The organism is Janthinobacterium sp. NKUCC06_STL (genome assembly GCF_019345455.1).
In the GTDB taxonomy this organism is placed as follows: Bacteria; Pseudomonadota; Gammaproteobacteria; order Burkholderiales; family Burkholderiaceae_D; genus Janthinobacterium; species Janthinobacterium rivuli.
Genome location: NZ_JAHKQY010000002.1, coordinates 1 through 230,686, shown reverse-complemented (window position 1 = coordinate 230,686; position 230,686 = coordinate 1). Strand labels below are relative to the sequence as shown.

General features: G+C 64.4%; 184 protein-coding genes and 3 pseudogenes (1 of these 187 cut by a window edge). 84 read left to right on the top strand and 103 right to left on the bottom strand.

Annotated elements, in window-relative coordinates; all coding sequences use genetic code 11:
• From hpnE to KO539_RS10035, 4 genes are all read left to right on the top strand, one after another.
• Nucleotides 1-380, top strand: the 3' end of a protein-coding gene (hpnE, locus tag KO539_RS10050; protein WP_219308932.1) for a hydroxysqualene dehydroxylase HpnE. 1,006 nt of this gene lie to the left of the window's left edge; 380 of the gene's 1,386 nt are visible here — the last part of the coding sequence; its start codon lies beyond the left edge, outside the window; its stop codon occupies nt 378-380.
• A gap of 124 nt (nt 381-504) precedes the next feature.
• Nucleotides 505-660, top strand: coding sequence for a hypothetical protein (locus KO539_RS10045; protein ID WP_158300243.1), 156 nt, complete (start codon nt 505-507; stop codon nt 658-660).
• Nucleotides 661-688: 28 nt separating this feature from the next.
• Nucleotides 689-1,486: a DUF1700 domain-containing protein gene (locus KO539_RS10040; protein WP_225241163.1), complete on the top strand. Its 798-nt coding sequence runs from the start codon at nt 689-691 to the stop codon at nt 1,484-1,486.
• 10 nt (nt 1,487-1,496) lie between these two features.
• On the top strand, nt 1,497-2,303 hold the full coding sequence (locus tag KO539_RS10035) for a head GIN domain-containing protein (RefSeq protein ID WP_219308930.1): 807 nt from the start codon (nt 1,497-1,499) through the stop codon (nt 2,301-2,303).
• A 22-nt stretch (nt 2,304-2,325) separates the two neighbouring features.
• On the opposite strand, the gene KO539_RS10030 is transcribed toward KO539_RS10035, so the two are convergent.
• The 3 genes from KO539_RS10030 to KO539_RS10020 form a co-directional block, all read right to left on the bottom strand.
• Nucleotides 2,326-2,859: a DUF2812 domain-containing protein gene (locus KO539_RS10030; protein WP_035818530.1), complete on the bottom strand. Its 534-nt coding sequence runs from the start codon at nt 2,857-2,859 to the stop codon at nt 2,326-2,328.
• Nucleotides 2,856-3,194: a PadR family transcriptional regulator gene (locus KO539_RS10025; RefSeq protein WP_051958472.1), complete on the bottom strand. Its 339-nt coding sequence runs from the start codon at nt 3,192-3,194 to the stop codon at nt 2,856-2,858. The genes KO539_RS10030 and KO539_RS10025 overlap by 4 nt, the downstream gene beginning before the upstream one ends.
• A gap of 148 nt (nt 3,195-3,342) precedes the next feature.
• Nucleotides 3,343-4,587: a TIGR03862 family flavoprotein gene (locus KO539_RS10020; RefSeq protein ID WP_035818528.1), complete on the bottom strand. Its 1,245-nt coding sequence runs from the start codon at nt 4,585-4,587 to the stop codon at nt 3,343-3,345.
• A 155-nt stretch (nt 4,588-4,742) separates the two neighbouring features.
• On the opposite strand from KO539_RS10020, the gene KO539_RS10015 reads away from it, so the two are divergent.
• Nucleotides 4,743-4,976 carry a hypothetical protein gene (locus KO539_RS10015; RefSeq protein ID WP_219308928.1) on the top strand — a complete coding sequence of 78 codons (234 nt, stop codon included), beginning with the start codon at nt 4,743-4,745 and terminating at the stop codon, nt 4,974-4,976.
• Nucleotides 4,977-5,022: 46 nt separating this feature from the next.
• On the opposite strand, the gene moaD is transcribed toward KO539_RS10015, so the two are convergent.
• From moaD to thrC, 3 genes are read right to left on the bottom strand one after another with little or no spacing between them, the layout of a single operon-like run.
• Nucleotides 5,023-5,289, bottom strand: a complete 267-nt coding sequence (moaD, locus tag KO539_RS10010; protein ID WP_219308927.1) for a molybdopterin converting factor subunit 1 — start codon at nt 5,287-5,289, stop codon at nt 5,023-5,025.
• A gap of 10 nt (nt 5,290-5,299) precedes the next feature.
• On the bottom strand, nt 5,300-6,526 hold the full coding sequence (gene glp / locus KO539_RS10005) for a gephyrin-like molybdotransferase Glp (RefSeq protein WP_219308926.1): 1,227 nt from the start codon (nt 6,524-6,526) through the stop codon (nt 5,300-5,302).
• A complete protein-coding gene (thrC, locus tag KO539_RS10000) occupies nt 6,526-8,007 on the bottom strand; it encodes a threonine synthase (RefSeq protein WP_219308925.1) in 1,482 nt (493 codons plus the stop codon). The genes glp and thrC overlap by 1 nt, the downstream gene beginning before the upstream one ends.
• 237 nt (nt 8,008-8,244) lie before the next feature.
• Here thrC and KO539_RS09995 point away from each other — a divergent pair, with 237 nt between their 5' ends.
• Together KO539_RS09995 and KO539_RS09990 are read left to right on the top strand one after the other, a co-directional pair.
• Nucleotides 8,245-9,711: a hypothetical protein gene (locus tag KO539_RS09995; RefSeq protein ID WP_219308924.1), complete on the top strand. Its 1,467-nt coding sequence runs from the start codon at nt 8,245-8,247 to the stop codon at nt 9,709-9,711.
• A gap of 94 nt (nt 9,712-9,805) precedes the next feature.
• The gene (locus tag KO539_RS09990) at nt 9,806-10,546 is read left to right on the top strand and encodes an AAA family ATPase (RefSeq protein WP_219308923.1); all 741 of its coding nucleotides are present in this window, start codon (nt 9,806-9,808) and stop codon (nt 10,544-10,546) included.
• Nucleotides 10,547-10,683: 137 nt separating this feature from the next.
• Here the strand turns inward: KO539_RS09990 and KO539_RS09985 are convergent, their stop codons facing one another.
• The 3 genes from KO539_RS09985 to kbl are packed head-to-tail and all read right to left on the bottom strand — an operon-like array spanning nt 10,684 to nt 14,343.
• Nucleotides 10,684-12,084, bottom strand: a complete 1,401-nt coding sequence (locus KO539_RS09985) for an L-serine ammonia-lyase (RefSeq protein WP_219308922.1) — start codon at nt 12,082-12,084, stop codon at nt 10,684-10,686.
• A 46-nt stretch (nt 12,085-12,130) separates the two neighbouring features.
• On the bottom strand, nt 12,131-13,096 hold the full coding sequence (locus KO539_RS09980; protein ID WP_219308921.1) for an NAD-dependent epimerase/dehydratase family protein: 966 nt from the start codon (nt 13,094-13,096) through the stop codon (nt 12,131-12,133).
• 20 nt (nt 13,097-13,116) lie between these two features.
• Nucleotides 13,117-14,343 (bottom strand): glycine C-acetyltransferase, encoded by a 1,227-nt coding sequence (gene kbl / locus KO539_RS09975; RefSeq protein WP_035818512.1) that lies wholly within the window; start codon nt 14,341-14,343, stop codon nt 13,117-13,119.
• Between the two features lie 200 nt (nt 14,344-14,543).
• Between kbl and KO539_RS09970 the strand changes: the two genes are divergently transcribed.
• The 6 genes from KO539_RS09970 to KO539_RS09945 all read left to right on the top strand — a co-directional run bounded on the left by KO539_RS09970 (nt 14,544) and on the right by KO539_RS09945 (nt 20,312).
• On the top strand, nt 14,544-15,119 hold the full coding sequence (locus KO539_RS09970) for a helix-turn-helix domain-containing protein (protein WP_034751403.1): 576 nt from the start codon (nt 14,544-14,546) through the stop codon (nt 15,117-15,119).
• Between the two features lie 91 nt (nt 15,120-15,210).
• Nucleotides 15,211-16,137 carry an STM4015 family protein gene (locus KO539_RS09965; RefSeq protein WP_219308920.1) on the top strand — a complete coding sequence of 309 codons (927 nt, stop codon included), beginning with the start codon at nt 15,211-15,213 and terminating at the stop codon, nt 16,135-16,137.
• 6 nt (nt 16,138-16,143) lie between these two features.
• A complete protein-coding gene (locus KO539_RS09960; RefSeq protein WP_219308919.1) occupies nt 16,144-17,220 on the top strand; it encodes an STM4014 family protein in 1,077 nt (358 codons plus the stop codon).
• On the top strand, nt 17,213-18,055 hold the full coding sequence (locus tag KO539_RS09955) for an STM4013/SEN3800 family hydrolase (protein WP_257626220.1): 843 nt from the start codon (nt 17,213-17,215) through the stop codon (nt 18,053-18,055). Before KO539_RS09960 ends, KO539_RS09955 begins: the two co-directional genes overlap by 8 nt.
• Nucleotides 18,052-19,431 carry an STM4012 family radical SAM protein gene (locus KO539_RS09950; protein WP_219308917.1) on the top strand — a complete coding sequence of 460 codons (1,380 nt, stop codon included), beginning with the start codon at nt 18,052-18,054 and terminating at the stop codon, nt 19,429-19,431. Before KO539_RS09955 ends, KO539_RS09950 begins: the two co-directional genes overlap by 4 nt.
• Complete coding sequence (locus tag KO539_RS09945; RefSeq protein ID WP_219308915.1) at nt 19,425-20,312, top strand: STM4011 family radical SAM protein; 888 nt, start codon at nt 19,425-19,427, stop codon at nt 20,310-20,312. The genes KO539_RS09950 and KO539_RS09945 overlap by 7 nt, the downstream gene beginning before the upstream one ends.
• 90 nt (nt 20,313-20,402) lie before the next feature.
• Here KO539_RS09945 and KO539_RS09940 read toward each other — a convergent pair whose 3' ends face one another.
• Both KO539_RS09940 and KO539_RS09935 read right to left on the bottom strand, forming a co-directional pair.
• Nucleotides 20,403-22,598, bottom strand: a complete 2,196-nt coding sequence (locus tag KO539_RS09940) for a prolyl oligopeptidase family protein (protein ID WP_219308913.1) — start codon at nt 22,596-22,598, stop codon at nt 20,403-20,405.
• Nucleotides 22,599-22,609: 11 nt separating this feature from the next.
• Nucleotides 22,610-22,816: a hypothetical protein gene (locus KO539_RS09935; RefSeq protein WP_176390689.1), complete on the bottom strand. Its 207-nt coding sequence runs from the start codon at nt 22,814-22,816 to the stop codon at nt 22,610-22,612.
• A gap of 190 nt (nt 22,817-23,006) precedes the next feature.
• On the opposite strand from KO539_RS09935, the gene KO539_RS09930 reads away from it, so the two are divergent.
• The gene (locus tag KO539_RS09930) at nt 23,007-24,794 is read left to right on the top strand and encodes a GGDEF domain-containing protein (protein ID WP_035827096.1); all 1,788 of its coding nucleotides are present in this window, start codon (nt 23,007-23,009) and stop codon (nt 24,792-24,794) included.
• Nucleotides 24,795-24,824: 30 nt separating this feature from the next.
• On the opposite strand, the gene KO539_RS09925 is transcribed toward KO539_RS09930, so the two are convergent.
• The 5 genes from KO539_RS09925 to KO539_RS09905 all read right to left on the bottom strand — a co-directional run bounded on the left by KO539_RS09925 (nt 24,825) and on the right by KO539_RS09905 (nt 29,311).
• Nucleotides 24,825-25,253 (bottom strand): DUF6386 family protein, encoded by a 429-nt coding sequence (locus tag KO539_RS09925; protein ID WP_219308911.1) that lies wholly within the window; start codon nt 25,251-25,253, stop codon nt 24,825-24,827.
• On the bottom strand, nt 25,250-25,726 hold the full coding sequence (locus KO539_RS09920) for a DUF4262 domain-containing protein (RefSeq protein ID WP_219308910.1): 477 nt from the start codon (nt 25,724-25,726) through the stop codon (nt 25,250-25,252). The genes KO539_RS09925 and KO539_RS09920 overlap by 4 nt, the downstream gene beginning before the upstream one ends.
• Nucleotides 25,727-25,827: 101 nt before the next feature.
• Nucleotides 25,828-27,216 carry a tetratricopeptide repeat protein gene (locus tag KO539_RS09915; protein ID WP_219308909.1) on the bottom strand — a complete coding sequence of 463 codons (1,389 nt, stop codon included), beginning with the start codon at nt 27,214-27,216 and terminating at the stop codon, nt 25,828-25,830.
• Nucleotides 27,217-27,392: 176 nt separating this feature from the next.
• Nucleotides 27,393-28,022, bottom strand: a complete 630-nt coding sequence (locus KO539_RS09910; protein WP_170846245.1) for a PolC-type DNA polymerase III — start codon at nt 28,020-28,022, stop codon at nt 27,393-27,395.
• Between the two features lie 38 nt (nt 28,023-28,060).
• A complete protein-coding gene (locus KO539_RS09905; RefSeq protein ID WP_035818497.1) occupies nt 28,061-29,311 on the bottom strand; it encodes an Hsp70 family protein in 1,251 nt (416 codons plus the stop codon).
• 323 nt (nt 29,312-29,634) lie between these two features.
• On the opposite strand from KO539_RS09905, the gene KO539_RS09900 reads away from it, so the two are divergent.
• Nucleotides 29,635-29,814, top strand: coding sequence for a hypothetical protein (locus tag KO539_RS09900; RefSeq protein ID WP_219308908.1), 180 nt, complete (start codon nt 29,635-29,637; stop codon nt 29,812-29,814).
• A 120-nt stretch (nt 29,815-29,934) separates the two neighbouring features.
• The gene (locus KO539_RS09895; RefSeq protein WP_219308907.1) at nt 29,935-31,032 is read left to right on the top strand and encodes a LacI family DNA-binding transcriptional regulator; all 1,098 of its coding nucleotides are present in this window, start codon (nt 29,935-29,937) and stop codon (nt 31,030-31,032) included.
• Nucleotides 31,033-31,216: 184 nt separating this feature from the next.
• Here KO539_RS09895 and KO539_RS09890 read toward each other — a convergent pair whose 3' ends face one another.
• The gene (locus tag KO539_RS09890) at nt 31,217-31,636 is read right to left on the bottom strand and encodes a YidB family protein (protein WP_034751100.1); all 420 of its coding nucleotides are present in this window, start codon (nt 31,634-31,636) and stop codon (nt 31,217-31,219) included.
• 259 nt (nt 31,637-31,895) lie between these two features.
• On the opposite strand from KO539_RS09890, the gene KO539_RS09885 reads away from it, so the two are divergent.
• From KO539_RS09885 to KO539_RS09875, 3 genes are all read left to right on the top strand, one after another.
• Entirely contained in the window at nt 31,896-32,108 is a 213-nt protein-coding gene (locus KO539_RS09885) for a hypothetical protein (RefSeq protein WP_034751103.1), read from the top strand.
• A gap of 109 nt (nt 32,109-32,217) precedes the next feature.
• Nucleotides 32,218-32,925 (top strand): hypothetical protein, encoded by a 708-nt coding sequence (locus tag KO539_RS09880; RefSeq protein WP_219308906.1) that lies wholly within the window; start codon nt 32,218-32,220, stop codon nt 32,923-32,925.
• A gap of 73 nt (nt 32,926-32,998) precedes the next feature.
• Entirely contained in the window at nt 32,999-33,472 is a 474-nt protein-coding gene (locus tag KO539_RS09875; protein ID WP_219308905.1) for a DUF6328 family protein, read from the top strand.
• A 9-nt stretch (nt 33,473-33,481) separates the two neighbouring features.
• On the opposite strand, the gene KO539_RS09870 is transcribed toward KO539_RS09875, so the two are convergent.
• Nucleotides 33,482-33,940, bottom strand: a complete 459-nt coding sequence (locus tag KO539_RS09870) for a DUF421 domain-containing protein (RefSeq protein WP_035818485.1) — start codon at nt 33,938-33,940, stop codon at nt 33,482-33,484.
• Between the two features lie 42 nt (nt 33,941-33,982).
• The gene (locus KO539_RS09865) at nt 33,983-34,894 is read right to left on the bottom strand and encodes a LysR family transcriptional regulator (protein WP_219308904.1); all 912 of its coding nucleotides are present in this window, start codon (nt 34,892-34,894) and stop codon (nt 33,983-33,985) included.
• Between the two features lie 102 nt (nt 34,895-34,996).
• Between KO539_RS09865 and KO539_RS09860 the strand changes: the two genes are divergently transcribed.
• The 3 genes from KO539_RS09860 (at nt 34,997) to KO539_RS09850 (ending at nt 37,961) form a co-directional block, all read left to right on the top strand.
• Nucleotides 34,997-36,013: an aldo/keto reductase gene (locus tag KO539_RS09860; RefSeq protein WP_219308903.1), complete on the top strand. Its 1,017-nt coding sequence runs from the start codon at nt 34,997-34,999 to the stop codon at nt 36,011-36,013.
• 19 nt (nt 36,014-36,032) lie between these two features.
• Nucleotides 36,033-36,449, top strand: coding sequence for an SRPBCC family protein (locus KO539_RS09855; RefSeq protein WP_219308902.1), 417 nt, complete (start codon nt 36,033-36,035; stop codon nt 36,447-36,449).
• Nucleotides 36,450-36,743: 294 nt separating this feature from the next.
• Nucleotides 36,744-37,961, top strand: coding sequence for an MFS transporter (locus tag KO539_RS09850; RefSeq protein WP_035818476.1), 1,218 nt, complete (start codon nt 36,744-36,746; stop codon nt 37,959-37,961).
• Between the two features lie 43 nt (nt 37,962-38,004).
• On the opposite strand, the gene KO539_RS09845 is transcribed toward KO539_RS09850, so the two are convergent.
• From KO539_RS09845 to KO539_RS09830, 4 genes are read right to left on the bottom strand one after another with little or no spacing between them, the layout of a single operon-like run.
• Nucleotides 38,005-38,409, bottom strand: coding sequence for a hypothetical protein (locus KO539_RS09845; protein ID WP_219308901.1), 405 nt, complete (start codon nt 38,407-38,409; stop codon nt 38,005-38,007).
• Nucleotides 38,410-38,461: 52 nt separating this feature from the next.
• Nucleotides 38,462-38,989, bottom strand: coding sequence for a hypothetical protein (locus tag KO539_RS09840; RefSeq protein ID WP_219308899.1), 528 nt, complete (start codon nt 38,987-38,989; stop codon nt 38,462-38,464).
• A 16-nt stretch (nt 38,990-39,005) separates the two neighbouring features.
• Complete coding sequence (locus tag KO539_RS09835) at nt 39,006-40,541, bottom strand: ATP-binding protein (RefSeq protein ID WP_219308898.1); 1,536 nt, start codon at nt 40,539-40,541, stop codon at nt 39,006-39,008.
• Nucleotides 40,542-40,552: 11 nt separating this feature from the next.
• Nucleotides 40,553-41,383, bottom strand: coding sequence for an alpha/beta fold hydrolase (locus tag KO539_RS09830; protein ID WP_219308897.1), 831 nt, complete (start codon nt 41,381-41,383; stop codon nt 40,553-40,555).
• Between the two features lie 233 nt (nt 41,384-41,616).
• Between KO539_RS09830 and KO539_RS09825 the strand changes: the two genes are divergently transcribed.
• Entirely contained in the window at nt 41,617-42,876 is a 1,260-nt protein-coding gene (locus tag KO539_RS09825; protein ID WP_219308896.1) for a PepSY domain-containing protein, read from the top strand.
• A 272-nt stretch (nt 42,877-43,148) separates the two neighbouring features.
• Complete coding sequence (locus tag KO539_RS09820; protein WP_257626219.1) at nt 43,149-45,452, top strand: TonB-dependent receptor; 2,304 nt, start codon at nt 43,149-43,151, stop codon at nt 45,450-45,452.
• Here KO539_RS09820 and mdcH read toward each other — a convergent pair.
• From mdcH to mdcA, 9 genes are read right to left on the bottom strand one after another with little or no spacing between them, the layout of a single operon-like run.
• Complete coding sequence (gene mdcH / locus KO539_RS09815) at nt 45,449-46,387, bottom strand: malonate decarboxylase subunit epsilon (RefSeq protein WP_219308894.1); 939 nt, start codon at nt 46,385-46,387, stop codon at nt 45,449-45,451. The genes KO539_RS09820 and mdcH overlap by 4 nt on opposite strands.
• Nucleotides 46,384-46,992: a malonate decarboxylase holo-ACP synthase gene (locus tag KO539_RS09810; RefSeq protein WP_219308893.1), complete on the bottom strand. Its 609-nt coding sequence runs from the start codon at nt 46,990-46,992 to the stop codon at nt 46,384-46,386. Before KO539_RS09810 ends, mdcH begins: the two co-directional genes overlap by 4 nt.
• Nucleotides 46,992-47,756, bottom strand: a complete 765-nt coding sequence (gene madM / locus KO539_RS09805) for a malonate transporter subunit MadM (RefSeq protein WP_219308892.1) — start codon at nt 47,754-47,756, stop codon at nt 46,992-46,994. The genes KO539_RS09810 and madM overlap by 1 nt, the downstream gene beginning before the upstream one ends.
• On the bottom strand, nt 47,749-48,165 hold the full coding sequence (madL, locus tag KO539_RS09800; protein ID WP_219308891.1) for a malonate transporter subunit MadL: 417 nt from the start codon (nt 48,163-48,165) through the stop codon (nt 47,749-47,751). Before madL ends, madM begins: the two co-directional genes overlap by 8 nt.
• Nucleotides 48,166-48,220: 55 nt before the next feature.
• On the bottom strand, nt 48,221-49,033 hold the full coding sequence (mdcE, locus tag KO539_RS09795) for a biotin-independent malonate decarboxylase subunit gamma (protein WP_219308890.1): 813 nt from the start codon (nt 49,031-49,033) through the stop codon (nt 48,221-48,223).
• Nucleotides 49,030-49,884, bottom strand: a complete 855-nt coding sequence (locus KO539_RS09790) for a biotin-independent malonate decarboxylase subunit beta (RefSeq protein WP_219308889.1) — start codon at nt 49,882-49,884, stop codon at nt 49,030-49,032. Before KO539_RS09790 ends, mdcE begins: the two co-directional genes overlap by 4 nt.
• Nucleotides 49,881-50,189, bottom strand: coding sequence for a malonate decarboxylase subunit delta (locus KO539_RS09785; RefSeq protein ID WP_176390669.1), 309 nt, complete (start codon nt 50,187-50,189; stop codon nt 49,881-49,883). Before KO539_RS09785 ends, KO539_RS09790 begins: the two co-directional genes overlap by 4 nt.
• On the bottom strand, nt 50,176-51,057 hold the full coding sequence (locus KO539_RS09780; protein ID WP_374106377.1) for a triphosphoribosyl-dephospho-CoA synthase: 882 nt from the start codon (nt 51,055-51,057) through the stop codon (nt 50,176-50,178). Before KO539_RS09780 ends, KO539_RS09785 begins: the two co-directional genes overlap by 14 nt.
• A complete protein-coding gene (gene mdcA, locus KO539_RS09775; RefSeq protein ID WP_219308885.1) occupies nt 51,057-52,730 on the bottom strand; it encodes a malonate decarboxylase subunit alpha in 1,674 nt (557 codons plus the stop codon). The genes KO539_RS09780 and mdcA overlap by 1 nt, the downstream gene beginning before the upstream one ends.
• A 119-nt stretch (nt 52,731-52,849) precedes the next feature.
• Here mdcA and KO539_RS09770 point away from each other — a divergent pair, with 119 nt between their 5' ends.
• Nucleotides 52,850-53,773 carry a LysR family transcriptional regulator gene (locus tag KO539_RS09770; protein WP_219308883.1) on the top strand — a complete coding sequence of 308 codons (924 nt, stop codon included), beginning with the start codon at nt 52,850-52,852 and terminating at the stop codon, nt 53,771-53,773.
• 40 nt (nt 53,774-53,813) lie between these two features.
• Here KO539_RS09770 and KO539_RS09765 read toward each other — a convergent pair whose 3' ends face one another.
• The 4 genes from KO539_RS09765 to KO539_RS09750 form a co-directional block, all read right to left on the bottom strand.
• Nucleotides 53,814-54,173 (bottom strand): hypothetical protein, encoded by a 360-nt coding sequence (locus KO539_RS09765; protein WP_219308882.1) that lies wholly within the window; start codon nt 54,171-54,173, stop codon nt 53,814-53,816.
• Nucleotides 54,174-54,271: 98 nt separating this feature from the next.
• Complete coding sequence (locus KO539_RS09760) at nt 54,272-56,101, bottom strand: glycoside hydrolase family 15 protein (protein ID WP_219308880.1); 1,830 nt, start codon at nt 56,099-56,101, stop codon at nt 54,272-54,274.
• A 3-nt stretch (nt 56,102-56,104) separates the two neighbouring features.
• Entirely contained in the window at nt 56,105-56,866 is a 762-nt protein-coding gene (otsB, locus tag KO539_RS09755) for a trehalose-phosphatase (protein WP_099403486.1), read from the bottom strand.
• Entirely contained in the window at nt 56,866-59,130 is a 2,265-nt protein-coding gene (locus tag KO539_RS09750) for a trehalose-6-phosphate synthase (RefSeq protein WP_257626218.1), read from the bottom strand. Before KO539_RS09750 ends, otsB begins: the two co-directional genes overlap by 1 nt.
• 261 nt (nt 59,131-59,391) lie before the next feature.
• Here KO539_RS09750 and KO539_RS09745 point away from each other — a divergent pair, with 261 nt between their 5' ends.
• From KO539_RS09745 to KO539_RS09730, 4 genes and pseudogenes are all read left to right on the top strand, one after another.
• Nucleotides 59,392-60,507, top strand: a complete 1,116-nt coding sequence (locus tag KO539_RS09745; RefSeq protein ID WP_219308877.1) for a mechanosensitive ion channel family protein — start codon at nt 59,392-59,394, stop codon at nt 60,505-60,507.
• Nucleotides 60,461-61,851 (top strand): annotated as a pseudogene (locus tag KO539_RS09740) (cation:proton antiporter). The gene KO539_RS09745 and the pseudogene KO539_RS09740 overlap by 47 nt, the downstream one beginning before the upstream one ends.
• A 121-nt stretch (nt 61,852-61,972) precedes the next feature.
• Complete coding sequence (locus tag KO539_RS09735) at nt 61,973-63,154, top strand: serine hydrolase (protein ID WP_219308875.1); 1,182 nt, start codon at nt 61,973-61,975, stop codon at nt 63,152-63,154.
• Between the two features lie 91 nt (nt 63,155-63,245).
• Nucleotides 63,246-63,425, top strand: coding sequence for a hypothetical protein (locus KO539_RS09730; RefSeq protein ID WP_219308873.1), 180 nt, complete (start codon nt 63,246-63,248; stop codon nt 63,423-63,425).
• Here the strand turns inward: KO539_RS09730 and KO539_RS09725 are convergent.
• Nucleotides 63,422-63,805, bottom strand: coding sequence for a YkvA family protein (locus KO539_RS09725; RefSeq protein WP_046685558.1), 384 nt, complete (start codon nt 63,803-63,805; stop codon nt 63,422-63,424). The two genes, KO539_RS09730 and KO539_RS09725, sit on opposite strands and share 4 nt — an antisense overlap.
• Before the next feature lie 94 nt (nt 63,806-63,899).
• Here KO539_RS09725 and KO539_RS09720 point away from each other — a divergent pair, with 94 nt between their 5' ends.
• The gene (locus KO539_RS09720; protein ID WP_219308871.1) at nt 63,900-64,997 is read left to right on the top strand and encodes a DNA topoisomerase IB; all 1,098 of its coding nucleotides are present in this window, start codon (nt 63,900-63,902) and stop codon (nt 64,995-64,997) included.
• On the opposite strand, the gene KO539_RS09715 is transcribed toward KO539_RS09720, so the two are convergent.
• Complete coding sequence (locus KO539_RS09715; RefSeq protein WP_219308869.1) at nt 64,951-65,217, bottom strand: hypothetical protein; 267 nt, start codon at nt 65,215-65,217, stop codon at nt 64,951-64,953. The genes KO539_RS09720 and KO539_RS09715 overlap by 47 nt on opposite strands.
• A gap of 228 nt (nt 65,218-65,445) precedes the next feature.
• Here KO539_RS09715 and KO539_RS09710 point away from each other — a divergent pair, with 228 nt between their 5' ends.
• Nucleotides 65,446-68,826, top strand: a complete 3,381-nt coding sequence (locus tag KO539_RS09710) for a hypothetical protein (protein WP_219308867.1) — start codon at nt 65,446-65,448, stop codon at nt 68,824-68,826.
• Between the two features lie 6 nt (nt 68,827-68,832).
• Here KO539_RS09710 and KO539_RS09705 read toward each other — a convergent pair whose 3' ends face one another.
• From KO539_RS09705 to KO539_RS09675, 7 genes are all read right to left on the bottom strand, one after another.
• The gene (locus tag KO539_RS09705) at nt 68,833-69,645 is read right to left on the bottom strand and encodes a ferritin-like domain-containing protein (protein WP_219308865.1); all 813 of its coding nucleotides are present in this window, start codon (nt 69,643-69,645) and stop codon (nt 68,833-68,835) included.
• A 43-nt stretch (nt 69,646-69,688) separates the two neighbouring features.
• Nucleotides 69,689-70,612 (bottom strand): DNA-binding transcriptional regulator DsdC, encoded by a 924-nt coding sequence (gene dsdC / locus KO539_RS09700; RefSeq protein ID WP_219308863.1) that lies wholly within the window; start codon nt 70,610-70,612, stop codon nt 69,689-69,691.
• Nucleotides 70,612-71,943, bottom strand: a complete 1,332-nt coding sequence (locus KO539_RS09695) for a D-serine ammonia-lyase (RefSeq protein ID WP_219308862.1) — start codon at nt 71,941-71,943, stop codon at nt 70,612-70,614. The genes dsdC and KO539_RS09695 overlap by 1 nt, the downstream gene beginning before the upstream one ends.
• 122 nt (nt 71,944-72,065) lie before the next feature.
• Entirely contained in the window at nt 72,066-72,455 is a 390-nt protein-coding gene (locus tag KO539_RS09690) for a hypothetical protein (protein ID WP_219308861.1), read from the bottom strand.
• Nucleotides 72,456-72,722: 267 nt separating this feature from the next.
• Nucleotides 72,723-74,801 carry a TonB-dependent receptor gene (locus KO539_RS09685; protein WP_219308860.1) on the bottom strand — a complete coding sequence of 693 codons (2,079 nt, stop codon included), beginning with the start codon at nt 74,799-74,801 and terminating at the stop codon, nt 72,723-72,725.
• A 97-nt stretch (nt 74,802-74,898) separates the two neighbouring features.
• A complete protein-coding gene (locus KO539_RS09680; protein WP_219308859.1) occupies nt 74,899-75,294 on the bottom strand; it encodes a DUF2946 domain-containing protein in 396 nt (131 codons plus the stop codon).
• A 55-nt stretch (nt 75,295-75,349) separates the two neighbouring features.
• Nucleotides 75,350-77,494, bottom strand: a complete 2,145-nt coding sequence (locus KO539_RS09675; RefSeq protein ID WP_219308858.1) for a TonB-dependent siderophore receptor — start codon at nt 77,492-77,494, stop codon at nt 75,350-75,352.
• 244 nt (nt 77,495-77,738) lie between these two features.
• On the opposite strand from KO539_RS09675, the gene KO539_RS09670 reads away from it, so the two are divergent.
• Nucleotides 77,739-81,200: a DUF748 domain-containing protein gene (locus KO539_RS09670; RefSeq protein ID WP_374106375.1), complete on the top strand. Its 3,462-nt coding sequence runs from the start codon at nt 77,739-77,741 to the stop codon at nt 81,198-81,200.
• A gap of 46 nt (nt 81,201-81,246) precedes the next feature.
• Here the strand turns inward: KO539_RS09670 and KO539_RS09665 are convergent, their stop codons facing one another.
• Together KO539_RS09665 and KO539_RS09660 are read right to left on the bottom strand one after the other, a co-directional pair.
• Nucleotides 81,247-81,774, bottom strand: coding sequence for a hypothetical protein (locus KO539_RS09665; protein ID WP_219308857.1), 528 nt, complete (start codon nt 81,772-81,774; stop codon nt 81,247-81,249).
• A gap of 194 nt (nt 81,775-81,968) precedes the next feature.
• Nucleotides 81,969-84,419, bottom strand: a complete 2,451-nt coding sequence (locus tag KO539_RS09660) for a membrane-bound PQQ-dependent dehydrogenase, glucose/quinate/shikimate family (protein ID WP_219308856.1) — start codon at nt 84,417-84,419, stop codon at nt 81,969-81,971.
• A gap of 310 nt (nt 84,420-84,729) precedes the next feature.
• Between KO539_RS09660 and KO539_RS30575 the strand changes: the two genes are divergently transcribed.
• The 9 genes from KO539_RS30575 (at nt 84,730) to KO539_RS30145 (ending at nt 96,775) form a co-directional block, all read left to right on the top strand.
• Nucleotides 84,730-86,409 (top strand): methyl-accepting chemotaxis protein, encoded by a 1,680-nt coding sequence (locus KO539_RS30575; protein ID WP_219308855.1) that lies wholly within the window; start codon nt 84,730-84,732, stop codon nt 86,407-86,409.
• Nucleotides 86,410-86,458: 49 nt separating this feature from the next.
• On the top strand, nt 86,459-87,100 hold the full coding sequence (locus tag KO539_RS09650; RefSeq protein WP_219308853.1) for a hypothetical protein: 642 nt from the start codon (nt 86,459-86,461) through the stop codon (nt 87,098-87,100).
• The gene (locus tag KO539_RS09645) at nt 87,097-88,008 is read left to right on the top strand and encodes an HDOD domain-containing protein (RefSeq protein WP_219308851.1); all 912 of its coding nucleotides are present in this window, start codon (nt 87,097-87,099) and stop codon (nt 88,006-88,008) included. The genes KO539_RS09650 and KO539_RS09645 overlap by 4 nt, the downstream gene beginning before the upstream one ends.
• A gap of 74 nt (nt 88,009-88,082) precedes the next feature.
• Nucleotides 88,083-88,709, top strand: a complete 627-nt coding sequence (locus tag KO539_RS09640) for a response regulator (RefSeq protein WP_219308849.1) — start codon at nt 88,083-88,085, stop codon at nt 88,707-88,709.
• Nucleotides 88,710-88,742: 33 nt separating this feature from the next.
• Nucleotides 88,743-89,105 (top strand): Hpt domain-containing protein, encoded by a 363-nt coding sequence (locus KO539_RS30570; protein WP_219308848.1) that lies wholly within the window; start codon nt 88,743-88,745, stop codon nt 89,103-89,105.
• Nucleotides 89,102-91,339, top strand: a complete 2,238-nt coding sequence (locus tag KO539_RS09630; RefSeq protein ID WP_219308846.1) for a hybrid sensor histidine kinase/response regulator — start codon at nt 89,102-89,104, stop codon at nt 91,337-91,339. Before KO539_RS30570 ends, KO539_RS09630 begins: the two co-directional genes overlap by 4 nt.
• Nucleotides 91,340-91,462: 123 nt before the next feature.
• Nucleotides 91,463-93,145, top strand: a complete 1,683-nt coding sequence (locus KO539_RS09625; RefSeq protein ID WP_257626216.1) for an ATP-binding protein — start codon at nt 91,463-91,465, stop codon at nt 93,143-93,145.
• A 47-nt stretch (nt 93,146-93,192) separates the two neighbouring features.
• Entirely contained in the window at nt 93,193-96,633 is a 3,441-nt protein-coding gene (locus KO539_RS09620) for a response regulator (protein WP_219308844.1), read from the top strand.
• A 16-nt stretch (nt 96,634-96,649) separates the two neighbouring features.
• Nucleotides 96,650-96,775: a hypothetical protein gene (locus KO539_RS30145; protein ID WP_257626215.1), complete on the top strand. Its 126-nt coding sequence runs from the start codon at nt 96,650-96,652 to the stop codon at nt 96,773-96,775.
• A 7-nt stretch (nt 96,776-96,782) separates the two neighbouring features.
• Here the strand turns inward: KO539_RS30145 and KO539_RS09615 are convergent, their stop codons facing one another.
• The 9 genes from KO539_RS09615 to KO539_RS09575 form a co-directional block, all read right to left on the bottom strand.
• Nucleotides 96,783-97,994, bottom strand: coding sequence for an NnrS family protein (locus KO539_RS09615; RefSeq protein ID WP_219308842.1), 1,212 nt, complete (start codon nt 97,992-97,994; stop codon nt 96,783-96,785).
• A gap of 130 nt (nt 97,995-98,124) precedes the next feature.
• The gene (locus tag KO539_RS09610; protein ID WP_219308840.1) at nt 98,125-98,787 is read right to left on the bottom strand and encodes a response regulator; all 663 of its coding nucleotides are present in this window, start codon (nt 98,785-98,787) and stop codon (nt 98,125-98,127) included.
• A gap of 23 nt (nt 98,788-98,810) precedes the next feature.
• Nucleotides 98,811-100,712 carry a type IV pili methyl-accepting chemotaxis transducer N-terminal domain-containing protein gene (locus tag KO539_RS09605; protein ID WP_219308838.1) on the bottom strand — a complete coding sequence of 634 codons (1,902 nt, stop codon included), beginning with the start codon at nt 100,710-100,712 and terminating at the stop codon, nt 98,811-98,813.
• A gap of 26 nt (nt 100,713-100,738) precedes the next feature.
• Nucleotides 100,739-101,725, bottom strand: a complete 987-nt coding sequence (gene moaA, locus KO539_RS09600; RefSeq protein WP_219308837.1) for a GTP 3',8-cyclase MoaA — start codon at nt 101,723-101,725, stop codon at nt 100,739-100,741.
• Between the two features lie 102 nt (nt 101,726-101,827).
• Nucleotides 101,828-102,574 (bottom strand): peptidylprolyl isomerase, encoded by a 747-nt coding sequence (locus tag KO539_RS09595; protein WP_219308836.1) that lies wholly within the window; start codon nt 102,572-102,574, stop codon nt 101,828-101,830.
• A gap of 140 nt (nt 102,575-102,714) precedes the next feature.
• Nucleotides 102,715-103,401, bottom strand: coding sequence for a respiratory nitrate reductase subunit gamma (gene narI, locus KO539_RS09590; RefSeq protein WP_219308835.1), 687 nt, complete (start codon nt 103,399-103,401; stop codon nt 102,715-102,717).
• 34 nt (nt 103,402-103,435) lie between these two features.
• The gene (narJ, locus tag KO539_RS09585) at nt 103,436-104,104 is read right to left on the bottom strand and encodes a nitrate reductase molybdenum cofactor assembly chaperone (protein ID WP_235211653.1); all 669 of its coding nucleotides are present in this window, start codon (nt 104,102-104,104) and stop codon (nt 103,436-103,438) included.
• A 9-nt stretch (nt 104,105-104,113) separates the two neighbouring features.
• On the bottom strand, nt 104,114-105,664 hold the full coding sequence (gene narH / locus KO539_RS09580; RefSeq protein ID WP_034781611.1) for a nitrate reductase subunit beta: 1,551 nt from the start codon (nt 105,662-105,664) through the stop codon (nt 104,114-104,116).
• 1 nt (nt 105,665) lies between these two features.
• Complete coding sequence (locus KO539_RS09575; protein ID WP_219308834.1) at nt 105,666-109,364, bottom strand: nitrate reductase subunit alpha; 3,699 nt, start codon at nt 109,362-109,364, stop codon at nt 105,666-105,668.
• A gap of 245 nt (nt 109,365-109,609) precedes the next feature.
• Here KO539_RS09575 and KO539_RS09570 point away from each other — a divergent pair, with 245 nt between their 5' ends.
• Complete coding sequence (locus KO539_RS09570; RefSeq protein WP_219308833.1) at nt 109,610-109,981, top strand: ribonucleotide reductase subunit alpha; 372 nt, start codon at nt 109,610-109,612, stop codon at nt 109,979-109,981.
• A 91-nt stretch (nt 109,982-110,072) separates the two neighbouring features.
• Here the strand turns inward: KO539_RS09570 and KO539_RS09565 are convergent, their stop codons facing one another.
• Genes KO539_RS09565 through KO539_RS09555 form a run of 3 tightly spaced genes read right to left on the bottom strand, consistent with a single transcriptional unit; the run spans nt 110,073 to nt 113,448 of the window.
• Entirely contained in the window at nt 110,073-110,765 is a 693-nt protein-coding gene (locus KO539_RS09565) for a carbonic anhydrase (RefSeq protein ID WP_035818389.1), read from the bottom strand.
• Between the two features lie 56 nt (nt 110,766-110,821).
• Entirely contained in the window at nt 110,822-112,207 is a 1,386-nt protein-coding gene (locus KO539_RS09560) for a NarK family nitrate/nitrite MFS transporter (protein ID WP_219308832.1), read from the bottom strand.
• On the bottom strand, nt 112,204-113,448 hold the full coding sequence (locus tag KO539_RS09555; protein ID WP_219309756.1) for a nitrate/nitrite transporter: 1,245 nt from the start codon (nt 113,446-113,448) through the stop codon (nt 112,204-112,206). Before KO539_RS09555 ends, KO539_RS09560 begins: the two co-directional genes overlap by 4 nt.
• A gap of 282 nt (nt 113,449-113,730) precedes the next feature.
• On the opposite strand from KO539_RS09555, the gene KO539_RS09550 reads away from it, so the two are divergent.
• Together KO539_RS09550 and KO539_RS09545 are read left to right on the top strand one after the other, a co-directional pair.
• Nucleotides 113,731-114,177 (top strand): GNAT family N-acetyltransferase, encoded by a 447-nt coding sequence (locus tag KO539_RS09550; RefSeq protein ID WP_219308831.1) that lies wholly within the window; start codon nt 113,731-113,733, stop codon nt 114,175-114,177.
• A gap of 87 nt (nt 114,178-114,264) precedes the next feature.
• Complete coding sequence (locus tag KO539_RS09545) at nt 114,265-114,642, top strand: SirB2 family protein (protein WP_219308830.1); 378 nt, start codon at nt 114,265-114,267, stop codon at nt 114,640-114,642.
• Nucleotides 114,643-114,646: 4 nt separating this feature from the next.
• Here KO539_RS09545 and KO539_RS09540 read toward each other — a convergent pair whose 3' ends face one another.
• The 5 genes from KO539_RS09540 to KO539_RS09520 all read right to left on the bottom strand — a co-directional run bounded on the left by KO539_RS09540 (nt 114,647) and on the right by KO539_RS09520 (nt 119,428).
• Nucleotides 114,647-116,188, bottom strand: a complete 1,542-nt coding sequence (locus tag KO539_RS09540) for a TonB-dependent siderophore receptor (RefSeq protein ID WP_219308829.1) — start codon at nt 116,186-116,188, stop codon at nt 114,647-114,649.
• A 50-nt stretch (nt 116,189-116,238) separates the two neighbouring features.
• Nucleotides 116,239-117,111, bottom strand: a complete 873-nt coding sequence (locus KO539_RS09535; protein WP_219308826.1) for an STN domain-containing protein — start codon at nt 117,109-117,111, stop codon at nt 116,239-116,241.
• Between the two features lie 85 nt (nt 117,112-117,196).
• On the bottom strand, nt 117,197-118,171 hold the full coding sequence (locus KO539_RS09530; RefSeq protein WP_219308824.1) for a FecR domain-containing protein: 975 nt from the start codon (nt 118,169-118,171) through the stop codon (nt 117,197-117,199).
• Entirely contained in the window at nt 118,171-118,683 is a 513-nt protein-coding gene (locus KO539_RS09525; protein ID WP_219308823.1) for a sigma-70 family RNA polymerase sigma factor, read from the bottom strand. The genes KO539_RS09530 and KO539_RS09525 overlap by 1 nt, the downstream gene beginning before the upstream one ends.
• Before the next feature lie 103 nt (nt 118,684-118,786).
• Nucleotides 118,787-119,428 (bottom strand): hypothetical protein, encoded by a 642-nt coding sequence (locus KO539_RS09520; protein ID WP_219308821.1) that lies wholly within the window; start codon nt 119,426-119,428, stop codon nt 118,787-118,789.
• 275 nt (nt 119,429-119,703) lie between these two features.
• Here KO539_RS09520 and KO539_RS09515 point away from each other — a divergent pair, with 275 nt between their 5' ends.
• Nucleotides 119,704-120,216, top strand: coding sequence for a hypothetical protein (locus KO539_RS09515; protein ID WP_219308819.1), 513 nt, complete (start codon nt 119,704-119,706; stop codon nt 120,214-120,216).
• A gap of 10 nt (nt 120,217-120,226) precedes the next feature.
• Here KO539_RS09515 and KO539_RS09510 read toward each other — a convergent pair whose 3' ends face one another.
• The 5 genes from KO539_RS09510 to KO539_RS09490 all read right to left on the bottom strand — a co-directional run bounded on the left by KO539_RS09510 (nt 120,227) and on the right by KO539_RS09490 (nt 132,939).
• Nucleotides 120,227-121,489: a DUF3472 domain-containing protein gene (locus KO539_RS09510; RefSeq protein WP_219308817.1), complete on the bottom strand. Its 1,263-nt coding sequence runs from the start codon at nt 121,487-121,489 to the stop codon at nt 120,227-120,229.
• A gap of 63 nt (nt 121,490-121,552) precedes the next feature.
• The gene (locus KO539_RS09505; protein ID WP_219308815.1) at nt 121,553-122,944 is read right to left on the bottom strand and encodes a Gfo/Idh/MocA family protein; all 1,392 of its coding nucleotides are present in this window, start codon (nt 122,942-122,944) and stop codon (nt 121,553-121,555) included.
• A 66-nt stretch (nt 122,945-123,010) separates the two neighbouring features.
• Nucleotides 123,011-126,055, bottom strand: coding sequence for a TonB-dependent receptor (locus KO539_RS09500; protein ID WP_219308813.1), 3,045 nt, complete (start codon nt 126,053-126,055; stop codon nt 123,011-123,013).
• Between the two features lie 491 nt (nt 126,056-126,546).
• Complete coding sequence (locus tag KO539_RS09495; RefSeq protein WP_219308811.1) at nt 126,547-129,492, bottom strand: TonB-dependent siderophore receptor; 2,946 nt, start codon at nt 129,490-129,492, stop codon at nt 126,547-126,549.
• A 96-nt stretch (nt 129,493-129,588) separates the two neighbouring features.
• Nucleotides 129,589-132,939 (bottom strand): TIM-barrel domain-containing protein, encoded by a 3,351-nt coding sequence (locus KO539_RS09490; RefSeq protein ID WP_257626214.1) that lies wholly within the window; start codon nt 132,937-132,939, stop codon nt 129,589-129,591.
• 344 nt (nt 132,940-133,283) lie between these two features.
• On the opposite strand from KO539_RS09490, the gene KO539_RS09485 reads away from it, so the two are divergent.
• The 8 genes from KO539_RS09485 (at nt 133,284) to KO539_RS09450 (ending at nt 143,402) form a co-directional block, all read left to right on the top strand.
• Nucleotides 133,284-134,420 (top strand): SIS domain-containing protein, encoded by a 1,137-nt coding sequence (locus KO539_RS09485; RefSeq protein ID WP_219308809.1) that lies wholly within the window; start codon nt 133,284-133,286, stop codon nt 134,418-134,420.
• Nucleotides 134,407-135,354, top strand: a complete 948-nt coding sequence (locus KO539_RS09480) for an ROK family protein (protein ID WP_219308807.1) — start codon at nt 134,407-134,409, stop codon at nt 135,352-135,354. The genes KO539_RS09485 and KO539_RS09480 overlap by 14 nt, the downstream gene beginning before the upstream one ends.
• 5 nt (nt 135,355-135,359) lie before the next feature.
• Nucleotides 135,360-136,703: a D-tagatose-bisphosphate aldolase, class II, non-catalytic subunit gene (locus KO539_RS09475; RefSeq protein WP_219309752.1), complete on the top strand. Its 1,344-nt coding sequence runs from the start codon at nt 135,360-135,362 to the stop codon at nt 136,701-136,703.
• Between the two features lie 35 nt (nt 136,704-136,738).
• On the top strand, nt 136,739-137,506 hold the full coding sequence (locus KO539_RS09470; RefSeq protein ID WP_034781637.1) for a DeoR family transcriptional regulator: 768 nt from the start codon (nt 136,739-136,741) through the stop codon (nt 137,504-137,506).
• Between the two features lie 3 nt (nt 137,507-137,509).
• Nucleotides 137,510-138,604 carry an N-acetylglucosamine-6-phosphate deacetylase gene (locus tag KO539_RS09465; RefSeq protein ID WP_219308805.1) on the top strand — a complete coding sequence of 365 codons (1,095 nt, stop codon included), beginning with the start codon at nt 137,510-137,512 and terminating at the stop codon, nt 138,602-138,604.
• Nucleotides 138,605-138,642: 38 nt separating this feature from the next.
• The gene (locus KO539_RS09460; protein WP_219308803.1) at nt 138,643-140,430 is read left to right on the top strand and encodes an MFS transporter; all 1,788 of its coding nucleotides are present in this window, start codon (nt 138,643-138,645) and stop codon (nt 140,428-140,430) included.
• A 210-nt stretch (nt 140,431-140,640) separates the two neighbouring features.
• Nucleotides 140,641-142,038: an amino acid permease gene (locus tag KO539_RS09455; RefSeq protein ID WP_374106374.1), complete on the top strand. Its 1,398-nt coding sequence runs from the start codon at nt 140,641-140,643 to the stop codon at nt 142,036-142,038.
• Nucleotides 142,039-142,115: 77 nt separating this feature from the next.
• Nucleotides 142,116-143,402, top strand: coding sequence for a DUF445 domain-containing protein (locus KO539_RS09450; protein WP_219308801.1), 1,287 nt, complete (start codon nt 142,116-142,118; stop codon nt 143,400-143,402).
• Between the two features lie 5 nt (nt 143,403-143,407).
• On the opposite strand, the gene KO539_RS09445 is transcribed toward KO539_RS09450, so the two are convergent.
• Both KO539_RS09445 and KO539_RS09440 read right to left on the bottom strand, forming a co-directional pair.
• A complete protein-coding gene (locus tag KO539_RS09445) occupies nt 143,408-144,427 on the bottom strand; it encodes an LLM class oxidoreductase (protein ID WP_257626256.1) in 1,020 nt (339 codons plus the stop codon).
• A 24-nt stretch (nt 144,428-144,451) separates the two neighbouring features.
• Entirely contained in the window at nt 144,452-145,102 is a 651-nt protein-coding gene (locus KO539_RS09440) for a glutathione S-transferase family protein (RefSeq protein ID WP_219308799.1), read from the bottom strand.
• A 125-nt stretch (nt 145,103-145,227) separates the two neighbouring features.
• Between KO539_RS09440 and KO539_RS09435 the strand changes: the two genes are divergently transcribed.
• Nucleotides 145,228-146,130, top strand: coding sequence for a LysR substrate-binding domain-containing protein (locus tag KO539_RS09435; protein ID WP_219308797.1), 903 nt, complete (start codon nt 145,228-145,230; stop codon nt 146,128-146,130).
• Here the strand turns inward: KO539_RS09435 and KO539_RS09430 are convergent.
• Entirely contained in the window at nt 146,127-146,357 is a 231-nt protein-coding gene (locus KO539_RS09430) for a hypothetical protein (protein WP_219308795.1), read from the bottom strand. The genes KO539_RS09435 and KO539_RS09430 overlap by 4 nt on opposite strands.
• 356 nt (nt 146,358-146,713) lie before the next feature.
• On the opposite strand from KO539_RS09430, the gene KO539_RS09425 reads away from it, so the two are divergent.
• The 8 genes and pseudogenes from KO539_RS09425 to KO539_RS09390 form a co-directional block, all read left to right on the top strand.
• Nucleotides 146,714-147,616 carry a sensor domain-containing diguanylate cyclase gene (locus tag KO539_RS09425; protein WP_219308793.1) on the top strand — a complete coding sequence of 301 codons (903 nt, stop codon included), beginning with the start codon at nt 146,714-146,716 and terminating at the stop codon, nt 147,614-147,616.
• A 61-nt stretch (nt 147,617-147,677) separates the two neighbouring features.
• Entirely contained in the window at nt 147,678-148,181 is a 504-nt protein-coding gene (locus KO539_RS09420) for a chemotaxis protein CheW (protein WP_035818347.1), read from the top strand.
• A 52-nt stretch (nt 148,182-148,233) separates the two neighbouring features.
• Nucleotides 148,234-149,292 carry an HD domain-containing phosphohydrolase gene (locus KO539_RS09415; protein WP_219308791.1) on the top strand — a complete coding sequence of 353 codons (1,059 nt, stop codon included), beginning with the start codon at nt 148,234-148,236 and terminating at the stop codon, nt 149,290-149,292.
• Between the two features lie 14 nt (nt 149,293-149,306).
• A complete protein-coding gene (locus tag KO539_RS09410; protein ID WP_219308789.1) occupies nt 149,307-150,449 on the top strand; it encodes an FIST signal transduction protein in 1,143 nt (380 codons plus the stop codon).
• Complete coding sequence (locus KO539_RS09405) at nt 150,446-153,943, top strand: response regulator (protein WP_219308787.1); 3,498 nt, start codon at nt 150,446-150,448, stop codon at nt 153,941-153,943. The genes KO539_RS09410 and KO539_RS09405 overlap by 4 nt, the downstream gene beginning before the upstream one ends.
• 62 nt (nt 153,944-154,005) lie before the next feature.
• Nucleotides 154,006-155,808: an alpha/beta hydrolase gene (locus KO539_RS09400; protein ID WP_219308785.1), complete on the top strand. Its 1,803-nt coding sequence runs from the start codon at nt 154,006-154,008 to the stop codon at nt 155,806-155,808.
• Between the two features lie 45 nt (nt 155,809-155,853).
• The gene (locus KO539_RS09395) at nt 155,854-156,699 is read left to right on the top strand and encodes a universal stress protein (protein WP_219308783.1); all 846 of its coding nucleotides are present in this window, start codon (nt 155,854-155,856) and stop codon (nt 156,697-156,699) included.
• 103 nt (nt 156,700-156,802) lie between these two features.
• A pseudogene (locus KO539_RS09390) lies at nt 156,803-157,135 on the top strand (alpha/beta fold hydrolase); the annotation flags it as partial.
• Between the two features lie 9 nt (nt 157,136-157,144).
• On the opposite strand, the gene KO539_RS09385 reads toward KO539_RS09390, so the two are convergent.
• Complete coding sequence (locus KO539_RS09385) at nt 157,145-158,131, bottom strand: magnesium and cobalt transport protein CorA (RefSeq protein WP_219308779.1); 987 nt, start codon at nt 158,129-158,131, stop codon at nt 157,145-157,147.
• Between the two features lie 147 nt (nt 158,132-158,278).
• On the opposite strand from KO539_RS09385, the gene KO539_RS09380 reads away from it, so the two are divergent.
• Both KO539_RS09380 and KO539_RS09375 read left to right on the top strand, forming a co-directional pair.
• Nucleotides 158,279-158,662: a hypothetical protein gene (locus tag KO539_RS09380; protein WP_219308778.1), complete on the top strand. Its 384-nt coding sequence runs from the start codon at nt 158,279-158,281 to the stop codon at nt 158,660-158,662.
• A 247-nt stretch (nt 158,663-158,909) separates the two neighbouring features.
• The gene (locus tag KO539_RS09375; protein ID WP_219308777.1) at nt 158,910-160,301 is read left to right on the top strand and encodes a hypothetical protein; all 1,392 of its coding nucleotides are present in this window, start codon (nt 158,910-158,912) and stop codon (nt 160,299-160,301) included.
• Between the two features lie 24 nt (nt 160,302-160,325).
• Here KO539_RS09375 and paoC read toward each other — a convergent pair whose 3' ends face one another.
• The 8 genes from paoC to KO539_RS09335 all read right to left on the bottom strand — a co-directional run bounded on the left by paoC (nt 160,326) and on the right by KO539_RS09335 (nt 179,948).
• Nucleotides 160,326-162,533, bottom strand: coding sequence for an aldehyde oxidoreductase molybdenum-binding subunit PaoC (gene paoC / locus KO539_RS09370; RefSeq protein ID WP_219308776.1), 2,208 nt, complete (start codon nt 162,531-162,533; stop codon nt 160,326-160,328).
• Nucleotides 162,534-162,537: 4 nt separating this feature from the next.
• Nucleotides 162,538-163,497, bottom strand: coding sequence for a xanthine dehydrogenase family protein subunit M (locus tag KO539_RS09365; RefSeq protein ID WP_219308775.1), 960 nt, complete (start codon nt 163,495-163,497; stop codon nt 162,538-162,540).
• The gene (gene paoA, locus KO539_RS09360; protein ID WP_219308774.1) at nt 163,494-164,141 is read right to left on the bottom strand and encodes an aldehyde dehydrogenase iron-sulfur subunit PaoA; all 648 of its coding nucleotides are present in this window, start codon (nt 164,139-164,141) and stop codon (nt 163,494-163,496) included. Before paoA ends, KO539_RS09365 begins: the two co-directional genes overlap by 4 nt.
• Before the next feature lie 76 nt (nt 164,142-164,217).
• Entirely contained in the window at nt 164,218-164,922 is a 705-nt protein-coding gene (locus KO539_RS09355) for an RNA polymerase sigma factor (protein ID WP_219308773.1), read from the bottom strand.
• Complete coding sequence (locus tag KO539_RS09350) at nt 164,919-177,524, bottom strand: filamentous haemagglutinin family protein (RefSeq protein ID WP_257626213.1); 12,606 nt, start codon at nt 177,522-177,524, stop codon at nt 164,919-164,921. Before KO539_RS09350 ends, KO539_RS09355 begins: the two co-directional genes overlap by 4 nt.
• A gap of 143 nt (nt 177,525-177,667) precedes the next feature.
• Nucleotides 177,668-178,642 (bottom strand): FecR family protein, encoded by a 975-nt coding sequence (locus KO539_RS09345; RefSeq protein ID WP_219308772.1) that lies wholly within the window; start codon nt 178,640-178,642, stop codon nt 177,668-177,670.
• 8 nt (nt 178,643-178,650) lie between these two features.
• Entirely contained in the window at nt 178,651-179,226 is a 576-nt protein-coding gene (locus KO539_RS09340) for an RNA polymerase sigma factor (RefSeq protein ID WP_051958428.1), read from the bottom strand.
• Entirely contained in the window at nt 179,223-179,948 is a 726-nt protein-coding gene (locus KO539_RS09335; RefSeq protein WP_219308771.1) for a hypothetical protein, read from the bottom strand. Before KO539_RS09335 ends, KO539_RS09340 begins: the two co-directional genes overlap by 4 nt.
• Before the next feature lie 208 nt (nt 179,949-180,156).
• Here KO539_RS09335 and KO539_RS09330 point away from each other — a divergent pair, with 208 nt between their 5' ends.
• Genes KO539_RS09330 through KO539_RS09320 form a run of 3 tightly spaced genes read left to right on the top strand, consistent with a single transcriptional unit; the run spans nt 180,157 to nt 183,004 of the window.
• Nucleotides 180,157-181,173 (top strand): M14 family zinc carboxypeptidase, encoded by a 1,017-nt coding sequence (locus KO539_RS09330; protein WP_219308770.1) that lies wholly within the window; start codon nt 180,157-180,159, stop codon nt 181,171-181,173.
• A complete protein-coding gene (locus tag KO539_RS09325; protein ID WP_219308769.1) occupies nt 181,170-181,976 on the top strand; it encodes an alpha/beta fold hydrolase in 807 nt (268 codons plus the stop codon). The genes KO539_RS09330 and KO539_RS09325 overlap by 4 nt, the downstream gene beginning before the upstream one ends.
• Entirely contained in the window at nt 181,967-183,004 is a 1,038-nt protein-coding gene (locus KO539_RS09320) for a serine hydrolase (RefSeq protein ID WP_219308767.1), read from the top strand. Before KO539_RS09325 ends, KO539_RS09320 begins: the two co-directional genes overlap by 10 nt.
• Nucleotides 183,005-183,007: 3 nt before the next feature.
• Here KO539_RS09320 and KO539_RS09315 read toward each other — a convergent pair whose 3' ends face one another.
• The gene (locus tag KO539_RS09315; protein ID WP_374106373.1) at nt 183,008-184,147 is read right to left on the bottom strand and encodes a YbfB/YjiJ family MFS transporter; all 1,140 of its coding nucleotides are present in this window, start codon (nt 184,145-184,147) and stop codon (nt 183,008-183,010) included.
• Nucleotides 184,144-185,016 carry a LysR family transcriptional regulator gene (locus KO539_RS09310; protein ID WP_219308766.1) on the bottom strand — a complete coding sequence of 291 codons (873 nt, stop codon included), beginning with the start codon at nt 185,014-185,016 and terminating at the stop codon, nt 184,144-184,146. Before KO539_RS09310 ends, KO539_RS09315 begins: the two co-directional genes overlap by 4 nt.
• An 87-nt stretch (nt 185,017-185,103) precedes the next feature.
• On the opposite strand from KO539_RS09310, the gene KO539_RS09305 reads away from it, so the two are divergent.
• Complete coding sequence (locus KO539_RS09305) at nt 185,104-186,165, top strand: nitronate monooxygenase family protein (protein ID WP_219308765.1); 1,062 nt, start codon at nt 185,104-185,106, stop codon at nt 186,163-186,165.
• Nucleotides 186,166-186,313: 148 nt separating this feature from the next.
• Here the strand turns inward: KO539_RS09305 and KO539_RS09300 are convergent, their stop codons facing one another.
• From KO539_RS09300 to KO539_RS09285, 4 genes are all read right to left on the bottom strand, one after another.
• A complete protein-coding gene (locus tag KO539_RS09300) occupies nt 186,314-186,754 on the bottom strand; it encodes a PDGLE domain-containing protein (RefSeq protein ID WP_219308764.1) in 441 nt (146 codons plus the stop codon).
• A gap of 109 nt (nt 186,755-186,863) precedes the next feature.
• The gene (locus tag KO539_RS09295) at nt 186,864-187,313 is read right to left on the bottom strand and encodes a VOC family protein (protein WP_219308763.1); all 450 of its coding nucleotides are present in this window, start codon (nt 187,311-187,313) and stop codon (nt 186,864-186,866) included.
• Between the two features lie 53 nt (nt 187,314-187,366).
• Nucleotides 187,367-188,161 (bottom strand): hypothetical protein, encoded by a 795-nt coding sequence (locus KO539_RS09290; protein ID WP_219308762.1) that lies wholly within the window; start codon nt 188,159-188,161, stop codon nt 187,367-187,369.
• A 61-nt stretch (nt 188,162-188,222) separates the two neighbouring features.
• Nucleotides 188,223-189,740 (bottom strand): MFS transporter, encoded by a 1,518-nt coding sequence (locus KO539_RS09285; RefSeq protein ID WP_219308761.1) that lies wholly within the window; start codon nt 189,738-189,740, stop codon nt 188,223-188,225.
• Between the two features lie 142 nt (nt 189,741-189,882).
• On the opposite strand from KO539_RS09285, the gene KO539_RS09280 reads away from it, so the two are divergent.
• The 8 genes from KO539_RS09280 to KO539_RS09245 all read left to right on the top strand — a co-directional run bounded on the left by KO539_RS09280 (nt 189,883) and on the right by KO539_RS09245 (nt 197,714).
• Nucleotides 189,883-190,740, top strand: a complete 858-nt coding sequence (locus KO539_RS09280; protein ID WP_219308760.1) for a LysR substrate-binding domain-containing protein — start codon at nt 189,883-189,885, stop codon at nt 190,738-190,740.
• Nucleotides 190,741-190,800: 60 nt separating this feature from the next.
• Complete coding sequence (locus tag KO539_RS09275) at nt 190,801-191,520, top strand: SDR family oxidoreductase (RefSeq protein WP_219308759.1); 720 nt, start codon at nt 190,801-190,803, stop codon at nt 191,518-191,520.
• A 184-nt stretch (nt 191,521-191,704) separates the two neighbouring features.
• Nucleotides 191,705-192,319 (top strand): glutathione transferase GstA, encoded by a 615-nt coding sequence (gene gstA, locus KO539_RS09270; protein WP_219308757.1) that lies wholly within the window; start codon nt 191,705-191,707, stop codon nt 192,317-192,319.
• A 284-nt stretch (nt 192,320-192,603) separates the two neighbouring features.
• Complete coding sequence (locus tag KO539_RS09265; protein ID WP_219308755.1) at nt 192,604-194,160, top strand: FAD-dependent monooxygenase; 1,557 nt, start codon at nt 192,604-192,606, stop codon at nt 194,158-194,160.
• Nucleotides 194,161-194,221: 61 nt separating this feature from the next.
• Complete coding sequence (locus tag KO539_RS09260) at nt 194,222-195,319, top strand: acyl-CoA dehydrogenase (protein ID WP_219308753.1); 1,098 nt, start codon at nt 194,222-194,224, stop codon at nt 195,317-195,319.
• A 114-nt stretch (nt 195,320-195,433) separates the two neighbouring features.
• Complete coding sequence (locus KO539_RS09255; RefSeq protein WP_035818265.1) at nt 195,434-196,267, top strand: HDOD domain-containing protein; 834 nt, start codon at nt 195,434-195,436, stop codon at nt 196,265-196,267.
• Between the two features lie 92 nt (nt 196,268-196,359).
• The gene (locus KO539_RS09250; RefSeq protein ID WP_034788152.1) at nt 196,360-196,791 is read left to right on the top strand and encodes a hypothetical protein; all 432 of its coding nucleotides are present in this window, start codon (nt 196,360-196,362) and stop codon (nt 196,789-196,791) included.
• On the top strand, nt 196,788-197,714 hold the full coding sequence (locus KO539_RS09245) for a DUF2145 domain-containing protein (RefSeq protein WP_257626212.1): 927 nt from the start codon (nt 196,788-196,790) through the stop codon (nt 197,712-197,714). The genes KO539_RS09250 and KO539_RS09245 overlap by 4 nt, the downstream gene beginning before the upstream one ends.
• Here the strand turns inward: KO539_RS09245 and KO539_RS30140 are convergent, their stop codons facing one another.
• The 5 genes and pseudogenes from KO539_RS30140 to KO539_RS09225 form a co-directional block, all read right to left on the bottom strand.
• A complete protein-coding gene (locus tag KO539_RS30140) occupies nt 197,715-198,308 on the bottom strand; it encodes a flavin reductase family protein (protein ID WP_257626254.1) in 594 nt (197 codons plus the stop codon).
• A gap of 9 nt (nt 198,309-198,317) precedes the next feature.
• A pseudogene (locus KO539_RS30135) lies at nt 198,318-198,734 on the bottom strand (GNAT family N-acetyltransferase); the annotation flags it as partial.
• A 47-nt stretch (nt 198,735-198,781) separates the two neighbouring features.
• Nucleotides 198,782-199,411, bottom strand: a complete 630-nt coding sequence (locus KO539_RS09235; RefSeq protein WP_219308749.1) for an NAD(P)H-binding protein — start codon at nt 199,409-199,411, stop codon at nt 198,782-198,784.
• Nucleotides 199,412-199,457: 46 nt separating this feature from the next.
• Nucleotides 199,458-200,738 carry an arsenic transporter gene (locus KO539_RS09230; protein WP_219308747.1) on the bottom strand — a complete coding sequence of 427 codons (1,281 nt, stop codon included), beginning with the start codon at nt 200,736-200,738 and terminating at the stop codon, nt 199,458-199,460.
• A gap of 113 nt (nt 200,739-200,851) precedes the next feature.
• On the bottom strand, nt 200,852-202,498 hold the full coding sequence (locus KO539_RS09225; RefSeq protein WP_257626211.1) for a DUF4394 domain-containing protein: 1,647 nt from the start codon (nt 202,496-202,498) through the stop codon (nt 200,852-200,854).
• Nucleotides 202,499-202,693: 195 nt separating this feature from the next.
• Between KO539_RS09225 and KO539_RS09220 the strand changes: the two genes are divergently transcribed.
• The gene (locus KO539_RS09220) at nt 202,694-202,969 is read left to right on the top strand and encodes a DUF6150 family protein (RefSeq protein ID WP_035818247.1); all 276 of its coding nucleotides are present in this window, start codon (nt 202,694-202,696) and stop codon (nt 202,967-202,969) included.
• A 24-nt stretch (nt 202,970-202,993) separates the two neighbouring features.
• Here KO539_RS09220 and KO539_RS09215 read toward each other — a convergent pair whose 3' ends face one another.
• From KO539_RS09215 to KO539_RS09205, 3 genes are read right to left on the bottom strand one after another with little or no spacing between them, the layout of a single operon-like run.
• Entirely contained in the window at nt 202,994-204,358 is a 1,365-nt protein-coding gene (locus tag KO539_RS09215; protein WP_219308745.1) for an efflux transporter outer membrane subunit, read from the bottom strand.
• Nucleotides 204,358-207,504 (bottom strand): efflux RND transporter permease subunit, encoded by a 3,147-nt coding sequence (locus KO539_RS09210; protein WP_219308743.1) that lies wholly within the window; start codon nt 207,502-207,504, stop codon nt 204,358-204,360. Before KO539_RS09210 ends, KO539_RS09215 begins: the two co-directional genes overlap by 1 nt.
• A 33-nt stretch (nt 207,505-207,537) precedes the next feature.
• Entirely contained in the window at nt 207,538-208,665 is a 1,128-nt protein-coding gene (locus KO539_RS09205) for an efflux RND transporter periplasmic adaptor subunit (protein ID WP_257626209.1), read from the bottom strand.
• A gap of 163 nt (nt 208,666-208,828) precedes the next feature.
• On the opposite strand from KO539_RS09205, the gene KO539_RS09200 reads away from it, so the two are divergent.
• Both KO539_RS09200 and KO539_RS09195 read left to right on the top strand, forming a co-directional pair.
• On the top strand, nt 208,829-209,584 hold the full coding sequence (locus KO539_RS09200; protein WP_219308741.1) for a response regulator: 756 nt from the start codon (nt 208,829-208,831) through the stop codon (nt 209,582-209,584).
• Nucleotides 209,584-210,669 (top strand): ATP-binding protein, encoded by a 1,086-nt coding sequence (locus KO539_RS09195; RefSeq protein WP_035818237.1) that lies wholly within the window; start codon nt 209,584-209,586, stop codon nt 210,667-210,669. The genes KO539_RS09200 and KO539_RS09195 overlap by 1 nt, the downstream gene beginning before the upstream one ends.
• On the opposite strand, the gene KO539_RS09190 is transcribed toward KO539_RS09195, so the two are convergent.
• A complete protein-coding gene (locus KO539_RS09190) occupies nt 210,670-211,557 on the bottom strand; it encodes a LysR family transcriptional regulator (RefSeq protein ID WP_307789060.1) in 888 nt (295 codons plus the stop codon).
• 100 nt (nt 211,558-211,657) lie between these two features.
• Here KO539_RS09190 and KO539_RS09185 point away from each other — a divergent pair, with 100 nt between their 5' ends.
• Nucleotides 211,658-212,656, top strand: coding sequence for an aldo/keto reductase (locus KO539_RS09185; protein WP_219308740.1), 999 nt, complete (start codon nt 211,658-211,660; stop codon nt 212,654-212,656).
• A 109-nt stretch (nt 212,657-212,765) separates the two neighbouring features.
• Nucleotides 212,766-213,404, top strand: a complete 639-nt coding sequence (locus KO539_RS09180) for an NAD(P)H-dependent oxidoreductase (protein WP_099403551.1) — start codon at nt 212,766-212,768, stop codon at nt 213,402-213,404.
• A gap of 66 nt (nt 213,405-213,470) precedes the next feature.
• On the opposite strand, the gene KO539_RS09175 is transcribed toward KO539_RS09180, so the two are convergent.
• From KO539_RS09175 to KO539_RS09155, 5 genes are all read right to left on the bottom strand, one after another.
• Nucleotides 213,471-214,781 (bottom strand): ATP-binding protein, encoded by a 1,311-nt coding sequence (locus KO539_RS09175; RefSeq protein ID WP_219308739.1) that lies wholly within the window; start codon nt 214,779-214,781, stop codon nt 213,471-213,473.
• Nucleotides 214,775-215,440, bottom strand: a complete 666-nt coding sequence (locus tag KO539_RS09170) for a response regulator transcription factor (RefSeq protein ID WP_099403404.1) — start codon at nt 215,438-215,440, stop codon at nt 214,775-214,777. The genes KO539_RS09175 and KO539_RS09170 overlap by 7 nt, the downstream gene beginning before the upstream one ends.
• A 207-nt stretch (nt 215,441-215,647) precedes the next feature.
• Nucleotides 215,648-216,310, bottom strand: coding sequence for a DUF799 domain-containing protein (locus KO539_RS09165; RefSeq protein ID WP_219308738.1), 663 nt, complete (start codon nt 216,308-216,310; stop codon nt 215,648-215,650).
• Nucleotides 216,307-216,675 (bottom strand): DUF4810 domain-containing protein, encoded by a 369-nt coding sequence (locus KO539_RS09160; RefSeq protein WP_225240994.1) that lies wholly within the window; start codon nt 216,673-216,675, stop codon nt 216,307-216,309. Before KO539_RS09160 ends, KO539_RS09165 begins: the two co-directional genes overlap by 4 nt.
• Before the next feature lie 8 nt (nt 216,676-216,683).
• Nucleotides 216,684-217,358 carry a CsgG/HfaB family protein gene (locus KO539_RS09155; protein WP_071077629.1) on the bottom strand — a complete coding sequence of 225 codons (675 nt, stop codon included), beginning with the start codon at nt 217,356-217,358 and terminating at the stop codon, nt 216,684-216,686.
• A gap of 306 nt (nt 217,359-217,664) precedes the next feature.
• Here KO539_RS09155 and KO539_RS09150 point away from each other — a divergent pair, with 306 nt between their 5' ends.
• The 3 genes from KO539_RS09150 to KO539_RS09140 all read left to right on the top strand — a co-directional run bounded on the left by KO539_RS09150 (nt 217,665) and on the right by KO539_RS09140 (nt 219,963).
• On the top strand, nt 217,665-218,864 hold the full coding sequence (locus tag KO539_RS09150) for a YbfB/YjiJ family MFS transporter (protein WP_219308737.1): 1,200 nt from the start codon (nt 217,665-217,667) through the stop codon (nt 218,862-218,864).
• A 39-nt stretch (nt 218,865-218,903) separates the two neighbouring features.
• Nucleotides 218,904-219,437: an ankyrin repeat domain-containing protein gene (locus KO539_RS09145; RefSeq protein WP_219308736.1), complete on the top strand. Its 534-nt coding sequence runs from the start codon at nt 218,904-218,906 to the stop codon at nt 219,435-219,437.
• Nucleotides 219,438-219,537: 100 nt separating this feature from the next.
• A complete protein-coding gene (locus tag KO539_RS09140; RefSeq protein WP_219308735.1) occupies nt 219,538-219,963 on the top strand; it encodes a hypothetical protein in 426 nt (141 codons plus the stop codon).
• Between the two features lie 151 nt (nt 219,964-220,114).
• Here the strand turns inward: KO539_RS09140 and KO539_RS09135 are convergent, their stop codons facing one another.
• Nucleotides 220,115-220,891, bottom strand: a complete 777-nt coding sequence (locus KO539_RS09135; protein ID WP_219308733.1) for an Imm49 family immunity protein — start codon at nt 220,889-220,891, stop codon at nt 220,115-220,117.
• A gap of 8 nt (nt 220,892-220,899) precedes the next feature.
• The gene (locus KO539_RS09130) at nt 220,900-230,496 is read right to left on the bottom strand and encodes a hemagglutinin repeat-containing protein (RefSeq protein WP_219308731.1); all 9,597 of its coding nucleotides are present in this window, start codon (nt 230,494-230,496) and stop codon (nt 220,900-220,902) included.
• Nucleotides 230,497-230,686 lie beyond the last annotated feature (190 nt).

Sequence of the window (230,686 nt, the reverse complement as noted above, 5' to 3'; positions counted from 1 at the left end):
TCGACCGGGGCCAGCTCGACGCCAGCCAGGCCGGCTTGCTGGCCGTCGTCATCAGCGCCTCCGGCAATGCCGCAGAGCAAGGCCACGGACCATTGGCGCACGCCATCGCGGCGCAGCTGGCGCAGGTGTTGCAACGCCCGGAACTGGCGCAGCCCGTGTGGACCCAGCTGATTACGGAAAAGCGCGCCACCTTTGCCTGCACGCCGGACCTGGCCCGCCCCGGCAACGCCAGCGGCATGCCGGGCTTGCTGCTGGCCGGCGACTACACGGCCAATGAGGACCGGACGCAGGACTATCCGGCCACCATCGAGGCGGCCGTGCGCAGCGGCGTGGCGGCGGCCAGGATGATGAACACGAGCAAGGCGGCAAAACAGCCTTGACGGTGCATCCTCCCCTGGTGTCGCTCGCCCCCGCGAAATTGCATTCTGTCGCACCGCACTGGTGCGCTCGCGTACGCTTGGGTACAGTCTGATCATCGACAACGGCCATGCCACGGGGAATACCATGCACACCACCTTGCACTTGAAAAACAGCTTGAAAGCCCTGGCGCTGCTGGCTGGCGTGGTGCTGGCCACCTTGATCGTCATTCAGGTACAGCAAGCGCCACAAACGCCATTGCTGCTGAGCCAGGCAAGCATGCTGCTGCCGGCCATGGGCTGAAGCGGCGAAGCGGAATGACAGGAAGAATATGATGAACAAGCAAGATTATCTCGACGCACTGCGGCGCGCGCTGGCAGGCTTGCCACCGGACTTGGTGGCCAAGACCCTCGACTATTACGAGCAGACCTTCATCGAAGGCGCGGCGGCCGGCCGCAGCGAGCACGAAATCGCCGAGGACCTGGGCGACCCGAAAAAAATTGCCCTCACCTTGCGCAGCAGCACGCACCGCCAGGCCTTCGAGCAAAAGAAAACCCCCGTCAACCTGCTGCGCCTGCTCGTCTCGCTCGTGGGCCTGGCCATCTTCAACCTGTTCATGGTCGTGCCGGCCGCCGTCTACGCGGCCCTGCTGGCCACCCTGTACGCCGTCAGCCTGAGCTTTTACCTGGCCGGCATCGCCATTACGGCCAGCGGCTTGTCGGGCGCCAACGAACTGGTGCTCGATGGTCCGCTGCGCCACGTCTTCATCCATGACGATGACGGCGGCGAAGGCGGCGAACGGCGCGAAACGCGTATCACCATCGGCGACAAGGGCATCGAAGTCGATCACCTGCCCGGCCCCTTGCAGCCTGAACCGGCCGAGTCCGAAGCCAAGGCGCCAGGCGCCTCGTCGCGCGTGATGGAGCGGGCCGAAGCGCTGGCCGGCGGCGGCATCCGCATCTCCACCGACATGGACCGCGATGCGCGCACCACGCAAACCGTCTTTGGCGTGGGCATGCTGCTCGGCGGCATCGCCATCTTCCTGCTCAGTCTGGTTGTCACGCGCTATACCTTGATCGGCATCAAGCGCTATGTCGCCATGAATGTCTCCCTGCTCAAAGGTCACTAGAAAGGCTGCCATGAAACGCTTGCTCAAAGTTGGCCTGTCCATGCTCTTGCTGGCCATGGTCCTGATCGCCATGTCATACGCGGCGCTGCGCGCCAAGGGAATCAGCAATCCCAGCAGCGCCGCCGGCCGCGCCGTGCGCAGCGAAACGCGCCCGGTTGCCGCCAATATCACCAGCATCGACCTGGCCGGCCCCATCGACCTGGTGCTTCGCCGCGGCGCCACGCCCTCGCTGAAGGTCAGCGGCGAGCAGCGCTTGCTGTCGAACGTCGACACAACGGCCGATGGCACCACCCTGCATATCGGCCCGAAAGGCATGCTGTTCCACCATCGCCAGCCTTTGCAGGTGGAACTGGTGCTGCCGGCCCTCGTGCGCGTGGAAGTACACGGCAATGGCGACAGCAAGATCACGGGGTTTTCCGGTGACAGTTTTATTCTGGAACTGACGGGTTCGGGCGACGTCAGTTTTACCGGACGCTACAAGCAGGTGCAAGCGACGGTCAACGGCAGTGGCGACCTCGACATCAATGCAGGCAATAGCGACAGCGTGGTACTGGAAATGGTGGGCTCCGGGCGCATCGCCGCCAGCGGCAACACGAAATTCCTGCGCGCCGACCTCAGCGGTTCAGGCGACATCGATGCCGAGCACCTGGCCGCCGACAAGGCCAGCGTCAGCCTGCAAGGCTCGGGCACGAGCACCGTCTTCGTGCGCGACGCCAGCAACCTGACCCTGCGCGGCAGCGGCGACATCCACGTCCACGGCAACCCGCGCCAGCGCGAAACCCAGAAAAGCGGCTCAGGCGAGATTACCTGGCATTAACCGGCCACCACACAATGGCCTGCTACTGCGCCCTGCCCTGGCGCAACTGTCGCATACGCTGCACGAGTTTGACAATGGCGTAGGCGAGCATCAGCAGGCCAGCACCAGTGACCGCGCTCGCCCGGGGCTCCGCCAACAAGACATGGCGTGATGCTGGCGCAACGACCACCAGAAAGAATGGCAATCCGCTTACCAGCAAGAGGACCAGGCTACGCTGGTATTTCCGCACCTTCGATGGTACATCCGTGAAAATTTCGGGAATTTTTCCATCCACCACAGGTTTGCGCCAGCAACGCCATCCCCCCACATCCACCACGCGTTCCCAGCCTCCATCGACAAATAATTGCGTATAGACAGGATCCGCCTTTACGCCCGGAAAGTCCCAGCGATATGCCATGTCCGCCGGTGCGCCGCGCTCGAACGTCATGCGAATGCCGAGCGGATCGCTGGCATGCAAGTGCAATCCCTGGCGCGCCTGCTCTTGCAGCCAGCGCTCATGCATCCCGTCTTGCCACACCCACCACCATTTGAATTTCTTGACCAGTTGCTTGCTCATGCCGCATTCCCCTGTAGAAGTGACAATGTTCTTTTTCCTGTGGCTGCCATGATGTCCAGGCGCCGCACCTGCTCGCTCAGCACTGCACGCCCCAGTTCTGTCATGCCATAAATCTTGCGCCGCTCCTCTTCCCTGAGCTTGACGATCAAGCCCTGCTTTTCCAAGGTAGCAAAAGCGCCATACAAGGTGCCGGGACCAATGCTGACACTGCCTTCGCTGAGCATGTCCACCTTTTGCATGATGGCATAGCCATGCAGGGGTTCATGCAGGCAAGCGAGCACATAAAACGTGGCCTCGGAAAGCGGCAGGTAGTGCGAAAAGTTGATAGCGTCCATGCTGCCCTCCATATCGTGTTTCGCTATACCGGTAGTCGATATAGCGAAACACGATACTAGCGCAAGGCATTCTTTATTGTCAACAAAATTATCGGGAGAGAGGACAGCGCATGCGCCCACGGCAGCGCGCGGGCGCACGGTGATGGGATCAGGCGGACCGCGCCTCAAGCCAGCTGACCGCCTGCTCGCCAGCCGCCTTGCCTTGCGCCAGGCAGGCCGTCAGCAGGTAGCCGCCCGTCGGCGCTTCCCAGTCCAGCATTTCTCCCGCCAGGAACACGCCCGGCATGGCGCGCAACATGCTGCCGTCGATGCCGTCGAATTCCACGCCGCCGGCGCTGCTGATGGCTTCATCGATGGGACGCGGGCGTACGAGTGTCACGGGCAGCAGCTTGATGGCGTCCGCCAGTTTGGCTTCATCGGCAAAGTCGGCCGCGCTCAGGCATTCGCGCAGCAAGCCCGATTTCACGCCCTTGATGCCCAAACGGCTATTCAGGTGGCTGGACATGGAACGGGAACCGCGCGGGCGCGTCACTTCTTCGAACACGCGTTCATGCGTGTGGTCGGGCGCCAGGTCGAGCCAGATGGTGGTGCTGCCCTCGGCGGCGATCTGCTCGCGCAGGGCAGCCGATAAGGCATAAATCAGGCTGCCTTCCACGCCGCCCGCCGTGATGACGAACTGCCCCTGGCGCTTGATCATGCAGTCATGGATGTTGCGCGCCGAGATAGCCACCGTCGTCAGCGGTTCGCCCGCATGACGGCTGCTGAAATGCTCGCTCCAGTCCACGTCGAAGCCGCAATTGGCCGGCACCAAAGGCGTCACGGCCACGCCCTGCTCTTGCAGCAGCGGCACCCAGGCGCCATCGGAACCGAGCCGCGCCCAGCTGCCGCCACCGAGCGCCAGGATCACGGCGTCGAAGGCGCGCAAACGCTCACCGTCCGGCGTGGCGAATACCAGCTGGCCGTCGCGCCAGCCCGTCCAGCGGTGACGCATATGAAATTGCACGCCCGCTTCGCGCAGGCGGTGCAGCCAGGCGCGCAGCAGCGGCGCCGCTTTCATATCCGTCGGGAAGACGCGGTTCGAGGAACCGACGAAGGTATCCACGCCCAGGCCGTGTACCCAGTCGCGCACTTTTTGCGGACCGAACTGGTCCAGCGCCGGCTTGATCCAGCGTGCCGGCCTGCCGTAGCGCGAGATGAAGGAACAGTAGTCTTCCGCATGGGTGATGTTCATGCCGCCCCGCCCCGCCAGCAGGAATTTGCGGCCGACGGACGGCATGGCGTCGAACAGTTCCACCCTGGCGCCCTGGCTGGACGCTTCCTGGGCGGCCATCAGGCCGGCGGGGCCGCCGCCGATGACGGCGATGTGAAAGGGAGGAAGGCTGGAATGGGTCATGGCAAGCTGGAAAGACGGTGAAAACCCCGGCATTTTAGTCGAGATAAGGCGCGGGGATGGCAAGAATGCCGAAAAATGATGCATACTGCGCGGAGATGCCGCAGTGATCAGCGGCTGGACTTCACGAGACAACGAGACGACAAGAGGAGAAACACATGGGCGCAGGATTCTGGATTTCCCGCTATTTGCTGGCCAGTTCGATCTTATTCATCATCCTGACCGTGGTCGAGTACAGCAAGGGCACCACCAGCCAGGCCGACATCCTCAGCGCGCTGGCCTGGTCGCTGGTGGCGTCGGCCATCTTCATCGGCTCGAAATACTGGCGCTACAAGAAAGCCATCGCTTGCGCCACGTGCAGCGGTGATAAACCGAAAGCCAAGTCGTCATAAAAAAACGGCCACTTCGATGAAGTGGCCGTCTCACTGGCAAGCGCGATCAGCCGCCCGTCACGGGTGGGAAGAACGCCACCTCGTCGCCTTCGCCGATCACGGTATCGGCATCGCACATCACCTGATTGTGGGCCATGCGCAGGGCGCGGCCCTGCGCCAGCGCATATTCCCAGTTGCCGCCACGGGCGATCAGGAGCTTTCTCACCTCGCCCACCGTCAGCCGTGACACGGCCCCCGCGTCCACTTCCAGCACTTCCTGGCCCGTGCCCACCAGCTCGCGCACGCTGGCAAAAAATCGCAGATTGATCTTCATCGATACTTCCTCAGTACAGCAATTCGTTAAACGGGATAAAACGCAGCATGTCGCCGCGCGCAATCGACAACCCCGGCGGACAATCGATCAAGCCGTCGCCCCACACGGTGGAGGTCAGCACGCCCGAACTCTGGTTGGCGAACAGTTCCAGCTCGCCCTCGTCATTGACCTTGGCGCGCAAGAACTCGTTGCGCTTGTCCGCCTTCAGGCGCTCGAACGCGGCCGGCAGCTTGTAGCTGCGCGGCGCCAGGCTCCCCGCCACGCCCTGCAGGCGCAGGATGAACGGGCGCACGAACAGCAAAAACGTGACAAAGCTAGAGACGGGATTGCCGGGCAAGCCGACAAAGAACGCGTCCCGCACTTCGCCAAACGCCAGGGGTTTGCCCGGCTTGACGGCGATCTGCCACATGTTCAGCCGCCCTTCCGCTTCCACGGCCGGCTTGATATGGTCTTCCTCGCCGACGGACACGCCGCCCGAAGTGATGATCAGGTCATTGCCCTGGGCCGCCTGGCGCAGTACGGCTTTTGTCGCTTCCAGGCTGTCGGGCACGATGCCCAGGTCCGTGATCTCGCAACCCAGGTTTTCCAGCAGGCCGCGCAAGGTAAAACGGTTCGAGTTGTAGACGGCGCCCGGTGCCAGAGGCTCGCCCGGCATGGCCAGCTCGTCGCCGGTGAAAAACACGGCCACGCGCAGCTTGCGCAGCACGGGCACTTGCGCCAGACCCACCGAGGCGGCCAGGCCCATTTCCTGGCTGCGCAGGCGCCGGCCCGCGCCAAGGATTTCGCCGCCGGCGCGGATGTCCTCGCCCTGGCGGCGCACCCATTCGCCCGCGTGCGGCACGTGATTGACCGTCACCACGCCATCAAGCACAGTGCACTGCTCCTGCATGACGACGCAATCGGCGCCGTCCGGGATCAGCGCACCCGTGAAGATGCGCGCCGCCGTCCCAGGTTGCAAGGGCTGACCCACGTGGCCGGCCGCGATGCGCTGCGACACGGGCAAGCTGGCCGCGCCACTGGCGCAATCCTGTGCGCGCACGGCATAGCCATCCATCTGCGTGTTGTCGCGCTCGGGCACGTTCAGGGTCGACGTTTGCGCCGTGGCCAGCACGCGGCCGTTGGCGCGCATGGTGTCGACCAGTTCCACCTCGGCCACCGGGCGCGCCGCGCCCAGCATGAAGGCTTGCGCGTCGGCCACCGACAGCATCGGTTTGCGTACAGTGCTGGCGTCTGTCATCACAAGCCCGTGTTGGCGGCGATATACGCCTTCATTTTCTCGACATCGGCATCCATCACGACGAACTTTTGCGGCAGGTCTTCGATGTTCTCGAAGCCTGCTGGCCGTTCCGCGTCCACGCCCAGCGCTTCGAGGATGGTTTCGTTGAACTTGGCCGCCAGCGCCGTTTCCAGCACGATCATCGGCACGTTCGGTTCCAGGTGCTCGCGCGCCACCTTGATGCCGTCGGCCGTGTGCGTGTCGATGGTGATGCCGTAGTCGTCGGCCACGTCGCGGATGGTGTCGAGGCGATCCTGGTGCGTGGACTTGCCCGACTTGAAGCCGTATTTGGCCACCAGCTTGAATTCGTCGCCATCGCTGCCAGGTTTACCGGACAAGTCGAAGCCGCCATGCGTTTCCACTTTCGTGAACAGTGCGCGAACGCGGTCGCTGTCGCGGCCCACGAGGTCGTAGACGAAGCGCTCGAAGTTCGACGCTTTCGAGATATCCATCGACGGGCTGCTCGTGTGATACGTTTCGGCCGACTTGCGCACGCGGTAGACGCCCGTGCGGAAAAATTCGTCGAGCACGTCGTTTTCATTCGTCGCGGCCACCAGTTTCGAGATGGGCAGGCCCATCATGCGGGCGATATGGCCGGCGCAGATATTGCCGAAGTTGCCCGACGGCACCGTGAACGACACTTTCTGCTCGTTGCTGGTGGTGGCCGCCAGGTAGCCGCGGAAGTAGTACACGACTTGCGCCACGACACGCGCCCAGTTGATGGAATTGACGGTGCCGATCTTCTGTTTCGCCTTGAACGGCAAGTCGTTCGACACGGCCTTGACCATATCCTGGCAGTCGTCGAACACGCCTTCGACGGCGATGTTGACAATGTTCGGGTCTTGCAGGCTGAACATCTGCGCCGTCTGGAAGGCGCTCATTTTCTTGTGCGGCGACAGCATGAAGACGCGGATGCCCTTTTTGCCGCGCATCGCGTATTCGGCCGCGCTGCCCGTGTCGCCCGAGGTGGCGCCAAAGATATTGAGTTCGGCGCCCGTCTTGGCCAGGGTGTATTCAAACAGATTGCCCAGTAGCTGCATGGCCATGTCCTTGAAGGCCAGGGTCGGGCCGTTCGACAGCGCCTGCAGCATCAGGGTGGTCGATCCGCCCTTGACGACGTTTTCTTCGAGCACGCGCAGCGGCGTGATGTCGGCCGCGTTTTCGCCGGCGCGGGCGTTCTTGTAGACTGCCTTGGTATAGGTTTTCGCCGTCAGTGCCTTCAGGTCCGCGGCCGGGATATCGGTGGCGAACTTCTTCAGGATTTCGAATGCCAGGTCGGCATACGACAATGTGCGCCAGGCGTTAAGCTCGGCACCAGTGACTTGCGGGTAGTGTTCTGGGAGATACAGTCCGCCATCGGGGGCCAGGCCGCCCAGGAGGATGTCGGAGAATTGCTGCAGATTCGATGGCGCTTTATCAGCGCGGGTAGACACGTAATGCATAAATTTGAAGAGTCCAGTTGAGCTGAGTGCGGTTGATCATGAATGGCAGCGGATATTATAGTGCCAGCCGCCGCCCAAGGCGAATCCGTCGCGTTTGCCCGCGCGCCGCCAGCCCCGCCCGGGCAACCTCTGTTGTCAAACGACACACCTTGTCGCATGGCAACTGTATCATGGCCGCTTTCCTGACTACGCGGGCACCCCAGCCAGCCCACGACGACCATGCCACAGCCAAGCCACATGAAACGAGACGATTTTCTCAAACAGGACGATGTACGCGGTTTTATCGACTGGCTGGCGGCCGAACTGCCAGCCAGGTCCTTTCACCTGAAGATGGCGCGCAGCCGCTTCGTGCCGGGCGGCCTGGACGTAAAGGCGACGGGCCTGGAAGCGGTGCTGCGCCACTATGTGTGGAGCACGCGCTGGACCGATGCGCAAGGCAAGGCGGTCATCTCGGGCAACTGGCATGAGACGCGCGCTTCGCTGGGCCAGTTGCGCGGCTGGCTGAAGGACGCCATCGCGCGGCAGGATGAAGACCAGACGCTGGCCGCCTGCCTGGCCATCCTCGAATGGGGCGGCGTGCGCGGCGCCATCGTCTTCCTCAAGCGTCTGCACGCGCAAGGCCGCCTGGTCGCCTACTTCACGCGCCTGGCGCCCTTGATGACGCTTGACTCGGACGCCTCGCTGGACGCCCTCGACACGGATACCGTGGAGCGCTTCGACGCAGGCCTGACCAAGATCCACGCCCTGTTTGACGACAGCGGCTCGCCCATCTACGACAGCCGCGTGGGCGCGGCCATGGCCATGCTGTATGCGCAGTACCGCAGCCAGGCAGGCAGCAAACTGGCAAAGAAACACTGGCTGGCATTCCCCTCTGGCGCCGCGCGCGGCAAGCAAATCCGCAATCCCAAGGGGATCGACGGCGGCTTTGCCGGCGCACCGCAATTCTTCCGCAAGGCCGTATCGTGCCAGGACTGGGCGCAATGGCAAGTCAAGCTGGGCTGGATCCTGCGCGCCGTGCTGGAACAGTGCGACTGGTTCAAGGCGGACGGCGCCGACATGGCCGCCCGCTGCCATGCCTTCGAGGCGTGTTTGTTCATGCTGGGGTATGACTTGCGGTGTTTTGGAGAGGCGACTGCGGAAGCCACTATGGCAAAAGAAAGAGTTGCAAAAGACGACGTGCCACAAAGCGGCTGGGTGCCGACTGGCTGCTCATTCAAGAACGTCCTTCCTGTGTACGCGCAATTCCGGCGGAGACACGAAAAAAATGATCTTGCCACCTTCGCCAAGTGGTACGCCACAACGCAGAACAAACCCTTGGGAACAGCCATGGCCTACTGCTTCCCGTATACGAAAAGCGAATTCGATCTGTTTGACAGCAGTGAAGAACGGCTGGACACCATAGTCAAGGGTGGAAAAGAAGGACTGTATGCGGCAGTGGAGAGCACGGAACCATATGCGGAAGGCGCCGAGCGCGAGCGAATCTGCTTGGTCGACGCTTTGCTGGCCGGACGCACAGCGGACATGCTGTCCCCTGTGCGCACCGCCTGGCTGCTACAAAAAGGCTATGCTGGAACGAAAAGTGCGGCCAACACCCTGATGACAGTCGGACGCCAGGTCGGCCGTCATTTCGGCCTGCTCGACAAGAAAAATCGCCCGACCGCCTTTTACCACGAGTACTTTGGCGATTGCATGCGCGAGCCTTAAGTCAAAAAATCCGGCGCCCGTGCTGGCGCGTGCGCCGGATTTGCGCCACACTGGTGCTTGTCGTCCCGCCTGCGGGTCATTCATGGAATCGGCCATGTCGCTGAGTAAAAAACCGTATTTGCAAAGCGCCGCGCTGCGCCCCGACGCCGTCGTCGACCTGGAGCACTATCCGTTCACCATTCCCGCCATCCGCGACTTCGTGCACATGGACTTCCACCGCGATGTGACGTTTTTCGTGGGCGAGAATGGCAGCGGCAAGTCGACCATGCTCGAAGCGCTGGCCGTGGCGCTGGGTTTTGGCAAGGATGGCGGCACGCGCAACGTGCGCATCGCGCTGCCCTCGGACGAGGAATCGGGCTTGCACGCGCATCTGCGCCTGAGCAAGAGCTACAAGAAGCCCGAGAACAGCTATTTCCTGCGCGCCGAAAGCTTTTTCAACGTCGCCACCTATATGGACGACATGCCCGAATACCTGGCCAGCTATGGCGGCAAGTCGCTGCACGCGCAATCGCACGGCGAAGCGTTCATGGCGACCCTGATCAACAAGCTGCGTGGCAAGGGCCTGTACCTGCTGGACGAGCCCGAGGCGGCCCTGTCGCCGAGCCGCCAGATGGCGGCATTGTCCGTCATCCACCAGCTGGTGCAGGACGACTCGCAGCTGATCATCGCCACCCATTCGCCGATTTTACTGGCCTACCCGAACGCAAAGATTTTGATGTTTACAGGCGGCGGCATCCACGAAGTGGCGTATGAAGACACGGAACACTTCGCCGTGACGCGCGATTTTTTGAATAACTACCCCAGGAGGCTGGAGCAGTTGTTTGAGGAGGAGTGAGCTATTGCATGGTGCTTGTCGGCTTACGCGCTTTGCGCTAAGCCGACCTACGCCGACCCACGCCCACCTGCGACATTGCCACTCACCGTAGGTCGGATTAGCGCGTGAGCGCGTAATCCGACAACACCACCGGCGCATCAACAGGCAGCGTGATTGACCGTGATAACGTGCACGGCCAGCCCACCCAGCGACGTTTCCTTGTACTTGTCCTGCATGTCCGCGCCCGTCTGGCGCATGGTTTCGATGACTTCGTCGAGGCTGACGAAGTGCGTGCCGTCGCCCTTCAGCGCCAGCGAGGCGGCCGTAATCGCTTTCACGGCGCCCATGCCATTGCGCTCGATGCACGGGATCTGCACCAGGCCGCCGATCGGGTCGCACGTCATGCCCAGGTGGTGTTCGATGCCGATTTCGGCCGCGTTTTCGATCTGCTCGTTCGTGCCGCCCAGGGCCGCGACCAGGCCGGCCGCCGCCATGGCGCAGGCCACGCCCACTTCGCCCTGGCAACCCACTTCGGCGCCCGAGATCGAGGCATTGCGCTTGCATAGCATGCCGATGGCAGCCGCCGTCAGCATGAAGCGGCGCACGCCGCCCACCGGGTCGCTGGGGCGGCAATCCTGCGCGTAGTAGCGCAGCACGGCCGGGATGATGCCGGCGGCGCCGTTGGTCGGCGCCGTGACGACGCGCCCGCCGGCCGCGTTTTCCTCGTTGACGGCCATCGCATACAGGCTGACCAGGTGCACGGCGTCGTGCGGCAAATCGTTGGCGCGGTTATCGGACGCCTTCGCCTCCTGCGCCAATCGCCACAATTTCGCGGCGCGGCGCTTCACGTTCAAGCCGCCCGGCAGGTTGCCCGTCGTTTCCAGGCCGTGCGCGATGCAGTCGCGCATGACGTGCCAGATGCGGTCCAGGCCAGCGTTCAATTCCTCGTCGCTGCGCTTGACGCATTCGTTCGCGCGCAGCATTTCCGGGATCGACAGGCCGCTTTCCACGCCGTGCGCCAGCAGCTGCTCCATGGTGTCGAAGGGGAAGACGACTCGCGCGCTGGCGGCCGACTCCACGGCTGCTTCGGCCTGCGCCTCGCCCGCTTCGCGGATAAAACCGCCGCCGATCGAGTAATACACCTTGTCAACCCGGCTGCCGTCCGCCAGGTTCAGGGTAAAGCGCATGCCGTTCGGGTGTTCTGGCAAGGATTCGCTCTTGTGCCAGACCAGGCCCGTGGCGGCCGTGAATGGCACCACGTGCGTGCCCAGCAAGGCTATTTCGCCGGCCGCCTCGATGGCGGCCAGCTTGCTGTCAACTTCATCGGGCGCCACGTCCTGCGGCGTTTCGCCCATCATGCCAAGAATGACGGCCTTGTCCGTGGCATGGCCCACGCCCGTCAGCGCCAGCGAGCCATACAAGGCCGCCTCAACGCCCACCACCTGGTCCAGCGGACCGTATTCGACCAGAAAACGCCGCGCCGCCACCATCGGCCCCACAGTATGGGAACTCGACGGCCCGATGCCGATTTTAAAAAGGTCAAATACGCTCATGTCCATGTAGTGTCTCTTTATTTAGTATGTTTTTTTAGTACTGCTGCAAAACTCAGGCTGCCTTGGCGGCATGGCCGACGTCGACATTGGCCAGCATGTCGGTGACCATCTGCTCGACGCCGATCTGCGCCTTCCAGCCCCAGTCGGCGCTGGCCTTGCCGTCGTCCAGGCTTTGCGGCCAGCTGTCGGCGATGGCCTGGCGGCTGTCCGGCTTGTAGCTGATCTTGAAGTCCGGCACCATGCGCACGATGGCCTTGGCCAGCTGCTCCGGGTTGAACGACACGCCGGCCACGTTGTACGAGGAACGGATCTTGATCGATGCCGCTGGCGCGTCCATCAGTTCGATGGTGGCGCGGATGGCGTCGGGCATGTAAATCATCGGCAGAGTGGTGTTCGCATCGAGGAAGCAATCATAGCGCTCGCCGCGCAAGGCCGCGTGGAAGATGGCGATGGCGTAATCGGTGGTGCCGCCGCCCGGAGGCGATTTGTAGCTGATGATGCCCGGGTAGCGGATGCTGCGCACGTCCACGCCATACTTGTTGAAGTAATACTCGCACAGGCGCTCGCCGGCCAGCTTGCTGATGCCGTACATCGAGGTCGGGTCCATCACCGTCATTTGCGGCGTGTTTACTTGCGGCGTGTTCGGGCCGAAGGCGGCGATCGACGATGGCCAGAAGATGCGCAGCGGTTTGCCCGCTTCGCCGCGCTCGCGCGCCAGTTCCAGGATATTGAGCAAGCCATCCATGTTCAGGCTCCACGCCTTCAGCGGCGCCGCCTCGCCCGTGGCCGACAGCATGGCCGCCAGCTGGTACACCTGGGTGATGTTCTCGTCGGCGATGATTTTCGCCAGGCCGTCCTTGTCCAGCACATTCAATTGCGCGTAGCGCTTGGCCTGGTACAGATTGTTCGTGCCGATGTCGCTGGCGATGACGTTGTCCGCGCCGTGCTGCTGCGCCAGCGCGCCCACCAACTCACTACCGATTTGGCCGTTTGCGCCAATGACTAAGATGCGTTCCATGCTATTTTCCTGAATTCGTATTAATTAGTAGTGGTAGTGGTGGTCAGCAAACCGAGTTCCTTGCCCGCCTGCTCGAAGGCGGCCAGCACTTGCACCAGCTGTTCGCGGGTGTGGGCGGCGGACAGCTGCACGCGGACACGGGCCTGGCCCATCGGCACGACCGGGTAGAAGAAGCCCGTCACCAGCACGCCCAGTTCATACAGGCGGGCGGCGAATTTCTGCGCCACGGGCGCGTCGAACAGCATCACGGGAACCACCGGATGCGTGCCCGGCTTGATGGTGAAGCCAATGCGTTCGATCTCGCTGCGGAAGAAAGCCGTGTTTTCATGCAGGCGGTCGCGCAGTTCCGTCGACTTGGCCAGCCGTTCCAGTACCGACAGCGAGGCGCCGGCAATCGATGGCGCCAGGGTGTTCGAGAACAGATAAGGACGCGATTTCTGGCGCAGGGTGTCGATGACTTCCTTGCGCGCGGAGGTAAAACCGCCCATGGCGCCGCCCAGGGCCTTGCCCAGGGTGCCCGTGATGATGTCGATGCGGCCCATCACATTGTGGTGTTCGTGCGTGCCGCGGCCCGTCGCGCCCATGAAGCCGGACGCGTGGCATTCGTCGATCATCACCAGCGCGCCGTACTGGTCGGCCAGGTCGCAGATCTTGTCGAGTTGCGCAATCGTGCCGTCCATCGAGAACACGCCGTCCGTGACGATGACTTTATGGCGCTTGCCCGCGGCAATGGCCGCTTTCAGCTGCACTTCGAGGTCGGCCATGTCGTTGTGGGCGTAGCGGTAGCGGCCAGCCTTGCACAAACGGATGCCGTCGATAATGGAAGCGTGGTTCAGCGCGTCCGAGATGATGGCGTCGTTTTCATCGAACAGGGGCTCGAATACGCCGCCGTTGGCGTCAAAGGCGGCCGCGTACAAAATCGTGTCTTCCGTACCCAGGAACGCGGAAATAGCCTGTTCCAGTTCTTTATGCACGGTTTGCGTGCCGCAGATGAAACGCACGGACGACAGGCCATAGCCATACTTTTGCGTGGCGGCAATGGATGCTTCCTGCGTCTGCAGGTCGCCGGACAGGCCCAGGTAGTTGTTCGCACACATATTGATCAGGGTACGGCCATCGTCGCACACCACTTCGGCGCCCTGGCGCGAGGCGATCACGCGCTCGGGCTTGTACAAGCCCTGCTGGCGCAGTTGATCGAGATTCTGTTGCAGACCGCTGAAAAAGGTGTTCTTCGCTTGCTCGCTCATGATGATCCTTGTGTGTCCCTGTTGTATGCCTGTTGGCTGTATGGGCCGCCGCTTGACCGGCGCGCGCCATATGCTGTACCGTGAAGCGCTGTTTGAAGTCTACACGTTTCCGTGTTTTTCCTCAAAATCCACTATTTCGAACTCAAATTCAATATAGTGGATATTACCCAAGCCTTTTGAACTTTGCAAGCCACCTGCCGATGAAAACCAGCGTTTCGACCAATTCTCCGCCCGAAGTGGGCGCCACCCTGCAACGGCTGCGCCTGGCGCGCGGCCTGACACTGGAGGATTTGTCGCGCATCGCCGGCGTTTCGAAGTCCATGCTGTCGCAAATCGAACGCGAAAAAGCCAATCCCACCATCGCCATCACGTGGCGCCTGGCCAACGCCCTGGGCGTGCAGATCGGCGAATTGCTGTCCAGCGCGGAAAAAGCCGTGGAAACCATCCGCATCACGGACGCCCACGAAACCCCCACCCTGCCCGGCGACCACGCGGGCTACGTGCTGCGCATCCTCGGGCCGATGGAACTGGCCGGCAAATATGAATGGTATGAAGTGACCCTGGCGCCGGGCGGCGAACTGGCGTCGCAGCCGCACGATCCGGGTACCACCGAGCATTTGACGGTGATCCACGGCAACCTGGAGCTGGAAGTGGGAACGGCGAAGAAAAAGGTCAAGAATGGCGGCACGGCACGCTATCCGGCCGACCAGCCGCATACGATACGCAACCTGGGCAAGACGGAAGGCAAGGCCTTATTGGTGGTCATCCATAGATAGTTGCTTTTCAGCGGTGTGCAATAAGCTCTTTCGCCCATGCTAAGATTTTGGATTAGACAAGATTTTCACTGTCTTTCATGGAGCCTTAGCAATGACGATTTCCGAAAGCACCACCCTCTTCCACAAAAAAAAGGTCGTCCAGTACGATCCTGATATTGCGCTGCAATCCGGGCAGGATATCGTCTACCGCCTCTCTCTCGAGTATGACGACAAGCGCAAGATGCCGGACCTGATCGCCGGTTTCCTGGAAATAACCGACAAGAATGCGCTTGAAGCGCTGATCATCGGCATGTGGGGCGACCCGTACGAAGCGGGCGCCGACGAGGTGATCGCCGCGCTGGCCAGTCACGCGCCGCAGTTGCCGAACTTGCGCGCCCTGTTCATCGGCGACATGACGTACGAGGAATGCGAAATTTCGTGGATCGTGCAAGGCAGCTACAAGCCCCTGCTCGATGCTTTCCCGCAGCTGGAAGAGCTGCGCATCCGTGGCGGCAATGAACTCGTCATCGAACCGTTTGCGCACCAGAACCTGCGCAAGTTCACCATCGAGTCCGGCGGCCTCGATCAAAAGATCGCGCAGGCGCTGGCCCAGTCGAGCATGCCCAAGCTGGAATACCTGGAACTGTGGCTGGGCACGGACGACTACGGCTTTTCGGGCGACGTGGCGCTGTACCAGAAAGTGCTGGCGCAGCTGGCCACGCCGACCCTGCGCTACCTGGGCCTGCGCGATGCGCAGATCGCTGACGAGCTGGCCGTCTGGCTGGCCAACGAGCCGCTGCTGGCCACCGTCGAGACCCTGGATCTGTCGCTGGGTACCCTGGGCGACGTGGGCGCAGAAGCACTGCTGCAAGGCACGCAACTGGGCAATCTGAAGCGCATGGACCTGTCGCATCACTATATCTCGGAAGCGAACCAGGAAAAACTCAACGCCCTGCCCTTCCCGGTCAGGCTCGATGATCCGCAGGAAGACGACGAGGACGACGACGAAGTCTATCGCTATGTCGCCGTCGGCGAATAAAACCTGATGCTTTTGCTGGCCACCAGCGGCAGCAAGCGCGTGCGCCTGATGCAGGCGGCGCGCGCGCAACTGCGCCTGCCGCCCGCGCAGGTGCTGGAATGGCGCGACTGGCTGGCGCAGCCTGCCCTGCTCGAGGACGCCTTGCGCCGGCCCTGCCTGTTCAAGATCGAGCCGCCTGGCGATGATCCTGCCGCCCACCGAATGTTGCTGCACGCGGGCTGCGGGCTGCAGAACCGTCCGCTGCTTGACGCTCCCGCGCATGGCGAGCTGCTGGCCATGGATGCGTGGTTTGCCGGCTTTTCCAATGCCATGCAAGGCATGGCGAGGCAACTGGCGGCCATGCCGCAAATACGCGTCGTCAATGCGCCAGCCGAAATCTGCCTCATGACGGACAAGCTGGCGTGCCAGCGCCACCTGGCCGCGCACGGCATCGCCATTCCCAGCCTGCTCGGCCCCGTGCACGGCTACGAGCATCTGCAGTCGCTGCTGCACGAACACCAGCTTGACCGCGTTTACCTGAAACCGCGCTACGGCTCGTCCGCGTCCGGCGTCGTCGCCTACCGCAGGAACAAGGCCGGGCGCCAGCAAGCCACCACCTCGGCCGCCTTGCAGCAGGGCGATGGCGCGGCACGTCTGTTCAACGTCAAGCGCATGGCCCGCTACGAGACGCAGCATGACATCGCCGCCCTCGTCGACGCGCTGGCCGCCCAGGAACTGTATGCGGAGGCATGGCTGAACAAGCCGCGCTGCGGCGATGGCCATTACGACCTGCGTATCGTGACTGTGGCCGGCCAGCCCGCGCACCGGGTGGCGCGTATTGGCGACCAGATGATGACGAATCTGCACCTCGACAACCGGCGCGGCGATGCGGCCAGCCTCTTGAACGCAGCCGACCTGGCGGCGCTGGAAGCGGCGTGCGCCCAGGCCGCGCGCGCCTTCCCACACAGTCACGTGACGGGCTACGACCTCGTGGTGCGCCACGGCAGTGCCCACGTGCTGGAAGCGAACGCCTTCGGCGACTTGCTGCCAGGCCTGCTGTGGCAAGGTACGGACACTTACGCAGCGCAACTGACGCATGTTTAAAGACACACCTGCCATCCCCGACATGCACGCCATCGTCGGCAGCCACGACATCGTCTTCATCACGCTCGACACCCTGCGCCATGACGTGGCGCAAGCCTTGTATGCGGCGGGCGAATTGCCCGTGCTGGGACGTTTTTTGGCACCGGACGGCTGGGAAAGGCGCCACTCACCCGCCACGTTCACGTATGCGGCGCACCAGGCCTTCTTTGCCGGTTTTTTGCCCACGCCGGCCGCGCCGGGCCGCCATCCGCGCCTGTTCGCCAGCGCTTTTGCGGGCAGCGAAACCACCTCGCCGCACACGTACACCTTCGAAGAAGCGGACCTTCCCGCCGCCTTGGCCGCGCGCGGCTACCGCACCATCTGCATCGGCGGCGTGGGCTTCTTCAATAAGCAGACGGCGCTGGGCACGGTGCTGCCGTCGCTGTTCCAGGAAAGCCACTGGAGCGCCGGCATGGGCGTGGCCAGCCGCCATTCGACGCAAAAGCAGGTGGCGCTGGCGACCCAGCTGCTGGCGCAAAACGATCAACGCACCTTTTTGTTCATCAACGTGGCCGCCCTGCACACGCCGAACCGCGCCTACCTGCCCGGCTGCCGCGCCGATAACCTGGACAGCCATGCGGCGGCCCTGCGCTATGTGGATGGCGCGCTGGCACCCCTGTTTGCCGCCTGCGCCGCGCGCGCGCCCACGTTTGCCATCGTCTGCTCGGACCACGGCAGCGCCTATGGCGAAGACGGCTACCGTGGCCACCGCATCGCCCATGACAGCGTGTGGCAGGTGCCGTACGCGCACTTCTTCCTCACGCCAGATACCATTTCCCAGGAGTCCCCATCGTGAACCCATCCGAACAACCGGGCACCCTGGCGCAGCGCATGCGCCACACGCCCTACCAGGCGTATTCATACTCGTATCCGCACAAGGCAGCCTACCGCGCCTTGCCGCAGGCGGCGCCGCTGGCGCCCCTGTGGGCGCGGCAGGACCGCTCCGCCCTCTTCGCCTACATCCACATCCCGTTCTGCGAAATGCGCTGCGGCTTTTGCAACCTGTTCGCCATGGCCCGCCCCAGCGCCGACATGGTCGAGCGCTACGTCCAGCAAGTGCTGGTGCAGATGCGCGCGCTCAACGGCGCGCTGGGCGAACGGCGCTTTGCCCGCTTCGCGCTGGGCGGCGGCACGCCCACCTATCTGTCGCCGGCGCAACTGGACACCCTGCTGTGCGGCGCGCGCGACATCCTCGGCATCGACCTGCAAGCCACGCCGGCTGGCATCGAAGCCTCGCCCGAAACCATCACGGCCGAGCGTCTTGCCGTCTGCCGCGCGCATGGCATCGACAGGGTCAGCCTGGGCATCCAGAGCTTTGCCGCCGGCGAGATGCGCGCGCTGGCGCGCCCCCAGCAAAACGCCACCGTCCATCACGCCATCGGCCTGATACGCGCGGCCGGCTTCCCCACCCTGAACCTGGACCTGATCTACGGCATCGCCGGGCAAACCGTGGCCAGCCTGCTCGCTTCCATCGACAGCGCGCTGGCGTTTGCGCCCGAGGAAATCTATCTGTATCCGCTGTACGTGCGCGAACAGACAGGTCTCGGCAAGGTGGCGCGCCGCCAGGGTGCGGAGTCGCTCAACCCCATCATGCTGGCACGCGACGGCGACAGCCGCCTGGCCCTGTATGCGGCCGCGCGCGATCATCTGCGCGCCCTGGGCTATAAACAGGTCTCCATGCGCATGTTCCGCGCACCGCATGCGCCGGAGCAGAACGGTCCCTCGTACTGCTGCCAGAATGACGGCATGGTGGGCCTGGGCGCGGGCGCCCGCTCTTACACTTCGCGCCTGCATTATTCGAGCGAGTACGCGGTGGCGAGAACGGAGACCATCGGCATCATCGACAACTACCTGGCGCTGGATGAGGAACACTTCGCGCAGGCCGAACACGGCTATGTGCTCGATGATGCGGAACAGCGCCGCCGCTACGTGATCCAGTCGCTGCTGACGGAGCCGGGCCTGGACCGCGACGCCTACACGGCGCGCTTCGGCACGCGCTGCGAGCTTGATCTTCCGCAGCTGGCCGAACTGCACGCCTTGGAACTGGTGGAAGAAAACGGCCCGCTGCTGCGCCTGAATGACCGTGGCTACAGCTACGCCGACACCATCGGCCCGTGGCTGGCCTCAGACACAGTGCGCACGCTGATGGCCGAAGGCGGCCAGGCGTGCTGAAAGCACCAAAAGAAACGCTGTCCCTGCTGTACCGGGGCACCTTGGCAAGCTGCAATTACGCCTGCGGCTACTGCCCGTTCGCCAAGAAGCGCGACAGCCGCGCCACCCTGGCCCGCGATGCGCGCGAAGTGGCGCGTTTTACCAGCTGGGTGGCGGCACAAAAGCGGGACATCAGCGTCCTGTTTACGCCCTGGGGCGAAGCGCTGGTGCGGCGCCACTACCGTACGACCATGCAAACCCTGGCAGCTTTGCCCCATGTGCGCCAGGTGGCGCTGCAAACGAATCTGTCCGGCCCCTTGAACTGGCTGCATGACATGCCTGGCCTGGAAAAAATCGGCCTGTGGTGCACCTACCACCCGGATCAGACGACACTGGCCCGCTTTCTCGCACGCTGCGCGCGCCTGGACGCCATGGGCGTGCGCTATTCCGTCGGCGCCGTCGCCATGAACGAGCACCTGGACGCCATCCGCGCCCTGCGCGCGGCCCTGCCGGAACACGTCTACCTGTGGCTGAACGCGTATGACCGGCGCGGCCCCGGCTATTACAGTGTGGAAGACCTGGCCTGGCTTGACGCCATCGACCCGTGGTTCGCGCAAAGCCGCCGCCCGTCGCCTTCACGCAATAAACCGTGCCTGGCGGGCGAAGCGTCGCTGTCCGTCGATGGCGATGGCGAACTGGCGCGTTGCCATTTCGTGCCGGAGCGGCTGGGGAATCTGTATGAGGATGACCTGGCCGACATGCTGCAAGAACGCCGCTGCCCGCGCTTCAAGTGCGATTGCTATATCGGCTACGCGCAGCGCAAGGATTTGCCGTTTCAGGCGGTGTTTGGGGAGGGGGTGCTGGCTAGGATCGTGCACGCAGAGCAACGTAGGTCGGATTAGCGGCGGCACGCCGCGTAATCCGACACATTGTTGGCTCCGGTGGTGTCGGATTACGCACGGCGATGCCGCGCTAATCCGACCTACCGTGTTTTACTGCGCCGCCACCTTGGCCGGCTCCGCCACTACCGGCGTCATCTTCAGCGAACGGCTGAGGAAGCCCCAGCGATCAGCCACTTCTTCGATCTGCTTGGTCGTCGGCTTGCCGGCGCCATGGCCCGCCTTGCTGTCAATACGGATCAGCACGGGCGCCGCGCCACCTTGCGCTGCCTGGGCGGCGGCGGCGAACTTGAAGCTGTGCGCTGGCACGACGCGGTCGTCGTGGTCGGCCGTCGTGATCATGGTGGCTGGATAGCAGCCGCCCGCCTTCAGGTTGTGCAGTGGCGAGTATTTCACCAGCGCCTTGAATTGCTCGGCGTCGTCCGACGAACCATAGTCAGGCACCCAGCCCCAGCCCACGGTGAACTTGTGGAAGCGCAACATGTCGAGCACGCCCACTTGCGGAATCGCTGCGGCAAACAGGTCCGGACGCTGCGTCATGGCCGCACCGACCAGCAGGCCGCCATTGCTGCCGCCGCCGATCGCCAGTTTCGATGGCGAGGTGACCTTGTTGTCCACCAGCCACTGTGCCGCGCCAATAAAGTCGTCGAACACGTTTTGCTTGTTCAGCTTGGTACCAGCCTGATGCCAGGCTTCACCATATTCTCCGCCGCCGCGCAGGTTGGCCATCACGTAGACGCCGCCCATTTCCACCCAGGCAAGATTCGCCACGGAGAAGCTCGGCGTGAGCGAAATATTGAAGCCGCCATAGCCGTACAGATAGGTCGGGTTCGTGCCGTCGAGCTTCATGCCTTTTTTCGAGACGATGAACATCGGCACCTTCGTGCCGTCGCGGCTGGTGAAGAATTGCTGGCGCGTTTCAAAGGCGTTCGGGTCGAAATCGACCTTCGGCTGGCGGTACACCGTGCTCTTGCCCGATTTCATGTCGTAGCGGTAAATGGTCGCTGGCGTCGTGAAGCTGGTAAACGAGTAGAACGTTTCCGTGTCGCCACGCTTGCCCGCAAAACCGCCTGCCGAACCGATGCCCGGCAAGGCCACTTCGCGCACCAGCTTGCCTTTCAGGTCGACGATCTTGATTTGCGTTTGCGCATCTTTCAAGTAGTCGAGCACCAGTTGGTTGTTGATCAGGTTGACGGCGACCAGGGTTTCCGCGCTTTGCGGCACGATCTCTTTCCAGTCGGAGGGCAGCGGTTTACGCGTATCAATGGCGATCACGCGCGATTTTGGCGCCTTGTTGTCCGTCTTGAAGAAGAACACGGGACCGTCATTGTCGATGAAGGAGTACGACGCGTCGAATTCTTCCAGCAAGCCGACGACCTTGGCGTTCTTCTGGCGCAAGTCCTTGTAGAAAACGCGGTTCTTGCGTTCCGTGCCCTGCGTGGCCGTGATGATCAAATAATTGCCGTCGTCGCTGACGGTGCTGCCGCCGAACGCCCATTCCTTCTGGTCGGGACGGTCGAAGACCAGCACGTCGTCGCTTTGCGGCGTGCCGATCTTGTGGAAATACAATTTCTGGAAGTAATTGATATCGGCCAGCTTGGTGGCTTCATTCGGCGCGTCATAGCGGCTGTAGAAGAAACCGGTGTTGTCCTTGGTCCACGAAGCGCCGGAGAACTTGGCCCACTGGATGTGATCCGTCAAATCCTTGCCCGATTCGATATCGCGTACTTTCCACTCGTTCCAGTCGGAACCGGAGGCGGACGTGGCATAGGCCAGGTACTTGCCGTTCGGGCTGATCGAGGTGCCGGCCAGCGCCACCGTGCCATCCGTCGACAGGGTGTTCGGGTCCAGCAGCAGGCGCGGCTCGTCCGTCAGTTTTTTCACCGTGTACAGCACGGCCTGGTTCTGCAAGCCATCATTGCGGCTGTAGAAGTAACGACCGCCCTGCTTCGTTGGCGTAGAGAAACGCTCATAGTTCCACAGCTTGGTCAGGCGCTGCTTGATCGCGGCGCGCTCGGGGATGGTGCCCAGGTACGACTGCGTCAGCTTGTTTTGCGCCGTGACCCATTCGCCCGTTTCCGCGCTGTTGGCGTCCTCCAGCCAGCGGTACGGATCGGCGATGGTGGTGCCGAAATAGCTGTCTTGCTGGTCGACTTTTTTGCTGACAGGATACGTCACGGCAGCGCCGTCGCCAGCCGGGCACGATGGCATCGCGGCGCTTTGCGCCAGGGCATTGCCGCCGAAAGCGGTCATCAAGCTGAATATGAGGGTTGCACTACGTAATTGCATGGGTTGTCGTCTCATTGTTGGATGTCGGGGAAAGCATGCCGCTCAAGCAAACTCTGCGGCTGCCTATGTTGACTTTCGCCAAGAGAAATCATAGCGCGGATTGCCACTTTTAAAGCACAGTTATCCGGTGGATTTGCCGTCTTTTGTTTGGCAAATTTACGTGGATCACCATGATAAATCTCGCTTTCGACGGAATCGGCAAACTGACGTTCATGCAAGAAACATTATCAAAAGCAAAGTCGTTTCATCAAGCCGTCATAAATCTTCTTTACTATCGGCAACATGTTCATGGCCCGTCCAGAGGCCGTGCCGCCACGTCCGCCTATGCACACTCTCGCCCTCCCCACCGCCGCGCCGCCCGGCGCGATGCCATCGAATGTGGCTTACCTGACGCCGCCATCGATATCCATGAGCATCGAAGGGACGGATGCCTTGCACGAGATCCTCGCGGGCCGCAAGCTCAGTGCGCTGTTCCAGCCCATCATCCACATGCACAGCGGCGACATCATCGGCTACGAAGGCTTGATACGGGGGCCGTCCGACAGCCCCCTGCACGCGCCGATGAATCTGTTCAAGGTGGCGCGCGCGCATGACCTGACCCTGGAAGTGGAGCACCTGTGCCGGCAAGTGGTGCTCGAACGCTTTGCCGAACTGCAACTACCCGGCAAATTGTTCCTCAACGTCAGTCCCGAATGCCTGTTGCTGCGCAATGCCCGCCATGGCGAAACCCTGGAATACATCGAGCATATCGGCATCAATCCGGACCGCGTCATCATCGAACTGACGGAAAACCAGCCCACGTATGACTACGAGCTGATGCGCGAAGCGGTGCTGCACTATCGCAACATGGGTTTCCAGATCGCCATCGACGACCTCGGTGAAGGCTTTTCCAGCCTGCGCCTGTGGTCGGAGCTGCGCCCGGAATACGTGAAAATCGACATGCATTTCATCCAGGGCATCAATAATGACCCCGTGAAACTGCAATTCGTGCGCTCGATCCAGGAAATCGCGGAAAAATCGGGCACCCTGGTGATCGCCGAAGGCATCGAGGCGCAAACGGAATTGCTGGTCTTGCGCGACCTGGGCGTGGCCTTCGGGCAAGGCTATCACCTGGGCCGGCCCAACGCGGTGCCGGCGCGCGCGCTGCCGGCCGAAGTGGTGCAGGCGCTGGGACGCAATGGCGTGGCCGTGTATCCGCAGCGCAGCAGCCTGGAAAAGAACGGCGCCAGCATCCGCAAGTTGCTGCACCGGGTGGCGGCCGTCTCGCCCGAGAAAAACAATAACGAGGTGTACGATATTTTCCTGAAAGACCCGAAGCTGATGATCATCCCCGTCGTCGACGACGGCGTGCCGCTGGGACTGATCAGCCGCTTCGAAATGATCGACCACTTCGCCCGCCCCTATCAGCGCGAACTGTATGGCAAGAAATCATGCAGCCTGTTCATGGATGCCACACCCCTGATCGCCGACCACGAAACGAGCTTGCAGGAACTTAGCTACACCATGGTGCAGTCGGACGCCCACCACCTGTTCAACGGTTTCATCATCACCGAGCACGGCCGTTACCTGGGCATGGGCACGGGACACGACCTGATGCGCGAAATCACGCAGATGCAGATCAATGCGGCCCGCTACGCCAACCCGCTGACGCAACTGCCCGGCAACGTGCCCATCAACGAACATATCGACCGCTTATTGCACAGCGGCAGCCGCTTCTGGGTCTGCTATTGCGACCTCGACCACTTCAAGCCCTTCAACGATGTGTACGGCTACCGCAAGGGCGACGACGTGATCCAGCTGACGGGAGAAATTCTCAGCGGCCATTGTGACCCGAACCGCGACTTCATCGGCCACATCGGCGGCGACGATTTCATGATCCTGTTCCAGAGCGAAGACTGGGAAACGCGCTGCCAGGCCATGCTGGACGACTTCGCGGCCGCCATCCTCGCCTATTACAGCACGGGCGACTGCGAACGGGGCGGCTACATCAGCGAAGACCGGCAAGGCAAGAAAGTGTTTTACTCCTTGATCAGCCTCTCGCTGGGCGTCATCAAGGTCGAGGCGCACCAGTACTACACGCACCATCAGATCGCCACGCAGGCGGCCGAAGCGAAGAAACAGGCCAAGAAAATCCACGGCAACAGCCTGTTTCTGGACCGGCGCCAAGGCACGGGCGCGGCACGCATGGATGCGTAGCCAGCGACAATAGCAAGAAGCTCAACGGAATCAGATGCGCACGAGGTCGCCAAACGCATTGCTGCCGCGCGCATCGGGCACGAATGCCAGGCTGACGTGCGCGCCATCGCGGCGCGCCTGCAGGCGGTAGTTGCCTGCGGGAACGTCCACGAACAGGCCGCCATATGCCGTGTCCGGTTCCAGGCCGCCGCCCGTCACATCTTCCCCTGCGCCGATGAAGACGCGGCCCGAGACGACGGCCAGATGCACGACCACCTGCGGTTCGGCAAGTTCGGCATGCAAGACAAGTTCATACGCGCCGTCGCCGCCTACGTTGAAAAACGCCACTTGCCCCGCATTCACGGCAGCCAGTTCCGCGCTGGGGAGGCTCCACCAGTCGCAGTCATCGTCCAGCCTGTGGCGCACTAGCGCCGGGTCGAACACGCACACGGTGGCCGTGCCGATGACAATGCTCGTCATGCCACCAGCGGCGCCGGTCCCAGCAGAGGCTGGCTCGCCACATACTGCGCGCTGGCTTGCGCCTGCCACGGAAAATGGCCATCGCGCGACGGCCAGACGATCTGGTACAAGATAAAATCATCGCCCTGGTAATACCAGCGCGCATAGCCGACATAGTTGCGGTATCGCTCGACGGGCACGCGCACGAAGGCGCATTGATGGCCTTCCAGTAAGACGTCCGTGGTGGCCGTGAAATCCGTGATGGCGCCGCTGCGCACGGCGTCCAGCGCCACATCGAGTATCTGGTGGGCCATGGCGCGTGGCAAGCCCATGATGAGAAATTCAGGCTGGCCGAAGCTGTGGCAAGCGCCTATGGTAAAAGCATAGCCGGGACCTTCTTCATCGGCGCTGATATGCACGCCATGCCAGCCATGCGTGGCGATGTCGTCGATGACTTTTTGCTCGGATGCATCCTCGCCTGCCTGCCTTACCATGTTCCACCTTTCACTGTGCCGAAAACCATGCCGCGTTCGCAACATGCCTGTCGGCAATTATCGCATGCAGCACGCGTCCGCGCGCGCACGGTGCCAGTGCTTCAGTCGCGCGGCGGCAGCGGCGGAAAGCGCACCTGGTGCCATTGCCGCATGCGCTGCTGCGCCTCTTGCAGCTGCGCCGGCTCCAGCCTGGCGGCAGCCGCTTCCCGCGCCTTCGCCGCCCCGCTATCGCCACCCTCGGCCGCCAGCGCCAGCCACATGTAGCCGCAAACGGGATCTTTCTCCACGCCGCGCCCGCTGTTGTACATGCCGCCCAGGTTGTATTGCGCCAGCGCATGCCCCTGACCGGCCGCGCGCGCATACCAATGCACGGCCAGGCCATCGTCTTGCGGCACGCCATGGCCGTTCGCGTACATGACGCCCAGGTTGTTTTGCGCGCTGGCATCGCCCTGCTCGGCGGCCGTGCGGTACCAGCGCACGGCGCACACCTCGTCGCGCTCCACGCCCTGGCCATTGGCATACATCACGCCCAGGTTGAACTGCGCATTCGACGCGCCCTGAGCCGCCGCCCTGGCATACCAGTCCAGCGCCTGGCGCAAGTCGCGGACAACGCCGCGTCCGCCCGCAAACATGCCGCCCAGATTGTATTGCGCCATGCAATGGCCTTGCAAGGCGGCACGCCGGTACCAGACGACGGCGCGTGCCTCGTCCTTGTCCACGCCCTGGCCACGCGCCAGCATCAGGCCCAGGTTGAACTGGGCGTCGGCGTCATCCTGCTCGGCCGCCCGCTGCAGCCAGGCGTAGGCGCGCAGCTGGTCGGGCGCCACGCCCAGGCCTTCCGCATACGCCACGCCGAGTTGCCGCTGCGCCACGGCCAGACCCTGGGCGGCGGCCTGGCGGAACCAGGCCAGCGCCTGCGCATCGCTTTGCACCACGCCCTGGCCCCGCTTGTAGACGAGACCCAGGTTCAGCTGCGCCTGCGCATCGCCCTGCAAGGCGGCCTTGCGGAACCAGGCCAGGGCCAGCGCATCGTTCTTTTTCGCGCCCAGACCCTGCGCATAGGCTTCACCCAGCAGAGATTGCGCGCTGGCCACGCCCTGTTCCGAGGCGCGGTAAAACCACGCCAGGGCCAGCTCGTCACTTTGCAGCACGCCGCGTCCCTTGCGGTACATCTGCCCCAGGTTTTGCTGGGCCGAGGCGTCGCCCTGGGCGGCCGCGCGGCGAAACCACAGCACGGCGTCCTCGTCGCTCTGCGCCACGCCGCGGCCGTGGTAATACAGGGCGCCCAGGTGGTTCTGCGCAAAAGCCAGCCCTTGCAGCGCGGCCAGGCGTAGCCAGACAAAAGCGCGCGCATCGTCCTGCGCCACGCCTTCGCCCTTTTTGTACATTAATCCCAGGTTGAACTGGGCGTAGGCATTGCCCTGCTCGGCAGCCGTGCGGAACCAGATATACGCCTCGTGGCTATCTCTGGCAGTATGGTGCTTGTCCATGTGCGCCCCCATCCACATTGCGCTTGCCGGCAGCACGCGCAAAACGGCGGCCCTGGGCGGCGAAATCGTGTGTTGCTTAAATTTTAAATTCGATGCGGGGGAAGGACTTGAGCAGGCTCAAACGAAATAACAAAATTATATCGTTTTGATGAGCCCGCTTAGAGGGAGAATGGCGCTCAGCGGCGCGATGGGTGTTTTTGCAGGAATTGCGGCACTTTGGCGGCGGCCAGCTTGTTCAGCGACACCAGCAAATCGGCGTCAACATCGGCGATGCCATAGCTGCTGCGCAAGTGGCGGCCGATATGGATCAGCACTTGCGCCGCCACTTCCGCATCGGACTCGGCCCTGTGGGCGGCGCTCTTGAAGGCGATGCCCAGCTGGCTCGACAGCAAGCCCAGCTTGTAGCTGGCCATGCCGGGAAACACGCGGCGCGACAGTTTCAAGGAACACACGAGCGACTGGTGCGCCGGTGTCAGGTTCAGCCTGGCGCTTTCCGCGCGCAGGAATTTTTCGTCGAAGCTGGCATTGTGCGCCGACAAGGCATCGCTGCCAATAAAATCGAGCAATTGCGGCACCACCTCGGCCACGGGCGGCGCCTTGTCCACCATGGCCTGCGTGATACCCGTCAAGCCCGTGATGAACGAGGGAATGCGCGCATTGCAGTTGATCAAGGTCACATAGCGGTCCGTGATCCGCCCGCCCTCGATGCGCAGCGCCGCCACTTCCGTGATGCGGTCGCCCATGTCGGGCGACAATCCGGTCGTCTCGAAGTCGATCATGACGATCGGTTTGTCAAACACATTCATGAAGTCAGGCTCTTTCTGCGATGCTGCGGTGGGCCAGCTTAGCCGAACTTGCGCACGGCGTCCAGCGCGAGACCTGCGCCAATGCTGCCGAACAGGTCGCCCTCGACCTTGCGCGCGGCCGGCACCAGGGCTGCGATCTTTTCGCGCAGCAAGCGCACGCCGCTCGAGCCGCCCGTGAAGAAGACGGTATCGACGGCGTCCGGCGCCACGCCCGCATCGCGCAGCAAACGCAGCACGGTTTCTTCCACGGAACCGCACAGGTGGCCGATGGCTTCATCAAATTGCGTACGTTTGAGCAACAGGCTTTGCGCGGGCGACAAACGGTCCAGCTCCAGCTGCACTTCGGCCGCGTCGGACAGGGCGATCTTGCCCTCTTCCACTTTCATAGCCAGCCAGTGGCCGGCGCGCTCGTCGATCAGCTTTTGCAAGCGCCCCATCTTGTCTTGCTCACGCGCATCACGGCACACGTCGGCCAGCTGCACCCAGATCTTCTTCGTGTACGCCAGGTTGATCGTGTGCCAGGTGGCCAGGTTGAAATAATAACTGGACGGCACTTCGCTATTGTTATGCAGGCGGCTGCCATAGCCGAGCAGAGGCATGACGGAAGACAGGCTCAGGTATTTATCGAAATCCGTGCCACCGATGTGCACGCCGCCGGTGGCGAGGATGTCCTCACGCCGTTCGGTCTTTTTTGCCCGCTCGGGCGACAAACGGACCAGCGAAAAGTCGGAGGTACCGCCGCCGATGTCGGCGATCAGCACCAGTTCTTCCTTGTCGATTTGCGACTCGTAGTCGAACGCTGCGGCAATCGGCTCGAACTGGAAGGCGACATCCTTGAAGCCGACGGAACGGGCCACTTCGGCCAGGGTGTCTTGCGCCAGCTGATCGGCTTGCGCATTGTCATCGATAAAGAAGACGGGACGGCCGAACACGGCGGACGAGAATTCGCGGCCGGCGGACTGCTCGGCGCGGCGTTTCACTTCGCCAATGAATTGCGCCAGCAACATGCGAAATGGCAAGGCGCGGCCACCCACTTCCGTCTGGCCATCGATGAGACTGGTACCCAGCAAGCTTTTCAGCGAGCGCATCAAACGCCCTTCGTAACCGGCCAGATAGCCGGCCAGCGCCGCGCGGCCAAAACTGACTTCCTCGTCTTCCGCATTGAAGAAGACGACGGACGGTAAGGTCGTCTTGCCATCTTCCAGGCCGAGCATGGTGCTCTGCCCGGGACGTGCCCAGCCTACCGTGGAATTTGACGTGCCGAAATCGACGCCGCAAGCATTGGCCATGTCGACCCTTCCCTGAATAAAGGGGCGTTATGTTATCAGAAGGCAGGCCATTGCACCAGCAAAACCCGTTCAACCCTGTCAACAGCATAAGCTTGCTTTGCATCAAGTAGTTGCCGCGCGCAAAAGCTACTCTTGGAAGTGATGCCGAGCAACTCGGCCAGCTCCCGGAGACCCATCGTGCCCCCCCAACCCTCTGCGCCGGCTGCGCGCTGTCAACGATGGCGGCAAGCTGGCCTTGCCAAATGCAAAGATTTCGTTTGCCGCCGATTTCGGTATCCTCGGCAGCGTCGATGCCGTGACGGACAAGACAAGACAAGGATACCGTGTCCGTCAGTGCGCTGGGGGCCGCCGCCACGCAGGCGTCTGCCCTGGCCGGCAGCGACCTGCGTCTGAGTTCAGCCGTAGGCCAGGATGCCAGCGGCGCGGACGTGCTGCCGGAGATCGCCACCCTGGCGTGCCAGCCCATCGACACTTGCCATTCAGTCATATTTTTTGCAACATAATCAAGAAAGCAGTCTTGCCATGCAGCAATCTTTTGCGCTATGCTCATTCTGCCCGCCCAGGCCGCCACAAGCGGCCGGGCCTGCAGGAATACTTTGAGACAGGTTGCTTGCCAGACCAATATGCGAAAAAAGAATACTGTAGCCCGGACACCCAGCACCACCAGCCGCGCCATACCCGGCGCGGGACGGCGCGTGACCTCGTATGACGTTGCCCTGCTGGCCGGCGTGTCGCAATCGGCCGTGTCGCGCTGCTTCAAGCCAGGCGCCAGCATCTCACAAGCCACCCATGCCAAGGTCATGCAGGCGGCCATCAGCCTCGACTACATCCCCAACGCGGCCGCGCGCAGCCTGATCACGCGGCGCTCGAACCTGGTGGCCGTCATCATTTCCAACCTGGCCAATCTGTATTACCCGCAAGTGCTGTCCGACCTGAGCCAGCAAATCGCCCGCCAGGGCAAGCGCCTGTTACTGTTTACCCTGGAGCGCGAAGCCGACATCGGCAAGGTCTTGTGCGATGTGTGGCAATACCAGGTCGATGGCGCCGTCGTGGCCGCCTGCCTGTCGGACGAGCAGATGGACGAATTCGGCCGGCGCGACGTGCCGCTGGTGCTGTTCAACCGCAGTCCGCGCGAGCACGCCGTGCACGCCGTGCTGTGCGACCAGGCCGAAGCGGCGCGCCTGCTCGTCTCGCGCCTGGCCGAGGCGGGCCACCGCCAGTTCGCCATCATCGACGGCCCCGGCGACTCGGCCGTCGCGCAGGAGCGCAAGGCCGGCATGCTGGACCGTTTGCTGAGCCTGGGCTTGCCCGCGCCCATCGTCGTCAGCGGCAACTACGATTACGCCAGCGGCGGACGGGGCTTGCGCAAGGTCATCGACCGCCTGGGCCGCGTGCCGGACGCCGTCATTTGCGGCAACGACATCATGGCCATCGGCTGCCTGGACACGGCGCGCCACCAGATGGGCATCCAGGTGCCGCTGCAAATGTCGGTGGCCGGTTTCGACGCGCTGGATGCGTCGGGCTGGCTCAGCTACGACATCACCACCCTGCGCCAGCCCGTGCAAAAGATGGCCACCGACGCCGTCGCCATGCTGGGCGAACTGATGGAACGGCGCGGCGGCAACGCCGAACGGCGCCGCTATTGCTCGTATCTGGTCGAGGGCAGTACGGCCAGGCTGACTGCCGGGCAGCCATATTTCGGCATGATGGCCGCCGCTTAGAACGCCTGAGAAAACGCCCATGGCGTTGTTGCCTGCCCCTCGCCGTACTATTCGTACTGTCTTCGGGGCGGCGCCTAGCCCTAGGCGTTTTTCAGACGTTCCTTCCTCTCATACAAAATACAAAATCCCGCGCAACAAAAAACCTCGCATCGCTGCGAGGTTTTTCACTTTCAAGACTTGGGAATCAACCGAAGATTTTGCCCTTGAGCATATTCAAACCCTGGCTGACGAGGTCATTGCCTTCCGGTACCTGACCGTCGGGGGTCAGCTTGTCGATCAGCTGGGGCAGCAAGGCGGCCAGGCCGCCCGAGGCGGCGTCCGGCGCGACGCCCGCTTTTTCAGCGATCTGGGTGATCGTGTCGCTGCCCAGCGCATCCTTGATCTGTTCGCCGGAAACGGGCGCATTGGCGCCGGTGCCGATCCAGCTGGCCACCTGGTCGCCCAGGCCGCTTTCCTGGAATTTCTGCAGCAGACCGGGCAAGCCGCCATGCTGGTTGACCAGGTCCATGACACTGGCCATCAATCCCGATGGGGCTTCCCCGTCCGCACTTTTATTACCCAAAGCGCTCATCGCCTGTCCTGCAAGTTGGTCTAGCAAACTCATCGTATTCTCCTGAACGCTATCGATTCGTGCCGCGTGACTGCGGCGTCCGGCATGGCGCAGACCTTTCTCCACCATGGAAATCATTATACTATGAATAATAAAATGCCATAATTACAATTTCAAGGCGAACGCACGGACGACCTCACTGTCGAGGCGCCCACCTCCATCATATTTAGTTCGGCACAACTTGCAAGCGTAAATTGATGGTTTGCAAAAACGTGTAGAATTAATTTCCCCACTTACTGAGGAGTATCAACACATGAACATCAATAAAGCGGTAGACAAGGCTTACGAAAAAAAGACGTTCAAGGAAATCGCTGATGCCCCCGTCGATGCGCTGCAAGGCGTGAGCGAGAAGGATGCTGAGCTGCTCAAGCAAGCCTTCAATATCAAGACCGTGCGCGACCTGGCGAACCTGAAATACTCGAAGTGGGCGCGCGCCATCGTCACCCTGGCCGATACGGAAGAATAAACCGGGCCATGCCTTTGGCATTCCCGTCAGCACAGCCCGCCCGAGACGGCGGGCTTTTTCATGTCAGCCCACTATCGGCTCGCAAGCCGATAGCTGCGCGGAGGCCCCATTGCTCACGCCGCTGACCCTGCCCGGCATCTGCTGGCCCCTGCAAGCGAGCACGGGCGATCTTGCCGTCACCACGTCCCACATCACGGGCCACTTTCGCGCCGGTGCGGGGCTGGACGCCATCGTCCTGTGCGATCTGCTCCCCGCTGGAAAATTTCGCAACGGCGCGGCGCGCCACTGGTGCCGCACGCACCAGTGCTACTGGGGCACGCAAGCCGACCTGGCCGACCGGCAAGCAACGCAGCCCATGCGTTGCCGCCAGCACGCCAGTCCCATGGGCTATGTGCTGTACCCGGAACTGCTCGACCCCATGCAATTTCACGCCACCACCTTACGCCTGGGCACGGATGGCGTGCTGCAACTGCGCGCACGGGCCGATGACGGCGGCGCCCTGCTGGCGCGCGACGTGGCCGCGCTGGCCATCGACTGCCGCGCCCTGCCCGGCCTGTTTCCTCCCGACATAGTGCATTTGAATATCACGCCGCCCGCCGCGCTGGCCTTCGCCGCCGCCTTGAAGGCCGGCGCGCCGCTCGCTTGCAGCGACTGCGCCCGCTGCGGCCACCCGCACCTGGACCTGGGCAGCTTCGCGCTGGCGCCGCACCGGCGACACAGTTGCGGCCATTGCGGCCACGACGCCTCGCACAGCGCCACGGCCATCGTCTCGACGCCGCTGTGGCGCTTGCGCCAACGCTACACGCAATGGTTCTGAAGGTGCGCCCGCCCACAGTCGGCCTGGTCGCTTGTGCGTAGACTGGGGCCATCACCACCACGAGGATAGCCCCATGCCGCAAGCGCGACACCAGGATGAAAATGACCAGCAAGGCGACGAAGGCGACTTGTCCGACCTGCTCAGCGAATTGCGCATCCTCTTGCCGGGCGCGCAAATGCTGACGGCCTTCCTCATCATCCTGCCTTTCAACGGGGGCTTCGCGAAGATCGTGCAGGCGGAAAAAGTCGTCTTCCTGCTGACGTTTTTCCTGTCCATGACCAGCCTGGTGCTGCTCAGCGCGCCCGCCATCCAGCACCGCGTGATGCGCCCCCTGCAAGACCGCGAACGTTTTAAAAGAGTGGCCGACCGCATCATGATGTGCGGCGCCTTTACCCTGGCGCTGGCGTTTATCCTGGGCACCAACCTGGTGATATCGGAAGTGTTTGGCCACATCGCCGGCATCATCGCCGGCGTGCTGATGGGGTCGCTCATCATTTGCATGTGGTGGTGGCTGCCCCTGCATTTAAAGCGCAGCAAGAAAATGTGATCCGGGCGCTTACTTTTGCAAGATGGTGATCTTGCCATCGGCCTCCAGGAAGGCGCATTTCATGTCCTGCAACGCACAATCCGCCTCGCGCAGCGCCTGCTCCACATCGCCGCCGGCCACCCTGCATTTCTTGACGACATCGTCAAAAATCTGGCCATCGCGGCCCAGCAGCACGGGCTTGCCATCGACCAGGTCGGCGAACTTGCGGCTGCGTGAACTCAGCCATGCGATCAGCATGTTGAGACAGATCAAGGTCAAGGCCAGCACCAGGCCGCCGGGAATCGAATCGTCGCCGCCCGACAGCGAATTCGAAACGGCCTCGCTCAGCAGCATAACCACCAGCAAGTCGAACGGCGTGAATTGTCCCACCGTCCGCTTGCCCGTCATGCGCACCATCAGCAGCAAGGCAAGATAAATGATGACGGCGCGCGCCACCAACTCCCACACCGATACATCCATGGCAAACATGGCAATCCTCCTGACGAATGATTGCCTTATTTATACGTCTTTTTACGCCGCCATGGCCACACCGCTGGCCTGTTCCAGCAGTGTCTCGCGGAAAATCCCCACCAGCGGACGCAAGTTGACCTTGTGCCAGGCCAGCCACAAGGGTGTGCGATAGCTGAACCACGGCAATTCGCGCACGACGACGCCGGCCGGCGCGTGCTGGCGCAGGCTGTGCTGGATCATGGCCATGCCCAGCCCGGCCGCCACCAGGCCCAGCGCCGTCAGCGGTTCCGTTGCTTCCAGCCGGATATCGGGCGTAAAACCGGCGCGCGCGCAAGCGGCGATGAAGTTATCGTGTTTCAGCATGCTTTCCTTGTGCAGCACGGCAATCCACTCCTGGCCAGCGAGGTCCTCGGGCGTGAGATCCGCCTTGTGCGCCAGCGGGTGCGTTTCCGGCAAGGCCAGCAGCATGGGGTCGCTCAGCACTTGCGTGCAATCGAGGTCCGGGTCGTTCGGCAGCGGCGGTTCGCACAGCAGGGCAATGTCCAGGCTGCGCTGGCGCAAGCCCTCAATTTGCTCGGCCGAATGCAGGTTGTATAGCGCGATGTGCACTTGCGGCCGCGTGGCGCGCAAGGCGCGCAAGCCATCGGGCAACACCCCCGCATGCATGGCGTTTTCGATATAGCCGATGCACAGGCCGCCCTCGTCGCCGCGCCCCAGGCGTTTCGCCAATGCTTCCAGGCGATTTCCGTGTGTGATAAAAGCGCGCGCTTCGGCCAGAAAAGTATGGCCGTCGCGCGTCAGGCGGATGCGCTGCGCGCTGCGCTCGAACAGGGTCAGGCCCAGCCTGTCTTCAAGCTGGGCGATTTGCCGGCTCAGCGGTGATTGGGAAATGTGCAGGCGCTCGGCCGCGCGCCCCACGTGTTCTTCCTCGGCGACGGCGATGAAGTATTGCAATTGGCGGATGTCCAGCATATCAGACCTTTCGGGACTCAAGTTACGCTAATTATGTCTTGGACAGGCTTAACTTGTCCAGCTATTCTGTCTTCACTGATCCACACATTGAAGGAAAACATCATGAGTATCAAACACTTACTGACAGGTAAACTGGGTTTCGGCACGGCGCCGCTGGGCAATATGTTCCGCAATATTCCCGAAGAGGAAGCAGTGGCAACGGTCGACGCGGCCTGGGAATCGGGCATCCGCTACTTCGATACGGCCCCGTTCTACGGCGCCGGCCTGGCCGAGCTGCGCCTGGGCGCCGCCCTGAAGCAGCGCCGCCGCGACGATTACGTACTCAGCACCAAGGTCGGCCGCCTCATCCTCGATGAACTGGAAGACCCGGCCAGCCGCGAACTGGGCGAAAAAGGCGGCTTGTTCGAATTTGGCCGCAAAAACAAGATCGTCGATGACTATTCGGCCGACGCCACCCTGCGCTCGATCGAAGACAGCCTCAAGCGCCTGGATACGGACCACCTCGACATCGTCTGGGTGCACGACATCGCCCAGGATTTCCACGGCGACAACTGGCTGGCGCAGTTCGAGATCGCCCGCACTGGCGCCTTCCGCGTGCTGACCCGCTTGCGCGAAGAAGGCGTCATCAAGGCCTGGGGCGTGGGCGTGAACAAGGTGGAACCGCTGGAACTGACCCTGGATTTAAGCGAAGCGCAGCCGGACGCCTTCCTGCTGGCCGGGCGCTACACTCTGCTCGACCATGAGCGTGCGCTGCAGCGCCTGATGCCAGCCGCTGCAAGACAAAACGTCGACATCGTCGTGGGCGGCCCCTACAGCTCGGGCATCCTGGCCGGTGGCGCGCATTTCGAATACCAGAAGGCGTCGCCCGAGATCATTGCCAAGGTGGAACGCATCAAGGCGATTGCCGCGCGCCATGGCGTCAGCGTCAAGGCGGCCGCCCTGCAATTCTCGCTGGCCAATCCCGCCGTGGCTGCCGTGATCCCCGGCGCCAGCCGTCCAGAACGCCTGGCCGAAGACCAGCAAGCATTGAACAGCGTCATCCCCGCCGCCTTCTGGCAAGAGATGCGCGCCGAACAACTGGTGTCGCCGTTCGCGCCGCTGCCAACTGGCAACAACTAATATATAAAGGAATACCATCATGGCACATACCACGACTTCCATCGACATCGCCGCCACGCCGGCGCAAGTGTGGCAACTGATCGGCGGCTTCAACTCGCTGCCCGACTGGCTGCCGTATATTCCCAGCAGCACGCTCAGCGACGGGGGCCGTATCCGCCACCTGGCGAACCCGGCCGGCGACGTCATCGTCGAGCAGCTGGAAGCGTATGACAATGCGGCGCGCAGCTACAGCTATTCCATTCTGCAGGCGCCGTTTCCTGCCAGCGACTACCTGTCGACCCTGCAAGTCGAGTCGCTGGCGGATAGCGCTGGCGCGCGGGTCACCTGGTCCTGCCGCTTTACTCCTGTCGGCGTGAGCGAACAGGAAGTGACGGAGCTGTTCCACGGCATTTACGTAGCGGGACTGGAAGCGCTGCAGCAATCATTAGCGAAGTAAGGCGCTGCGAAGACCATTTCCGCCACAGCCAGCTTTTCTTCGTCTGCCCTGTGGCGGAATCGCGCAGATTCCGTGTTATCGTTAACAACAAGCGCAAGCGCGGTTGTGTGCAGTGCAGCAGATTTTAGCCATCGCCCAGCAGAGCTCGCCCGAATCTTTTACAATGTTGTCCTTGGGCAGTTACTATCGCCCGAAAATACCGGCCAGCCGTCGACTCTGGTGGCGCATTGCCACTTCCGGCCGGGCCACAGCACGCCTCTTCACCCTGTCATTGCTTACCCAACTAACAAGAACATGCACGCATCCGTAGATCCCCTGATTCCGCGCGTCACCGCGCCTTTTGGCGCCGGCTATGCCGACCTGGCCCTGGCCATCGGCGGCCTCGCCATCGGCACGGGCGAATTCGCCTCCATGAGCATCCTGCCCGTGGTGGCCGACGACCTGGGCACGACCTTGCCGCAGATGAGCCACATGATCAGCGCCTACGCGCTGGGCGTGGTCGTCGGCGCGCCCCTGATCACGATCTTCCTGGCGCGCATGCCGCGCCGGCTGATGCTGATCTGTCTGATGCTGATGTTCGCTGGCGGCAACTTGCTCAGCGCTATTGCCCCTAATTACGGCTTGCTGGTCGTGGCGCGTTTTGTCGCCGGCATCCCGCATGGCGCCTATTTCGGCGTCGCGGCGCTGGTGGCGGCCGCGCTGGCCGAACCGGACAAGCGGGGCCAGGCCGTGGCCAGGGTCCTGATGGGCTTGACCGTGGCCAATATCTTCGGCGTGCCGCTGGCCACGTATATCGGCCAGACCCTCGGCTGGCGCTCGGCCTTTTTGCTGGTCGCCGCGCTGGGCTTGCTGACCATGCTGATGGTGCGCATCTTCGTGCCGATGGTCGCTGCCGGCGATTCCAGCCCGCGCCGCGAACTGGGCGTGTTCCGCCGCCTGCAAGTGTGGCTGACCCTGCTGATGGTGGCGATCGGCTTCGGCGGCATGTTCGCCGTCTACACCTTCATCACGCCAACCTTGCTGGAAATCACGAAAGTGTCGCCGCTGGTCATTTCCATCTTGCTGGCCATTATTGGCGTGGGCATGACGGTGGGTAACCTGATCGGCGGCTGGCTGGCCGACCGCTCGCGCCTGTGGACGATCTTTGGCGTGCTGCTGTGGAACGTGGCCGCCCTGGCCGCGTTTACTTATACGAGCAGCAACGTCTGGCTGACGGCAATTAACCTGTTCGCCATCGGCGCCGGCATCGCCGTCGCTCCCGCCGTACAGACGCGCTTGATGGACGTGGCCGGCGACGCGCAAACCGTGGCCGCCGCCCTCAACCATTCCGCCTTCAACATCGCCAACGCGCTGGGCGCCTGGGCCGGCGGCATCGCCATCGCCATGGGCATGGGCTTGCGTTCGACGGGCTGGGTCGGCGCCATGCTGGCCTGCGGCGGCATCGTCGTGCTCGGCATTTCCGTGCTGGTGGAAAACCGCAGCCGCAATGTGGGCGGCGCGCAACCAGCCTGATGGAATAAGCAGGCGGCCGCTGGCGCGTCAGCGCCCGGCGGCCTTAAGCGTCCACCCACGCAAACAGCGCCTTGTCCGGCGTGGCAGAGCGATGCCAGTTCGATTTCAATTCCATCAGAAATCCGGCCAGATCGCATGGCTGGACATTCAGGTCCGCCCATGGCGCCGTTCTGGACCATGCCACGGCAAGCGCCAGCAAGTCGTCATCCGCCATCCGGCCTATCGCTTGCGCAAGCGCATCATTGAATACGTGAATGTCGCGCCCCTCGATCCGCAGGGGCCGCAGCACCGGTTCTGCCGACTGGGTCAGCAATTGACCCAGCGATGCAAAATCGAGTTCCCCTGGCAAGGTGATGCCGGTGACGGGAAACGCATCGAAGGCCTCTTCCCAGCTGGAACAGGCGCGCATCCCGGCGTCGGAACAGACAAAAATATCGATTTTCTTCATGTAATCAAGTCATGTATCAGTACGGCTGTTTATTGAGAAGCTCAAGTTTCGTTCAGCAAGGCACGCCCTGCCGATCCGACCTCTCGCGGTCATACAGCCGTTCAAAGGCGCCGACATCGCCCGCTTCTGCCCACAAGCTTGCGATGTAGTCGAATTCCAGTTCGAAGGGCTGCTGAAAATCGGGCACGTCGAGCGCGTATTCGCAGTTGCGGCTCAGCATGACCAGCCAGTCGGGATAATCGAGCGCCGGGTACAAGCGGGTCAAGATGGCGTCGAGCGAAGACACGCTTTCGCGCCCTGCCAGATAAGCGGCACGCAACTCGTCGATGTATTTGCCAGCGAGGAATTGCTGATCGAGCCGCTGCGCGCCACGGTAGCGCTCAATGATCACGTCGGCCAGCGGCAGCACCTCGTCAACACCCCGGGCGCTGGCCAGCAGCACGATATCGAGGTCCTCGCCTTCCTGATCCAGGCGCAGGCGTTCCACGGCCCAGTCCACGCAGCGGTCCGCCGGGGCAAAACCCATCTGCAGCTGGAAAACGGCGAGCTCCAATTCCGTCAGTTGTTGCATGATTTTCATTTTTCTGATGCCCTCCTCACTCCGCCTGCAGCATCTTTTGCAGCACTGCATCGAGCTCGTAAAAATCCACGGGCTTGGTCAGGTGCAAATCGAAGCCCGCATCGGATGCCATCTGGCGGTCCTTGTCCTGGCCCCAGCCCGTGACGGCCACGAGGATGGCGTCCTTGCCGCAGGGTTCACTACGCAACAGCCGCGCCACGTCGTAGCCATTCATATGCGGCAAGCCGATATCGAGCAGGATCACTTGCGGCATGAAAACTTGCGCCGCCGCCATGCCGGCCGGGCCATCGTAGGCCGTGCGCACTTCATAGCCGAGGATATCGAGCGCCAGCGCCAGGCTTTCGGCCGCGTCGGCGCTGTCGTCGATGACCAGCACCTTGCCCTCGCGCGTGCCGGCCAGCAAGCGGCGGTTAGATTCGGGCGGCGCCAGCAAAGGCACGGCGGGCAGCGGCAGACGCAATGTAAAGGTGCTGCCCTGCCCCACCCCATCGCTGTGCGCGCTGATGCTGCCGCCATGCAATTCGGCCAGGCCACGCACCAGCGACAGGCCGATGCCCAGCCCGCCCTGAGCCCGCGACAGGGCCGGCTCCAGCTGCGAAAACAGGTCAAATACCTTGTCCAGGTGCTCGGGCGCGATGCCGATGCCCGAATCGCGCACGGTAATGTGTACGTCGTTTTCCGTGCATGCCACGTCCAGCCCGATGACGCCGTTGGCGGGCGTGTACTTGACGGCGTTGGTCAGCAGGTTGCCGATCATCTGCCCCAGGCGCGTCGCGTCGGCATCGAGCCAGATGGCTTGCGGCCATTGCTCCACCAGCACCTTGTGGCCCGATTGCGCCGCCAGCTCGGCCACACTGTGCAGGGCCGCTTCCACCACGGGCGCCAGTTCCACGCTGGCGCGGCGCAGTTCCAGACGGCCCTGCGTGATGCGCGACACTTCCATCAAATCGTCGACCAGGTGCGTCATGTGGCCCACCTGCCGGCCCAGCACGTCGCGCGCCCAGCGCAGCTGCGGGTCATCCAGCTGCGCCAGGCGCAACACTTCCAGCACATTGCGCATGGGCGCCAGCGGATTGCGCAGCTCGTGCGCCAGGGTGGCCAGGAACTCGTCCTTGCGCCGGTCGGCGGCCGCCAGTTGCTCGTTGAGCTCGCCTGCCTCCTTGCGCGCCAGTTGTAGCTGCTGCTCGTACTTGCGCCGGTCGCTGGCGACAAAGGCGGCGATCTCGTCATATCGCACGCCGTCATGCACGCGGCGCACGGCGTTGAACAGCATGGGGATGGATTGCCCCTGGCGCTGGCGCATGTCGAGCAATATTTCCGATACGCTGCCTTGCACCTGCATCAACGGCAGCCAGTGCGTCTGGTGAAACACGCGCCCGCCGATGGTCAGCAAGTCCTGCAACTTCTTTTTCCCGATCAATTCTTCGGCGCCATAGCCGAGCCAGCCGCAAAACGTGGCGTTCGCCTGGACGATGGTACCGTCGGCCGTGCACAGCAGCAAACCGCAAGCCGCGTGCTGGAACAAGGTAGTGGTATCAGGCAAGGAAGGCATCGTGTCGCGCATTACAGGTGCAGGCCGTCGAGAAAGCGGCGGATGGCGCGGTAGCTGGCATCGGGCGCGCTCATGTGCGGGCAATGGCCGACATTGTCGACCACGTGCAGGCTGCTGTGCGGCAGCATCTCGCGCAGGTATTCGCCCACAAACGGCGGCGCGATGAAGTCGTCGCTGCATTGCACGATCAGGGCCGGTGTGCTGTTGTGCGGCAAGACGGCGCGGTGGTCGGACAAAAAAGTGGCTTGCGCGAAATGCCGGGCGATGGCGGGATCCGTGCGGCAAAAGCTGCTCACCAGGTCTTGCCCCAGCGCCGGCTGGCCGGGCGCGCCCATGATGGCAGGCGCCATGCCGGCGGACCAGCCCAGGTAATTGCTGTCCATGGCATCGAGCAAGTCGTCGATATCGGCACGGCTGAAGCCGCCACGGTAGCCGGCCGCCGCATCGTCGACATAGCACGGTGACGGCGCCAGCATGACTTGCGCGGCGAACAGCTCCGGTTCGGCAATGGCCGCCAGCAAGGCGCTCATGGCGCTGACGGAATGGCCGACGCAAATCACGGGGCCGCCGCCAACGGCATGGATGACACGGCGCAAATCGGCGCCATGCGCGTCGAGCCGCGCGTAGCTTTCGAAATCATAGGCGCCCAGGTCCGAAGCGCCGCTGCCGACCAGGTCGAACAGCACGGTGCGGTAGTGGGGGCGAAACAGCGGCTCCAGGTAGCGCCACATGGTTTGATCGCAGCCAAAGCCATGCATGAACACCATGGTGGTTGCCGCGTGCCTTGGGGGCACGGCGCTGCATTCGCGAATGCGGACATTGTTCCGGTCTTCTATGCGCATGCCGCTTCAGCCTTGAGTATTTCCATGTGGAATGTATATTAACTTCTTGCTAGCATCTTAGCATGCGCTATTTAACATTGGGCAACACCATTGGCGCTGGACAAACGCCACGCCACGGCGGATAATGAGAACGATTCCCATTATCAAAATGCCAGGCTCGTGCCTGGCCCTGTGCGCCCCGGTGGCGCCCGCTGGCGGCAACAAGCCGGTTTCATGTTGAAGGTTTGTACCGCATGCGCGCTTTCTGGACTGTCATACACCGCTGGGCCGGTCTCACCATCGCCCTCTTCCTCATCGTTGCGGGCCTCACGGGCGCCGTCACCTCGTGGGACCACGAACTGGACGAGTGGCTCAACGCGGACATCATGGACACGCCGGGCCGCGGTCCCCTGCAGCAACCATTTGCGCTGGCGCAAAAAGTCGCCGCCGCCGATCCGCGCGTGGAAGTCAATTACATGACCCTGGGCCTGGAAGAAGGTCATGCGGGCGCCTTCATGGTGCGCCCATTGACCGACCCGGCCACGAACAAGCCGTTCGTGCTCGACTACAACACCGTCTACATCGACCCCGTCACGGCGCAGATCACGGGCACGCGCGATTCGACGGCCATCTCCCTGTCGCGCCGCAGCCTGATGCCATTCCTGCGCCATCTGCACTACAGCCTGCACGTGCCCGCCTTCTGGGGTACGGACCGCTGGGGTTACTGGCTGATGGGGACAGTTGCCCTGATCTGGCTGCTCGACAGCATGGTGGCGTTTTACCTGACCACGCCGCGCCGTTTGCGCCCGCGCGCGCAAGACGAAACGCCGCGCCACCGCGACGCCGCCAGCTGGTGGCAGCGGTGGAAACCGTCGTGGGTCGTGCGCTGGGCGGCCGGCGGCTACAAGCTCAATTTCGATCTGCACCGCGCGGGCGGCCTGTGGGTGTGGGCCGTCATTATTGTTGTCGCGTTTACCTCGTTCTCGCTGAACCTGTACCGCGAAGTGTTCTATCCCGTCATGTCGCTCGTGTCCACCACCACGCCGGGACCGTACGAAACGCAGACGCCGGCGCCCTACGGCACGTACATCACGCCCATGATCGGTTTCGAGCAAGCCGTGGACATCGCCAAAAAGCAAGCCATGCAGCGCGGCATCACCTCGCCCATCGGCGGCATTTATTATGGCGGCAATTACTCGTTCTACAACGTCTCCTTCTTCGACCCGGCCGACGAATTCGGCGCGGCCGGCATGGGCCTGTCGAACCTCTACGTCGACGGCATGGACGGCAGCATCATCGGCCAGCACAAACCGTGGGAAGGCACGGCGGCCGACGTCTTCGTGCAACTGCAATTCCCCCTGCACTCGGGCCGCATCCTCGGCTTGCCGGGTCGCATCATGATGTCCTTCATGGGCGTGATGGTGGCCATGCTGTCGGTGACGGGCATCGTCATCTGGGAGCGCAAACGGCGCGCGCGCCGGCTGCAGGCAAAAAAGCCATTGCAATTTACCTGAAGCAGCGATTCCCTAACGGCGCAGGCACAACGCGCAACTAATAATAGCGGCCATCCCACCTCCGCACTTTGCTAGACGGTAGCCGGCTCATGCCGGCTGTCCGCGCTGCGCTTTCCCCTTATCAAATGCAGTTTACTTGCATTAGCATTCCGCGCGAGCTATTATTGCAACTCAATTGCATCTATACCTTCGCGCTGCGCATGCGTCCAGCGCCAGCACCCCATTCCGTCTTTTTAGAGAGTCTTATGCGCCATCACGTATTCGCAGCCGCCATGCTGTCCACTGCCCCGCTCGCTTACGCGGCGGACGACGTCACCTTGCAGACCATCAAAGTCCGGGCAGACAAGCCTTCCAGCATCGACAGCGTCGTTCTGGTCGAGAATACGCAAGCCCAGAACAGGACCTTGGGCAACATGCTCGAGCATGTCTCGGGCGTACAAAGCAGCGCCTTCGGGCCGAATGCGGGCGCACCGGTGATACGCAGCCTGAGCGGCAGCCGCGTGCAGATACTCGAAGATGGCCAGTCCATCCTCGGCATGAATGCGCTCAGCGGCGACATCAACATCCCGTTCGATCCCCTGTTTGCGCGCAGCGTGACCGTCAACAAATCGTCCGATAGCGTGCGTTTCGGCGGCAATGCGATTGGCGGCAGCGTCGACGTCGATTCCGGCCTCATTTCCAGGAAAATGGAGAGCAAGGAGAAAGACCTGGAATTCGTCCTGCGCAAGGGCTTCAACGATGCCGACGCCCAGGGCTTGCGCATGAACTTCAACGATGGGAAGCGCTTCTCGACGAATCTGCAAATGTCATTCCAGAAGATCGGGCATTACGATATTCCGGGCAACAGCAAGGCGGGCGTGTGCAACAGCCAGCTGTTCCCAAAGAGCGGCGGCGTGAATACCTTTCTGGCCGACAGTTGCCAGAAAGAAGCGAGGATCCAGCAAATCTACAACAAGGCGTCGCAACCGTTTATCGACCAGTTCATGACGGAAAATCCGGACTGGGCGGACGGTGATTTTTCCTTCTATACGAATCAGCCCACGTCCGTCTGGCAGCGCAAGACCTACGTCAATCCGGCCAACCCCGCTTACGTGCCCGGTACGCCCAAGACGGTGCAGAACAAGATCAACAAGGACGTGACTCCCGACTACCACGGCACCCTGGGCAACAGCCATGCCAGCAATTCCCACTTTGCCGTCGGCAGCACCTACTTTTTCGATCGCGGCTACGTGGCCGTCAGCCTCGACACCAAGAATAGCGAGTATGGCGTGCCGGGCTTTTCCATGGAAAACAAGTCGTTCGGCGCGAACTATGACGAGGGACTGCCCGTCGGCGTGGTGATCAGCCAGGATAAATATGCGCTGGAAGCCAAGCTGCTCGACCCCGTCGCGTATATGGAAAGCGCGCAGCTGCGCGTGTCCCGTTTGAGCAATACGTCGGGAGAACGCCTCGGCGCGGCCAAGGCGAACGATTACCAGTTCGACACCAATCAGGCCGAACTGCTGCTGGCACACCGGCGCGCGGGTCCATTGAGCGGCTTGCTTGGCCTGAGCCATCAATCCCGGGATATCGCCGGCAGCGGGACGCAGCTGTACCTGCCCGATGCGAGCACAGTCAGCAATGCCCTGTTCGTCAAGGAGAGCCTCGACTTCGACTGGGCCACTTTCGATGCCGGTTTTCGTCATGAAAAAGTGGACCACGAGCTCCGCAAGAGCGGATTCAAGACGTCGAGGAATGCGAAAAATGTCAAACTCGAGGACAAGTCGTTCAGCCTGAACAGCTATAGCCTGGGGGCTTCGGCCAAGCTAGGCCAGCTTTTCGGCGCGAAGCTGCGCTATGCCTCCTCGGAAAGAGCGCCCGACGTCAATGAGTTGTACGCGAGCAACCGCCACTATTCGATCATGACGCAGGAAGAAGGCAACCAGAACCTGAAGGCCGAGCGCGCGCGGAATACCGAGCTTACGGGCTTATTCGCCAATCGCGGCTTCCAGCTGTCCGCAACGGGCTACGTCATGAAGTACGAGAACTATCTCTACCTTGGCCACTCGGGCGCCCAGATGGCCAATCGCCTGCCCTTGAAATATTGGAAGCAGACCGATACGACGGTCAGGGGATTCGAGATCGACGCCTCCCAGGTGATTCAGCTTGGCAGCTACGGCAAGCTGAACCTCTCTGCATTTGCCGACCTGGTCAAGAACAAGGCGGACAATCCTGACAAACTGCGCGCGCACAACGACGGCGCCTATCTGCCCAACATGCCCACCAACCGCTATGGCGCCAACGTGCTGTGGGAAAACAAGGGGTGGAAGACCCGGCTTTCCAGCACCTGGTACGACAAGCAGAAGTACCTGGGCAAAAGCGTCAGCGAGGAAGTGCCGCTCGACGGCTACACCATGGTGAACTTCCAGGTGAGCCGCGCACTGCAGGTGCCGAATTCACCGTTCGCAGGCCTCGAAGTATTTATTAGCGGCACCAACCTGCTCGATAACGATGCCAGGCCGCACAATTCCCCACTGAAATATATCGCGCCCTTGCCGGGCCGGGGTTTCCAGATTGGGTTGAGCGCCAAGCTTTAAAGCACGGTACCACCGCGCTCCCTGCCCACCAGCGCCAGCAGGCTGTCGCCCCGGTTGCCGTCGGAGCTGACGGCCACGCCATCCGTGAAGTCGGGTGCCGTCAGCCGCGTGAGGACGCTGCCGGGCGGCATTTCCACTGCCAGCCGTGCGCCCCGCTCCCACGCCAGGCGCACGGTACTGCTCCACTGCACGCGCTGCGCCATGTTGGCGGCCAGGCTGTCGCGGATGCGGGCCGGGTCGAACAGCGCGCGCGCCGCGCTGCTGCTCAGGTAGACGAGCGATGGCCGGCGCACTACCACACCATCGAAGGCGGCAGCCATGTCGCCTGCGGCGGCCTCCATCAACGGGCAATGCGACGGCACGCTGACGGCCAGGCGCTTGGCCTTGCTGGCGCCATGCGCCAGGGCCAGCGCCATCACGGCGTGCAAGGCGGCTTCGCTGCCGGCAATGGCGATCTGGCGCGGCGCGTTCAGGTTGGCGACATACACGGGCGTGGCCGCGCCATGCACCTGCGCCAGCAAGGGTTCCAGCTGCGCAAGATCAAGTCCGATGATGGCCGCCATGCCGTAGCCGGCCGGATACGCTTGTTCCATCAACTCTCCGCGCCGCGCCACCAGGCGCACGGCATCGGTGAAATCGAGCGCGCCGGCGACGACGGCCGCCGCATACTCTCCGATGGAAAAGCCGGCCACCATGTCCGGCAGCGCGCCGCGCGCGACCAAGGAACGCGCCATGGCCACGCCCGCAATCAGCAAGCACAGTTGCACGGCCCGCGTCGAGGCCAGCGCGTCAGCCGTATCGAGCGCCAAAGGATCGTGGCCCAGCACGTCAGCCGCTTCGGCCAGAGCCGCCGCCACGGGCAAGTCGTCGGGCAGCGCATGCAGCATGCCCGGAGTCTGGGCGCCCTGCCCCGGAAAAGTAAATAACACGCTCATGCCAGCTCCCATGGCGTGGCCGTCAGCACGGGACCGCGGTCCGTTTTCAGCAAGACCTTGGCCCGCCCCGCCGCCCACTCGGCATACGCAAAGCCGCCACGGCCCGTGTCGATCTGCAGGTCCAGCCGGCACGCCGTGACAGTGGCCGCGATGGCGCGCAGGGCCTCGGCCTGGGCGGCGTCCGGCGGCGCGGCGATGCGCAGCACAAGATCGAGATCGCTGTCGGCGCGCAGCACGGGCAAGCTGCTCGCCAGCGCGAAACCCACGCCGCCCGTCGGCCCCCAGGCCCAGCCCGTGGCGTCAAGCAGCGGCGCCACCAGCCGTAGCGCGTCGAGCGCGGCACAGGAAAAATCCGCCACTGGCGCATGCGCCAGCATTTCCGGCGTCACGCGGCGCACGATGGCGGCAGCGTCTATTTCAAACCCGTGCCGCTCGCTGCGCAGCATGCCGCGCAAGCCCACGGGGATGCGCCCGGGCGAGCAGCTGGCGCGCCGCACCACCACCGGTGCGGCCTGCAGCCAGGCGGCGTCGGCCCAGGTGGGCAAGCATGCGTCGTCCGGCAGGCCGTCCAGCCACAGCAAATCATGCGCGCGCCAGGCGTCCATCAGGCCACCACCGCCTTGACGGCAAAGAACAGCAACGATGGTCCCAGCAAGCAGCCCAGGCCCGTATGAAAGGTGGCGACCAGCGCGCCGTACGGCACCAGTTTGCGGTCGGTGGCGGCCAGGCCCGCCGAGACGCCGCTGACGGTGCCGGCCAGGCCGCCGAAGACCATGGCCGAACGCGGCGTTTTCAGGCGCAAAAAGCGCGCCGCGGCGGGCGTGCCGACCATCACCAGGATGGCCTTGATGAGACCCGCCGCGATACTCAGGGCCATGACGTCGGAACTGGCGCCGATGGCCGCGCCCGTGACGGGGCCGACGATGTACGTGACGGCGCCGGCGCCGATGGTGGTCATGCTGACGGCGTCCGAATAGCCAAACGCATACGCGACGCCGGCGCCGACGAGAAATGGCAGCACCACGCCCAGCATCAGCGCCACGACGCCGATCAGGCCAGCCTTGCGCGCCTCAGTCGCCTGCACTTCGAAGGCGGTGGCGACGATGGCAAAATCGCGCAGCATGGCGCCGCCCATCAGGCCGATGCCGCCGAACAGCGACAAATCGGCCAGGCCCTTGTGGCCGCCGCTATGCACGCCGCCCCAGTAAGCGAGGCCCAGGCCGATCACGATGGCAATGGCCGAACCGTGCACGCGGCCCAGGGTCAGATATTTCGACAGCGCCACCGATACCAGCATGATCAGGCCGACAAAGGCGAATGCCGTCACGAGGCCGTTGTGGATGGCGGCTTTTTCAAATATCTCAAGCATGACGGTGCTCCTTGATCAGCATCGGGTCGGCTTCGGCGGAAGGGTTTTCCATGCGCGGATTTTCCATCCTGTTCATCAGAGAAATCACTGCGCCGCAGACCAGCACGGAACCGATGGCGGCCAGCACGGCCACCGGGCCGCCGCGCAAGGCGGCCACGACGTCCTGCTGCGCCGCCATCGCCACCACCACGGGAATATACATGGCGCCCCAGTATTCGACGCCCCGCTCCGTCATCTGCGGCAGCCAGGCGCGGCGCTGCATGTAGAGCCGGGCGCAGATCAGCAGCAGCATGGCGATGCCCACGCCGCCCACGTTGGTCTTGACGCCCATCAGCTGCCCGAGCAGGTCGCCCAGGAAGATGCCGAGCAAATGGCACAGGGCCAGCAGTGCGGTTCCGTAAATGATCATGATTTGTCTCCGTTATAGGAATAGGAATGACTTGGTGTCTTCTCTGTTGTTTCACTTACCACTGCTGCCCCAGCACCTCCCTGACTTTAGCCGACGCCTGGCGGTGCGGCGCGCCCAGGCGGCCGGACAGGTCGCGCTGCGGATCGGCGCGGATGTCGGCCAGCGCCGCCTGCAGGCTGCCCTGCACCTGTGCCAGATCAAGCTGGGACGGATCGTCCGGCTGCGCCACCTGCAAGGTTTGCCACAGCAAGCCCAGGGTGGCGTAGTTGCCAATGTCGTAGGCCATCGGCGCGATGGTGGCAGCCAGCGATTCGAGCGCCGCCACCGTGCGCAGGGTGATGCGGGCGGCCGAGGCCTTGCCCATCGCATGCACCATCACTTGCGGATCGTCGAGCGCGATCAGGCGGTTGGCCTGGTAGCCGTGGGCGAGGAAGGCGCCCGACATGGCCTTGCCGACGATCAGGCCAATCACGGGATGGCCAGCCAGGCGCGCCTCGGCATACGCCCCCGCCGCGCCGGCCAGCGCCTGGTGGATGCCGTACGCTTCTTCGCGCCGGCCGTACGCCTGGCTGGCCACGTCGATGACGGCGACGATGGGCCGCTTCACGGCCAGGTCGCGGTCCTCCAACACCACCTGCCGCACGGCGCGCGCCAGCTGCCACGCCTCGACCAGGCCGATTTCACCGGTGCGGGCGCGCGAAAAACGGTTGTCCGGGTCGGGCAGCACGGCGAGGTAGCGCGCAGTTTCTCCGGCCAGCGGCGCGTCGACCACGCGCACGGAAGGCGGATAACCGTCCAGCGGCGCAGCGTTATTCGTGAGTGCCGCCAGCCAGACGGCGCCCCGGCTCGTATCGGTGATGGCGTTCATGCTGCGGTTCCTTTGCTGTAGATGCTGCGCACGGCTTGCGGCGTGGCTTGCGGCCCGGCGTCCACTTGCGCCAGGCGGGCGAGAAAATCGTCGGCCTGGCTGCTGCGGTGCTGTGCCGGCACGCCGCGTGCGAACAATGCGGCCACGGCGGCGCGCATCTGCGCCGTATCGTCCTCGACATAGGCGTCGGCCAGGCCGCTGTGGAAACGCTGCTCGCCGCCCGTGAGGCTCCAGATGAACGGTTTGTTGCGCGAGTCGAATTCGTCCACGCCCGCCTCCTGTTCGATCACGACCGGCCCGTTCAAGCCCAATCGTGCTTCGCGCGTGACGACCAGATAGCTGCACAGGCCCGCCGCAATCGACATGCCGCCGTAGCAGCCCACCGTGCCAGCCGTAATCCCGATCACGGGCTGGTAGCGGCGCAGGTCGACAATGGCCGCATGGATGTCGGCGATGGCAGCGAGACCCAGATTGGCTTCCTGCAGGCGCACGCCGCCCGTCTCGAACAGGATCACGGCGCGTGTCGGTATTCCCTGGCGGTTGTCGCGCGCCGCCAGTTCCAGCGCGCCGGCGATTTTCGCGCCGCCCACTTCGCCCATGCTGCCGCCCTGGTAGGCGCCCTCGATGGCCAGCACCACGGCAGGCTGGCCGCCGAACAGGCCCTTGGCCACCACCACGCCATCATCCGCCTGGGCCGTCACGCCTTGTTGCGGCAGCCACGGTGAAGCGATGCCGCAGAACGGGTCGAGCAGTTCGCGCATGCTGCCAGCGTCCAGCAAGGCCCTGGCCCGGCTGCGCGCCCCGCGTTCGATGAAGCTGTCGCGCTCCAGCAATTCCTTCAAGGTGCTCATGCCGTCCTCCCCGCTTGCAATTCTTCGTAGGCTTGCTCGATGCGCATGCGCACCACGCCCGGCGTGGCGCCGCAATCGTTGATGACGATGCGCGCCGCCGGCAGCGGCTCGCCGCCGAATACGCGCTGCAACAGCGCATCCCACACGGCGCCCTTGCCGTCGACCGAGGTGTTGACGACGATGCGGGTCACGCCATCGTCGCCTGGCTGCAGCAGCACTTCCAGATCGCCCGAGCCGACGACGCCGGCCAGCGCGCGGCTAGACGCCGGCTGCCCGGCCGGGAATGTATAGTCACGCGTTTCCATGCGCTTCTCCTTGTGTCAATCGGTCGAGGAACAGGGTCGCCGCCAGCAGATCGGCCGCGCCGCCCGGCGACACGCCGCGCGCCAGCGCCACCGCTTCCAGCGCCAGCAGCGCCTTGGCGCCATCTGCCGTGGCCGCGCCGCCGGCCGCCAGCACCCGCGCCGCCCCCGTTTGCAATGCCAGCAAGGCAGACTCGCCGCCGCGCGACAGCACACAGGTGTCGTCCAGCAGGCTGACTATCGCCAGCAAGGCGTTCAGGCGCGCCGTCGTCTCGTTGTCGCCGCGTGCCCGCGAGGCGTGCAAGGCTGGCAATCCAGCGCCCGTCACCAGCGGAAAGCCGGCCCGGGCCTGGCCCCGTGCGCCATCGACCTGATACTGGCGGCAGGCCAGCTCGCCCTTGTTGCCGGTGGCGCCAGGCGCGCCGCGGTCATGCAAACGGGCCAGCGCACCGGCCCGCGCCGCCACGGCTGTTGGTGCCAGCGATGCGCCGCGCGCGCCCTGCTGCGCCGCCGCCGTCACCAGGAGGCCCAGCGCCCAGATGGCGCCCCGGTGCGTGTTCACGCCGCCCGTCGCCGCCAGCATCAGCGCCTCGCCATCGCGGCCGATGGCGCCGATGCGCTGGCGCAGCTGGTCGTCGTCTTCACTCTGCGCGCCAGCGTCGGCCATGGCGGCAAACACGGGCTCCAGCAAGCAGGCCGAATGGCACATCAGGGCCCAGTTCAAGTCCGTGTGTGCGCCACGGCTGCGCAAATCGACCAAGCCCGGTTTCGGTGTCAGGGTCACTTCATCGAGCAGCGCCTGCAGCACTTGCCGTCCCAGCGCGGCAGAACGTTCGCGCACCGACACTGTCATCGTCATCGTGGTCGTCATTACCAGCTCCTGAATTTGGCGGGTGGTTGATACAGGCCGTCCGACCATTCGACCAGGTCGGCGATGCTTTTTGCCGCCAGCAGCGAGCGGTTCGCCGCGCCGCGCTGCACGCCGATATCCTCGGGCAGCGCGATCAGGCCGTCGGCGCGCAACTTGGCCGTCGTCTTCGGGTCGTGGCGCAGGCCAATGGGCGTCACGCCGGCGACCGCCGCCAGCATGGCCTTGCGCTCATCGAGCGAACGGGCCTTGTACAAATAGGCGATGCCCTCTTCCGTCAGCACGTGGGTGACGTCGTCGCCATAGATCATCACGGGCGCCAGCGGCATGCCGCTGGCCTGGCCCACGGCGACGGCGTCGAGCGATTCGACGATGGTGGGCTGGCCGCCGTCCTGAAACGTTTCGACCATCTGCACCACCAGCTTCTTGCCGCGCGCGAGCGGGTCGTCCGTCTCGATCAGGTCCAGCCAGGCCGGTGTCGGGTGGCGCCGGCCATGCGGATCGTGGCCCATGTTGGGCGCGCCGCCAAAACCCGCCAGTCGGCCATTCGTCACGGTCGACGAGTTGCCCAGGCCATCCATCTGCAAGGTGGCGCCGATGAACAGGTCGACCGCGTACTGGCCCGCCAGCTGGCACAGGGCGCGGTTCGAGCGCATCGAACCGTCGCGGCCCGTGAAGAACACGTCGGGCCGGGCCGCCGCATAACCTTCCATGCCCAGTTCCGCGCCGAAGCAGTGCACGCTCTCGACCCAGCCCGTCTCAATGGCGGGGATCAGGGTCGGATGGGGGTTGAGCACCCAGTTGCGGCAAATCTTGCCTTTCAAGCCCAACTGCTCTCCATACGTGGGCAAAATCAGCTCGATGGCGGCCGTATTGAAACCGATGCCGTGATTCAGCGACTGCACCTGGTGCTTTTCATACACGCCGCGGATCGCCATCATGGCCATCAGCACGTGCACGGGCTTGATCACGCGCGGGTCGCGGGTAAACAGCGGTTCAATGAAAAACGGTTTGTCGGACTGCACGACGAAATCGATCCACGAGCCAGGCACGTCGACCCTGGGTAAATCGCTGACGTCGTCGACGATCTGGTTGACCTGGGCGATGACGATGCCGTCGCGGAAGGCGGCCGACTCCACCAGAGTCGGCGTGTCCTCGGTGCTGGGGCCCGTGTACAGATTGCCCTGGCGGTCGGCCATGTAGCCTGCCACCATGACGACGTTGGGCGTGAGGTCGACGAACAGGCGCGCATACAGCTCGATATAGGTGTGGATGGCGCCCACTTCCAGCAAGCCATCCTGCAGAAACTGGGCGATGCGCAGGCTTTGCGTGCCGGCAAACGAGAAATCGAGCTTGCGGGCGATGCCCCGCTCGAACAGGTCGAGGTGTTCGGGCAGGCTGACGCTGGGCATGATCAGGTGCAGATGGTGGATCTTGTCGGGGTTGACCTGGGTCAGCATGCGGGCGAGGAAATCGGCCTGCTTCTGGTTATTGCCTTCGAGAACGACGCGGTCGCCCGGCGCTAGCAGCGCTTCGAGCACGGCGACCATGTCGCCCTGTTGCAGCACGGGGCCGCTCGCGTACTGGCGCACGGCGTCCAGGCGGCGGCGCTTCTCGGTGCGCCGCGTGTCCCATTGTTTTTGCCGCTGCCCTGGCGCTGCTGTGGCGGTTGACATCTTGCCTCCGAATTGAGCTATCGAAGCCTGACGATAGAGCGAAAACGGAGGCGCGACAATCAACCTGCTACCATGTTCATTACTCTGAAGTTAATGAACTCCCTTGAAAGAGGCTAGTCATGGCCATCAACGAAGAAATCACGCTGAAAAAGCTCGAGGTTTTTCTCAGCTTTATGGAATTGAACAACCTGGCAAGGGTGGCCGATGCGCTGGGCCAGAGCACGGTCAGCGTGCACCGCGCCCTGCACTCGCTGGAAGACGGCTTGCGCTGTCCCCTGTTCAAGCGCGAGGGCCGCAGCCTGATCCCTCTGCATGCGGCCTACACCTTTGCCGAATCGGCGCGGCGCGCGCTGGCCGAGTGCGAGGAAGGCGTGCGCAAGGTGCGCGAAATGTCGGGCATCAACCCCGTGCGCCTGAAGATCGGCTCGCTGTATTCATTGACCCTGCACTGCATCCCGCAGCTGGTGATCGCCCTGAAGCTGCGCCGGCCCGGCCTCGACATCGACCTGACCCTGGGCTCGAACCGCGAACTGCTGCAAAGCCTGGCCGATGGACGTTTGGACGCCATCATCGTCGGCGTGCAGGAAGACGAACAGCATGCGGGCCTCGTCGCCGTGCCCCTGTTCCAGGACGACATCTACCTGGCCGCACCGCTAGCCTCGCCGTATGCGGGCGCCGCATCGGTGGACTTGCAACTACTGCGCAACGACAAATTCGTCACCCTGAACGAAGGTTTCGTCACCTCGCAAAGCTTCAACCACGCGTTCGACCTGGCGGGATTCGTGCCCGACACGGCCATGCGGGTCGGCGACATCTTCTCGCTGATCAACCTGGTCAGCGGCGGCATCGGCTACAGCCTGCTGCCCGGCCGCGTGCGCGCCTTCAGCTCGCGCATCGAACTGATTCCGCTGGACGCGCGCTACGGCTCGCACCAGCAAATCACCCTGCTGATGCTGAGCAGCCGCGAGCGCGACCCGAATTTGCTGGCGCTGGCGGCGGAGTGCAGGTTGTATGGACGTGGCGAGCGCGCAACTGGCAACTGAAATGGCGTCGCAGGAGCGCCGCGAGCATGCCTGTATCAACTCAAGTTGGAAACTCTCCGCGCATATAGGTTTTCCAGAGATTGTCGATAAAGTCGATCTCGACTTTATTCTGGCATGCCTGCGCAATCAGGCCCAGATCGTCCGACACGTAGCCAGCAAGGTCGGCATTTTCAGTGACTTGATACACTTTCTTGAATGCGATCTCCCTGATCTCCTTCACTTGGGCGCCTTCAGATGGACAAGATGAGCTCACTTTTTCGTAGCTGGCACACCATGCGCCATCAAACTCAGCAGATTCCCTGTCGTCCAATGCAGCATCCCAATCAGTCTCTTTCTGGAAAATAGTCTCAAGAAAAAGGCTGTCATTTATTGTCGCTAAAATGTCGTTTTCGGTCGTCATCTCGATATTTCATATTGATCAGTGTAGATGCCATTCGGCATTTCGTGTTCTGGCGCACCAAGGCGGGTGATGACCTGGCGCGGAATGACACGGTACGATTAAATCGCGCTATCCCAAGGCGCCGACAAGCGCACCGCGCAATTAATCAAGCCCACCATCGAATACGTCTGCGGGAAGTTCCCCCACATTTCCCCCGTCACGGGATGCGTATCTTCCGACAGCAAGCCCAGGTGATTGCGCGCCAGCAGCATGGTCTCGAAGATCTTGCGCGCTTCGTCTTTCCTGCCGATGCGCGCCAGGGCGTCGATGCGCCAGAAGGTGCAGATATTGAAGGCCGTTTCCGGCTTGCCGAAGTCGTCGGGCGCTTCGTAGCGGCGCATATAGGGGCCGTCGCACAGCGATGCTTCGAGCGCATCGACTGTCGCGATGAAACGCGGGTCCATGGGGTCGATGAAGTTGACTTCCGCCATCAGCAGGACGGACGCGTCGAGGTCGCGCCCGCCCAGGCTTTCCGCGAAGGCCTGGCGCTCTTCGCTCCACGCTTCGCGCAGTAATCTTTCGCGTATCAGCACGGCGCGGCTGTTCCAGTGGTCGGCGCGGTCCGGCAAGCCCAGTTTATGGGCGACCTTGGCCAGGCGGTCGCAGGCGGCCCAGCTCATCAGCATGGACGAGGTGTGGACTCTTGCCCGCGTGCGCAGTTCCCACATGCCCGCGTCCGGTTCTGCGTGCAACCGAAAGGCCTGGTCGCCCACGGCTTCCAGCGCGGCGAACTCGGCCTTGCCGGCCCGGTGGAACAAGCGATGGTCAAGAAACGCTTGCGCCGCGCCCAAGACGATATTGCCGTAGACGTCGTGCTGGAAATGTTCCTGCGCCTGGTTGCCCACGCGCACGGGGCCGTTGCCGCGGTAGCCGGGCAAGTGGTCGAGCATGGATTCAGGCAGTTGCTCTTCCAGGCCGATGCCGTACAGGGGCTGGATGTGGCCGCCTTTCGAGCGGGCAACGATGTTCGTCAGCCAGCGCAAATACTCTTCCATCGTGCCCACTTCGGACAAACTATTGAGTGCGCGCACGACAAAGAAGGCGTCGCGCAGCCAGCAGTAGCGGTAATCCCAGTTGCGGCTGCTGCCGGGCGCTTCCGGGATGCTGGTGGTCATGGCGGCGATGATGGCGCCCGTGTCTTCATATAAAGACAGTTTTAATGTGATGGCCGCGCGGATGACCACGTCCTGCCATTCCAGCGGCACGGCCAGGCGGCGTGTGTAGGTGCGCCAATAATTGATGGTTTCCTTTTCGAAGATGCGCGCCGTCTCGTCGATGCCGCCGGCCAGGGTTTCATCGGGGCCCAGCAGGAAGTTGGCCGTGCCGCCCAGCACGAAGTACGTTTCACTCAGCACATAGTTGAGCGATACATCGGTGTTCAGGCGCAAGGTCTGTTCCGGCCCCACGTAGCGGATGTGGTGGCTGCCCTGCGTGATCTGCGGCGCCAGTTTGCCCCAGTCGTAGCGGGGGCGCAGGCGGACACGGATGCGCACGGCGTGGTCGAGCGGGCGCACGCGGCGGATCAGCATCAGCGGGCGGAACATGCGGTCGCGGCTGAGGAATCGGGGCGCGAAATCCGTGATTTCCACGCCGCGCCCCTGCGTGTCGTACAGCCGCGTGCGCAGCACGGCCGTGTTCGGCTCGTAGAATTGCTCGCTGCGGGCAAAGTTTTCAATGTCGATGGCCCACACGCTGCCGTTTTCCGTGGCGTCCAGCAAGCCGTTGAAGACCGGGTCGCCATCGAAACGGGGCAGGCACGACCAGACGACTTGCCCCGCCTGGTCGATCAGGGCGCTGAAGGCGCAATTGCCCACCACGCCGCAGTTGAGGGACGCTTGCGCGGGCACGCCGCCGGGGGCGTCATCAGCTTGTTCTGGGGATATGGTCATCGGCTACTCCTTGAAAGGGGATACGGACGCGGCCAGCAGCACCGTGCGCAAGGCGCCGGGGCTGGCCAGGCGCAGGGTGGCGGCGCTGAGACCCTTGCCCACTTTCACGCCCTGCCCGCCTGCTTGTTGTACAAAGGCAAAGCCTGCCTCGTCGGTGGTGTCATCGCCCGCAAACACGGGCCGGCGGCCGGCGAATGGCGCCTCCACCATGAAGGCGGCGATGGCGCCACCCTTGTCCGTGGCCGCCGGCTTGGCTTCCAGGACCATTTTGCCATGCAACAGCAATACCCCCGGGCACGCTTGCACGGCCGCCGTCATTTCGTGCACGCACAATTGCTCGAGTTCGGGCGCCAGCCGGTAATGCAGGGCCACGGCGCCGCGCTTGTGTTCCACCAGCAAGCCGGGATATATCGCCGCCAGCGCCTGGGCGCGGGCCAGCACGGGCGAGACGTCGGGCGTGGCCGCCACATGCAGCACACCATCGGCATCGCGCCGCTCCACGCCGTGCACGCCGGCAACCGGCAGGGTCAAGGGCGCCAGCATGGCGTCGATCTGGGCGATGGGACGGCCGGAAATGAGGGCCAGCGCGCCGCCATGGCGTTCGGCCAGCAGCGCCAGCGCTTCGACCACGCCCCCTTCCAGGCGCACGCCGTCGGGCGTGGAAGCCAGGTCGACCAGGGTGCCGTCGAAATCGAGGAAAACGGCGCTGCCGGGCGTGCTCAGCAATTGCAACAGAGCCGCGCTATCGTCAGGTGTATCGTCCATCAGATCCCCTTGCGCCGCTTGATGCGGCTGTGGGCATCGATCTTGGTCATGACCTTGTCGCGCTGCCGCAAACGGGCCGCGTCCAGCAGCATGCGCCCGGCCCAGCGGTAGACATTGAAATGCTTGACTCGCGCCCGCATGCTCTTCATGCGCTCGCGCTGCTCCACGGGCGGCATCACAAGAGCGCGGTACAGGGCATCGGCGCCCTGCTCGATATGGTAGGGGTTGATGATCAGCGCTTCATGCAGCTCGCGCGCGGCGCCCGTAAACTGGCTCAGCACCAGCACGCCCAGCTCGTCGTCGCGGGCGGCGATGAATTCCTTGGCCACCAGGTTCATGCCGTCATGCAAGCTCGTCACCATGCACACTTCGGAAGCGCGGAAATAGCGCTGCAAATCGTCCTGGCCATGGTGTTCGGCTTTGAGCAGGATGGGCACATAGTCTCCGCTGCCGAAGCGGCGGTTGATGCGCTCGACCATCTTGCGCACCCGGGCGTCGAAACTTTGGTATTCATCGAGCGAAGCGCGGCTGGGGGCGGCGATTTGCACGAAGGTAAAATTGCCCACCATGCCAGGCTGCTGTTCCAGCATACGCTCGACGGCCTGGAAGCGCTCGACGATGCCTTTGGTGTAGTCGAGGCGGTCCACGCCGATGCCCAGCAAGTGGTCGGGCGCCACGCCCAGTTCGCTGCGAATTTGCGCGCGGCACGTGGCCACGTCGGGCTGCGCCGGATTGTCTTCCGGCCAGGCGATGGAAATCGGATAATCCTCGACCTGCGTCATCTCGCCGCCATACGAAATCGTGGAAGCCTCGGGCTCGATGCGGGTTTCCAGGTAGCGATCCACCGTTTCGAGGAAATTCTTGCGGTGGAATGGCGTGTGGAAGCCGAGAATCGTACTGCCCAGCAAGCCGTCGAGGATTTCTTCGCGCCAAGGGCAAATGCCGAACGATTCCGAGTTCGGCCAAGGAATATGCCAGAAAGTAATAATCGTCGCCTTCGGCAAGGCTTCGCGCACCATGCGCGGCAACAAAGCAAAGTGGTAATCCTGCACCAGCACGACGGGGTTGTCCGTCTTCGCTTCGGCGATGACGGCGTCGGCGAAGCGCCGGTTGACTTTCACGTACTGTTCCCAATCGGACGAGCGGAACACGGGGCGCACGTGGGCGATATGGCACAGCGGCCACATGCCTTCATTGGCAAAGCCATAATAATAGCCCTGCTCTTCCTCGTCCGTCAGCCACACGCGGCGCAAGGTATAGCTGGGGTTGTCGGGCGGCACGGGCACGTGGTCGAGTTTATCGACCGTCTCGCGGTCGGCGGAACCGGCGCCATGCGCGATCCACGTGCCGGAACACGCGCGCATCACGGCTTCCACGGCCGTCACCAGGCCGCTGGCCGGGCGCTGCACCGCTATTCCATCTTCCGTTTTGGTGTGGATGTACGGCTCGCGGTTCGACACCACCAGCACCTGGTCGCCCTGCAAGTCCGCCTCCAGCAAGGCGCGCAGCTTGTCCGGCGTCCAGTCGGACGACCAGCCGTTATCGCCCTGGCGTTCCAAATGGTATTCCTGCAGCAATTCGCGCAAGTCGCCGATCAGCGGCTGCATTTCCGGCGGTGGCGCGGGCGCGGCGGCGGGTGCGGCGGCGGCCACTGCCCCATTACTTTTCGGCAGCAACTCGCCCCGTAAAATATCCTTCACGGCCGCCAGCCAGCCGCGCCAGCTCAGGTGCGCCACGAACACGGTCATCAGGGAAATCAGCACGGCCAGCACGGCCAGGAAGGCAAAGATAAAACGTTTGGTATCGGTATTGCGGCGCTCGACAAAGCTCATGTCCTGCACCAGCACCAGACGGCCCAGCTGCGATGCATCCTGCATGACAGGCGTTTCGCTGAGGTGGACCTGGCCTTGCGGCAATTGCGCCAGGGATTTGTACAGGCCGCCCGTGGGAGGCGTGCTCCAGCAACCGATGGAAGCGGGGTATTGCGCGGATTGGTACAGCAAGTGGCCCGCGTTGTCGCAAAAGCCGATGGCGATCAGGCGTTCGTCGCGCGTGGCGCCCTGGAACAGTTCGCTGATGCGCGTGGCGTCTTGCGCGGGCAGGTATTCGGTGAGCGAGGGCCGGAGGGTTCCAGCGAGCAATTCTGCCCGGCTGTCGAGGTCGCGCACGTACCAGCGCAGGGTGATGTTGTCGAGCAGGGGTACTACGATATAAGCAAACAGTCCCAGCACCAGGGCCAGTGGCAGGATGAAGCGCAAGGACATTCGGAGTGATCGTACTATCATCGTTTTCCTTTGCAAAAACAAAAAGCATGGCAAGTATGACTATGTTTCCGCTGCGGCGACGCCCGTTTGCTTTCCGTATTGAAACGTCAACGTGACATGGCGCAGCGCAGCAATTTCGTCCAGTATCCACCTTGACGCAAGTCTTATCCGTACGGCAACGCACGCCCCCGTTACGCCATCTGCCCGTAAAATACCCGCTTCCGACATCACTCACCAATCCAGTCTAAGGAGTTTTCGCCTATGGATCTCAGCACGTTTCACTCGCTGATGGGAGGCCCGCTGCGCTCGGCGCTGACCGTGCTCGTTTCCGCCCTGCTCGTCACCCTGGTCGCCATCGGCGTGCACCGGGCCGGCATCGGCCTGCTGAAAAGGCTGGCCAATGGCCACCCGCTGGCCAGCAACGTTGCGCGCGTGGCCTCCCGCGCCAGCCAGCTGTGCCTGATCGTCTTCGGCCTGCGCATGGTGCTGGCCAGCGCGCCCGACGACACGCCGGGCCTGGTCGCCATGTCGCACCTGGCCAGCGTGGCGCTGATCATCGCGCTGACCTGGCTGGCCATGCAATGCATCGAGTCGCTCAGCATCACGATTTCCCAGATCAATCCCGTCGACGCGGCCGACAACCTGCGTGCGCGGCGCCGTATCACCCAGGCCCGCGTGCTCACGCGCAGCGCGCACGCCATCGTCGTCCTGCTGGGCCTGTCCTTCGTGCTGCTGACCTTGCCCGGCGCGCGGCAGATCGGCGCCAGCCTGCTCGCTTCGGCCGGCGTGGCGGGCCTGGTGGCCGGTATCGCCGCCCGCCCCGTGCTCGGCAATTTCATCGCAGGCCTGCAAATTGCGTTCTCTCAACCGATCCGCATCGACGACGTGCTGATCGTCAATGGCGAATGGGGCACGGTCGAGGAAATCAAGGGCACGTATGTCGTCGTGCGCGTGTGGGACGAGCGGCGCCTGATCGTGCCGCTGCAATGGTTCATTGAAAATCCGTTCGAAAACTGGACGCATACCTCCTCGGACATCCTGGGCACGGTGTTCCTGTGGCTCGATTTCAGCATCCCGATCGCGCCGCTGCGCGCGGAACTGACGCGCATCTGCGAGTCCGCCAAGCAATGGGACGGCCGGGTCTGTACCGTGCAGGCGACGGATTCGAACGAGCGGGCCGTACGCGTGCGTTTCCTCATCAGCGCTGTAGATTCGGGCACGGCGTTTGAATTGCGCTGCCTCGTGCGCGAGCAGATGCTGGCCTTTATCACGACCCATTATCCGCACAGCCTGCCCCGCTTGCGCTCCACGCACGACCCCATCGAAGTGCATGGCATGCAGGCGCAGAACGACAGCGTGTCGCTGTACAAGGCATAAAAAACCTGCGGCGCGCTGCCCTTGCCCGCGCGCCGCTACAATGGTTTGCATGAGCACCACCGCCTGGTTCATCCTGATCGGCTGCCTGATGCTGGCGCGCGGCCTGGGCGCCGACGGCATCGCGCGCCTGCCATTGACTTCGGCCATGGCTTACCTGGGCGTGGGCCTGCTGCTGGGCCCCATGTTCCTTGGCCTGTTTGCGTTCGACCTGGTGCGGCAGGCACCCCTGCTGGAAACCCTGACGGAAATCGCCGTCCTCATCTCCCTGTTTTCCGCCGGCGTCAAGATGCCCGTGCCGTTCAGCCTGGCGCGCTGGCTGCCCTCGTTGCGCCTGGCGTGGCTGTCGATGGCCATTTCCGTGGCCCTGGTGGCCGCGTTCGCCTACTGGATATGGGCTTGCCCCTGGGCGCGGGCGTGCTGCTGGGCGCCATCCTCGCGCCCACCGACCCGGTGCTGGCCACCGACGTGCAGCTGCGCCATGCGGGCGACAGCGAGCAATTGCGCTTCATTCTGACCAGTGAGGCAGGCATGAACGACGGCAGCGGCTTTCCTTTCGTCATGCTGGGCCTGGGCTTGCTGGGCCTGCATGAGCTGGGGCCGCACGGCGCCACCTGGCTGTGGCGCGACCTGGTTTGGGCCAGCGCGGGCGCCATCGCCCTGGGCGCGGCCGGCGGCGCGCTGCTGGCCTGGCTGGGCTGGCAGGTGCGCGCCAAGGAACCGAAACACGCCATGCTGGACGACCTGGCGGCGCTGGGCTTGATCGCCCTCGTGTATGGCCTGGCCACGTGGCTGCACGCGTGGGGGTTTTTGGCCGTGTTCTTTGCCGGCGTGGCCTTGCGCCAGACGGAACTGCGGCTGGCCGGCGCACCAAAAGACCGGCAAGGCTTGCTGCAGGCCGAGGAAACCCATGCCGTATCTGCCGCCAAACCGCACGACAGCGACGTGACGCTGACCGTCAGCGGCGAGTCCCTCGTCTTCAAGGAACACCTGGAACGCCTGTCCGAACTGACCCTGGTGCTGCTGCTGGGCGGCGCCGTCACGGCCGCCGCCTGGAGCTGGCAGGCGTGGAGCGTGGCCCTGTTCCTGCTGCTGGTGGCGCGCCCGGCCAGCGTGATGCTCGGTTTGCTGGCCTCGGGCACCAGCGTGCGCCTGCGGGGCCTGGCCGCCTGGTTCGGCGTGCGCGGCATCGGCTCGCTGTACTACCTCAGCTATGCCATCGCGCATGGCTTGCCGCGCCCCCTGGCGCGCGAACTGGCCGACATCACCCTGGTCGTCGTCATCCTGTCCATCGTCGCGCACGGCCTGACGGTCAAACCGCTGCTGGTGCGCTATTGGCGCAAATAACGGCGGCAAACAAGCGCCGGCGCTCCCCTTTGTCATTGCTGCACAGCAATGTTTTGTCAATTGCCCCTATGGCGGGCGGAAATATTGTTAAGATCATTAAAAATGGCAAAAGAGAGAAGCAATGAAACGACGAAGTGTGCTGGGACTGGGCGTCTCACTGGCCCTGCTGCAAACGGGCTGCGCCACCGATCCGGCCAGGCTGGCGTGGGAAACGGAATTTGACGGCTTCATGCGCGACGGCCTGGCCCGCACGGAAACGCCGGGCATGAGCGTGGCCGTGGTGCGCGGCGAACAGACCATTTTCGCGCGCGGCTATGGCTGGGCCGACATCCAGGGCGGCAAAAAGGCCGACGCCAGCACGGTGTTCCATGTCGCCTCCGTCAGCAAGCTCGTCACGGCCACGGCCGTCATGATGCTGCTGGAACAGGGCGCCTTCCAGCTCGACGACAAGGTGGCGGCCTATCTGGACTTCCCGCTCATGCATCCGAAGTTTCCCGACGTGCCCATCACCTTTCGGCATTTGCTGAGCCACACCTCGGGCATTTCCGACGCCGTGTACGAAAAAACGACGGCCTTTGCCGTGCAGGGCGACCCGCGATTGCCGCTGCGCGACTTCGTCAAGGGCTATCTGTCGCGTGGCGGCGCCTGGTATGACGCGGACGTGTCGTTCGCGGCCCGGCCCGGCACGGAATGGCGCTACAGCAATGTCGGCATCGCCCTGCTCGGCTATCTGGTGGGCCGCTTGAACCCCGACGGCCTCGACGCCTTTGCGCACGAGCACTTGTTCGAACCGCTGGGCATGGACAGCACGGCCTGGAATTTGGCCGGCTTGCCGCGGCGCGCCGTCGTGGCCCAGCCGTATGCGCACAAGGAACCGGGCCTGCAAGTGCTGCCGCCCGTCGGCTATCCGGACTGGCCGGCCGGCCTGCTGCGCAGCTCGGCGCATGACTTCGCCCGTTTTCTGGCCATCTTCAGCAATAACGGCCGGGTCGATGGCCACCGCTACCTGCAGGACGCCACCTTGCAATTGTTTTTCGCGCCGCAAGCGGCCGCCGTCTCGCCCGCCGATGCATCCGTGCGGCAAGCCCTGGTGTGGCTGCTGCGCGACGTCGACGGCAGGCCGCTGGCCACGCACAGCGGCGGCGATCCGGGCGCCGCATCCGTCGTCTGCGTCGACCGCGCCAGCAAGACGGCCGTGCTGGCCTTCGCCAACGTCAGCGCCGACAAGGAGTTTCGTTCATTCCAGAAAGAAGTCGTGCTGCGCCTGCTGGCCCATGGCGGCAGCGGCGCGCTGGCGCGGTAGGCATGCCGCTTGTGTGAGCGGGCGCACGGTAGCGTACGGGCAAGAAAGTATGCTGTGCTGGTCAGACTTGACACTCAACGAGGAGACCAGCATGACCAAGCGCATCGGCAACAAGGACGTGGCGCAACAGCGCAGCAAGAGTGAAAAAGCCCGCATCAAGGCGCAGAACATCGCCAGCGAGGCGGTCAAGCGGGCCGAGGCCAGGGCCAAATACCGCAACGCCGTCAAGGGACAAGCGGGCCAGCCGGGCCAGCCCGATCCTGCTGGCTAGGCGCCGAACCAGCCGCGCAGTTTCTCGGCGGCGCGTTCCTTGACCTCGGCCGTGATGTAGGTGGCGACCGTAGCGACGGCCGCCGCCAGCACGGCCAGGTCATCCGCATAGCCGACCACGGGCGTGATATCGGGAATCGCATCGATGGGCGAAATGAAATAGCCGAGCGCGCCATAGATGGCCGTCTTGGCCCACAGCGGCGTATTCGGCTGCTGCGCCGCGTAGTACAGCCACAGGGCTTTTTCGATGACTTCGCGTCCCGCCGTCTTGGCGAACTTGACGACCTTGTCCCAGAAGCTGTCATCCGTGTATTTCTTTTCATACTGCTTGTCGGCCTGGGGGGCGTGGTCTTCTTCCAGATTCTTTTTTCTGCCAAACATCTGCTGCTCCTGTCTGTGCCGCGCACGGCGTTACGAATGCGCACCTTAGCATAACGGCGCGGCAGGTGCGCGGTGTGCAAGGTACCTTATATCCATGGAAATATCCGCCACCACCACGGCCCGCGCCGCCGGCCTGCGCTACACGGGCGACCATCAAAGCGGCATCGCCCGATTGGGCAAGCCCGGCAAGTTCCGCTACCGCGACGCGGACGGCCAGATCCTGCGCGATGCCGCCACCTTGACGCGCATCAAGGCGCTGGCCATACCGCCGGCCTGGACGGACGTGTGGATCTGCCCGCACGCCAACGGCCACCTGCAGGCGACGGGACGCGATGCGCGCGGCCGAAAACAGTACCGCTACCATGCGCGCTGGCGCCAGGTGCGCGACGAAGTGAAATACGAGCGCATGCTCAGCTTTGGCCGCGCCCTGCCCGCCATCCGCGCCGCCGTCGCGCGCGGCATGCAGCTGCCCGGCTTGCCCCGCGAAAAAGTGCTGGCCACCATCGTGCACCTGCTGGAATTGACGATGATGCGCATCGGCAATGAAGAATACGCGCGCACAAACAAATCGTTCGGCCTGACCACCCTGCGCACGCGCCATGTGCAGGTCGACGGCAGCGCCGTGGCCTTTCACTTCAAGGGCAAGAGCGGCGTGCGCCACGATATCCGCCTGAGCGACCGGCGCCTGGCCAGGGTGCTGCAGCGCATGCGCGAACTGCCGGGGCAGGAACTGTTTCAATATGTCGATGAGGACGGTGCGCGCCATGGCGTGGATTCGGGCGACGTCAACGATTATCTGCGCGAGGTGACGGGCGAAGACTACACGGCCAAGGATTTCCGCACCTGGTCCGGCACCTTGCTGGCTGCGCTGGCCCTGCAGGCGTTCGAACAGGTCGATTCCGATGCGCAAGCGAAGAAAAACATCGTGCAGGCGATCGAGTCGGTGGCTAAAAAGCTGGGCAACACGCCGACGATCTGCCGCAAGTGCTATGTGCACCCGGCCGTGCTGGAATCGTATCTGGATGGCAGTTTATTGGAAGGCATGCGCGCGCGGGCGCGGCAGCAGATGCAGGACGATTTACAGGCGCTGGCGCCGGAGGAAGCGGCCGTGCTGGCCTTGCTGCAGCAGCGGCTGCAGGGTGCGCTCAAGCCTGGCGCGCGGGCTGCGGCTGGCAGCGGGCCGACAGCGTAAGGGCGTCGCTGCTGCAGACCGGCAAGGCGCCGTGGCCGGCATCGCGCGCCACGGGCGCCGGCGCGGCGTCGCTGGCCGGCGCCTCGACCGTCGTCATCCAGGTGGCCGCCAGGGTCGAGAAGGTAAACAGGCAGATCAGCAGGAACGGCTTGTTCACGTGAAGGGACTGGCCTGGCTTTTGCATCGCATACTCCGTCGGACTGGTTGGCTGTTTCAGCATGGACACGATCATCGCGTGTTTCCGCAAGGCATACAATCAGACAGTTTCGACAAGACAGGTAGGACAGCGCTGACAGGCTCAGCCATAAAGACCTGTGTCGGCAGATTTGACACCTGCTCCCACCCGCATCAGCCAAGCCCCTGTTTTTACAGCATAATTGATACAGGAACGCTTCCTGCTTGACCTCCTGCCTGGGCACGCTTGGCGCCAGTCTACGGAGGAACGATCATGAGTTTTATCAAACAGGCGCTGCTGGCGCTGCTGCTATGCGCAATGTCTGCCGCGCACGCCACCAGCATCGGCTACACGACAACATCGCTGGGCGGCACGCAGTGGCGCTACGACTATACGGTCAGCAATACCACCCTGGCCGTGCCCATCGAGGAATTCACCTTGTTCTTCAGCGTGGGCCAGTACGCCAACCTGCACAGCGTCTCCACGCTGCCAGGCTGGGACGTGCTGCTGGTGCAGCCCGACCCAGCCATTCCAGGCGACGGCTACCTCGACGCGCTGGCGCTGGCCGGCGGCATCGCACCCGGCGCCACGGCCACGGGCTTTTCCGTCACCTTCGATTACCTGGGCGCGGGCAGCCCCGGCGCCCAGCCGTTTTCCATCCTCGACCCTATCTCCTTCGTCGAGCTCGAGGCGGGCAGCACGCAGCCGGCCGCCGTCGCCCTGCCCTCCACCCCATGGCTGTTGCTGGCGGGCGTACTGGCCATGGCCTGCCTGCGGCGCCGGCAGTTGGCGGGCGCCGCGCTGGCCACAGGGCTGGCAATGGGCCTGTGCGCCTGCGGCGGGCCGAACGATCCCACGCAAGCACCCGCGCCAAAGGTCATGCTGGCCGCCGCCGCGACCAGCACCACCGCCCAGGCCGCCGGAGACCTGGAAGTGACCTTGCTGGAAAAAGTGGCCGAGCAGCGCGTCAGCCGCACGGCGTGGGACTACACCTATCGCGTGCACATCCGCAACAATGGCGGCGAGACGGCCAGCAATGTGCAAGCCGTGCTGGCCAGCGCCCCTGCGGGCAGCACCATCATCGATGGCGACGTGTTGGCCAGCAACATCGGCGCGGGCGCCACCGTCACGCCCACCGACACCATCACCCTGCGCATCGATCGCAACATCCCCTTCCAGAGCGCCGGTCTGACGTGGACCTTCAGCACCGGCGCCGGCATCGTCCTCGCCCCCGTGCGGCCCGCGCAAGTGGTCGTGCTGCCGCTGGCCGGGCTGGGCTTTCCCGACGGCGCCGACAGCGTCAAGGCCAGCGGCGCCGTCACGGACGTGCTGCTGCAGGACGGCAGCCTGCGCTTTTCCACGCCCGGCGACACGGGCGTAGACCAGCACGCGCAATTTACCCTCAGCAAGGGCGGCAAGACCACCACCCTGGACTTGCTGATCCAGACGGCACTGCCCACGGCCGTGGAAACCTATGTGGAGCCGGACGACGATGGTAACCTGCCCTCCGCGGCGCCCGTGCTGGCCATCACGGGACTGGGGCCGAACAACCGCCTGCAGCCGGGCGCCCTGGGGTTCCGCCTGATGGGCGCGGCCCCGATCGCGCTGCAGGATGACAGCGACGGCCTGCTGTCGACCCCGAATGGCCTGGCCATCAGCCTGAAGACCTACTGGACGTTCGATGCGGCCAGCGGCACCTTCAGCATCAGCGCCACGGCCATGCAGCAACTGCTGGCCTCCTTGCCCAACGGCAGTTATGACCTGAACCTCAATTTCGTCTCGCAGGATGGCGAATTCACGGCCAGCTATGCCTTGATCGTCATCAAGTCCGGCATCGTGCTGCAAGGACAGTTGCGCACGCCGGCAGGCGGCAATGCCACGGGGCTGGCCGGCAAGAAAATGTTATTGGCCGGCTATAACAACCACCAGCGCCAGGTGGCCGTGGTCGACGCCACGGGCGCCTTTCACTTCGATGGCGTGCTGCCCGATACCTACCAGCTGACCTTGAACGACCTCGTCCACCCGAACGTGGTCAGCGTCAGCGCCGTCGTGTTTGAGAACAGCAGCAGCGTCAACGTCGGCATCGTCTACCCGTACGGGGCCGGCCTGGCCCTGCGCGCCGAGGCAAAGACCTATGTGGCAGGCAGCGTCACGCAGGATGGCGCCGGGCCGCGCGCGCGCGCGGTATCGGTCAGCCCCCGCGCCGCGGGCGACGCCACGCCGCAGGATGACGAGGGCAGCAAGACGTTCACGGCCACGGCGGCCGCGCAAAACCAGACCATCACGACGCCCGTCGCCTTCACGGTACCGAAAGGCACGAAAAACGTGGGCGTGAAAATCACCGTCAGCACGGCCGAGTATCCCACCTACACGACGGCGCAAAGCCAGTACAACGATACCTGGTCGTACGCCGTGACGGGGCTGCCCGGCGTCAACCTGGCCGCCACGGGCGCCGTCAACCAGACGCACTTCACGCAAGGCACCATCGTCAGGACGGAGTGCGTCGACGTCAGCAAGCAAACCGAGGCTGGAGCCTTGAGCCTGGGCGGCAACGTCAGCGCCACGAATATCGGCGACAGCGCCCTGGCCACCGTGACGACGGTGGAACTGAGCCTCGCCTGCAAGGGCTTGAAGGTGACGCTGGCGAAGTTCAGCTCGCCGAACCAGGCCGCCCACCCCGTGCTGCAGCCGATCAAGCTGACGGGCAATCTGGCGGGGCCATATGTATCCGTGTCGCAAGGATCGGCCACGGCCACGCACACCGTGCCGCTGGAATTGCACTACACGCCGGCGGCGGCAACGATCACGGAAGTCAACATCGGCATCTCGTCGGGCGGCGGCGATCCCGCCTTCAGCACGGAGAATTTATTGTCCCAAACGAATACCAAGACTGCCGGCACAGTGAAATTCCCCGGCCTGGTGCTGCCCGCCTTTGCCGGCGCCAAGCTCGACAAGAAGGCCGTCGTCACGCTGCGACTGAAAGGCAGCATCGACAATGTCGATGCCAGCTCCGACCCGGCCGAAGGGGGGCAAGTGGAGTTCAAGGGCGACACGGCCTACACCCCCCTGTACCTGGCCGACAACGAGGCGGCGTTGGCGGCGCGGCGCTACGGCACGCGCGATGCGGGCGGCGATTCGTGGGCCACACGCCTGGCCATCGCCTGGCTGGCGGGCAAGCCCTACCGTTTCGACGACATCAGCGGCCAGCACGTGACGCAGACGGCAACGGGCCGTTCCATCCTCGGCCACAGCGGCCACAGCGACGGCCAGCAGATCGACTTGCGCTACGCGGACGGCGCGGGCGGCTACACGGACGCGCTGGGCGGCCAGAACGATGGCGCCGCCATTCACCAGCTGATCAATGCCGCGAAGGCGGAAGTGGCGGCCAACCCCGCGCAAAAGCCGAAACTGGCCGCCCTGCTGGCGTGGATCGCGGCGAACCGCGCCATGCTGGACTTGGAAGCGGCGCCGGCCAGCACGCGCGTCATCTACATCGGCCCCAGCTTCATCAAGCTGGCCCTCGTCGACGGGCGTTTTTCCGCCGCCCCGACCGACCATATCCCCGGCGCTGGTACCTGGACCAAGCCGGCAAAGGTGCACATCGAGGCGGGACACCTGAGCCACTGGCACATCAGCATCACGGCCCATCCGTAAGCAAGGTCAGGCGGGCAGATCGGACAGTTCCAGCTCCGAAAAGCCCGCCCGGCGCCGCGCTTCCAGGTTGAACGGGCCGCGCAGGGTGGGCGCTTCGTAACGCAGCGCCAGCTCGGCATAGGTGGCGCGCAGCTCCAGGCCCCTTTGATCGCACAGGTAGCCGTACCAGCGGTTGCCGATCTCCACATGCCCCACTTCATCGCGCAGGATGATGTCGAGGATGGCGGCAGCGGCCATGTCGCCCGCCTGCGCCAGCTTGGCGCGCAGCGGCGGAATCGCGTCCAGGCCCCGCGCTTCCAGGGTGCGCGGCACCAGCGCCATGCGCGCCAGCACGTCGCCGCGCGTCTTGTCGACCATTTCCCACAGGCTGTCGTGGCCGGGAAAGTCGCCGTACGTGTGGCCCAGCACCTGCAAATGTGCCTGCAGCATGGCAAAGTGCGTGGCTTCCTCTTTGGCCACGCGCAGCCAGTCCGTGTAGTACTCGGTAGGCAAATCCGGAAAGCGCCACAGGGCGTCCAGGGCCAGGTTCATCGCGTTGAACTCAATGTGCGCGAGCGCGTGGACCAGCATGGCGCGCCCTTCCGGCGTGATCATCGAACGCCGTCCCACCAGGCGCGGCGGCACCAGTTCCGGACGCTCGGGGCGGCCTGGCACGGGGCCGGTCGGCGCCAGCGGCGCCTGCGCATCGAGCGCAAGCGGCGCTTCGGCCATGGCCGCCACCATCGCCACCTTCGTTGCCGGATCCGGCTCGAGCAGGCAGGCGAGCGCATAGGTGCGCAATTCCTGTGGTGGTATTGGGGTCAGTGGATGTGGCTGCATGGGACTGCTTTCTGGCGCGTTGCTTGGTAAGGCGCGCAGTGTATCAAATTGCCTGCCCCAGCAGCCAGTCGAACAAGGCCTGCACTCTTGCCGGCAGCGCGGCGCGCCCGCTGTGCACGAGGTAATACGCCTGCGGGCTGGCCAAGGAAAAATCGCCAAACGGCAGGATCAGCTGGCCGCTATCTAAGCACGGCTGCACCAGCTGGCGCCGGCCCATGGCCACGCCCGCGTGGTGGATGGCCGCCTGCGCGCACAGGTCGGCGCGGTCGAAACGCAGGCTGCGCGTGGGCAAGCTCACCTCGGGCGCCTGCGCGTCCAGCCACAGCCGCCACTCGGCATCGGGCGCGCAGGCGGGCCAGGCCAGGGTGTCGTGCAGCAGCGTGGCGCGTGGCAAGTTGTGTGGCGCATCCAGCAAGCCGTGCTCGCGCGCATAGTCGGGACTGCACACGGGCGCCAGCCATTCGCCCATCAGCTTGCGCGAGGCCAGGCCGGGAAAGCTGCCGTCGCCATAATGCAAGGCCAGGTCGACCTGGCCGGCGCGAAAGTCCACGCTATCGTTGCCCACGCGCAAGTCCATAGACAGGTCCGGATACTGCGCCGTAAAACCTGCCAGGCGCGGCACCAGCCAGCATTGGGCGATGGACGGGCGCGCATGCACGGTGAGGCTGCCCGTGAGCGTGTCGCCGCCGGCCAGGGCCGCGTGCAAGCCATCCCAGCCGATTTGCAGGGCGGCAAAGATGCGTTCGCCGTCGGCCGTCAGCTTGACTTGCCGTGTCAGGCGCTGGAACAGCCGCAAGCCCAGGCTGCTTTCCAGCCGTGCGATGCGGTGGCTGACGGCGCTGGGCGTAAGCGCCAGTTCCTGCGCCGCCAGCGCAAAGCTGGCATGGCGCGCCGCCACGAGAAAGGTGTGCAGGTTGGCGAACTGGCTGGCCGTCAGCGTTGTCGTGAGCGCCGCGCCGGCCGGCATCAGGCGGCTCCGGCCGCCAGCAGCGCGCGGCCACGCGCCACGTAGGCGTCCATTTCCGCCTGCGGCACCATGCTGCCGCCCGTGCCCCACACCAGGTGCGTGGCCTGGGCCAGATTCGGTTGATATTGCGGCGCGGCCAGCACGTGCTGGATGCCGGCGAAACCGGCCACGGCCGACGGTTCCAGGCGCAGCTGCTCCGTTTGCTCCAGCGTCGCCAGCAAGCGGTACAGTTCTTCATCCGTGACGGTGGCGTAGCCGTCGATCAACCGCTGCATGGCGCGCCCGACGAAGCCGGACGGGCGTCCCACGGCCAGGCCATCGGCGGCCGTCAGGTTGTCGATGCCGATTTCCTGCACGCTGATGCCATCGTGCAAGCCCGTGTACACGCCCAGCAGCATGCACGGCGAATGGGTCGGCTCGACAAACACACAGTGAACATCATCGCCAAAGGCCAGCTTCAAGCCGAAGGCAACGCCGCCGGGGCCGCCGCCGACACCGCACGGCAGGTAGACGAACAGCGGGTGCTGCGCATCGACCGTGACGCCAGCCGCCGCAAATTGTACTTTCAGCCGCTGGCCCGCCACCGCATAGCCGAGAAACAGGTCGTGCGAGTTTTCATCGTCGACGAAGTGGCAACTGGGATCGTTTTCCGCCTGTTTGCGCCCCGCTTCCACGGCCACGCTGTAGTCGGTCGCGTATTCGACGACGGTGACGCCATGGCTGCGCAATTTATCCTTCTTCCACTGGCGCGCGTCGGCCGACATGTGCACCGTGGCGCGAAAGCCCAGGCGCGCGCTCATGATGCCGATCGACAAGCCCAGATTGCCCGTGGAGCCGACGGCGATCGCATACTGGCCGAAGAAGGCCCTTACGGCGTCGCTGGCCAGCAGGCTGTAATCATCGCCCTCTTTCAGCAAACCGGCGTCCAGCGCCAGCATTTCCGCATGTTTCAGCACTTCATAAATGCCGCCACGCGCCTTGATCGAGCCGGAAATGGGCAAATGGCTATCCTGCTTGAGCCACAGCTGACCGCTCGTCATGCTTGATGCCAAGCCTAGCGCCGCCTGCATGGCCGGCAGCGGCACGACGGGCGACTCGATGATGCCGCTGGCGGGCTGCGTTTCCGGAAAGGCCCTGGCCAGATAGGGCGCGAAGCGCGCCAGGCGTGCGCTGGCGTTGGCCACGTCAGCCGCCGTCAAGCCCACGTCATTCAAGGCCTCGGCCGCGGGCGCGATGGCGGGATTGAACCAGCTCAAGGGCTGCAAGGCCATCAATTCTGTAATCAGGGGAAATTTTTCGCGCAGCGCGGCGATGGCGGAAGTGGGCAGCATGGCAAGCTCGTGAAGGAACAAGCCATGATTAGACCGCATCCGGGCGCCGCTGGCAAACGATGCTTGCTCAGGCGATGGATGACCACAGATCATCTGTGATGCCGCGACAGAAAAAAACCAGGCTATTCGCCAAGGGCAGGAGCCTTGGATTTTCTGCTGCTCAAGAACGATGCGATGAACACGGCTGGAAAACAGGCCAGCCACAGATAGCATCCGGCACCGAATCCCAGCACTTCATAGGAACCATTATCACTGGGAATTGTCTCGAGGCCAAAGGCTGTCAGTGCCAGCGCAAAGCCAAAAAAGGCGGCCAGCTTGGCGGCACTGGGCTTGTCTTTCGAGAAGTACATGGCAAAAATAAGCAGCGGATTGGCAAACCAGGCAAAACTGCCAGCCAACGGGCCTAACCAGCCGAGCAATAATACGCCCCCACCCAACAAGACTTCATGGGAGTCCACGATTGCCGTTAAAAACAAGGATGCCACATACGCGACAACAGTCAGGGACAGCACGATGGCGGCGGCATCTTCGCCAAGCAGTTTGCGGGGAAAAATACTTATCTCCTTATGGTTTACACGGCACGGAGCCAGCTTCCTACCCGCACAGGCCTCGCTATCGCACCTGTACGGCACATGCCGGCAACAGGACGCCATGCAGCATAACAAATTACCAAGAAGAAACATGCACACATTGTCACGACCACCTGGCTTTCGCCTTTGCGGTGAATTCGGCAGGCGCCTTCCACCTGCCGCAACGGCAGCTGGAAGGCGCCATTGCGCTTAGAACGTCAGCTGCAGCCCCAGATCAATCGACCGGCCCTCGGCCGGCAAGGCTTGCAGCGCGCCGCCGTTCGCCTTCAGGCCCGACAGATACACGCCACCGAGCGGATCCGCATACGCGCGGTTGAACAGGTTGCTCACACCGGCGCTCAGGCTGGCCATCTTGTTCAATGCCACGCTGCTGCGCAGGTTGACGAGCGCATAGCCGCCCGTCTCCGGCTCGAAGCGGCGCGCATCGACCTTGTCCTTGCGGGCCACGATCTTCGTTTCGATGCGGCTGCTCCAGGCGCCCAGCTTGTGCTCGACGGCCAGCAAGGCGTTGAACGGCATCATGCGGTACAGGTCGCCGCCATCGCTGCGCTTGCCCCGCGTGTAAGCGGCATTGCCCGTCGCCATGAAGCGGCCCCAGCGCGCGCTGCTGGCCAGCGGCAACTGCCACGCCAGATTGGCGCCATACAACTTGGCGTCGTGGTTGGCAAAGCGCAGCAAGTTGCCGTTGGCGCCCATTTTCATGTACGGGTGGAAAGACGCCAGCACGTCGACGTCGATGTAATTGTCGACCTTGCTGTAATAGGGATTGACGCGCAGGAACCAGCCCTCCTCGCCGCCGCCATGCCAGTCGGCCGTGAAAGCCGCCGTATAAGCCGTCTCGGGTTTCAGGTCGATACTGCCCACATAGCCGTTGCCGTCGCCAAACCAGTTGGTCATGGTCATCGCCATCGAGCCGCGGCCCCAGGAATAGCGCTCATACAGGTTGGGCGAGCGCACCTTGCGCGCCAGCGCGAATTCATAGCTGCTGGCAAGATCCGGCGTGAAGGTAGCTTGCGCCGAGGCATCGATATTCGTGTCGCGCTGGCTGCGGCTGCGCGCATTGAAGGCCTTGGCGGCCATCAGGTCCGGCATGTTCATCATATTGGTGCCGTACGATTGCACGTCGCCCGCATCCATGCGCACGGATTCGCCGCGCAAGCCCAGCACGCTCGTCCAGCGCGCATCATGGCGCGTTTCCAGCTCGCCAAACAGCACGGTGCGGTCGCGCTTGCCATCGTTGATGTTCAGATAGGTGCGCGGTCCCATCATCATGGAACCGGGTACGGCAGGCCAGTAATCGTCGAGGCGGAAGCCATGCCACTCCTGGCCCAGGCGCAACTCGCCCGCAGCCGTCGGCAGGCTGGCCATCAGCGCATAGCCCGTGTTGCGCCCGTGCGTGATCATCGGCATCGAACCCTTGCGCTCGGGCGAGAAAAAGCCCATTTCATGGTCCGTCTGCTGCCAGTAGGCACGCGCGTCCAGCACACCCCAGCCGAATTCGCCTTTGTAGGCGAGATTGGCGAACTGGCCATGGTTGTCCGTCATGTCCATGTACTGGTTCGGAAAACCCTGGTACGGGATGTGCTGCACGCCGGCGCGCAGGGTCAGCTGCTGGCCATCGCGCTTGGCCGCCAGCACGATGGCCTGGTTGATGCTCTCGAACATGCTGGCCAGCACCTTGTTGCCGTGGCCATCTTCATAGCTGTGGCCGCGCGTGTAGGCGCCGCTGTAGCCGATGCTGAGCACGTCGCTGGCGGCCGAGGCGTTCACGCTGGTCGCCACGCTGTTGTTGACGCTGCGCCCCGAGACGGCAAAGCTGCCTTGCGTCAGCAGGCCCGCGCCGGGCTGGGCGAACACGGGGGCGTTCGATTGCACCTCGATGGTGCCGGCGATGCTGTCACCGCCCGCGCTGACGGGTGTCACGCCCGCGATCAACTTGATGCGCTGCACCTGCTGCGGATCGATATACGACAGCGGCGCATTCATGTGATTGGCGCAGGCGGACGTCAGTTCCATGCCGTCGATGCGGATCTTGATGCGGTCATCGGCAAAGCCATTCACGACAGGCAAGCCGGATACGCCGCCGCCGGCCGCCACGCTGTAGCCAGGCGTGCTGCTGAGCATCAGAGCCGTGTCGGCGGCGGGACGGTAGCCGTCGCCAATCGCTGTCACGATGACTTTCATTTCGGGCAAAACGTCTTCAGTGCGCGATTGCGCCACGGCAGGCATGGCGATGGCGAGGGAAATCAATAACGGTAAATGTTTCATGGTGCTGCTTTCAGATTCTGTATGGGCAAGACGAACAGGCGCAAGCGCAGCACAGCACATTGCCGCGCGGCACAAGGCAGTTCAGGGAAAGGACAGATCAGAAAGCGGCGGGCGGACCGCGGGGCTGGATGGGCGTCCAGGCGAATAGCGGTGTGGCGGATTGGTAGAACAGCGTGGGCAGCAAGCCCGTGAGGATTTCTCCGGAAGCGAGCACGAGGGTCGTGGGCGGCATCGACAAGGTGTCGGCATGCATGCTGCAGCACGGGCAATCGCCCATGCGCATGCCGCCCTTGGAGGTATCGGGCGCATCCGTGGACAATGTTGCGGGCAGCATATTCATGCCGCCTGCCACCGAGCAGATTTCCAGGCTGGGCACGGCCAGGCCGCTGGCGACCGTCAGCGCGCGCGACACCGTAGGGGCGAGCGTGGCCAGGAAGATGGCGATACACGCGATCCACAGGACGATGCTGGCCTTGCCTTTGCTGATGAACATGGCAACATTGTATCAGCGCAAGGCCCCTGCGCACAGGGCGCAAGTCAAACCTTGCTTACAAATCGACCTTCATGCTCAGCTTGATTGCGCGCGGCGCGCCCGACGCCAAACGCGTGCCGGCGCCGGCCCAGTAGCGCTTGCCGGCCGCATTTTCCACGTTCAGCTGCCACACGACGGCCTTGTCCAGCACGCGGCTCGCATAGCGGGCGCCGGCGCTGAAGAGGCTGACGCCACCGAGGAAGTCTTGGTTCAGGTCGTTGACGGGACGGGCGCTGTAGTAATACGCGCCGCCGTTGACGGACAGGCCTGGCACGGCGTCGAACGTGTAGGCGAGGAAGGCGCTGGCCGTGCGTTTCGACGCGTTTTCCGGCGCCTTGCCGTTGTAGTCGGCGTTGATGTGCGCAAAGCGAGGGTCGAGGAACTGAGCCGAGGTCTGCCACGACAGCTGGCGCGTCAACTTGCCCTGGGTCGACAGTTCCAGGCCCCGGTAGCGCTGCTCGCCATCCGACGTGAACACATTGCCGGCATTCGTGTAGTAGCCGGGGCGCGTGATGTCGAACAGGGCGGCGGAGAGCAAGGTGCCGCCCGGCGTCAGCCAGCGCGCGCCCAGCTCCTTTTGTTTACTCACGCCAGGCGCCATCTTGACGCCCTGGTTGACGGTGCCCGTCGGGCCCGTTTCGCCCTCTTCCAGCCCGCGCGCCGTGGACGCATAGAACGACAGCTCGGGCGTGGCCTTGTAGATCAACGAGGCCATCGGCGTCGTCTTGCTGACGTCGTAGTGGCTGGCGCCCTGGTCGCTTTGATAGCTGCTGCGGCGCACGCCGATGACGCTTTGCCATTGCGGGCTGAAAACCATGCGGTCGAGCGCGTACAAGCCCGTGTCGCGCGTGTCGAGCGCAGCCGTCGTCGGCGCCGTCGGCTTGGGGCCGAACACGACATTCGTCACGGGGACGGGGTTGTACAGGTTTTGCGAGGCGATCGTGTAATTGCTCTGGTAGATTGCGTCCTGCGATTTGTCCGTGCGCGAGGCGCCCAGAGTCAGTTCATGGGCAATGAAGCCCGTATTAAAATTGCCGGCCAGTTCCGCGCGCAGCAAATCCGACGCCATCACGCTGTGCTGGATATTTCCCGTGATGCGGCCCGCGCCCGTGGCCAGCGCGGCAGCGTTGTTCAGGCGGAAGATGGCCAGGCGGCGGTCGCGCGCCGTTTCCGAGTGGCCCGCCTCCACCGTCAAGGCCCAGCCATCGGCGATGGCGTAGTCGGCGCGCAATTGCGCGTTTTTCGTTTGCGCTTCGAAATTCGACCAGTCGGGGCCGATCAGCTTGCGCGGATCGACGGCGCGCGGCAAGCGGATCACGCCTTTCACGGCCGTGGGCAAGGCCACGCCCGCCTGCTCCGTCACCCTGCGGCGCTCGTACTCCAGGTCGGCCTTGAGCAGCAATTTGTTCGTTACGCGCCAGTCGAGCGCCGTGGAAATAAAGCGGCGGTTGCCATTGCCAACATGGTCGAGGTAGGAACCCAGGGTGCCGCCGGCCGCATTCACGCGCACGCCGAATTCCTGTTGTGCGCCAAAGCGGCGGGCCACGTCGACGTTCGCCACGGCACTGCCGCGGTCGTCGAGGCTCAAGCCCATGCTCGTGACGGGCTGGCTGCCGGCCCGCTTGGTGACGAAATTGACGACGCCGGCAGGCGATGTAAAACCGTAGTACAGGGCCGAGGCGCCCTTCAGCACTTCCACCCGCTCCTTGTTTTCCATGGGTACTTGCGAGAAGTTCATGATGGGCATGGAGCCGTTGAGACGGTAATTCGTGCGGTTTTCCACGGCGATGCCGCGTATCACCAATTGATCCCACGTCTCTCCCCCGTTTTGCTGGCGCGTCACGCCAGCCGTATTGCGCACAGCGTCGTACAGGCCGGACACGGCTTGCTGCTCCAGCAATTCGCGCGTGATCACGTTGACGGTCGACGGCACGTCCATGATGCTGGCGCCGCGAAAACTGCCCGCCTCCGTGGTCAGCGGCACCAGCCCTTGCGCGCGGGCGCCCGTCACCTGCACGGCTTGCATGACTTTCTCATCGCCAGCCGTCAGCTCGTCCTGGCCGCCAGCCCCATTGATCGCCAGCGCGGCGTGGGAAGCGAAGGCCAGCGACAGGGCTGCGGCGACTGGAAGTAAGCGGGTGCGGGGAGTGACGACAGGCATGACATCGGGCTTTCAATGAGAAAATGGTGCGAATGAGAACTTACGGTTAGCGGACATGATACCGATAATGAGAATCATTATCAAGTAAGAGTGAGTTTGTGTGAGTTTTATAGAAGAAACTAGCCCCCTTAGGCGCCTGTTATCACTTGAACACGTTTGGATTTTGCAGACGAGGCCGCAAAGAGGCATACTGACAGTCACGGTGCGCAAGACGTGCCATCTAACAAGATCAAAAGGTAAGTTCGTGAACACAATCGACAACAAAAGCGTGCAGACGAAAACATTTCGCTGGAAACGCTGGCAGCGCTGGGCCGTCGGCACAGGCTGCGCCCTGGCCGCCTACAGCGCGGCCGGCTTCTGGCTGGTGCCCTACGTCATCAAAAACCAGCTGCCCAAATTTGCAGCAAAAGAACTCGCGCGCCAGGCCAGCATAGGCGACGTGCGCTTCAACCCGTTTACCTTGCGCCTGGAAGCGGACCAGATCGCGTTCAAGGAAGCGCCCGGTGCAAACAATGCGCCGCTGCTGTCCATCGGCGCCCTGGCCGTGCAACTGGAATGGAAATCCATCGTGCGCCGCGCCTGGAGCCTGGCGGAAATCCGTATCACGGCGCCGCAAGCCCAGCTGACGATCACGCCGGACGGCAAGTTCAACCTGGCCGAAGTGCTGGCCACCTGGCAACGCAAGCATCCGGAAAAAAGCGAAGGCGGCATGCCGCGCCTCGTCATCGCCCACTTCGCGCTGGAACAAGGCAAAGTGGACTGGCACGACGAGAAGGCCGGCTATGCGGACAACTTCACGCCGATCAACTTTACGCTCGACAATATCTCCACCCTGCCCGACGCCAACGGCAGCTACAGCCTCAGCGCCGATGCGGCGCGCGGCGGCAAGCTGCACTGGCGCGGCACGGCCTCGCTCAGCCCGATCCGTGGCGAAGGCGAACTGATACTCAACGACGCCTCCCTGCCCGGCCTGGCCGCGTATTTGAAAGCGTACACGCGCGCGCTAGTGACCAGCGGCAAGCTGTCGGCGCGCCTGCCCTACGCCTTTTCGTATGCCGACGACAAGCTGGAAGCGACCGTCAAAGGTGCCGGCCTGGCCTTGCGCGACCTGGCGCTGGTGCAAAGTGGCAACAGTGCGCCATTCACTTCGCTGAATACTTTGGGCATCGCCGGCGTGAACGTGGATCTGGCGCGCCAGAAGGTCACCGTGGATAAAGTCAATCTGTACGGCGGCAAGGTGGCCGTGCGGCGCGACAGCAAGGGCGAGATCGACATGGCGAACCTGATGCTGCCGGGTAATCCCGCCCCAGCAGCATCGGCCACCACCGCACCAGCCAAGCCTGGCAAGTGGAAGGTGGATTTGAAACAGCTGGCGCTGGCCAATGTAGACGTGTCCGCCATCGATGAAACCGTCTCGCCGGCCCTGCAATTGAGCGCGAAACAGTTGCAACTGCAGCTGCAGCTGGGCTTGCAGCAAGGGCAAGCAGGAAACAGCGTGCTGGTCGACAACGCCAGCTTTGCCTTGGCCGATCTGGCCATGCAACGGGGCGCGCAAACGCCATTCAAGCTGCAGCAACTGGGCTTTACGGAAGGCAAGATCGACCTGGCCGCGCATACCGTGCACGTGGGCGCCGTGACGGCCAGCGGCGCGCAGATCGACCTGGCGCGCAACCGCCAGGGCGAATTTGCCATTGCGCAAAAGCTGCCCGTGTTTGCCTCCGGCAAAGCCGACACTGCAAAGGATGCGCCATCCGCGCCCTGGTCCACCAAGATAGACAAGGTAGAACTGAGCAAGTTCGGCGCCCGTTTCGATGATGCGGGCACTGGCATCAAGGGTAACCTGCAGGATGCCCGTTTGTCCCTGCACAACGTCAGCAATGATATGAAGCAGGCGCTGCCGTTCGAGCTGGGCGTGGGCCTGCGCGAAGGCGGCTTGCTCACCGCCAACGGCAAGTTCGTGCCGGGCACGGGCGCCGTCGATGCGCAACTGAATTTGAAACAGCTGACCCTGGCACCCGTGCAACCGTTGCTGGCGCAACATATCAAACTGAAACTGGCAGGCGGCTCGCTTTCCGGCAGCGGTCGCCTGACGACGGGCGGCGGCGCGCCGAAAGCGCCGAAAGTACGCTATGAGGGCGGCGTGGATATCGCCGGCCTCGTGCTCAATGAAACGGATGGCAAGCGCTTTGCTTCGTGGAAAAGCGTGCGCGCCGACAAGCTGACAGCCAGCGTGGGTCCCGACTTTGTCGACATCCCCGAACTGCGCGTGGTGGAACCGAACGCCCAGCTGATCATCGAAAACGACCGCAGCCTGAACGCGCAGCGCCTGCTGGTCAAGGCGCCCGAGCCTGCCACGGCCACTGCACCTGCGCCGGCTCCCGTTGCCACCGCCACGCCAGCGGCCGACGCCGCCTTCCCCGTGCGTGTGCGCCGCGTGCGCCTGCAAAACGCCAAGCTGGACTTTGCCGACCTCAGCTTGCGGCCCCAGTTCGCCGCCAAGATCTATGAACTTAACGGCGTCGTCACGGGACTGTCCACGAAACGCGATGCGCGCAGCCAGATCGAACTCGACGGCCGCATCGACGAGTTCGGCTTGGCCCGCGTGCGCGGCCAGCTCAATCCGTTCGCCCCGACCGACAACACGGACTTGAACGTGGTCTTCAAGAATGTCGACATGGTCTCCGCCTCGCCGTACACGATGAAGTTCGCCGGCTACAAGGTGGCCGAAGGCAAGATTTCGCTGGACTTGCAATACAAGGTGCGCAACCGCCAGCTCGACGGCACCAACCAGATCGTGCTCGACAAGCTGACCCTGGGCGAGCGCATCGACAGCCCGGACGCCTTGAAACTGCCCTTGGAACTGGCGCTGGCCATCCTCAAGGATAGCGATGGGCGCATCGATCTGGGCTTGCCCGTGTCGGGCGACATGAATGACCCGCAATTCAGCTATGGCGCGCTGATCTGGAAAGCCGTGGGCAATGTGCTGACGAAAATCGTCACGGCGCCGTTCCGCGCGCTGGGCAACTTGCTGGGCATCAGCGCCGACAAGCTCGAAGCTATCGACTTCGATGCGGGCAGCGCCGTGCTGCTGCCGCCCGAGCGGGAAAAGCTCAAGCAAGTGGCGCAAATCCTCGCCAAGCGCGAACAGCTGAAGCTGGCCGTGCCGGGCCAGTACAGCGACACGGATGCGGCCGCCCTGCGCGCCCAGGCCGTGCGCCGCGCCGTCGCCGCCAAGGCCGGCATCAAGCTGGAAGCGGGCGAAGAACCTGGACCGTTGAACCTGGGCGAACGCAAGATACGCGGCGCCCTGCGCGACCTGTACGGCGAGCGCTTCGGCAAGGCGGAGCTGGACAAGCAGAAGAAAGCGGCGGAGTCGGCCGCGCCTGTGGCATCGGCGGCATCAGCAGCCGCATCGGCTCCGGCAAAAATCCCCGTCTTCCAACGCCTGGGCAAGCTGATCGAAGGCGAGCCGCAAGTGGCCGACACGGGCGCCTTCTACAACGGCTTGCGCGAGCAGCTGGAAGCCAAACAGCCCCTGCCAGCCGACGCCTTGAGCAAGCTGGGCACCCAGCGCAGCGCGGCGATTCTTGCCGCCCTGCAGCAGGACGGCACGCCTGCGGCCAGGGTCAGCGCGGGCGCGCCGGAAAAAACGGAGGCCGCGCCGGGCAAGCTGGTGGGTTTGAAACTGGGATTGGCGGCGAATTGATATGGATAGGGGCAGATTTGCGGGATCTGCCCCCCCAATTCAGGGTTTATTGAAAGCCACGCCAAACCCAGCGAAAAGCAACATATAAGCCTCGCAGCATTAGCAAGACAAATATTACGCCTATGGTTGGCGGTAAAAATGTAAGGGCCAATGCTGCCCACTTAGGCCCGGGAAGCTGAAATTCACGAATGCATTGCTTGATTCGTGACTCATCAACTGCAACAGCAATCTGCTTTTTCTCTAAATTCTTTTTTTCATCTGCCGCTACAGTTTCTTTCCCCCTTGCTGAGACGCGTTTGAGAAGACATTGATGAATGTCATCAGCCGATCTCTCTTGACCAGCATAACCAAGCAAGATAGGCGGATTGCAAACGATATTATCACTAGCTGTCTGAGTTTCCATCTCGCGTTCCCACATCCGAGTGTCGCCTAACTGACTGCGCCCCGACATCACTTCCGACTCTTCCTCCTGTGGATGTAAAGCAATATGAATGGGGCAGAACGAATTAGCCTCATCAATCGCGAAATCTTTACGGTCAAAATAATAACTAACCATATATGTGATCTCATACATGGCGTTCCAGCGAATCAATGCAAATATTATCCAAAAAGATGCACATATCACCCACAAGCGATACCAGCCTCGTTTAACCTTCATACTGTGAACTTGCTCGGCACCACCATAGTTACAATCATCGCATATCCAAAAAATCTCATTCTATTTGGCTGCAGCACCATCGAGCAATGCCGCAGCCCCACATTTATTACTTACTTCGCTTTCTCCGCCCCCTTCACCGCCTCATCCGGCAAGGCAAACGCCACCAAGCTATCCCCCATCTTCGTCCCCAGCGAACCGTGGCCGCCGGCCATGACGACGACATATTGCTTGCCCGTCTTGTCTGACACGTAACTCATTGGCGTAGCCTGGCCGCCTGCCGGCAGGCGGGCTTTCCACACGGTCTTGCCGTTACTAACGTCATAGCCGCGGATGTAATAGTCGAGCGTGCTGCTGAGGAAGGCCACGCCGCCGCCCGTGGTGCTGATACCCCCCAGGCTGGGCACGCCCAGCGGCAAGGCGATGGGTACGGGGGCGCTGTCGCGCGTGGTGCCGTTCTTGTGCATCCAGACTTTTTTCATCGTGCGCAAGTCGACGGCGGCGATATAGCCCCACGGCGGCGCCTGGCATGGGAAGCCCAGCGGAGAAAGAAAAGGCTTGATTTCCACGGCAAACGGCACGCCCGTCTGCGGCTGCAAGCCCATTTCCGAGCCCGTGCCGCCCTTCGCATTGGCTTGCGCGCGCGGCACCAGGCGCTCCAGGAAGCCCATGTAGTCGGGGTTCACCAGCAACAATTGACGCACGGGATCGACGGCCGCCCCGCCCCACTCGAAGATACCGAGCGGACCCGGTGAGATGATGGCGCCCTTGATCTTGCCTTCGGCCACGGTTTGCGGCGTGAACGGCCCTTCGTAGCGGTGCTGGCGGAAAATGATGCGGCACGCCAGCTGATCGAACGGCGTCGTGCCCCACATATCCGTTTCGCTGATGTTTTTCTCGGGCAAGAAAGTGAGGGCCGAGAATGGCTGCGTGGGCGACAGGCGGTCGCCGGGAGCCGGGTTGTTCGTCGGCACGGGTTTTTCCGGCGCCGGCACGACCAGGCTGCCATCGCGGCGGTCGATCACGTAGATATCGCCCCGCTTGGTGGTCGCCACAACGGACGGCACTTTGCCTTTCGGCGTGTCGATATCGACCAGGGTCGGCTGGCCGCCGATATCCATGTCCCAGATGTCGTGGTGCACGGTCTGGTACACCCAGCGTACTTTCCCGGTCGCCAAGTCCAGCGCGACGATGGCGCTATTGTATTTCTCGCCATGGGGATTGCGGTTGCCACCCCACGTGTCCGGTGTTTCATTGCCCATTGGAATGTACACCATGCCCAGCTTTTCATCGACGCTGGACACGCCCCAGGAATTGGGCGAGTTGTTCGTGTACGTCTTGCCATCGGCAATCGGCGCCGTGTCGTCGGGGTTCGAGGCATCCCAGTTCCACATCAGCTTGCCGGTGACGGGATCGTAACCGCGGATCACGCCGGACGGCTCTTCCGTGGAAAAATTGTCGGTCACGCTGGCGGCCATCACCACCACATTTTGCGCCACCGCCGGCGGCGACGTCGGCATCAAAAAGCCCCGCTTCTTCATGCCCATGCCGTGGTACAGGCCGATCACGCCGTTTTCGCCAAAGCTTTTGCACGCTACCCCCGTATCGGCGTTGACGGCGATCAGGGTCGCATCCATGGTGGGTGCCAGGATGCGGCGCGGGCATTCCATGCCGGCCGCCTCGGGCGCCGGGTCGTCCTTGGCGCGGCCCGCGTTCACATCCCAATAGGCCACGCCGCGGCAGATCATGTGCTGATAGCTCGACGCGTCGCGGTTGATCTTAGGATCGTGGCGCCAGATTTCCTTGCCCGTATCCGGATCGAGCGCGATGACGATGTTATGCGGCGTGCACAGGTACAGCATGCCGTTTACTTTCAGCGGCGTGACTTCGTTGGCGATCTCGCCCGGATCGTTCGGCCCCTTGAAGTCGCCCGTGTTGTAGACCCACGCCTGTTTCAGCTGCGACGCGTTGGCCGGCGTGATCTGAGCGGCCGGCGCGTAGCGGTCGCCATAGCCGGAGCGGCCATATGCGGCCCAGTCGTTGGGCGCCACGCCGGGCGCAAAATCGCCTTGCGGCGTGGCGGCCATGTTCTCGGCCGGCACTTCGCCATGCAGGGTGTAATAGTCCTGGAACAGCGAGAACACGCCCACGGCGGCGGTGACCAGCACGGCGGCCGTCAGCGCGCTCTTGCCCGCGTCCCGTGGTTTCGCCCCGGCCGTCAAGGGCGGATCGAGGCGGCGGTCGACGAACGGCAGCAGCAGCCAGACAGCGGCGGCGAACCAGATATCGAGGCGCGGCAGCAATTGCCACCAGTCGAATTTCACTTCGATCACCGACCAGATCAGGGTGGCGAACAGCAGCAGCGCGAGAAACAGTTGGGCGCTGCGCCGCCCCTTCCACACGAGCGCGCCCGCGATGAGCATGCCGATGCCGGCCACGACGTAATACCAGGAGCCGCCAAGGCTGACGAGCCAGGCGCCGCCCCCAAGGAGCGCCAGGCCCAGCAAGATGAAGATGACTGCGGTGATGACAAGCAAGGGTCCAGGCCGGGCAGAGGCAGTCATGATGCTCCTTTACAAGAGTCAGTCGGCGGCACGCGCCTGCGCACCGTATTTGATGGCGATCAAGGAAATTGCATTTTTTCACTAATTGGCAAAGCATGCCACACGCCAGAGCATCGGCTGCCTGCCGTGTGGCTTTTTATACACGTGCTGACAGTCCAGCCCGTCACAATCATGCGATTTTGATGAAAAACATCGATTAAAATAAATAAACAACAAATTTCTCGAATAAAACAAATTTATATCGTAAAATAACAAACAGACAGACCAAGCATTTCCATGAATTTCCACTTTCCCTGGAGCGGCGCCCATCATGACCATCGCTAAACGCCTGTACGCATTGATCCTTTCCGTCGTCTTTGGACTGGCCGCCCTGGCGGGCTTTGGCATCTACCAGATGGACCGCGTGTACACGGCGGCCAGCTATGCCACCGTCAACACCGTTCCCAGCCTGCTGACCTTGAACCAGGCGTTCGTGCCGTTCGCGCAGATGCGCACGGCCGTCTGGCAGCACATGGCCAGCAAGGACGCGGCCGGACGAGCCAAGCTGGAAGCGGGCATCAGGGAAGCGCGCGCGGCGGTCGGCAAGGCACTCGACCAGTATGAAAAAGAAGACATCACCGATGAACAGGACCGCGCGCTGCTGGCCGCCGAGCGCGCCGTGCTGCTGCGCTACGACACGCTGCGCGACAAGGTGCTGGCCCTGTCGAAAGCGGGCGAACCCGGCGCGGCACGCGACTTGCTGATGGCAAGCCAGCCCATCATCAAGGAACTGGTCGACGCCCTTGCCGCCCACCACCGCTACAACGAAACCCTGGCCGCCAAAGGTGCGGCCGACGGCGCCGCGGCCGCTGCCAGCGCGCGCTGGATTGCCATCGGCCTGGCCCTGGCCGTGACGGCCCTGGTGGCCGGCATGGGCCTGCTGCTGGCGCGGCGCATCGCCGCCTCGCTGGACGGCGCCATCGGCGTGGCCCGCACCATCGCCGGCGGCGACCTCAGCGTGCAGGTCCGCGCCGCCTCGACCGACGAGGTCGGCCAGCTGATGACGGCCCTGGCGGACATGAGCGGGAGCCTGGTGCGCATCGTGGCCGAAGTGCGCTCCGGCACGGACACCATCAGCACGGCGTCAAGCGAGATCGCGGCAGGCAACCTGGACCTGTCGGCGCGCACGGAGCAGCAAGCCGGCTCGCTGGAAGAAACCGCCTCGGCCATGGAAGAACTGACGGCCACCGTGCGGCAGAATGCGGACAACGCCCGCCAGGCCCAGCAAATGGCCGTCAGCGCCTCGGACAAGGCGCAGCGGGGCGGCCAGGTGATGGGCGACGTGATACGCACGATGGAAGCGATCGACAGCTCGTCCAACAAGATCGCCGACATCATCGGCGTCATCGACGGCATCGCCTTCCAGACCAATATCCTGGCACTGAATGCGGCCGTGGAGGCGGCGCGCGCCGGGGAACAAGGACGCGGCTTTGCCGTCGTGGCCACCGAAGTGCGCAACCTGGCGCACCGTTCCGCGGCGGCCGCGAAGGAAATCAAGGTGCTCATCAGCGACTCCGTGCAACAGGTGCAGCAAGGCGGCAAGCTGGTCCGGCAGGCCGGCGCGAGCATGACGGAAGTGGTCGACACGGTACGCAGCGTCACCGACATCGTCAGCGAAATCTCGGCCGCCAGCGTGGAGCAAAGCACGGGCATCGAGGAAATCAACCGCGCCATCACGCAGATGGATGAAGTCACGCAGCAGAATGCGGCCCTGGTCGAGCAAGCGGCGGCGGCATCGCAATCGCTGCAGGAGCAGGCGGCCAGCCTGGCCGGCGTGGTGGCCACCTTCAAGCTGGCGCATGGGCAAGCCGGCGCAGCGCCCCAGGCGCCTTCAGCCCGGCGGCCCGCACAACACAAGGCCACGCTCAGGCTGGTCGCCACGCGCCCCGCAGGCCAGGCCAGAAACACGGCCCCGGCCGCCGCCGATGCGGGCGACTGGGAAGTATTTTAGGTCCGCCATCACGCAGGATCACCCGCATAGCCCGTACTGGAGCACTGCCATGAACGCCTTTCTCTCGATCCACCCCTTCCTGCGCTGCGAAGACCTGTCGCTGATGCGCCCGGCGCTGGCGCTGGCAGGCTTGCTGTTGCTGCTGGCCGCCCTGCTCTGGCGCCGCAAGCGCTGGCGCCAGGCCGGCCGCGCACCGGCCGCCAGCGGCGCGCCGTCCGATCTGCATGCGCTGCTGCAAATGCGCAAGGCCTCCCCGCAGGCGAAGGCGGCTGGCAGCGCACCGCCGCCAGCCCCCAGGGCACCGGACACGCCGCCGTTCGACGCACCCCGCCTGGACGCCATGTTCGGCTACGACCGGCGCCTGCAGGGCGAGATTCTGGCCCTGTTCGTGGCCGAGACGCGCGACCGCCTCGCCGGCATCGCCCATGCGCTGCGCTGCGAGCGGACCGCCCCGGCAAGAGTGCTGGCGCAGGAAATTCTCGATGGCAGCCAGTCCATGGGCCTGCTCCCCTTGCAGGCGCTGGCGCGCCAGGCCGTGCATGCAGGCTTTGCCAACGATATCGGCGCACTGCACCGACTGCATGCGGAACTGCTGATGGCGCTCGATGCGCTGTCGCAAGCCGTCACGGCCCTGCAAACGGCGGGCGCGGCGCAGGCCGATGACTGCAGCGGCGTAGGGAGCCGGCCATGAGCGCCCACATCGACCTGGCGCGCCTGCTCGGCGGCGCCATCCTGCCTTCGCCCGCCGGACGGCGCCACTGGCTGGCGACCTTGTGCCAGCAGCAAGTGCCGCTCGATGAGCTGGCAGAACAACTGGGCTGCGATCCGGCCCTGAGCGGCAAGGTCATCGGTCTGGCGAATGCCGGCGTGCCAGCGGGCGGGCGCAGGCATGCGGCCGTCAGCGCCGCGATGCTGGCGGCCATCGGCCTGCCCGCCCTGCACCAGGCGTTCACCACCCCGGCCCCGCCGGCGGACACGTGCGCGCACTTCGACGCGCAGCACTACTGGTCGCACGCGCTGGCGATGGCGTGCGCCGCCCGCGTGGCGGGCGACGCGCTGCAGCTGGCGCCGGCCGATGCGCTGTACAGTTGCGGCTTGCTGGCCAACTGCGGCCAGCTGGCCCTGGCCATGCTGCATCCGCAGGAATATGGTGAATTGCTGGGCCAGCACGGCAACGCCGCCACGGCCCGGCTGCTGTGCGAGGAGTCGCGGCGCTTCGGCCACCACCGGCTGGCGCTGTCGGCCATCCTCATGCGGGACTGGGGCATGCCGGACATCCTGTGCGACGCCGTGCGCTGCCATGCCGCGCCGCCCGGTTTCGGGCGCGCCGGGCGCATGACGGACCTGGCCTGGCTGCTGAAGCTGGCCAGCAGCTTCGCTGACCTGATACTGCGCAATGGCGCCGGTTCGCGCGGCCCGGCCCTGGCTGCCGCGCGGGTACTGGGCCTGGGTGAGGAGCACATGGAAACCCTGCTACGCCACAGCAACGCCGAGTGGAGCGAATGGCGCGATATCCTCGAACCGCACACCCGTCTCGCCCCCAGCCGCACGCGCACGCGAGTCCGGCCCGCCGTCCAGGTTTTTAGTGAATTCATCTAATTCGTTGAAATTGATTTTTTATGCGCGATTGCGTATCATTCCCTACAACTTCATCCGCGACCATAAAGCCCATCATGCATACTGCAGACGTTTGCACTACCCAAAAGGCCGCCGAAATCCTCGGCATCTCGGTCACATCGGTGCAGCAACTGGTCGAGGCAGGCGTTATCGAAGCCTGGAAGACCAAGGGCGGCCACCGGCGCATTCCCCTCGCGGCCGTCGAGGCCTACAAGGGCAATCCCGGCCAGCCGGGCCAGGACCAGCGCGCGGCACGCGCCAGCCGCCCCGCCCCATCGGGCCGCCCACCGTCCATCCTCGTGATCGAAGACAATCCGATCGAGCGCGCGCTGTATGAAAAGCAGATCGGTTCATGGGGCTTGCAGGCAAGCTTGCGCTTTTGCGAGAATGGCTACCAGGCGCTGATGGAAATCGCCCGCGACCAGCCCGACATCCTGCTGGCCGACATCATCATGGAAGGCATCGATGGCTACGAGGTAATCCGCACCATCCTGGCCGACCCGCTGCTGGCGGACATGCATATCGCCATGCTGTCGAGCCTGACGCCGGAGGAACTGGAAGAACGGGGCGGCGTGCCGCCCGGCGTGGTGTTCTTTGCCAAGCCCGTCAATTACGACGAACTGCGCGGCTATCTGCGCGCCTGCTGCGCCGGCCACGCGCGGCGCAACAGCCTGGCCGCTTAGTCCGCCACCGCATTCCCTCGCCACGGAGCCGCCATGCCAGCCTATCGCCACATCGATCCTGCCGTGCTGTTCCACGCCACCGGCCACGACCTGGAGATGTTCCGCGCCCTGTCGCAGACTTACCTCGACACGTCGCCGGCCATGTTTGCGCGCGTCGAGCAAGCCGTGCGCGGCGGCGCGGCGCAAGCCATCGTACACAGCTGCCATACCTTGCGCGGCACCGTCGCCCTGCTGGGCGCCAGCGTCCTGGTGGCGCGCCTGGCGGAACTCGAGCAGCTGGTACGCCACCAGGGTGTGGCGGCATCGGGCTGGCTGGCCGAAACGGCGGTGCTGGTTGGCGCCGTGGAGCAGGAGGTACGCCGCAGCATGCTTGACTACACGGGCGCGCAGGCATGAACGCGCGCCAGGCCGCCTTGCGCCTGGTACACCGCTATCGGCCGCGCACCACGGCGGCCGTCGTGGGCCTGGTGCTGGTGGGCCTGCTGGCGCTGCGCATCGTCGTCTCCGGCGTGCTGCTGCACCGCGAAGCCGTCGATGACTGGAAACAGGATCTGTCCAACCTGTCGCTGCTGCTGGCCGAAAACACGGCGCAGAGCATGACGGCGGCCAGCCTGGTGCTCGACAGCGTCAGCAACGACATCAATGCCGGCGCGCCTGCGGACGCGCACGCGCTGGCCGCCGCCGTCGGCACTGCGGCCACGCACCAGATGCTGCTGCACAAGATCGGCGGCGTGCCGCAAGTGGACGTGGTGTCCATCGTCGGCAGCGACGGCGCGGTGCTGGCCTTCAGCCGCGCCTATCCCGCGCCGCCCATCCGTCTCGACGAGCGCGACTACTTCGACTATCACCGGCGCCACCCGGACGGCGGCATGCATGTCAGCGCGCCCGTGCAAAACAAGGGCAATGGCGCCTGGACCTTCTATATCAGCCGGCGTATCAGCGCGCCGGACGGCCGCTTCCTGGGCGTGGTGCTGGTCGGCCTGTCGTGCGACTTCTTCAGCAAATTCTTCCAGAGCACCAGCATCGGCGAACACACGGCCTTTTCCCTGTACCGCAGCGACTACACGCTGCTGGCCCGCTGGCCGGCCGTGCCCGCCATGATGGGCCAGCGCAACCTGACCGGCAGTACCTACCGCCTGCTGGAACAGGGCAAGACTGATGGCGTGCTGCAGGTGGACTCGCCGCGCGCGGCCGAGCAGGGCCGCGCGGTCGACCGCCTGGCCGGCATCCGGCTGGTGCGCGACTATCCGCTGGCCATCAACGTGACCGTGACGGACGACGTCTACCTGGCGGGCTGGCGGCGCATGCTGCGCACCATGGGCGGCGCGGCCGTGGTCAGCCTGCTCGTGCTGGCCGCGGCCATCGCGCTGATCATGACCCTGCTGCGGCGCCAGGAGCGCGACGCGGCCATGGCGCTGGCGCTGCAGGTGCGCGCGGAGGCGGCAAATGCGGCCAAGTCGCGCTTCCTGGCCGTGATGAGCCACGAAATCCGCACGCCGATGGCCGGTATCGCCGGCATGGCCGAACTGCTGCAGGACAGCGCGCTCGATGCGGCGCAGCAGCAACACGCGCAGCGCATCGGCGATGGCGTGCAGCACCTGATGCGCATCCTGAACGACATCCTCGACCTGTCCAAGGTCGAGGCAGGCCAGATGGGCATCGAACTGCGCGACTTCGACCCGCGCCTGCTGCTCGACGATCTGCTGGCGCTGCACCGCGCGCCGGCGGACCGGAAAGGCTTGCAACTGGCGGCCGAGGTCGACCCCGGCGTGCCACGGCACATCTGCTCGGACCGCACGCGCCTCGCGCAAATCCTCGGCAACCTGCTCAGCAATGCCATCAAATTTACGCCGTCAGGCAAGGTGACCGTGCGCCTGCACCTGGAGCCTGCCGCGCAGGACGGCGCCTGCCTCGTCGCCATGGTCAGCGACCAGGGCATCGGCATGAGCGAACAACAGCTGAGCCGCATCTTCGAGCCGTTTTGCCAGGCCGACGACAGCATCAGCGGCGCCTACGGCGGCACGGGGCTGGGCCTGGCCATCTGCAAGCACCTGGTGACGCTGATGGGCGGCGAGATCGCCTGCAGCAGCGCGCCCGGCGCCGGCTCCCGCTTCACCGTGCGCATCCCCAGCATGGCGGCCCAGGCGCCGGAACCCGGGACGGCACCGCCATCCGCCTCCGAATCCACCTGCGCGCCCGCACCCGCATCGGCGCCGGGCGCGCGCATCCTGCTGGTCGAGGATACGGCGCTGAACCGCCAGCTCGTGTGCCTGCAGCTGAGTGGCCGCGGCTACAGCATCGACACGGCGGAGAACGGCGCGCTGGGCTTGCAGGCGCTGGCCGCGCAGCCATACGACCTGGTCCTGATGGATTGCATGATGCCCGTCATGGACGGCTACCAGGCGTGTGAAGCCCTGCGCGCGCGCGAAGCGGCCAGCGGCGCGCCGCGCCTGCCCGTCATCGCCCTCACGGCCGGCGTCACCGACGACGACCGCCAGCGCTGCGTGGCGGCCGGCATGGACGATTACCTGTCCAAACCCTTCACGGCCGCCCAGCTGCGCGACATGGTCGAGCGCTGGCTGACACGCCAGCCGCCCGGGCCGGCGTCCGATACAACACTTCCCACATAAAAATCATTTTATTCGATAAAATTAATTATATTCGCTATAATTGATAAATATTAATACATCACGCGCCGGTGACGCCGGACATTCGCGCGCAACGACAGAGCTGGCAAACCTTGCGGAGGCGGCATGCGGCAGCACACAGATGGCAAGGCCGTGGCCTGGGAGCGCTGGGATGCGCGCACCCTGCTGTCGCTCTTCATGGCCATCCTGCTGGCGGGGCTGTGGAACATCACCGTGCTGCAACTGCGGCACGCCTATGTCGCCGCCATCGCCGGCGCCGGGCGCGATGCGCGCAGCATGGCGCGCGTCTTCGACGAGCACGCAATCCGCACGATCGAGGCGGCGGACCAGGCGGCCACCTACCTGCGCAGCCGCTACCAAGCGCTGGGCAACCGCCTCGACATCGTGGCGGACCTGCGGCAAGGCCTCAATCCAGGCCCCCTGTACAACCTGTTCAGCATCATCGACGAACACGGCGACACGGTGCTGTCGAGCCGCCCCTTCCAGCCGACCAATCTGGCCGACCGCGAGCACATCCGGGTACACATGCAGCGCGACAGCGGCGAACTGTATATCAGCAAGCCGGTGCTGGGCCGCGTGTCGAAAAAATGGTCGCTCCAGATGACGCGCCGCATCAACCACGCCGATGGCCGTTTCAAGGGCGTCGTGGTGGTCTCGATGGATCCGTATTACTTTACGCGCCTGTACGATGAGGTCGACCTGGGCGAGAACAGCTCCATCGCGCTCGTCGGCAGCGACGGCGTGGTGCGCGCGCGCCGGGTCGGCGCCGTCAACACCATCGGCCAGGATGTCGGCGACAGCAAGGTATTTGCCCTGATGCGTGGCGGCGCGCGCGGCAGTTTCACCGAGCGCAGTCCCGTCGATGGCACGCTGCGCCTGTATGCGTTCGAAAAACTGGCCGGCTACCCGCTCTACGTGCTGGTCGGCCTGGACCGCGACACCATATTGGCCGACTACGTTTCGCGCCGCGACCAGGCCTTGCTGATGGCGGCCATCACGAGCGCGCTGATCGTGCTGTCGTGGGCCGCGCTGGTGCTGCTGATCGGCCGCCTGGTCGACAGCCGCGCCAGGGCCATCGCCGCCAGCGAGGCCAAGTCGCGCTTCCTGTCGAACATGTCGCATGAATTGCGCACGCCCCTCAACGGCATCCTCGGTTTCTCCGAGCTGCTGCAGGAACAGTTGCGCGAGCCGGAACAGGCCGCCTACGCGCAGGCGATACAGGACAGCGGCCGCCAGTTGCTGTCCATGGTCGAGGCGGCGATGGAATTGAGCGCGCTCGAGCACGACCAGGTGCGGCTGGCGTCAAGCACCGCGCCATTGGACCAGCTGCTGGAACTGGCGCTGGCGCCGCACCGGCCGCGCGCGGCGCACAAGGGCTTGCAGCTGGCCGCGCAAATCGCGCCCGCCACGCCGCCCAGCATCGATTGCGACCGCGTCCGCCTGGTGCGCGTGCTCGATATTCTGCTCGACAACGCCATCCGCTACACGGCTGCGGGACGGATCGACGTGCACGTCATGCACAGCGGCGCCGAGCTGCAAATCGAGGTGCGCGATACGGGCATCGGCATCGCGCTGGCGCGGCAGGACGACATCTTCGACAAATTCTCGCAGGCCGACGACTCGCCGAGCCGCGCCCATGGCGGCGCCGGCATGGGCCTGGCCATCGCCCGCCAGCTCGTCACCCTGATGGGCGGGCGCATCGGCGTGACCTCCGCGCCGGGCTGCGGCGCCGTCTTCCGCCTGCACCTGCCGCTGGGCGGCAAATTGACCACACTATCAACTGCATAGTCGTGGCAAAAGTTGTTCTCCGTGCATATCGGGTATAGCATCGCCACATGAACCACCACACAGATGCGGCGGCAGTGCGCAGACGATTGATCGAATGGCTGTTTTTTCTCCTCGGGCTGCTGATCATGGCCGCCGCCCTCGCCTACGCGCACCTGTCTGAGGTCTCGCGGCATGACGCGGCCGAACGCGAGCGGCTCAGCGTGCTGACGGCGCTGCTGGCAAAAAACATCGAAGTCGACCTGGCGGCGACCAACCTCGTGCTCGACGGCGTGATCCGCGACTACCTTGGCGCCGGTGCCGCCCCCGACGCCGGGCTAGCCCTGCCCCGGCGCCTGGCCGCGCTGGTCGACGCCATGCCGGGCGTGCGCACCATGCTGGTCATCGACGCGAATGGCAAGCCGGTCGCCACCAACATCCCGGAACTGGCCGGCCAGGACTTTTCGCGCCGCGGCTACTTCCAGACGGCGCGCGACGCGCCCGATGCGCGCATGCTGTACATCTCGGCGCCTTTCCTGTCCTTCAAGCGCGACCTGGTCATCACGGCGGCGCGCATGGTGCAGGACCGGCAAGGCCGTTTTGCCGGCGTCGTGGTGGCCACCTTCGACCCCGAATACTTCACGGCCAAGTTCCGCACCGCCATGTATGCGGCCGATGTCTGGGCCGTCGTCGTGCATGGCGACGGCCGGCAATTCCTCAACTATCCGGCCAGGAGCGCGAATGGCGGCAATGTGGACCTGCCCGGCAGCTTCCTGCGGCGCTTCCGCGACAGCGGCTTTCAGGCGGGCGTGCTGAGCGGCGTCGAGATTGCCGGCGCCGGCGGCGCCGCCTCCCCCCGCGTCATGGCGATGGCGACCATCGCGCCCGCCGCGCTGCGCATGGACCGCGCCCTGATCATCGGCCTGAGCCGCGAAGAAGCGGCCATCGCCGCCCCGCTGCGGCGGCAGGCGCTGAGCTACATCCTCGGCTTTGCCATGCTGGCGCTGGCCGGCGCCAGCCTGCTGTTCTGGAGCCAGCGGCGGCGCCGGCAGCAAGCCGCCTGGCAGGTGGAACAGGAAAGGGAGCGCCAGGCCATGCAAGCCGTGTCCGACAGTGAAACGCGCTTTCGCACTCTGATCGAAGATGCGCCCGTGGCGATCGCCATCCTGCGCCATGGACGCTTCGTGTATTCCAATCCGCGCTACCGCCACCTGCATGGCTATGCCCCCGAGGATGACCTGAGCGGCCTGGCCTGGCGCAGCATGCTCACGGCCGCCTCGCAAGTGGCGCTGGCAAGCAACGAAGCGCTGATCGAGGCCGATTCGGCCAGCGAACAGATGTTTGAAGCCGTCGGCGTGGACAAGCAGGGACGGCCCGTGCCCATCCTCAAGACCAGCACGCGCGTGATGCTCAAGGATGGACCGGCCACCCTGATCTTTGCCCAGGATATTTCCGCGCAAAAGCAGGCCGAGGCGGCCATGCTGCTGGCGCGCGACGGGGCCGAAGCGGCCAACCGCAGCAAGGCGGAATTCCTCGCCAACATGAGCCATGAAATCCGCTCGCCGCTGAACGCCATCCTTGGCATGGCCTGGCTGCTGGAAAGGGGCCGCCTGGATGAGGACGGACTGCTGATGACACGCAAGATCCGCGCCGCCGGCCAGTCCCTGCTGGGCATCATCAACGACGTGCTGGACGTGTCGAAAATCGAGGCGGGCCACATGACCATCGAACAGGCGCCGTTCCGCCTGGCCGAGGTGATCGAGAAGATCGCCGCCAGCATGGGCGTGGCCGCGCACGACAAACCGGTCGAGGTGCGCATCGGACCGCTGCCCAACGGCATCGACCACGTGCTCGGCGACGCGTTGCGGCTGGAGCAAGTGCTGGTCAACCTGGGCAGCAATGCCATCAAATTCACGCCGCAGGGCACGGTCGAGCTGCTGACGACGCTGGACAGTCGCGACGGCGACGCCGCCGTGCTGCGTTTTTGCGTGCGCGACACAGGCATCGGCATCGCCACGGAAGTGCAGGAGGCGATCTTTTCCGCCTTCGCCCAGGCCGACAGCTCGACCACGCGCCGCTTCGGCGGCACGGGCCTGGGCCTGACCATCTGCCGCCAGCTGGTGCGCCTGATGGGCGGCAGCCTGCACCTGCAAAGCGCCCTGGGCCAGGGCAGCGCCTTCAGTTTTACGGTGCCGGTGCAGCTGATGCCCGCTGGCGCCCCGTCCTCGCCAAACATCCAGGGCATGCAGGATCTGCGCGTCTTGCTGGCCGATGGCAACGCCGGCACGCGCGAGGCGGTGGCCGCCGTGGCGCGCGGCCTGGGCTGGCACGTGCATGCCGTGTCCGGCGGCCAGGCGGCGCTCGACTATGCGCTGGCCTGCGCCGACGACGCGCGCCCCGGCGTGGTGTTGCTGGCCGCGCGCTTGCCCGACATGGAAGGGGAAGCCGCGGCGCGCGCGCTGCGCGAATACCTGCCGCCGCAGGACTGCCCCGTCGTCATCCTGGCCGCCAGCGGCGCGCCGGCGACGTCACCCGCGCGGCGCCGTACCGACCCGGCCAATGCCGCCGATGCCATCCTCAACGAACCGGTGACCGCTACGAGCCTGTACCACGCGACGATGGAGGCGCGCCAGCAGCGGGCCATGGCCGCCGGCCTGGACGCCAGTCTGGTGCCGCTGGAAGAGCGCCAGCTGGCTGGCGTGCGCGTGCTGGTGGTCGACGACAGCGAGATCAACCGCGACGTGGTCAGGCACATCCTGTGCGACCAGGGCGCCTTGCCCTCGTTCGCCTGCGATGGCCGGCAGGCGCTGGACTGGCTGCTGGCCCACCCCGACGACGTCGACATCGTGCTGATGGACGTGCAGATGCCCGTCATGGATGGCTTGCAGGCGACGCGCGCGCTGCGCCAGTTGCCGCAGTTTCATGATTTGCCCGTGGTGGCGCTCACGGCCGGCGCCTTCCAGACGCAGCGCACGGCGGCACTGGAAGCGGGCGTCAACCATTTCATCAGCAAACCGTTCGACGTGCCGCAGACCATCGCCCTGGTCGCGCGCGTGCACCGGCGCCATGCGCAAGGCTTGCCAGCCCTGCCGCCGGTCGTGGCCGAAGGCGCGATGCCCGTGCCGCCGGGCGGCGCGGCGCCCGCGATCGACCTGGCGCAAGGTCTGGCGCAGTGGCTCGATGAAGCGCCCTACCGCCAGCACCTGTCGCGCTTTGGCGACACCTACAGCAACACGGTAGGCGCCATGCGCGCGCTGCTGGCGGCCGATGCACGCGACGACGCGGCCGCGCTGGCGCACAAGCTGGCCGGCGTGGCCGGCAGCCTGGCCCTGCCCGCCACCCTGCATGCGGCCCGGCATGCGGAACAGCTGCTGCACGCGGGTGACGATGCGGCCGCCGCGCTCGATGCACTGGAACAGGCGCTGGCGCACGCCATCGAAGCCGCCGCCGCCTTCACGGCACAGACGCCGGCCAGCCAGGCGCCCGTGCCAATGACAAACCTGTCAACATGAAAACTGGGGGAACACTATGATCTGGTGCAGGGATTTGCTGCTGAAGGCCGTCATGCTGGCCCTGCTGCTCTTCGTCGTGGGCGAATCGCTGTCCTACTGGGCGCCGGAAATCAGGGAACTGATAAGCTGGCGCCCTTCCTGACCCTGGTCTAGCCTTCGCGGCCATCCACCCGCGCGCGCCACAGGTAGGGCGCATACACGCATGCGTACAGGCCAAAGGCCAGCGACCAGCACACGCCAGCCGCCAGCAGCAGCGGCATGGACAGCGTAGCGGGACCGACGGCGGCCAGCAGGCGCGCCAGCGCGCCCAGCTGGATCAGCCAGTACATCGCCGCCTCCGCCCTGCCGCCCTTGAGCGCACGTCCCGTGTGACCCAGGGTGGTGCGCGTCATCATGCCGATGATCAGGCCCGCCATCGAGCCCACCGTCAGCGCGTGCAAGGCGGCGCTGGCCGGCAGCAGGCCCAGGCTGGCGGCCGCCAGCAGCGCGAAGCCGATGCCTATCCACGCATACGACAGGTGCAATATCCACAGCAGCGGCACGCGCAAGGTGCGCTGCGGCTGCCAGGCCAGCAGGTTGGCCAGCGACACGCCGCTTGCCACGAGGGCCAGCGGCGCCGTCAGCCAGGCCGGCGCACCAGCCAGCCACGCGATCGCGGCGGCCGCCATGCAGGCCACGGCCGCCAGCGCGCGCTTCGGGCTGGCCACGGGTGTACTGCCCGGTGCCCCATTACGCGTAAACATGGGGATCACCCGTGCGCCGATCACCGATTCGATCAGCACGATGATGAAGATGGCCGCCTGCACGGGCAGGAACAGCGACAGCGGCAACCAGCCCAGCACGGCCGCGTGGAACAGGCCATTGGCCAGCGCCAGCAGGGCCAGCAGACCGACGAGGAACAGGTTGCGCGTGTTACCCGAGCGGCGCAGCACCAGGTACAAAGGCCAGACCGCCAGCGGCAGGAACAACCAGTCGACCAGCGCCGGCAGCAGGCCGGGACCGCACAGCATGGCCACGCGCCCGGCCAGCCACAGCCCCACCAGCGCCATCAGCTGGACGCCGTGCGGCGTGGGCAAGCCCGTCCAGTTGCGCCCTGCCGTGTACAAAAAGCCCACGACGACGGCCAGCGCGAAGCCGAACACCATTTCATGCATATGCCAGCCCAGGCCTACTTGCAAGCCGCCCGTCAGCCAGCCCGCATAGCTGGCCAGCCACAGGGGAATGCCGAGGGCCGCGAACACGGCCGCCAGCAAGTAGAACGGGCGAAAACCCAGTTGCCAGACGGCGTGGCCGGCCTGCCAGGGCGCGGCGCCTTTTGTCATGCCGGGAGGGGTAGCTTCACTGATGGGGGTAAGGGCCATGATGGACTCGCCTTTAAAGATATATTCAATATACTACTTTAAAAGCGCAAGGACTGCCATCGGCAAAAAGGACTAGAGAGAGATAATCGCCATGGGGTCCGGCCCGGCGGGTCAGACCCCGGCTAGCGGGCTACTTGCCCTGGCGGTGCTCGACCGCGTACACGGCCGCCTGCACGCGGCTGGTGAGGTTGAGTTTTTTCAGCACGTTCTGCACGTGGATCTTGACCGTGCTTTCGGCCAGGTCGAGAGTGCGGGCAATGCCCTTGTTGCTCTCGCCGCGCGACAGGCAATCGATGATTTCCTTTTCGCGCGGTGTGAGCTTGTCCAGTTCCGAGACGGGTTCCTCGCGCCGCGTGCCCGCCTGCAGCTGCGCCACCAGCTTGCCCGTCATGGCTTCGGCGATGACCACTTCGCCGGCAGCCGCGCGGCGGATGGCGCGCACCAGGTAGTCGGCATCGATGTTCTTGATCAGGTAACCGCAGGCGCCCGCGCGCAGGGCCGTCGCCAGGTCTTCCGCGTCTTCCGACACGGTCAGCATGACGATGGCCGTTTCAGGACAGTCGTGCTGCATCAGCTGCAGCGCTTCCACGCCGGACATGCCGGCCATGTTCAGGTCCAGCAGCACCACGTCGGGTTGCAGCTGGATCGCGCGCTTGATGCCTTCCACGCCATCGGCCGCCTCGCCCACGACGGAAAAATCCGTATGCCGCTGCAGCAGCGAGCGTATGCCGCTGCGGAACAGCGCGTGGTCGTCCACCAGCATGACGGTGATCGGTTTATCGGGTGTCTCCATTTTTTATACTTTCAGGTAGTTACTCAGGCGGCGCGGCGCTGCTCGCGCGACAGATGCAGTTCGACCGTGGTGCCGCCGCCCTGGCAGGCATGCACGTCGAACGTGGCCTCAATGCGCTGCGCGCGCTCGCGCATGATATGGATGCCGACATGGCTGTCGCCCTTTTCCAGCACGGCGGCGGCGTCGAAGCCAACGCCATTATCGCTGATCGTCAGCGTAAAATCCTGGTGATCGGCGAGGCGCACTTCGACGTGGCTGGCCTGGGCGTGCTTGCGGATGTTCGACAGCGCTTCCTGCACGATGAATAATAACTGCAATTGCTGCTCGCGGGGGAATGGCGCGCCGTCGACGTCAGCCAGCAGATCGGCCTCGATGCCCGTCTGGCGGCGGAATTTGTCCACCGCCGCGCGCAGGGAGCCGATCAAATCATCCTCCATCAATCGGCTGCGGAAGTTGGCCAGCAATTCGCGCACGTCTTCATAGCTTTCCTTCACGCCCGCATGCAGGGCCGGCACGATGCCCGCCACCTCGTCGAAACGCGCGTTGCGCACGGAGTCGTCGAGCATCTGCACTTGCAGGTTGAGGAAATTGAGGCTTTGCGCGATGCTGTCGTGCAGGCCCTGTGCCACCAGATTGCGCTCTTCGGAAATGGCCATTTCGCGTTCGCGCGCGGCCAGGCGCAGGTTTTCCAGCGCGATGCCCAGCAGCTGGCCCAGGGTTTCGAGCAAGGCCAGTTCGCGCGCGGAAAACACGCGCGCATGGCGGAAATGCAGGTTGAAGAAGCCCAGGTGCTGTTCGTGCGCATGGATATGGAAGACGGAGACGGTGGCAAAGCCTTCGCGGTGGCAGCGCAGCTCGTGCGCCTTGTCGATGCGGCGCATGTCGTGCACCTTCGCCACTTTCATTTCGACGGCCGTGCCGCACAGGCAGTCGCCCACCTTCAGGCAATGCTCGGACGCCACCAGTTCTTCGGACAGGCCCGTATGCACCACCATGTGCAGGTTGCCGCGCTCGGCGTCGAGCACGCGCACGGTGGAGCCGTCCGCCTCGAAATAATCGACGATACGCTGCATGAAGCCGCCGCAAATGTCTTCCAGCGGCTGCGGGCGCTGCAAAAAGGCGGCGCTTTCGTACAGCAAGGCCAGTTCGCGGTTGCGGTATTCGAGCGTGGCCGTCTTGCTGCGCACGCCCTCTTCCAGGTTGCCGTACAGCGCCTGCAGGCGGTCGGCCATCTGGTTGAAGCCACTGGCCAGCTGGCCGAATTCGTCATTGCTTTCGACGGCCAGGCGCACGCTGAAATCGCGTTCCTTCATGCGCTGCATACCCAGGCGCAGGCGCGTGACAGGCTCGATGATGAGCATGAACATCAGGTAAATCATGCTGACCGTGCCGATGACGGCCATGCCGACGAGGATCAGTTGCGAAGCACGCAGCCAGAAGGTGCGCTGTTCGCTATCGTGCTCGATCAGGCGCACCAGTTGATCGACCTGTCCCACGAAGGTGTCGGCGTCATGCTCGAACTGGCGCGCCCGCGCGGTGGAATCGGCGGCCAGCGCGGCCGGGCGCAAGGCGCCGCGCCAGGCAGTGCCGATGCGTTCGAATTCGGACTTGATGGCCGTGCTGGGCGGCAGGAACAGGGGACGCTGCGGGTCGCCGTGGCCGATCTTGGCCAGGGTCTCGTCGATCAGCAGCACTTGCTGGCGCGCCTGCTCGCGGGCGTCGCTGGCAAGCAGCAGGGTCAGGCGGTAGGTCTGCATGCGCAGCCGGCCCGTCTCGTTGATGGCGGCCGAACTGCCTTCGAGCTGCCACGACAAAAACAGGGTGCAGCCGATGGCGCTCAGGGCCAGCACCAGCATGAGCAGCAGCGCGCCGACGATCTTGGTCGACAGCTTCTGCCAGGAGGAAAACATCGCTTTAAATTTCATACACCCTTTACTTGGCACCGCCCCGTTCAGCCTCCGGTTTGGGCCATAAAACGGATAATCTTGTCTGGCTGCGTATTGAAATCATGCTGCTGCGGCTTGAGTTCGATGGCGGCGCGGATCGCCGCTTCAATCTCCGCATCCGTGGCCCCGCCGCGCAGCATGGGGCCGAGGGCGAATTTCTCTTCCTGGCCCAGGCACAAATAAAGGGTACCATCGACGGACAGGCGCACGCGGTTGCAACTGGCGCAAAAATGCTGCGACATGGGCGTAATAAAACCGATGCTCGAGCGGCCATCGGCTGTCGCCATGTAGCGCGCCGGTCCGCCGCCCAATTCCTGCGCCTGCGGCACCAGGCCAAAACGGGCCGCCAGGCGCTCACGCACCGGACCGAGCGGCATATAGCTGGTATTGCGGCCCGTACTACCCATCGGCATGGCTTCGATCAGGCGCAGAATGAACTGCTGCTCGATGCAAAACGCCGCCATGGCCTCGATCTGGCCGTCATTGATGCCGCGCATGGCCACCATATTGATCTTGATCGGGTCGAAACCGGCCGCCTTGCCCGCCATCAGGCCATCGAGAATCGGCTGCAGGCTGTCGCGCCCTGTGATCTGCTGCATGCAGGCGCGGTCCAGCGAATCGAGGCTCACGTTGATGCGGTCCACGCCCGCCGCGCGCAAGGCCACGGCGTGCTTGCCCAGTTGCGTGGCGTTGGTCGACAGCGACAGGTCCTGCAGACCGGGCAGCGCCGTCAGCTTGCGCGCCAGTTCCGGCAGGTTGCGCCGCAACAGCGGTTCGCCACCCGTCAGGCGCACGCGGCGCGTGCCGAGGCGCACGAAGATGCCCATCAGGCGCTCGATCTCGTCAAACGTCAGCCAGTCCTTCGGCTCCTCGAAACCGCGAAAGCCCTTGGGCATGCAATAACTGCAGCGCAAGTCGCAGCGGTCGGTGACGGACAGCCGCACATAATCGATCGAACGGCCAAAACGGTCCTGCAACTTGACGCTACCCATGACGCTACTCCTGATTCTTTCGTGATTGTAAAGGCTGGGGCACGATCTGGCTGTGCCCCAGAAGGCCTAGCGGCCTACGCCTTTCGGCCTACGCACTTCTACCTACTGAACCAGCGGACTGGCCGTGCCTTCCAGCTCGATGCCGGCGATCTCGGCGCGCCCCACCAGCAAGTGCAAGTACTGGTGCACGGCGCGCTGCCACGCGGCGCGCGACAGGCGGTCGGCGATCTGCGCCTGCACCGCCTCGTAGGCGATGGCCTGGCCTTCGACCCGGCGCAGCACTTGCACGATGTGGTAGCCGAAGCGCGTTTCCAGCAAATGGCCGGCCAGCGCGCCCTCTTCCAGGCGGAACAGCAGCGCGTCGAATTCCGGCACGCTCTGGCCCGGCGACAGCTGGCCCAGATTCCCCCCCAGGGCGCCGGACGGGCAGTTCGAATACTGCGCCGCCAGTTCGCCGAAGCGCTCGGGCGCCAGTTTCAAGGCGTCGAGCACGGCCTGCGCCGTCGTGCGCAGCAGTTCCAAAGGCGCCTCGGGCGTCACCTGGAACAGGATGTGGCGCGCCTCGACCAGCGCCCCGCTGCAAAACAGCTGCGGGCGCTGCGCATAAAAGGTGCGGCAAGCCGCATCGTCGGCGGGCGGCACGCGCACTTCCTGCGCGAACAGCGCTTCGATGCGGTCATCAATACTGCCGCCCTGCACGCCGAGGCGGTCGGCTTCGTCCAGCAGCAGCCGGCGCAGCACCAGTTCATGCACGGCCTGTTTCAACGGATTGCCGGCACCGTCGTGATGCGGCAGTTCCTGCGCGATGTCGGCATCGTCGATATCGATGCCATTGACGGAGATTCCCATCTTACTTTCCTTCCATGAATAGCCTGAAAAATCGTCGCGAGCGGAGATGAGTTGCGGCTGAGAAGCGCAGCTGTGCGGATGCACAGTGAGCATCGGAGGCCACAAATCGCTACGCGCAGTAGATTTTTCATGGCGTTTTTTTAGCGGCGGCGAACTAATTGATAGGCACGGCCCAGATATCCGATGGCGCCAAAGCCGCTCCACACGTGCACCAAGCGGGTGAACGGGAAGATGACGAACAGCGACATGCCCATGAACAGGTGCAGCTTGAACACCAGCGGCGCGTCGACGATGAAGCTGGCGGCGTCGCCGCGGAAGGTCACGATGTGCTGCGCCCAGTTCATCAGCAAGACCATCATGTGGCCATCCATGTGCGAAGCGGAGACAAAGATCGACGACAGGCCCAACAGCAAGGTCAGCAAAATCCACAGCATCACCAGCTTGTCGCCGGCCGTGGTGACGGCGCGCAGCCGTGCATTGCCGAAGCGGCGCACCAGCAGGATCAGGATGCCGACCAGGCACAGGCCGCCCATCACGCCGCCGGCCGCCATGGCCACGCCCTGCTTCAGGCTGTGCGACACGCCCAGGGTATCCCACACCCAGACGGGGGTGAGCAAGCCGGCCGCATGGCCGAACAGCAGGCCGATGATGCCGAGGTGGAACAGGATATTGCCCAGGCGCAGGCTGCCGCGGTGCAGCAGCTGGCTGGAATCGGACTTCCACGTGTATTGCTCGCGGTCGAAACGGATCAGGCTACCCAGGAAAAAGATGGCCAGCGCGATGTATGGATAAATGCCATACACAAATTGATGCAAATAATTACTCATGATGTACTCTCCTCATGCGGGCGCAGTAGGCCATTTAGGCAGCGCGCCGCGGCTGCGGGTGAAAATGCACGGGATGGACGCCGCCCGGAACCTGGCCTGGACCTTGGCGCAGCAGCGGCTCGACGCCGTCCGCACCGGGACCAAAGGTTTCCAGCGCTTCGTCCATGTCGCGCACCGGCGGTTCGGCCAGCATTTCCGCCGCCACGGGGCTCAGGCGTTCGAGCACGGTGAAGACGGGCGCATACGGGCTGCCGTTGGCCGTCAGCTTGCGGCCGATGTGCGCCAGCACGTGGACGGCGTCGCCCAGCAGCGGCGCCGAGACTGCCTCGTCGAGCTGCGCCAGGAATTCCAGGAACAGCGGCACGAAGTCGGGCAAGTCGTCGCCCACCATTTGCAGGCCGTGGCGCTTGTATTCCTCCATCAGGTCGACCATGGCCTGACCCCGGTCGCGCGATTCGCCGTGGATATGCTCGAAGAGATGCAGCGAGTGCGAGGGGTTGCGGTCGAACGTGGCCACGTACTGCTGCTGCAGGTCGATCAGGCTGCTGCTTTCCAGGTGCGCCAGCAAGGGCCGCAACAGCGCGTGCTGTTCCGGCACGGCCGCCAGCGCGGCATCGAGCTGCGGCAGGTGGGCGATCAGCTCCGGCTCCGGATACAGCAGCAGGCGCGAGAGGATTTGGTAGTGATGCATAGCGTGTTCCATATCAGCTCCTTAAGCGCCTGGCGCCGTTTTGCGCGACTTCGGCATCTGCATGAAGATGGCCGAACCATGTTTTTTCTTGCCGAACAAGGTCGGTTCGCTGGTGCCATCCGAACAGCCGTTGCCGAAGCTGAAGCCGCAGGAACCCTTCTCGTTGAAGCTGTCCTCGGCCATTTCCTTGTGGCTGCTGGGGATGACGAAGCGGTCTTCGTAATTGGCGATGGCCATGATGTGGTACATGTCCTCCACCTGCGCCTTGGTCAATCCCACCTGTTTCAGGACCGTGAGGTTTTCCACCTTCTCGACGGTCTTGCTGCGCATGTAGGCACGCATGGCCAGCATGCGGTCCAGCGCCGTGACGATGGGCGGCTGGTCGCCGGCCGTCAGCAGATTGGCCAGGTACTGCACCGGAATGCGCAGGCTTTGCGTGTCCGGCAGCATGCCGTTCACGCCCAGCTTGCCCGATTCGGCGGCCGCCTGGATCGGCGACAGCGGTGGCACGTACCACACCATCGGCAAGGTGCGGTATTCGGGATGCAGCGGGAACGCCACTTTCCACTCGACGGCCATCTTGTAGACGGGCGACTTGACGGCCGCTTCCAGCCACAGGTCGGGAATGCCCTGGCGGCGCGCCTCGGCGATGATGGCCGGGTCGTGCGGATCGAGGAACAGGTCGAGCTGCGCCTGGTACAGGTCCTGCTCTTGCGGCACGGAGGCGGCAGCCTCGATCTTGTCGGCGTCGTACAGCAGTACGCCCAGGTAGCGGATGCGGCCCACGCACGTTTCCGAGCACACGGTAGGCTGGCCAGCTTCGATGCGGGGGAAGCAGAACGTGCACTTCTCGGCCTTGCCAGACGACCAATTGTAGTAAATCTTCTTGTACGGACAACCGGAGATGCACATGCGCCAGCCGCGGCACTTGTCCTGGTCGATCAGCACGATGCCGTCGTCTTCGCGCTTGTACACGGAGCCGGACGGGCAAGACGCCACGCACGTCGGATTGAGGCAATGCTCGCACAGGCGCGGCAGATACATCATGAAGGTGTTTTCAAACGTGCCGTACATCTCCTTTTGCATATTGTCGAACAGTTTATCCTTGCTACGCTGGGCAAACTCGCCGCCCAGATCATCTTCCCAGTTCGGACCCCACTCGATTTTTTCCATCTTTTTCCCCGTCAGCACGGAGATCGGACGGGCCGTCGGCGGCGTCTGCGACAGCGGCGCGCTTTGCAGGTGCTCGTAGTCGTAGGTGAACGGCTCGTAGTACTCGTCGATGGCGGGCAGGTTCGGGTTGGCGAAGATATTCGCCAGAATCTTCAAGCGGCTGCCCTGGCGCGGCTCGATCTTGCCCGCATCCGTGCGGCGCCAGCCGCCGTTCCACTTGTCCTGGTTTTCCCACTGCTTCGGATAGCCGATGCCGGGCTTGGTTTCCACGTTGTTGAACCATGCGTACTCGACGCCGTCGCGGCTGGTCCATACGTTCTTGCAGGTGACGGAACAAGTGTGGCAGCCGATGCACTTGTCCAGGTTCAGTACCATGCCGATTTGCGCTCTGATTTTCATACTATGCTCCTTCTTCCTGCAACGGGCCTTCGAGCCAGTCAACCTTGTTCATCTTGCGCACCAATACGAATTCATCGCGGTTGGAGCCCACCGTGCCGTAGTAATTGAAGCCGTACGCCAGCTGGGCGTAGCCGCCGATCATGTGCGTCGGCTTGGGCACGGCCCGCGTCACCGAGTTATGGATGCCGCCCCGCTTGCCCGTCATCTCCGCGCCAGGCACGTTGATGATCTTTTCCTGGGCGTGGTACATCATCGTCATGCCGGCCGGGATGCGCTGGCTGACGATGGCACGCGCCGTCAGGCTGCCATTCACGTTGAAGACTTCGATCCAGTCGTTGTCGACGATGCCGGCCGTCTGCGCGTCCGCCTCCGACAGCCACACGTGCGGTCCGCCGCGCGACAGGGTCAGCATGCGCAGATTGTCCGAATACGTGGAGTGGATGCCCCACTTCTGGTGCGGTGTGAGGAAGTTCAGCGCCAGTTCCTTGTTGCCGTTCGGCTTGGTGCCCAGCAGCGCTTCCGTAGTCTTCGTGTTGATGGCCGGCTTGTACACGCACAGTCCCTCGCCGAAATCGCGCATCCACAAATGATCCTGGTAGAACTGCTGGCGGCCCGTCAGGGTGCGCCAAGGGATCAGTTCATGCACATTGGTATAGCCGGCCGTGTAGCTGACTTCTTCGCTTTCCAGGCCCGACCAGGTGGGCGAGGAAATGATCTTGCGCGGCTGCGCCTGCACATCGCGGAAGCGGATGCTGTCATGCTCGCGCGGCAGCGCCAGATGCGTATGCTCGCGTCCCGTGATGGCGGACAGCGCGGCCCAGGCTTTCACGGCCACGTGGCCATTCGTTTCCGGCGCCAGCGACAGAATCATCTCGGCCGCATCGATGGCCGTATCGAGGCGCGGCTGGCCCTTCGACACGCCTTCTTCCAGCACCGTGCGGTTGATGCCGCGCAGGACGTCGACTTCATGCCCCGTTTTCCAGGAGATGCCCTTGCCGCCGTTGCCGATGGTTTCCAGCAGCGGGCCGATCGAGGTGAACTTCTTGTACACGTCGCGGTAATTGCGTTCGACCACCGTCATGTTCGGCATGGTCTTGCCGGGAATGGCGTCGCATTCGCCGGCGCGCCAGTCCTTGGGATCGAAAGGCTGACCCAGTTCACCCGGCGTGTCGTGCATCAGCGGCGTGAGGATGATGTCTTGCTGGGTGCCCAGCAGCTCGCCGCCGATTTCCGAGAATTTCTCGGCGATGCCCTTGTAAATTTCCCAGTCCGACTTCGATTGCCACAAGGGCTGCACGGCTTCGGACAGCGGGTGGATAAACGGATGCATGTCCGACGTGTTCAAGTCATCCTTTTCGTACCAGGTAGCCGTCGGCAGCACCACGTCGCCATACAGGCAGGTGGTCGACATGCGGAAGTCCAGCACCACCAGCAGATCGAGCTTGCCTTCGGCGGCCGGGCGCACTTTCACCTGTTTCGGCGTGATGCAATCGTCCTCGTCGCTGAGCAAGCCATTCTGCGTGCCGAGCAGGTATTTCAGGAAGTATTCGTGGCCCTTGCCCGAGCTGCCGAGGATATTCGAGCGCCAGACAAACATATTGCGCGGGAAGTTGGCCGGGTTGTCCGGGTCGTCGCACGAGAACTGCAACTGGCCCGCCTTGATCTGGTCGAGCGCATATGCGGCCGGCGCCTGCCCTGCCGCCTTGGCGGCCTTGGCCACTTCCAGCGGATTGGTTTGCAGCTGCGGCGCCGATGGCAGCCAGCCCATGCGTTCCGCCTTGGCGTTGTAGTCGAGCAGGGTCAGGTCGCCCGTGCCGCCGGCCGCCGATGGCGAGGCGATGTCGCCCGTTTCCAGCTTTTCGTGGCGCCACTGGCTCGTGTGGGCATAGAAGAACGAGGTGCCGTTCATCTGGCGCATCGGACGCACCCAGTCCTGGGCGAAGGCCAAAGGTGTCCAGCCCGTTTGCGGACGCAGCTTTTCCTGGCCCACGTAATGGGCCCAGCCACCACCGGACTGGCCGATACAGCCGCACATCATCAGCATGTTGATGATGCCGCGGTACGTCATGTCCATGTGGTACCAGTGATTCAGGCCGGCGCCCACGATGACCATGCTCTTGCCGCGCGTCTGGTCCGCGTTTTGCGCAAACTGGCGCGCCACGGTGATGACGTCGGCGCGTTTCACGCCCGTGTGCTTCTCTTGCCACGCGGGGGTGTACGGCACGTCGTCGTCATAGCTTTCCGCGACATTGGCGCCGCCGAGGCCACGGTCGATGCCGTAGTTGGCCAGCGTCAGGTCGAACACGGTGGTGACCAGGCCCGTCGTGCCGTCAGCCAGGCGGATGGTTTTCACCGGCACTTTGCGCAACAGCATGTCGGACGCGTCCTTGCCGCCGAAGTAGGCGAAGCCCACTTCCGTGACGGCGTCGCTGTCGTTGATCATGGAGAGCATCGGCACGATGGGCGCGCCGCTGCCGCCCGCTTTTTGCTCCAGGTTCCACTTGCCCGACTCGCCCCAGCGGAAGCCGATGGAGCCGGCCGGCGCCGTGATGGCACCCGTGGTCTCGTCGATGACGAGGGTTTTCCATTCCGGATTGTTGGTTTCGTCGAGGTTGTTGTCCAGGTGCGAAGCACGCAGGAAGTAGTCGGGCACCAGGGTGCCGTTATGCTCCTTGAGCAGCACCAGCATGGGGAAGTCCGTGTACTGGCGCGCATAGTCGCGGAAGTAGGCGCTCTGCCCTTCCGAGTGGAATTCCTTGAGGATGACGTGGCCCATGGCCAGCGCCAGCGCGGCGTCCGTGCCCTGCTTCGGGGCCAGCCAGATGTCGCCGAACTTCACCATTTCGCCATAGTCGGACGAGATGGCGACGGTTTTCGTGCCCTTGTAGCGCACTTCCGTATAGAAGTGGGCATCCGGCGTGCGCGTCATCGGCACGTTCGAGCCCCACACCATCAGATAGGTCGAGTTGTACCAGTCGGCCGATTCCGGCACGTCCGTCTGCTCGCCCCACACTTGCGGGCTGGCTGGCGGCAAGTCGCAGTACCAGTCATAGAAGCTCAGGGCCACGCCGCCGATCAGCGACAGGTAGCGCGTGCCGGAGGCGTAGCTGACCATGGACATGGCGGGAATCGGCGAGAAGCCGACGATGCGGTCCGGGCCGTATTTTTTGATCGTCAGCGCATTCGCGGCGGCGATGATTTCATTCGATTCTTCCCACGTGGCGCGCACGAAGCCACCCAGGCCGCGGATGGATTTGTACTGCTGCGAGCGCACGGGGTCCTGGCTGATCCAGTCCCAGGCCGTGACGGGATCCATGGTCTTGCGCGCTTCGCGCCACATTTCCATCAGGCGGCCGCGCACCATCGGGTATTTCACGCGCTGGGCCGAATACACGTACCAGGAATAGCTGGCGCCGCGCGGGCAGCCGCGCGGTTCGTGGTTGGGCAGGTCGGGCCGCGTGCGCGGGTAATCGGTTTGCTGGGTTTCCCAGGTGATCAGGCCGTTCTTGACATACACCTTCCAGCTGCACGAGCCGGTACAGTTCACGCCATGCGTGGAGCGCACGATCTTGTCGTGCTGCCAGCGCTGGCGGTAGGCGTTTTCCCAGGTACGGTCTTCATCGACCACGGTGCCATGGCCGTTTGAAAACGGCTCGGCGGGCTTGCTAAAAAATTTCAGGCGGTCCAGAAAGTGACTCATGCTACCTCCACATTGCGCCGCCGACAGCGGCGCCAGGTCTTAAAAAACGCTGCAAGCAGGATGGCTCAAGCGTCGATACAAACAGTCTATCGATGCGCCGCGCCCGGCGGTATTGGCAAGAAGTCGGTTTCCGGCACCAGGAATGCATAGGCGCGTAGTCACCCGGATAGTCACTATTGCCTATGGGCGACAAGGCGGAGCTGCGGTATACCTGTCGTCATCGTTCAACACAGAGAAAGAGCATCATGCCGATTACCGATTACGCCAGCCTGCTGAGCAGCGCCCGCAACCAGGAGCAGCCGCAACGCCTGCTGTTCACCTTTACCCAGGCGCAAGCCCAGCCTGGCGGCCAGGGCAAGTCCCTCACGCCCGTGATGTGCGCCGACAAGCTGCCCGAGGAACTGGGCAGCTTCGAGACGTTGAAGGAGGAATCGAAACAGATGCAGACGCACTGGGACGTGGTCTTCGTGGCGGGACTGGCTGGCCGCGAGGGCCAACCACCCGCCGCGCAGGAATGCGAAGCGCCCCTGCGCGCCATGGTGACGGCCATCGAGCAAGGCCGCATCGACAGCCTGCTGGCGTTTGACCGCAGCGGGGATTTGTTACGGTTCAGTTGAAGTAACGTAGGTCGGATTAGCGGGGCAACGCCACGCGTAATCCGACACATTGTTGACGGCGCCCTGTTGGATTACGCTACGCTAATCCAACCTACTTGCCTGCATCCGGCCAAGGGCGCTCATGCAAATGCCGCGCCCTTTCTATCGGACAGACCAGCGGCAAAAACTGCTGCTGGCGCGCCGAATACGCCATCAGCGCACCGCTGTCGATATCGAAATACCATCCATGCAATTTCAATAATCCCTGCTCCACCCTGCGCTTGAGCCACGGATAGGTGAGCAGGTTGTCCAGCGACTGCAAGATGCTGGCCAGCTCGCACGCATGGTGCTGTTCCGCCGACGAGCGGTGCGCCAGCTCGCGCCGCACCCTTTGTGCCACCGGTTCGGCGATGCGCATCCACTGTCCCACGAAATCCGTTTCCTGCCCTTCCGCGCGCGGCTGCGGTTCCAGCAGCGCGCGGATGCCGCCGCAGCGCGCATGTCCGAGCACGATGACCCTGGCCACTTCGAGCTTGCAGACGGCGAACTCGATGGCCGAACTGACGCCGGGCGGCGCGTCCGGGGTACAGGGCGGCACCAGGTTGGCGATATTACGCACGACGAACATGTCGCCCGGGTCGCTGCCCGTCAACAGCATGGGATCAACGCGCGAATCGCAGCAGCCGATCAGCAAGGTCGAAGGCCGCTGCCCGTCGCGCAGGCTGTCGTACAAGGTTTGCGGCTCGCTGAAATACTGCTGCTGAAACAGGCTGAAGCCGTTGACGAATTTTTCCAGTTCTTCCATGACATACTTTCATTTCCTCAACGTCTGGCAAAAACGACTTGCCAGACGTTCCAACTTTAGCAAGGCATCGCCGCATTCTTGCGCGCATAGCACCACCAGGTGATCGCGATGCAGCTGACATAAAAGCCGATGAAGCACCACAGGGCCGCGTCGGGGCTGCCCGTCAGCGCGATCGAGGTGCCATAGCTTTTCGGGATGAAGAAGGCGCCATACGCGGCCACGGCCGACGTGAAGCCCAGGACGGCGGCGCCTTCCTTGTTGGCGTCAAGGATGGCTTGCTCCTGCACCGCCTTGCCCTTGCCGGCGGCAGCGCGCTGGTGTTCCGTCAAAAAGATCACGGGAATCATGCGGAAGGTCGACGCATTGCCGACACCCGTGCCGGCGAACAGCAGCATGAACATCCAGAAGAAGCCATTGAAGCTGCCGCCCACTCCGGCCTGCGGCATGAAGTACAGCACGCCCAGCACGGCGGCTATCATCAGCAGGAACGACCACAGGGTAACTCTGGCGCCGCCCAATTTATCGGAAATCACGCCGCCGGCCACCCTCGCCAGCGCGCCGACCAATGGTCCCAGGAAAGCGTAGTCGAGCGGGTTCACGTCGGGAAACTGGATCTTGATCAGCAGCGGAAACGCGGCCGAATAACCGATGAAGGAGCCGAAGGTGCCCGTGTACAGCCAGCACATGAGCCAGTTGTGCTTGCGCTTGAAGATCACGGCCTGTTCGGAAAACGAGGCCTTGGCCGACGCCAGGTCATTCATGCCGAACCAGGCCAGCAAGGTGGACAGCGCGATGAACGGCACCCAGATGAAGCCCGCGTTTTGCAGCCACATGTCCTTGCTCACGCCATTTTTCACCCAGGTGAGCGAATCGCCGCCCCAGGCGCCGAAGACGGCAAACGTGATCACCAGCGGCACGACGAACTGCACCACCGATACGCCCAGGTTGCCCAGGCCCGCATTCATGCCCAGCGCGAAGCCCTTGCTCGCCTTTGGATAGAAAAAGCTGATGTTGGCCATCGACGAGGCGAAATTGCCGCCGCCGAAGCCGCACAGCAGCGCCAGGATCAACATGGTCGGATAGCCCGTGTTCACATCCTGCACGGCCAGGCCGATGCCGATGGCGGGAATCAGCAGCGAGCCCGTGGAAATGGCCGTCCAGCGGCGCCCGCCGAAGATCGGCACCATGAACGAATAAAAGATGCGCAAGGTGGCGCCGGACAGTCCCGGCAAGGCCGTCAGCCAGAACAGCTGGTTGTTACTGTAAGTAAAACCGATGTTGGGCAGGTTGACCACCACCACGCTCCACACCATCCACACGGCGAACGCCAGCAGCAGCGCGGGAATCGATATCCACAGATTGCGCGCGGCCGTGGCCTTGCCCGTGTTTTGCCAGAAGCTCGGGGTTTCCGGCTCCCAGGTATTGATCATATATCTGCTCATGCTTGTACTCCTGCAGGTTGATTGATAGTCGCCGCACGCAGCGGCTTGAACGAGAAATACATCCAGACGAGGGAAACGCAGACGGTGCCGTACAAGAGCATGAAGGAGCTCGAACGCACGCCCGTGAAGTCCACCAGGGCGCCGAACATCACGGGCAGGATGAAGCCTCCCAGGCCGCCGGCCAGGCCCACCACGCCCGAGACGGCGCCGATGTTGTCGGAAAAGTCATCGCCGATGAACTTGAAGACGGACGCCTTGCCGACGGCCATGGCGATGCCGACGATGAACAGCAGCACGGTGAACCACAGCGGCGACAGGCCGATGTGGAAAGCCAGCGGACCCGTGACGGTTTCCACGACCATCTGCGTTTGCGGATACGACAGCAGGAAGAAGCACACCCAGCACACCCACATCACGGCCCAGGTGACTTTCGCCGCGCCGTATTTGTCGGAGATCCAGCCGCCAAACGCGCGCAACACGCCGCCCGGCAGCGAGAAGCAGGCAGCCAGCAGCGCCGCGTGCTTCAAATCAAAACCGTATTCGGCCACGTAATATTTCGTCATCCACAGCGCCAGCGCCACGTAGCCGCCAAACACCACCGAGTAGTACTGGCAGTAGCGCCATACGCGCGGGTCCTTCAGCACCTTCATCTGCGCCGAAAAACTTTCGCCCGATGGCGCCAGGTGCGATTTATCCGTGAATGAAAACAGCCAAAAGATGATGGCCGTGGCCAGCATGGCGACCGCGTACACCTTGGGCAGCATCTGCCAGCCGAAGGCGGCGACGATGCCCGGCGCAACGAACTTGGTCAGCGCGGAACCGGAGTTGCCGGCGCCGAAGATGCCCATCGCCAGGCCGCGGCGCTCCTTTTCATACCAGCGCGCCACATACGGCGTGCCGACGGAAAACGAGCCGCCCGCCAGGCCGACGAACATGCCCAGCACGAGGAAGTGCCAATAGGCGGTGGCGTAGGAAATCAGGTAGATCGGCACGACGCTGGCCAACATCAGCCAAAAGAAGACGCGGCGTCCGCCGTATTTGTCCGTCCAGATGCCCAGCGGCACGCGCACGAGGGAGCCCGTCAGCACGGGCATGGCGGCCAGCAGGCCGAATTGCGTTTCAGTCAAGCCCAGGCTGGTCTTGATGGGGATGCCGAGCACGGCAAACATCATCCAGACTGCAAAGCAGATGGTAAATGCGAAGGTACTGCTGACCAACACGGAAAACTGCTTGCGCCGCATGCCGGGTTCGACTGCCTTGTTACTACTGTTGTTCTTAGTGCCATCTAGGGTAGCCACGATGTTTCTCCATGAATGCACTGGCCGTCTGGCCAGCCGTCCCGACCAGCTTACGTGCCAGAGTCGAAAGGCACTATCGGTCACAGGGTGATTCTGGAAAGGCAATCTGGATAGCCGTATCGGCAAAAGTAACTAGATGGCGCGGTATGGGCCTAGGCTGGATGGCGGGTGTTTTACAAACGCAGGTATTTTTGGCACACTCGGCGCCTGGAGAAAAGGAGCGGCATGCAGAACATTCACGCAACAGACACCATCATCACGCGCGCGGCGCTGCCGGGCGATGTGGCAGCCATGCTGGCCTGCGACGCCTACGCGCAGGCGCACGCCAGCCGGGGCGACGCCGTGCGCGCCGCCGTCGGCAAGGGGCACTGCCAGGTGGCCATCCGCGCTGGCCAGGTCGCCGGCTATGTCCTCACGCACGACGACTTCTTCGGCCACGGTTTTGTCTCGCTGGTGGTGGTCGCTCCCGGCCAGCAGCGGCGCGGCGCGGGTTTGCGCCTGCTGGCCGCCGCCGCAGACGCGTGCCGGACAGGGAAAATTTTCACGTCGACGAACCAATCCAACCTGGCCGCGCAACAGCTGTTCGCCAGCGCGGGCTTCGTGCGCAGCGGCCAGATCGACCATCTCGATGAAGGCGACCCGGAACTCGTGTACGTGAAATTCCTGCGTTAGCAGCGTCTCATCCCGACGGTGTATGGCGCGGCGCGCCAAAGGCGGCTATGCTGGCGCCACCATCAATCAACGCCCACCACATCACGCATGGACTATCTGAGCCTCAAGCATTTCCACATGGGCTGCGCCGCCGCCAGCGGCTTTCTTTTCCTCTTGCGCGGCGCCTGGATGCTGCGCGCCTCGCCCGCGCTGCAGCAGCGCTGGGTGAAGATATTGCCCCACCTGGTCGACACGGCCCTGCTGGCCAGCGCCATCACCCTGGCCGTGTGGAGCGGCCAGTCGCCGGGCAGCCAGCCCTGGCTGGCCGCCAAGCTGTGCGCGCTGGTGGCCTATATCGTGTTGGGCACCATCGCCCTGAAACGGGGCAAGACGCCAGCCGTGCGCGGCGCCGCCTTCGTGGGCGCCGTGCTGGTCTTCGCCTACATCGTCGCCGTGGCCGTGACCAAACAGGCCTGGCCATTCTGATACATCAGAAGAGGTAGCGCAGGGTAACGCTGGCGTTGCGCGGCGCGCCCCAATAACCCTGGTTATACATGCCAAGCTGGCTGTAGTAATGCTTGTCGAACAGGTTGTTGATGTTCGCCTGCAGGGACAGCTGGCGCGACAGCGCGTATTTCGCCATCAGGCTGGCCACGGCATAACCGCCCTGCTCCACGCGCTGCGTGCCATTCGGCCCGCTGGCATCGCGGTAGGCGCCGCTCTGCCAGTTCACGCCCCCGCCCAGCGATAACGCCCGCCAATCGCCATGCAGCTGATACGTGGAAAACACGCGCGCCAGGGTTTGCGGCACATAGCTGTTCAAGCGCGCGCCCGCGTTGTCCTCGGCCGCCGCATGCGACACGCTGGCCGACACATTCCAGCCTTGCGCCAGTTCGCCCGAGACATCGAGTTCCACACCCTTGCTGGTGGTACCGGCTGCCGCGTAATACGCCTGCGTCAGTGAATTGCCGACAAAATGGCCCGTGTCTTCCTGCGCCAGGCCATCCTGCGCGATGCGGAACACGGCCAGCGCCGCATTGAGCTTGCCGCCGAAATACTCGCCCTTCACGCCCGCTTCCAGATTCTTGCCCTGCACAGGATCGAGGTAGCGGCCGAACCGGTCCTGGTAGCCCTGCGGCTTGAATATCTTGCTGTAGCTGGTGTACAGCGCATGCTGCGCATCGATATCCCATACCAGCCCCGCATACGGCGTGACGGCATGCTTGGCGTAGGCGTAGCTGCCGCCCCAGTCATCGACGTGGTCAGCCTTGTAACGGCTGTAGCGCGCGCCGACGATCAGTTTCAACGGGTCGGCCAGCGAAAAGCGCGCCGTGCCGTAGATGCCGCGCTGCTGCACCGTGTCGAGCAACTGCCAGCGCGAGAAATTCGGGTCATTCCAGTCCGGTTCCGGCGTCACGCCCTGCCATTGATGGAAATTGCCGTAGTCGACGCTGCCACCCGAGATGCCCGGATTGCTGGCAAACTGGTTACTGCCCGAGACGCCAAACGCCAGGTCGTGCGTACGGCCCAGCAGCTGCAGCGGCCCCTGCACATAGGCGTCGACGCTGTCCTGGCGCCGCGTGCCCGAGTAAAAGCCGGTGTAGCCCGTCACGCCCTGACCCGTGGCCTTGTCCGGCCAGGTATTGGCGAAAAGCTCCGCCGCCGAGTAACTGCCCCAACCGTGATTCAGCATGGCCGTCAGGTTCCAGCCGCTACCCAGGCTTTGCTCCAGGCGCAGAAAAGCCGTCTGGCTGGTGCTGAACCAGCGGCTCCAGGTGGTGGCCGTGGTGGCGGAACGCGGCAAGGCGGCCCGTTCGCCATCCGCATACCACAGCGGCAAGCCGCCATACATGCCGCCGCGCGGGCGGTTATCCTGGTATTCATAGCCGGCGATCAGCACGCTGCCGGGCGCCAGGTCCGCTTCCACGGTGGCGTAGGCCATGGCCTTCCTGGCGTGATACAGACTCACATACGATTCGCTGTCCTGGTAGCTGGCCACGACGCGCCCACGCACCTTGCCATCGCTGCTCAAGGGCGTGGACAGGTCGGCGCTGGCGCGCGCATTGTTCCAGGAACCCAGGCTCAGGGCCGCATTCCCGGCCAGAGCTGCCGAGATGACGCGCGCTTGCGCACCAGGTTGATGGTGGCCGACGGCTCGCCCGCGCCCGTCAGCAGGCCGGTGGCACCGCGCACGATCTCGACCCGGTCGTAGGCCGTCATGTCCAGCGTGCTGTCGCCCACGCTGAACGCATTGTCGACCGTGGTGGGAATGCCGTCGTACTGGTAGCTGGCGATGGAAAAGCCGCGCGCGAAGAATGAGGTGCGGTCGCTGTCGTAGCGGTTGATGGCCACGCCGGCCGCGTTTTGCAGCACCTCTTCCACCGTTTGCAGGTTCTGGTCATCCATCTGCTGGCGCGTGACCACGCTGACGGCTTGCGGCGTCTCGCGCACGGACAGGCCCAGGCGCGTGGCCGAACGCATGCTCTGTGTCGTATAGGCACCGCTGCCTTCCGTCGCGCCGTTCGCATCAAAGCTGGCGCTGACCTTCATCTCGGGCATGGTCTGGCCGCCCTCGGCCGCCGCCACGTCGAGCACATAACCGCCATTCGCCTGCGGCACGGCGCGCAAGCCCGAGCCGGCGACAATGGCGCCCAGCGCCTCGGGCACGCTGTAGCTGCCCGTCAGTCCGGCACTGCGCTTGCCCGCCAGGCTGGCGGCCTGGTAAGAAATCATGGTGCCCGTCTCCTGGCCGAAGCGCACCAGCACCTGTTCCAGGGTGCCGGCCGGTATCGCCAGTTCGATGCGCGCTGCATTGGCTGCCTGGGCAAGGGGGGCGGCAGCCGAGGCGCCGCTGGCGGCGAGCAGCCACAGGGCCTGGCTGACGGCCAGCGCCGCCACGCTGCGGCGGCATGTGCTGGAAACGGAAGAGACGTAAAAAGGTGTTGTGCTGGGCATGCGGACTGTTTTCCTGAAAGTGAATGAAGGGTTCACTTGCTATGTCACGCGAGAATCGAAAACCCCTCAGTTTTTCGGAAAATAATCATGGATGCTGCCGATGCGGCACCACGCTCACCCAGAAGCGCGTGCTCTGGCGCACGTCGACGGGCAAGGTGCGCGTCAGCATGTCGAGTACCTTGTCGGTATCGGCCAGCGGATAGATGCCGGAGACGCGCAGGTGGCCAATAGCCGGATCGCAGGCCAGACGCCCAAGGCGGTAGCGGGCCAGCTCGCCGACAAAATCGGCCAGCGCCATGTCGCGCGCCACCAGCATGCCGGCCGTCCACGCTTCGGCGCCGGCTGGCAGAAGCTCGACGGAGCCAACGCTGCCCGCCGTGAAAGTCGCTTGTTCGCCCGCCTGCAGCCTGCGCGCCACCTCAGGCGCCCGTTCCGGCACGATATCGACGGCGCCCGCGAACACGCCCAGCTGCGTGCGTTCGCCTTCCACGCGCACGGCAAAGCGCGTGCCCACCGGTTGCAAGCGGCCTTGCGGCGTGCGCACGACAAAGGGCCGGCCAGCCGCATCGTGCGCGGTCGTGACCATGATCTCGCCTTTGAATACCGTCACCAGGCGCTGACCCGCGTCGAAACGCACATCGATGCTGGACGCCGTGTTGAGGGCGATGCGCGTGCCGTCTGCCAGCACGATATGGCGCAGCTCGCCCGTGCCGGTGCGGTAATCGGCCAGCCAGAATCGCGCCTGTTCATCGCCGCCGGCCAGCCAGACGCCGCCGCCCACGGCCAGCAGCGCCAGGAGTTTCAAAGACTCGCGCCGCGCCGCATTCGCTTGCGCGTGCAGCGGCTTGCGGGCCAGCGTGCCGTGCGCCAGCGGCGCGGGCAAGGCACGCATGCGCGCCATGCAGCCTTCCACATGCTGCCACGCTTGCTCGTTCTCCGGATCGCTGCCGCGCCAGGCGCGCCAGGCCTGCTCCACTTCGGGCGTGGCGTCGCCCGCCTGCAGGCGCACCAGCCATTCGACCGCCTGCAAGCTGGCCGCTTCCGGCGTGAGGGCACCCATCACGGCGCCAGTTGGCAAAAGAAACACTGGTGCATGGCTTTGACCAGATAGCGCTGCACGGTGGCCAGCGAAATGTTCAGTTCCAGCGCGATGGCCGCCTGCGGCATGCCATCGAGTTGCGACAGCAGAAAGGCGCGGCGCACGGCAGGCGCCAGGCCGTCGAGGCGGCGGTCGATGTCGAACAGGGCTTCAAGCAGGATCGCCTGCGCCTCGGGATCGGGCGCACTTTGCGCCGGCAGGCTGGCCAGGGTTTCCAGGTAGGCCGCCTCCAGGTCGCGGCGGCGGTACAGATTGCCCAGCACGCCCTTGGCCACGGTCGTCAGGAAGGCGCGTGGCTCGCGCGCGGCGATAGCCTCGTCGCGGTTCAGCAGGCGCATGAAGGTGTCGTGCGCCACGTCGGCCGCGTCAAACGCGTTGCCCAGCTTGTGTTTGAGCCAGCCTTGCAGCCACCGGTGGTGATCGTGATACAGGCTGCCCACCTCCTGGTGGACGCCGGATTGGGCAGGCGGCACGTCGCATACTCCCTAGCTTGCAAATAATAATGATTCGCATTCTATCTCTATGCGGTGCTGCGGCGCAAGCGACCTGCCGGCCGCCGCCCCACCCTGCAGGTGCTTACTTGGCGCGGTTTCTTTCCTGAATTTCCTTGCCAAGGGCGTCCTGTAGCCACCATTCACGCACCTCGAGCGCCTTGTTCTCGATGCTGGCATTGGCCAGCAAGGGATTTTTTTTCAGGTATGCGATATCTTCCTCGAAATTGTCGTGTATCGAAGCCACTTGCAGGGAACGGTTGGCATCCAGACGTCCCAGGTAGATGACCTTGCCAGCAACGACGTCAAACTCGATCGGCTTCGGCGACGATTCGGAGTACCTGGACCTGAATCCATAGTCAAGCATCCAGATGATAACGCTGTAGCGTCCCGGCGTCAGCTGCAGCGCAAAGGTGCTGCCCTTGCCCGTAGGCACTTTTGGCAAGACATTCTGCAAGGCGACCTGGCCGGCGGGAGCATGGCTGGATAACCACAGACTTTTTCCCTCGAGGGCGGCAGGGTCGCTGCTGACGATGCCGAACCTGGCGCCATGCGCCTCGAAGACGGAGCTCTCGAACACGGTGCCGACGACAACGCCCTTGGCAAGGTCGGGTGTCGTGTAGGTAAACGCAGGCGCGCTATTGCGGCCGGTGACGCAGGCCGACAACAGCGCCGGCAGCAAGACGGCGCACGCCAGCGCGCGCAGCATGGTGGTTCGGACAAACATGGATGATCCTGAATAAAATGAAGAAATGGGTCACAAGTGATGGGCAAAGGGCAAAGGACGGCAAGCGCGCCTGTGCCTGCATGAGCCCAGACAAATATTTCCAATTGGAAATATTTTCAGTGTATCCGCCTGGCACGAAAATGTCTAGTTGACAAGTAGGCGAAGGACGCCGTACGACTTCTGCGGAACGCGGCAAGCTGCACGGCAATGATAGTATTGGCAACTTCATCGACAAGGCAGCCACCCTGGCCATGCCGCTCCCCTGAAAGGCAACCATGCTCTTATCCGAACTATTGACCAAGCTGACCTGCGGTGACCTGGAAGGCGAGGAACTCGACGACGCTGTCGCCGCCATCACCGAAGCGCCCTCCGCGCCGCGCGACGAGTGGATCGACAGCGATGCGCAGGCCTACGCGGTGGAAATGCTCTCGCAGCTGGGCGGCTATATGGCGTCGAGCGACAAGCTCGATGAACTGCACGAACAGATCCAGGACATGTTCGACGAATTCCCCGACTTCCCGTACGCGCTGCTCAAGGATAGCGGCGGTAGCGCGCTGCCCTATTTCGAGTGGCTGGACACGGAACTGGCGCAGCGCGCCGTGGACGAAGGCGGCTATGAGCTGATCCAGATCGACGGCAATGGCACCGACGAAATGGATGCGCTGGTCGTGTACCGGCGCGATACAAACGACATCATCCAGGCGGCGGCATTGATGGGCGTGACGATAGGACGGCCGCTCACCTACTATCGCGGCATCGAGGCGATGGTGGGCAAGCGGCCGTTCTGAGAAACCACGCCTATTGCATCGGCAAGGTCGCCACATCGACAGCCGGCGCCTGGCCCGTGGCCGGGCGCGTGAAGTTCTGGCCGGTTTTCACGACATCGGCGAAGAAGCCGCCGTTATGCAGGTAGAACTTGCCGTTTTCCAGCCCGCCCGCATAATCCATGCGCTGCGCATTGGTGGCCGTGGCGTCGCCGGTGAACCTTCCCGCAGTCACTTCGGACCATGTACCGGAAACGTTCCTGGCCCACTGGTTGCCGAACTGGACGCGGCGCTCCGTGTAGCCCAGGGTGTCGACGAAGTTCTCGAGGAAGGAATGCACGCGCGTCAGATAGGTGGAAATCGCCGGCCGCTTCCAGGTGGCGATGTAGCGCCACTGGCCCGTCTCCGGCGCGAAGAACCAGGCCGAGTAATCGCTGCCGCCCTTGCCGTCGGGCCGCGCGCGTGTGATGAAGCGGTACGTCGTGTCAGCCGCCCAGTTATACGACAGATAGGTCTGCCCGCCCGTGCCCTCGCCGCCGAAGGCATTGTCGATGACGCCCTCGCCCTTGCTGACCAGGGTGGTCTTGGCGCCATTGTCGGCGTCCCACACGGAGAACAAGATCCAGCGCTCGCTGGGCGACTTGACCTGGATGCCCATGTAGCCCTGGCCAAAACCATTGGCCATGAAGTAGGAGCCGATGGCGTCCTGCCCTTTTGGGATCGTCATCTCGTTATAAAAATACTCGGTATTGGCCGGCACCGTGTAGCCCATGTGCACGGACGGCCCGCGCCGCGACCAGTAGTAATTGGCGGGATCGCTGGCGTACGTGAGCGCCGCGTTCGACGTCACCTTCAGCGCGGAGACGTCGCCGAACGTGGCCTTGGCGCGCGAGATTCCCTGCAAGTCCACCCTCACATAACCGGCGGCCGGCACGTTCACCGTGCCCACGGCATAGGTCTTGCGGGCCTTGCCGGCCAGCTTGACGTCGAACGGCGCGCCATTGATCTTCACGCGGATGGTGCTGTTGCCGCCATCGGCCAGACTGGCGTCGAGCGCCACCTGGACGGGACCTGCGTCGGCCACGCGGAAATACGTGCTGGCGACGGCAGCCGGATTGCTCCAGCCGGCCAGGCCATGCTCGCCGATGACGGCGCCCTCCTGCCCGCTGGTGATGAAGGCATTGCCAGCCAGTTCCACGCTGGCGGGCGTCGCGTACGCCACGGGCGCGGCCACGCTGGCGGAAAGTAAAGGCATGGCGGCAAGGACTGCGTACAGCAATGAACTTCTGTGTTTCATCAACGTCTCCTGGAATGGAAAAAACCCGCTACGGCGGCAGGCGCGGTAGCGGGTCGTCAAGGCTTAGTACTTGCCGTCGAGCGCGAAGATCGGCTTGCGCGATTTCCACTGCCCACCCGTGAAGTCCGGGAAATCCAGGGTCTGGAAGTTGGCGGCGATCGATTGCTCGGACAGCGGCGTGATGGCGCTCCACGTCACGGCATCGTAGATGTCGATCGGCATCGGCGCATTCGCCTTCAGGGCTTCGACAAAGGCGTGGATGACGAAGAAATCCATGCCGCCGTGGCCCGCGCCTTCCGCTTGCGCCGCATACTTGCGCCAGACCGGATGCTCATACTTGTCCTGGTAGACCTTGAAGTCGTCCCACTGGTGCGGCTTGCTGACGCCTTCGATGTGAATCGAATTGTTCAAATCCATCCACAGGCCGTCCGTGCCTTGCACGCGGAAGCCCAGCGAATAAGGGCGCGGCAGGCTCGTATCGTGCTGCAGGATGATGGTTTCGCCGTTCTCGCACGCCAGGGTCGTGGTGACCACGTCGCCCAGTTTGAATTTCACCTTGGCGTTCGCATGCTGCGCGCCGCCCGGCTGCTTGACGATGTAGTCGTGCAAGCCGCGCGCCTTGGTGGCGAAGGCGTTGATGCGCGTAAAACGGTTGCCGCGGTTGATGTTGGTGTACATGGCGCACGGGCCGATGCCGTGGCTTGGATACAGTTCGCCATTGCGCTCGACCGAGTGCTGCGTGCGCCAATGGGCTTCCGACCAGCCCTTCTCGCCGAATTCCACGCCGCCGCCATACGGCTTGGCCGGATTGCCGCTGTTGAATTTGACGGCGCGCAAATCATGCTGGTAGCCGCCCTGCAGGTGCAGCAGTTCGCCGAACAGACCCGCGCGCACCATCTGCAGCGCGGCCATGACGTCGCGGCGGTAGCACACGTTTTCCAGCAACATGTAGGGCGTGCCCGTTTTCAGCTGGGTATTGAGGACATCCCAGTGGTCTTGCAGGGTGATGCCGGCCACCACTTCGCAGCCGACGGCGATCTTTGCCTGCATGGCGGCGATCGCCATCGGCGCGTGGAATTCCCACGGCGTGGCGATGATCACGCCATCGAGGCCGCCCGCATCCAGCATGCGCTTGTAGGCTTTCTCGTCGCGGTCTTCGCCATACGTGCGCGGACGCGGCTTGCCGGCCTTGGCCACCTGGCCCAGCGCGTGTTTCAGCATGATCGGTTCGATATCGCACAGGGCAACGACTTCCACGTCGTCGCGGCGCACCAGTTCGGCCAGCAGCACCTGGCCGCGCATGCCCGTGCCGATCAGGCCCAGACGGACCTTGTCGCGGCCGGCCGCAGGGGCGGCGCTGGCGTCGCCGGGCAGCAGTGCGCTGCCGGCCATGGCGCCACCGGCCAGCGCGGCGCTGGCGGACAGGAAATTGCGTCGATTGATTTGTGTCGTCATTGGTCTCTTCTCGCTTCCGTTGGTAATGATCGTCGCCGGCCCGCCGCATGGCAGACCGGCTGCAGTTTAATAGGTGTATTCAGCCGTGAAGCGCACGGAACGCGGCGCCGTGCGTCCATCAACCTGCAGGTAATTGCGGGAGATGGCGCCATGGTCTTCGCGCGTTTCGCTGTAGCGGGTCACGGTCTGGCTGTTGAACACATTGAAGACGTCCACTTTCAGGCTCAGGCCCTTGACGGCGCTGGGAGTATAGGCCACATTCATGTCAAGCTGGGCTTGCCACGGCAGGCGGCCCTGGCTGCCGCGTGGCGCCGGCTTGCCATTGCAATAAAAGTAGGAATCACCGTAATCGTCCTCGAACCTCAGGTTGTCGGGCAGCGCGCCGATGCAGTTGCGCGGCGCACCCGAGGTCAGCGACAGGTTGGCGCCCACCATCACGTCCGGGATGACCTGCATGAAGCCGTAGGCCTTGAAGGCGTGGCGGTGGTCGCCCGGCAGGTAGCCATACGCGTTGTACATCAGTTCCTTGTGGTCGTCGCTGACCGTCAGGCCCACGTCGCCGCCGCCGATACTGTCCGTCTGGCCTTCCATATTGCCCTTCAAGCCGGACAAGGTGTAAGTCAGCTTGCCGTACCAGCCGTTCGTGTACGGGTGCTCGACGAACAGGTTCAGGGCGCGGTAGGTGCGTGCCGGTTTCGGATTGCCCCACTCCGCGGCAGAAATATCCACGCGGCGCAAGCCCTTGCCATCGTCGAAGTCCACCATCAGGCTGTTGTCGCGGCCAGGGTTGATGATGGCGCACTGGAAGCCGCTCCAGTTGCCCGTGTCGACGCCGTTGCGCGTGGCCCAGGCTTGCAGCGGACGCGCGTCGCAGGTATCGTCATTGGTGTCGTTCAGCTTGCGGTACAGGAAGCTGGCGCCCACCACCAGCTTCTTGCTCAGGGCGCGTTCGAAGCCGAGCGAGAATTCATCCTGCGACAGCGGCTTCAGGCCGACGGCCGTCACTTCGCGCGCATCGCGGCTCTGGCCATACGCGTTGTTGGCCGAATACGGCTTGCTGATGGCGTGCAGGCCCGTCGGCGCGCCCGTCACGGGATCGACGCCCGTATAGGTGTACATCTCGCTGGTGGCCAGGAAGGGGCTGGCCATATTGCTCGACAAATTCGATGGCACCGGCAGGTGGTAGCGGCCGCCGTTGGCGAAGAATTTCAGGGTGCCGTCGCCCAGGTAATCCCAGGTGGCGCCCACGCGCGGGGCGATCATGTTGCGCTGCGAGATAAAAGCCACGCCATCGGTGCTGTAGTTGGTGAACTGTTCGCGGCGCAGGCCCAGGTCCAGCAGCACCCTTTCCGTGACCTGGTAGTGATCCTGGATGTACTGCGCCGATTGCACGCTGGTCGGACGCGCCAGGTTGGCGTTCAGGTCCTTGCTGACGTAATAGCCATCCTTGCCGTAGCCCTGGCCCTGGGCCGGCGTTTCAAAGGCGCCGTTGATCGGCAGATTCGGATCGGTGGCCCGCAGGTAGTTCCAGCGGTAGCCGCCGGCCAGGCTCAGGCCCACTTGCGATTCCACGTCGATGCGGTCGATGCCGCCGCGCAGCGAATGCTTGCCCAGCTTGTATTCCAGGTCCAGGCGCTTGGCCTTCTGGCGGTCTTCCGAGGATGGGTCAACCAGAGTACCGGTCACTGTTTGCGGATTCACGTAGACCAGGCCTGGCACTTGCGTCGACTGGATGGACCTGGTTTGCGCCAGGCTGGGGTCATAGCCTTCGGGCGTGCGGCGATGGCTGGTCCGCGACTGCCCCATCATGGCCGTCACCGTCAGATTGTCCGTCAGGTAGCCCGTGTACTTGAAGATGTCGGCGTTCGCGCCCGGCGCGGCCGACGAGCCGCAGCAGTTGATGGTGGTCTCGCTCCCGCCGCCAGGCACGTTGTTGCGTTTCAAGGTGGCATAGTCGAAGCCATAGCTCTGGCTATCCGTTGTCGTGCGGTCATACAGCTTGGTATATTCAAAGTGATGGTCGTCCGTCAGGTTGTAATCGAGCTTGGCCATCATGCGGTCAACCTTGCTCTTGCTCTCGCGCCAGCCGTTCGGCAAGACCTTGTCCGAGTCGTCGCGCGCACCGGCGACGGCGCCGCCGTCCGTGCGCGTCTGTTCCAGCGCCACGAAGGCGAACAGCTTGTTCTTGATCAGCGGCCCGCTGCCATACAAGCCGACGACCTTGCTGGTGCTGCCGTTATCGCGGTTCCAGTACTTCAAGGTGCCATCCGTGTCCGGATTGGCGCCCGTGTTCGGGTAATGCCGGTTTTCCGTTGTGCCCTTCAGCGAACGGGGAATGATGGAGACCTTGCCGCCGAATTCGACCTTGTTGCCGCCGCTCTTGGTGGTGATGTTGATCACGCCGCCCGTGGAACGGCCAAATTCCGAGCCGTAGCCGCCCGACAGCACTTGCAGGTTCGAGATCGCGCCAAACGGCAGCTCCGACGCGCCCACCTGGGTCAGGAGATTCGTGATGGGGAAACCGTTGACGTAGAACGCGTTTTCCGACTGGCCCGAGCCGCCGATCGATGGCGCATTGCCATACACGCTGTTGGTGCCGCGCGCCACGCCCGGCGTCAGCTGCACGATGGAAGCGACGTCATTGCCGACGGGCAGCGCTTTCAATTCCTTGGCCGTGAAGATCACGCCATTGTTCGTGTTCGATACGTCGATCGGATTGCGCGACGCCTTCACGACGACGGTCTGCTCCTGGCCCACGGCGCCGGCCGCGCTGGCCGGACCGAAGTTCGCCTCCGCGCCGGCGCCGATCAGGGCTTCGACTTCCTGCGACGCTTCCACCGAACCGGCACGCAGCACGCGCACCGCATAGCGCCCTGGCGGCATGGAGTTGGCCACGTAGCGGCCCGACGTATCGGGCGTCAAGGTGCGCTGCACGCCCGTCGCCAGGTTTTCCAGCACCACGGTGGCGCCGGCCGGCGCGCTTACTTCACCGAAAATGGTGCTGGTGGCGTTCGACTGTGCCCAGGCCTGGCCTGGCACGCCGGCCGCCAGGGCGATCACGATCGCGGCGGCGCGGCTGATGTCGCGCAATTTGAGTCGGGTGGTATGCATGCTGTGTCTCCGTCTATATCGAGGGTTATGCGCGCCCTCCCCGCTCCAGGGCGGAGCCGGGGGATGCAATTTTTATGGTGGTCGTCGGCCGGCGCAGCCAGGCAGTTGCGCCTTCCGGGAAATCAGTCCGTATCGGCTGATTTTCGTTTTCTTGGGATTACTTTAAAAAGAAAAATAAGTATCGTCAACAAAAAGAAAGTTATAGCGCAGATTTATCGACAAATTCAGTAAATAAAGGCGATTTATCTTTCGATTCAATCGGATATGCGTCAGATAACTTTCGTTATCGTGGTGTGACGGATACACGCGTAGGTACGGAGATGGCCATGAGCACAGAATCAGCGCAAAAATCTGGGGATATCAACGCGAAAGCAGCCAGGGCAATCGGCTTTCACTTACGTTTATCTTTCGTATTGCACATTTCAGAATATTGTCTTTTTCTTTTCATGATGATGCCCCGGCCCGCTGGCGGGCCGGGGCATCGTCACGTGTTAAAAGAACTTGTAGCTGGCCGACAGGGCGAACTGGCGGCCGAACAGGTCCTGGCTATGGTTGTAGCCTTCCCAGCCGTTCGGGTCGTAGTACGGCTGCTTGTTGAACGCGTTTTTCACGTTCAGGCCCACGTCCAGGTTCTTCATCGGCTTCCAGCTGAAGGCCAGGTTGACCGTCGTGTACGACGGCGCGCCCTTGCACTGGCCGGCCGGCAGCGCCACCGAGGCGGCGGTGCAGTTTTCCGGCGTGTTGTCCTTGTCCCAGGGGCCGTAGGCCCAGCGCGTCTTGCCCGAATAGTTGATGAAGACGCTGCTGACGAAGTTGCGGTAGCTCCAGTCGGCATTCACCGTGGCGCGGTAGCGCGGCGAATCGTAGTAGCCGACGGTGTTGCCCTTGATGTCGCTGCCATCTTCGCTGTCGTGGGTGTCGCGCTTGCGGATGGTAGCCGCGATGCCGGTACTCAGCTTGCCCCAGTCGCCGAGCGCGAAGCGCGTGCGGGCGTCGATGTCCACGCCGTCCATCAGGGTGCGGCCGCGGTTCGAATACGAGTTGATCAAGCCGCCCAGGTTGCCCACCGAGTAGCCAGGCACGCCGCCCGCGCACACGCCAGCATTGGCGGGATTGGCGCACATGGCCGCCACCGCCGCCACGTTGCCCCGGTCCGTGTCCGTCAGGTCGTTGCGGATGGCGCTCGATGTGCCGGCCAGGGTCGGACCGTATTTGTCGACCAGTTCCGTAAACAGCTCGTTGAAGTCCTGGCGCACGATTTCGTCGCGGCGGTTGATGAACCAGTAATCGATGGAAATGCTCACGTCCTTGGCCGGCTGCAGCACCAGGCCCACGGTCGATATCTTCGCCTTTTCCGGACGCAGATTCTGGTTCGGCGGCGTCAGACCGCCCACCGTCGTGGAGCAGTTCGAATTGAGCAAACTCTTGCCCAGGTCCGCATCCGTTGCCACCTTGGACTTCATCAGCGCGCGCGCCATGGCGTTCGTTTCATCGCAGCGCACCGTGTCGCGGATGCCACCCACCTGCGCAAAGACGCCGCCCGTGCCCGATTCGGCCAGGTTGGGCGCGCGGAAGCCTTCCGAATACGTCCCGCGCAGCATCAGGTCAGGCCGCGCGCGCCAGATCACGCCCAGCTTGGGCGCCAGGTTGGCGGCGAAATGCGGGTATTTGTCCACGCGCGCGGCCGCGTTGACTTCCAGGGTGTCGCTGAGCGGCACCACCACTTCGCCAAACACGGCGGCAATGGTGCGCCGGCCGTCGAACCAGGAACCGCCCTGCTGCGTGATCAGGCCATTGGCCGCATCCGCGTTGCCGGGCGTGAGAAAACTCTCGCGCATCACGTTGGTGCCGACGGCGGCGCGCACTTCGCGCTCGCCCAGTTTGAACAGCGTGCCTTCCACTTTCGCATCCCAGGTCATCAGTTTGGTCCAGGATTCGATGGCAAACGTCGGGTAAGCGGCACGCACCAGCGCCGCATTCGCCTCGCTGATTTCGCCGAATTTGTAGGCGGGATTGTCGGCGATATACGTGCGGCCGCTGACGGGATCTTTCGTGAACGGCCCGAATGCCTGCTCGAAGCCCTTGATGTTGATGTTCGCCGTCTGGAACAGGGTCGAATGGCTGCCCGCCACGCTGAGCGCCGTTTCAAAATCCCAGCCGCCGCCGATGCTGCCGCGCAGGCCGACGAGCGCGCGGTAGTTTTCATCGACGTTCTTCTGTCCAAAGTGGCCTTGTGCATCCTGCAGCAGGTAGTTCAAGCCGGCCGCGCCGCCCATCCTGGCCACCATGTCGGCATCGAGCTTGCCTTTCAGGTAGACGTTGTTGGGGCTCAGGAAAGGCGTGGCGAAGGTGTTCAGGGTATTGCCCGTATTGCGCGCGAACCAGTTGTTCGTGCTGCCGCTGTTGAAGCTGGACGGACCATTCTCGCCGCGCATCTTGATGTGGGTGAAAGCGCCTTCCGCGAACGCTTCCATGTCGCCGCCCAGTTTCAGCCTGCCGCTCAGGTAAGCCGTGGCCCGCTCCGAGGTGGGCCCCGTGTCGAGCTGGTTGGGCAGCGCATTCCACACGCAGCGCGTGCCCGATGCTTCGGTGATGCTGTTGTTGCAGCCATTGACGGCGCGCTGGGTGCGCGCATTGTTGTTCGCCTTGTCGAAGACAAAGAAGGTTCCGGGATTCACCGTGCCCGGTTCGCTGCCCACGCCCACGCGCATGTTCGGGATGAAATTGGGATTGTTCGCATAAAAATACGAAGGACGCTTGCGCCAGGTATCGGCCAGCGCAATGCGGTCGCGCTGATAAACGTTCACGGAACCATAGATGTTGTAGCCGTCGCTGGCCAGGTCGCCCAGGCCATACAGCACGCTGGCCTGGCGTTCGCCATACGATTTCACGCTCGGTGAAAACTCGCCATTGGCGCGCGCTTCCAGGCCCTGGTACGACTTCTTGGTGATCACGTTGATGACGCCGGCGACGGCGTCGGAGCCATATATGGCCGACGCGCCATCCGTCAAAATCTCCATGCGCTCGATGGCGGCGGCGGGAATGGCGTCGATATTGACGAACATGGTCTGGAAGCCGGCCGGCGCGCCATAGAACGACAGGCGGCGGCCATTCAAGAGCACCAGCGTGCCCTGCGCGCCGAGGCCGCGCAAGTTCGCTTGCGAGCCGCCATCGGAACCAGTGAACATCGAGCGGAAATCCTGCTGCGCCGGGCGGGCGGCAGGCAGGTTGTCGAGCACTTGCAGCAAGGTGAGCGCGCCCATGTTTTCGATCTGCTTGGCGTTGATCACCTGCACCGGCGACGCCGTCTCCGCGTTGATGCGCTTCAGGCTCGAACCCGTCACTTCCACACGCTGCAGTTTCTCCTCCTCCGCTGCCAGCGCCGTTGAGGCCAACCCTACCGCCACCATGGCGGCCATCAGTTTTTTCAAGTGCATTCTCAACTCCCTTTTATAAGTGATTTGTTTTCGCAAGGCTGCAAGAGCCCCTCCCCGGTCCGAAGAGGGGCTCTTTTTTAATGCATGATTGAGTGTCTAGCGCGGCTTGACGGTCGCGCCTTCCGTGCCGGTCAGCACGGCGTTGGCCCAGTTGCCGCAGACCTGGGCCGGGTGGGCGCCGCGCGCGCCCAGGGTGCGCAAACTGAGCTGGCTCAGGCCGCGCACGTCGATTTCGGGTTTGACCACCCCGGGAGCCGTGACCAGGCCGCTGTCATACAGCAGCCGCTCACCGCTCCAGACCTGAAATTGCAAGCCGCCCGCGCCGCGGCAGCTATCGTCCACGCCCAGGTCGGCGCGCAGCAGATTCCAGTTGCCGGCCAGCTGCAAGTCGATGCGGCTGGCAGGCCCCACGCCGAGGCCCTTGCGGAACCACAGCCCGTTCATGCGCATGTCGGCCGCCTTGCCGGCCGGCCGGTCTTTCGCGATAGTCTTCGGCAGCGCCAGGTCCGACAGATAGCGCTGCACCTCCTCGCCTTCGGCCACGCGGTGCTCGAGCACGCGGAATGCGGACAAGGTGACGGGCGCCACGTCGGTGGCCAGCGCCGCGTCGAACGCGCGCGCCACCGGCGCACTTTGCGCCGCCGTCACCATCGGGTCCAGGGACGCTGCGCCATCGCCTTCCGGATTTTGCGTGCTCATGACGCGGAAGCGCAGCAAGCGCCCGGCCGTGGCGGGGAAAGTAATCGTCTGCCTGCCTTCCAGCAGTTTGAGGGTGCCGCGCGCAAGCGCCGCGCCCCACTCGCCATTGTTGTCGCCAATGTAGATTTCATAATCGCGCACCTGGCCATGCTTCCAGTGCTGGTCGTTGCGCGGCGCCAGTTCAATGCCGTCGATCAGGCGCCGTTCCGTGAAGCCGATCACCCATTCGTGCGGGCCGCTTTTCACGGACGGACTGCGCACGGTGCGGAACCACGTCTCCGGCTTGCCATCGAAGGCGTTTTCCAGCGGATAACCGCTTTCCTCCGCAGGACGCGCCACCACCTGCATGGCGTCGGCCGGCAAGGCGCGGCCCGGCACGGGGGCGGCCGGGAAGTCGGCATCGGCTCTCGCCACAGCCAGCGCGCCGGCGACCTGCAAAGCTAAAGGCTGGCGGATATCCTGCGCCGCCACTTTCACGTGCAGGGTGCCTTGCCGGTCGGCTGCGTCGAAATACCAGCCTTCGACCGCCTTGTCGTAACCGGCGCGGTCGCCCGCTGCCGCGATCAGCCGTTCGCCAGCGCGCACGGTGGCCGGAGCCTGGCCCGCCAGCATGCGCAGCGCATAGCCGCGGCGCGCTTCCTGGCCCTGGTACTGGCCATCGACGGCGCCGATATCGACCTGCACATCGGCGCCCGTCTGGCGCATGCGGATGACTTGCTGGCTGAAGGCGCCGCCCTGGTACTGGCGCGTGCTGCCATCGTCTTCATACAGCGTGTAGTCGGAATCGCCGCGCGGATAGATATCGAGCGTGAGTTGATCCTTCGGCTTCTGGCCGTCGTACAGCATTTCCGGATACATGGGCAGGATGGCGCCGGCGCGCACGAACACAGGCAATTTATCGAGCGTCACCTGCATATCCAGGTCGCGTCCCTTGGCGTCGGCCGTGGCCTGGCGGCCATCCCAGTAGTCGTACCACGTGTCCTGCGGCAGGTGGATGCCCTTGCGCCAGCCGCCGCTGACGGCCTGGCTGCGGTAGACGGGTGCCACCAGCACGTCGCGCCCCAGCAGGAATTGGTATTTATAGGCTTCCGTGTAGGCGGCCGGGTCTTGCGGGTAATCCCACATCAGGCCCCGCACCAGCGGCGCGCCCGATTGCTCCGCTTCGCGCACCAGGGTATACATATAGGGGGTGAGGCGCATCTTGAGCTTCAGATAGCGGCGGTTGATGTCGCGGTACGGCTGCTCGAACCACCATGGATGCTTGCGCTCGGCCGCGGCCCAGCCGGACATGCCCATCAGGACTGGCGTAAAGCTTTTCCACTGCAAATCGCGCAGATAGGTTTCCGGACTGCCGCCAAAGATGGCGTCCACGTCGCCCGATGCATACGCCTGGCCGGACAGGCCCGAGCCGATCAGGGTCGGGATGTGCCAGCGGATGTAGTCCCAGCTGGCGCTCTGGTCGCCCGTCCACGCCACGGCGTAGCGCTGGATGCCGGCCCAGCCCATCACCGTCCACAGGAAGGGGCGGCTGTCGGAGTTATTCAGGATGCCGTCATAGGCCGACTTGTTCGCATCCATGGCGAACTGGTAGCCCTTGCCCGTCCACGCCACGTCCAGCTTTTGCACGCGGCTGCCCGCCTGGCCCACTTCCCAGGCGATCTTGTCGACGCCGTTTTCCGTCCACAGGCCCGTGCGAAAGCCATAGCCGGCCAGGCCCTTCACCGTTTCCGGCAAATTCGTATAGCCGCAGCCGTAGCCGTCGTTGGGTAAAATCCAGCCGCCTGGCATATCGTGTTCGCGGTATTTTCGCGCCACGCTTTCCACCACGTCCGGCGTCTTGCCCGTGGGGCCATCGCTCCAGTTTTTCGGCACGGAACCGGGTTTTTTCACGTTGTCGCCATCGTTGTAGCAATCGGCGTCGCCGTATTCCAGCGCCCAGCGGGGCAGCATGCGCGCGCGGCCCGTCAAGTCCGTGTAGCGGGCGACGACGTCGCGCAAGTCCTTGCCGACAAAGAAATACGCATCGAAGCGTCCTTCCGCGTGCTGCAGCGAGATCTGCTCCTTGTCGCGCAAGTCGTAGTTCCCGTCGGACCAGGTATTGCGCAGCATGCCCCAGCCGCGTGAACTCATGAGGAATGGCGCGGGATTCGGGCGGTCGCCTTCTTCCCAGCCGCCCGAATACGACACGGGCACCTGCTTGCCCTTGAATTCGAAGCGGCCATTTTGCTGGCCGCCGCCAAAGTAACGTTCGCCCGGCAAGCTCGATAGCACCTGCACTCCCTGCTTGTCGTCGAGCGACAGCGGCTGCACTTCGCGCCACAGCGGCACCGCATCGCCCTTGCGCAGCAGGGTAAAGCGCAACGGTTTGCGGTCGATGCGCAGGCTCAGGGCTTCGGTGCTGATCAGGATATGGTCGGGCTGTTCATGGATCTGGTACGCCACCTGCGCGGCCGGCTGGCCCACGACGATGGGCGCGGCCTTGTCGCCCGGCCCCGTCAAACCCCCTTTTCCGCCCGCCTGGATGCGCAGCACGTCCACCTGCGGCAGGCTGATACGCAGCTGCATGCCAGTATCGCTGCGCAGATCCCAGCCCAGTGCCTCGCCCTTGGCCACGTCGGCCGCGTGCACGGCACTCACGCTGGCCAGGTTGCCGACAGGCGCGGCCTGCACGCTTTGCGCGGACAAGGTGGCAAGGGCAGCGAGGACACAGGCGGCAAGGACGCGGCGGGGAAGCGGGAGAGGTTTCATCTATCGGCTTTCAGAAGTGATTCGATGAAATACTTTAAGAAGAAAAATAAATATCGTCAATCAAAAGAAAGTTAAAGCGGCAATTTATTAATAAAATGCCCATAATTGGCGCATTTTTCTTACGTTTCACCAAAATGTCACAAAACATACTTTCGTTATCGTGGCATTTCAGCGACAAGCCGCGCCGCCACGGGCTGTTACGCTGCACCGCAGCACGTTTCACCGCTTTTAAAACGACATTATTTCGCAAGGCAGCAAACTATTTACTTTCGTTTTACTTTCGTATTTGACTTTTCGAAATTTAGTATTTATGCTTTCTCCAACAAACACTTTACTGAGCTCTCATGACTACCCTTCTTCAGCGTGACATTCAAACCTGGCGCGACATCGGCGGCCTGCACACGGCCGAGGAAATTGCCCACCAGCCGGCCATCTGGCGCGCGCTGGCCGGCATCTTGCGCAAGGAGCAAGCGGCACTGGCCGCCTTCCTCGGCGACGCGCTGTCGAATCCACAACAACGCGTCATCCTGACGGGCGCCGGCAGCTCGGCCTACGTGGGTGAAATCGTCGTCGATACCCTGAATGCGGCCTGGCCCGCGCAGATCCGCGCCATCGCCACCACAACCTTGCTGACGCACCACGAGCTGTACCTGGAAGCGGACGCGCCCACCCTGCTCGTCTCGTTTGCCCGCAGCGGCGACAGCCCGGAAAGCCTGGCGGCCGTGGAACTGCTGCGCCAGGTCGTGCCCGGCGCGCGCTTCCTGAACATCACCTGCAACGCGGACGGCAAGCTGGCGCGCCAGGGCGCGAACGACGACCGTACCTATAACCTGCTGATGCCGGAAGGCAGCTGCGACCGCGGCTTCGCCATGACCAGCAGTTTCAGCAGCATGCTGCTGGCCGCCCTGTCGGTACTGGGCAAGGACGTCGATTTGACGCGCCTTGAGACCTTGGCGCAGCTGGGCGAGCAAGCCTTGCGCGACTGGTCGGCGCCCGTGGCGAATCTCGGTTCGACACCGGTGCAGCGCGTCGTCTACCTGGGCAGCGGCCCGCTGGAAGCGCTGGCCAAGGAAGCGGCATTAAAGATCCTGGAATTGACGGGCGGCAGAGTGATGGCGATGGCGAATACGCCGCTGGGCTTCCGCCACGGCCCAAAATCGGCCGTCACCACGGAATCGCTGGTGATCCTGCTGCGCAGCAGCAAGCCGCTGGCGCGCCAGTACGAAGACGACCTATTGAAAGAACTGCAGCGCGACAGCGTGGCGCAGCGCTGCCTGACGGTGGGTATCGGCGGTGACTTATCTGCCGATGCGCCGGCCTGGCCCGACGCCTGGCTGGCCCCGCTGTGGCTGCTGATGGCGCAGCAATATGCGCTGCACCAGTCCGCACTGCTGCAACTGCGCCCCGACAATCCATTCGCCGGCGGCATCGTCAACCGTGTCGTGCAAGGCGTCACCATCTATGGCCATGACCAATTCTAATCACACAGCCGGCTACCACGGCATCGACATCGGTGGCAGCAAGATGGAGCTGGTCGCCTTCGCCGACCGCGATGGCGCGCTGGCGGAAGTGTTCCGCGAACGGGTGGCCACGCCGGGCGACGATTTTGCCGCCTTCGTGCAAGCCATCGTCGACCTGGTGGCGCGCGGCGACGCCGCCCTGGGCACGACGGCCCCCGTCGGCATCGGCTTGCCCGGCGTGATCGACAGCGCCACTGGCCGGCAGCTCAGTTCCAACGTGCCGGCCCTGAATGGCCGCCTGGTGGCGCAAACCCTGCAGCAGGCCTTGCAGCGTCCTGTCGCCATCGGCAACGATTGCCAGTGCTTCGCCCTGTCGGAAGCACAAGGCGGCGCGGCCGACAATGCCGCCAGCATGTTCGGCGCCATTCTCGGCACGGGCGCGGGCGGCGGCTATTGCGTGGGCGGCCAGCTGCTGCGCGGCTTTAACGGCGTGGCCGGCGAATGGGGCCACTGGAGCCTGCCCGCCACCTTGATGGCGCAGCATGGCCTGGCCGATTACGCCTGCCCGTGCGGCAAGGCGGGCTGCCTCGAGCGCTATGTCTCCGGCCCCGCCATGCGCAAAATCCATGCCCACTTTGGCGGCGACGGCGCAGAGCCTTTGGCCATCGTCGCCCGCGCCAACATGGGCGACGCCGTGGCCCAGCGCACGGTGACCGTGCACCTCGACGTGCTGGGCCACGCGCTGGCCGGCCTGGTACTGGCCTACGACCCGCACGTGATCGTGCTCGGCGGCGGCCTGTCCAAGCTGCCGCACCTGTACGACAAGCTGCCGGCCGCCGTCAAGCGCCATCTGTTCCCCGGCGTGCACGTGCCGCCGATACTGCCGCCCCGCTTTGGCGACGCCGGCGGCGCGCGCGGCGCGGCCCTTTTGATACGACAACATACGAAGGCGTAACCATGATGAAGCAAGCGGAAAACCCGACTTTTACCCTGTCCCCGATCCAGCAAGTGATCAAGGCGCACCGCCGCGGCGAGCGCGTGGGACTGTACGCCGTCTGCTGCAGCCACCCGAGCGTGCTGCGCGCCGCCATGCGCGTGGCCAGCGAGTACGACACGGTGCTGCTGGTCGAAGCGACGTCGAACCAGGTCGACCAGTTCGGCGGCTACACGGGCATGACGCCGGCCGTTTTCCGCGACACCATGCTGGCACTGGCCCGCGAACAGGGTTTCCCCGCCAGCCGGCTGGTGCTGGGCGGCGACCATCTGGGCCCGAACGCCTGGCAGCACCTCGATGCGGCCACCGCCATGAACCACGCCGAAACCCTGATCGCCGCGTATGCGGCCGCCGGCTTCCATAAAATCCACCTCGATTGCAGCATGCGCTGTGCCGACGATCCCTTGCAGCTCGACGATGAAACCGTGGCCGCCCGTTCGGCGCGCCTGTGCATCGTCGCCGAAGAAGCGGCGGCGGCCGCCGGCTTCGCGCCGCCCGTCTACGTGATCGGCACGGAAGTGCCGATTCCCGGCGGCGAAGCGTCGCTGGCGCAGGCCGGCGCCGTCACCAGTCCGCAGGCCGCGCGCCGCACGCTCGACGTGCACCGCCGCGCGTTTCTGGAAAACGAGCTGCATGGTGCCTGGCGCCGGGTCATCGCCATGGTGGTGCAGCCGGGCGTCGATTTCGACCAGAGCAGCATCCAGCACTACGACGCGGACGCCGCCACCGAGCTGTCGGCCTTTGTCGCCGAGCAGCCTGGCCTCGTGTTCGAAGCCCATTCCACCGACTACCAGCGCGAAACGGCGCTGCACGCCATGGTGCGCGACCATTTCGCCATCCTGAAAGTGGGCCCGGCCGCCACCTTTGCCCTGCGCGAGGCGCTGTTCGCGCTGTGCCAGATCGAGGAAGAATTGCTGCCGGCGCACGCCACCTCGCAACTGATGCAGGTGCTCGACGACGTGATGGTGGCCAAGCCGAAGAACTGGATCAAGCATTACCTGGGCACGCCGGACGAACAGCGATTGATGCGCCGCTACGGCTTGAGCGACCGTTGCCGCTATTACTGGGGCGAGCCGGAAGTGGCGGCCGCCGTCGCCAAGCTGCTGGCCAACCTGGACACGGTGGCCATTCCGCTGCCGCTGTTGAGCCAGCATTTGCCGGAGCAGTACCTGGCCGTGGTGCAGGGCAGCCTGCCAGCGCAGGCCCCGGCCTTGATCGAGCACAAGATCGGCAGCTTGCTGGCGCAATATGCGCGTGCCTGCAACCGCAATGCGGCAGTCCCCGTCATTGCCGAAGCGGCAATCTGTTAAGCTCGGTATTTTCATTTTTTACTGAGCCCGCCACCATGCGAAATACCAGCCAACGCCGTGAATCCATCCTCCAAATGCTTGCCCAGCAGGGCTCGGTGCAGGTGACCGATCTGGTGGAAAAGCTCGGCGTGTCCGCGGTCACCATCCGCAGCGACTTGAATGCGCTGGAAGCGCAAGGCATGGCCACGCGCAGCCATGGCGGCGCGACCCTCACGCGCACGCCCCCGCCTGAACACACGATACGTCAGAAGGACGCCATCAACCACGAGCAGAAGGAGCGCATCGGCGCCTATGCGGCGCGGCTGGTGGAACCGGGCGACAACATCATCATCGACTCGGGCACCACCACGATCTCGCTGGCGCGCCATTTGCGCGATGCGACCGGCGTGACGGTGGCGACGAATGGCCTGAACATCGCGTGGGAACTGGCCGACGCGCCCGGCGTGGACCTGATCCTGACGGGCGGCCTGCTGCGCAAGCAGTCGCTGTCGATCCAGGGCAGCCAGGCCGAAACCTGTTTGCAGGCGTACAGCTTCGACAAGCTGTTTCTGGGCGTGGACGGCTTCGACCTGCAGTTTGGCGTGACCACCCACCACGAAGCGGAAGCAAGCCTGAACCACAAGATGGTGGAACGGGCCAAGAAAATCATCGTCCTCACGGACGCCTCCAAGTTCGGCCGCGTCAGCCTGCACCGCATCGTGCAGCTGGACCGGGTCGATACCGTCATCACCGATGCCAGCATCAGCCAGGAGTACCGCGAAGGGCTGCAAAAGCTGGGCATCGAACTTTTTATAGCGGAATAACACATGCTGAGCGGCAGAATCCTTACCCCATCTGGCTGGATCACGGGCACCATCACCTTTGACCAGCGCATCGTCCAGATACAAGAAGACCCTGCCGCCGACAGCGCGCTGACCATTTTGCCCGGCTTCATCGACCTGCACGTGCATGGCGCGGCCGGCGTCGACATCATGGAAGGCGGAGACGCGGGCGCCACCGTGGCGCAAGTGCACGCGCGCCATGGCACCACGGCCCTGCTGGGCACCACGCTGACGGCGAAAGAGCCGTCGATCCTGCGCGCCCTGCAAGGCCTGGCCGGCGTCATCGCCGAGCGCCCCGCCAACGGCGCGCGCATGCTGGGCGTGCACCTGGAAGGCCCGTTTTTGAACCTGCACCGCCTGGGCGCGCAGCCGCCCGACGTGGTGCAGGCCAGCCTGGCGCTGGTGCAGCGCTTCCACGCCATCGCCCCCATCAAGGTCCTGACCATGGCGCCGGAAATTCCCGGCCACCTGGAACTGATCCCGCAACTGGCGGCGATGGGCATCCGCGTGCAGATCGGCCACAGCGCCGGCACGTATGACGAAGGCGTGGCCGCCCTGAAAGCCGGCGTCTCCGGCTTCACCCACCTGTACAACGGCATGACGGGCATGACGCATTACGACCCGGGCATGGTGGGCGCGGCGCTGGCGCATGCCGAATACGCGGAAATCATCCCCGACCTGCAGCACGTCGCCAAGGGCGCCCTGCGCACGGCCCTGCGCGCCATCCCCCGCCTGTACGGCGTGACGGACGCCACCTCAGCCACCGGCATGCCGGACGGCGAGTACGGCCTGGGCACGCAGCGCGTCTACAAATGCATGGGCTGCGTGCGCCTGGCCACGGGTTCCCTGGCCGGCAGCGTGCTGACCATGGACCAGGCCTTGCGCAATTTCGTCGACCTGGGCCTGGACCTGGCCGACGCCTCGAACCGCTTGTCGCTGTACCCGGCCGACTACCTGGGCGAATCCGGACGGGGCCGACTGGCACCGGGCGCCTGGGCCGATATCGTCGTCCTCGATTCCACACTACAGCCAGTATCCGTCTTCGTCGAAGGCGCGGCCATCGATCTTTCCACCCGCTAGACCACCTCAACTTACCTCAACCCCGTCCCGGAGTTACCATGCACGACACGTCACACAAGGCCCCCGTGTGGGCCATGCGCTACCTGCTATTTATTGCCGGCATGGGGGGATTGCTGTACGGCATAGACATCGGCATCATCGCCGGCGCCCTGCCCTACCTGGAATCGACGGCCTCGGTGGCCTGGAAACTGACGGCCCAGCAGCTGAGCTTTATCGTCGCCGCCGTGCTATTGGGTTCAGTCCTGTCGTCGCTGTTCGCCGGCGCCCTGGCCGACCTGCTGGGCCGGCGCTGGGTGATGTTCCTGGCCGGCGCCCTGTTCAGCGCCAGCATCCCGCTGATCGCCCTGGCCGACGGCTACACGCCGCTGCTGCTGGGCCGCCTGCTGCAAGGCATCAGCGGCGGCTTGATCGGCGTCGTCGTGCCCCTGTACCTGGCCGAATGCCTGCCCGCGCAACAGCGCGGACGCGGCGCCGCCCTGTTCCAACTGCTGCTGACCATCGGCCTGGTGGCCGCCGCCCTGATCGGCCTGCTGCAGGCGCAGACGGTGGAAACGGCCACGCAGGCCGCGCAAGCGTTGCCGGAAGCGGGCCGCATCGCCGCCATCTTCACGGCCAAGGATCATGCGTGGCGCAGCATCTTCTGGGTCTGTCTGACGCCGGGCCTCGTGTTTACCGTCGGCGCCCTGCTGCTGGCAGAATCGCCGCGCTGGCTGGCGCAACGGGGCCGCATCGAGCAGGCGCGCCAGTCGCTGCTGCGCACGCGCCTGCCCGCCGCCGCCGACATCGAGCTGCGCGAGATGCAGGATACGCCGGAAAATACGGCCAAGGCCAGCGGCAAGGCCAAAGATCCGCTGCTGAGCCGCCGCTATGTGCTGCCCTTCCTGCTGGCTTGCCTGATCCTTGCCTGCACGCAGGCGACGGGCATCAATTCCATCCTCGCCTATGTCGTCAATATCCTGAACCAGGCGGGCCTGTCGGGCGCCTCGGCCAACATGGCCGACGTGCTGCTGAAAGTGCTCAATGCCGTGATGACCGTGGTGGCCGTGCTGCTGGTGGACCGCAAGGGCCGCAAGTTCCTGCTGATGCTGGGCACGGGCGGCATCGTCGTCTCGCTGCTGACGGCCGGCCTGCTGTTCCGCGGCGCCGAAGCGCACCTGGCCGACGTGCGCCCCGCCATCGCGGCGCAAGTGCAAGCGGACGGCCTGTCCCTGCAGCTCGATGCGGCCACCTTGACGGCCCTGGGCGCCGCGGCCGACGGCACGCCGCAGCAGCTGACCATCGCCTATGCCTACGGCCCGTTCACGAATGTGAAAAGCCTGCGCAGCGACGATCCCGTGCTGCGCCAGGTGACCATCGCGCGCGACGACGCCGTGCAGCCTGACAGCGTGATCGGCGTGTTCTTCCGCAAGCTGCACCTGAACCCATTCGCCGACCCGGCCGCCGGGCGCGAAGCGCCGCTGCGCATCGAGAAGGCCAGCCTGGGCCCCGTGCCCTCGTCCACGCATGGCTGGCTGGTGGCCATCGCCATCTGCGTGTTCGTTTCCAGCTTTGCCGTGGGACCGGGCGTGTGCGTGTGGCTGGCCCTGTCCGAACTGATGCCGACGCGCATCCGCTCGAACGGCATGAGCATCGCCCTGCTGGTGAACCAGTTCGTCTCGACGGTGATCGCCGCCATCTTCCTGCCAACGGTGGGTTTGCACGGCTATTCGACCCTGTTCTTCTTCGGCGCCGGCTGCACCGTGCTGTACTTCCTGGCGGCGGCCTTCCTGCTGCCGGAAACCAAGGGCAAGACGCTGGAGGAAATTGAAGCGCACTTTGCCAAGTAAGTCAGAGTAACCAACTGTAGCAGTCTCCTTTCCAGCCCCGGCCCACATCCGGGGCTGTTTTTTTGCCTGCTGGACAAGTTTACAGGGCTGGCGCGCACGGCACCGTACGGTTTTCCTTCAGGAATCACGGGCGCGTGGGCTAGAATCTGGCTGCGTCGTGCTACTCACGAGGCGGCAATGGCGCCATGACAAAAACCACCAGGAGACACAGTGAGCTTATTTAGAACCAAGAATTTGGATGACATGATCGCCCACAGCAAGAAACCGGGAGGCCTGGCGAAAGTGCTGGGACCCTTCGACCTTGTCCTCATGGGCATCGGCGCCATCGTCGGCACGGGCATTTTCGTGCTGACCGGCACGGGCGCGCTGACGGCCGGCCCCGCGCTGTCGCTGTCGTTTGTCGTGGCGGCCGTCGCCTGCTGCTTCGCCGCCCTGTGCTACGCGGAATTCGCTTCCACCGTGCCGGTGGCCGGCTCCATCTACACCTACAGCTACGCCACCCTGGGTGAGCTGGCCGCCTGGATGATAGGCTGGGACTTGCTGCTCGAGTACGGCCTGGCCGCGGCCGCCGTCTCCGTCGGCTGGTCCGGCTACTTCCAGTCGTTGCTGTCCGGCTTTGGCATAACGTTACCTGTCGCCCTGACGGCCGCACCGGGCGCGCTGCCCGGCGTGACGACTTTCATTAACCTGCCGGCCCTCGTCATCATGCTGGCCTTGACGGCCATGCTGGGCTGGGGCGTGCGCGAATCGGCGCGCCTGAACAACATCATGGTCGCCATCAAGGTGGGCGTGGTGCTGCTGTTCATCATCTTCGGCGCGCGCCACGTGCAGCCAGCCAACTGGCAGCCCTACATGCCGTTCGGCTACCACGGCATGCTGAGCGCCGCCGCCCTCGTCTTCTTTGCCTTCATCGGCTTTGACGCCGTCACCTCTGCCGCCGAGGAAGTCAAGAAACCGTCGCGCGACCTGCCGATCGGCATCATCGGTTCCCTGGCCGTGTGCGCCGTGCTGTACGTGGTCGTCTCGGCCATCATGACGGGCATCGTGCCGTACCAAAAATTCCTCGGCGTCGACCATCCCGTCTCGCTGGCCCTGCAGTATGCGGGCGAAAACTGGATCGCCGGCTTCGTCGACCTGGGCGCCATCCTCGGCATGACCACCGTGATTCTCGTGATGGCTTTCGGCCAGACGCGCATCATCTTCGCCATGTCGCGCGACGGCTTGCTGCCCAAGCGCCTGTCGACCGTGCACCCGCGCTTCCACACGCCGTTCTTCGCCACCTGGCTGGTCGGCATCGTCTTCGGCCTGATCGCCGCCGTGATCCCGCTCAACATTCTCGCCGAACTGATCAACATTGGTACTTTGGCCGCCTTCACCATGGTGTCGATTGCCGTGGTGGTGCTGCGCAAGAAGCGCCCCGACCTGCCGCGCGCCTTCCGCTGCCCCGGTGTGCCCTACGTGCCGGCGCTGGCCGTGATCCTGTGCGTGGGCCTGATGACCTTCCTCAGCTGGGTCACCTGGTTGGCCTTTTCCATCTGGCTGGTGATCGGCCTGGTCATCTACTTCGGCTACGCGCGCCGCCGTTCGCTGCTGCACCCGCAACAGTAAAAAGTCCCCGGCAGCGACACATCCTGTCGCTGCCGCAGTTAAGATGGCGGTCTCGCAACCACCGCAGGCCGCCATCCATGCAACGTTCCCCCGACCTCATCGCACAACTGGACCAGAGCACGGACCAGCTCAAGCGCACGCGCCTGCGCAACATGCAGTGGCTGGCCGTCGGCTTGCTGCTGCTGGCCGCGCTGGTCTTCGCCGTGGCCCGCTCGCAGCGGGACGGCCACCCCGCCTGGGGCTATGTGGAGGCATTCGCCGAAGCGGCCATGGTGGGGGCGATCGCCGACTGGTTCGCCGTCGTCGCCCTGTTCCGCCACCCGCTGGGCATCCCCCTGTGGCATACGGCCATCATCCCGAACAGCAAGGCGGACATCGGCCGCAGCCTGGGCGCCTTCGTGGAAAACCATTTCATTACCGAACAAGGCATCGCCGAGCGCATCGCGCAGGCCGATCCCGCCGCGCGCCTGGGCGCCTGGCTCGGTGACGAGGGCCATGCGCGGCAGCTGGGCATGGCCAGCGCCAGCGTCGCCAGACAGCTGCTGGCGATGGCCAACCACGAGCAGCTGGGGCGATTGCTGCGCGAGCAAGCCAGCAACTACCTGGGACAATTGAATGTATCGGACGTGGCGGCCGACTGCATCGATGCGCTGATCGCCGACGGCAAGCCGCAGGAGCTGCTGGACTTCCTGCTCGACCGCAGCGCCGCCTACCTGGACGACGAGGCGCATCACGCGGCCATCGGCGACTTCGTGCTGGGCGCTTTCCAGATCGAGAACGCGCTCGTGAAAAAGGCCGTGAAAGCGTATGAACCGCGCATGATCGCCTCGCTGCAAAAATTCGCCCTCGCCGTGCGCGTCGATCCGCAGCACCCGCTGCGCCAGCGCATCGCCGGCTGGATCGCCGACAGCGCCCTGCACCTGAAGGCCGACCCGCAGTGGCAGGAAACCGTGCGCCGCTACCAGTTGCAGCTGGTCGCCAGCGATACCGTGCAAGCCATGCTGGGCGACGTCTGGACCAACATCAGCACGCGTCTGCTGGCCGACCTGCACGCCGACCAGCCCGTGCTGGCGCAAGCCATCGCCAACGTGGCGCGCAACACGGGCAAGGTGCTGGAGGAGGACAAAGCTGCGCGGGAATGGCTGAACACCGCCATCGTCACCGGCAGCGGTTCGCTGGTGCGCCGCTACCGGGGCGAAGTGGGCGCCTTCATCGCCGCCCGCCTGGACCTGTGGAGCAAGGATGAAATGAGCGAGCGCATCGAACTGGCCATCGGGCGCGACCTGCAATTCATCCGCATCAACGGCACCATCGTGGGCGGCCTGGCCGGCTTGCTGATTTATTCAGTCAGCCAGGCATTTTAGCGCCACTACCAGCGAAGAATTTCCCCGGACGGCGCCGCATGCGAAGGAAAATGCGGCAGCACTTCCTGCGCCAGTTCCTGCAGCACCTCGGCGGCCGGGCGCCGGCCATGCTGGATGCCCAGCGCCGCATGGTTGACGCCCGCTTCGCGCCATTCACCGAGCAAATCGATCAATCCCTTGCGCCCCGTGCGCAGCACATAGCCGCTGCGCACCGGCGTGCGCGGGTAGTCGGGGTCGTCCACCAGGTCCAGCCACTCATTGCACATGTGGGGGCGGAAGCCGCCATCCGGGATGCACCGGCGCCAGGCGCGGATCTTGTCCGCCAGCCGGCGCGGCCCTTCCGGCGTATCCGTCGCTTCCGGATACGTCAGCCAGCCGTCCGCATGGCGCCCTATCCACTCAAGCGGCTGGCCCGAGGAACTCGTGACGACCAGGGGAATGACGCCCGCCACGGGCCTGGGCAGCAGTTCCAGGCCCTCGATGCTGCCCAGCGGGCCGCTGACATGCACGGGACCAGGGCGCAGCAACTGGCGGAACAGCTGCACGGCCTGCGCATAGCGCTCGCCGCGCGTGGCGTACGGCACGCCATACGCGGGAAATTCGCTGGCGCGGTCGCCCGACGCCGTGCCCAGCACCAGGCGTCCTCCCGACAGCTGGTCGATGCTGGCGGCCGCCTTGGCCAGGTCGATGGGATGGCGCAGGGTAAAGATGGCGCTGCCCGTGGCCAGGGCCAGCGAGTCCGTGCGCGCCGCCAGGTAGGCCAGGTAGGTCCACGGGTCGAACAACTGGCCCGCATCGCCGAAGCGCGGGTCGAACAGGGGAATGTCGCGCACCCAGGCGGCGGCAAAGCCTTGCCTGTCCATGGCGGCGACCAGGTCGGCCTGGCCGGCCAGCGCCCGCATGTCGCCCTGGTAAAAGCGCAGCGGCAGATAAATGCCGAGGGTGAGCGCGCCGGGCGCGAACATGCGGCGGTAGCCGCGGTGCTGCGTGAAGGCTTGCGATGAAGCGCCTTGCGTGATGTCCATGCTCATATTGTTCCTTGAAGTTGGTCAGGCGCCCGTGGCGGGCGCGGGCAGCGTGATGCCCAGCTGGACGGCCGGACGTGCCGCCACGCGGGCGTACCAGGCGCGCACGTGCGGCCAGTCATCGAGCCTGAAGCCAACCAGGTCGGCGATATGCAGCCAACCAAAGCTGGCGATGTCGGCGATGGAATAGTCGTCGCCGGCCAGGTAAGCGTGATCCGTCAGACGGCCATCCATGGTGGCCAGCGCCGCGCCGCACAACTGGCGAAAGTGCGCCGTGGCGGCCGCATTCGCGCCCGCTTCCGCAATCTCGAAATGCACGCGCTGGCCCAGCATCGGCCCCATGCTGGCCGCGTGAAATTGCAGCCAGGTGATGGCGGCCCAGCGCTGCTGTGGCTCCGCCGGCAGCAAGCGCCCCGTTTTCCCGGCCAGGTACAGCAGGATGGCGGCCGACTCGAACACGGTGATACCCGTGTCGTGGTCGACCAGCACGGGAATGCGTCCATGCGGATTGAGGGCCAGGAAGGCAGGCTGCCGGTGTTCGCCCTGCTCGATGCGCACGTGGCGCAATTGGTAGGGCAAGCCCAGTTCGGCCAGCGCGATGGTGGCTTTGAAACCGTTGGGCGAGCTGTCGGTGTAGAGTTCAAGCGAACCGGCCGGGGATGTGATGCTGTGCATGGAGTGTCCTGTCGATATAGTTTTACTGAAGTACAATCAGCCTTGTAAACACCGCCATCCTCGTTGTTATCCTCAAAGAATGGAAACGATGATTTTTACTGTCCGGCTATAGAAAAACTATATCGATGAAACATCCTTTACCACTCCAGGCGCTGCGCGCCTTTGTCGAAGTGGGCCAGCGCGGCAGCATCAAGGCGGCCGCCGAGGCGCTGCACGTGACGTCGGGCGCCGTCAGCCAGCAAATCCGCCTGCTCGAAGAACGGGTCGGCATGCCCCTGTTTACGCGCGAACGCCAGGGCTTGCGTCTGACCGAGGCGGGCGCCAGGGTCCACCCCGCCCTGCTGGGCGCCTTCGCGCAGATCGCCGGCGTTAGCCAGGCGCTGGAAGACATGGGCGCCCGCCAGACGCTGACCGTCAGCACGGTCGCCACGTTTGCCGCCGCGTGGCTGGTGCCGCGCCTGGGCCGCTTCAACCAGCGCCACCCGCAGATCGAGGTACGCGTGGAAGCGACATCGGCGCTGGTCGACTTGCGCCGCGACCGGGTCGACGTGGCCTTGCGCCACGGCCTGGGCGACTATCCGGGCTTGCAGGTGACGCGCTTGATGGCGCCCGTGCTGGTGCCCGTCGCCAGCCCTGCACTGATGGCGGGCCAGCCGCCCATCGCCACGCCGGGCGATTGCCTGCGCTACCCGCTGCTGCACGATATCGACCGCGCCGACTGGCCCTTGTGGCTGGCCGCGCATGGCGCCCCGGACGACAGCGAGGATGCGGCGCGGGCGCTGCGCGGCTCGGCCTTCGAAGATGATTTTCTGTTGATACGCGCGGCCGAGGCGGGCCAGGGCCTGGCCCTGGTGCCGCAGCTGTACGCGCAGGAGGAGATCGCCGCCGGGCGCCTGGTGCAAGTACTGGACTTGCCCTGGCCCTCGCGCTTTGCCTACTATCTGGTGGCGCGGCCCGACGCGGCCACGCGCCCCGCCGTGCAGGCCTTCATGGCATGGATCTGCGAGGAAGCGCAAGCCGCGCGCTAGAGCGCATGACCGCCGGCCGCGCACGACACCACGCCGCACATGGTGGAAAACAGCACCGGCACGCCTGCGCGCCCCGTGGCGATGCAGGCCGCAGCCGGCACCACGGCCAGCAACAGGGCCAGGTAGGCTATCGCCTTCAGACGCCGCACGGACACATGGCCGCCCGGCCCGTGCGGACGTTCCCTGCCCGCCTCTGCACTGCTCCTTGCCGACATCCTCGTATGCATGTCCATCTCCTCTATCTACGGTTACTGGTCTGGTTTGGCTTTATTGTGCGACATAAATTAACCAAATACAATAAATAAATTCACGAAAAAAACGTTTCATTAGTACGACGGCAAGCGGCACAACGGAAAGAATATGCCACGCCATAGGAGAAAATGGTGGATGAGAAGCGTTTTATGCCGCTCAGGCTTGAAGCTGCTTGTGCGAAAAAACCAAATAAAATCATTTAAATCGCAATATTTGTTGAAATCAATTTTATTTGATGTATGATGATTTCCATGGAGAAATCAAAGCGGTGCAACAGCTATCGCAGCCTCGACCGCCCGGCAGCTCCGCCTTCTTTGCAGGGGACACGCACATGAACAAAATCCTGGCCTTGCGTCTGCTCGACGCCGCCGACGACGCCGCCGTCATCATCGATGCCGGCTCACGCATCCGCTATGCGAACGACGCCATGTATGCGCTGAGCGGCTATGCCGCGGGCAGCCTGCCGGGCCAGCAGATCGAGGCGCTGCTGCCCGACGCCGTGCGCGAACAGCATGGCGCGCGGATCGGCGCCTATCTGGCCGGCTACAAGAAGTCCAAGGTACTCGGCCACAAGCGCCATTTCGCCATACGCCACCGCGACGGCTCGATGCTGCCCATCGTGCTCAAGGCCATGGACCTGGGCAAGCTGGACGATGAAAACTACATGGGCGCCTTTTTCATCGACCAGCGCCATGAACGCGCCATCGAACAGCAGAATACGGCCCGCTGGCAGCAGTTGCAGCGCATCGCCCTGAGCGATCCCCTGACCCACCTGCCGAATCGCCGCGCCTTCGAGATCGATGCCGTGCGTGCGGCCGCGCGGGACCGGCGCGCGGGCAATCCGATGACCATCGGCATCGCCGACATCGATTTCTTCAAGAAAGTCAACGATCGGCATGGCCACGCGGCCGGCGACGCCGTGCTGCAAGCCATCGCGGCCGTGCTCCAGTCACAGGCGCGGGCATCGGACGTCATCGCCCGCGTGGGCGGCGAGGAATTCGGCATGCTGTTCCCACATACGGACATGAGCACGGCGCACCGCGTGGCCGAACGCATCCGGCTTGCCGTGGCCGCAACCTGCGTCACCTTCGAGCGCACGTCCATCACGGCGACGATCAGCATCGGCCTGGCGCCGCTGCCCAACAACGGCGACTGGAAAGCCGGCTTCATGCAGGCCGACGCCGCGCTGTACCAGGCCAAGAACAAGGGCCGCAACCGCATCGAGCAGGCTTGAGCAGCACCCTGGGGATTTTCGCAGTTTCATGCATCACGCAGCACCTGACAGGAGCAAGCACATGGAAACCACCACGACACATGCCACAGCGGCGGGCCAACCTGCGCAGGCGGGCGCCCGGGAATTGCTGGTCTTCGGACTGGGCAAGGAGGAGTACGCGATCGACATCGCGCTGGTGCAGGAAATCCGCGGTATCGGGGCCGTGACCAGCATCGCCAATGCGCCCGCCTTCCTCATGGGCCTCATCCACCTGCGCGGCAGCATCGTGCCGCTGCTCGACCTGCGCATCGCGCTGGGCCAGACCGACCCCGCCTACGACGCCTCGACGGTGGTGATCATCCTCGTCTTCCCGCACGGCGCCACCGGCATCGTGGTAGACCGCGTGGCCGACGTGGTGCCGCTGGCGCCGGCACAGCTCAAGCCACCGCCGCAGCTGCACGGCTCGGCGATGGCCGGCCACGTGACGGCCATCGGCACCCTGGACGAGCGCATGCTGATCGTGCTCGACATGGATAGCCTGCTGGCGGGCCTGGGCATGCACGCCACGGACAAGCTGGCGGCCTGAGCCAGCCATCGCCGTCCCGCCCGCCACCTGACCGCACTGCGCCGGAGACACCATGAGCATCCTGATCGTCGATGACAACGACACCAACCTGAACCTGCTGGCGACCCTGGCCCGCAAGGCCAGCACCATCGAACCGGTCTGCATGAGCGATCCCATCGATGCCCTGTATTGGTGCGAATCGAACGTGCCGCAGCTGGTCTTGCTCGATTACCGGATGCCCAGCCTGTCGGGCAATGAATTCCTCAGCATTTTCCGCAAAATGCCGGATATGGCCGACATCCCCATCATCATGGTCACCACCGAAAACGACCGCGCCGTGCGCAAGCAGGCCTTTTCGCTGGGCGTGACGGAATTTCTCACCAAGCCAGTCGACACCATCGAGTTCAGTCTGCGCGTGCGCAACCTGCTGGCCCTGCGCACGGCGCAAACCTTGCTGGCCGACCGCGCCAAGCTGCTCGAACACGAAGTGGCCGAGGCCATCGCCAACGTCACGGCCAGGGAGATGGAACTGGTCACGCGCCTGGCGCGGGCGGCCGAATTCCGCGATCCCGAAACGGGCGGCCACATCATGCGCATGGCGCGCTACTCGGCGTTGATCGCCCGGGAACTGGGAATTGACGCGTCATGGCAGGCGCTGCTGCTCAAGGCGGCTCCCATGCACGACGTGGGCAAGCTGGCCACGCCCGACCATATCCTGCTCAAGCCGGGGCGGCTCGATCCCAAGGAGATGGCCATCATGCGCCAGCATGCGGAAATCGGTGGACAGATCCTCGCCGGCAGCGATTCGCCGCTGATCCGGCTGGCCGAGGAAATCGCCTGCGGCCACCACGAAAAATACGACGGCAGCGGCTATCCGCGCGGCCTGGCGGGTGAACGGATACCGCTGTCGGCGCGCATCGTGGCCGTGGCCGACGTCTTCGACGCCCTGAGTTCGGCGCGCCCGTACAAGCCGGCCTGGCCGCTAGGGCAGGCGCGCCAGTACCTGGAGGAAAACCGGGGCGGCCATTTCTGCCCGCTGTGCATCGACGCCTTCCTGGGCGCCTGGGACGAGGTGCTCGCCATCAGCGACAGCCTGCCCGATCCCGTCCTTTATCACGCCCACCCACTGTAAGCGAGGAGCCTGCCATGCGCGTGCAACAACTGATCCTGAAAAACCATGCCGACATCGACGCCGCCCTGGCGCCCCTGGCCGCCATGGCGCCCGACCTGGTGCTGGTCTTCGGCGCCTGCGCCTACTTTACCGCGCCCGACCTGAGCGCGGCGCTGCGCCGCCAGCTGCCCGGCGCCGTCATCGCCGGCTGCTCCACGGCCGGCGAAATCGCCGGCAAGCGCGTCTACGACGACAGCTGCGTCATCACCGCCATCCGCTTTGCCCGCACGACGGTGGCGATTGCCGACGCCATCATCTGCGACATGGCCGATTCGCGCGACACGGGCGAGCGCCTGGCGCAGGCGCTGCCGCAGGACGGCCTGACGGCCGTTTTCATGCTGGGCACGGGCGTGGCCATCAATGGCAGCGCCCTGATCGCCGGCTTGCAGGCGAACCTGCCGCCGGGCGTGACGGTGTCCGGCGGGCTGGCGGCGGACGGCGGCGCGTTTCGCCAGACATGGACCCTGGGCCCGCGCGGCGCGGCCGACAACACCGTCGTCGCCGTCGGCCTGTACGGCGACCATGTGCGCCTCGGCTACGGCAGCCATGCGGGCTGGGAAGCGTTCGGCCCGGCGCGCAAGGTGACGCGCTGCGTCGGCAACGTGCTGTATGGCCTGGACGGCGCGCGCGCGCTCGACATCTACAAGCTGTACCTGGGCGACCATGCGCGCGGCCTGCCCGGCTCGGGGCTGCTGTTTCCGTTTGAAATGCTCACGGCCGCGCATGAAAAAAGCAATATCTTCCGCACCATCCTCGCCGTCGATGAAGAACAGGGGTCGCTGACCCTGGCCGGCGACATCCTCGCCGACGGCTACCTGAAATTGATGCATTCCAGCACCAACCGGCTGATCGACGGGGCCGAAACGGCGGCGCGCGGCGTACAGGCCCACGCCGACGCGGCAGGCGACCAGCTGGCCCTGCTGGTCAGCTGCGTCGGCCGCAAGCTGGTGATGGGCGACCGGGTCGAAGAAGAAGTCGAAGCCGTGGCCGACCTGCTGGGCGGCGCGGCCTGCATCGCCGGGTTTTACTCGAATGGCGAAATCGGCATCGCCCAGCCGCATGGCGCATGCCAGCTGCATAACCAGACGATGACCGTGACTGTATTGAGCGAAGCATGAACCGCACCCTGGCACGCCAATTGAACCGCGTCTGCGCGATCGACTCGGACGCCGCCTGCGCCGCCTTGCTGGAACAGGCGCAGGCACAGTGCGGGCAAGCGGGCACGCCGCCCGAACTGGCCAGTTTCCTGGCCGGCCTGCCAGACCTGCTGCTGCGCGTCGACGGCGCCTACGAACAGTCCGAACGCGACCTGGACCTGCGCTCGCGCAGCCTGGAACTGAGTTCGAATGAACTGAGCATGACGAATCACCTGCTGCGCACGGAACTGGCCAGCCGCAACCGCGTGATCCAGTCGCTGCGCGTGGCGGCCGTGCGCCTGCTCGACAATGACGATTCCGGCCTGCACCTGCCGCAGGACGGCGATATCGAGGGCCTGTCGGCACTGTTGGCCGAACTGGTGGCGCAACAGGAGCTGCGCCGCATCGAACTGCAGAACCAGCGCTTTGCGATGGATCAGCACGCCATTATCAGCATCACCGATACGGCCGGCGTCATCATCTACGTCAACGACAAGTTCTGCGCCATCAGCGGCTTCGCGCGCGAAGAGCTGATCGGCCAGACGCATCGCCTGATCAATTCGCGCACGCATCCGGACGCCTTCTTTGCGCAGATGTGGCAAACCATCACGGCCGGCCAGGTGTGGCACGGTGAAATCTGCAACCATGCCAAGGATGGCGGGCAATACTGGGTCGACGCCACCATCGTGCCCTTCCTCGACGCGGCCGGCAAGCCGTATCAGTACATCGCCATCCGCACGGAAATCAGCGACAGCAAGCGCATGGCCGAAACCATCGCGAAAAGCGAGCGCGAATACCGCAACGTCGTCAACAGCCTCAACGAGGTGGTCTTCCGCACGGACGTGCACGGCGCCTGGACCTTCCTCAATCCCGCCTGGTACACCATCACCGGCTTCGAGGCCTCCGGCAGCCTGGGCAAGAGCGTGCTGCAATTCATCGACGCGCGCGACCGCGAACGCGCCGCCGCCGGCCTGGCCCAGCTGCTGGGCGGCCAGGTGGACAGCATGCGCCATGAAGCGCGCTATGTCACCAGCGACGGCAACGTGCGCTGGATCGACGTGTGCGCGCGCGCCGAGCGCGATGGCCTGGGGCGGCTGGCCGGCATCACCGGCAGCCTGACCGACATCACCGAGCGCCGCCTGGCGGCGCGCGAGCTGCGGCACAACCTCAATTTCGTCGATGCGCTGATCGAAACCATCCCCATCCCTTTGTACCTGAAGGACGTGCAGGGGCGCTACCTGCGCGCCAACCGCGCCTTCTGCGCCTTCTTCCATCTCGACCAGGCGCGCATCCCGGGCCTGACGGTGGCGGACATCCTGCCGCCGCAGCAGGCGCGGCAAGCGCTGCAGCACGACCTGGCGCTGCTGCAGGATAGGGGCAACCAGACATATGAAGACCGGCTGACCATCGGCGCGCGGCAGGTCGATGTCCTGTGCAGCAAGGCGGCCCTGCTGAAGTCCGACGGCAGCCTGCACGGCCTGGTGGGCACCATCGTCGACATTTCCAGCCAAAAGGCGGCCGAACGGGCGCTGCTGCTGGCCAAGGAAGTGGCCGAATCGGCCAGCCGCTCGAAGAGCGAATTCCTGGCCAACATGAGCCATGAAATCCGCACGCCGATGAACGGCATCCTCGGCATGACGGACCTGGTGCTCGATTCCGAACTCGACGCCCACCAGCGCAACTACCTGGAAGTCGTCAAGGCCTCGGCCGACGCCCTGCTGTGCATCATCAACGACATCCTCGATTTCTCGAAGATCGAGGCGGGCATGCTGACCCTGGAAAGCATCCCCTTCGACCTGCGCCAGCTGATGCAGGAAACCATGCGCGCGCACGCCATGCGGGCCCAGGCCAGCGGGCTGGAACTGGTGCTCGACGTCGATCCCGCCCTGCCGCACACCTTGCTGGGCGACCCGGGCCGACTGCGCCAGGTGCTGACCAACCTGGCGGGCAACGCCATCAAGTTCACGCCGCGCGGCGAAGTCGCCGTCAGCGCCCGGCTGCGCGCCAGCGACGGCGGCATGGCCCAGGTGCGCCTGTGCGTGCGCGACACGGGCATCGGCATCGCCGCCGACATGCAGGAGGCCGTCTTCGACGCCTTCCAGCAGGAAGACGGTTCGACCACGCGCTGCTTCGGCGGCACGGGACTGGGCCTGTCGATCACGCGCCGCCTGGTGACGATGATGGACGGCGGCATCGGTCTGTCGAGCGAACTGGGCAAGGGCAGCTGCTTCACCGTGGACCTGGCCCTGCCCATCGGCGAGCAGCAGCCCTTGCCGCCGCCCGGCGCGTCGCTGGCCGGACGCAGCATCCTGCTGGTCGACGACAACCCCAGCAGCCTGACCATCCTGCGCCGGATCTTCGAGCGCAGCGGAGCCAGCGTCACCGCCTGCACGTCGGGCGAGGCGGCGCTGGACAGCTGCCGCGGCGGCCTGCCTGCGGACTGCATCATCATGGACTTCGCCATGCCCGGCATGAACGGCTTCGACACGGCATCGGCCCTGGCCGCCCTGCCCCACTGGAGCCAGGTACCCATCGTCATGCTGTCGTCGAGCGGCAGCCTGGGCGACGCGGCGCGCTGCCGCGAGCTGGGCATCAATGGCTACCTGCTCAAGCCGGCCAGCCCCGAGGAATTGCTGGCAGTCACCATGAGCGTGCTGGGCACCTGCCGCGGCATGCCCGGCGCCGCGCCCGTCGCCACGCGCCACCGCGTGGGCAAGGACATGCCCGGCCTGGACATCCTGCTCGTCGAGGACAACGCCATGAACCGCGAACTGGCCACCGTGCTGCTGTCGAATGCGGGACACCGGGTCACGCACGCGGCCAACGGCCGCATCGCCCTCGATTGCCAGGCCGTCGCGCATTTCGACATGATCCTGATGGATTTGCAAATGCCGGAAATGGGCGGTTTCGACGCCACCGCGCAGATACGCGCGCGCGAGGCGCAGGGCATGCCGAGGAGCGTCATCATCGCCATGACGGCCAGCGCCTTTGAAGGCGACCGCGAACGCTGCATCGCCGGTGGCATGGACGACTACCTGTCGAAACCCTTCCGCACCGCCGCCTTCCACAGCCTGATCGAGCGGCATGTGCTGCAAATCAGCGAGCAAACGCCGCCCCGCTTCGATTACGGCGCCGCGCTGGCCGACGCCGACGCGGACGTGATCGGCATCATCGGCGCGTCGTTCCTGGCCGGCTTGCCGGCCCAGCTGGACGCCTTGCGCGCGGCCCTGCAGGCGGGTGACCGGCCCACCGCAAGCCGGCAGGCGCATACCCTGGCTGGCTTGCTGGCCAACTTCCAGGCTGCCCCCGCCGTCGCCATCGCCGCCGCCATCGAGCGCGAGGCGGCCACGGCACCGCAGGGGGCGTTGCTGGCGCGGCTAGCTGCGCTGGAAGCGCAACTGCGGCTGTTTGTGCAGGAAACGGAGGCGGCTATCCAGACGGCAAGCTGCCTGCTGCACGCATCCGGCCAAACTTGATGTAGATCATAATTTTTTGAACAAGCTCTTGCTATCCTGTAAAAAAATGACAGGAGCACCGGATGAGCAAGACGCAGCCGAGCGACGCGCAGCACAACGTGGAACATGAGCGCCTGGGCAGCGCCTGGCAAGGCGTGCCGGCGCCCGGCTATCCGGAAAGCGCGCCCGAAGGCGCCACCCTGGACCTGCTGCTGAACGCCTGGCTGGGCAAGTTCACAGGCGGCATTTCGCCGGCCGCGCTGGGCAACGCGTATGCCGACTGGCTCAGCCACCTGGCGCTGGCGCCATCGAAGCAGCAAGCCCTGCTACAGGAAGCCTGGAAGAAGATCGGCCGCTGGCAGCAATACGCCATGCAATCGGCCCTGACCGGCGGTGCAGCCGAGCCGTGCATCGCGCCGCTGCCGCAGGACCGGCGTTTCGACGATCCTGCCTGGCGGCGCTGGCCGTACAACCTTGTCTACCAGGGCTTTTTGCTGCAGCAGCAGTGGTGGCACCGCGCCACCACGGGCGTGCGCGGCGTCTCGCCGCACCACGAGGATGTCGTCACCTTCACCGTGCGCCAGTGGCTCGACATGCTGGCGCCGTCGAACTTCCTGCCGACCAATCCCGTGGTGCAGCAATCGGCCCTGGAAAGCGGCGGCGCCAGCCTGGCGCGCGGCGCAGCGCATGCGGTCGCCGACTGGCAGCGCGCCGCCATGGGCCCGTATGCGCACGACACGCGCCGCTACCAGGCAGGCCAGAACGTGGCCGTCACGCCGGGCAAGGTGGTCTACCGCAACGACCTGATCGAATTGATACAGTACGCGCCCGCGACGGCGACGGTGCACGCGACGCCGCTGCTGTTCGTGCCGGCGTGGATCATGAAGTTCTATATTCTCGACCTGTCGCCGCACAATTCGCTGGTGCGCTACCTGGTGGACCAGGGCCACACGGTGTTCATGATTTCCTGGAAAAACCCGACGGAAGAAGACCGCGAGCTGTCGCTGGAAGACTACCGCCAGCTGGGCGTGATGGACGCGCTTGACGCCGTTGCCCGCATCGCGGGCGCGCCGCAGGTGCACGCGGCCGGCTACTGCCTGGGCGGCACCCTGCTGGCGATCGCCGCCGCCACGATGGCGCGCGATGGCGATGCGCGCCTGGCCAGCCTCACCATGCTGGCGTCGCAGGTGGACTTCAAGGAACCGGGCGAACTGTCGCTGTTCATCGACGAGAGCCAGGTCAGCTTCCTGGAAGCGGCCATGTGGAAGCAGGGTTACCTCGACACAAAGCAGATGGCGGGCGCGTTCCAGCTGCTGCGCTCGAACGACCTGATCTGGTCGCGCCAGCTGCGCCACTACCTGCTGGGACAAGACGAGCAGGACAGCGACCTGATGGCCTGGAACGGCGACGCCACGCGCATGCCCTGCCGCATGCATTCGGAATACCTGCGCCGCCTGTTCCTGCACAACGACCTGGCCGAAGGCCGCTACCGCACGGCCGGCCGCCACATCGCCCTGCCCGACATCGCTGCTCCCATCTTCGCCGTCGGCACCCTGACGGATCACGTGGCGCCGTGGCGCTCCGTGTATAAACTGCAGCTGCTGACCGACACCGACGTCACCTTTTTGCTCACCTCGGGCGGCCACAATGCGGGCGTCGTCTCGCCGCCGGGCCAGCCGCGCCGCAGCTACCAACTGGCCACGCACCGCCACGACGCACCCTACATCGACGCGGACAGCTGGCAGCGCGACGTGCCGCAGCATGACGGTTCGTGGTGGCCCGCCTGGCAAGCCTGGCTGGAAGAACGCGCGGGCGCGCAAGTGGCGCCGCCGGCGATGGGCCCCGACCTGGGCGATGCGCCGGGCCGCTACGTGCTGCAAACCTGATACCGACAAACGAGCGACAATCTAGCGACAACCGAGGAAAACGCCATGCCCTACACCACCCTGCTGGTCCACGTCGACAATTCGCGCCACTGCGCCCAGCGCATCCGCCTGGCCGTGCGCCTGGCCGTCACCGACGGCGCCCACCTGATCGGCTCGGCCATGAGCGGCATCTCGCGCTACGCGTATGGCGGCGGCGTCAACGCGCTGCAGTTCGCGCCGGCGCAGATGCAGGCGCTGCGCACCCAGGCCAGCGAGGCCTTGCACGACTTCGAGCGCATCGCCCGCGAGGAAGGCCTGGGCAGTTACGAAACGCGCTTCGTCGACGACGACGCGCAAGGCGCGCTGTTGCTGCAGGCGCGCTATTGCGACTTGCTGATCCTGGGCCAGACGGATGCGCAGGATACGCCGTCGCGCGTCATTGCCGGCACGGCCGAATACCTGATGCTCCACTGCGGCCGGCCCGTGCTGATGGTGCCGTACGCCCCTTCCGCCGCGCCGGCGGGCATCGCGCAGCATCCGCTGCTGGCCTGGAACGGCAGCGCCGAAGCGCTGCGCGCCATCACCGATGCGCTGCCGCTGCTGCAAGGGGCGCGGCAGGTAACGCTGGCCGTCGTCAATTCGCACGCCCAGCCGGCCGCGCACGGCGAGCAACCGGGCGCCGACCTGGCCCTGTACCTGGCGCGCCACGGCGTCAACGTCGAGGTGCTGCAGCACGACACGCCGCCGGGCCAGGACGTGGGCGCGGCCCTGCTGTCCATGGCCGCCCAGCGGCACTGCGACCTGGTCGTGATGGGCTGCTACGGCCACATGCGCCTGCGCGAAGCGCTGCTGGGCGGCGTCACGCGCACGGTGCTGCAGGACATGACCTTGCCGGTGCTGGTGTCGCACTAGCCGCCACCGCGTGCTGGCCATCACGCGCCGCGGCTATGGCCAATCGGGCAAACCGCTTCGCACCGGCGCCGGCAACGAGCTGACCCTGTTCGCCGGCAGCAGCCATGCGTGGGTCAAACCCGAGCACTACCATGACAGCTTTTGCCAGGATCTCGACGCGGAAGAAGGCGCCGTGCTGGGCGTGGTGCAGAAAGCGCCGCTGGCAAGTACCTTCGGCGACACCGTCAGCGACCCGGCCTGGAAGCACAAACCCAGCTGGTACCAGGTGTCCACTGCCGACCGCATGATTTCCCCCGTCAACCAGGAACGCATGGCGGCGCGCCTGGGCGCCAGGAAAGTCATCAGCCTGAACGCCAGCCACGCGTCGCTGGTCTCGCGCCCCGTGGAAGTGGCGGCGCTGATACTGGAGGCGGCAAGCGCGGTGGCCGGCGGCTAAACGTGCCGGCTACAGCCAGCCTTCGCGCTTCAGGCGCCGGTGCAGCCAGTAGCAGCCGGCGATGATGACGACGATCACGGCCGGATAGCTGCCGCGCCACTTCAGTTCCGGCATGAATTCGAAGTTCATGCCGTACAGGCTGAATACCATGGTGGGCACGGCCAGGATGGCGGCCCAGGCGGCCAGGCGCTTGACGACCTCGTTCTGGCGGATCGAAATTTGCCCCAGCGCCACCTGCATGGCTGAATTGACCAGCTCGCGCATCTGACCAGCCGTATGCGTGACCCGTTTGACGTGGTCGAGAATGTCGCGGTAATAGATGCGGTTTTCCTTGGGCACGATGTCGCCATGGAAGCGGATCAGCTGGGTGCAGATGTCGTGCAGCGGGTTGACGGCCGCGTCGAGCTTGAGCAGTTCCGTCTTAAGCTGGTAAAAATCCTGCAGCTTGTCCTCGCTCAAACTGGGCTTGAACAGCTGCAATTCATAGTGCTGAAACTTCGCCTGCAAATGGTCGATGCAGGGCTGGTACTGGTCGACGATGAAGTCGATGATGGAATACAGCACGTAACCAGGGCCGCTGGCCAGTTTCTCGGGCACGCTTTCTTTGCGTTCGCGCAACTTCGCATAGCCGGCCGAGGGGCCGTGGCGCACCGTGATGATGAAGCGGGGGCCGAGAAAGACGTGGGTTTCGCCGTAGACGATGGCCTCGCCGTCCAGCGTGGCCGTGTGCACCACCATGAACAGGGTGTCGCCATACTCTTCCAGCTTGGGCCGCTCGTGCGCGCCCTGCGCATCCTCGACGGCCAGTTCGTGCAAGCCAAACGCCGATTGCAGCGCCTGCATGGCCGTGGCATCGGGACTGGCCATGCCGATCCAGACGAAACAATCGGGGTCGCCGAGAAAGTCGCCCACCTTGTCGATGTCGAAGTGGGCGATCTTCCTGCCGTCGCGATAGGCTTCGCAATTGACGACGGCGGCGTGGGTACTCAAGTCCATGGTGATTCTCGGCTAAGGGCGGCAATATCGGGGGGCCAGTATAGCGGAAAGACCATGATTACCCTGCCAACGAAGCTGCCATATTCACATTCTGGCAAGCCAATTTGAAATGCCGCTGGCGGCTGGCTCCTGAACACGCGCAGGGCCATGGCTGGATATCCGAACCGCCATATTGGCCAACGCGACCAGAGCAGCGCCGACGTGACGCTGTCCGGCCCATTCACCCTGGGCAGACGCCTGACGCGATGGGACAAGAACCGCATCGGTTATAACAGCAGCGCCCGTTTTGCCTTCGCCAAGAGCAAGTTCGTGCCGTATGCAGACTTGGTGGTGGACCTGAACGACACGTATTCGATGGATGCCAAGCACTCCGCCAGCCCCCCAGCATGCATGCCATACGGTATTCGCCTTGCCGCTGTCTCTTCGCAATCAGCATTTTTCAGATACGGCACTCAAAACCATTTGATAATAAACATGGTTCAATCCGAAATTTTGTTTTCATATGGAAATATGTTGACAATAAATGAATAAATCCGGACTATGTGGGCGATCAAGCTGACTATGCCTTCGTATAAGAATACCCGGATAGGGAGGTAAATGTCGAACGTACTCCGCGATACCAAAGCTGATTCACCAGCATGCCGACAGGACCAAAGATGAAAGACACATACCACTTGCGCGCCGTTCACAGTTTTACTTCTGGAATGCTTGCTGAAGACCAATGGGCTGACAAGCCACGAATCGCAAGCAACACTGGCGCGTTTGCGCAACGATACTGATGGCTACCCTTTCCCGCCTCCTGGCAGACTTTCTATGGCCTTCGCCTGGAAAAAATTATCTACGTCGTCAAAAAGAGGAAAATGACATATTCGGAAAGAAGATCGAAAAACTATCCAACTCATACAAGCACTACGGTTTTTTTTCTGATTCGTGGAATCGCAATGGAAAAGCAGTCCAAGGGGAAAAAGAAAAACAAAGCCATAAAATTAATTTGGACATCATTCTCTATATTGCAATATTAGCTTTTCTTTTCGCAGCAGGATGTGTTCTTTTCTTCATTGGCAAAGCGCATCTCGACACGCCAATGACGAGATTTTTTTTCATCTTTGCTTGTGTTTACTTGCCGCTCCAATGGATTGCGGCGCTGCGCGCAATAATTAAAGGATTAACTGCGAAAGCATTCTTTACTTACCAGAACGGCGGAACATTTTATCCGCAGAATAAAATAAACAGCTTTTTGAATGAAAAAAATGAAGTATTATTTTACATTTCCTCGCTACATCAAATCAATCAAATAAAACTTGACAATCTTACGGTGGCAAGCCGGGCGATAAACAATTATCTATGGGCCATGCTTTTCTTTACTATCATGTTCATCATCTCGATGATGATTCCCTCATCCACTTCCCACTACATTTTCGCCAACGAAATCATTCAATCACAAGAACAGATAACAAGCACGCCAACGACAGGTGGCAATGTCGCTGACGGCTTACGGATGACACTCTTCATTGCGCTGGCTGCCACTTTCGCGATGCTGGGCGCGGCGCTTTCTTTATTGGGGAAAACATGGCGTCAGAAAATTGTCGGTGGAATAATGTTCGTTAGCGGTTCAATCTTGGGCTTGGGAGGAAAAATCAAGTTTGATACCACACTGTTCGCGCTGGACAACTTGGTCGGGGAAATTCAAGTCAAGCTCACCAAGGTTGAAAATACGGTCAATAATCCACGTCCGTACTATACGTTCATACGAAAAGTCGTGACGGTAGGTCCGTTTCCCGATGGAGGGCATTTGCTTGATGCGCACAGTACCGTAGAGTGTGTCCGCAATGCGCTGGCACGGTACGACAAGATACAGGTTGGTGGATGGGAAGTCATCGGACGGGTCGACAAGCGCCAGCTCAAGCCGCAACCGATGGGCATCTATGGCTCGAATCAGGCGCTGGCCATGGCGCGTGCCAGTTGGGTGGTCCAAAAAATATTGACGCCACAACCCACTTTTAATGTTGAACATGCCGTGATTTCGGTGGGCGGCGCACAAGGCATTGGCACCTCCGTGGGAGTAAACGACATGCAATCCGATCGCGCCGTCGATGTCTTTGCCATGGTCAATTCGCACAATGACAAAGACGCGCTGGCTGCGCTGCCCAAGCCCGTCATCTGCCCTTGAATGTAGCCTGAGAAAATGTAAAAACTACACCCCGCGCGGCGTATCCGGCAGTCTTGCCAGCAGCTTGTCCAAGGTCACCGGATACTCCCGCACCCTCACCCCCGTCGCGTTGTAGACCGCATTGGCGACAGCGGCCGCCACGCCGCAAATGCCCAGCTCGCCCACGCCCTTGGCTTTCATGGGCGAAGACGTGGGATCCGTTTCGTCCAGAAAAATGACATCCTGATGTGGGATGTCGGCGTGCACGGGCACTTCGTAGCTGGCCAGGTCGTGGTTGACGAAGAAGCCGCGCCGCTGGTCGACCACCAGTTCTTCCATCAGGGCCGCGCCCACGCCCATGGTCATGGCGCCGATGACCTGGCTGCGTGCCGCTTTCGGGTTCAGGATGCGGCCTGCCGCGCACACGGCCAGCATGCGGCGCACGCGCACTTCGCCCGTGTCGCCGTCCACGCCCACCTCCACGAAATGCGCGCCGAACGTCGATTGCTGGAATTTTTTATCGAGGTCGCCGTATTCCATGTGGTCCTCCGCGACGACGTCGCCATGGTAGGCGGCGGCAGCGAGCGGCACGCTGCGCTCGCCCTGGCTCACCTGGCCATCAGAAAAGCGCGCCTCTTTCTCATCGAAGCCCAGCTTGGCGGCGATGGCCTGGCGCAGGCGCACGCAGGCCGCGTACACGCCGGCCGTGGAACTGTTGCCACCCCACTGCCCGCCCGACCCGGCCGAAACGGGAAAATCCGAATCGCCCAGGCGCACGACCACCTTGTTCAAGGTCACGCCCAGCATTTCCGCCGCCGTCTGGGCGATGATGGTATAGCTGCCTGTGCCGATGTCCGTCATGTCCGTTTCCACCGTGATCACGCCATTGCCATCGAGGCGCACCCTGGCGGCGGACTGCATGACGAGGTTGTTGCGGAAAGCAGCCGCCACGCCCATGCCCACGAGCCAGCGCCCGTCGCGCCGCATGCCCGGCTGCGCTGGTCTCTCCTTCCAGCCGAATTCCACGGCGCCCGTGCGCAGGCAGTCGATCAGGCGGCGCTGGGAAAACGGCCGGCCCGGTTTTTCCGGGTCCACCTTGGTGTCGTTCAGGATGCGAAAGACGATGGGATCCATTTTCAGCTTGTCCGCCATCTCGTCCATGGCGATTTCCAGCGCCATCAGGCCCGGCGCCTCGCCCGGCGCACGCATGGCATTGCCTTCCGGCAAGTCGAGCACGGCCAGGCGCATGGCCGTCATGCGGTTTGGGCCCGCGTACAGCAACCGCGTCTGCATCACGGCCGTTTCCGGCTGCCCACCTTTGAGGTCGCCGGACCACGATTCATGGCCGATGGCCGTGATCTTGCCGTCGCGCGTGGCGCCAAGGCGCAGGCGCTGGATGGTGGCGGGCCGGTGCGTCGTGTTGTTGATCATCAAGGGGCGAGTCAGGGCCACCTTGACGGGACGCTGGGCCGCGCGCGCGCCCAGGGCCGCCAGCAAGGCTTCGGCGCGCACGAAGAGCTTGCCGCCGAAACCGCCGCCAATGTATGGCGAAACGATGCGCACCTTGTCTTTCGCAATGCCAAGCGTACGGGCCAGGTCGCTGCGGCCCCAGTCCACCATCTGGTTCGCCGTCCACACCGTCACCTTGTCGCCCTCCCAGGCGGCAATCGAGGCGTGCGGCTCCATCATGGCGTGCGACTGGTCAGGCGTCGTGTAGGTGGCGTCCAGGCGCACGGGCGCATTGGCAAAGGCGCCGGCGAAGTTGCCCGTCTTGCTGTCGGGCTTGCCATCCTTCGGCTTGGTGGCCGTGCTTTTTGCCTTGGCCAGGTCGAAAACACCCTTCTGCTCGACATATTTGACGTCGAGCAACTGCGCGGCCGAGCGGGCTTGCTCGAAGGTTTCCGCCACCACCAGCGCGATGGCCTGGTGGTAATGTTCAATGTCCGGACCACCGAGCAGCTTTGCCGTATTCATCTTGCCTTTGCCCAATTTCCCAGCCGATTCCGCCGTCACCACGGCCAGCACGCCGGGTGCGCGCCGCGCCGCGCTCGTGTCTATCGACGCGATGCGCCCCTTGGCAATCGCCGCGCCGACGACATGGCCGTAGGCGGCATGCGGCGCAGCCTTGTTCTGTTCATAGGCATACGGCGCCGTGCCCGTGGTTTTCAGGGGGCCATCGATGCGGTCCGTGGGACGGCCCACGACTTTCAGCTGGTCGATGGGATTGGTGGTCGCTGGTGTCGTAAATTTCATGGCCCTAGCCTTTCTTTGCTTGCACTTGAGCCAGCACCGAGGCAATCGTGCGCTGCGCCAGGATCAGCTTGAAGGCATTGTCGTCAGTCGGCCTGGCGCCCGCCAGCAGGCGTTCGCTCACGGCGGCGGCGCCATCGGGGATCGCCTGCTCGGCGGCAGGCACTCGCCACGGCTGCGGCGCGACGCCGCCCAAGGCCAGCTTGCCCGTGCCATTGGGCAAGATGATGGCCGCCACGGACACCAGCGCGAACGCATACGAGGCGCGGTCGCGCACCTTGCGGTAGACGTGCGTGCCGCCGATGGGCCGGGGCAAGGTCACGCTGGTGATCAGTTCGCCCGGCTGCAGCACGGTTTCCACGTGCGGCGTGTTGCCCGGCAAACGGTAAAAGTCGGCGATGGGGATGCTGCGCGTGCTGCCGTCGGGACGTACCGTGTCGATGCCGGCGTCGAGCACGCGCATGGCCACGGCCATGTCGCTCGGGTGCGTGGCGATGCAGTCGCCGCTGCCACCCAGGATCGCCAGCGGCCGGCTGAAGCCGGCTATGGCCGAGCAGCCGCTGCCCGGCACGCGCTTGTTGCAGGCCTGGTTCGTGTCATAAAAGTAAGGGCAGCGCGTGCGTTGCAGCAGGTTGCCCGCCGTCGTCGCCTTGTTGCGCAATTGCGCCGAGGCGCCGGCCAGCAAGGCGCGCGACAGCACGGCATAATCGCGGCGCACCGTGGCGTGCGCGGCCAAGGCCGTATTGCGCACGAGGGCGCCGATGCGCAAGCCGCCGTCCTTTGTTGCTTCCACTTTATCCAGCGCCAGGCCATTGACGTCGATCAGATGCGCGGGCGTTTCGATTTCCAGCTTCATCAGGTCGAGCAGATTCGTGCCGCCCGCGATGAAGCGGGCGCCAGGCGTGTTCACGGCGGCGGCCGCCGCTTCGGCCGGCGTGGCGGCCTTCTGGTAGCTGAACACTCTCATGCCGGCCTCCCCGCCACCTCGGTGATGGCCTCGATGATGTTGGAGTAGGCGCCGCAGCGGCAGATGTTGCCGCTCATGCGTTCGCGCAATTCCTCGGGTGTCGCCTGCGGGGCCGCGTTCAAGTCGGTGCTGACGTGGCTGGGGATGCCCTGGCGGATCTCGCCTAACGCGGCGACGGCCGAGCAGATCTGCCCCGGCGTGCAATAGCCGCACTGATAGCCGTCATGCGTGATGAAGGCGGCCTGCATCGGATGCAATTTCTCCGGCGTGCCCAGCCCCTCGATGGTGGTGACCTTGGCGCCGTCATGCATTACGGCAAGAGTCAAGCAGGCATTGATGCGCTGGCCGTCGAGCATGACGGTGCAAGCGCCGCACTGGCCGTGGTCGCAGCCCTTCTTGGTGCCCGTCAGGTGCAGGTGTTCGCGCAAGGCGTCGAGCAAGGTGGTGCGCGTGTCGAGTTCCAGGCTGTGGCGCCGGCCGTTGACGTCGAGGCTGACTTTCATCAGCACTGGTGGCGCCTGGCCGCTCGTGTTGACGGCCTGCGCCGCTCCTGCCACGCCGGGAACGGCCGCCGCCGTGGCCGACAGCGCGCCGGCGATCAGCAAGCCGCGCCGGCCGGCATTGATGTAATGTGACTCTGTCATCTCGCGCTTCCTCCTGGCTGTGGACTGGCTGGGTGGGCGCATGCAGGCCCGAAGCACCAGTCTGACGGCCGGATGTTTACGCGTCTGTACGCGAACGAACGTTCAGCCTCAGGCCGCGCCGGGTCGTGCCGACGCCGCCCTGCGCCGCGTAGCCCGTGTGGCGGGCGCAATGGTCGAGCGCCTGGCGCAGAGCCGTATCGACGTTGCGCAGCGACATGTCGTGCCGCTCGGCCACTTCCTGGCGGGTCAGCTCGTCCACGCGCAGCGCTTCGAGCACTTGCCGGTGGCGCCGCGGCAGCAAGTCGACGGCCTGCGCCAGCCGGCGCACGTCGGCCTGCAGCTCGGCCAGGCGTTCCGGCCCGGCCGCCGTATCGGCGAGGAAATCGACGAGGCCGGCGCCGCCATCCCCTTCGCCATCGTCCGCATACAGCCAGGCGCGGTTGCGGCGCAGGCTGTCCATGGCCGCATTGCACGCCACGCGAAACACATAGGCGACGGGGCTATGCGCCAGCGCAGCCCCGTCCCCGGCCGCCAGCGCGCCCAGGCGCAGCCAGGCGTCGTGCAGGCTGTCGCTGGCCAGCTCGGCGCAGCCCAGGTGGCGCGTCAGGCGCCGGTGCAGGGCCGCGTAATTGCTTTCCAGCACCGTCTGCAGTTGCGCGCCCTGCCCTGGCGCCACGTCGTTGGCCGCCTGCAGACGGGGCCGGATGGCCGGGCGGTACCAGGCCATGCCGGCCATGCGCAGGGGCAAGGCAGCAGCCATGCTCACCATGCCGGCCATCATGGCGACAACCTGCTGCGCTCTTGCGCCGTCAGCTGGCGCGTGGCCGATTCCGGCAGCGTGCCCAGGCCCAGCACGCGCACGGCGCTGCGCGGGTTGTAGTCGGCCGCCTCGATGCGCGCGCCGTCCTGCGGCGCCGCTTGCGCGCTGTCGGGCGGTGCGTCATTGCCAAAGCCCAGCACGCGCACCGTAAACACCGATGGCTGCGCGGAACGGGTGGCGGCGCGCTCGCGCTGCACCACGTCCTGGGCGGCGGCCGTCGCCTGCGTGGCGGCCGCGCTGGCGTTGCTCATGGCGGCCACGTTGACGGATGCCACCGTCGGCATGCCCTTGGATTCGCCCTTGACCTGGATATTCGCCGCGTTCATCACGGTCAGCGCAGCCAGGTTGACGTTGCCCGACACGCGGATGCCCGCCTCGCCCGCATCGATGGTGCCCAGCGGGGCCAGCAAGTCCACGTCGCCGGCCGGCACTTCGGCGATCGGCGCCAGGGTGGCGATGCCGGCGCCCGTGCTTGGCACGTCGGACGACAGGGTCACGTTGCCCCAGTTGTCATACACGCGCTTGGGCGGTGTGTAGACGATGGTCGACTTCGAGCCGCGGCCCGCGTTGATGTCGCCTTGCGAGGACCAGCCGAGGATATCGCCGCCAAACGTCGTCATGATGCGGCTCTGGCCCAGCAAAATGCTGCCGTGCGAGAACAGGTCGATGTTGCCGCCGCCCTTGGTGATGACGCCCGAGGTCGACGGCGGCGCCTCGCCTTCAATGCCCAGCACCTGCTTGCCGCCCGGCGTCAGCAGCTCGATATCGCCGCCGAAGTTGGTGTGCACGTAGCCGCTGCGGGGGAAATAGTCGCGGCGCTGCTCGCCGTCGTTCCACTTGGAATACAGGCCGCGGTACATGATGATGTCGCCCGTATAGGCAATCGCCTTGCCATTCGCGTCCGTGGCCGGCGCCAGGCCAGCGATGGCGTTGCGGCTGCGCAGGAAGCTGCCATAGCGTGCGCTGTCCGCATCGTTGTACTCGCGCCCGCCCGCCTTCAGTTCCGCAAAATACACATTGCGGGCAAACACGCGCTGCTGCGGTGCGGGCAAGGCCAGGAAGTAGGTCAGCGCTTCGGCAGGCGTGCCCTTGAAGCCGTAGCGTTCACCGAGCCAGGTGGCCAGTTCGCCGCCGTACGATTTCACCACCTTGCCGGCCTGGTCGGCCAGCGGCACGCCCGACTGCGCCACGTTCGCCGGGTCAAGATAGGGTTTGACGAAGCGCAGGTAGTCGAGGCCCGCCGCGCCCACGCCGGCCTGCATGGCGATGCCGGCGCCCAGGCGCTTGTCTCCCGCGACGACGGGGCCGAGGCTGACGACGCTGCCCTTGTCCTGCATCAAGATATTGCGCCCGGCGCTGATATCGAGCGTGCCGGGGCCGGCCACGTTGAAGGAGCTGCTGAGGATATCGCGTCCGGCCGAGACCACCGACACGTCGAACGCGTTGTTGTGCACGAACAGGTTGCTGTAATTGCGGAACATCATGTCGCCACCGCCCGTGCCATCGATGGCTTCCAGCAGCGCCGTGCCGCTGCCGACGATATCGCGGCCTGCCTTCATCCACACCGGTTGCGCCCCCTCGTACCAGGTGACGCCTGCGTGTTTGGCATCGTAGAACGCGACCATGCGGCCGCTATTGACGCCGATCAGATCGCCCTTCACGGCGTAGATGCGCGCCGCTTGCGTGCCGCTGTTGGCCGGTCCGGCGGCGGAATCGGGACCGAAGGCGAACAGCGGAGCGTTCCACTGCGACGACGGCACGCCCGTGCTCGAAACATTGCCGCCCAGGGCAGTCTGGCTGCCGGGCCTGAGGTTCCAGGCCGCGAACGCTGGCTTGAACGGCGTCGCCATGCTGTCGGCGGCCGCGCCGGACTGGCTGACGGCGTAGCCGCCCGCATAAATGGAATCGCCGGCCAGCCATTCCAGCTGGGCGTTTGGCGACGGCGCCAGCAGCAAAGGATCGGCATACGCGGTTGCGCCACCCCAGTCCGTGATGGTCTTGCCATAGTACAAGCTGCCATTCGCGGCCGCGGCCCGCACGATGGAGGGATAGACGACGGCCAGGTCGGTGGCCGTGCCGATCGGCGCGGTCAGCGGCGTCATGTTGCCGCCGGCGGAAAACAGGTCGAGCGCCGTGCGCGGCGTCCACAGGCTGAACCAGCTGTAGCCGGCGCCCGGTTCGCCCGCCGCGCTCGTATACGACGCGGCGTTGAACATCGGCACGCGGCCGGGGTCGGCCACATCCTGCAGCACCTGGTCGCCTAGGGTGGCCACATTGAAAGTGGCGTCGCCGGGCACCAGGGTCATGCCGCCCTGCGGCGTGGCGCGGGTGGCGCGGAAGGCGTCGAAGGCGCGCGTTTCCAGCGGCACGTGGTCGGTAGCGCGCGTGCCGTACTGCAGCGCGACCTTGCCCAGCTGGGCAGCGGCCACCTCCACGTGGCCGCGCAAGTCGGCCAGCGCGCCATTCAGGTGGCCGCCACCGGACTGGCTGGCCGGATTGAGGCCGCCGCCCACGCGCAGGTCCAGGTCGCCGCCGCCCGTCAGTTGCAGGCTGCCGTCGGCCAGCACGCGGCCCGTGCTGCCCACGGCCAGCAGCAAGCCCTGCGAGCGCGGGTTGATATTGGTGTTGAAGACGGTGGCAACCTTCGGCGCCAGCACGCCCGCATCGCCGGCCACGTCGGCGCGCACATTGCCGCCGCCCAGGGTGCCGAAGCCCGTAAAGCCCAGCACGGTATCGGCCAGGGTATCGCGGCCCACGTAGCTGCCGAAATTGATCCACCACGCCGTCGGCTGGGCCGGACCGCCCGTGGCCACGCCGCCGCTGCCCTGGCGCCACAGCCAGTTGCCCACCGCCACCGAATCACCGGGGCCATCCTTGCTGACGGGGCGCCCGTTGGTGGCGGCAGCCCCGCCGACCAGCGAGCCGCTCAGGTCGCCGGCCACCCGCAGCAGCAGATTGCCGCCCTGGTCCGGATACCAGGCGCGGTAGAGACTGTCTGCGCCGCCATCGACCAGGCGCTCATGCGCGCCATCGGGGTTGGACAGCACCGTGCCGTCCAGATTGCGCGCGCGCGGCAGGTTGTACGGGTCGCCCGCCGCCGTCGCCACCGACGACATGCCGGCCGTGTACACGCCGTACAGGCTATCCATGCGCAAGTCGCCGCCGCTGACCAGGTCCAGGTCGCCCGTGCCCGTGCGCAGCACGCTGTAGCGCAGGCTGGACGCCTTGTTGTCGAAGGTGGGGTTGGAGGTGCCGCACCAGGTGGGGTTTTCCTCGCACATGGTGGGCCAGCCCAGGCCGGCCAGGTCGACCACGTCGCCCGCCTTCACGCTGGGGTCGGCGAATTCTTCGGCGCCGGCCTTGGTCCACACATAGGCCAGCTTCAGCACGCACATGCTGGCATCGCCAGCGCAAAATTCCGCCACGGTCTGGCCGAACTGGCTGATGAATTCCTCGGTGATCGGTTCGCCCGCTACGATGCCGACGATGCCCTCGCGCTCGCCCAGCTCCTGCGCCGCCTGCGTCCAGTGCTGCACGCCCTTCGGCGGGATCATGACGCCATACATGCCGTAATGGCTGTCGGCCAGGCGCAGGGTGCCGTGCTCCGGATGCGCCTGCACGCTGCGCGTGTCGGCCGCCTCCAGGTCGGCGCCAGCCGCCAGGCGCATGCCCCACGATTGCGAGCCTTCTGCCAGCATGGGCGCGATGGCCCACAGCTTGCCCTGGCGCCCCGCCACTTCCGGACGCAGTTCGATGGCATCCACGCCGGGCAGCAGTTTGACGTCGGTGCCGTTGGGGATCAGCGCGCCGACGGGCAGCGCCACTTTGCCACTGAGCGTGACCACGTTGCGCTCGCCCAGCAAGCCCGGCAAGGCGACGCCTTTCGGCCAGGTCATGGCGCGTACCTTGACCATTTGCGCGACCACGCTGCCCGCGTCGAGCCGCATGCCGGCAGTAAAGGTCTGTTCCGTGGCCAGCAAGGTACCCGCCGCGTGGACGATATTGCCGGCGCTGTCGCGCACGGCGGCCGCCAGCACCGTGCCGGCCGGCAAGGTGAGCACCTGGTTCAGGACCACATCCACGGGCAGGCGCGTGTTGGCTCGGAAACTCAGCGCCTTGACGGGCACGTCGTAATTGAGCGTGACGCCGCCCGGGAAGATGGTGCCGTCGGCCAGGGTCACGCCCGTGCCCGGCACGATGACGTCGCTGCCGTTGATATCTCGCCCCGGCAGCAGCAACCAGCCCTTGTCGTCCTGCGTGGACGGCGGCGGCGCGAAGCCGTCATTGATGCTGCCATAGATATTCAAATCGCCGCCGGCGCGCAGCAGCAGGCTGCCCACCTCGCCCGAGCCGCGCGCATGCGTCACTTGAAAACGCGGGTTCAGGCTGGCGTAGCGCATGCCGGACAAATCCAGGTCGCCCTGCACCACCAGGTCGCCGTCCGCCGTCTTGCTGACGATATCGACGCCGGGACGCAAGTGCAAAGCCTCGGCATACGCGGCCGTGTTCAAGCCGGCCAGCTTGCCATTGCGCAAGTTCGTGTTGGCCAGCGCCGCATTGACAAACGCCGTGCTGTCCGCATGCTTGCTGTCGAGGTATGCCTGGTTGATCACCTGATACGGGCGGCCGCTGGCCGACAGGTCCGTGGCATAAGCCGCATCGTCATAGCGCTGCATGGCGTTGACGGCGATGGATTTCGCGCCGCGGATGGTAAAACCGCTGCCGCTGGCGATGGCGACGTCGCCGAAGGTGGCCGCGTCTGCGTCCGTGCGGGAACCGCCGCTGCCCAGGCGCGGAGCGCTCAGTTCCACCGTGCCGCGCGCGGCGCCGTCGTATTCGCCCTTGCCCTTCCCAAGCACGGCCGCCGTGCCGTGGCGCACGTCGATCTGCGCGCCGCCGGCCAGGTCCAATGTTCCCTCCCCCGCGTTCAGTTCCACCGTGGCGCGGTTCGGGCTGTCGATGATCTTGCCATAGCTGTCGACGCGCAGGATGGTGCCATGCGCGTCGAGCACGGCGTTGTTGGCCAGGCTGACGCCCTGCTTGCCGGCCAGGCGGATGCTGCCCACGCGCTCGCCGCCGGCATCAATCACGCCTGCCACCGTCAGGCGGCCGTTGTCGAGCGATACCTGCACTTCGCCTGCCTTCAGTTCATTGCCGATGGTCAAGTCGCCCTGTTTCAGCTGAAAGCTGCGCGCGCCCGTCACGCCGCCTTCGTTCAAGCGCTTGTTGAGCGACGCGAACTGGCTGTCCGGGGTGCCACTTGGGCCCAGGGTTTGCGCACGCACGTCCACGCTGCCCAGCTTGTACGGCACCACGGTGCCGCCCGCGTCGTAGCTGCCGCTGGCGCCGCCCAATATCTTGCCTTGCAGCTCCACCATGCCGGCCGCGCCGTCGAGGGCCACGGCCTTCAGGCTGCCGGCCCGGTTGTTCTCGGCCGACAGGTCGATCACGCTGCCGGCAGCTGTGCGGATATCGCCGGCGCGGCTGTCCAGGGTCACGTCGCCGCCCCAGCTGTATTTATCCACGTCGAAGAAAGTGCTCTTGCGGCCCGCCATGTCGATGCGCGCGGCGTCGGCCACACTGATGTCGTGCTGCGCATTGACGGTGAGCTTGCCGCTCGGCAGCACCACGGCCGTGGCCACGTTCACGCTGTCGCCGTTCAAGGCCAGCTGGGCGCCCAGCGCCGCGTTAGTTTTGGCGAAAGGGGCTGGCGCGCCGGCCGGCGCCGTCACGGCCAGCGCGCCGCCCGCCGTGTAGCTGTGCGATGAACCGGCCTCACCCGTCAGCAGCGGCGTGCTGATGTTCAGGTTGCCGCCGCTGTACCGGAAGCCCTTGCCCGTTTCATACGCGCCCTGCGCCTGGTAGACGGACAGGCTGCCCTTGTGGTTGGCCGTGACCTGGCCCGATGCTTTCAGATTGACGGCGCCAAAACCCAGCGCCAGGCGGTCGAAGGTTGCGACGCCGGCTGGCTGCGTGAAGGGGCCGAAGCCGAAATCGATGCGTTGCGTCTCAAGGTTCAGGGTGCCGCTGCCCGTGCCGGCCCCATGCGCGATCACATTGCCCGGCGCCGACAGCGCGCCGCCCCAGATCAGGTTGGCCGTGCGGATGGTCGCCACGGTATCGGCACCGCCCTGGCCATACATGGCCGGCGTGGTCAGCACCAGGCGCTCCAGGTTCGATTTTCCACTGACTTTGTCGTAGGTGTCGAGCACCACGTCGCCATAGAAGTTGACGCTGTCGGCCGCGTTCAGCATCAGCGCCTGCAGCGCTGGCGCGCCCGTGCTGGTGTCGCCGCGCAGCAAACGGTCCAGCAGCCCCTGGTTCAGGGTCAGGCCAGCGGGACGCGTGCCGCTGGCCTGGGCCGCCGCCAGCGCCTCGTTCGAGCCGATATTGATGGCGCCCACGGCCAGGCTCAGGTTGCGCGTGCCGTAGCGGGCCGTGTCGTCGAGCTGGAAGCTGCCGCTGGTCGCCAGCAGCAAGGTGCCTTCCGAGTACAGGCTGGCCGTGCCGCTGCCCGCGCAAGCGTCGGCGCACATGCCGATGCGGATGCCGCCGCGCGTCGCACCGCTGACGGGCGCCACATTGAGCAAGCCGTTCGACGCGGCCAGCACGTGCACGTCCGGGCGGCTCTGGTAGATGAAGCCATCGTTGGCGTCGTAGGCGGCCTTGCCGCGTCCCAGGGTGTTGATGCCGGCGCCGGGCGCGATATCGATCACGCCGTCGCCCAGTTCAGAATTACCCGGATCCTGGGCGACGAGGAATACTTCGGGCGCCGACAGGACGGCGCCGGCGCGCAGGTAGATGGCGCGCGCCGACTGGACGCCGAAGTTCACGTAATTGCCGCCCTGGCCATATTCCACGGTGGGCGCATTGCCCACCACGATGCGGGCCGCGCCGATATTGTTCAGGCTGGAAGCGCGTATGCTGACCTGTTTCGCGTCACCGCTGGCCGGCGCGCCATCGGCGAGGAGTTCGATCTCGCCAGCGGAGGTATTGCTCGACATCAGCACCACGGTGCCGCCATAGCCGCCCTCGGCCGCGGCGAACTTGCCCGTGCCGTGGAACTGGAACGTCTCCAGGCCGCCGCCGGGCGCCAGGTTCAGCTTGAGCGTTTTCGCATCGGCCGGCAGCATCGCGCGGGGAATGCCCCGCGTTTGCGCATCGGCCAGGGCAAACGCGGCATAACCCATTTCGTTGTACTGGGAATACGTGCGCACGACCTTGGCCGGCGTGATGATCAGCTGGCTGGCCAGCGGCGCGCGGATGTCCGTGCCGGCGATCGACAAGGTGCCGGGCGCGGCCCAGGAACCGTTGCGCAGCGGCTGCGCCAGCGTATCGGCGCTGCCCTGTCCCGCCAGGCCGTTCAGCTCCACGCGGAAGGCGCCCGGCAGCAAGGCGTAGGTCGACGGCATCAGGGTGTAGGTGCCGGCCGCCAGGCCCGGCACGCCGCTGCCTATCGTCACCTGCCGGCCGATGGCCGCATCGGCGGCGCCCGAAGGCGCTTGCGGCGCCTGCACACCGGGCACGATGGCGTACACGGGATTCGTCGCCAGGCCCGGCAGGATGAAACCGCCGTTCGCATTCACTTGCGCCAGCGGATGATAGCGCGCATCAGTGGAACCGCCGCGGCCCGCGATGAAGCCGGCGCCCGTCAGTTCGCCGCCGCCCGACAGGTCGAGCAGCGCGCCCGGCTGCACGTGCACGGCCACGCCGGCCATTTCCACGCCGACGCGCAAGCCGCCCTGCGCATTGAAGCCGCCCACGCCCATAAAGGTGGCCAGCTTGCCATCCACGTTCCAGCTCTGGCCATCGACCGTGCCGCCATACGGCATGACCAGGCCGGCGCCGCTGACGGAGCTGATGCTGTTGGCCAGCAGATTGACGCTCAGGCTCTTGTCATTTTCATAGCGGGCCGCGCCAATCGCCAGGCGCCCCAGCGGCGCACGCACCACGCCGCCCTGCTCGATATGCGCGGCCTCCAGTTCCAGCGAGCCGAAGGCGGAATACGGCATGGCCGGCAGACTATCCGTCGTGCGAGCGATGCGCAGACTGCGCTCCGGGTCGTAGCCGAACTTTCCATCCGTGCGGCCATAACCGACGCGTACGGCGGCGCCAGCGCCCGTTTCCGGATACAACTGGGCCGCGCTGAGGGTCATGTCGCCCGGCGAGGACAGCACCGTCGTCGCCTCCGCGCCGCCCCAGCCCAGCGGGGACAGCAGGAAGCGCAAGTCGCCGCGGCTGGTGAGGCGCACGTCGTCGGCAACGATATTGACCAGGCCGCGCACGTCGATCAGGTCGCCCGCGATGCTGACCTGGCCGGCCATCGGCGACTCCCCTGCCGTGCCTGGCGTGACATAGAAATCCTTGCCGGCCGGCTTGATGCTGGCCAGGCGCACATACGGCGCCGTAACGCTGACCTTCGCGCCGGGCTTGCTGCCTGGTGTCAGCACGGGCGCGCCGTACAGCTGGAAGCTTTGCTGCAGATGCAGCGACACGTCGCCATCAAAAGAGGCGGCGCCCAGCAGGGCCAGGCTGCCGAAGCCGCCCGCCTCCACTTGCTCGACGGAAAAACGCCCGTGGCCGTACTGCAGCGTTGCCGCCGCATCCCGAGCGCTCACGTGTTCAGCCAGGTCGCTGGCGCCCTGACGCTGCGTCAGCGCCAGCTGGCGCCCCTGCAGCACCTTGTCCGTGGCCAGCACTTTCAGGTAGACGGGGGTGCCCGTGGCGACGGACAGGCTGCCGCCCGCCGCGCCCGCGCCGCCCGCCCGGGCCAGCAACTGGCCATCGAGGTACAAGCCATTGTTCGACGCCAGCGCGATGCTGCCGCCGGCGCTGGCCACGTCGATGGCCGCGCCGTTCACATCGAGCACCGCATGCGCGCCCGAAGCATCGAGCACGGCGCCGTCGCGCACGACAACAAACAGGCTGGCCGCCGACGTGCTGCCCTGCGCATGGTCGATCTCGCCGCCGATGACGATGCTGCCGCCATCGACCACCTTGCCGTAGCGCCGGCCCTGCGCGTCCGTGGCGCTGACGGCGCGCGCGGCCACGTCGAGCACGGCGTTCTCGCCGATCCAGATGGAACGGCCATGGCCGGCCGCTTCCACCGCTTCGGACACATTCACGGCGACGCCCACGCCGCCGAGGCTGATCTTGCCGCCCCAGGCGTTCAGCCGCCCTTCCACCGTCAGCTGGCCCACGCTGGACAGCTTGATCGACTGGCCCGCATCGACATTCACCACGGCGCCCTTGCCGACCAGCAACTCGGCGCTGGCCATGTCGGCCGCATCGGACTGCACGTCGCCCACCTGCAGGGCCAGGCTGGCGCCATTGCGCTGCGTCAAGGTGCCCTTGACGGCGTTTTCCGTGACCTGTTCCGGCGTCCACAGGGCCAGTTTTTCATTGTCCACCACGCGCAGCACGGGCATGCGCACGTCAACCTGCGTGCCGTCCGCCACCGTCACGCCCTGCTTGCCGAGCAGGCTGTAGCTGGAAAAACCCTTGTCAAAGAAGTCGCCATCCAGCTGCAGGGTACCTTTCTGTCCGGTATCGGCTTGGCCGACCAGGATATTGTTGGCCTGCAATTCCAGCTTGCCGCCACCGGTCACGCCATGGCCGCGCACTTGCGCGCCCTCGCCCAGCACCAGGTCGGCTTCCGGCCCATAGCTGGCCAGGGCCACGTTGCCGCCCTTGCCGCCCTGCTGTTTCGCCTGCGACAGGATGGCCGCGCCCGAGCTGACGTCGACCAGGCTGCCATTGCCGATGCGCACGTCGCCAAACGCGCGCAACGATACCGTGCCGCCGTTCAGGTACGGCAAGCCGGCGGCGGCCAGCGGATCGCGCAGCACGTTGCTGAGCAAGCCGCTCGTATCGAGACTCACGCCATCGGCCAGCAGCAACGTGCCCGGCGGCACGCCCGGATTGACGACAGTGTCAGCCATGCCCAGCGCGCCGATCTGGTTCAGCACATTGCCGGCCATGATGCTGCCGCCATGGCTGCGCAGGTTGCTATTGATGGCCACGTCCTTGCCGAACAGGGTGATGTTGCCGCCGTCGGCCACTTGCAGCGCGCTGTCGACGGTGATCGCGCCCTTGGCGGCGATGCGGATGGCGCCCAGCTGCTGGCTGTTGAGCAAATTGGTGTCGAGCAGCAGCCTGCCCTCGCGCTCCGGCTCCAGCACTCCTGTCACGTCGAGGCCGGCGGCGATGCCGTCCTGCACCCGCGTCAGGCGCACCTCGTCCATGACGGCCGACAGCGCATGCTGCAGCACGCCCGTGCGCTTGTCGAACATGGCCTGATACTGGCCGACGATCAGCTGGCCCCGCTGCGCTGCCGCCAGCTGCGACTGCTGGTAGCCGTCGAGCAGCGCCTGCGGCGCCTGGCTCTGGCGCTCGCCCTGGAAGACGTCGCCCGCGATACCCCCTTCCAGCACGGCCGACCCCGTGGCGACCACCAGCTTGCCCGCGTCGCGGCCCACCGTGTAGCCGTTTTCCAGGCGCTGTTGTGCGGCGATCAGGGGATTGGCGTAGAAAGCGCTGGCTTCCTTGCCCCAGCGCGCATGTTCTTCCTCGTAACCCTTGTACACGCCCGCGTACGGCAAGTCGGCCGGTGCGCTGCCCGCTTCGTACAGCTTGCCGTCCGCGCCTTTCAGCCAGGTCTGGCGCAGTGCGCCCGTCTGCACGTCCAGGGTGCCGCCGGACAGATTGATGCTGGAGCCAAGCTGCGTGACGACATCCTTGCCGCCGAAGCTGACCGTGCCGCCCTGCCCCATCCATTCGCTGACGGAGTGCCCCTGCGTGCCCAGATAACCGGCCACTTCCAGCAAGCCGCCAGCCGTGTACCAGCGGTCGCTGTCATAGCCATTCGTGCCTTTCGGTACGAACACCAGCTTGCGGCGGTCTACCCAGATGCTGTTGTTGATCAGGGCCTTGCCGTCGCGGTTGACGGGCGCATCGCGCTGTTCGTTGCCCTGCACATTGATCTCGATATTGTTGGCCGCCATCGCCACCTTGACGCCGACGGCGCCGGACACGTCAAGCTGCGCCCCGTCGCGCAACAGGCTGCGGCTGGCCGCATTGACGGCGATCTGGCCGCCCGTGGCCAGGGTCAGCGAATCGGCGAGCAATTCCACCGTGCCGGCGCTGCCGATCTCGATGCGCGACTGGTCGCGGCGGTCATTGACGAGCGAGATATTCTGTTCCGCCGACACGGCCGGTCCGCGCATGGCGTCGCGCTGGCTGTCGAGCGCCATCGTCTTGCCGTCGTCCTCGACGAGGATGGCCGTGGTGGCGCCGCGTCCCACGGTGACGGCAGCGTCGCTGCCCAGGGCGTTGAGGTGGACCGTGCCGCGCGTGGCGGCCGTGGTGGTGGCGAGCAGCACGCCTTCCTGGCGCACGTCGCGGCCCGCCAGCGTGACATCGCCTTCACGCGCCTGTATCAGGCCCGTGTTGACGACCTTGCCCGCCGTGCTGCCGGCCGCGAACTGCGGCGTGACTTCGCTACCGCGCGTGGTCGACAGCGGATTGCCATCCGTGCCCACGCCCTTCTTGATGCTAAAACCGTCGCCGGCGGCCAGCAGGGCCTGGCCCTTGGGCGTATTGATCTCGCCCCCATTGTGGACCTCTGTCCCCAGCAGCATCACGTAACCGCCGCCTTCCGTGCTGCCCTTCGGCAGGTTGCTGGAAATGCGCGCGCCCACCTGCACCTGCACCTTGCCGGCCGCATCGGTGAACGTCGTGGCGCCGGGCGTGCCGGGGCTGTAGATGCCGTTTTTCTGGAATTGCGCGTCGCTGATGCGGGCCGCGGCCGCCACCAGGCTGCGCGTGTCGACCTGGCTCGTGCCCGTAAACACGATGCCGTTGCGGTTGACCAGCAGCACCGTGCCATCGGCCTTGATCTGGCCCTGGATCTGGCTGGGACGCGCCAGCGGATCGTTGACCCGGTTCAGCACGGCCCAGTCCTTCTGCTGCTGGAAGGTCAAGGTCGTGTCCTTGCCCACATTGAACGTTTCCCAGTTCAGGATGGCCTTGTCCGCCGTCTGCTGCACCACCACGGCCGTCTTGCCGTTCGCCACCGTCTGCACGGGACCCTGGGCATGGAGCCAGCCGGCCGTCAGGCTGTTGGTGTCGACCTGCAAGCCGCCCTGCGCCAGGCCGTTCGGCACGCTGGCGCCGCCGGCGGCCGCCTGGCGCGCCTGCGCCTGGGATGCTTGCTGCGCGGCGATGGCGCGCGCGGCCAGGTTCAGGTTGTTGAGCGAGCGCTGCAACTGCTGGTTCGCCTGCTGTTGCTGGCCGTCGGGACGGCTGCCCAGCGGCAGCGGCTGGCCATTCGGCAGGCGGCCCGAGTTGGCCGCCGTATTTTGCGCCGCGCCCTTGGCCGCGAACCAGCCGCCGCTGAACGCCTGCTGCGCGCGCGCCGGCGTGGCAAAGGCGCCCGCCATCAGCATGGTGGTCAGTGCGTATGCGAGCGGCGTGAGCCGCAAGCGGCTGCCCAGCGTGGAGGTACGCTGCGCGTCCGTGTCAACGTTTGGGACTGGGCGCTGGGCAGTGTGAAGCTTGGTCATGGCAATGGTTTCCTGGCTAGAGAGTAGGGAACGGAGCCTGGCGGTAGCGCAAGCGTCCATACCTCCATGACGTAGCTGGGCGGCGGAAGGGATAATGCTTTTTGAAAAATATTTTGATTCCCCTGCCGCAGGGAAACCAGGAATCAGCTGAGCAGCACGATGCCGCCCGGCAGGCTGGTCATTTGCGCGCCGTACAGGTCGCGTATCATCGCCAGCGCGCCGTCAGTTTGCCCGATGGAAAAACGCATGCGCACGAGGCGGCGGCCCAGCTCGGCATTGCGCAGCACCACCCGGCCGGGCCGGTAGCGGTTGATTTCATCGACGACATCGGCCAGCGGCTGGCCGGCAAACGACAGCGCGCCCGTGCGCCACGCGTTCGCTTCGCCCGTTGGAGCGGCCGTGGCCGCCTGCACGCCCCGCTCGTCGTAGACCAGTTGCTGTCCCGCATCGAGGGTGTGGCGGCGCTGCCGCCACACCACCTCCACGGCGCCCGCCAGGCAGGTGACGCACACGGCGTCGTCCGTATGGCGCACATTGAAGCGGGCCGACTGCGCCAGCAGGCGCCCCGCGCCCGCCAGCACCGTGACGGGCTGGCGCGCGCCGCTGGCGAGGATTTCCGCCTCGCCGCCGAGCAATTCGATGGACTCGGGCGCGCGCACATCGATGCGCGTCTGCGTATTCATCTGCACCGTCATCTGCTGCGACAAGGCCACTTGCCGCTGCTCGCCCGTGCCCGTGCGGTAGTCGGCGGAGAATTCCTGCAGCGACGGCCAGGCGCCCAGCGGTGGACGCAAAGCCAGCACGGCCACGCCGGCCGCCAGCGCGCCACCGAGGAAAGCACGGCGTCCGGGGCGCGCCGGGAACGCCAGCACGTTTCCCCCCTGCGGCGCGGCGGCGGCGCGGGTCAAGGCGGGATCGAGCGCCTGCCACACTTGCTTGAGCTCGCGCCAGGCGCGCGCATGGCCGGGGCTGCGTGCGCACCAGGCGCGCAAGGCGTCGGCGTCGGCCTGCGTAAAATCGTCGGCACGCAGCCGCGCCCACCAGGCGGCGGCTTCCCGGTCGATGGCCGTGTCGGTATGTTCAAAAACGTCGCGTGGATCGCGGTCAGGAGCAGTCATGGGATTCATCAGTATTTACGCCGGCCCGACACATCGCTGCGCTGGGCGGCATCGGCGCCGGCCATGCACGTTTTACAGTGTTGCATGGCGGCCTGCAATTCTTTCTTGACCATCGCCACGGAAATGCCGAAGCGCTCGGCGATGTCCGCATTGAGCATGCCGTCGATGCGCGCCGCCGTCAGGATGGCGCGGCGGCGCGGCGACAGGCCTGCCAGCGCAGCGTCGAGCGCCTGCACGTCGAGCCGCGCCGAGACGATGCGCGCCGGGTCGCTGATGTCGTCGCCGGCCTCGTCGGCCATGTGCATCAGTTCTTCGCGTTCGCGCTCCGTGACGATGATGCGGTCGCGCCGGTACGCGTCGGTGGCGATATTGGCCGCCATGCGCAGCAGATAGGCGTCGGGATTGTGGACGGGCGCGGCGGCCGGGCCAGGCGCCACCATCGCTTCGAGGCGCAGCCAGGTTTCCTGCAGCGCATCGGCCGCATGGTGCTTGCAGCCGACCACGCGCTCCAGGCGCCAGCGCAGCACGGCGTAGCGCGAACTGAGGTGGCGTTTGAGCTTGGTGCGCAGGTCGGGCATGCTCATGGCGCAAGCCTTGCCGTCGTGCCGGGGCCGCAATCGACTTCGCTGCCCGGCCCCTGCGGCAGCAGCAGGATGGAAACGGGCTGCGGCATCGACGGCAGCGGCGCGGCGCCCACGTGCATGCCCAGCACCAGGCGCGCAATGGCCGTGTCGCGCGCGCGCAAACCCGTGCTGTCGAGCAGGTGCACGCGGTCCACCACGCCGGCGCGGTTCAGATACAGTTGCAGCGCCAGCCGGTAGCCGCCGGGACGCGTCTGCGCCGCGCGGCACAGCAGCCCCAGCAGCACGTGCTGCAAGCGGCTGACATAGGCCGCATGGTCGCCGCCGCCCTGCGTCGCGCCTGGTATGTCGGCGGCGGCCACGACGCTGACTTGCGGCAATTCAGCTGCGGCCGGCGCATACACGATGACGGCTTGCGCATCGGACAGGCGCGATTGCAGGCCCGTGCCTTCCAGCAAGGCTTGCAGGGCCGCGCCGGCCGCATGGGGGCCGCGCACGGCGGACGACTGGCGCTGCGCGTAGCGCTGGTCCATCAGCACGGCGATACCCGTGCGGCGGCTGTACAGGTCGAGCGCGTCGCCCAGATTTTGCGCGGCAATATCGAATTGCAGCACGGCGCCATCGGCCGGCTGCGCCCGCACGGGTCCCACCGCGGCCAGAAAACCCAGCAAAACCAGGTATCCCGCCAGCGCTAGCACATGGACGGATGCCGGGCTGCCTGTCATATCGCTATCGAGTCGCTATCGTGTGAGGGAGAAATGCGTGGAAACAAGGCATTGCCAAGTAACAATTCTTGCATCAACTGCAATAGCCTACACACAAAAAATGACGGCTTCGTGACATCAGCGGCGTGCGCAAATTTCGCCATGCGGGACGTCGGGTGCGGCGGCGATTTCGGCTACACTGGCTGCTACTCTCCCTTTCAGACGCCTGATGATCGAAAAGAATCTGCCCGAGCTGGTCATGCTGAAGCGCCTCATCGACGAGGGCGGCAGCCACCTGGAAGTGGCCGCGCCCTGCAGCATCGCCATGGATGGGCGCGAGTTTCCCGTGTACACGATTGCGCTGGGCAATCCGAGTCCCGACGTGCCCGTGCTGGGTTTTTTTGGCGGCATCCACGGCCTCGAACGCATCGGCACGCAAGTCATCCTGTCTTTCCTGGAAAGCCTGATCGCCCGCCTGCGCTGGGACGCCACCCTGCACCAGCAGCTGGAAAGCATGCGTCTCGTGTTCATGCCGCTGGTCAATCCGGGCGGCATGTGGCAAGCCACGCGCTGCAATCCGCAGGGGGTCGACCTGATGCGCAATGCGCCATTGAGCGCACGCGAAAAAGTGCCGTTCATGCTCGGTGGACAACGCTACAGTGCCCGCCTGCCCTGGTACCGCGGTGCGGCAGACGGACCGATGGAGGTGGAAAGCCAGGCCGTGTGCGACCTCGTCGAGCGCGAACTGCTGTCGCGCCAGTTCAGCATCGCCCTCGATTGCCATTCCGGCTTCGGCTTGCGCGACCGCATCTGGTTTCCCCACGCGCATACCCAGGTGCCGATAGCACACCTGGCCGAGATCGGCGCACTGGAAGAGCTGTTCAGCCAGAGCTATCCCAACCACAACTATGTATTCGAGCCGCAAAGCCGCCAATACCGCACGCATGGCGACCTGTGGGACTATCTGTACCTGAACGGCACCAGCTACAGCGGGCGCGTGTTCCTGCCGCTGACCCTGGAAATGGGTTCATGGCGCTGGGTCAAGAAAAACCCGCGCCAGCTGTTCAACAGGGTCAGCATCTTCAACCCCACGGCCGCGCACCGCTTGCAGCGCGTGCTGCGCCGGCATCTGGTATGGTTCGATTTCCTCATGCGCGCCGCCAGCAGCCACGGACGCTGGATGCCGGAAGGCTTGCTGCGCAAGGCGCAGCGCCGGCGCGCGCTGGCGCAATGGTACGAGTCATGAACGGCGCGCCCACCTGGGTCCTGCTGCGCGGCCTGATGCGCGAACAGCGCCACTGGGGCAGCTTTCCCGCCACCCTGGCGCGCGTCCTGCCCGGCGCCCACATCGTCACGCCCGACCTGCCCGGCAATGGCGGGCGCCACGCGCAGAACAGCGCCACCCGCGTGGCTGACATGGTGGAAGCCTGCCGCCAGGAGCTGCAGGCGCGCGGCATTCCGGCGCCATACCACTTGCTGGCCCTGTCCCTGGGCGGCATGGTGGCCGTGGAATGGGCTCACCGCTACCCGCAGGAAATCGCCCGCTGCGTGCTGCTCAATACCAGCATGCGGCCGTATAGTCCGTTTTACCGGCGCCTGCGCTGGCAAAACTATGGCGCGCTGCTGCGCCAGCTGCTGCTGGGCGACAAAAGTAGCCAGGAAGCGCTGATCCTGCGCCTGACGAGCCAGCGGCATGCTGGCGGCAACCCCGCGCTGCTGGCCGACTGGCTCAGCTACCAGCAGCAATATCCGGTCAGCCGGCGCAACGCGCTGCGCCAGTTGCTGTCGGCCGCCCGCTACCGCGCCCCGGCAATCCGCCCGGCCATGCCCGTGCTGGTGATGGCCGGCGCGCTGGACCGATTGGTCGACCACCGCTGTTCGCAGCGCCTGGCGCGCGCCTGGCAGGCCGATTGTTTGATCCACCGCGATGCGGGTCACGACTTGCCGCTCGACGAAGGGCAATGGGTGGCGCAATCGGTGGCGCGCTGGCTGGGGGTGGCAGCGGCAGAGCATGACAAGACAAGCACGGCACTATCATCATGCAAATAAGCAACCATACCGACCAACTGACGGCGCTGGTGGAAGCCGGCGTACGCGAACAGATTTTTCCGGGCGCGGCCTGGGCCGTGGGCAGCGTCGACCACGGCGTGGCAGGCGCGGCCGGGCGGCTCACGCCCGAAGCGTCCAGTGTCGCGATGCAAGTCGACACCTTGTTCGACATCGCGTCGCTGACCAAGATCATCAGCGTCTGGTCGCTGACCGGCCAGTTGGTAAAGCAGGAACGCCTGCGCCTCGATAGCCGGCTGGCGGACCTGCTGCCCGGCACAGTGGGTTATGCGCTGGCGCCCATCACGATTTTCCAGCTGCTCACGCACACGGCCGGCTTGCCGCTGCGCGCCCGCCTGCGCGCCAGCTATGGCGAGGTGTACGACGATATCGTGCGCGGCGTGCTGCGCGAGCCGCTGGAAGGCATGCCAGGCCAGGCTGTCGAATACACGGACCGCGCGGCCCTGATCCTCGGCCTGGTCATCGAGCGGCTGCTGGGCATGCCGCTGGATGTGGCCCTTGCCGAGTACGTGCTGCAGCCGCTGGGCATGGCCGCCACGGGATATGGTCCTGTGGCGCCCCGGCACGGCCAGCTGGTCGCACCGACCGAGTACTGCGAACAGGCGGGCACCCACCTTGCCGGCGTGGTGCATGATTTTTCGGCCCGGCTGCTGGGCGGCGTGTGCGGCATTGCCGGGCTGTTTTCCAACGTGCCGGACCTGGAGCGCTTCCTGCGGGCGATGCTGGCGCCGGACGGCAAGGTATTCGACGCCGGCTGGGTGCGCGATTCGCTGACGGTGCGGACGGGCGAGCTGCAGCCGTCGCGCGGCCTGTTCTGGCACCCGGCGGCAGGCACCGGGCCGCAAGACGATGTCTGGTGCCACCAGGGCTTCACCGGAACGGCGATGTGGCTCAGCCCGAGGCGCGGCCGCTATGCCGTGCTGCTGACGAACAAGCTGTATTACACGCGCGAGTTCGACAGGATCAACGACATCCGGCGCGACTTCATGCGCTGCGCATTCGATCTCTGAGTGTTACAGCCGCAGGCTGATGACAATCGCCAGCAGCAGCGCGCCGGCCGCCGCCAATAATGCGCTGTTGAAACTGTGCGACTGTGCATACAGGCTGCCGGCCAGCACGGGGCCGATGATCTGGCCGATGCCGTACACCACCGTCATGATGGCCATCATGCTGCCGCCAAACTTGCCCGCCATGCTGGCGGCCCGCTGCGCGGCCGGCATGGCGATGGTCACCGTGCCGACAAACGTGCCGCCGACGAGGATGGCGCTGAGCAGATAGCCGGCGACCGTGGGCACCAGCACGGGCAAGGCCACGCCCAGCGCCTGCAGCAGCAAATTGAGCCTCAGCGCCTGGCGCGTGCCAAATCTCTCGTGCAGGCGGTGCCACAGGAAACACGAGGGCGCGGCACCGAGACCGAACACGGCCCACACGTGGGCGGAGTTCAGTCCGGGCAAGGCCGCGCCGACCAGCACGGGCAAATACGTGGCCGTGACGATATAACCAAATCCCGCCAGTCCGTAGATCAGCACCAGCGGCCACGGCGCCACGGGCGCCAGCGCGGTGGCGCCAACTTGCGCCGGCGCATCCGGCGCCGGCTGGCCGCTGGCGGCAATCGCGGGTGCGGCCGCCAGCCCCGCCAGCACGGTGACGCCGGCCAGCAGCAACCACATGCCGGCGCTGTGCCAGCCCAAGTGCGACGCCAGCACCAGCAATTCGGCCGACACGGCGATGCCGGCGCCCACGCCCGCGTACAGCAGCGGCGCGCCGCGCGCCTGCCGGCGCTGCACCAGCAACCATAATGAGGCGGCCACCATGGCCAGGGCGCTGAAGACGCCCGCCACGCCGCGCACCGTCACGATGAGCCAGACGGGCATAGTCAAGGCCAGCACGCCCAGGCAGAGGGCCGTGCCCGCCACCGACCACAGGCACAGCCGGTGCGCGTTGTGCGCCCGCGCGCGCATGGCCAGGATGGCGCCCAGCAAATAACCGGCATAGTTGGCAGAAGCGGCCAGGCTGCCATCGCGCAAACTCAAGACGCCTTCCCCCACCATGTGCGGGTAGATGGCCGTGAAGGCGAAGCGGCCAAAGCCCATGCCAATGGCGAGAATGACCGCCGCGGCGATGGCCGCGCGCAGCCTGGCAGGCGCGTTCACGGCGCCTCGCCGAGCTGCGCCAGCAAATGCTGAAAGGCGGGCACGTCGAACCCGGCGCGCCACACCAGCACGGTGTCAATCTGCCCTGCGGGCAAGGTTGTCAAGGTGGCAGGCGCGTCCGACAGCGCCAGCACGCTGGCGGGCAGCAGGGTCACGCAGGCACCGGCCGCCACGCAGGCGATCATGGTGTGATACGAACTCAGCTCCTGCACCTGCCATTGCGTGCTGCCGGCCACGCCCAGCAGCTCTTCGGCGATGCCGCGGTAGGTGCAGCCCTGCGGGAACGCCGCCAGCGAGCGCGTACGCACGTCCGCAGCGCGGCGCGCCTGCCCTTCGCTGGCCGGCAGCAGCAAACACAGTTCCTCGCGCCACACGGGCATCGATGCCAGGCCCAGCTCTTCCAATGCGGCGGCGCCTCCGAACGCGGGCGGCAAGGCGACGAAAGCGCAGTCGAGCAAGCCCGTGCGCACCTGCTCGATCAGGGGGCGCGACGGCCCTGTGCTCAGCGTCAGGCGCGTGGCCGGATGGCGGGCGTGATATGCGGCCAGCAGGGCCGGCAAGCGGCTGGCCGCCGTGCTTTCCATGCTGCCGACGCGCAAGGTGCCGCCCTCTCTCCCGCCCGTGACGACGTGCCGCGCTTCTTCCGCCAGCGCCAGCAAACGCTGCGCATACTCGAGAAAGCGCTCGCCGGCCGCCGTCAGGGCCATGCGTTTATTGGTGCGCACGAACAATTCGGCGCCGATATCGGCTTCCAGCTGCTGGAGGCGCGTGGTGACGCTGGACGGCGCGCGGCCCAGCCTGGCTGCGGCCTGGGTCACGCTCAGCTCACTGGCGACAGAGCAAAAAATCCGCAATGATTCCAACTCCATCGTATTCTCCATTTAAAAATGATTATGCTATTATATTCTCAAAATACGAATTGAATGCAGTATCCTCAACTTCATGAAGGAAACATCATGACTTCAATCCATCCCTTCCTCGACCGTCTCGGCTTGCAACTGCCCATCATCCAGGCGCCGATGGCCGGCGTCTCCACGCCGCGCATGGCCGCCGCCGTCTCGAACGCGGGCGGCCTCGGTTCGCTGGCCATCGGCGCGGGCACGGTGGCGCAGGCGCGTCAGGTGATCATGGACACCCGTGCGCTGACGGATCGTCCCTTCAATGTGAATGTGTTTTGCCATGCGCCGGCCCTGCGGGATGCGCAACGCGAAGGGGCTTGGCTGGCCCATCTGGCGCCCCTGTTTGCGGAGCTGGGCGCAAGCGTGCCCGTGGAACTGGGCGAAATCTACGCAACGTTCATCGGCAATGACGCGGCATTCGATCTGTTGCTGGAACAGCGGCCCGCCGTCGTCAGCTTCCATTTCGGCTTGCCGACGCCGCAGCAAGTCCAGGCCCTGCGCCAGGCCGGCATCTACACCATGGCGACGGCCACCAATCTGCGCGAGGCGGCCCTGATCGAACAGGCCGGCGTCGACGCCATCGTGGCGCAAGGCGTGGAAGCGGGCGGCCATCGCGGCGTCTTCGACCCGCAAGCGCCGGACGAACGCCACAGCACCAGCGTGCTGCTGCGCCTGCTGGCGGACCGCACCGCCCTGCCCCTCATCGCCGCCGGCGGCATCATGGATGGGCAAGGCATCCGCGCCGCGCTGGACCTGGGCGCGGCAGCCGCGCAGCTGGGCACGGCGTTCGTGCTATGCCCGGAATCGTCAGCCAATGCAGGCTACCGCGCCAACCTGAAAAGCGAGCGGGCATCGGCCACGCGCCTGACCAGCGTGCTCTCGGGCCGCCTGGCGCGCGGCATGGTGAACCGCTTGATCGAGTACGGCGAGGCGCCAGGCAGCCCGCCACCGGCCGATTATCCCGTCGCCTACGATGCCGCCAAACAATTGAACGCGCTGGGCAGCCAGCACGGCAACAGCGAGTTCGCCGCGCAATGGGCTGGCCAGGGCGCGCCGCTGGCGCGGGAAATGGGGGCGGAGGAATTGATGTTGACTTTGGCCAGGGAAATGGCGCGCTGATTTCAGCACGCCGCTGACATGCTGGCGGCCAGGACAAGGAAGCCCTTGGTCGCATGCCGTCTTGGCTAGACGCTGCGACGGCATTGCAGTATCCGCTTCAGCCGCGAAGCGGACCTTTCAGCGATGATACGCTTGCCACGAAGTAGCCTTAGAGACAGCCCCAAAGATAAATGGACTGTCCCGTGGTGGCGGCTTGCCGTGCGAGCGATTGCAAATCCTTTAATAGCGGCCGCAAATCTGCTGCATCGCACTCCATCTCTTCAGTTTTTGCCCATTGCTCCGATGCGCTCTCCAACCCGTCCGCATTTGAATTTGCAAGAAGGCTTGTCAGCTCGTCCGGAAATCGGTGCAGCCAGGACTCGCCGTCCTCCTCAACGTAAATGTCTTCAGGCATGTGTTTTTCTATATCCCACTCCCTGCTTTCCAAAATGGCCCAAAGAGTACCGATTTCCAGGTCTGTGATGCCATTGAATTGGATCGGATTCAACAAAAGCGCAATTTCCTCGCCTTCGTCAGGCTCTTCAATCCGATTTGCATATCGGATGGCCTCGGCTGGACCGGCGATAAAGAAGTCTGCAATTACTCCCAATGTAGTTCTCCCAGTTTTTTGCACAAGATTGATTGGATATTCAACGACTGCTGCTGGCCGGCTGCCGTCGTTTCACTAACGGGCTAGGCGCCGATCCGGTGGGATTCCCTCAGGACGTTTTCTGACCGAGCTGTTCGGCAAGCCCGATGAGGATTCCTTCCGGACCACGAATATAGCAGAGCCGGTACATGTTTTCGTACTGGACTACTTCGCCGACCAGCTTCGCGCCGCGTTTGACGAGCCGGACGAGCGTATCGTCGATATTCTCGACGGTAAACATGACGCGCAGGTAGCCGAGCGCGTTCACTGGGGTGTTGCGGTGATCGGCGACTACGGGCGGCGCGAGGAAGCGGGATAATTCCAGACGGCTGTGACCGTCCGGCGTACGCATCATGGCAATCTCGACGCGCATGCCGTGCAGTCCGGTGACGCCATCTGCCCACTCTCCTTCAACCGGGGCGCGCCCTTCGAGAACGAGACCAAGTTCGGTGAAGAATGCAATGGCGGCATCGATGTCTTCTACCACGATGCCGACGTTGTCCATGCGCTTGACTGTCATGTTGCCTCCTGGGTGTCTAACTTAGCTTGAAATAAGGGATAAGGAGCGCCCCGCTACGGCAACCGGTGCCGGAAAGTCGGTTCGATATTACGCGCATGCAGCCAACGGACGATGTCTTCCAGGCTGGCGTCCTGCAGCAGCAAGCCCGGCGCAGCGGTGGACGTTGCCACTGGCAATGCGGCGATGGCGGGAGCGGGCACGGCGTCAAGCAGGCCCGCATGGCCCTGCAGCTTGGCCAGCGCTTGCGCGAATTGTCCCGGATTGATGCTGCGCAAGCTTTCCAGGAAACCCAGCTGGGCGGCGGGCGGCGGCGGCATGTCCAGGCCAGGCTCATCGACAAAGGCGGCGCCCATGCTGGGGTGGATGAAGGCGGCCCACTTGCCCGTCGGCTGCAGGCACGGCGGCAGCGCCGCCTGTTCCACGTAGTCTGGCGGCGCGATAGCGAGGATGTCGGTCGATGCTGGCAGGAAAGTCGAGCGCAGCAATTGGACGAATTGGCGCGCCTGCGCGACGGATACGGGCGTGGCCAGCGACAGCCACAGCTGGAATGCACTGCCCGAGATGCTGACGGCGGGCGCCGGCAAGTCCAGCTCGTGCTGCACGGCATTGGCGATCGTGCACAGCGCGCTCCAGTGCGCTTCGCCGCCGCCCTTGCCGCCAAACTCCAGCACCAGCGCGCGCGCCAGGCCGCTATCCGTGACCAGGCACACCGCTACCGTCTGCTCGCCCGACAGATGGCGCGCCAGCACGGCTGGCGTCAGCGGCTGCGCGCCGCCCTCCGCATCGACGTATTGCTGCTGTTCTTCGAACAGGTACAGGCGGGTGAGTTCGGAAATCAGTTTATGCATGGGCGGCCTCGTAATAACGTTGAGCAAGACTTGTCAACGTGCCCAGATTATAGCCTCCTGGCTATTCCCTCACTGGCAGCCCGGATGCCTGCCGCGCCCGCCCGGCGCCAAACACCAGCCAGCTGGCCACGGCGAACAGGCAGGCAGCCACGCCGCCGTACAGCATCACGGCGCCAAATCCCTGCGCCAGCACCAGCTTCGCCACGCCGTCCGGCAGCGCGCCGGCGCCCTTGCCTGCCGACAAACCTTCCGCCATGGCGCGCAAGGTGGCCGCGTCCAGTCCGCCGGGCAACTGCATCCGCAAGGCGGACTGGATGGCTGCGACGAGAATACAGCCCATCAGCGCGATATTCACCGACAGGCTGATCATGCGCGCGCTGATGTCGATGCTGGACGCCATGCCGGCCCGTTCGCCCGGTACGGCGCCCGTCGTCGTATTGGTGACGGGCGTGTTGGTCAGGCCCAGGCCCGTGCCCGCCAGCAGGCAACCGGGCAGGATCGTCAGCCAGCTGGCGGCATCCACACGGCTGCCCCACAGCATCAGCAAAAAACCCACGCCGATGACCAGCAAGCCGGCAGGAATGACGGCATCGGCCCGGTAGCGCAGCGCCAGGCGCTCGGCCAGCGGCGGCACGAGCAAGGTGGGCAAGGTGTAGGCCAGCAAGGTCAGGCCCGTGTCCAGGCTGCTGTAGCCGAGGCCATACTGCACGTACAGGGGCAGATAAATCATGAACGGCCAGAAACTGCAGTTCATGCCCGCCGAACCGAGCAGCGCTCCCGAGAAACGGCGGATGCGGAACACGGCAAAGTCGATCATCGGTTCGGCCTGGCGCCGTTCGATCATGACAAACAGCATCAGACTGATCAGCGCCACGGCCAGGCTGGCCACGCTGCGCGGATCACTGAACCCCAGCGCCGGCCCCTGCGTCAGGCACCAGGCCAGGCTGAACACGCCCAGCGACAGGGTGGCGATGCCGGCCACGTCCAGCTTGCGCCGCTGCGGGTCGCGCGATTCGCTCACGCCCAGCGCCACCAGCAGCAACGCCGCCAGCGCCAGCGGTCCGTGCACGAGAAATACCCACTGCCAGTTTGACAGCGCGACGATGGCCGCGCCGATGATGGGACCGAAGCCCAGGCCCAGGCCAAACACGATGCCCCAGGCGCCAAACGCCCGGCCCCGCGCGGCGCCGTCCGGAAACTGCTGCGACAGCACGGCCACCTGGCAAATCAGCATGGCGCCGCCAGCCATGCCCTGCAGCGCGCGCGCGGCGATCAGCACGCCCGTGCTGCCGGCCCAGCCGCATGCCAGCGAACTGAGGCCGAACAGGATCAGGCTGGCGAGCAGCAAGCGCTTGCGGCCATAGCGGTCGGCCAGGGTGCCGGTTGCCATCAGCACGGTGGTGCAAGCCAAGGTGTAGGCGTTCATGATCCATTGCAAGTCCTTGAAGTCGCCATGCAGCACGGTTTCCAGGGTGGGCAGGATCACGGGCACGCTGGAAATTTCCAGGCCAAACATGAGCGAGGCCAGGCAGACGGCGGCCAGGGTCAGTGCGTTTTGTTGCGAAGTAGTCAGGTGCATCGAAGCTTTGCTTTCGGTAGTCATGGAGGGATGCGTAGTGCCGGAGCACTGCAAGCGACCATTCTAGAAAACGTGGACTCATGAGGGAAATGATAAAATTTTGCACAATTCATTCATTTTCATCATGAATCACAGGAACCCCATGGACTTCGATACCGCCCTGCTGCGCGCCTTTGTGGCCGTGCAGGACACGGGCGGCTTTACGCGCGCCGCCGAACGGTTGCACCTGAGCCAGTCCGCCATCAGCCACCAGATCCGCCGCCTGGAAGAGCAAGCGGGCAGCGCGCTGCTGGTGCGCACGACGCGCAGCCTGCGCCTGACGGAAGACGGCGAGGATTTTTTGCGCCACGCGCGGCAGATCCTGGCTGCCCAGGATGCGCTGGCGCGGCGCTTTCAGCGCTCCTCGATTGCCGGCGCCGTGCGCTTTGGCGTGCCGGAAAATTTCATGGGCGCGCGCCTGCCTGCCCTGCTGGCGCAGTTCGCGCACCTGTTTCCCGCCGTGCGCCTGGATGTCACGGTAGGCACCTATCTTGACTTGCAGAAACTGGTCGCTGCCGATGCGCTGGACCTGGCCGTCGTCATGGCCCTCGCGGACGGACAAGATGAGGCAGCCGTGCTGCGCCGCACGCGCTTCGTCTGGGCTGCGGCGCAGGATTTCCGGCACGACAGCGCGCTGCCGCTGCCGCTGGCGTTTTCGCCCGCACCCTGCCTGCACCGGCAAGTGGGCGTCGACGCCCTCGATGGCGCCGGAATGGACTGGCGCGTGGCGTTCACCTCGCCCAGCCAGCAGGGCTTGCGCGCCGCCGTGCTGGCGGGTCTGGCGATCACGGCCCTGCCGCAAGGCGATCTGGAAGCGGGCATGGTGGTCATCGATGGCCAGCATGGCTTGCCCGCCCTGCCCGCCGCCCAGTTCCAGCTGCTCTGGCGCGCCGCCAGCAGCACGGCGGCAGCCGAAGCGTTTGGACAATTGCTGCGCGAGTGGTCAGCCGCGGCGGCATGAAGTTGCAAAAAAGTGTAGCCTTCCCAGGTGTTCATTTTCAGGCCAAAGGAAATCCTCTCCATGACATCCCGTACTTTTCTCGTCACTGGCGCGACACGCGGTATCGGTTATGCCATCAGCACCCTGCTGCATCGGCAGGGCCACCGGGTCGTCGGCATCGCCCGGCATACTGAAGGCGTGGACTTCCCCGGCACGCTGGTTGGCTGCGATCTTGGCGACCTGGCGCAGACGGCGCAGGTTCTCGAGGCGCTTGAAAAAAAGTTCGATATCGACGGCATCGTGAACAATGCAGGCATTGCCTCGCCCCAGCCACTGGGTCAGATCGACTTTGCCACCTTGCAGAACGTCTTCGATCTGAACGTGCGCGCCGCCATCCAGGTGACGCAGCAGTTCGTGGCGGCGATGAAGCAGCGCCGCTATGGCCGCATCGTGAATATCTGCAGCCGGGCCATCTACGGCAACGCGAACCGCACCGCCTATTCCGCCGCCAAAAGCGCCCTGGTCGGCTGCACGAGAACCTGGGCCCTGGAATTGGCCGAGCACGGGGTGACGGCCAATGCGGTCGCACCCGGCCCCGTGGAAACGGAACTGTTCCGCCAGACCCGCCCCGTCGGCAGCGAGATGGAACGCCAGGTGCTTGCAACGATACCGATGCGACGACTGGGACAGCCCGATGACATTGCCGCCGCCGTCGGCTTCCTGCTGTCGGAGCAAGCCAGTTACGTGACAGGTCAGGTACTGGCGGTCGATGGCGGCGGCAGCCTGGGCGGGCGCGCCTGAGCAGCCGTCATAAAAACCAGGGACCAGCGCCACGATGGCGGTAGACTGCCCGGCGCCGGCGGCCATTTGAGCCAGCGCAAACCTCCTCCGAGCGTGCACGGCCACTTGCGCGAACACGCGTTTACCGCGCGGCGGCGCAGGTCTATAGTGGCATCTTTCCCACCTTTTCAAGGACAGGATCGCCATGAAACTCTTTTATTCTCCAGGCGCCTGCTCGCAAGCGCCGCACATCCTCCTGCGCGAAACGGGCACGCCATTTACGCTGGTGAAAGTCGATCTGGGCCAGCACCGGACGCAGGAAGGCGGCAATTACTATGAACTCAACCCGAAAGGACAAGTGCCGCTGCTGGCGCTCGACGATGGCACGACCTTGAGCGAAGGCCCCGTCATCGCCCAGTACATCGCCGAACAGAGCGGCAAGCAAGACCTGCTGCCGCCCGTGGGCAACCTGGCCCGCTACAAGGTGCTGGAGTGGCAGAACTACATCACGTCCGAGCTGCACAAATCGTTCAGCCCCCTGTTCGATTCCCGCATCGACGCCGCCACCAAGGCCTTGTTCATTGAGCAACTCGGCAAGAAATACAAATGGGTGGACAGCCGCCTGGAAGGCCATGCCTACCTGACTGGCGACACGTTCACGGTCGCCGACGCCTATCTGTTCGTCATCACGGGCTGGGCGCCAGGCCTGGGCGTGGATTTGTCCGCGCTGGCGAATCTGCAAGCCTTCCTGGCAAGAGTCGCCCAGCGCGACAGCGTCAAGGCTGCCTGGGAAGCGGAAGGTTTGGCCAAGGCCGCCTGAAGCCCTTTGTACGGGTTCCCTGGGCTGGCGGAGCGCGACAGTCCCGTGCTAAGATCGCGCTGTCGAAAAAGGTGGACCGGCGTGGTGAGCCCCGGTCAGCCGTCCGCGTGCGGACGGTCATATTCCAGCCCTGGGGGCAGCGGACCACGACGAAAAGCGGACGTGCGCCGTTTTTTCGTCGGCGTGCGTTCCGTCACCCTGCTGCCTGAACGGCGTTGCGCCTGCCGCGAAAATTCACCACGTCCTTGACCGAGTGTGCTCTGCACAACACCCAGGACGACATCATGAACCCAGCTTCAATCCACACCCCTGTACTCATCATCGGCGGCAGTCTCGTCGGACTTTCAGCCTCGCTCTTCCTCGCATGGCGGGGCGTGCCGCATATCCTCGTTGAAAAACACCACGGCAGCGCCGCCCATCCCCGCGCCACGGGCTTTACGGAACACACGCTGGAATTTTTCCGCGCCGCCGGCATCGCCGAACGCATTCCCCAGGTGCCGCCCGGCGCCACCGTGCGCCGCGCCCGCGTGGAAAGTCTGGCGGGCCAGCACTACGAGGAATTGCCATGGACGCCAGGCCAGCCGGAGGAGCGCGACGGCAAGGCTACGCCCATGGCCGGCGCCGCCATCGCCCAGGACCTGCTGGAACCGATACTGCGCGAGGCCGCCCGCGCACGGGGCGCCGACCTGCGCACCGGCGTGGAACTGTTGTCCGTGCAGCAGGATGCGCAGCGCGTCACGGCGCAGCTGCGCCAGCGCGACACGGGCGCAAGCTATGCCGTCACGGCCGATTACCTGATCGCCGCCGATGGCGCGGCCAGCCCCATCCGCGAACAGCTGGGCATCGCGCGCCAGGGCGCTGGTCCCCTGCGCGTGCTGCGCAGCGTACTGTTCCGCTGCGCGGAGGCGGACGCCTTTCTGGAACGGGGTATCCGCCAATTCGACATCGATCAGCCAGGCTTCAAGGGTTTCCTGGGCACGTATTCGGACGGGCGCTGGTTCCTCATGTTTGAAGAACAAAACGACAGCACCGACGCGCAATTGCGGGCGCTGATCCGCCAGGCCCTGGGCAAGGACATGGCCTTCGAGCTGATCACTACCGGGCGCTGGGAGCTGGCCGGGCTGATCGCGGACAGGTTCAGCGAAGGACGCATTTTCCTGGCCGGCGATGCGGCCCACCAATTGCCGCCCACGCGGGGCGGCTACGGCGCCAACACGGGCATCGACGACGTCTACAACCTGGCATGGAAGCTGCAAAGGGTGGTGCGGCAGCAATCGCGCCCCGCCCTGCTCGACACTTACACGGATGAGCGCAGGCCCATCGCCTGGCTGCGGCACCAGCAAACCTTCGCCCGGCCGGACTACGCGAAATGGGTCGGCGACGGCTACCAGAACGAACCCCTGTATGGCAACCTGGCGATGGAACTTGGCCAGTTGACGCGCTCTGGCGCCATTCTCGGCGCGGATGCGGCGCTGCCGCCGGCCGCCCACCCGCGCGACTGGGCCGGCCAGCCAGGCACGCGCGCGCCCCACGTATGGGTCCGGCATCGCGGCAACAGCGTCTCCAGCATCGACCTGTTGACCGACGATTTCGTGCTGCTGACAGCCGATCCGCGCTGGTCCGCCGCCGCCGCGCACCTATCGTTGAAGACCTTGCTGATCGGCGCCGATGTGCTCTTCCCCGCCGATCAGGCCTTCGGCGACACCTACGGAGCAGGCGATGACGGCGCCGTGATCGTCCGGCCGGACGGCATCATCGCCTGGCGCTCGGCCCCGGCCGCGGCGCCAGGCGCCACGCTGCTGCGCGCCGTGATGGAAAAAATTGCCATGCCGCACGGCTGACGGCAACGGCGCCGCCGCGCTGTGCGAAAATGCCCGCCTCTGCCATAGACGGACTTTGCCCATGCCGCACGCTGCCATTGCTACCCTTTCCGAACGCGACGCACGCCGCATCGCCCGCCACGCCCAGGCGGCCGATGCGGCCCGCTTCCTGCATCCGGCCCAGCAAGCCTTGCTGCACCGGCGCGGCTGGCTGACGATGCTGGCGCCGCACAGCGCGGGCGGCGCCGAGCTGCCCTTGCCGCAAGTGGTACGCCTGGAAGAAGCCGTGGCCGCCGTCGATGGCAGCATGGGCTGGGTGCTGACCCTGTGCGCGGGCGCGGGCTGGTTCGCGGGCTTCCTGACGCCCGACATGGCGCAGGCCATCATCGGCGCACCCCGCGTCTGCCTGGGCGGCAGCGGCGCGGCCACCGGTTACGCGGAGGAAGAAGGCGACGGCTACCGCATCACCGGCAGCTGGGACTACGCCAGCGGCGCGCCCATGGCGACCCACTTCACCCTGAACGCCCGGCTGCGGCGCGATGGCCAGCCCCTGCTCGATGACGAAGGCAAGCCGCGCATCCGCGCCTTCCTCGTGCCCGCCGCGCTGGTGCAGCTGCTGCCTTCGTGGACCAGCATCGGCATGCGCGCCAGCGCCTCGCACAGTTATCGGATCGACGGCCAGTGGCTCGGCAAGGAACATGGCTTCACCATCGACGCCAGCGCCGCGACGGCCGGCGGCCCCCTGTACCGCTATCCCTTCTATTCATTGGCGTATGTCACCCTGGCCGCCAACGTGGCCGGCATGGCCGCGCATTTCATGCAACTGGCCGAAGAATGCATGCACCACCGCCGCCATGCGCGCGAAGGCTTGCCGCTGCTGGAGGTGCCGGAGGTGGCGGCCATGTTGCAAGCAAAGAAAGATGTTTACGCTGCCGCACGCACCCGTTTTTACGCCGTGCTGGACGACAGCTGGGCGCAAGTGGCGGCTGGCGAGGCGCTTGACGCGGACGCCATGCAGGCCGTGCAAGAGCGCTCTCTGGAGCTGGTCGCCGTGTGCCGTGCGGCAGTCGATGGCCTGTATCCATATTGCGGCCTGTACGCAGCCCGCGAAGACAGCACCATCAACCGCGTCTGGCGCGACTTTCATACGGCCGGCCAGCATGCATTGCTGCTGCCCTGACGTTGCCGTCCTCGGCTCCGCCGCACAGGTGCATGGCTGAAACGGCAGGCGGACGCCATGCGGGCCGGATTGCCTGATAATATGGGGACATTGCTACTTCTCGCTCCCCTACCCATGCACGTCAACACGCTCAGCAGCCTGGCGCAACTTTTGGCCAGCGCCGAAACGGAAACCCTGGCCTTTCCAACCAGCATCAATACGGCCCTGCTCCTGCAAAAGGAACTGGCCAATCCCGATTGCCACTCGGCCGACATCAGCCGGCTGCTGCTGTGCGAACCGACCTTGTCGGCGCGCGCCGTGGCGCTGGCCAATTCAGCCCTGTTTGCGCCCGGCCAGTCGCCCGCCATCACCAGCGTGCGCGCCGCCGTCGAGCGGCTGGGCCACCGCAACCTGTATGCGCTGGCGACGGCGGCCGTCATCCGCCAGCTGAACGCGGGCATCCGCGACGAGGCCTTGCGCGCCCGCGCCACCCAGCTGTGGGCGCACACCGTGCACGTGGCGGCGCTGGCGCATGGCCTGGCAGGCGCCGTCACGCACACGGATGCCGATACGGCCCTGTTCGCCGGCATCGTGCATGAAGTGGCCGGCTTTTATTTGCTGGCCCAGGCCGACAAGACCCCAGGCCTGTACGCCCACCTGGAAACGCAGATGGCGTCCGCCCTGGAAGTGATCGGCCGCGCGCTGATGCGCCAGCTGGGCGTGCCGCTGCAGGTAGCCGATGCCGTCAATACCTTGCCCGGCTCGACCATCATGCTGCCGCCCGAGGGCTTGCGCGACACCCTGCTGCTGGCCAAGGCGCTGGCGCCCGTGCCTTCGCCGCTGCCGCAGGCCGGCATCACCATCAGCGCGCCGCTGCAGGCCTACCTGGAAAATGATCCCGTGCTGCAGGCGCTGCGCACGCAGCCGTCGGCCGAAGCGAAGGGCCTGATCGAGGTACTGCTCAGCTAATGGCCTATCTGCTATGATGGCGCAGGCCGGAATGGATCCGGCCTGCTTTCATTGACGTCCACTGGAAAACTGCCTTGACTACCTCCCTACGCATGCTCGGCCTGGCCGCAGCTCTGACCATGGCGTGCAATGCCAACGCCGACAGCTTCGTTTCCTCGGCCTCCAGCGCCGGTTCCCAGTCGAGCGGCAGCATTTCCGATTCGCTCAACGGTTCGAGCAACAGCTCCTCGCGCGACAACAAGGTGGCCAATGGCCCCTACCGCATCATCGACGTGGCCGCCGTGCCGGGCCGCGACGGCATGACGCGCCTGACCATGCAGGCCGACGCCACGGCAACGCCGCTGGTGCTGGACTTGCCGCAAGCGGCGCTCGACAAGCAGCAACTGGCGCAAGGCGACGTGGTGCATGCGCAAAACCGCGCCTACGGCATCGAATTCTCGCGCAACGACACGCGCGCCGCCTTCTTCCTCGTGCTGGCCGACGACTGGTACGGCGAAATGGCCACGCGTCCCGTCAGCCTTTGATTCGTTTTCTCGCGAAACTCCCGGCGCTGCTGCTGGGCGTTTGCGCCATCGTCGGCGCCAGCGCGGCGCAGGCGGGCACCTCGCTCGCCTCATCGCGCTTTTGCGACCGTACGCAGGAACTCACTGCCACGGAACAGGACCGGCTATTGCGCTTTGCCGCCATCGTGCGCGAGGAACTGGCCGCCAGCGAAGGCAGCGTGGCCCTCATCAGCCGCTCGGGACTGGACCTGGCCCGCTTCGGCATCCGCTATTCGCATGCGGCGCTGGCCTGGCGCCACGACAATGACAGCGGCTGGTCCGCGCGCCAGCTGTACTACGCCTGCGACGAAGGCCGTCCGCGCATCTTCGACCAGGGCACGGCCGGTTTCGCCATGGGCACGGAAAATCCCGCGCTCGGCTACATCTCGCTCGTGAAACTGCCGGCCGAAACCGTGCCGCCCCTGCGCCGCGCCCTGCTCGACCCCGTGCGCGTGCAGCAGTTGCTGGCGGGCCGCTACAGCGCCAACGCGTACGCCTTCAATTTGAAATACCAGAACTGCAATCAGTGGGTGGTGGAAATGCTGGCCGCCGCCTGGGGCGAACTGGCGGCCGGCGGCGACTTGCGCGCCCGCGCCCAGGACTGGCTGCGCGCCGCGCCCTACGCGCCCGCCGCCGTCGACGTGGGTGCGCGCTGGCTGATGCTGGGATCGATCTTCGTGCCGCTCGTGCACATGGACGACCACCCGCCGGAAGCCATCGGCACGATGCAGCTGGAAGTGAGTCTGCCGGCCAGCCTGGAAGCGTTCGCGCGCCAGCGCCTGCCGGCCAGCGAGCGCGTGGAAATCTGCCACGACGGCAAGCAGGTGGTGGTGCACCGGGGCTGGGATGCGATCGCCGACGGCTGTATTCCAGGCGCAAACGACAGGGTCATCGCCCTCGACTGATCATTTGTCCGCGTCGAGCGCTTCGCCGATCGCATAAAAGCGCCCGCCGGCAATGTAGTGCAGGCTGCGCCACGATGGATCCGCGTCCTCGAAATGCCAGTGCCCGTCGCGGAACACGCGCGTGTCGGCCCAGGCGCCCACCACTTCGCCGATGAACAAATCATATGCCTGCTGATTGTGCGGCTCGGGGATCAACCGGCAAGCCAGCCAGGCCGAGCATCCGGCCACGAACGGCAGATCAAACCCTTCCCGATGGAACAGCCCTACCCCGGCGCGCGCCAGTTTATCGGGCTGCGCATCGAGGCTGTGCGTGCCCACCGCATGCGTGAGCTGCAACTGCGCCGCCGTCGGCACCTGGATGACGAAGCTGCCGCTGCCTTCGACCAGCGCGCGCGTGCGCGTGGCCTTGTCCAGCACCACGGTCAGTTTGGGCGGCGCGAAATCGAGGGCGCAAGCCCAGGCGGCGGCCATCACGTTGTCGATGCCGCCATGGCGCGCCGAAACGAGAATGGACGGGCCGTGATTGAGCAGCCGGTAGGCTTTTTCCAGCGGCACGGCGGCGATATGGTCCCGTTCATTTAGCGACAGCAGCATGTCCCACTGGTCGATGCCGGGCCCGAAGCCGTCCGGCGTCACCTTGACTGGTTCAAAGCCGAAACGCGCATAAAAGGCCTGCGTGTGCTGGCTGGTGTTCATGCTCACCTTGGCCACTCCCGGCACGGTGCGGATGGCGGCCAGGCGCGCCTGCGTCAGCACGCGGCCCAGGCCCTGACCGTGCATATCCCGCGCCACCATGCCCCAGCACAGGCTGGCCACCGTGCCGCTCGCATCGAGCGCATGGCCGCCGCAGGCGACGACGCGTCCGTCGCGTTCGATGACCAGATAAGGATGTGTCGAATTTTCCAGCCAGGCGACAAAGCTGGCGCGCTCGGACGGGTCGAAAAAACGCGGCGTATTGCCGTCGAAAAGGGACAGGCAGGCATCGCGGTCGCCGGCCTGGTAAACACGTACTGTCTGCATTGTCTGTACTCGCAAGTAGATGAACGGGAATTATACGGGCGGCGCGTTCAAACCAGCTGCTCCGGGCTGACGACATGCACGCCCGGCGCGCTGGCCAGCGCCGCCTCCAGCAAGGCGCTGGCGATGCGCGGCGCGGGATTGATGCGCCAGCGGCGCGGCAGCACGGGACCGAGCACGCGCAGCAGGCGCAAGGCGGCGCCCTCGCCCGCCCGCGCCACGTCGCGTTCGCCCCCGATCAGACCGGGACGCACGTGCGTGAGCGAGCCGAAACCCAGCGCTTCCAGGTCGCGTTCCAGCTCACCCTTGACGCGGTTGTAGAAGAAGCGCGAGGCGGCGTTGGCGCCGGCGGCGGAATTGAGCGCATACGTGCGCGTGCCGGCCGCCAGCGCCAGGCGCGCCACGGCCAGCGGATAGTCGTGGTCGACTCTCCGGAACGCCTGCCGCGTGCCCGCCACCTTCATGGTCGTGCCCAGCGTGCAGATGACGGCGTCCGCCTGCCACCAGGGCGCGTCCGCCGACAAGCGGTCGAAATCGACAAGCGGCGCTTCCAATTTGGCATGCGCCGGCAAGGGCTTGCGCACGGGCGCGACGATGGCCGTCACGCGCGCATCAGCCAGCGCCAGGCGCAGCACTTCGCGGCCGACGAGGCCAGTGGCGCCAACGAGCAGTAATTTCATCGCATCCCAATATAAAGTTGCTCACAGTGAGCACCATACACGCAACTCAGGACAGGCGCAGCGCCAGCGCGGCCAGGGTCACCAGCAGCACGGGCACGGTCAGCACGATGCCGACGCGGAAATAGTAGCCCCAGGAAATGTGGATGTTCTTGCTATCGAGCACGTGCAGCCACAGCAAGGTGGCCAGGCTGCCGATGGGCGTGATCTTCGGGCCCAGATCGCTGCCGATGACGTTCGCGTAAATCATCGCTTCGCGCACGGCCCCCTGCGCCGTCGTCGGGTCGATGGCCAGCGCACCCACCAGCACCGTTGGCAGGTTGTTCATCACGGAAGACAATAACGCCGTCAGCACGCCCGTGCCCATGGCCGCGCCCCACACGCCGTACTGCGCGAAGTGGTTCAGCATGCCCGTCAGGTAAGCCGTCAGGCCCGCATTGCGCAAGCCGTACACGACCAAGTACATGCCCAGCGAAAAGACGACGATCTGCCACGGCGCATGGCGCAGCACGTGGCGCGTGGAAATCACGTGGCCCTTGCCGGCCACGGCCAGCAGCAGCGCCGCGCCCACGGCGGCGATCAGGCTGATGGGCACGCCCAAAGCTTCTTGCGAGAAAAAGCCCACCAGCAGCAGCGCCAGCACCAGCCAGCCGGCGCGGAAGGTGCCCAGGTCGCGGATGGCGGCGCCAGGCTGCTTGAGCTGCGTCACGGCGTAGTCGGTCGGAATATCCTTGCGAAAAAAGATCAGCAAGGCCGCCAAGGTTGCCAGCACGGCGACAACGTTGACGGGCGCCATCACGGCAGCGTACTCGGCAAAGCCGATCTTGAAGAAATCGGCCGAGACGATGTTCACCAGATTCGACACCACCAGCGGCAGGCTGGCCGTGTCCGCGATGAAGCCGGCGGCCATCACGTAGGCCAGGGTGGCCTTGGCGGAAAATTTCAGGGCGCGCAGCATGGCGATGACGATGGGCGTCAGGATCAGCGCGGCGCCGTCATTGGCGAACACGGCGGAGACGAGCGCGCCCAGCAAGACCAGCAGCACGAACAGTTTGCGTCCGCTGCCGCCGCCCCAGCGCGCCACGTGCAGCGCGGCCCATTCAAAGAAGCCGGCCGCGTCGAGCAGCAGACTGATGATGATCACGGCAACAAACGTGCCGGTGGCGTTCCACACGATATGCCAGACGACGGGGATGTCGCCCCAGTGGATCACGCCGGCCAGCAAGGCCACGCTGGCGCCGATGACGGCGCTCCAGCCAATACCCAGGCCGCGCGGCTGCCAGATGACGAGGACTAATGTGGCGAGAAAGATGAGGAAAGCGGTGAGCATGAGGTCCCGTTCGTTGCGGCATCGCGGGCACCATGCGCCGCAGCCATTGAATATCAACAATAATTCTATAATACTGGAATTATTGAATCGAAGCAAAGCTGCGGCGTGTTTCCCTACTTGAGTGCGATGGCGAGATCGACCAGCCCCACCGACCCGTTGCCGATGGCGGAAGCGGCCGGCGTGGCCGCGCCGCCGCTCAGCACGGCCGCCCCCGTCGCCAGGTCGATGCGGTATAGCGAGCTCGGTCCCGTGGCCGACGTGCGCAAGGCCGCCAGGGCCAGGCCGTTGGCGCCGCCCGCGATGTCGAAGCCCACGTCGCCCGCCACGGCCACGCCAAGCGCGCCGACGTTGACGAGGGTGCCGTCGTTCGGCGGATTTTGCAAGGCGAGACTGGCGCTGGCCGTGTCGATATCGAACAGCATGGTCGACGTCGTGCCCGCAAAGCTGTTGCTGTAGGCGGCTGCCGTGACGGCCGGCGTTGCACCGGCGCGGTTGACGGCGCCGTCGGTGGTGGTGGCGCCCGTGTCGACATTGATGCGCAGGCTTTGACCCGTGTTGCCGATCACGCGCAGGCGGTCGGCGACGGGGTTGAAATCGACGCCAAAGGCAGTGCCGGCGATGGCCGTGTACGGCGCGCTGGCATCCGCCGCATCGGCGGCCAGCGTCGCCTTGACGGTGACGACGCCCGTGTCCGGGGCGATGGTGACGATGCGCCCCGCCGACGATATCCCGTACAGCAAGCCATCCTTGGGACGGATGTCAAAACCCAGCAGGCGTTCGCCCGCCGCCAGGCCCGTCACGGCCACATTGGCGTCCAGCGTGTTCGGCGTGGCCGTCTTGAAGCTGACGATGCGATTGTCGTCCGTCAGGCCGTAGGCGACGGGCGCCGCCGGCGCCTTCAAGGCGATGCCGCGCACTTCCTCGGTCACGCCGATGGCCGCCACCAGGGTCGCCGGTGCCGTGCTGGCTGCCAGATTCAGCGTGTACAGATTGCGCACGCCGGCCACCGTCATGACGGCGTAGCCCGTGTTGGTGCGCGCGTCGATGTCGAAGCCGGCCACGCCGGTCGCCGCCACGCCCAGCGGCACGGCGCTGGCCAGGGTGCCGTTGTTGGGCGGATTTTGCGTGTACAGGGTGGCGTTGGCCGCGTCGATGACGAACAGGGTCGTGCTGGCCGTGCCCGCGAAGCTGTTGCTGTAGGCCGCCGCCGTGATGGCGGTAGTGCCTGCTCCGCCATTGATATTGCCATCGGTCGTGGTGGCGCCCGTATCGACATTGATGCGCAGGCTTTGCCCCGTGTTGCTGACGATGCGCAGGCGGTCGGCGACGGGGTTGAAGTCGACGCCGAACTCCGTGCCGGCCAGCGCCGTGTAAGGCGCCGTCGCATCGCCCGCATCGGCTGCCAGGGTGGCTTTGACGGTGGCGGCGCCCGTCACGCCATTCAGGGTATAGATGCGTCCCGTGCTGCCGACGCCGTACAGCTGGCCATCGGCGGGACGGAAATCGATGCCCAGCAGGTTTTCGCCAGCCTGCAAGCCCGTGACGGTGACCGTGCTGCGGATGGTGGCTGGCGCGGCGCGGTCGAACGACAGCAGTTTATTACTGGCGGTGAGCACGAAGACGTCGCCGGCCACCACGGGCGGCGGTGGCGGAACAACAACATCGTCATGGTCGCTGCCGCCGCCGCAGGCGGAAAGCGACATGGCGACGGCGGAAACGAGCAGCAGCTTGGCGTATGGCAAAGTTGGCAAATATGGCATGGTCGTGGCCCCTGTAAGAGTGAGTGAAGGTGCCGCTCATGCCGCGTTTGCGGCGAGCGCACCCCTGTACTACTTGCCATGCGCGCGTTTGGATGCAGCGGCGCAAAAAAAGTTTTGCCGTCTCAGCTTATGGTTGTCTTTAGGCAACTTAATCGGTGTATAGTCGCGGGCACGATTAAAACCGGGGTCAGGAAAGTGGCGCGCATCTATCAAACCAACAACATGGGCGAAGCCGACGTACGGGTCGCCATCGTGCAGCGTGGCAACGCCGACTTGCTGGTGCACCGCGCGGCCAGCTACGGCCTGGCGCATGGCGACGCGCAGTGGTTCATCACCCGTGAGCGCCAGGATGCGACGGCCAGCATGTACTTCACCTCGCCAGGCTTCGCGCAACTGGCCATCTGTTTTGTCGACAGCGCCAGCGAAGCGGGCTGGACCAAACCACACCGGCTGAAAGGCTGCCTGTCGTAGAACGGCGCCAAGCCCGCAAGGCGGCTACTCTTCCAACCCTCCCCCCAGCGCCTTGTACAGGGCCACAGCCGACTTGAACTGGTCGCGCCGCGCGTCGAGCAGGATTTGCTGCGCCGCATACGACTGGCGCTGCGCATCGAGCAATTCCAGGCGGCTATCCTGGCCCGCATCGTAGCGCAGCTGCGACAGGCGCTGGCGCTGCCGCGCCGCGACCACCACGCGTTCTTGCGCGGCGATCTGCTGCGCATACGTGGCGCTGCCGGCCAGGCCGTCGCGCACGTCGCGGAACGCGGCCTGGATCGCCTGTTCGTACTGCAGCACGGCCACGTCCTTGCGCAGGCGCGACAGCTGCAATTCCGCGCGCAGCTGGCCGCCCTGGAACAGCGGCTGCGTCACTTGCGGCGCGAACGACCAGCTGCGCGCGCTGCCACGGAACAGGTCACCCAGTTCCGGGCTGGCAAAACCCAGCGACGCCGTCAGCGACAGGCGCGGGAAGAAGGCGGCGCGGGCGGCGCCGATTTCCGCATTCGCCGCCACCAGCGCATATTCCGCCTGCAGGATATCGGGACGGCGCGCCAGCAAGTCCGACGGCAGGCCGGGTGGCAGCTGCGTCAGCACGGGCTGGCCATCGAGCGGCCGGCCAGCCGGCAAATCGGCGGGCAGCGGCGCGCCGAGCAGCAATTCCAGGTTGTTGCGCGAAAGTAGACTGGCCCGCTCGCGCGCCTGCACGTCCGCTTCCGCCGTGGCCGCCTGCCCTTCCGCCTGCGCCACGTCCAGGCCGCTGCCCTGCTGCGCGCCGTGCAGGCGCTGTGTCAGCACCAGCGCCTGGCGCCAGTCGAGCAGGGTTTGCCGCGCCAGCGCCAGCTGCTCTTCCGCCAGCCGCTGTTCCAGGTAGGCGTCGGCCACGGCGCCGATCAGGGCCATGCGCGCGGCGCGCTGGCCCTGTTCAGTCGCAAGGTAGCGCGCAAACGCGGCATCGGACAGGGAGCGCAGGCGACCGAACAGGTCGATCTCGAACGCGCTCAAGGCGATGCCGGCAGTGAACTGGTTCTGTGTCACCGCGTCGGCGCCGCGCTGGCGCACGCCGCCCGCATTCGCGCCGATGGCCGGATAACGGCCCGCATCCTGGATCTGGTACTGCGCCCGCACGGCTTCCACGTTGAGGGACGCCACGCGCAAATCGCGGTTGTTTTCCAGCGCGATATCGACCAGGCGCTGCAGTCGTGCATCGAGCAGCATCTGGCGCCAGCCCAGGTCCGCGGCGCTACCCTGCGCAGCGAGTTCGCCATAACTGGCAGGGATCGGCGCCGCCGGCTTGACCAGCGGCGGCGTCAAGGAACACGCCGACAGGGCCAGCACGGCCAGGGGTGTGATAAAGAATAAACGCATTACGATTCTCCTTCCACCGCCTTGACGGCGATGCGATTACTGCGTTTGTTGAAATAAGCGTCCATCTTGTCGACAGCACCCAGCACCACGACAAAGAACACGGGCACGAAAAACACGGCCAGCACGGTGGCGGTGATCATGCCGCCGAACACGCCCGTGCCGATCGCGTGCTGCGTCTCGGCGCTGGCGCCCGTGGCCAGCATCAGCGGCACGACGCCCAGCGCGAAGGCCAGCGACGTCATCAAAATCGGGCGCAAACGCAATCTAGCCGCTTCCACCGTCGCCTCGACCAGTCCACGCCCTTGCGCCTGCAGCTGGCGCGCATATTCGACGATCAAAATGGCGTTCTTCGCCGACAGGCCGATGATCGTGATCATGCCCACCTTGAAGAAGACGTCGTTCGGCATGCCGCGCAACATCACGGCCAGCACGGCGCCCAGCAAGCCCAAAGGCACGACCAGCATCACGGAGACGGGAATCGACCAGCTTTCATACAGGGCCGCCAGCACGAGGAAGACCACCAGCATCGACAGCGCCATCAGCATGGGCGCTTGCGACGCCGATTCCTTCTCTTGCAGCGACTGGCCCGTCCACGCCAGCGCAAAGCCCGGTGGCAGTTGCTTCACGAGGCGTTCCATTTCCAGCATGGCGTCGCCGCTCGATACGCCCGGTGCGGCGCTGCCGGAAATGCGCGCCGCAGGATAACCCTGGTAGCGCACCAGCTGCAGCGGCGACTCGCTCCACACGGGGCGCACCAGTTCACCCAGGGCCACCATGCCGCCCGCGTTATTGCGGATGCGCAGTGCCAGCACATCGTTCAACTGCATGCGCGACGGCGCATCGGCCTGGATGATCACCTGCTGCATGCGGCCAGCGTTGGGAAAATCGTTGACATAGGTCGAACCCATGGCCGCCGTCAGCATGTCGGCAATGGCCGTAAACGACACGCCCAGCGCTTCGGCCTTGGTGCGGTCGATATCGAGGCGCACGCTGGCGCCGGGAGGCAAGCCGTCCGGATACACGCCCGCCACCTTGCCGCTTTGCGCGGCCAGTCCCAGCAGCTGGTTCTGCGCCGCCTGCAAGGCAGCGATGCCCTGGCTGGCGCGGTCTTGCAGGCGCATGGAAAAGCCGGACGAATTGCCCAGTTCATCGATGGCGGGCGGCATCAAACTCATGATCACGCCCTCCTTCGCCTGCGACATGGCTTCCTGCGCCAGTGCCACTTCTTCCTGCGCCGTGGCGCCGTTGCGCTGTTTCCAGTCCTTCAGCATGGTGAAGGCCAGGCCCGCATTCGGCCCCGCGCCGGAAAAGCTGAAGCCAAGAATAGACTGGTTCACTTCGATGCCGGGCCGCGTGGCCACGTGCTGCTCGTACAGTTTGACGACATCGAGCGTGCGCTCCATGGTGGCGTCGGACGGCAGCTGGATCGAGGTGATGAAGTATCCCTGGTCTTCTTCCGGCAAAAAGGCCGACGGCAGCTGCATGAAAGCCACGCCCAGCGCCGCGACGATCGCGCCATACACGACCATCGAGCGGCCGGCGCGTTTCACCATCGCCACCACACCCTTTTCATAGCGCGCCGTCATGCGCTCAAACTGGCGGTCGAACCACAGGAAGAAGCCCTTCTTGTCATGGTCGTGCGGGCCGATCGGTTTCAACATCGTGGCGCACAGCGCCGGCGTAAGGGTCAGCGCCAGGAACGCCGAGAACAAAATCGACACGGCCATGGCCAGGGTGAACTGCCGGTAGATGGCGCCCACGGAACCGCTGGCCAGCGCCATCGGGATGAACACGGCCGTCAGTACCAGGGTGATGCCCACTACCGCCCCCGTGATTTCACGCATGGCTTTCGACGTCGCTTCCTTCGGCGACAAGCCCTCGGTCGCCATCAGGCGCTCGACGGCTTCCACCACCACGATGGCGTCATCGACGATGATGCCGATGGCCAGCACCATGCCGAACATGGTCAGCACGTTGACGGAATAGCCGGCCATCAGCATGACCGTGAAGGTGCCCATCAGGGCGATCGGCGCGACGATGGCGGGTATCAGGGTGTAGCGTATCTTTTGCAGGAACAGATACATGACGAGGAACACCAGCACCATCGCTTCCAGCAGGGTGACGATGACCTTTTCAATCGAGATTTTCACGAACGGCGCCGTGTCGAACGGCACCGAGTACTTGATCCCGGCCGGCATGGTGTGCGCCAGTTCGGCCATGCGCGCGCGCACGGCGGCCGCCGTCTGCACGGCGTTGGCGCCCGGCGACAGCATGATGGCGGCGCCCGACGCGGCTTGCCCGTTTTCGCGGATGCTGAAGTTGAAGCTTTGCGCGCCCAGCGACACCTTCGCCACGTCGCCGATGGTCACTTTCGAGCCATCCGCATTCGCGCGCAGCACGATGGCGGCAAATTCGGCCGGCGTTTGCAACTGGCCCTGCACCGTCAGCGGAATGGTCACGCGCTGGCCGTGCACGGCCGGCGAATCGCCCAGGCGGCCCGGCGCGATCTGCGCATTTTGCTGCGCGATGGCGGCCGTCAGCTCGCCCATGGCGATGTTGTACGACACCAGCTTGGCCGGATCGACCCAGATGCGCATGGCCCGCTCAGAGCCGAACAGCTGCACCTTGCCCACGCCGGGAATGCGGCGCAGTTCTTCCGTCACGTTGCGCGCCAGGTAGTCACCCAGCGCCACTTCGTCGTGCTGGCCATTGTCGGAAATCAGGCTGACGATCATCAGGAAGCCGGACGACGCCGACTCCACCGTCAAGCCATTTTGCCGCACGGCTTGCGGCAGGCGCGGTTCGATGGCTTTCAGGCGGTTTTGCACGTCCACCTGCGCCATTTCCGGATTCGTTCCCGGCTGGAAGGTGACGGTGATCGAGGCCGACCCCGACGTGTCGGTGGACGACTCGAAATACAGCAGGTGCTTGACGCCCGATAGTTCGCGCTCGATCAGGCCGACCACGGAATCGTTCATGGTTTGCGGCGTGGCGCCAGGATAGTTGGCGCTGATGCTGACGCTGGGCGGCGCCACCGAAGGGAAACGCGCAATCGGCAATTGCGGTATGGCGATCAGTCCGAACAGGACGATGAAGACCGCCACCACCCACGCAAAGACGGGGCGGTTGATGAAAAATTGAGGCATGTCGTTAGGCTTTCATTGTATTCAAAGTGGGCATCAACGCGCCTTGGCGGCAGCCGCCGTTGCCACGACGGCCGGCTTCCACGGCTGCGGCGCGGCGGTGGCGCCCGGCTGCAAGCGTTCCTGGCCTTCGATGACGACGGTTTCGCCGGCCTTCAAGCCGCCGTTGACCACGTACTGGTGCTCGACCACGTCGCCCACCGTGATGGGTTTCAGGCTCGCTTTGTTCGTGCCATCGAGCACCCAGGCCTGCGCCTGGCCGCCGCTGCTGTGCAAGACGGCTTGCTGCGGCAACAGCACGCCATTTGCCTGCACGGCGCGGGCGATGCGGGCGCGCACGAACATGCCGGGCAGCAGTTGGCGCTGCGGATTGTCGACCAGCACGCGGACGACGGCGTCGCCCGTACCCGCATCGACGCTGATGCCCGAGAACAGGATGCGCCCCGTGACGGGGTGCGGCTGGCCATCGGCACCGAGAATGGTCACGGGCAGCTTGTCCGCGCCACCGGTCCCGGAGGCTTGCAGCGCGGCCAGCGCGGCGGCCGGCTGGCGCACGTCGACATACACCTTGTCGATCTGCTGGATGCGTGCCATCGGCGTGGCATCGGCCAGGCCCACGAGCGCGCCTTCCGTCACCAGTTCGGAGCCGATGCGCCCGGCAATGGGCGCCTCGATGCTGGCAAAGGCCAGGTCCAGGCGGCGGCGCGCCAGGCTTGCCCGCGCCTGCGCCACGGTGGCCACGGCTTGCTCGCGCTGGGCCACGGCATCGTCATATGCCTGGCGGCTGATGGCGTCCGCTTCCACCAGCGGTTTTAACCTGTCGGCCTGGCTGCTGGCGCGCTTGGCCGTGGCCACCGCATGCTGCAGGGCAGCGGCGGCCGAATCGACGTCCGCCTGGAACGGCGCGGGATTGAGCTGGAACAGCTTCTGGCCCGCTTTTACTTCGGCCCCCTGCTCGAACTGGCGGCGCAGCACGATGCCGCCCACTTGCGGACGGATGTCGGCCGTGCGGAAGGCGGCCACCCTGCCCGGCAATTCATCGCTGAGGACGACGGGCGCCGCTTGCAGCTTGAGCACGGTGACGGCGGCGGGCGGCGCGGCGCCTTCTTCCGTCGCGGGTTTGGAACAGGCGGCAAGGCTGAGCAGTGCCGCGGCGATCAACATGTTTTTCCTGGTGAGGTACTTTACTGGCATGACTTTTCTCTATGGCTGATCCCAACCGGCAGTCCGGTCGACAGATAACAAGAGCATAGAAGGCCAACGTGGATGTTCCGTCAAAGAAATGTGGAGATTCGATGGAGACAGCGAAGAATGCTAGACTATTTATATGAACTATCATCACAGCGCCAGCCAGCCCTCCTTCCTTGCCACCACGCCGCCTTCCGCCCTCGTCCTGATCGCCGAAGATGAACCGCAAATCGCCCGCATCCTCGCCGGTTACCTCGAGCGCGACGGCTACCGCACGGCCTTTGCGCACGATGGCCAGGAAGCGCTGCAGCAACACCTGGCGCTGGCGCCGGACCTGCTGCTGCTCGACGTGCAAATGCCCCGTGTCGATGGCTGGGGCGTGCTGGCCGAAGTGCGGCGGCGCGGCGAGACGCCCGTCATCATGCTCACGGCCCGCGACCAGGATGCCGATAAACTGGCCGCCCTGCGCGTGGGCGCCGACGACTACATCATCAAACCCTTCAATCCGGCCGAAGTGGTGGCCCGCGTGGCCGCCGTGCTGCGCCGCTCGCGCGTGCGCCACCACCCGGTCGGCGGCCAGCGCCTGCGCTGCGGCCCCATCGAAATCGACCAGGAAACCTATGTGGCCAGCGTGCTGCGCGATGGCATGGCACAGCCTCTCATGCTCAGCCTGACGTTGACGGAGTTCCGCCTGCTGGCGCACCTGGCGCGCACGCCGCGGCGCGTCTGCAGCCGCCTGGAATTGCTGGAGTCGTGCATGCCCGAGAGCAATTCTATGGAACGCACAGTGGACAGCCACGTCAGCAAGCTGCGCAAGAAGCTGGAAGAAGCGGGCGTGCTGAACATGCCGGCCAGCCTGCGCGGCGTGGGCTACCGCCTGGAAAGCGACTTCTGATGCGCTTCACAGGCTTGAACCGGCAAATCATCCTGTCGATGTCCGTGCTGATGGTCAGCAGCATCCTGATCATCTGGATCGGTTCCTGGACCTTCTTTGCCATCGCCTTCAAGATCGATCCCGGCATGCTGTCCGAGCCGGACGACTGGTCGCCCAGCACCGTCGAATGGCTGTGGATTTTCGCCATCACCATCTTTGGCCTGGGCCTGGCCGCCTTTTTCGCCCTCAAGCTCGCTTCGCGCATCCTCAAACCAATCAATTCCGTGATGGACAGCGTGCGCCGCGTGGCCCATGGCGACCTGTCCGCGCGCGCCTTCGCGGGCGACCGCAGCCTGGGCGAGACGGCCATGCTGGTCGACGATTTCAACAGCATGGCCGAGCGCCTGCAGCGGGGCGCCAAGGAAAGCGAAACGTGGAACGCGGCCATCGCGCACGAATTGCGCACGCCCGTGACCATCCTGCGCGGCACCTTGCAAGGCGTCGTCGACGGCGTCTTCAAGCCCGAGGAAGTGCCGTTTTCCAGCCTGCTGGCGCAAGTCGAGGACCTGGGACGGCTGATCGAGGATTTGCGCACCCTGAGCCTGGCCGACAGCGGCCACATGCAGCTGCGCATGGCGTGGACGGACCTGACCCTGGAAATCGGCGAAGTGCGCCGCCTGCTGGCGCAAGAGATGGAAGCGGCGGGCTTTACGTTGCAACTGCACCTGTCCGACCATCCCGTCTGCTGCGACGCGGCGCGCATCCGGCAAATCGTGCTGGCCCTGCTCGACAACGCGCGCCGCTATGCGCATCCGGGCCTGCTGCGCGTGCGCACCCGCGTGCAGGCCGGCCAGTACTACCTGAGCGTCGAGGATGCGGGTCCCGGCATTGCAGAGGAACTGGCGCCGCACGTGTTCGAGGCGTTTCGCCGCGGCGACAGCGCCAGGGTCGACCTGAACGCGGGCAGCGGCCTGGGACTGGCCGTGGTCGAAGCCATCGCGCGCGCCCACGGCGGCAGCGCCGTCTGCACGCGTGGCAAGGCGGGCGGCAGCGTGTTTACCGTCAAGTGGCCGGTCGAACATGCCGCGCCGCCGCCCGCCGGCTGACTACGCTGGCGCGCGCAGCATGTCGACAAAGGCGCGCAGCACGGCCGGCATCTGCCGCCGGCTCGGGTAATACAGGAAGTAGCGCGACGGCGGCGGCATGCAGCGCTGCAGCACGCACACCAGGCGCCCGGCCGCGATATCGGCGCGCGCATCAGCCTCGTACACATACGCCAGTCCCGCGCCATCGCGCGCCGCGCGCAGCATCAATTCATCGTCGTCGAACACCAGCGGGCCGCCGACGGCGATGCTGACACCCTCCCCGTCCTGCCCGAACTCCCACGCATACTGACGCCCGCTGGGGAAACGCCGGACTATGCAGGCATGCCCCAGCAAGTCGCGCGGCGTGGCCGGCGCCCCATGCGCGGCCAGGTAGGCGGGCGAGCCCACCACCACGAACGGTTGCGGCGCGCCCACGGGCACGGCGATCATGTCGGCCGCCACCTGCTCGCCGAAGCGGATGCCCGCGTCAAAACCGTCGCGCACGATATCGATCATGCCGTCATCGGTGACCACTTCGACCTGCACGCGCGGATATCGGGCGACAAAACTGGCCAGCATGGGCGCGAGCAGCAGCCGGGCAGCCGGACGGGGCACGTTCAGGCGCAGCTTGCCTGCGGGCACATCCTGCAAAGTGCTCAAGTCCAGCAAGGCATCATCGATTTCGCGCATGGCCGGCGCCAGCCGCACCAAGAGCTGCTGCCCTGCCTCGGTCGGCGTGACGCTGCGCGTGGTGCGGTTCAGCAGGCGCACGCCCAGGCGCTCTTCCAGCGCGCGCAGCGCGTGGCTGAGGGCGGAGGCGGATACGCCCCGTTCCAGGGCCGCCTTGCGAAAGCTGCGCAGGCGGGCGACGGCGGCAAAGGCCGCCAATTCGTTCAGATCAGCCATCATTCATGAGTTTCATTCAGCAATACATGCAGGATTAACCATCTTATCGCATGCTGTTGCTTCGCCCATACTCCTCGCATCTTTTTTTTGAAAAGGAATGACAATGGAACACAGAACACTGGGCAACTCCGGTTTGCGCGTCGCCCCCATCGGCCTGGGCTGCATGGGCATGAGCTTTGCCTACGGCGGCGCGGACGAGGCCAGCTCGCTGCGCGTGCTGCACCGCGCCGTGGAACTGGGCGTGACCCTGATCGACACGGCGGAAGTCTACGGCCCCTACGCCAACGAGGAACTGGTAGGCCGCGCCCTGAAGCAGCTGCGCGGCAAGGTCCACATCGCCACCAAGTTTGGCTTCAAGATATTGCCCCACGGCCAGGGCGTGGAACGCATGGCCGGTGTCGACAGCCGCCCCGAGCACATTATCCAAGCCGTGGAAGCGTCGCTGTCCAGACTGGGCATCGAGTGCATCGACTTGCTGTACCAGCACCGCGTGGACCCCGCCGTGCCCATCGAAGACGTGGTCGGCGCCATGGCCGATCTGGTGCGGGCGGGCAAGGTGCTTCACCTGGGGCTGTCGGAAGTGTCGGCCGCCACCCTGCGCCGCGCCCACGCCGTGCACCCGATTGCAGCCGTGCAGTCCGAGTATTCGCTGTGGAGCCGCGACGTGGAAGCCGATGTGCTGCCCGCCTGCCGCGCGCTCGGTATCGGCTTCGTGCCATACAGCCCGCTTGGCCGGGGCTTCCTGACGGGCCAGCTAACTTCCAGCGCCGCACTGGCGCCCGACGACTACCGCCACAGCCTGCCCCGCTTCCAGCCGCCCGCGATGGCCGCCAATGCCCACCTCGTTGCCGAATTGCAGCGCCTGGCGGCCGCGCGCGGCGCCACGGCGGCGCAACTGGCCCTGGCCTGGCTGCTGGCGCAAGGTACTGACATCGTGCCGATACCGGGCGCCCGCAGCCTGGCGCACCTGGAAGAGAACGTGGCCGCCGCGCAGATATCCCTGAGCGACACCGAGCTGGCCGCCATCGGCGCGGCCATCACGCCCGTCAGCGTGCAGGGCGCGCGCTACCCGCAACATGAGCTTGCCATGCTTGGCCTGTAGACAACCGTGCATGAGTGCGCTATACCGGTACTTTTTTGTCCAGCGCACTTGAAATGCCCGAATCCGCTATCATTTCCAATCTGAACTATTCATTATGAAAGAGATTGACATGTCCGCACTGCTCGAAACACTGCAATGGCGCTACGCCACCAAGAAGATGGATCCGACGAAAACGGTGCCGCAAGACAAGGTCGAGCGCATCCTGGAAGCCGTGCGCCTGACGGCCAGCTCCAGCGGACTGCATCCTTATGAAGTCTTCGTCGTGACGAATCCGGCCCTGCGCGAGCAGATCAAGCCGCACGCGTGGAACCAGTCGCAAGTGACGGACGCCTCGCACCTGCTGGTGTTTGCCGCCTGGGATAATTACACGGTAGAACGCATCAATGCGCGCTTTGACCTGGTCAATGAAGTGCGCGGCTTCAAGAACGAAGGCTGGGAAGCGTACCGCCAGCAAATCCTGGCCGCGTATCCACAGCGCGATGCGGAAACCAACTACCAGCACGCGGCGCGCCAGGCGTATATCGGCGTGGGCACGGCCCTGATCGCCGCGGCGCAGGAAAAAGTCGATTCGACGCCGATGGAAGGTTTTGATCCGGCCAAGGTCGACGAAATCCTGAACCTGCGCGAAAAAGGCTTGCGTTCCGTCGTGATGCTGCCGCTCGGCTATCGCGCCGACGCAGGCGACTGGCTGGTAGACTTGAAAAAAGTGCGCCCTGCGCGCGAGCAATTCATCACCGAGCTGGCGTAAGCGTTGTCAGCGCCTCGCCCGTGACTGAAAAGCGGATGCCCTCGCCGGCATCCGCTTTTTTTGCTTTCAGGCTGGCTGCGGAAAGCGCACCGTCACCTGCAGGCCCCGTCCCTCTTCCCCATCGGCCAGCGCGATATCGGCCTGGTGGTGCTCGGCGATGTGGCGCACGATGGACAGGCCCAGGCCGCAACCCCAGGCGTCGTTGCCGTCGGGGCGGAAGAAGCGGTCGAACAGACGCGCATGGTGCTGCTGCGGCACGCCGGGCCCGTTGTCGGACACGCGCAGCAGGGGCCTGCCCTCTTCCAGCGCCGCCTGCAAGTCGACCCTGCCGCCCTGCTGCGTGTAGCGCAAGGCGTTGTCGATCAGGTTATTCAGCAACACTTGCAAGCCATCGGGGTCGGCTTGCACCAACACCCTGGCCGGCGGCGCTTCCACCACGCCCAGGTCGATCTCCCGGCTGTCGGCCAGTGCGCTGTGGTCGGCCACGGCCGCTTCCAGCAATTGCCCCAGGTCCACCGTGTGCAGCTGGCTGGAAGTCAACGCCGTTTCATGGCGCGCCAGGCTGAGCAATTGACGCACGAGGTGCGTGCTGCGGTCCAGCCGTTCGTGCAGCCGCGCCAGGGCCACGCGGCGTTCTTCCTCGCTGCCGGCCCGCTCGGCCACCTGCAACTGCAGTTTCAGCGCCGTCAGCGGCGAGCGCAATTCATGCGCGGCATCGGCGACAAAGGTGCGCTGCGCCGTCAGCGCTGCCTCGAACTGCCCCATCAGGCTATTCAGCGCCAAGGCCACTGGCCGCAGTTCGGGCGGCATGTCGTCGGCCGCCAGCGGCGTCAAGGCGTCCGGCGACCGGCCCGCCACGGATTCGGCCAGCCGGTGCAGCGGCGCCAGCGCGCGCCCGACCACGGCGACGATCAGCAGCGCCAGGATCAGCGCGAACACCAGCAGCGGTGCGCCGGCGCGCGTGGTCATTTGCCAGGCCAGCTGGTCGCGCACGGCCTGCGCCTGCGCCACCTGCACGTAGCGGCCGCGCCGCGTCTCGCCGTACAGGCGCCAGTCCTCGCCGTGCAGCACGACATCGGCAAAGCCGGCCAGCGCATAGCGCGGCAGTGCCGGCTGGCCCTGCAGGACGGGCAAGGGCTGGCCATCTTCATCCCACGCCTGCAGCACGAACGCTTCTTCCGGGTCTTGCGCGGCGGCCAGGCCCGTCTGCGTCTCGAACTCGTCGGGCAAGGCCACGGCCAGCTGGCGCAGCTGCAAGTCGGCCAGTTCATTGGTTTCTTCCAGCAGCGAGCGGAACAGCGAAATGCCGGCGCCCAGCACGCACAGCAAGGTGGCGGCCAGCAAACCGAGCAGCAACTGGCGGCGGATGGTCAGCATGCTGCCACCCGCATCTTGTAGCCCACGCCGCGCACGGTCTGGATGCTGTCCGCACCGAGCTTCTTGCGTAGCTGGTACACGTACACGTCGACGGTATTGCTTTCCACTTCGCAATCCCAGCCGTACAGCTTTTCGCTCAGCTGGCGCTTCGACACCACCTTGCCCGGATGGTCGAGCAAGGCGCGCAGCACGGAAAACTCGCGCGGCGGCAGCTTGATCAGCTCACCTTCAAACGTAACGTCGTGGCTGGCCAGGTCGAGGATCAGCGCGCCATGCTCGATGACGGAGCGCGAACGGCTGACCCGGCGCCGCAGCAAGGCGCGGATGCGCGCCAGCAGTTCGTCGAGGTCGAAGGGCTTGACCAGGTAATCGTCGGCGCCGCTGTCCAGGCCTTCCACGCGGGCCGGCGTGCCGTCGCGCGCCGTGATGATCAGCACGGGCAACTCGGCGCCCCGCGCGCGCATGCTGCGCAGCACGTCCATGCCCTGCTTGCCGGGCAAGCCCAGGTCCAGCAGCATCAAATCGTAGGCGAAACCGGCCAGCGCCAGCTCCGCATCGTGGCCATCGCGCACCCAGTCGACGGCATAGCACTCGCCGCGCAAGCCCTCGACCAGGCTTTCCCCGATCATCGGATCGTCTTCCACCAGCAATACGCGCACCCAGGGCCTCTCAAGGTCTTGAAAATGCCACCATCTTACCTTGACCGGCGCCGCGCCGCATGGGCGGCGGCAATGGCCTTACTTGGGCCCGCGAAACGGTGGAATAAACGGTGGAATATTATCGTCTTGGGGGATACGGTGCCACGCATGTCCGCCCTGCACCAGGCCCTGCCTGATGCAGGGCCTGTGCAAGGCGTGACCGGACGACTACTGCGCCAGGTAGCGTTCCGAACGGGGTCCGTACAGCAAGCCATTCGGCACGCCGGCCGACAGCATGCGCGCATTCGCCGTGCCAGCCAGCGGATGGCTGGCATCGGTGCTGGTGTTGATGATCTGCTTGACGGCCGCCGTCACCAGCATGCCGACCAGGCCGCCGCCACCGCTGTTGTTGCCTTCGTTGCTCGATGCGCTGGCCGCGCCCTGCCACAGCAAGGCGCCCGTCTTCAGGTCGACCAACTTGGCATCGACCGAGACCACCGTCACGCTGTCGATCACGGCGTACGTCGTGCCGTACTTGGAGATCGTCACGTACAGGCCCGCATCGGCACCAAAGATCTCGTTGAGCTTTTTCGCATCGACGCCATGGATATCGGCGGCGTTCGTCAAGCCGTTCTGCTTGAAGGTTTCACCGACCACGGCCACCGGCAGCACATAGTAGCCTGCTTCGGCCAGCGGATAGGTCACTTGCGCATAGACGCTGTTGCCGGCATTGATTTCCGGCGAATTGTTCAACGGCGGCAAGACCACGATCGAGCGGGGCTTGGCTGCCTTGAAGGCGGTGTAATCGTATGCCGCCTGTTTGGTGGCGCAACCGACCATGAAGATGGCGGGACCCAGGCACAGGGCCATTTTCAACATGCGCGACATCATAATTTCTCGCCTTTTTTCAATTTACCCAACAGGAAGTCCATGTACGGCGTCGATTCCGGGAAGAGTTTTTTCTCGTCTTCGAATTGCGCGGCGACCTGCTCCGGCTTGCCCGCGATCGAGTACAGCATGCCCAGGTGGGCGTGGTAGCCTGGCGGCGCGTGATTGCCCTTGGCGCCGATCACTTGCAAGTCTTTTTCCATGGCGGCGATCTGCTGCTCCGGGCTTTCACCCTTCAGGTATTCATACACTTGCGGCTGGTAGCCTTCCCATTGGTACAGGGTCTTCGATTGCGTGGCGCAACCGGTCAGGGCGGCACAGGCGAGCAGCGCCAGCAGGGCTGCGCCCTTGTTCATCATTGTTTTCATGGGATACCTTATTGTTTGCGCAGTGCGCCCGCTTCGACGCCAGCCACCAGGCGCTCGACCGCTTCGCGCATGGCCAGGTCCAGGACTTTGCCGTTGAGGGTGGCGTCATAGCTGGCGGTGCCGCCAAAACCCAGCACTTCACGGTTCGACAGGCTGTATTCGCCGGCGCCGCCAGCCGAGTACACGACTTCGGAAGTGGCGATATTGACGACGTTCAGGGTGACCTTGGCATAGGCTACTTGCGTCTTGCCGCGGCCCATGATGCCGAACAATTGCTTGTCGCCCACTTCCTTGCGGCCGAACTCGGTCACGTCGCCCGTGACGACGAAATCGGCGCCCTTGATATTCTGGCCCTGTTTCTTGAACTCGGCTTCCTGCTTGAGTTCTGCCATATTGTCGCGGTCGAGCACGTTGAAACGGTTGGACGTCTGCAGGTGCGCAATCAAAATCGTTTTCGACTGGCTGCCCAGGCGGTCGACGCCATCGGAAAAGATGCCGCGCATGAAGTTCGAGCGGTTGTCGAACTTGCCGACAGCGATCAGCGTGCGTGGACCAACGTAGGGACGGGCTGCGCTGGCAACCGTAGGGACAGCCAAAGCTTGTGACGATTCGGAAGCGCAGCCAGCCAACGCCGCGCCAATCAGCGCTGCAATCAACAACGCGCCGGGTTTATTCTTGTTCATAGTGCCCTTATGAGATGGAAGATCAGGAGCCACCTGCAAAATTGATTTTTAGCAAGTTAATTTCCTAATGGCAATTATATGGTATTGCATGTCTCACAATTCTCTCCAAAAGTAACGATGGCAAGGATTGCATGATTGTCCGCCATACACAGGTGTGGCCCTGCTTGACTTCTCAGCGCCAATTCATTAACTTGATAGTAAAAAAGCGTGTCGTCAGCGCCCTATGCCACTGTGCCACACAGACCTCGCCCGCCGGCCTGCCCCGGCGCCAATGCCACGCTGTTCACATCAACGGGTCCCAAGGCCATGCCGACACACGATCATTCCCCGGCCCATCCGCTGGCCACGGCGCTGGCGCTCTCGCTGGGCGCCGCCGTCGCCCTGGGCCTGTCGCGCTTTTCCTACGGCTTGCTGCTGCCGCCCATGCGCGCCGACCTGGGCTGGTCCTACCTGCTGGCCGGGGCCATGAACACCTTCAATGCGCTCGGCTATTTTCTCGGCGCCCTGGCCACGCCGGCCCTGATGCGCCGCCTGGGCGTGTGGCGCTTGCTGATCATCGGTTCCGTGCTGGCCAGCATCTTCATGCTGATGTCGGGCCTCGTCAGCGACACGGCCACCCTGTTCCTGCAGCGCGTGTGCGCGGGCGTGGCCAGCGCCTTCATGTTCATCGCCGGCGGCGTGCTGGCGGCGCGGCTCGGTTCCATGCACAGCCAGCGCGCCGGCTTCTACATCGGCCTGTATTACGGCGGCACGGGTTTCGGCATTGCTTTGTCTGCCCTGCTGGTGCCGGCCGCACTGGCCGCTGCGCAAGAGCACGGCGCCGCGCATGCCTGGCAATGGCCCTGGCTGGCACTGGGCATCGCCTGCCTGCTCGCCACCGCCATCATGGCCCTGCCGGCGAAGGCGATCGGCGAAGCGCCGCGCGCCCTCGACACGCCGCGCCCCTTCGCCTGGCGCGACTTTGCCCCCAGCCTGGCCGGCTACTTCATGTTTGGCGTCGGCTACATCGGCTACATGACCTTCGTCATCGCCCTGCTCAAGCAGCAAGGCATGAGCGCCACCTTGATCACCGTGTTCTACACCTTACTGGGGCTGGCGGTGGTGGCGTCGTCGCGCATCTGGGCGCGCATGCTGGACCGCTACAAGGGCGGCGAATCGCTGGCGATATTGAATGGCGTGCTGGGCGCAGTCACCATCCTGCCCGCGCTGACGAGCTTTGCGCCCGTCGTGTTCCTTTCAGGCCTGGTCTTCGGCGCCGTGTTCCTGTCGGTGGTGGCGTCGACCACGGCCCTGGTGCGGCATAACCTGCCGCACCAATCCTGGACGGCTGGCATCAGCGCCTACACGACGGTATTTGCGCTGGGCCAGATCGCCGGCCCCATCGTCGTCGGCTGGATCGCCGACGGCCCGGCCGGCCTGGAACGGGGCTTGATCGCCTCGGCCATCGCCCTCTTCATCGGCGCGGCGCTGGCCGCGCGGCAAAAGGCGCTGACAACGGCCGCATAGTAGACTTATGGCATTAACCACCTTCGCGGAAAGAACTCGATGACCAACGACGCACGAAAAATCCCCGCAACGATGGATGCCGAGACGCTGGAATTCATCCAGGGCCTGTTCGCCCTGGTGCGCGAAGGCGACACGCAGCAACTGGGCGCCATGGTGGCTCAGGGCGTGCCAGTGAACTTTCGCAACGAAAAAGGCGACAGCCTGATCATGCTGGCCAGCTACCATGGCCACCTGGAAACATCGCGCCTGCTGCTCGAAGCGGGCGCCGACGCCAACGTGCCCAACGACCAGGGCCAGACGCCGCTGGCCGGCGTGGCCTACAAAGGCTACCTGGACATCACAGAGCTACTGCTGCAGCACGGCGCCAAGGTAGAAGGCAACAGTCCGGATGGCAAGACCCCCTTGATGATGGCCGCCATGTTCAACCGCCTGGCCATCCTCGACCTGCTGCTGCAACACGGCGCCCGCATCGATGCCGTGGACAGCCGCGGCATGACTGCCGTTTCATTGGCCAAGAGTATGAATGCGCAGGAAACGCTGGGCCGCCTGGTCAGTTTGGGGCAGACTGCATAGCCCATGCAGATATCGCCAGCGGTTTTGCGACTGGCGCTTAAAAAACTGAGAATCAGAGGCTTAGCTGCTTCATTTCTCCGGTATTAGCTTACGCTGCCGGATGGGAGATTATTCCCATTCAATTGTCAACAAGCTGGCTAAGCGCTTGATTTTTCAGTATTTTCCAAACCATTCAGGTACCGATACCCTCAAAAATACCTTCACCTGCAAAATCCGCTATTGCCGGTTTGTTGCGACCGGGATGGGATATACCAGTCCGCTTACTCGCACCTGTCATCAGATTCTTCTGGGCGACAACGCCTTCATTTCAGCACATCAGCAATCGCAGCGTTCCGATGCATTCAAAGATACGCCAAGGCAACAGCGCCGCGCGGTCACACTGTCACTTGCGCAATATCAGGCCCGCTATAGCAACAGAAACGAAACAATGGCACGCTTATCTGTCTACCGCGTATGCCATATCCTACATCACTGCCGCTTTTCACGTCTCGGACAGGACAGTCAGTCGAGCCGTATCGGCATTTAACAAACGCAACTTGCCGCAGACAGAGATGGCCAAAGCTGAAATCTTGTACGACTACCAAACCTGAGCACGGCCCCTACCTGCCCTGTCCCTGCTATGCCGCTTGGACCACCTCATCTGCTGGCGATACACTCAGAAGATTTTTATTGTTGCTTTAAGTCAAAAAAGGATATTTTTTTTGATAATTCCCCAAGGGGCTGATAGGCAGCCATTCTATCGGAACATACGGAGAATGTACGTTTACTTCATATCCATTTCGCCAAGCAATTTTAGAAAAAATTACGGCAGAGGTTGATATCAAATTTTCCGTAAATGGGCTTTCATCATCTATTCGCGTCTTCCTACCCTTATCGGAAGCCAAGTCTGCTATTACTTCGTTCATTCTTTCAATGTCACCATTTGCCAAGGCCAAAAAGAAGACTTGGTCAAGCATGTAATTTTTCAAATTATTACTTGGAGGGTTCTTCATTAATTTTTCACATCGAGAAATCAATCTTTCCCAATGCCCGCGCATAGCAAGAATATATTGAAATGCAAAAAAATCAGCTGTATGCGGGTCTTCTATTTTTGACTCATCAAATAGTTCATCGCAGTGGGAAAACCAATTAATCACATCATCATTATCAGATATAATTGGCGCTAGCAATTGATCATAGCCAAGACCAATTTTTCCTCTTTTTTTATTAATACTTACACTATACCTCAGAGTGTTTGCAGAAACGTAAAACCATTGCTTCGAACTCATTAAATCATGCATCCCAAACCAAGAGTAAATTGCACTTGCCAATGCTTTTCTTGACAAAAACCTGGCGGAGGCAACTGGATTACCCTTATTTTCAATAATCAATCCAACAGCCTCATTTATTTCCGCCATGTCGATCTCTGCATGTGATTTAACATGCAATATCTTATTAGAAAAATCGTCGCTCATGCTTATCCTCATTGCACTCTTAAAATTATTAACTTTCCAGAACTTTTATCAATTGCAGCTACGCCCTTGACCAAGGTGCCATTCCTTAAGGCTTTTTCTATGGCAATCGCTGCTGGCGATGTTGCAACAAGGTTATCCAGCACCTTCTCAACCCATTCATCGCTCATTTGAACCGTTTTCCCGGCGGCGGCAGGGCTTAATTTCGCCCCTGCCTCAGTCATCTGCTTTGAATCCAGTAAAATTGTAACACTACCATCTGTATTCTGAAACACATGATCAAATCCATTGTTACTTCCATACTTCCCACCATCCAATGATCTTAGTCCTTGTCGCTCCCCTACCATCTCGACTAATTTTTCCGTTGCCGTACCGAGTTTATCTTTGTTGTTTATGACATCCTTAACAATGGCATCCTCCGCCACATTTAAGTCAATAAGCGAATAACTATTTTTTGAAATTTTCCCGCTGCTAATTCTTCCCGACGCGGAATAAGTAACAGACTCTAACTCCCCTAATGCGGCTATTCCTGACTTCTCAATTCCGAGAGCAACTTTCTCAGCATTCTTTGATAACAGTATTGCATCTTCCGCAGCTCCCCCAACCTTCCCAACCTTCCCGATGGATCCAACAATATTGGATAGATCTCCGCCTCGAATCGAACCGATCAAAAATGCATCCCCATCTTCGTAGGCATTTGCAAGCTTATTATGGCGATCACTCAATGCTGTTTCCAGAGCCGGCGCCCATATGCCTGGATTTTTCAATACATTCCAAATATCTAAAAATGCTTTATCAGCTCTCTTCTCTGCCTCTTCATCTCCAAACAATACCTTTCCAAAAGTAATCCCCATTTTTAGCGTCTCAACACCTCCTTCATATATTCCATTAGCTAAACCGTGAATCCCCCCCTTAGACAATTCAAGTTTTGAAATGGCAGAGTCAGCCATCAACCCAGTATTTCTCATTTGCTCTTTATAGTAAAATCCAGGTGAGCCAAGAACGCCAAATTTTTGATCCGCCTTTCGAATAATATCAGCATAGGCGTATCTCACGTCTTTCCGCAATCCATTACAATAGCTATTTTCAACGCCGCTACAATCGTCTAATTTCCTATCCCTCTCTTTACTTAACGCGAGTAACTCATCCCGTTCAGCACATGCTGACTTATTAGTAGGACTGCATTCCTTAATTTTCTTTTCCAACTCCAGAATTTCTTGATGCTTCAGATAATTATTTGCCACCTCATTTGCAGCACCGGCTGATCCCGTCGCGCCGCCGGCTGCGGCACCCACCGCTGCGCCCGCTGCCAATGTCAGCGCGTTACGCAGCGTTTGCGGCATGTCCATTTCTTTAAGTTGCTTAGCAATAGTATCCGTCGACAACGCCGCTGCACCTGCTCCCAAAGCGCCATTTGTGCCGCCAGCAAGCCCACCAACGGCCGTGTGCAATGCGACCCGCGCTAGCCCATCCTCTTTCCAGTTATTCTTGATCTCGTCACTTTGGCGCTTTAACTCTTTGCTTCTCTCAGGATCAGATTCACTAAGTTTGCCCGATTCACGTTCTAATCGTGCAGCTTCATCCAGCTTGGCGGAAGCATAATCCCCCACCTCCTTCGCCGCCGCCGCCGCAAACGCCGCCGTTACATCCATCGTCGCCTGCAACTTGGCCTTGTCGAAGTTGTTGCCAATCTTTCCGCTGCTATCCACTCCGGTCGTCACATCGCGGTTCACACCCGCGATAGCTTCATCCGCGCCCTTGCCCGTCGCTGCTCGCTGAGCCGCATCATCGGTGATGACCAGAGTGCCGCCGCTGATACCGCTGCGCGTCGTACTGCTGGCGTTTTCACTGAGCGCGACCATGGAAGGCAGGCCTGCGGTGGTGCCGCCTTTACCGCCAACGTTGGTCAAGTTCTTATTCTCTTCGCCCGCCTTACCAGCGACCGAAAAACCACCCGACACCCCCACACTACTACCCTTCGATACAGCATGGTTGGCAATATCGCTATGCGTCAAGGTCGAGGTAATCAAGCTACTGTCCAGCTTGCCCGCCTCCGTGGCGCTGATGACAGCTCCTTTCAAGTCCGTATTGCCGCCCACTTTGATCTGGAAGCCGCCATTGCCCGCCTTGATGCCGCTCTGCTCCTGCACGCTGGCGTAGTCGTTGTGCATGTTACTCTGGCTATAGCTGGCACTGAAACTCGCGCCATAGCCGACCGTTCCGCTGGCGGAGAAGCTCTGGCTCTTGCTGTCGAACTTGGCCGTGTCCTGCAGGCTTTCTAGGTTCAGGTTGCCTTTGATGTCGGCAATGACCTGATTGGCGCTGGCGACGGCGCCCTTGATGTTGGTGTCGCCACCGCTTGTGATGACCAGCTTGTCGCCCGCATTCACATGCGTATTGAGCTGCGTCGTGCCATCGCCGTCCTCATGCCCCTTGCTGCCGCTGACGCTGGCAGTGAAGCCGAAGGACATGCCCTTGGTGCTGACGCTGGCCGCCACGCCAGCCGACGCGCTCATGCTGGAACTCTTGCTGTGCTGGCTTTCCGTATCCTGTGCCGCCAGCAGGTTGACATTGTTATCGGCATGCAGGCGGATATCGTTCTTCGCGTTCAGGTCGCTGCCCAGGATATTGATATTGCTATCCTTGCCGCCGCCCAAGGCCGTGATGTTGATATTGTTACCCGTCAGCACGCTGCCGCTATGCGTGGTGCTGGCCGTCGTTTGCGTCTGTATACTCTCTGAATGGCCCGCCGTCAGGCTGATGCTGATACTTGGCCCGCCTTCCTTCATCATGTCCTTGGCCGCACCATTCGCCGCCATCGCCGTGGTCGCCGCCGCCATCGCCGTGACACGGCCATCCTTGGCGGTGCTGGCTGCCTTGCTCATGGTTTGCAGGGTCTGGATGGCGCTGATCACGCTGCCGCCCAGGGCCAGGGTCAAGCCATCCTGCGTGGTCTTGACTTCAAACTTGCCCTTCTCATTGTCCTGCCCCGGCTTGATGGTAACGCTCTTGCCGATGATGTCGAGATCGGTGGCGGCAAGAATATCGCTGCCGCCAATTGTCACGTTATTGCCGGCAACCATCGTCAGCGCACCATTTGTGGCGCCAATCGAACTGCGCGCCTCGCCGCTTTGCAGGGTGGCGTCGCGCTCTTGGTCTACGGTCGTGGTCTTGGTACCGTAGCTGAAGCCAATGCCGCCACTGCTCATGAAGCCGCTTTTCTTGGTGCTGGAATGATGCAGTTCGTACACGGTATTGGTCGCCGCGTCGATCGTGATGTTATTACCCGCGAACAATTTCGTCGCATCGTCGCTCAAGATGCTCGAACCCGTCACCTGCAGATCGCGCCCCGCCTGCACCGTCACGCTGCTGCCGCCAAGCGAGGTGCCGATCGCCGTGGTGGTATCGACCACGTCATGCTTGATGGTGGTGGTCTTGTTCCAGAATCCACTTTTCGTCGACTTGCTGGCGACATCGGTCACTTCGTTCTGCAAACCATTAACCAGGCTGATGTCATTGCCCGCCGCTAGTCCCAAGGTGCCGCCCGCCTGCACGTCCGCCGCGCGCGCCGTCAGGTCATTGCCCGCCTGCAAATTGACATTGCCGGCACCCATGATCTGGCTGCCCACTTCGCTGGTCTTGCTCTGCTTGCTGTAATTGTCCTTATTGCGCACTTCGTTGTGCGTTGAGGCGACGGTGACCGTATTGAGGTTCAGGTTATTGCCTGCGATTAAAGCAGTCTGACCATTCACGCCGGCATTCGCCATGACGCCTGCCGTCACAGTAATATCGCGTCCCGCCTGGGCTATCAAGGTGTTGCCCTCGCCACTGCCTGTGACATACATGCCAGCCACCTTGTCGACTACCGTGCTGCTGTCGCTGATGGTGTTTCTGCCATCCATGCGTACATGAGAGTCGCTGACGGTCGTCGTCACCAGATTAATATCGCGGCCCGCGCTGGCCTGCAAGTGATTGGCGGCAGTGAAGGTGCTACCGTTATTGTTGATATCCCGGCCAGCAATCACCGCCAGGGCCGTACCCGCCTGCACGTTCGAGTAACGGGAATTGATGTCGCCCCCGACATTCATGCTCACGCTGCCGGCACCGGTAATCGTGCTGCCCGTTTCCTGGGAAGTGCCAGCCTTGCCCGCACTGTAGTCCCCACCCCAAACCAGATTGGCATTATCGCCAGTCGTCAGGGTTCCCAGGGCCAGGTTGCCGCCCGCCTTGATCACTGTAGCGCCGTTTTTGCCGCTGTTGTTAATCTCGCCGGCCAGCAGGGAGATGTCGCGGCCGGCCGAAGCAGCCAGCGTGCCACCTTCATCGCTCACGTACAGGCCCGCCACCCGACCAATGCCCGTGCCCGTCAGCGCGGCATCGCCTTGACGCCCGGTATTGGTATTGATCGTCGATGTGATGTTGATGTCACGGCCCGCAGTGACAATCAGTTCACTGTTGGCAGAAATAGCGCCACCGATATTGTTGAGATCGTTCCGGGCTGCGATGCCGACGGCATCGCCGTCAATGCGCCCGCCCATGTTTTGTACATTTTCAGCCGTCAGACGGACGATGTCCCGGCCCGCGATGGTGCCGCTATTGGTCAGGTCTCCCTTCAGATTGATGTCGACGTCCTTGCCGGCCAACAACGCGCCACTGCCGTCTATATCGCCTTCGCGCAAGCGCACATAGACCTGCGGCACCAGCGCTTTTTGCGTCGATCCGTCGGCCAAAGTGACATCCTGCTCCACCAGCCAGACGATGTCGCTGGTCAAGGCTGCCATTTGCTCGGCAGTCAAGGCGACGCCGGGGCGCAGATCCCATTGCTTGGCATAGTTTGCGCCGGCATCCATCAGTCCCTTGTATTGCTCTTCATCACCCGTGTAGTCGCCGACGAAACGCTGGCCCGTTAGCTGTGCAATCTGCTCACGCACCAGGCGTTGCTCGTAAAAGCCATCGCCCAGCCGCTTCTGCGTCACGGATGGGTCCAGCTGCACCTGTGCCAGCAAGTAATCCGAGCCGGTCCAATCACGGTAATTGGTAAAGCGTGGATCCGTTTCAACCAGGAAACGCGCACCGGGCGCAGGGCTCAGCTTGAACAGGCTGGCAGTAGGTAGTTGCATCGATGGCAGAGTGGTGCGCACCACTTGCGCGCGGCCGGATGGGCTCGCCAATGCGACTTGGCCAATTGCTTGCACCTTGGTGCCGGCGGGGGCGTTCGCCCCTGATGCGGCGTTGACGGCTTCGCCAACTACCGTGCCGACAACGGCGCCGGCCAACGGCCCGGCCGAATTTTCCGCCGCAGCACCACTGGCCACTCCCACCTTGGTACCGCTGGCCACTGTAATGGAGCCGCGCTGGCCCGCACTTCCCGTGCGATCGCTTGCATTCGGCCCATTGATCGCAGCCACCGTTCCAGCTGCACCACTATTGACAGCACCGGCAAGTGCCGATGGGTCGACCATGCCCGTCGCGCCGCCATTCGCCGCGCCGGCGCTGATGCCGGCTATCGCAGCAACGGCACCACCGCGTCCCGCATCGCCTGCACGGTCGCTATGATTAATGCCTCCGGCACCCGTGATTGCACCTGGTGCCTTGCCATTTACAGCTCGCTCCAACGCTTTTGCATCGACGCTGCCGTCTGCCGTCACAAGCGGGTTCGCATTGCCTGCCGTCGCGGCGCCGACAGTACTGACCGTGCCACCCTTGGCGCTATCAGCAAGCTTGGCGGTGTTGTTGGCATCACGGCCTTGTGCAGTCGTGCTCACGTCCGATGCCCGCAACAGGCCGACGCTGCCATGCGCCGCGTCGCCCTGCACCACAGCAGCTGTCGTACCCGCAGCCTTCGCTACGTCGCCTGCCTGGCCGGCCGATCCTGCGCGATCAGTCGAATTGACCGCCCCCGCCCCCGTTGCGGCCGTCGCACCTTGTCCATTGACATTTTGCACCGTGGCCACGCCCGTGCTGCCTTGCCCTACGCCAGCCAAGCTGACGCCAGCATTGGCCTTGCCTGCGCCGCTGGTACCTGACAGGCCGCCAATGCTGGCAACCGCATCCGGTCTTTTTCCGGTAGCGCTCACCGCCGTATTACCCTCGACGCGTCCGGCGGTAACTGGTGCGCTCTGGCCCGGAATATCCCGCTCATAGACTACGCTGTCAATATACTCAGGTTCCCATTCCGGCATCATTTCCATGCCACCGCCTACTTCCTCCGGAATGCGAAACTGGTCGGCGGTACCACGTTCGGATACCATGGAGACACTTTGCGTCGCTGTATTGACCAATGCTCCCGGTGTAATGCTCAACAGGCCACCAGCGATAATCTGGCTGTTTTCATTAAAAACTTTTCCTGCAGAAATAGTAAAACTACCCCCAGCCACTATTTTCCCAGGGTCAGAGGTCAGAATGGCGCTATTGGTAGTGGTGCGTGTATATGTGTATTGCGTATACTCCAAAAACCTTTTGTTCCACGTAATGCATCCCGCTCCCATGCAGTAAGGCAGAGGGGCAGTTTCGCTTCGATATTCTTTACCCTTCATCTGGTACTCAACGATCTCTTCAACCGTACTCCCCCCCAATTGCAGGGTGAAATGCTTGTTCAAGTTATCAACACGCGCCACGTCGAGGCGCATATTGCCCAGCGCCTCGATCTCGGCACTGGCGTTGGTCAACTGAGCGGCTTGTCCTACCGCAAAGCGGCTGGCATCCAGCGCCCCGCCGATCGCCATATCGCCACCGCTGAAAATTAACGCATGTTCATTGTTGTTGATCGTCTGCGCGCCGATGTCCAGACGCGTGCGGGCCGCGATGACGGCGGCTTGGCCCGCTTCCACGTTGTTGTCGATGGCGCCTGCGGCAATGCTCAGGTGATCGCCATAAATGCGGCCGGAACCGACGTTATTCAGGACCCCCGCATTGACTTCCGTATTGATGCCATCGATCAGGCCGCGATTGTTCAAGGTCCCGGAAGTACTCACCCGGGTTGTTGTGGCATGGATATCGCCAGCCATCGCGTTATCGAGACTGCCGGCATGCAAGTCAAGCAAGCCGCCAGCCTGCAACACGCCCGCATTGCTGAGGTTTCCGCCAACCACAATGCTGGCGTTGCCGTTGGCTGTAATCTTGCCGCCATTCCCATGGCTGTAGTTCCCAGACAAATCCAGGGTCAAATCCTGTTGCGACAAAAGACTGCCATCGCCACTCAGGCTGGCAGCACGCACCTCAAGATTCTTGCCGGCAATTGCGGTACCTCCACTATTGCTGAAGGACAGGCTGCGTGCGGGGCCAAGGTCACGGATGCTCAGCGCATTCCCCGCACTGATCAGTCCTTGATTGTTAATGACACCAGAGCTGAGTAGCGTCAGATTATTGTCGGCGCGCAAAGCGCCCTGACTGTTGATGACATTGGATGCGGTCAGCGCGAGGTTGATACCCTCGATGCCTTGGTTGCTCGTTTGCGTATTGCTATTGTCGATTGCGGCACCGCTCAGGGTGACCGTGCCGCCGCTACGTATCAATCCTTGCTGATTTGCAATTATTCCAGCCGTATTCAAGCCAAGATCGCCAAGCACCTGAATTTGTCCGCCTTGATTGTTCAAGCCGCCGATAGCCAGATTCAGGGTGGACTGGCCAACGATCGCACCATTGGCCGTGTTATCGATCTGCCCGGCATGGCCTGTGATGGCGCCGGCCGCGCCGATATAGCCACCGGCATTGTTTACATTGCCCACCGCAAGATTGACTGTTCCGCCGCTGGTGATATTGCCGGCATTCGCATTGTTCAGCACCTGGCCATGGGTATCCACGGACAGCGAAGTGCCAGCCTGCATGCGGCCACCGGCATTCTGAATGGCACCGGTCTGCAGATTGACACTCTGCGTGCCGGCAATCGTTCCCAGACGATTATTCAACTCCTGGCCATTGCTATCGATAGCTACATTGCGCCCGGTAATGCTCGCGCCATCGCTGTTCGTCAAGCCGTGGTTATTCAGGATCACATCTCCACCAGCCTGGACTTTGCCGCCGGCGTTATGCATGAGCCCCGACAGCGTGGCCTGCACATTCCCGCCGACAGACGCGAGCGTGCCGCCGGCATTGTTCAGCGAGGCGCCCGTTACGATGACGTTGCCTGTGGCTGCCAACAGGCCGCTGGCATTCTCGATACCGTTCCCAACGCCCACTTCCAGAGTAGTGCCAGCCGTTACTTTACCTTGTTGATTTAAGAGCTCGCCGGCAGTAATGGAGACTTTTCCGCCAGCTGCGATCAAGCCCTTGTCCGCACTGTTCAGTTTGCGGTTGTCCAAGGTGCCCGTAATCGCAAGATCGAGCTGCGCAGTTCCAGCTGCCTGCAAGGTGCCGAGCCGGTTATCCAGGTCGCCAGCCTTGATCGCGATGTCTCCATTACTGGCGATGACGCCCTCGTTATTGTCGAGCCGTCCGCTGACCTTGATATCGCTGTGCACCGTGCCCAGCTGGGTGATGCTGCCTTTGGCATTATTGAGCGTTTGCGCCTCGATGCTGACTTGGCGGGCGACCAGACTTGCGCCGCCATGATTGAACGTGCCTGCATCGATTTTCACCGAGCCGTTGGACGTGATCCAGCCGCGGTCGCCGGTAAAGCTGCCGGCACCAATGGCAAAAATGCCGGAGGACGCATGCTCCATTTTTCCGTCGACGTTCATCAGCGTTTTGGCAGTCAGACTGAAATTATTGGCATTGACGGCAATGCGCCCGCCCGTATTGTCCAGGATGCCTGTCACCGAACTCACACTGATGGCGCCATCGCCGGTGCCGGATTGGATGATGGTGCCCTTGCTGTTATCCAGGTTGGCCGCGTGTACCGACAATTGGCCGGCACTCGCCTCGCCCATGCGGTTAACCCAGCTCTGGCCATCCTGCGTGCGCGCATTGACTGTCAACGCACCCGATGCACTGACGACCGCGCTGCTGGTCGTTACGTTACCGCTATTGGCGGTGAGTGTGATATTGGCGGCGCTCGTCTTGCTGCCGCTGACATCCACCGAAGCACCGGCGAATATGGCATTGCCGGTCGCCAGATTCTGCCCCCCGGCGAGCAGCTCCTGGGTGGCGGTGATGTTCAAGTTGGCCGAATTGGACAGCGTGCCGTCCGCCTTGATACCCGCTCCCAACAGACTCGCCGCTCCCTGGCTACGGAAGCTGGCAGCGTGTATATCCGTATTGCCCAAGGCCGCGATCACGCCTGAGTTTTCCACGCTTCCACTGGCTTGCAGGACCTGGTTACCGGCCGCATACAAGCTGCCACTGTTGCTCAGGTTCACAACAGTCGATTTCAAGTCATGGCCGGCATACACGCTGCCGCCCTTGTTGCCAAAGTCAGTGGCTTGCAAGGTGACATCGCCGCCAACAGCCCGCAGATTGCCGCCTTGATTGTCGATGGAAGCTGCACTCAGCGACAAATCCTGTACTGCCGCGATGACACCATCTGTATTGACGAAACCTGAAGTAACATCGATGCTCGCGCCTTGATTGGCGCTGATCTGGCCGCCAGCATTGCCGAGCGTACCGGCGTGAATGGCCAGCATCCCGTTGCTCGCAATCTCGCCCAGGCTATTGTTCAATGCCTGGCTCACCTTGATGTCTGTCTGTCCCAACCCGGTCTGGACAAGATGACCACCACGGTTGTCCAGGCTGCCCGCCTGGAGCGTTACGTGCTGCGCCACCAGGGTGGCGTCGCGGTGGTCGATGCTGCCGGCGTCGATGCGCAGCGCGCCATTGCCGATGAGTTTGCCGCCCTGCCCGTTCAGCGTGCTGGCCGTGATG

Bases quoted from the DNA above. Each gene is read 5' to 3' on its own strand.
- thrC (WP_219308925.1), bottom strand. From the start codon at position 8,007: ATGCATTACGTGTCTACCCGCGCTGATAAAGCGCCATCGAATCTGCAG.
- KO539_RS09620 (WP_219308844.1), top strand. From the start codon at position 93,193: ATGAACCACCACACAGATGCGGCGGCAGTGCGCAGACGATTGATCGAA.
- KO539_RS30145 (WP_257626215.1), top strand. From the start codon at position 96,650: ATGATCTGGTGCAGGGATTTGCTGCTGAAGGCCGTCATGCTGGCCCTG.
- gstA (WP_219308757.1), top strand. From the start codon at position 191,705: ATGAAACTCTTTTATTCTCCAGGCGCCTGCTCGCAAGCGCCGCACATC.
- KO539_RS09350 (WP_257626213.1), bottom strand. From the start codon at position 177,524: ATGACCAAGCTTCACACTGCCCAGCGCCCAGTCCCAAACGTTGACACG.
- KO539_RS09735 (WP_219308875.1), top strand. From the start codon at position 61,973: ATGAAACGACGAAGTGTGCTGGGACTGGGCGTCTCACTGGCCCTGCTG.
- KO539_RS09410 (WP_219308789.1), top strand. From the start codon at position 149,307: ATGCGCGTGCAACAACTGATCCTGAAAAACCATGCCGACATCGACGCC.
- KO539_RS09530 (WP_219308824.1), bottom strand. From the start codon at position 118,171: ATGGGTGCCCTCACGCCGGAAGCGGCCAGCTTGCAGGCGGTCGAATGG.
- KO539_RS09610 (WP_219308840.1), bottom strand. From the start codon at position 98,787: ATGGAGACACCCGATAAACCGATCACCGTCATGCTGGTGGACGACCAC.
- KO539_RS10025 (WP_051958472.1), bottom strand. From the start codon at position 3,194: ATGGACGCTATCAACTTTTCGCACTACCTGCCGCTTTCCGAGGCCACG.
- KO539_RS09765 (WP_219308882.1), bottom strand. From the start codon at position 54,173: ATGACGACCGAAAACGACATTTTAGCGACAATAAATGACAGCCTTTTT.
- KO539_RS09450 (WP_219308801.1), top strand. From the start codon at position 142,116: ATGCAACGTTCCCCCGACCTCATCGCACAACTGGACCAGAGCACGGAC.
- KO539_RS09565 (WP_035818389.1), bottom strand. From the start codon at position 110,765: ATGGAAGAACTGGAAAAATTCGTCAACGGCTTCAGCCTGTTTCAGCAG.
- KO539_RS09435 (WP_219308797.1), top strand. From the start codon at position 145,228: ATGAAACATCCTTTACCACTCCAGGCGCTGCGCGCCTTTGTCGAAGTG.
- KO539_RS09865 (WP_219308904.1), bottom strand. From the start codon at position 34,894: ATGCTGGACATCCGCCAATTGCAATACTTCATCGCCGTCGCCGAGGAA.
- dsdC (WP_219308863.1), bottom strand. From the start codon at position 70,612: ATGCCGGCCGGCGCGGCGCTCACGACAACGCTGACGGCCAGCCAGTTC.
- KO539_RS09645 (WP_219308851.1), top strand. From the start codon at position 87,097: ATGAGCGCCCACATCGACCTGGCGCGCCTGCTCGGCGGCGCCATCCTG.
- KO539_RS09250 (WP_034788152.1), top strand. From the start codon at position 196,360: ATGCTCGGCCTGGCCGCAGCTCTGACCATGGCGTGCAATGCCAACGCC.
- KO539_RS09845 (WP_219308901.1), bottom strand. From the start codon at position 38,409: ATGAAGAAAATCGATATTTTTGTCTGTTCCGACGCCGGGATGCGCGCC.
- KO539_RS09895 (WP_219308907.1), top strand. From the start codon at position 29,935: ATGCGAAAAAAGAATACTGTAGCCCGGACACCCAGCACCACCAGCCGC.
- glp (WP_219308926.1), bottom strand. From the start codon at position 6,526: ATGACAGACGCCAGCACTGTACGCAAACCGATGCTGTCGGTGGCCGAC.
- KO539_RS09930 (WP_035827096.1), top strand. From the start codon at position 23,007: ATGAGCATCGAAGGGACGGATGCCTTGCACGAGATCCTCGCGGGCCGC.
- KO539_RS30570 (WP_219308848.1), top strand. From the start codon at position 88,743: ATGCCAGCCTATCGCCACATCGATCCTGCCGTGCTGTTCCACGCCACC.
- madM (WP_219308892.1), bottom strand. From the start codon at position 47,756: ATGCTTGAGATATTTGAAAAAGCCGCCATCCACAACGGCCTCGTGACG.
- mdcA (WP_219308885.1), bottom strand. From the start codon at position 52,730: ATGTCAACCGCCACAGCAGCGCCAGGGCAGCGGCAAAAACAATGGGAC.
- KO539_RS09185 (WP_219308740.1), top strand. From the start codon at position 211,658: ATGGAACACAGAACACTGGGCAACTCCGGTTTGCGCGTCGCCCCCATC.
- KO539_RS09305 (WP_219308765.1), top strand. From the start codon at position 185,104: ATGACTTCAATCCATCCCTTCCTCGACCGTCTCGGCTTGCAACTGCCC.
- KO539_RS09760 (WP_219308880.1), bottom strand. From the start codon at position 56,101: ATGACCATATCCCCAGAACAAGCTGATGACGCCCCCGGCGGCGTGCCC.
- KO539_RS09560 (WP_219308832.1), bottom strand. From the start codon at position 112,207: ATGAGCAGATATATGATCAATACCTGGGAGCCGGAAACCCCGAGCTTC.
- KO539_RS09225 (WP_257626211.1), bottom strand. From the start codon at position 202,498: ATGCCATATTTGCCAACTTTGCCATACGCCAAGCTGCTGCTCGTTTCC.
- narH (WP_034781611.1), bottom strand. From the start codon at position 105,664: ATGAAAATCAGAGCGCAAATCGGCATGGTACTGAACCTGGACAAGTGC.
- KO539_RS09995 (WP_219308924.1), top strand. From the start codon at position 8,245: ATGAAACGAGACGATTTTCTCAAACAGGACGATGTACGCGGTTTTATC.
- KO539_RS09285 (WP_219308761.1), bottom strand. From the start codon at position 189,740: ATGCACCTGACTACTTCGCAACAAAACGCACTGACCCTGGCCGCCGTC.
- KO539_RS09940 (WP_219308913.1), bottom strand. From the start codon at position 22,598: ATGCAATTACGTAGTGCAACCCTCATATTCAGCTTGATGACCGCTTTC.
- KO539_RS09430 (WP_219308795.1), bottom strand. From the start codon at position 146,357: ATGCATACGAGGATGTCGGCAAGGAGCAGTGCAGAGGCGGGCAGGGAA.
- KO539_RS09480 (WP_219308807.1), top strand. From the start codon at position 134,407: ATGACCAATTCTAATCACACAGCCGGCTACCACGGCATCGACATCGGT.
- KO539_RS09630 (WP_219308846.1), top strand. From the start codon at position 89,102: ATGAACGCGCGCCAGGCCGCCTTGCGCCTGGTACACCGCTATCGGCCG.
- KO539_RS09280 (WP_219308760.1), top strand. From the start codon at position 189,883: ATGGACTTCGATACCGCCCTGCTGCGCGCCTTTGTGGCCGTGCAGGAC.
- KO539_RS09365 (WP_219308775.1), bottom strand. From the start codon at position 163,497: ATGAGAGTGTTCAGCTACCAGAAGGCCGCCACGCCGGCCGAAGCGGCG.
- KO539_RS09165 (WP_219308738.1), bottom strand. From the start codon at position 216,310: ATGATGTCGCGCATGTTGAAAATGGCCCTGTGCCTGGGTCCCGCCATC.
- KO539_RS09460 (WP_219308803.1), top strand. From the start codon at position 138,643: ATGCACGACACGTCACACAAGGCCCCCGTGTGGGCCATGCGCTACCTG.
- KO539_RS09155 (WP_071077629.1), bottom strand. From the start codon at position 217,358: ATGAACAAGAATAAACCCGGCGCGTTGTTGATTGCAGCGCTGATTGGC.
- KO539_RS09145 (WP_219308736.1), top strand. From the start codon at position 218,904: ATGACCAACGACGCACGAAAAATCCCCGCAACGATGGATGCCGAGACG.
- KO539_RS09205 (WP_257626209.1), bottom strand. From the start codon at position 208,665: ATGTTGATCGCCGCGGCACTGCTCAGCCTTGCCGCCTGTTCCAAACCC.
- KO539_RS09680 (WP_219308859.1), bottom strand. From the start codon at position 75,294: ATGTTCATCAGCAAAGGCAAGGCCAGCATCGTCCTGTGGATCGCGTGT.
- KO539_RS09745 (WP_219308877.1), top strand. From the start codon at position 59,392: ATGGATCTCAGCACGTTTCACTCGCTGATGGGAGGCCCGCTGCGCTCG.
- KO539_RS09325 (WP_219308769.1), top strand. From the start codon at position 181,170: ATGAACGGCGCGCCCACCTGGGTCCTGCTGCGCGGCCTGATGCGCGAA.
- KO539_RS09180 (WP_099403551.1), top strand. From the start codon at position 212,766: ATGTCCGCACTGCTCGAAACACTGCAATGGCGCTACGCCACCAAGAAG.
- KO539_RS09160 (WP_225240994.1), bottom strand. From the start codon at position 216,675: ATGAAAACAATGATGAACAAGGGCGCAGCCCTGCTGGCGCTGCTCGCC.
- mdcE (WP_219308890.1), bottom strand. From the start codon at position 49,033: ATGAACGCCATCACCGATACGAGCCGGGGCGCCGTCTGGCTGGCGGCA.
- KO539_RS30140 (WP_257626254.1), bottom strand. From the start codon at position 198,308: ATGCTGCTGTCGCTAAATGAACGGGACCATATCGCCGCCGTGCCGCTG.
- KO539_RS09890 (WP_034751100.1), bottom strand. From the start codon at position 31,636: ATGAGTTTGCTAGACCAACTTGCAGGACAGGCGATGAGCGCTTTGGGT.
- KO539_RS09660 (WP_219308856.1), bottom strand. From the start codon at position 84,419: ATGACTGCCTCTGCCCGGCCTGGACCCTTGCTTGTCATCACCGCAGTC.
- KO539_RS09810 (WP_219308893.1), bottom strand. From the start codon at position 46,992: ATGGACGCCTGGCGCGCGCATGATTTGCTGTGGCTGGACGGCCTGCCG.
- KO539_RS09490 (WP_257626214.1), bottom strand. From the start codon at position 132,939: ATGAAACCTCTCCCGCTTCCCCGCCGCGTCCTTGCCGCCTGTGTCCTC.
- KO539_RS09420 (WP_035818347.1), top strand. From the start codon at position 147,678: ATGGAAACCACCACGACACATGCCACAGCGGCGGGCCAACCTGCGCAG.
- KO539_RS09295 (WP_219308763.1), bottom strand. From the start codon at position 187,313: ATGACAGTCAAGCGCATGGACAACGTCGGCATCGTGGTAGAAGACATC.
- KO539_RS09545 (WP_219308830.1), top strand. From the start codon at position 114,265: ATGGACTATCTGAGCCTCAAGCATTTCCACATGGGCTGCGCCGCCGCC.
- KO539_RS09960 (WP_219308919.1), top strand. From the start codon at position 16,144: ATGCTTTTGCTGGCCACCAGCGGCAGCAAGCGCGTGCGCCTGATGCAG.
- KO539_RS09870 (WP_035818485.1), bottom strand. From the start codon at position 33,940: ATGTTTGCCATGGATGTATCGGTGTGGGAGTTGGTGGCGCGCGCCGTC.
- KO539_RS09150 (WP_219308737.1), top strand. From the start codon at position 217,665: ATGCCGACACACGATCATTCCCCGGCCCATCCGCTGGCCACGGCGCTG.
- KO539_RS09840 (WP_219308899.1), bottom strand. From the start codon at position 38,989: ATGAAAATCATGCAACAACTGACGGAATTGGAGCTCGCCGTTTTCCAG.
- KO539_RS09510 (WP_219308817.1), bottom strand. From the start codon at position 121,489: ATGAAACACAGAAGTTCATTGCTGTACGCAGTCCTTGCCGCCATGCCT.
- kbl (WP_035818512.1), bottom strand. From the start codon at position 14,343: ATGAGCGAGCAAGCGAAGAACACCTTTTTCAGCGGTCTGCAACAGAAT.
- KO539_RS09290 (WP_219308762.1), bottom strand. From the start codon at position 188,161: ATGCATAAACTGATTTCCGAACTCACCCGCCTGTACCTGTTCGAAGAA.
- KO539_RS09725 (WP_046685558.1), bottom strand. From the start codon at position 63,805: ATGTTTGGCAGAAAAAAGAATCTGGAAGAAGACCACGCCCCCCAGGCC.
- KO539_RS09820 (WP_257626219.1), top strand. From the start codon at position 43,149: ATGCTGTCCACTGCCCCGCTCGCTTACGCGGCGGACGACGTCACCTTG.
- KO539_RS09850 (WP_035818476.1), top strand. From the start codon at position 36,744: ATGCACGCATCCGTAGATCCCCTGATTCCGCGCGTCACCGCGCCTTTT.
- narI (WP_219308835.1), bottom strand. From the start codon at position 103,401: ATGAGTAATTATTTGCATCAATTTGTGTATGGCATTTATCCATACATC.
- KO539_RS09500 (WP_219308813.1), bottom strand. From the start codon at position 126,055: ATGCATACCACCCGACTCAAATTGCGCGACATCAGCCGCGCCGCCGCG.
- KO539_RS09855 (WP_219308902.1), top strand. From the start codon at position 36,033: ATGGCACATACCACGACTTCCATCGACATCGCCGCCACGCCGGCGCAA.
- KO539_RS09465 (WP_219308805.1), top strand. From the start codon at position 137,510: ATGCTGAGCGGCAGAATCCTTACCCCATCTGGCTGGATCACGGGCACC.
- KO539_RS09485 (WP_219308809.1), top strand. From the start codon at position 133,284: ATGACTACCCTTCTTCAGCGTGACATTCAAACCTGGCGCGACATCGGC.
- KO539_RS09440 (WP_219308799.1), bottom strand. From the start codon at position 145,102: ATGCACAGCATCACATCCCCGGCCGGTTCGCTTGAACTCTACACCGAC.
- KO539_RS09910 (WP_170846245.1), bottom strand. From the start codon at position 28,022: ATGAATGTGTTTGACAAACCGATCGTCATGATCGACTTCGAGACGACC.
- KO539_RS09475 (WP_219309752.1), top strand. From the start codon at position 135,360: ATGAAGCAAGCGGAAAACCCGACTTTTACCCTGTCCCCGATCCAGCAA.
- KO539_RS09355 (WP_219308773.1), bottom strand. From the start codon at position 164,922: ATGATGGCCGGCATGGTGAGCATGGCTGCTGCCTTGCCCCTGCGCATG.
- KO539_RS09925 (WP_219308911.1), bottom strand. From the start codon at position 25,253: ATGACGAGCATTGTCATCGGCACGGCCACCGTGTGCGTGTTCGACCCG.
- KO539_RS09985 (WP_219308922.1), bottom strand. From the start codon at position 12,084: ATGGACATGAGCGTATTTGACCTTTTTAAAATCGGCATCGGGCCGTCG.
- KO539_RS09730 (WP_219308873.1), top strand. From the start codon at position 63,246: ATGACCAAGCGCATCGGCAACAAGGACGTGGCGCAACAGCGCAGCAAG.
- KO539_RS09965 (WP_219308920.1), top strand. From the start codon at position 15,211: ATGACGATTTCCGAAAGCACCACCCTCTTCCACAAAAAAAAGGTCGTC.
- KO539_RS09570 (WP_219308833.1), top strand. From the start codon at position 109,610: ATGCCGATTACCGATTACGCCAGCCTGCTGAGCAGCGCCCGCAACCAG.
- paoA (WP_219308774.1), bottom strand. From the start codon at position 164,141: ATGACAGAGTCACATTACATCAATGCCGGCCGGCGCGGCTTGCTGATC.
- KO539_RS10030 (WP_035818530.1), bottom strand. From the start codon at position 2,859: ATGAGCAAGCAACTGGTCAAGAAATTCAAATGGTGGTGGGTGTGGCAA.
- KO539_RS09400 (WP_219308785.1), top strand. From the start codon at position 154,006: ATGAGCAAGACGCAGCCGAGCGACGCGCAGCACAACGTGGAACATGAG.
- KO539_RS09555 (WP_219309756.1), bottom strand. From the start codon at position 113,448: ATGCGGCGCAAGCAGTTTTCCGTGTTGGTCAGCAGTACCTTCGCATTT.
- KO539_RS10045 (WP_158300243.1), top strand. From the start codon at position 505: ATGCACACCACCTTGCACTTGAAAAACAGCTTGAAAGCCCTGGCGCTG.
- KO539_RS09860 (WP_219308903.1), top strand. From the start codon at position 34,997: ATGAGTATCAAACACTTACTGACAGGTAAACTGGGTTTCGGCACGGCG.
- moaA (WP_219308837.1), bottom strand. From the start codon at position 101,725: ATGGGTAGCGTCAAGTTGCAGGACCGTTTTGGCCGTTCGATCGATTAT.
- KO539_RS09515 (WP_219308819.1), top strand. From the start codon at position 119,704: ATGCTCTTATCCGAACTATTGACCAAGCTGACCTGCGGTGACCTGGAA.
- KO539_RS09340 (WP_051958428.1), bottom strand. From the start codon at position 179,226: ATGAGCATGCCCGACCTGCGCACCAAGCTCAAACGCCACCTCAGTTCG.
- KO539_RS09470 (WP_034781637.1), top strand. From the start codon at position 136,739: ATGCGAAATACCAGCCAACGCCGTGAATCCATCCTCCAAATGCTTGCC.
- KO539_RS09830 (WP_219308897.1), bottom strand. From the start codon at position 41,383: ATGCGCATAGAAGACCGGAACAATGTCCGCATTCGCGAATGCAGCGCC.
- KO539_RS09520 (WP_219308821.1), bottom strand. From the start codon at position 119,428: ATGTTTGTCCGAACCACCATGCTGCGCGCGCTGGCGTGCGCCGTCTTG.
- KO539_RS09445 (WP_257626256.1), bottom strand. From the start codon at position 144,427: ATGGACATCACGCAAGGCGCTTCATCGCAAGCCTTCACGCAGCACCGC.
- KO539_RS09750 (WP_257626218.1), bottom strand. From the start codon at position 59,130: ATGTCCTTGCGCTTCATCCTGCCACTGGCCCTGGTGCTGGGACTGTTT.
- KO539_RS09535 (WP_219308826.1), bottom strand. From the start codon at position 117,111: ATGCCCAGCACAACACCTTTTTACGTCTCTTCCGTTTCCAGCACATGC.
- KO539_RS09255 (WP_035818265.1), top strand. From the start codon at position 195,434: ATGCACGTCAACACGCTCAGCAGCCTGGCGCAACTTTTGGCCAGCGCC.
- KO539_RS09235 (WP_219308749.1), bottom strand. From the start codon at position 199,411: ATGAAATTACTGCTCGTTGGCGCCACTGGCCTCGTCGGCCGCGAAGTG.
- KO539_RS09415 (WP_219308791.1), top strand. From the start codon at position 148,234: ATGAGCATCCTGATCGTCGATGACAACGACACCAACCTGAACCTGCTG.
- KO539_RS09640 (WP_219308849.1), top strand. From the start codon at position 88,083: ATGCATACTGCAGACGTTTGCACTACCCAAAAGGCCGCCGAAATCCTC.
- KO539_RS09650 (WP_219308853.1), top strand. From the start codon at position 86,459: ATGAACGCCTTTCTCTCGATCCACCCCTTCCTGCGCTGCGAAGACCTG.
- KO539_RS09230 (WP_219308747.1), bottom strand. From the start codon at position 200,738: ATGCTCACCGCTTTCCTCATCTTTCTCGCCACATTAGTCCTCGTCATC.
- KO539_RS09875 (WP_219308905.1), top strand. From the start codon at position 32,999: ATGCCGCAAGCGCGACACCAGGATGAAAATGACCAGCAAGGCGACGAA.
- KO539_RS09135 (WP_219308733.1), bottom strand. From the start codon at position 220,891: ATGAGCGACGATTTTTCTAATAAGATATTGCATGTTAAATCACATGCA.
- KO539_RS09495 (WP_219308811.1), bottom strand. From the start codon at position 129,492: ATGCACTTGAAAAAACTGATGGCCGCCATGGTGGCGGTAGGGTTGGCC.
- KO539_RS09970 (WP_034751403.1), top strand. From the start codon at position 14,544: ATGAAAACCAGCGTTTCGACCAATTCTCCGCCCGAAGTGGGCGCCACC.
- KO539_RS09275 (WP_219308759.1), top strand. From the start codon at position 190,801: ATGACATCCCGTACTTTTCTCGTCACTGGCGCGACACGCGGTATCGGT.
- KO539_RS09665 (WP_219308857.1), bottom strand. From the start codon at position 81,774: ATGTATGAGATCACATATATGGTTAGTTATTATTTTGACCGTAAAGAT.
- KO539_RS09320 (WP_219308767.1), top strand. From the start codon at position 181,967: ATGCAAATAAGCAACCATACCGACCAACTGACGGCGCTGGTGGAAGCC.
- mdcH (WP_219308894.1), bottom strand. From the start codon at position 46,387: ATGAGCGTGTTATTTACTTTTCCGGGGCAGGGCGCCCAGACTCCGGGC.
- KO539_RS09140 (WP_219308735.1), top strand. From the start codon at position 219,538: ATGGGAGATTATTCCCATTCAATTGTCAACAAGCTGGCTAAGCGCTTG.
- KO539_RS10040 (WP_225241163.1), top strand. From the start codon at position 689: ATGATGAACAAGCAAGATTATCTCGACGCACTGCGGCGCGCGCTGGCA.
- KO539_RS09425 (WP_219308793.1), top strand. From the start codon at position 146,714: ATGAACAAAATCCTGGCCTTGCGTCTGCTCGACGCCGCCGACGACGCC.
- KO539_RS09215 (WP_219308745.1), bottom strand. From the start codon at position 204,358: ATGCGTTTATTCTTTATCACACCCCTGGCCGTGCTGGCCCTGTCGGCG.
- narJ (WP_235211653.1), bottom strand. From the start codon at position 104,104: ATGGAACACGCTATGCATCACTACCAAATCCTCTCGCGCCTGCTGCTG.
- KO539_RS09980 (WP_219308921.1), bottom strand. From the start codon at position 13,096: ATGGAACGCATCTTAGTCATTGGCGCAAACGGCCAAATCGGTAGTGAG.
- KO539_RS09595 (WP_219308836.1), bottom strand. From the start codon at position 102,574: ATGGGAATCTCCGTCAATGGCATCGATATCGACGATGCCGACATCGCG.
- KO539_RS09405 (WP_219308787.1), top strand. From the start codon at position 150,446: ATGAACCGCACCCTGGCACGCCAATTGAACCGCGTCTGCGCGATCGAC.
- KO539_RS09720 (WP_219308871.1), top strand. From the start codon at position 63,900: ATGGAAATATCCGCCACCACCACGGCCCGCGCCGCCGGCCTGCGCTAC.
- KO539_RS09785 (WP_176390669.1), bottom strand. From the start codon at position 50,189: ATGGAAACGCGTGACTATACATTCCCGGCCGGGCAGCCGGCGTCTAGC.
- KO539_RS10035 (WP_219308930.1), top strand. From the start codon at position 1,497: ATGAAACGCTTGCTCAAAGTTGGCCTGTCCATGCTCTTGCTGGCCATG.
- KO539_RS09625 (WP_257626216.1), top strand. From the start codon at position 91,463: ATGCGGCAGCACACAGATGGCAAGGCCGTGGCCTGGGAGCGCTGGGAT.
- KO539_RS09790 (WP_219308889.1), bottom strand. From the start codon at position 49,884: ATGAGCACCTTGAAGGAATTGCTGGAGCGCGACAGCTTCATCGAACGC.
- KO539_RS09695 (WP_219308862.1), bottom strand. From the start codon at position 71,943: ATGCTGCCCACTTCCGCCATCGCCGCGCTGCGCGAAAAATTTCCCCTG.
- KO539_RS09905 (WP_035818497.1), bottom strand. From the start codon at position 29,311: ATGGCCAATGCTTGCGGCGTCGATTTCGGCACGTCAAATTCCACGGTA.
- KO539_RS09210 (WP_219308743.1), bottom strand. From the start codon at position 207,504: ATGCCTCAATTTTTCATCAACCGCCCCGTCTTTGCGTGGGTGGTGGCG.
- otsB (WP_099403486.1), bottom strand. From the start codon at position 56,866: ATGGACGATACACCTGACGATAGCGCGGCTCTGTTGCAATTGCTGAGC.
- KO539_RS09335 (WP_219308771.1), bottom strand. From the start codon at position 179,948: ATGACAGGCAGCCCGGCATCCGTCCATGTGCTAGCGCTGGCGGGATAC.
- KO539_RS09920 (WP_219308910.1), bottom strand. From the start codon at position 25,726: ATGGTAAGGCAGGCAGGCGAGGATGCATCCGAGCAAAAAGTCATCGAC.
- KO539_RS09825 (WP_219308896.1), top strand. From the start codon at position 41,617: ATGCGCGCTTTCTGGACTGTCATACACCGCTGGGCCGGTCTCACCATC.
- KO539_RS09770 (WP_219308883.1), top strand. From the start codon at position 52,850: ATGGCCATCAACGAAGAAATCACGCTGAAAAAGCTCGAGGTTTTTCTC.
- KO539_RS09685 (WP_219308860.1), bottom strand. From the start codon at position 74,801: ATGAAACATTTACCGTTATTGATTTCCCTCGCCATCGCCATGCCTGCC.
- KO539_RS09715 (WP_219308869.1), bottom strand. From the start codon at position 65,217: ATGCTGAAACAGCCAACCAGTCCGACGGAGTATGCGATGCAAAAGCCA.
- moaD (WP_219308927.1), bottom strand. From the start codon at position 5,289: ATGAAGATCAATCTGCGATTTTTTGCCAGCGTGCGCGAGCTGGTGGGC.
- KO539_RS09175 (WP_219308739.1), bottom strand. From the start codon at position 214,781: ATGCTGACCATCCGCCGCCAGTTGCTGCTCGGTTTGCTGGCCGCCACC.
- KO539_RS09310 (WP_219308766.1), bottom strand. From the start codon at position 185,016: ATGGAGTTGGAATCATTGCGGATTTTTTGCTCTGTCGCCAGTGAGCTG.
- KO539_RS09675 (WP_219308858.1), bottom strand. From the start codon at position 77,494: ATGCCTGTCGTCACTCCCCGCACCCGCTTACTTCCAGTCGCCGCAGCC.
- KO539_RS09955 (WP_257626220.1), top strand. From the start codon at position 17,213: ATGTTTAAAGACACACCTGCCATCCCCGACATGCACGCCATCGTCGGC.
- KO539_RS09575 (WP_219308834.1), bottom strand. From the start codon at position 109,364: ATGAGTCACTTTCTGGACCGCCTGAAATTTTTTAGCAAGCCCGCCGAG.
- KO539_RS09260 (WP_219308753.1), top strand. From the start codon at position 194,222: ATGCCGCACGCTGCCATTGCTACCCTTTCCGAACGCGACGCACGCCGC.
- KO539_RS09885 (WP_034751103.1), top strand. From the start codon at position 31,896: ATGAACATCAATAAAGCGGTAGACAAGGCTTACGAAAAAAAGACGTTC.
- KO539_RS09345 (WP_219308772.1), bottom strand. From the start codon at position 178,642: ATGACTGCTCCTGACCGCGATCCACGCGACGTTTTTGAACATACCGAC.
- KO539_RS09550 (WP_219308831.1), top strand. From the start codon at position 113,731: ATGCAGAACATTCACGCAACAGACACCATCATCACGCGCGCGGCGCTG.
- KO539_RS09605 (WP_219308838.1), bottom strand. From the start codon at position 100,712: ATGAAATTTAAAGCGATGTTTTCCTCCTGGCAGAAGCTGTCGACCAAG.
- KO539_RS09505 (WP_219308815.1), bottom strand. From the start codon at position 122,944: ATGACGACACAAATCAATCGACGCAATTTCCTGTCCGCCAGCGCCGCG.
- KO539_RS09780 (WP_374106377.1), bottom strand. From the start codon at position 51,057: ATGACGACCACGATGACGATGACAGTGTCGGTGCGCGAACGTTCTGCC.
- KO539_RS09385 (WP_219308779.1), bottom strand. From the start codon at position 158,131: ATGGACTTGAGTACCCACGCCGCCGTCGTCAATTGCGAAGCCTATCGC.
- madL (WP_219308891.1), bottom strand. From the start codon at position 48,165: ATGATCATTTACGGAACCGCACTGCTGGCCCTGTGCCATTTGCTCGGC.
- KO539_RS09615 (WP_219308842.1), bottom strand. From the start codon at position 97,994: ATGGCCCTTACCCCCATCAGTGAAGCTACCCCTCCCGGCATGACAAAA.
- paoC (WP_219308776.1), bottom strand. From the start codon at position 162,533: ATGAAATTTACGACACCAGCGACCACCAATCCCATCGACCAGCTGAAA.
- KO539_RS09835 (WP_219308898.1), bottom strand. From the start codon at position 40,541: ATGCCTTCCTTGCCTGATACCACTACCTTGTTCCAGCACGCGGCTTGC.
- KO539_RS09265 (WP_219308755.1), top strand. From the start codon at position 192,604: ATGAACCCAGCTTCAATCCACACCCCTGTACTCATCATCGGCGGCAGT.
- KO539_RS09395 (WP_219308783.1), top strand. From the start codon at position 155,854: ATGCCCTACACCACCCTGCTGGTCCACGTCGACAATTCGCGCCACTGC.
- KO539_RS09330 (WP_219308770.1), top strand. From the start codon at position 180,157: ATGATCGAAAAGAATCTGCCCGAGCTGGTCATGCTGAAGCGCCTCATC.
- KO539_RS09990 (WP_219308923.1), top strand. From the start codon at position 9,806: ATGTCGCTGAGTAAAAAACCGTATTTGCAAAGCGCCGCGCTGCGCCCC.
- KO539_RS30575 (WP_219308855.1), top strand. From the start codon at position 84,730: ATGACCATCGCTAAACGCCTGTACGCATTGATCCTTTCCGTCGTCTTT.
- KO539_RS09380 (WP_219308778.1), top strand. From the start codon at position 158,279: ATGGCTGGATATCCGAACCGCCATATTGGCCAACGCGACCAGAGCAGC.
- KO539_RS10015 (WP_219308928.1), top strand. From the start codon at position 4,743: ATGGGCGCAGGATTCTGGATTTCCCGCTATTTGCTGGCCAGTTCGATC.
- KO539_RS09200 (WP_219308741.1), top strand. From the start codon at position 208,829: ATGAACTATCATCACAGCGCCAGCCAGCCCTCCTTCCTTGCCACCACG.
- KO539_RS09915 (WP_219308909.1), bottom strand. From the start codon at position 27,216: ATGGACAAGCACCATACTGCCAGAGATAGCCACGAGGCGTATATCTGG.
- KO539_RS10020 (WP_035818528.1), bottom strand. From the start codon at position 4,587: ATGACCCATTCCAGCCTTCCTCCCTTTCACATCGCCGTCATCGGCGGC.
- KO539_RS09190 (WP_307789060.1), bottom strand. From the start codon at position 211,557: ATGATGGCTGATCTGAACGAATTGGCGGCCTTTGCCGCCGTCGCCCGC.
- KO539_RS09195 (WP_035818237.1), top strand. From the start codon at position 209,584: ATGCGCTTCACAGGCTTGAACCGGCAAATCATCCTGTCGATGTCCGTG.
- KO539_RS09710 (WP_219308867.1), top strand. From the start codon at position 65,446: ATGAGTTTTATCAAACAGGCGCTGCTGGCGCTGCTGCTATGCGCAATG.
- KO539_RS09705 (WP_219308865.1), bottom strand. From the start codon at position 69,645: ATGCAGCCACATCCACTGACCCCAATACCACCACAGGAATTGCGCACC.
- KO539_RS09375 (WP_219308777.1), top strand. From the start codon at position 158,910: ATGGCTACCCTTTCCCGCCTCCTGGCAGACTTTCTATGGCCTTCGCCT.